The sequence below is a fragment of the Amycolatopsis sp. NPDC104863 genome (genome assembly GCF_055582965.1).
In genome coordinates, this window is sequence record NZ_JBVJOW010000002.1 from 796,084 (window position 1) to 986,310 (window position 190,227).

Genomic DNA, 190,227 nt, shown 5'->3' on the forward strand with positions numbered 1-190,227 from the left:
TAGGGGCTCTCGGTCTTGTCCTCCCCCGCCGCCTTTCCCCCCCCCCCCCCTTGTCTGTCAGGCAGCGCCCCTCCTCCTCCCCCCCCCCCCCCCCCCCCCCTCTCCTCCCCCCCCCCCCCCCCCCCCCCCCCCCCCCCCCCCCCGGGACCCACACCGGGCGAGCTCCGGGAGCCCTTGCTCACCGCGCCGAGCGAGGACTCGCAGTACCGAGAGCACGCCTGAACCGCCGGCTTCCCGGCACGTCGAGGGGCTGTGCCGGGAAGCCAGCGGTTACCCGCGAACGGGGTCACGTCCGTGAGCGGGGGTGTGAACGACGAACCGGTGCGCTGGATGCACATGAACGCCGCCCATCCCTGGGAGCAGGCTCGCATCCAGCGCACCGGTTCGTTTTTTGTCCGCCTTCAGGCGATCGGCGCGGCGAGCGACTCCGGCGTCCCGCTGACCGACGCCGCCGCGGCGCCCAGCCGGCGGACGGCCTCTTCCATCGTCTCCGGCGGCAGGGAGAACGGCAGCCGGAGCCAGCGCTCCAGACCGCCGTGGACCCCGAAGCGCGAGCCCGGCGCCACCTGGACGCCGTGGCTCGCCGCCGCGACCGCGAGGCGTGAGCTCACCGGCTCCGGCATCCGGCACCAGAGCGACAGGCCGCCCTTCGGCACCGTGAACGTCCACTCCGGCAGGTGCCGGTGCACGGCGTCGGCGAGCGCGTCGCGGTAGCCGCGCAGCTCCTCACGACGGCGGGCCAGCGCGCTCTCGTCGTCGAGCAGCTCGGTCAGCACGAGCTGCTCGAACACCGGTGACCCCAGGTCGACCGCGTAGCGCGCCGAGACCAGCCGTCCGAGCAGGTCCTCCGACGCGCGGATCCAGCCCAGCCGCAGGCCACCCCAGTGGGTCTTCGACGCCGAGCCGACGCAGATCACCAGGTCACCGGCGAACGCGGCCAGCGGCGGCGGCCCGTCGAGCGGGTCGCCTTCGAGGTCCAGCTCGACGAGCGTCTCGTCGACGACGACCGGGGTGCGGGCGCGGGCCAGCACGGCGCCGAGCCGTTCGCGGCCCTCGGCGTCCAGGCGCAGGCCGGTCGGGTTCTGGAAGTCGACCACGAGGTAACCGAGCCGCGGGGACGCCTGGCGCAGCGCCGCGTCGATCCCGGTGATGTCCCAGCCGCGCTCGCCGGCCGGGTCGAGCGCGACCGGCACCGGGATGGCGTGCGCGGCGCGGATCGCCTCCAGGGCGTTCGGGTAGGTCGGCTGCTCCACCAGGACCCGGTCACCGGGGCCCGCGAGCATCCGCAGGACCAGGACGAACGCGTGGTGCGCGCCGTTGGTGACCATCACCTGCGCGGGGGTTGTCGGCAGCCCGCGTTCGGTGTACCGCCGGGCGATCCGCTCCCGCAGGGCGAGCAGGCCGCGCTCCTGGTACCCGTGGTCCCCGAGGTGGTCGGCGAGGCGGACGCGGGCCGCGTCGACCGCCGCCGCCGTGCCCGGGATGGCCGGCGAGGACGCGTGGGTGAAGTCGATCGCGCCGCCGCCGGCCGGGGCGAGCGGGCCGCGGCGACGCCGCCCGGGCGCGGCGACCCACGACCCCGCGCCCCGGCGGCTCGCGACGAACCCGTTCTCCCGCAACCGGTCCAGGGCCGCGCCGATCAGCGTCCGGCTGGCGCCGAGCGCGTCGGCGAGCTCCCGCTCGGCGGGCAGCCGGGTGCCGAGCGGGAGCTGGCCGTCGAGCACCTGCAGCTCGATGGCCGCGGCGAGGTCGGCCGCGCCCTGGCGTGAGCCTTGACGCCACGAGCCCAGCATGACGGCCAATCGAGGACCAGAGATGCGTCCACCGAGTGGGACAGTGGCTTCCATAAGGCCAATATCCTAGAATTGGCCATGGTTTACAAGGCCACTTGCGGCGGATAGTGCAGGGGTGGCTCAGATCGATCTCCGGCCCGTCCGGATCTCCCGTGACCCCGTCCGCCGCAGTGCCCAGCTGCTCGGCGGCCTCGCCCTCTACGGCACCAGCGTCGCCCTGGTCACCCGCGCCGGCCTCGGCCTGGAGCCGTGGAGCGTGCTGGCCGAAGGCGTCCTGAAGCACACCGGGCTGACGTTCGGCACGGTGACCGGCCTGATCTCGGTCGTCGTGCTCCTGCTGTGGATCCCGCTGCGCCAGCGGCCCGGCATCGGCACCATCGCGAACGTCGTGGTCATCTCGGTCATGGTCGACGCCGTCCGGGCGCTGGTCCCGGACCAGCACGACCTGGCCTGGCAGATCGTGCTGCTGGCCGGCGGGATCACGCTGAACGGCGTCGCGACGGCCACCTACGTCGGCGCGAGGCTCGGCCCGGGCCCGCGGGACGGCCTGATGACCGGGCTCGCGGGGCGCACCGGCTGGTCGGTCCGGCTGGTGCGCACCGGCATCGAGGTCACCGTCGTCGCGGTGGGTTTCCTGCTCGGCGGGACCGTCGGCGTGGGCACCGTGCTCTACGCCCTCGCCATCGGCCCGCTGACCCAGGCGCTGCTGCCGTTCGTGGTGTGGCGTGAACCGCAGCGCGAGGAGCAGGAGCCCGTTCACTAGCTCGCCTTGCGCTGCTGCACCACCCGGCGCAGCGTGACGTAGTCGGCGCCGTGGCGCGCGAGGACGTCGTCGGTGCCGCGCTGCTGGGCCAGCGCCAGCAGGATGTGCTCCTGGCCCAGGTGCTTGTCGCCGAGCCGGACGGCTTCCTTCAGGCTCAGCTCGAGCGTCTTCTTCGACTGACTGGTGAACGGGATGTGCCCGCGTTTGGCGGGGCCGAGCCGGCCGGCGAGGGCGCCCTCGCCGTGGGCCTGCTCGATCCGTTCGACGATCTGCTCGACGTTGATGCCGAACTCGGTGAGCGCCTCGGCGTCGGCGTCGCTGACCCCGCCGCGGCGCCGGGTGCGTTCCAGTTCCGCGGCGACGTCTTCGGCGGCGATGCCCAGCTCGGCTAGCAGCGGGACCTCGGTCCGCACCAGCCCGGCGAGCAGATGGGTCGGCGCGATCTCCACCGAGCCGGACTCCCGCGCCACGATCTGCGCCTCGACGACCGCCATCCGCGCGTCGGTGGTGAACCTCTCGAACATCAGTGCCTCCCGTACTTCTTGTGCACGGCCTGCCGGCTGACCCCCAGCTCGGCGGCGATCTCCTGCCATGACCAGCCGTTGATCCGCGCGCTGCGGACCTGCACGGCCTCCAGTTGTTCCACCAGCCGCCGGAGCGCGGCAACCGCTCGCAGTCCCACTCGGGGATCGCGGTCGCCGGCCCGCGCGGCCAGGTCCGTCGCTTCCGTCATGCCTGTCAACCTACGTTGACAATCGACGCGTGTCAACCTGAGTTGACAACTTCAGCGCGAAGCCTCGAGGGCGGGCCGTACAGTCGGGTGATGCCCGAGATCGTGATCGCCGAGCGGGCCGGGGTGGGCGCCGACGGCCACCCCCGCCCGACCGAAGACCACGTCGTCGTGCTGGACAACGCGGTCCTGGTCCTCGACGGCGCCACCTCACCGGACCCCTCGCTCCCCCCGGGCGGCTGGTACGCCGAACGCCTGGCGCGGCGCCTCGCCGACGACCTCCTCGCGGCCCCCGAAGCCGACCTCACCGACGTCCTGACCCGCGCGATCGCCGCCGTGACGACCGAGAACGCGTTGCGCCCGCGGCAGTCGCCGTCGAGCACGGTCGCCGCCGTGCGCTGGCTCGACGACCGCGTCGACGCCCTCGTCCTGGCCGACAGCCCGGTGGTGGGCTTCGGCCGTTTCGGCGTCGACGTCGTCTCGGACGACCGGCTCGCCGGCCTGCGGCGCCGCGGGATGCTCCAGACCGGCGCCGACGTCCGCCGCCGCCGCAACGCCCACGACGGCTTCTGGGTCGCCGAAGCCGATCCCGGCGCGGCCGCGCACGCGATCCGCCGCAGCTGGCCGCGCGAAGCCGTCGACGCCGTGCTGCTCGCCAGCGACGGTGTGTCCGTCGGCGTCGACCAGTACCACCTGTTCGACTGGCGCGAAGTCCTGGCGATCACCCGCGCCGACGGGCCGGACGCCGTGCTGGACGCCGTCCGCACCGCCGAAAAGCAGGACCCGGACGGCGAACGCTGGCCCCGGCCGAAGCGCCACGACGACCAGGCCCTGGTGCTGGCCGACTTCGGTTCCGGGTGATTTCAGGGTCTTCCCCGATCACGGCCGTCCCGTTGTCCGAGAACCTGAACGCCATGGGGACGGAACAGGGGAAGCGCACGAGACCTTGGCGGCTCGTGGCGTTCGGGGCGATCGGCTGGGGGCTGTTCACGGCCGTGGTGCTGCACATCATCAGCTCGCACGACCCGGTGTACGACACGCTGTCGAGCTACACCGTCACCGACCGCGGCGAAGGCATGCTCGGGGCGAGCGTGCTGTCGCTGGCGATCGGCTCGCTGGCGGTGCTGGGCGCGCTGCAGGTCGCCGGGGTGCCGCTGTCGCGGACGACGCGGCTGCTGCTCACGCTCTGGTCGCTCGGCATGGCCGCGGCCGCGATCTTCCCGGCGAGCTACCCGGAGGCGCCCGACCCGGTGAGCGGCGAGATCCACCTCTACGCGTGCCTGGTCGCGTTCCTCAGCCTGCCCGGCGCCGCGTTCTCGCTGCTGGAACCGCTGAAGGGACGGCCGGAGCGCGTGCTGCTCGTCCGCGCGATCCGGCTGACCGCGGTGGCGTTCGCCTTCTTCGCCCTGAGCTTCGTGTTCGTGCGGCTCAGCGAAGCCGGCGTCGAGCCGTTCCCCGAGGTGTCGAACCTGCTGCCGATCGGGGTCACGCAACGGCTGCTGCTGCTCGCCGACGTCGGGCTGCTGTTCACCCTGCTGCGGGTCGCGACCCGCGTGGAGTCAGCCCTCGACGGCCGCCGCGAATTCGGGGCCGTAGCCGTACAGGCCGGGCATCCCGCCGGTGTGCAAGAACACCACGTGATCGTCCGGGGCGAAGTGGCCCGCCCACTCGACCAGGGCAGCGGCCACCTTGCCGCTGTAAACCGGGTCGAGCACGACGCCTTCCGTGCGCCCGAACAGCTTTAGCGCGTCCCAGACGGCGTCGGTCGGGATGCCGTAACCGGGGCCGAGCGTCGAGTCGCCCAGCCGGACGTGGTCGAGGGACGGCGGTTCGACGCCGAGCAGCTTGGCCGCGCCGGCGGTGAGTTCGCGCAGGTTCTCCGTGGCCTCGTCGAGCGGGTGGCTGACGCAGGCGACGCCGACCCCGAGGCCGCCGAGCAGCCCGGTGGCCAGCGCCACCCCGGCAGCCGTGCCGCCGCTGGCGTGCGGGACGACGAGGTGGGCTCGGTCGATGCCGCGGTCGGCGAGCTGGGTCGCGAGCTCGTACGTGGCACGGACGTAGCCGAGCACACCCAGCTCGTCGGACCCGCCGACCGGGACCGTGGCGACCTTGCGGCCTTCCGCGGCGGCTTCGGCCACGAGCCGGTCGTACGTCCGGCCGGTCTCCTCGCCGTCGGCGCACACGTGCACCGTCGCGCCGAAGAGCCAGTCGAGCGGGATGTTGCCGGAGTGCTCGTACGCTTCGCCGGCACGCGGGACCTTCGCGGTCAGGACGAGCTCGCAGCGCAGGCCGAGTTTCGCGCAGGCCGCGGCGGTCTGGCGGCCGTGGTTGGTCTGCAGGGCGCCGAAGGTGATCACGGTGTCCGCGCCCGCTTCGAGGGCGGCGCCGAGGTGGTACTCCAGCTTGCGGAGCTTGTTGCCGCCCGCGCCGAGCGGGTGCACGTCGTCGCGCTTGAGCAGGAGGTTCGGCAGGCCGAGCGCCTCGCCGAGGCGGGGCGCCGCGTGCAGCGGAGTCGGCCAGCCGCCCAAGTCGACGCGGGGAACGGCGTCCAGTGCGGCGGTGGGGAACCCGTCGAAGTTCATGCTCCCACGATAGGGGCCGAGCACCGGAAGCGGAGCGCCGTGAACCTTCCGACGTCCCGGGCGTCGATCTTCTCGAGGGTGACGCCTTCGAGCGCGGGGTCGTCGAACAGCCGCAGCCCGGCGCCCAGCAGCACGGGCGCGACGTCGACGTGCAGCTCGTCGGCGAGGCCGGCCCGCAGGACCTGCCGGACCACGCTCGCGCCGATCGCCTTGACGGCCAGGTCGCCCGCGGCCGCCTTGGCCTGGGCGATCGCCGAGGCGATCCCGTCGGTGACGAACGTGAAGGTCAGGTTCTCGTCCTGCTTCGGCGGGACGGGCGGCGGCGTGTGGGTGACCACGAAGATCGGCGTCTGGAACTCGTAGTTGCCGACGTACCAGTCGGGGTCCTCGGCCATGTCGAACGTCCGCCGGCCCAGGACGACCGCGCCGGTTTCGCGGATCAGCGCGGCCATGAACTCGCTGCCGTTCGACGCCGCGGGGTCGGACAGCCGGGCCGTCCCGCCGCGCCGGTCGGCGACAAACCCGTCGAGCGACATCGTCATGCCTGTGTGCACCGTGGCCATGGTTGCTCCTCCTGAAGTGGTTTCCCGGGTAGACGGCAGCAGCGCCGAAAACTCATCGGTGCGTCCGGGAGTAGCCGGAGACCACCGGTATCCGGTAACGTTCGTTCGAACGAACGAGACTTCCGGGGGTGCCCGTGACCGCAACGCCGAAGACCGGCCTCGACTTCACGGGCCTGACCGCCCAGGCCGCGCAGCTCGCCGCCGGTGAGGTCACCGCCGCCGAGCTCACCGCCGCGGCCCTCGGGCGCGCGCACGCGAGCCAGCCCACGCTCAACGCGTTCCGGCACCTCCGTGACGTCGAAGCTCCCCTCGAAGCCGCCGAAGCCGACCGGCGGCTCGCGGCCGGCGAGCGGGCTCCCCTGCTCGGCGTGCCCGTCGCGATCAAGGACGACGTCGACCTCACCGGCCTGCCGACGGCGTTCGGCTGCGCCGGGGACTTCCCGTCCGCGACGGCCGACGCGCCCGCCGTCGCGCTGCTGCGGGAAGCCGGCGCCGTCATCATCGGCAAGACGAACACCCCCGAGCTGGGCCAGTGGCCGTTCACCGAGGGCCCGGCCTTCGGTGTGACGCGCAACCCGTGGCACCCCGGCCACACCCCCGGGGGTTCTTCGGGCGGGAGCGCGGCCGCGGTGGCGTCGGGGGCCATCGCGGCCGCGCTCGGGTCCGACGGCGCCGGCTCGGTGCGCATCCCCGCCGCGTGGACCGGGCTCGTCGGCGTCAAGACCCAGCGCGGCCGGATCCCGACCGACGGCGAGCTGTTCCACGGCCTGACCGTGCTCGGCCCGCTCGCCCGGACCGTCGAAGACGCCGCCCTGCTGCTCGACGTCACCGCCGCCACCGGCAGCACGTTCCGGACCGCCGCCGCGCGCGAGCCGGGCAGGCTCCGGATCGGCCTGTCGACGCGGATCCCGTTCACCGCCACCAAAACGCGGCTCGACCCGGTAGTCGAAGCCGCCGTGCGCCGGCTCGCCGAGTCGCTCGCCGGGCTGGGCCACGAGATCGTCGAGGTCGAACCGGACTACGGGCTCATCGGCCTGACGTTCCTGCCGCGCTCGCTCACCGGCGTCCGCGACTGGACGTTGCGCGTGCCGGACCGCACCGGGCTCGACAAGCGCACGCGCAGCAACGCGAGCCAAGGCCGCCTGCTGGCCGGGCCCGCGCTGCGGCTCGCCCGCGCGCTCGAGCCGGGGCTGCACCGGCGGATCGGCTCGGTGTTCGGCCGCGTCGACGTCCTGCTGACGCCGACCACCGCGACCCCGCCGCCGCCGATCGGCACGTTCGACGGGCTGTCCGGCTGGGAGACCGACCAGGCCATGATCGCCGCCTGCCCGTACGCTTGGCCGTGGAACGTGCTGGGCTGGCCGGGGGTCAACGTCCCGGCCGGGCTCACCGCCGGCGGGCTCCCGCTCGGAGCCCAGCTGCTCGGCCCGTCACACGCCGAGGAGCGGCTGATTTCGCTTGCCGCGCAACTGGAAGAGGTCGAACGGTGGCCGGAGCGGCATCCCGAGACAAGCTGGTAAGCACCCGGGACGCCATCCTGCGCGGCGCGCTGACCGTCGTCGGCGAACACGGGGTCGGCGGGCTGACCAACCGCCGGATCGTGGCCGCCGCCGGTGTCTCGCTCGGCACGCTGACCTACCACTTCCCCAGCCAGACGGCGTTGCTGCGCGAGGCGATGCTGATGTTCGTCGAGGAGGAGACGGCGAAGCTCGGCGCGATCGTCGACGCCTACCGAGCGGCCGGCCTCAGCGTCGAGCAGGCGGCGTCGGTCGTCGAGCACGTGATCGCGCAGCTGCCGTTCGGCACCGACGAGCTCGGCGCGCACGAGCTGTACCTCCAGTCCGCGCGCGATCCGGAGCTGCAGGAAGCTTCTTCGCGCTGCTTCGCGGCGTACGACGAGCTGGCCGTGACGATCCTCGAAGCCCTGGGCGTGCCCGACCCGCGCCGGCTGGCCGGGCCGGTGGTGGCGCTGATCGCCGGGCTGCAGCTCCGCCGCCTGGCCACCGGCGACACCGCGACGCCGGTCGCCGAGCCGCTGATGATGCTGATCCGCGGTGCGTGATGGCCCGGCCCGTCGTCCGCGGCACGGCGGCGTGGAAGTACTTCGGCGACTTCCGCGACGGGCTGCTGGCGGGCCAGGTCCTGGTGCTGCAGGTGGCGCACCCGGTGGTGGCGGCGGGGGTCCGTGACCACTCGGACTACACGTCGGACCCGTGGACCCGGCTGATGCGCACCGGCGCGTCACTCTCGATCTACGTCTACGGCGGTGCTGCCGGGGCTCGGGTGGAGGCGGCGCGGTTGCGTGCCTTGCACCGGTCGTTCACGGGCTCTGCGGACGGACGCCGTTACAGCGCGCTGAACCCCGAGGCCTATGCCTGGGTGCACGCGACGCTGGTGAAGGTTCCCGTTGACGCTCAACGGTTTTTCGGGCGTCCACTGTCCACTTCGGAACTTGACGAGTACTACGCGCAGATGTGCGACATCGGCCGGGTGCTCGGCGTGCGCGACCGTGATCTGCCGCCGGACTGGGCGGCTTTCGAGCGCTACTACGACTCGATGGTGGCCGGGTTCGCCGGGAACCCGACGATCGACCAGCTCTTCGAGACGATCCGGACGGTGGGCAAGCCGGTGCGGTGGCTGCCCGACTCGTGGTGGCGGTGGCACGCCCGGGCCCAGATGTTCCTGCTCCGCGCGACGTTGCCGCCCGGCCTCCGGGACCAGCTCGGTCTACAGTGGACTCTTTGCGACCAGCGGCGGTTCCGGCGTTTCGCCGTGGCGGTGCGGATTTTCGCGACGCCGATCCCGGCCTGGGCGCGGACGGCGCACATGCGCTGGATCGGCAAGCTCAACGTCTGGCTCCGCGCCCACCCGAAGGTTTACCAGCGCCTGGTGGGTGGCAACGGCCCCGGCTCGGTGCAAGGCTCGTGAGTGGTTAGGGCGGTTAGAACCGCCCTAACCACTCACGAGCAGCCGCGGCAGGGTGCTCAGTCGCGATGGCTCGTCCGGGCGTAGTGGGCGCGGGCCTTGGCGCGGTTGCCGCACCGGGCCATCGAGCACCACTGCCGGTTCCGCCGCGGCGAGGCGTCGCAGAACCGCAGCCCGCAGTCGTCCGCCACGCACACCCGCACCGAAGCGTCGCCGGTGGCCAGGTCGATCGCGTCCGCCGCCAGCGCCGCGAACGCCGCCGCCACCGGGTCCTTCGGCGCGGGCACCTCGCGGCGCAGCACACCGTCGGCCAGGGCCAGCCGCGGCGGGGGCGCCGGAGCCGAGGCCGCCGCGTTGTTCACCAGGTCGATGTCCATCTCGTCCGGCTGCCCGTCCGCGAGCAGCACCCGGTCCACGGCTTCCCGCAACGCCTTGGCCGCCAGCAGGTTCCCGGCCGTCACCGGCACGGGCCCGGTCGTGAACCCCGCGAGGGACAGCCAGTCCGCCAGCGCGCCGGGCCCGGTCAGCAGCTCGACACCGCCGTCGTGCCGGCTGCGCATCGTGTTGACGAGGTCGAGGCACGGCCGTCCGCCGTCGAAGACCCACTCCATGCGCTCATTCTAACCCTTGAAGACAGTTAGAAGCACCGCTACCGTCTAACCCTATGAACCGGTTAGAGACCACCGCCACCGTCAACGGGCTCCGGATGCACTACCTCACGGCCGGCGACGGCCCGCCGCTGTTCCTGCTCCACGGCTGGCCGCAGACGTCGCACTGCTGGCACCGGGTCCTCGAACCCCTCGCCGAGACCCACACCGTCATCGCCCCCGACCTGCGCGGTTACGGCCGCACCGACAAACCGAGGACCGGCTTCGACAAGCGCACGATGGCCGCCGACGTCGCCGCGCTCGCCGAACACCTCGGGTTCGGAACGGTCGCGGTCGCCGGCCACGACCGCGGCGGCCGGGTCGCCCACCGCTGGGCGCTCGACCGGCCGGACCAGGTCGAGCGCCTCGCCGTCCTCGACATCGCCCCGACCCGCGCGATGTGGCAGCGGCTCGACACCGGCGTCGCGAAGGCCTACTGGCACTGGCTCTTCCACCTCCAGCCCGACCTGCCGGAGCTGCTCGCCGGCCAGAACATCGCCGGCTACCTCGGGTACTTCTTCGAACGCTGGACCTACCAGCGCCACCGCCTCGACCCGGACGCCGTCACCGAATACGTCCGCGCCTTCTCCCAGCCCGGCGCCCTGCGCGCCGGTTTTGACGACTACCGCGCCTCCTTCCCCGACGACGCCGAGCTCGACGACGCCGACTTCGCCGCCGGAAAGCGCGTCACCCAGCCACTTCTCGCGCTGTGGGGCGCGAACGGCCTGCTCGGCACCCTGCCGACACTGGAGATCTGGCAGGAGTACGCCACCGACGTCACCGGTGCGGCCCTGGCCGAATGCGGTCACTTCCTGCCCGAGGAGCAGCCCGGGGAAGTCGTCTCCCACCTGCGGAAGTTCCTGAACCCCTGAGAACCCCGGGGGTCCCGGTCCCCCGGACTGGGGACCGGAGTTCCCTCCCCGCCGTGACGCCCGCCACCCTCCGCCGTCGCTAGGTTCGGACCCACGATGGGGAAGAAACCGAAATTCGCGTTGTTGCTGCTGCTGACCGTGCTGGGGATCGCGGTCGGCGGCGGCACGGCGCACGCCGACGGCGCGCCGTCGGGCACCGACGTCCAGGTTGCCCAGACGCTCGGCGCGCGCGAGCTGACCGTGATCATCCGCCGGGTCGACACCACACCGTCGCCGCTGCGGGTCGACGTCGTGACGCACCAGGGCACCGCGCCCGGGGTGCTGCACCTGACCGCCGCGGCCGGCGGGTTCGTGACGTCGCGGGCCGACGTCACCCTCGGCGCCGAACCCGGCGTGTACCCGGGAAATCTCCAAGTCGACAAGCCCGGGCCGTGGCTGCTGTCGCTGAGCGACGGCGCCGGTCCGGCCGCGACGATCCCGTTCCTCGTGCCCGCGCGGGTGGTGCCACCGTGGGAGAAGGCGACCTACGGCGGGTTCGTCGCCGCGGGCGCGTTCCTGCTGATCGCGTTCGTGGTGGGCGTGCGGGCGAAGCGGACGGCGTTCGCGCTGATCCCGGCGGGTGCGGTGGTCGCGGCGATCGCCGTCGCGGTCACCGGCGCGCTGCTGTCGGCGAGCACTCCCCCGCCGCCGGCGCCCGGCAGCCAGCTCGACCCGACGTTCGACAACGTCACGGACCCGTACGGGAACCTCCCGTTGTCCACAGTGGACTACTCGCGGCCGCCGGTGAACCTGGCCGTGCACGCCGAGGGCAGTGCGCTGAAGCTGGGCTTCGCCGACGGCGCCACCGGCCTGCCGGTCGACGACCTGCTCGTTCACGACAACGCGCTGGTGCACCTGGTCCTCGTCTCGCCGTCCGGACGGATGAGCCACCTGCACCCCGTGCGGGTCGGCCCCGGCGACTACCGCGTGCACGTCACCGATCCGGAGGCGGGCACCTACGCTGTCGCCGCGGAGCTCGTCCGGCGCGGCGGCGGTGTCCAGCTCGCGCGGTCCACTGTGGACCTGCAGGGCACCGCGGCGCCCGCGCCCGAACCGCCCGGCGCCGGACCGCGGACGGTGGACGGCACCCCGGTCGACCTCACGATCGGCGAGGGGACACCGACCACCGTCACCGCGCACTTCCGGACCCAGGACCTGCAGCCGTGGCTGGGCATGCTCGGTCACCTCATCGTCGCCGGTCCGATCACCGGGCCGGACGTCGGCGCGGCCGCCGCCAAGGCCCCGACGTGGGCGCACGTCCACGCCATGACACCGCCGGTCGCGGGGCAGGTCGACCGCCCCGACGAGACCGTGGCCGCCTACGGCCCCGACGTCAGCTTCACCTACACCTTCACCGCGCCCGGCCGGTACCGGATCTGGCTGCAGGCCGAGCGCGGCTACCGCGTGCTGACGATCCCCGCCATCGTGGAGGTCCCGACGACAGGAGCCGCCCGATGAAACGCCCCAAGATGCTGATCGCCGTCGTCGCGCTGGTGGTCGTGGCCGGTGTCACCTGGCTGCTCTGGCCCAGCGGGAGCGCAAAACCCTCCACGCAGCAAGCGGTTTCCGGGCCGTACACGGTCCAGTTCTCCGCGGACGAGCCGCGTATCGGCGGCAACACGTTCGCCCTCGCGGTGACCGGACCCGCGCCCGACAGCGTGCTGGTCGAACCGGTCATGGCGCAGATGGGCCACGCGTTCGCCCCGGTCCTCGCCGTGGCGGAGAGCGCCGACCGCTTCCGCGCCTCGGGTGTCTCCCTGCCGATGTCCGGGCAGTGGGAGATCACCGTGTCCGTGCGGGGCCCCGGCGGGCCCGCCCAAGTCGTTTTTCCGTTGCTGGTCAAGTAGAAAGGGTCGGGGGAAATGGATCTCACCGCATCCGGCGTGCGCACCACGTCGGTGGCGAAACCGGCGCGAACGGGCTTGCTGCCCGCGAACGTCGTGCTCGGGGGGTCACTGCTGTCACTGGTCGGGCTGACCTGGGACATCCAGTGGCACAGTGACGTCGGGCCGGACACGTTCTTCACGCTGCCGCACCTGTTCCTGTACTCGGGCAGCGCGGTCGTCGGCCTGGCGAGCCTCGCCGTCGTGCTGCTGACGACGGCGGCGCGGCGCGCGGGCCGTCCGGTCGACCCGCGGGTCGGCGGCCGGGTGGTCAACGTCTTCGGCCGGACTTTCGCGGCCCCGCTGGGTTATCTGGTGTCGGGGGTCGGCGCCGCGACGTTCCTGCTGTACGGCCTGTGGGACCAGTGGTGGCACGGGCTCTACGGCTTCGACGCGGTCATCGACTCGCCGCCGCACATCGGGCTGCTGCTGTCGATCACGGTGTCGCTGATCGGCACCACCGCGGTGTTCGCCGCGGCTCGCGAGCACCGCTGGGGCCGGATCGGCACGCTGGCGTCGTTGACCGTGCTGCTGACGTTCGGGCCGGTGCTGGCGCTCGGCCTGCAGCAGGTGCCGGACGACTACGCCGACGCCGTCTCGATCGGCTGCTCGATGATGGCGGTGCTGCTGGTCGCGGTCGGCGCCGGGTTCGTGCGCCGCCCGGGCGGCGCGCTCGGTGTCGCGGCGATGGTCGCGGCCGTCCAGGCGCTCTTCTGGTGGTTTTCGCCGTGGGCGGCGCAGACCTACGCCGACCTCGTCGGGCTGCCGATGCGCGACGCGATCTCCGGGGTGCCGGAGATGCCCGCGCTGACGCCGATGGTGCTGCTGCCGGTGGCCGCGCTGATGGAGCTGGGGTACCTGCTCGGCCGGCGGCGCGGGTGGCGCGCGGGGCGTGTTTCCGTGGCCGTGGGCGGGATCGCCGGGCTGCTGATCGGCCTGAGCCTGCCGGTGCAGCGGTCCCTGCTCTACACCGGCGCGCACGTGCCGCCGGTCTGGTACCTGGCCACGACCGCCGTGCTCAGCGCGGCGCTGGGGCTGCTCGGCGGGTTCGCCGGGTGGCGGTTCGGCGGGATGCTCTGCCTGCTGGCGCCCGCGAAGAAGGGGGAAACCGCTGATGCGTAAGACAGTGTTGTTCGGGGCTCCGCCCCGGCCGGGGGCTACGCCACCCGGAGCCCCCAAAAGAATTGTGCTGGCGCTATCCGCCGTGGCGGGACTGCTGTTCGCCACCGCGGCGCCGGCGAACGCCTACGAGCCGGTCAACATCGTGCACACCGAGCACGTGCAGGCCGGGCCGTACGGGATGACGATCGGGTTCAGCACCTGGCCGCTGAAGGCCCAGCAGTCACTGGACTTCACCTTCATCCCCGACGGCGGGATCGAGGACAAGTCGGGAACGCTCACGATGATCAACCCGGAAGGGGGCAAGAACCGCACGCAGCCGCTGGTCCGCCACCCGCGCAAGCGGGAGGTGTGGGGGCTCGACGTCCGGTCGATGCCCCGGCCGGGGGAATGGACGTTCCGCTTCGCCGTCACCGGCCCGGCGGGGTCCGGCACCGGCGACCTGCGCGGGCTGCCGGTGCTGGAACAGCCCGGGCCGCCGATGGGCTTCAGCTGGGCGATCAGCACCCTGCCGTTGATCGGGCTGGTGGTGCTGGTCGTGCTGGCCTGGCGCCGGACCCGCGGGCGGCTGCGCGGCGGGGAGCTTCCGGCAATCGGGTGAGATTTCACTCACAATCGGCGTGCGGGCGTACTCACGCCGATGCGAAGGCCTCCTTCTCCGCAGAGGGGAAGGGGGCCTTCGCCATTCTTGTACACGAGTGGGTGACCATGATCACCTCCGCGGGGGAGGGATCAGGCCGGCAGGTCGAACTGCCCGGCCTTGACGGCGATCAGGAACGCTTCCCACTCGGCGGTGTCGAACACGAAGACGGGGCTGGTCGCGAGCTTGGTGTCGCGGACGCCGATCAGGCCTTCGCGGCCCAGGTTGACCTCGACGCAGCTGCCGCCGTTGGGCTCGCTGGCGAACGACTTCTCCCAGGACGCCTCTTCGAACAGGGACACGGCCGTGCTCGGATCGTAATCCGCGAACGACGGATAATCCGCCATGGGTCGTACCTCCGTGGATCGATGGGGGGCGCGGCCGCGACTGGGTCGAAGGTACCCGCTCCCGGCTACTCAGTGTCTCAATGGAGTACTGCGCAGGGCCAAGCGGGTGATCAACTAGCTCCGGCCTCGACATGAAGATTATTCCAGGAGTAGGATTAATCGCATCGGCCGGGGCACCGGCGTCGGTGAACGACTGCCTGCATGCGACGGGCGGTTTCGGACCGTCGCCGGACACGTCCCGGAGACCGGTCAACCCACCCACCGCAGGACCTCATGGGGGAGGAACAGCGTGATCGTCGAGGACAGCGCGCCACCGAGCGTGCTGGTCGTGGGCAGGCTCGCCAGGGGAACCGCCGGCGAGGCCCGCCGAGTGGTGCACGTCTTCGGGCTGGACTCCGCACGCGATGACTCAGCGTTGGTCCGAACCAAATGCGGGGAAGCGCTTTCCCGCGCCGACGTGGAATGGCTGGTCCCCGGGGCCGGCATGCCGTGCGAACCCTGTCTCGGACTGACCGGCGGCGAACGCGCCCGGTCACCGCGACGAGAGCTGGGGGTGTAGACGATGGCCGTCCGGCTGAACTCGCTTTTCCGCCGCGAAGAGGAAGAACACCGTGGCCGCAAAGGAATCGCGCACGAGCTGCGCAACCGCTTCGGTTTCAGCCTGATCCAGGCGCCGCTGCGCAAGACGACGACGTGGGCGACCGACCAGGACCTCCCGCACCAGCGGCACTCCGACGGCTTCCGCACGAGCCGGCCGCTGGAGACCGCGATCGACCTGAGCCCGCTCCTGCGCGGCCGCGTCGGCTCGCGCGCCTAGACCCGAACCACCGCGCCACCACAGAAGAGCCCCGGTTCCCTGATGGGACCGGGGCTCTCGCCGTTGTGCGGCTACGGTTTCCGCAGCAGGAGGGCGCCGTGGCCGAAGCGCTCCTTCTCACCGGGCTCGCGGTGGATCCGCCCCACCTCGGCCAGTCCCGCCGCACCCGCCAGCCGCACCAGCTCGTCCAGCGGCCAGCGGTACGCCGTGGTGACCGCGTGGTCGAACGGCGTCACCACGTCGCCCTCGGATTCGAAGCACCCCAACAGAACGTGACCGCCGGGGGCCAACGTCCGGGTGAACTCCGCGAAGTAGCCCGGAACCTCCGCCGGCGGGGTGTGGATCATCGAGTACCACGTCAGGATGCCCGCCAAGGACGCGTCGGGGATGTCCAGCGCGGCCATCGAACCGACGTCGAAACGCAGGTCCGGCGCGTGCTCGCGGGCCAGCTCGACCATCGCCGGGGTGAGGTCGACGCCGAACACGTCCAGGCCGAGGTCGCGCAGGTGCGCCGTGACGTGGCCGGGCCCGCAGCCGAGGTCGGCCACCGGTCCGGCGCCGCGGACGCTGTCCGCGAACGCCGCCCAGGCCGCGCGGTCCAGCGCCGAGGCGTCCCAGAACTCGAGGGAGAACTCGGCGTACCGGACGGCGAGGGCGTCGTAGGCGGCCGCTGTCACGGTTTGCGGCCGAGGCCGCAGATGTGACCGACGAACGACGGGTCGTTCGCGAGCTTCTTCGTCGCCCGCGACTCGATCTCCTCCGGGTGCCACTCCGGCAGGTACACGATGCCCGGCTCGACGAGCTCCAGGCCCTCGAAGAACGACGTGAACTCCGCCTTGCTGCGCAGGTGCAGCGGGGTGCTCGACTTCTTGTACTGCTCCACGATCGACGCGCGGCTGTCGTGGTCGGCCAGCGCGTCGAGACCCTCGGTGGTCAGGTGCGAGGACAGGAAGTACGAGCCGGACGGCAGCAGCGACAGGTACTTCTGGATGGTCTGGGCCACCGGCTCGTCCTCGCCGAGGAAGTAGAGCACGCCCACGATGATCAGCCCGATCGGCCGGTTCGGGTCGAGGACGCCGGTGTCGAGCGCGCGCTTCCAGATGTCGGCCGGGTCGCGCAGGTCGCCCTGCAGCACCGCGTGCCGGTCGGCGACACCCTCCTTCTCCAGCAGCACCTGCGAATGCGCCACCGCGACCGGCTCGTTGTCGACGTAGACGCACCGGGCGTTCGGGTTCACCTCGGCCGCGACCTCGTGCACGTTGCCCACGGTCGGGACGCCGGAGCCGAGGTCGAGGAACTGGTCGATGCCGTTGCGCGCCAGGTAGCGGACGCCGCGGCCGAGGAAGTCCCGGCCGACGCGGGCGACGGTCTTGATCATCGGGAAGGTCTTGACCGCCTGTTCGCCGAACTGGCGGTCGATGGCCCAGTTGGCGTCGCCGCCGAGGAACCAGTCGTAGATGCGGGCGGCGTTCGGCCGTTCGAGGTCGACGCCTTCCGGGGCTTCGGGGTCCTGCGTGGTCATGCCATTCCTCCAGGCTTGCGGCCGACACCGCCGACCACGCTCGCGAGGGGGACCGTGGCGGCGCCGGGCTCGGGGCGCCACTCTCCCACAGGCACGATCCCGGGCTCGACGACGTCGAAGTTACCGAAGAACGCGGCGATCTCGTCGAGCGACCGGCACACCGCGGGCGAGCTCGACCGTTCGGACAGCTTGACCAGCCGCCGGCACTGCGCCAGCTCGTCACCCGAGACGCCGGATTCCGTCGCGTGCGAGAGCACGAACGCCGAACCCGGCGCGAGCAGCGTCCGGTAGTCGCGGATCGCTTCGCGCACGCCGGTGACGTCCGGCAGGAAGTGCAGCACCGCCACGCTGAGCAGGCAGATCGGCCGGTCCGGGTCGAGCACGCCGGTGGCCAGGGCGGCTTCCCAGACCTCGACGGCGTCCCGCAGGTCGGCGTGCAGCACGGCGTGCCGCTCGGGATCGCCTTCCTCGTCGAGCAGGATCCGCCCGTGCGCGACGGCCACCGGCTCGTTGTCGACGTAGACGCAGCGGCTGTCGTCGCTGTGGTCGTCGGCGACTTCGTGGACGTTGCCCGCGGTCGGGATGCCGGAGCCGAGGTCGAGGAACTGCGTGATGCCGAGCGAAACGCAGTAGCGGACGGCCCGGCCGAGGAAGGCGCGGTTGGTCCGCGCGAGGGTCTTGGCGAGCGGGAAGATCTCCAGGGCCTGCTCGCCGTACTGCCGGTCGACGGCCCAGTTCGCGGTGCCGCCGAGCGCCCAGTCGTAGATCCTCGCCACGTTCGGCCGGTCGAGATCCACGGCCTCGGGGAGGAAGTCGGGGTCCACGATGTCCCCTTCGGGCGGCACTTCCGGTGGACAGGGGCGCAACAGACCCACTCTACCGACAGTTGTTCACCACCCGGGACGGTTCGCGCCGCCGTTCGCCCTATTGGAGCTGCTGCATCTGGCCGCGGTAACCCTCCGCGAGCTCCTTGAGGAACTGCCGGGTCTCCTGGCGCTCCAGCGCGGCCCCGCGCAGCCTGTCCCACGAGTCGACGAAGATGTTGAAGTCCTTGACGTCGTCGAGGTACAGCCCGCCCGCGGAGTGCTCGATGTAGACGAAGTCCCGGGTGCGGTCCGGGAACCGCATGATCGTGAAGTCGTTGGGCACCGCGGCCAGGCGCGCGCCGAAGGGCAGCACGTGCACGTAGACCCGCGGGTGCCGTTCGAGCGAGAGCAGGTGCTCGACCTGGTCCAGCATCACCGCGGGCGCGTAGCCGCCCGGGGCCCGGCGCAGCGCGCCCTCGCTGATGATGAACCGGTAGTACGGCGGCTGCTGCTGCTCGAACACCGCCTTGCGGTCGAGCCGGTTGCGCACCAGCGACGTCACGTCGGTGGCGCCGAACTCGGTGAACTGCTTGAGCATGTAGTGCTCGGACTGCAGCGGGCCGGGGATGCGCTCACCGTGCCAGGTGAGGATCTCCGCGGCCGCGGGCTCCAGGTCCGTGAAGGTGCGGAACCAGTGCGGCACCACCGAGCGGTAGCCCGACCAGTGGCCGCGTTGCCCGGCGGCGGCCCGCGCCAGGTTCATCAGCGTGTCGGCTTCTTCGCCGTTGATCCCGAACGCGTTCAGCATCGATCGCACATCCCCGAGCTTCACCCCGACGGCACCGGACTCGATCTTGTTGACCTTGCCCTGGGTGCAGCCGAGAACCTCGGCGACCTGCTGCTGTGTCATCCGCGCCGCGGTGCGGGCATGCCGGAGCTCGTTCCCGAGCTGCTTCCGGCGCGAGGTGACGGTGCTGGCCATCGCCCTGCTCTCCCGGACCACTACCAAGCGACGGCGGCCTCCCGGTCGCCGTCGCGCGCGAACTATCGAACCCACCCAGGCTAGTGCTTGACCTTGCGGATCTCGATGATGACATCGCGCAGCGTTCCAGGAAATGACGCGGAATGCCAGTCACCTGTGTCTTCACTCGCCTGGACCAGCGGATTCGTGACCTTTCGCCCAACCGGCGGGCAGCGGTCTGGGGCATAGTGGTGCGCGTGACCGATCGCTCGCCCTCCGCCGCCGCCGTCACCCGGCTGGCCGACCGGGTCCACGGGTACGTCCAGCCGGACGGCTCCTGGTACATCAACAACTGCGGGGTCGTCGACGCCGGTGACCACACCGTGCTGATCGACACCTGCTCCACCGAGCGCCGCACGCGGGCGCTGCTGGCCGCCGTCGAAGGCGCCACCGGCAGCCCGGTGACCACGCTGGTGAACACCCACCACCACGGTGACCACACCAACGGCAACTACCTGGTCGAGGGCGCCACGGTCATCGGCCACCGCAAGACCCGCGAGCTGATGGTCGCCGAAGGCATCCAGACGTTCGAGGGCATCTTCACCGGCAGCGACTGGGGCGAGCTGCGGTCGCGCCCGCCCGAGGTCGTGTTCGACGACCGGCTGACTGTCCACGCCGGCGACGTCACGATCGAGCTGATCCACCCCGGCCACGCGGCCCACACGACCAACGACGTCCTGGTCTGGCTGCCGGAGGAGCGCGTCCTCTACGCCGGTGACCTGGTGTTCAACGGCGGCAGCCCGTTCGCGCTGATGGGCTCGGTCGCCGGCTGGCGCGCCGGGCTCGACGTGATCCGGGAGCTCGAGCCGGCAGTGATCCTGCCCGGGCACGGGCCCGCGTGCGGGCTCGACGTCGTCGACACCGTGGACTCGTACCTGAAGTTCCTCCAGGAGACGGCGAAGCGCGGGAAGGCCGCCGGGCTGTCGCCGCTGGAGCTGGCGAAGGAGACGGACCCGGGTCCGTTCGAGGCGCTCTCCGAGCAAGAGCGGCTGCCGGGGAACCTGCACCGCGCCTACGCCGAGCTGGACGGCGCCGAGTGGGGCGCGCAGATCGACCTCGCGGCCGCGGTCATGGACATGGTGGCGTTCAACAAGGGCCCGATCCGCTGCTTCTCCTGAACTGAGTGAGCTGCTCCTCCGTGGCCTTCCATGAGGCGTCGATCGGACTAGGGTCTGAATCGAGAGAGTCTTCGAGAGGATGCGGATGAGCAAGAAGGCGAGCATCGGGGTCACCGGCCTGGCGGTCATGGGCCGCAACCTGGCCCGGAACCTCGCGCGGCACGGCCACACGGTGGCCCTGCACAACCGGTCCGAGGAGCGGACCCGCGCGCTGGTGGAGCAGTTCGGCGACGAGGGCGACTTCATCCCGGCGTACTCGGCGCAGGCGTTCGTCGACGCGCTGGAGCGGCCCCGGCAGGTCGTGATCATGGTCAAGGCGGGCGGCCCGACGGACGCCGTCATCGAGGAGTTCGCGCCGCTGCTCGAAGAGGGCGACGTGATCATCGACGCCGGCAACGCGCACTTCGCCGACACGCGCCGCCGTGAGAAGGCGCTGCGCGAGCGTGGGCTGCACTTCGTTGGCAGCGGTGTCTCCGGCGGTGAGGAGGGCGCGCTGCACGGGCCGAGCATCATGCCCGGCGGCTCGAAGGAGTCCTACGAGTCCCTCGGCCCGCTGTTCGAGGACATTTCGGCGAAGGTCGACGGCGAGCCGTGCTGCACGCACATCGGCGCGGACGGCGCCGGGCACTTCGTCAAGATGGTGCACAACGGCATCGAGTACGCCGACATGCAGCTGATCGCGGAGTCGTTCGACCTGCTGCGGCACGCGGGCGGCTACTCCCCCGCCGAGATCGCCGAGGTGTTCCGGACCTGGAACACCGGCCGGCTGGACTCGTACCTGATCGAGATCACCGCCGACGTGCTCGCGCACGTCGACCAGGCGTCCGGCAAGCCGTTCGTCGACGTCGTCGCGGACGCCGCCGAGCAGAAGGGCACCGGCCGCTGGACCGTGCAGATCGGCCTCGACCTCGGGGTCCCGATCTCGGGCATCGCCGAAGCCGTCTTCGCGCGTTCGCTGTCCGGGTCGACTTCGCTGCGCGCGGCCGCCCGCGGCCTCGGCGGCCCTTCGGCGTCGCCGCTGACGGGCTCGTCGCTGGAGCGCTTCGCCGACGACGTCGAGCAGGCGCTGTACGCGTCGAAGGTCGTCGCGTACGCGCAGGGCTTCAACCAGATCCAGGCCGGCGCGACCGAATACGGCTGGGACATCGACCTCGGCAAGGTCGCCTCGATCTGGCGCGGCGGCTGCATCATCCGCGCGAAGTTCCTCAACGACATCACCGCGGCCTACGCCGACGAGCCGCAGCTGCCGACGCTGCTCACCTCGGGTGGCTTCCGCAAGGCGGTCGAGGACGCGCAGGACTCGTGGCGTTCGGTGATCTCGACGGCCGTCCAGCTCGGCATCCCGACGCCGGGCTTCTCGACGGCGCTGGCGTACTACGACGGCCTCCGCGCGGACCGGCTGCCGGCCGCGCTCGTCCAGGGTCAGCGGGACTTCTTCGGCGCCCACACCTACCGGCGCGTCGACCGCGACGGCTCGTTCCACACGGCCTGGGCCGAGGACGGCCGCCCGGAGTCCGAAGCCTGATGTTGCGCGGAACGGCCCTCCTCTCGGGAGGGCCGTTCCGTGGCCGGGTGGACCCCCTGGTCCCACCCGGTCAGAGCAGCGTCACCAGCAGCAACGCGAGCAACGCCGCCAGCCAAAGCGGTCTCATCCCCGCGCGGCCAGGATCTCCGCCAGCACCTCCTGGATCTTCGCCTCGGCGCGGGCCTTGCCGATCCCCAGGCCGTCGAGCACCGCGAAGCCGCTGCCCTCGCCCTGTTCGAGCAGGCCCAGCAGGATGTGCTCGGTGCCGATGTAGTTGTGCCCCAGCCGCAGGCCCTCGCGCAGGGTCAGTTCGAGGGCTTTCTTGCCGTTCGCGCTGAACGGCATCGGGTTCGGCGCGGGATCGACCGGCTCGGGCAGCCGCGCCTCGGCCGTCTCGCGCACGGTTTCGAGCGTGACGCCCTGGTCCAGGATCACCCCGGCGGCGAGCGCCGCGGGCTCGGTGAGCAGGCCGAGGACCAGGTGCACGGTGTCGATCTCGGGACTGGCGTGGTCGATGGCCGCCTTCTGCGCGGCGACGACCACGTGCCGCGCGCGGTCGGTGTAGCGGCCGTAGACGCGCTCGATCGCCCCGGACGGGTCACCGCCGGGATCGACCTTCGGCACGAACCGCTTCTGCGCCGCCTGCTTGGTGACGCCCATGCTCTTGCCGATCTCGGTCCACGAGGCCCCGGACCGGCGCGCCTGGTCGACGAAGTGGCCGATCAGGTGGTCCGCGACTTCGCCGAGGTGCTCACCCACGTAGACGGCGTCGGTCAGCTGGGCGAGGGCGTCCTGGTCGTTGGTGCTCTTGATGGCGTTGATGAGGTCGTCGAGCTTGACGTTGAGAGGAAGGTCCATGCCGTCAACTGTAGGTTGACGATCTCGCATCGTCAACCGCGAGTTGACGCTGCCTTCAGATGTTCCTTCAGGTTGAACTCGCTCGCTTCGAGGTCCGCGTACCGCGGGTGCGGGTCGGCGGTGAACAGGCGCCGGGCCGCGATGTGGTCGGCCGGGCGGTTCACCGACTCGACCGCGATGAGGACGTCGTCGCGGAAGGACAGCACCGAGAACTTGCCCGCCTCGCGGTCACCGGCGACCACCGTGCGGTCCGCGTCGGCCAGGATCCCGGCGATCTGCAGCTTCGCGCCCGCCTGGTCGGTCCAGAACCACGGCAGGCTCGCGTACGGCTCGGGCGTGCCGGTGATCGCCGTGGCGACACAACGGGCCTGGTCGACGGCGTTCTGCACGGACTCCAGCCGGGTCGCGGCGCCCGCCTGGACACACGGGAAGTTCGCGCAGTCGCCGATGGCGAAGATCTTTTCGTCCGCCGTGCGCAGGTGTTCGTCGACCACCACGCCGTTGTCGACCGGCAGCCCGGCCGCGGCGGCGAGCGTCGTCTCCGGGACGACGCCGACGGCGACCACGACCAGGTCGGCGGGCAGCCGGGTGCCGTCGGACAGCTCGACTTCGCGCACGTGCGAGTCGCCGTGCAGCGCCGAGACGCCCTGGCCGAGCAGCACCGTGTGCCCGGCGTTGCGGTGCAGCGCGGCGAAGAAGGCCGAGATCTCCGGCGTCGCGACGCGGTTGAGCAGCCGGTCCTGCGCCTCGACGACCGTCACCGGACGGCCGGCGTGCGACGCGAACTCCAGGCCGATGAACCCGCCGCCCACCACCACGACGTCCTTCGCCTCGGCGAGCGACGCGCGGAGCCGGTCGGCGTCGTCGCGCGTGCGCAGGGTCAGCACGCCGGGCAGGTCCGCGCCGGGCACGGGCAGCGTCCGGTTGCGCGCGCCGGTGGCCAGGACCAGGTGGTCGTACCCCAGCTCGGCGCCGTCCTCGAGCCGCACCCGCGAAGCCTCGCGGTCGATCGAAGCGACCCGGCCCGCGACCAGCTCGATGTCCTTCTCTGCGAAGAAGTCCTCACCACGCAGGTGCAGCTGCTCGAGCCCGGCCGTCCCGGCCAGGTAGGCCTTCGACAGCGGCGGCCGCTGGTAGGGCACGCCGCGCTCGTCCCCGGCCAGCACCACCCGGCCCGCGAAGCCCCGGTCCCGCAGCGAAGCCGCGGCCTGGAACCCACTCTGCCCCGAGCCGACGATCAGAACGGTGGTCTCTTCACCCATGACCTCATCCGACCACAACCCGCTCGGCTCGTCGAGGAGTTGATCAGTGGGGTTCGCCGCTCGTCCGCAGGGCCCGCGGCGCCCCGAGCACGCGCGAGATCCCCCGCGCGGCCGCGCGCACCGCCGGGACCAGCGTCCGCGGGTCCGTTCCTTCGGCCGGGACGACCACCGAGATCGCGGCGGCCACTTCGTCGGTGGCGTCGTAGACCGGGGCCGCCACCGAGAGGGCGATCAGCTCGATCTGGCCGTCGCTGACCGCATAACCGTTGCGGCGGACGTCCGCCAGCACCCGGCGCAGCTGCTCCGGCGAACCGATCGTCTTCGACGTGAACGTCTTCAGCGGGCCCTCGAGAACCGCTTCCTGGACGTCGACCGGCGCGTGCGCGAGCAGCACCTGGCCGACGCCGGTCGCGTGCGCGGGCAGCCGGCCGCCCACCCGCGTCAGGACGTTGACCGCGCCGCGGCCGGAGATGCGCTCGACGTAGACCACCTCCGGCCCGTCGAGGACCGCGAGCTGGACGTTCTGGTGCGTGGCCTCGTAAAGGTCCTCCAGGAACGGCATCGCGCTCTCTCGCAGCTCCGCGCCGTGCGGGGCGAGCGAAGCGACTTCCCACAACCACAGGCCGACGCGGTAGGCGCCGGCGGCGTCGCGGACGAGCGCACCGCGCTTGGTGAGCTCGCCCGCGAGCCGGTGCGTGGTCGACAGCGGCAGCCCGACGCGGCGGCTGAGCTCCGAGAGCGTCAGCCGCGGCCGCTCGGCCGTGAACGCGCCCAGCAGGTCGAGGACCCGGTCCACGACCGACGGCGGCCGCCGCGCGCTGTGCCGCACGTCAGTCTTCGTCGTCCGGCAGCAGCGGCCGCATGAACGACCGCCGGTACCGCACCACGCAGCCGCTCTCGTCGCGGATCTTGTCGGCCTCGATGAAGTCGGGGTCGACGCCGAACAGCGTCCGGTAGCGCTCGTACGCGGCCAGGCTTTCGAAGCTGAACAACGCGCGGGCTTCGTCACTCGCCCCCTCCGCCGGCAGGAAGTAGCCGTGGTGGACACCGCCTTCGCGCTGCACCAGCCGCATCCACGCGGCGGCGAAGCGTTCGAAGTCGGCGATCTTCGCGGGGTCGATGACGTAGTCGACGACGCACGTGATCACCGGCCGCCCCAGACGCGGTCGGCGGTCTCGACGATCAGCTCCAGCTTCCGCAGCTGCTCGTCCGCGGTCAGGTCGTTGCCCTCCTCGGTCGAGGAGAACCCGCACTGCGGCGACAGGCAGAGCTGGTCGACGTCGACGTACCGCGACGCCTCTTCGATCCGCCGCACCAGGACGTCGGGGTCCTCCAGCTCCGGCCGTTTGGTCGTGACCAGGCCGAGGACGACCTTCTTGTCCTTCGGCACGAACCGCAGCGGCTCGAAGCCGCCGGAGCGTTCGTCGTCGAACTCCAGGAAGAACCCGTCGACGGCGAGCTCGCCGAACAGCGCCTCCGCGACGAACTCGTAACTCCCGGAAGCGACCCACGACGACCGGAAGTTGCCGCGGCACAGGTGGGTCGTCACCGTGAGGTCCTCGGGACGCTCGGCGAGCGCCGCGTTCATCGTCGCGATGTTGCGCAGGTGCTGGGTGTCCGGGTCGCCGCCCATCCGCGCGACGAGCTCGCGCTGCGCCGGGTCGTTGAGGTAGGCGAGGCTCGTGTCGTCGAGCTGCAGGTACCGGCAGCCGAGCCCGTGCACCGCGGAAACCTGCGCGGAGTACGCCGTGCTGAGGTCGGCGAAGAACTCCTCGAGGTCCGGGTAAACGCTTTCGCTCACCGCCGCCCGGCCGCCGCGGTAGTAGACCATGCTCGGTGACGGGACGGTCAGCTTCGGCGTCACGCCTTCGTCCACATGGGACTGAAGGAACCGGAAGTGGTCGGCGAAGATCGGCTCGTCGAGCCGCACCTTGCCGTCGACCTGCAGCCCCGGCGGGCTGAACTCGAGGTCGCCGGCGAGGTTGTGGAACTTGACGTGCAGCCGCTCGTCGCTCTTCGACACCCCGCCGAGCGCGTAGATGAAGTCCATGTGCCACGACGCGCGCCGGAACTCGCCGTCGGTCGCCGAGCTCAGCCCGGCCGCGCGCTGCATCTTGATCACGTCGCGGATCGCGTCGTCCTCGACCGCGCGCAGCTGCTCCGCGCCGATCTCGCCGCTTTCGTGCCGCCGTCGCGCGTCACGCAGCACCGGGGGCCGCAGGAGGCTCCCGACGTGATCGGCGCGAAACGGCGGGCCCACCTGGGAAATACCGCCCGAAGTCATGCACCGATGGTCACACATCGCGGGCCGTTCCGCCGCACCCGGAAACAAGATCATGACCGCCGGGACTTGCTACCGTCACGCGCGAGGCGTTGGCTGTGCCGCGAGGAAGGGGCTTGATCATGACGGAACCCGCGGTGCACCCCGTCGACCAGGGCCTGCCCGCCGGGCGGCTCGTGCTGCTCGGCCTGCAGCACATGTCGATCATGTACGCCGGCGCGGTCGCGGTGCCGCTGATCGTCGGCAGCGCGCTGAAGCTGGACGCGGCGACGGTCGGGCTGCTGGTCAACGCCGACCTGTTCGTCGCGGGGATCGCCACGATGATCCAGGCGATCGGCATCGGCAAGATCCTCGGGATCCGGCTGCCGGTGGTCGCGGGCGCGACGTTCACCGTCGTCAACCCGATGATCCTGATCGCCTCGCAGTACGGCCTGTCCGCGGTCTACGGCGCGATGATCGCCTCCGGTGTGTTCGGGCTGCTCATCGCGAAGCCGTTCGCGAAGCTGATCCGGTTCTTCCCGCCGCTGGTCACCGGGACGCTGCTGCTGGTCATCGGCGTCTCGCTGCTCGGCCCGGGCGCGGGCCTGATCGCGGGCAACGACCCCGGTGCGGCGGACTACGCGGCGCCGTCGCACATCCTGCTCGCGTTCGGCGTCCTCGCCCTGCTGGTGCTGTTCACGCGGGTGCTGCGCGGGTTCGCCAACCAGATCGGGCCGCTGCTCGCGCTCGCGATCGGCCTCGTGGCCGCGATCCCGATGGGGCTCGTGCACTGGGACGGCCTCGGCGCGGCGAGCTGGTTCGGGCTCGCGGCGCCGTTCCACTTCGGCGCGCCGACGTTCCCGGTCGCGGCGATCCTGTCGATGTGCGTGGTCATGCTGGTGACGTTCACCGAGTCGACCGCCGACATGATCGCCGTCGGCGAGATCACCGGACGGCCGCCGACCGACTCCGACCTCGCGCGCGGCCTGGCCACCGACGGCTTCTCGGCCGTGCTCGGCGGGGTGATGAACTCCTTCCCCGACACGGCGTTCGCGCAGAACGTCGGGCTGGTGCGGATGACCGGGGTGCGCAGCCGCTGGGTGGTCGCGGTGACCGGCGGGATCCTGGTGCTGATGGGGCTGGTGCCGAAGATCGGCGCGTTCATCGCGGCCATCCCGCAGCCGGTGGTCGGCGGGGTCGCGGTGGTGATGTTCGCGATGGTCGCCGTGGTGGGCGCGCAGAACCTCCGCACGGTGGAGTTTTCGGGCAACCACAACACCTTCATCGTCGCGGTGGCGCTCGGCGTCGGGCTGCTGCCGGCGTTCGCGCCGGACTTCTTCCAGCACTTCCCCGCGTGGCTGCAGACGATCTGCGGCAGCTCGATCACGGTGGCGGCGGTGCTGGCGTTCGTGCTGAACCTGCTGTTCAACCACCTCGGCCGGCGCGCGGAGCCGGATCTACTGGAAGCGCCGTGAGCAGCCGTTCGACGAGCCGGGCGCCGGTGCCCGGCTCGACCGGGAGCCGGAACAGCACCCGCAGGTAGAGCGGGGCCAGCACGAAGTCGAGCACCTCCTCGACCGACGGCACGGGCTCACCCCGCGACGCGGCCGCGTCGAGCATCCGCTGCAGGTCGTCCCCGCGCGCCTGGAGGTATTCGAGCGGTTCCGCGCCGGGCGCCAGGGTCGCGACGAGCGCGCGCAGCAGGATCTGGCCGTGCCGGTCGCGCATCGCGGCTTCGACCCCCTCGGCCCAGCCGAGCAGGTCACCCCGCAGGGCGCCGGTGTCCGGGATCGGCGACGTCATGCGCAACCGGGTGACGGCGGCGTCGAGCAGCAGGCTGTCCCGGCTGCCCCAGCGCCGGTAGATGCTGGTCGGGTTGACCCCGGCCCGCTCGGCGATCTTCGGGATGGCCGCGTCGATCTCCCCCGCCGCGAGCAGCTCGACGACGGCGTCGTGCACCGCGTCGCGGACACGGGCGCTGCGGCCGCCGGGTCGGGTCATGCGGCCAGCTTAAAGCAATCACACTTGCCTTAGCGACCGGAGTCTGCGTAGCCTTAAGTCAAACAGGATTGCTTTAAGGAGACTCGAGATGGCGCGCAAGATGACCCGGGACGAGCGTGAAGCGTTCCTCGCCCAACCGCAGGTGGGCGTCCTCAGCGTGACGGCCGAACCCGGCCGGGCGCCGCTGACCACGCCGATCTGGTACCGCTACGAGCCGGGCGGGGACGTCGTCGTCATGACGTCGCCCGGGCTGCGGAAGACCCGGCTGATCGAGGAGGCCGGCCGGTTCGCGCTGTGCGTCCAGCAGCAGGACGGCGTCTACAAGTACGTCTCGGTCGAGGGTCCGGTGGTGAAGACGTGGCCGATGACCAAGGCGGAGCGGCACGAGATGGCGGCCCGCTACCTGCCCCCGGGTGTCAGCGAGGCCTACACGGACGCGACCGACGACACCCACGGGAGCAACATCGCGATCGTGATGCGGCCCGAGCGCTGGAACACGTCGGACTTCAGCGACCTCGCGGAGAAACTGGCCTGATCACCAGCAGATGACGAGCAGGCAGGTCGACGTCTTGGTGGGCGGCGGCGGGTTGTGGCCGTGACTCGGCGGGGGCGTCGAGGGCGGGGTGCTCGTGGTCGCCGGGCCACCGCTGGTGGGCGTGGTGGTCGGCGTCGTGGTGTCGGCGCTGCTCTCGGTGGCCGGGTCGGTGCCCGGCACCTCGGTGACGGTCTCCCGGGGCACGCCGACGCCGGGGACGACGTCGCCGCCACCGGTGCCGCCCTCCGGCGGGGAGTCGGTGGCCTGGTCCGCGCCGCCGAGGCCGGTGGTGCGCTGCGGGAACGGGATGACCTGGATCTGGTCGACGGGGGACGCGTCCTGGCTTTCCTTGCCACCGCCGAAGGCGACCAGCACCGCGGCGGCGCCGCAGCCCATCACCACGGCGAGCATCACCGCGAGCACGCGCCACCGCGACTGAGCCGGTGCGTCGCGGTCGCCCCAGCCCTCGCGGACGAGCAGCTCGGCGACCGATACCTCGTCGTTCACCCCGAAAGACCTTCCCGAAAGGCCTTTCGGCCGACATCGTGGCCGTATTTTTACCGCACAAAGCACCCGAACGTGTGAGGTAGGGGCAAAAATTCGTCACGTAACGTCGAATCTGACCGTGAGTGACAATCCACAGCGTTTTCACAGCTGGCTTTCGTGATACTCCCAGCATGACCAGCGAGGCTCGGTCCATGCTGCTGAAAGCCGCCCGGCCGGTCCCGCGGACAGCGGTCGTCCGGCGGTGGGCGCGCTTCGTCCCGAACCCGAAGGCGACCCCCTTCACCTTCGGCTACCTCGTCCTCCTCCTCGGCACCACGCTGCTGCTCCGGTTCGCCGACCCGGCGTTGACCGACCGGCTGCTGCGGCTGTCGAGCACCGACGCCCACAACCTCTGGCGGCGGCCGCTCACCTCGCTGCTGACCAGCGCGATCTGGCTCTCGGACGAAGGCTGGCTCGCCTACGTGGTGATCTTCGCGATCGCCGTCGCCCCGCTGGAACGCCGGTTCGGCGCCCGCCGCGCGGCCACCGTGTTCTTCTCCGGGCACGTGCTGGCCACGCTTGTCACCGAGCTGCCGGTGATGGCGCTGATCAGCACGCACGTCCTGCCGAGCTCGGCGGGGCACTGGCTCGACATCGGCGTCAGCTACGGCTTCTTCACCACGGCCGGCGCGCTCGTCTTCCTGCTTCGCGGCCGGGCGCGGCTGGCGGCGCTGGCCGTGCTGGAGGCGTTCATCGCGGTGATCTGGCTCGGCGACGACCCGACCGGCCTCGACTCGGTCGTCACGTTGCTCGGACACGCCTTCGCCGCGCACTTCGGGCTGCTGTTCTGGGGGCCGCGGCTGCGCGGCCCATCCGCAGGCCGGGCCCGGATTCCGGCGGGTATGCACAAGCCGGAGTCGGTGGTGTAATCGACGGGCCACAGCCGAGGAGCATGGGGGATGGACGCTCATGGAGGCCGACTCGCTCGCCGAACTGGTCGAGTTGAGTCCCGACGCGATCTGCGTCCACGAAGACGGCGTCCTCACCTACGCGAACCGCGCGGCCCTCGAGACGTTCGCGGCGCGCTCCGCCGCTGAAGTCGTCGGACGCCGGTTCAGCGACTTCGTCGCCGAAGACGCCCGCGCCGCGCTGGTGGAGAAGCTCGCGCAGCTGACCGTCGCGGGTCAGGCGAGTGAGCCCGTCGAAGCGCTGATGTCCCGGCTCGACGGGAGCAAGTTCGCCGTGGAGACGGTCCTGGTGCGCCTCGGCAAGCCGCACGCCTTCCAGGTCGTCATGCGGGACATCACCGCGAAGAAGGCGGCGGCCGACGCGCTGCGCTACCAGGCCGCGCTGGTGTCACACGTCAGTGACGCCCTGGTGGCGACCACCGGCGAAGGGGTCGTGACCAGCTGGAACCCGGCCGCCGAGGCGGTGTACGGCTGGACCGCGGCCGAAGCCGTCGGACGGCGCGCGAGCGAGCTGGTCGGCGCGCCGCTGGACCTGCCGGCCATCCGGCGCGGCGGCGGGGTCGTGGAGGCGGTGCACCGGCGGCGTGACGGCGCGCCCCTGGCGGTCCGCGTTTCGGCAGCTGAGATGAACGACGGTTACGTGCTCGTCTGCGCCGACGAAACCGCGCGCCGGCGCGCCGAGCAGAACTACCGCACGGTCGTCGCGTCCCTCGACGAAGGCGTGCTGGTGATGGGCCCGGGCGGGCTCATCGAGGCGGCGAACCCGGCCGCGTGCCGGATCCTCGGGGTCACCGAAGCCGAGCTGATCGGCGTCCCGTGCCACACGCTGGTGCTGTTCACCGAGTCCGGGCACTGGATCCCGCCGGACGAGACGCCGTCGGTGCAGACGCGGCGGACCGGCGTCTCGCACAACGGCCTGGTCGTGCGCCTGCGCCGGCCCGACGGCCGCGACGTCTGGGTCTCGCTGACGTCGCGGCTGCTCAACCCGGACGACCCGGCGGCGCTGGCCGTCGTCACGTCGTTCACCGACATCACCGAGACCCGCGCGATCAGCGCGCAGCTGGCCCACGACGCCACCCACGACCCACTGACCCGGCTGGCGAACCGGACCCTGGTGCTCGACCGGCTCGCCGTCCGCGAGCGCGGCGCCGTCACGGTGTTGTTCCTCGACCTGGACAAGTTCAAGGTCATCAACGACTCGCTCGGGCACTCGGTCGGCGACCAGGTGCTGCGGATCGTCGGCGAGCGGCTGCGCCGCTGCTCCGGGCGTGACGACCTGGTCGGCCGGCTCGGCGGCGACGAGTTCGTCGTGGTCACCGGTGAGGTCACCGAGACCGGCGAGGTCCGCGCGCTGGCCGAGCATCTGCGGGCCGCGCTGGCCGAGCCGATCGGCGTGCTCGGGCGGCAGCTGCACCTCGACGCCAGCATCGGCGTGGTGCTCGTCGGCGAGGCGGACCGGCGCAGCGCCGAGGACCTGCTGCGGGACGCGGACGTCGCGATGTACCAGGCGAAGACGCTCGGCCGGGGCCGGCACCACTTCTTCGACGTCGGCCTGCGCGAGCGGATGCAGCGGCGGTTGCGGATGGAGCAGGACCTGCGCGACGCGGTGCAGGACGGCCAGCTCTGGCCCGCCTACCAGCCGGTCGTCGACCTGCGGACCGGCGAGATGGTCGCGGTCGAGGCGCTGCTGCGCTGGACGCACCCCCGGCACGGCGCGATCTCGCCCGCGGAGTTCATCCCGCTCGCCGAGGAGAGCGACCTGATCAACGTGATCGGCAAGGCGATGCTCCGCGCGACCACCCGCGAGCTCGCCGCGCGGCGCACCGGCCAGGGCCTGAACCTGACGTTGAAGGTCAACCTGTCGACGCGGCAGCTCGACGACCCGCACCTGGTGCCCGCGGTCCAGGACGCGCTCGCGAGCACCGGGCTGCCGGCCGGCGCGCTCTGCCTGGAGGTCACCGAAAGCGCGTTGATGCGCGACCAGGAGGCCGCCGCGGAAGTGCTGGCGTCCCTGCGGTCGCTGGGGGTGCTGCTGGCGATCGACGACTTCGGCACCGGCTATTCGTCCCTCGCCCAGCTGCGGCGGCTGACGCTGGACACGCTGAAGATCGACCGTTCGTTCATCACCGGCATCGCCGAGTCACGGGACGCGGAGGCGATCGTCACGAGCATCATCGCGATGGCCCACGCCGTCGACCTGACGGTGATCGCCGAGGGGGTCGAGTCCGCCGAGCAGCTCGAGCTGCTGCGGGCGCTCGGCTGTGACCAGGCGCAGGGTTACCACCTCGGCCACCCGGTTCCGGCGGACGAGCTGTTCGGGAGTCAGTAGAGCGCTTCGAGCCGGGCGAGCTCGTCGGCGGTCAGCTCGATGCCGAAGTCCTTGAGGGTGGTGTCGAGCTCTTCCGGCGCGATTTCCGTGGTTTCGCTGGTGCCGTCGAGCTTTTCGACGGTCAGCTCGCGGCCGAGCAGCTTGCGGCTGGTCCCGGGTTCGAGCGTCATGATCACCAGCCGTCCGGTGAACGGCGACTTCGGGTGGGTCGAGGTGTAGTGGTGGTAGACCTCGTAGTCGATGGGGTGCATCTCGGTGAGCCGGAACTCGAGCAGGTCTTCGTCGCCCTTCTGCAGCGTCCACCAGCCGTCGCGGTGCCGCAGCCGGTGCGGCCAGCCGGCCTGGTCGACCTCGTGGCCGTCGATCAGCGGCATGGGGGCGAGGATCCCGGCGCCGAACCCGACGTCGGCCAGAAACTGTTGCCCGGCAACGTCGACGACCAGCGTCATGTGCGTGTAGGGCCCGGGCCGCCGCGGCTGCACCCGCGCGGCGAGCCGGTGCACGGCGTACCCGAGCCGCTCGAGGACGGCGGCGAAGAGGCCACTCTGTTCGTAGCAGTAGCCGCCCCGCCGCCGCCCGACGAGCTTGGCGTTCACGACGTCGAGCGAAATCCCTTGGTGCTGCCGGAGAACAACGTCGACGTTCTCGAAGGGAATGGCCCGGACGTGCGCCCGCACGAGGTCTTCGAGAGCCGCCACCGACGGCGGGCGTCGCTCCAGCCCGACCCGCTCGAGGTAGGCGTCGAGGTCAACGGCGTCAATCGCCCATTCAGCGCTCATGGATCGAGGATGCAACCTCGACCAAGATCGAGGTCAACCTTCGTGCACGACCTTCCGCACCTCGACGGCGGTGTACTGCGCGTCGGGGATCTTCCCGGCCAGCTCGACGGCGCGTTCCTCGCTCTCGACGTCGACGACGTAGTAGCCGCAGAAGAAGGATTCCGCCTCGACGTAGACGCCGTCCTTGGCCTGCGGCACGCCGTTCTTGACCTGGACGGTCTTCGACTCACCGGGCTCGGCGAGCGCCTTGGTCTCGACCATCTCGCCGGACTCCGTGACCAGCTTGGTGAAGTCGCCGTGGCCCGCGTAGACGCCGTTCTTCTGGTCGTCGGTGAGGGTGGCCCAGAGGGTGGGGTTCATGTGGAGCGTGAGGAGGTAGCGCATGTCGGTCCCCTTGGATGGGTGGCGGCCCTGGTTGGGCTGCCTTTCACCCGGTGGTCGGAGCCCGTCCGGACTTCCGGACACGGGGATTTCGGCTTCACTCCTTCGGCCTAGTGCCCCAGTCCTCGGTCGCCCGGTGCCGCCCCAGCCCGACGGCGTCGAACTCGTCGAAGTGTTCTCCTTGGGCGACACCGAGTGCCCGCAGCGCCTGGGAGATCGGGCTGGTGCCGGCGGGCCGCTCTCCCGCTTCGAGCCGGAGGGGCCCGAGCGTGGTGGACCCGCCACTCCACACCTGCGCGCACTGGGTGCCGACACCGCCGAAGTAGTCGGCCTCGACGTAGGCGACGGGCCCACCCCGGGAGGCGGCCGCGAGCACGGCCCCGAATCCGGCGGGCGCTTTCCAGAAGCCGGCGAGCTCACCTGCGCCGGTCACGGTGACGGCGTCGAAGAACTCGTCGGTCATCAGCAGAAGCGAGAGGTGCGCGCCGAGCGGGACGATGTCGGCTTCGGGCTGCGACCCAGCCACCTCCCGAAGCACGCCTTCGGCGGCGACGACCGCTTCCAGGCAGTACATGCCTGGATCTTCGCGCACCTCAGCGGCGGCTGACCAGGAGGTATCGCTCGTCCTCGATCGGCCCGCCCCACAACGCCGGGTCGTCCAGCAGCGAGACCGTCGCCTCTTCCCGCCGCTCCCGGACGAGCCGCTCGCACTCCGCAGCAGGGATCCCGGCCCCGGTGAACCACCGGCCTTCGACGAGAACCAGCCGGCCGCCCGGCTTGAGCAGCCCCAGCCAGCGCCCCAGGGCCGCGGCGGGATCGGGCAGGGCCCACAGAACGTGCCGCGCGAGGACAACGTCGTAGGAACCCGCCGGATCGGCGGCATCACCCTGCCGGAGGTCAAGACGCACCCCGGCCGCCTCGGCTTTCCGGCGGGCGACGTCGAGCATCGCGGCGGAGAGGTCGATGCCGCAGACGTCATGGCCCGCCCGGGCGAGCAGAACGGCCAGGCTCCCGGTCCCACACCCGAGGTCGACGATCGCCGCCGGTTCCGGGGGCATCAGCGGGAGGAGGAGGTCTGTCCACGCCGCGCGCACCCGCGGGTCGCGGAGGCCGTGGTCGGGTTGGTCATCGAAGGTCTCGGCTTCGGCGTCCCAAGGGTTCACGCGGAGAATCCTGCCCGGTACAAGAAAAAACCACCCCGAGGGATCGGGGTGGTTTTCGTAGCGGTGGCCAGGGCCGGGGTCGAACCGGCGACCTTCCGCTTTTCAGGCGGACGCTCGTACCAACTGAGCTACCTGGCCGGGAACGCCGGCAAGGAGCCGAACGATCTTGCGACCCTGACGGGACTCGAACCCGCGACCTTCGCCGTGACAGGGCGACGCGCTAACCAACTGCGCCACAGGGCCTTGCTTGAACTACTGTACTGCGTACTCCCAACGGGATTCGAACCCGCGTTGCCGCCTTGAAAGGGCGGAGTCCTAGGCCGCTGGACGATGGGAGCCCGGCCGGTTTCGGGTGACCGACCGACCGCGCTCTCAGGTCCCCCCGGGAGCGATTACAAGCATAGGGCACGCCACCACCGCTTTGCACCGGGGGTTCCTTAAGCCTCCGGCACCCCGGGGACCTGCGCAAACGCCGCCAAGTCCGCCACCCGGCGCGCCAGCTCGGCCTGCTCCGACTCCGTCAGCGCCACGGCCAACAGCTCGCCGACGCGCTCGTCGGTGAGCGCCTCGGCTCGCCGCCACCGGTCGAGCAGGTCCGGCTTGCGCGCCGCCGACGCGATCAGCTCGTCGGCCGCCTCCGCCGGCCACGCCGTCCGCAGGAGCCGCGCGCGGCCGCCCTCCGGGTCCGCGACCACCGCCTCCGGCACGGACAGCCCCAGCGCCCGCAACGCCGCGAAGTGCAGGCCGCCGCGCAGCTCGCGGAAGACCATCAGCGCGAACCCGAGCCGTTCGGCGTCACCCTCGGGGCGTTCGGCGTTCTTCCAGCCGGCGAGGAGCGCCAGCCCGCTCGCGTCCGCGGTGTCGACTACCCGGAACAGCAGGTCCGCCAGACGGCCGGACTCCGGTACGGCCGAAAGGTGGACGCGTGACCACCGCGCCGATGACTCCGTGTAGGCGGCGACGGCGGCAGGTGCGTCGAGGGCCGCCGTCGCGGGCGGCAAGACGAACTCGAACAGCCAGTGCGGGAAGATCCCGAACAGCTCCGCGGCCACCTTCGGCGGGACGTCGCCGAGCACCGCCGAGCGCCCCCGCACGTACAGCGAACGCGCCGGCAGCCCGGCCTCCGCCTCGACCGCCGCGAGCTCCGGCGACGTCATGAACCGGCCGCCCAGCACCTGCACCACCGGCCTCACGCGGCTCGCCAGCCCCGCTGCGCCTTCGATCGTCGTCATGACCGCCCCTTTCGACGCCGCTACCGTAACAGTGTTACGAAACTAGCGTCAAGCAAGGCGGACCACGAGGGGAATCATCGACCGGAAACGGCCACAACCTGCACGAACATCACCGGAAGAGCCCGGCGGCAGCCACCCTGCCCGCCGGGCCCACCCCGCCTAACGCTGGACGGGCGCCTGCCCGTCCTCGTCCACGTTCAGCCCCAGCATCTCCAGCAGCTGCGCACAGTCCTCGACCCCCAGCGCGCCGTTCGCCACCGCCAGCCGAGCCCGCCGCACCTGGTCGTCCGACACCCGCTGCGCGTCGGCAGCCCCGCTTCGCTGCGCCGGCAACCCCCCGGCGAACGGAGCACTCCCCCCATCGGCACCTTCGTACCGAAGGAGGAACTGCCGCACTTCAACAGACCCGCTCATAGCCCCTCCATACGGCTCACAACAACTTGGCCGCGAGGCTAACCAGCGCCGGGCGCCACACACAGCCCCCCGGAGAGTGAACCTGAGGCCACGCTCCGCTCAACGCAGCGCAATCGGCAACCACGGAGAAGAACACCACCCGAACGACGGTCACCCCGCCCCGAAGTGACACCCGGAGCGGAAATTTCCCGCTCTCCACTCGCCCAACCAGCCAACTCGTGCAACAATCGAAGTGCTGACACACCCCCGGTCAGCGCCTGTGGAGATCCCCTCCGACCCCCGCGTTCCTCCCCCTGGCGCGGGGGTCCTCCATTTCTCGGACCCCCTCGGGCTGACGCCCTTCGTGGGTCCATTCATTCCGGTGTGCTGACCCGGGGGGCCGAGCCCCCCGGACCCCCCACGGTGCCTCCTGCTCGGCTTCCAGCGTGGTTACGCCTTGGGCGCTGGCGCGCCCTCGCTGGTTTTGGTGGTTGCGCTTCGGGCGCTGCGCGCCCTTGCTCTTGTGTCGTTTTGCTGTGATCGACTCGTTGGGTTGGTGACAGGTTGCTGGGTGTGTTTGGGGGTTGGGCCGTTTGGGGTGGGGTTGGGCTGATTGGGGATGGTTGGCGGCGTGTTGTGGCTCACAGTGGTTTGTGTGGTGAGACCTAACCGTTATCGTGGCCAGCGTGCCTCTTCCCTCCCTTGGCCGCTTGAGCAGCCGGACGAACCTCAAAGCCGCGTCCTCCGGACGCCATCGTGGTGCCGCGAAGCCTGCGGACGATGGTGTTGTCGAGGACAAGGAACTCACCTCGTATCTGGCCGCTTTGGCGCCGGATGCCGACAACGAAAGCACCGGGACCGGCAAGCGCTTCGGTGAAGCGCAGGTCTTCCAGCTGCGGATGAGCCTCATTGCCAGCCAGCAGCTGAAGGACATTGCCGAGGCCCGGGACATCTCGCCCCAGGCGCTCGCCCAGGAGTGGATCCTGGAGCGGCTCAACTGGGAGGGCCAGGCCTCCTCGCTGCAGGACCAGCGGCAGGTTCAGGCCGGCGAGCTCACCGAGCTCACCGATGAGTTCCACTTCCCCGCCGACGCCTTCGACGCGCCGGTCGCCGGGCGACGCTGACCTCCAGCACGCACGAGAAAGGGCCCCCGGCGAACAAGCTCGCCGGGGGCCCTTCGCTCAGGCCTTAGACAACGCAGAGGGCCTGTTTGTCAGATCGCGCGGACCTTCTGGGCCTGGGGGCCCTTCTGACCCTGGCCGACCTCGAACTCCACCCGCTGGTTCTCCTCGAGGGTGCGGAAGCCGCGGCCCTCGATCTCCGAGTAGTGAACGAAAACGTCGCCTTCGCCGCCGTCCTGCGCGATGAAGCCGAAGCCCTTCTCCGCGTTGAACCACTTCACAGTGCCTTGCGCCACCGCTGTTCTCCTCGTTACACAGATCCGCTTCGAATGCCACCGAAGCGGCACCCCGGCCGTCCCGGGCGGTTCCAACGAGACGAGTCAAGAGCGTGTCGGCTCCATGGCTCGCGTCAGAAGTTCCGCGAGTGTGAAGCCACGAACACGCAAAACGACGGCCTGCAAGCAGACTACCGGGATCTGGCCAAAGTTGAACCCCGTGATCGAGCCCAAAAATGCCGGTCCGGGCCAAGGTCACCGGAACGTCGTAGGGCTCCCCACCACGTTCTGTCGGACCCACCGGATAGTCTTGCGCAGCACAGCGACACCGTGATCACCGGATACGGCTCGGAGTCGCCCGTGCCCCCTCGGTAAGAGCTCTCCGGGACCACTGTGACCTTCGTCACGCGACTCTTGCTCAACGTCGCCGGTCCACGGGACGTCTCGATGAGGGGAAGCACCAAAGGGGCAAAGGGGAATAGGTGTGACGGTGAGGACTTCCACGCGGCGCCGGGGCGCGGCTGTGGCACTGGGCTTGGTCGCCGTGCTCACGCTGGGGGCGTGCAGCAGTGAACCGACGGTGTCGGCGAGCGGGACGTCGGGCGGGGGCCCGACGCAGCCGCCCGCGCCCACCGCGCAGCCGGCGAAGCTGACGGTGACGCCGGCCGGCGGCGCGCAGGACGTGGCGCCGGGCGAACCGGTCGGGGTCAAGGTCGACAGCGGCACGATCGTCTCGGTCACGCTGACCAACCCGGACGGCAAGCAGGTCCAGGGCCAGACGTCGGCGGACAAGAAGAGCTGGAGCACCACCGAGCAGCTCGGCTACGGCAAGACCTACACGTGGACCGGGCAGGCGCAGGGCGCCGACGGCAAGAACGTGCCCATCGGCGGCGCGTTCACCACCGTCAAGCCGAAGCGGCAGATGCAGGCGAGCCTGAACGTCGGTGACGGCCAGACGTACGGCATCGCGATGCCGATCGCGCTGACCTTCCCGAGCCGCGTCACCGACAAGGCTTCCGTCGAGAAGGCGCTGTCGGTCGAGACGACGCCGAAGACCGAGGGCTCCTGGGCCTGGCTGAACGGCGACACTTCGGTGCACTGGCGGCCGAAGGAGTACTTCAAGCCCAACACGCAGGTGAAGGTCAACGCCAAGATCTACGGCGTCAAGATCGGCGAAGGCGTGTATGGCAAGCAGGACGTCTCGGCGAGCTTCGCGATCGGGCGCTCGCAGATCGTCAAGGGCAACACCACGCAGCACACGATGCAGGTGATCCGCGACGGCCAGCAGATCGCCGACTACCCGGTGAGCTACGGCCTCGACTCCGACCCGGGCCGCGTCACGCACAGCGGCACGCACGTCGTGATGGGCAAGCAGGCGACGTACGCGATGAGCAACCCGAAGTACCACTACGAGAACGTCGTGGTGCCGTGGGCGGTCCGGATCTCCAACAACGGCGAGTTCATCCACGGCCTCGCGGCGTCGGTCTGGGCGCAGGGCAAGAAGAACATCTCGCACGGCTGCCTGAACCTCTCGCCGGCGCGGGCCAAGGAGTACTACGACGGCGTGCTCACGGGCGACCCGGTGGAGATCACCGGCAGCACGCAGACGCTGACGGCCAAGGACGGCGACTACAGCGACTGGACGTACGACTGGGCGAGCTGGCAGAAGCTGTCGGCCCTCGCCGGCTGAGACCTTCCACGAACACCGGGCGGCCGGGAAGTCCCACGCGGACTTTCCGGCCGTTCGTGTTTCCGGACCACGGGCCCGCGGCCCGCACCGAACCGCGGCACCGCCGCAACTCCGCACCCGCTCCGAACGTCTTCAAGATCGGCCGGAATCCGATGCAACCCCGGTGATCACCCACGGCATGACTAAGGGCAGAGGCGCGACGGTCCCCGCCGCGCCCGCGAGAATGAGGAGCTGTCTTGCGTATCCGCATCGCCCTGTCCCTCGGCGCGCTCGTGCTCGCCGGTGGCGCCCTGACCGGTGGCATCGCGCTGGCTTCGGAGGCGCAGCCGCCGGCCCCGACCGCGACCACCCGGCCCTCCGCGCCGCCGTCCGCGGAGCCGACCACCAGCCGCAAGCCGACCCAGGCGCCGACCGCCGTGCCCGCGCCGCCGCGTGAGGCGACGAAGGCGCCCTCCGCCCGTCCGCAGCGCGTCCCGCGTGCCGTGCCCGCCGGCCCGACCGGTGACCTGCACCTGCCGGCCATCGGGGTGACCCGGTAACCAGGTGATCTCCCGCTCCCGTCCGTCGACCGGGCCGGGCTCGCCGTGGGACGGCGAGTTCGCCCGGTACTTCGGCGAGCGCGCGCACAGCCTGCGGTCCACGGCCTTCCTGCTCTGCGGTGACTGGCACCAGGCCGAGGACCTCACGCAGGCCGCGCTGCTGAAGCTGTACCTCGCCTGGCCGAGGCTGTCGCGCCACGACGCCTTGGACGCCTACGCCCGCAAGGTCGTGCTGCGCACGTTCCTCGCCGAGCACCGGCGCAGCAGGTGGAAGCGGGAGCGGCTCACCGACACGCCGCCGGAGCTCCCGGCGGAGCCGGCCGGGAGCGACCAGGACATGCTGGTCCGGCAGGCGCTGGCCGTGCTGGGCCCCAAGCAGCGCGCCGTGCTGGTGCTGCGGTACTTCGAGGACCTGAGCGTCGAGGAGACGGCGCAGGCCCTCGGCTGCAGCACCGGCACGGTGAAGAGCCAGGCCTCCCGCGGCCTGGCAACGCTGCGCAACCGGCTCGGCCCGCACTACGAAGCGCTGTCCTTCAGCGTGACCACGGAGGGGAGGTGACGAACATGGACCCCGAAGACGACGTCCGCGCGATCCTCACCGGCGCCGCCGGTGACACCCCGCCGATGCGCCTCGAGGCCGCCGACGTGATCGAGCGCGGTGGCCGGATCCGGCGACGACGCAAGCGCGTGGCGGTCGTGGGCACCTCGACCGCGACGGCGGTGATCCTGGCGGTGGCCGGCTTCCTGGCCGGTCACCGCGCCGGGCCGCCGGAGCCGGTCGAGCCCGCCGGCCCGGTCCTGTCCACGGTCGGCACCTCCGTGCCCGCCCCGCAGCCGACCACCGAGGTCCCGGCGACGTCGGTGGCGCCGCCCGCGGCGCAGCCGGGCCGGACACCGCCGCCGCGTTCGCAGAAGACGACGGTGCCGACGCCGACCACGAGCCGCAAGGAGCGGCCGTCGTCACCGCCGTCGGCGAACCCGAGCGAAACAGTCACGCAACTGCCGACCCCGACCCAGACTCGCTAGCCGTTTCCGCAGGTCGGCGGCGTGGCGCAGATCACCGCGCCGATGTCGGTTTCCGACGAAATACCGGGGCTTCCCGTGGCGATGAACCGGGTGGTGTTCCGATCGGACGCCGGACAACTGCTCAGCCGGACGCCGCGTCGCCGGCCCGAGAACCCGAGGAGGAAGCACATGGTGTTCGCCGCACTCATCGTCGAAACCGGAATCGCTGTTGTGGTCGCGAGTGCACTCGCCGCCTGGTCCCGTAAGCGCTTCGCTCCTCGGAACGACGCCAGCTGACCTGCGACGCACGAGTGCCCCGCCCGGTGATCCGGACGGGGCACTCGTGTTCCCGGCGGAAGCTCAGCGCTGAGCGCCCGCGGAAGTCAGCTTGCCGCCGCTGCCCTCGGTCTCGATCTGGTCCATCGGCACCTGGGACGTCTCCGGGATCTTGATGATCGGGATGATCGCGATCAGCGCGGCCGCCATCAGGTAGTACGCCGGCCAGTCCGGGTTGCCGGTGCTCTGGATCAACGCCGTCACGATGACACCGCAGGTGCCGCCGAACAGCGACGTCGAGACGTTGTAGCCGATCGCGAACGAGCCGTACCGGACGCGGGTCGGGAACATCGCCGGGAACGTCGAGCCGATCACGGCGAGCATCAGCACCAGCAGGATCGCCACGATCAGGAACCCGACGAACAGCCAGAAGATGCTGCCGGACTGCATCAGCTTGAGCGACGGCCAGCTCAGCACGAGGAACCCGATGGCCGCGGTGAGCAGCAGCGGCTTCCGGCCGATCTTGTCGGACAGCGCGCCCAGCGGGATGATGATCGCCATCTGGAGCACTTCGACCGCGATGATGATCAGCGTCGAGGTGTTGTCGTTGATCTTCAGCGTCTCGGTGAAGTACGTCGGCATCGTGGTCAGCAGCAGGTAGTCCGCGACGTTCAGCAGCAGGACGATGCCGATCAGGTTGAGGATCATCCGCCAGTTGCGGGTGAAGATCTCCTTGAGCGGCGCCTTGTGCGGCTTGTGGCCGGCGGCTTCCATCCGGCGGAACTCGGGGGTGTCCTCGAGCTTGTTCCGCAGGTAGAGCCCCACGAGGCCGAGCGGCAGCGCGACGAAGAACGGGATCCGCCAGCCCCAGGCGTCGACCTGGTCGGCCGACAGGGAGAGCGTCACGGAGAGCACCACGAGGTTGCCGAGCACGTAGCCGGCCAGGGTGCCGAGCTCGAGGAAGCTGCCGAAGAAGCCACGGCGCTTCGTCGGGGAGTACTCGGCGATGAACGTCGCCGCCCCGCCGTACTCACCACCGGTGGAGAAGCCCTGGATGATCCGCAGCAGCAGGATCGCGATCGGCGCCGCGATGCCCATGCTGTACCCACCGGAGTACGTCGGCAGGACGCCGACCAGGAAGGTGCAGCCCGACATCAGCAGGATGGTGATGGCGAGGACCTTCTTGCGCCCGATCTTGTCGCCGAGCGGTCCGAAGAACGCCCCGCCGAACGGCCGCACGATGAACCCGACCGCGAGCAGCGCCAGCGACTTCAGCACGGCGTTGCCCTCGCCCGGGAAGAACTCCGAGCCGATGCTGACGGCGATCGCGCCCGAGGTGAAGACGCCGTAGTCGTACCATTCGGTGGCGTTGCCCATGGCCGACGCCCACACGGCGCGCTTGACGGTTCTTTCGTCCGCTGGCGGCTTGCTCGTCGTTGCTCCAGGTTCGCTCATGCCGGCGACGACCTCCTCCGTGCAGTGCCCACTGGGCCGTTCGAGCTCATCAACCCAGTCTTGCCCGGGCGCCGGAGCTCGGCAGCCTGAACCGGAAAACTTCTACGGTGGGGAACTTTCCGGCTACTGAGAGGTATACGTTGCCTGCATACGCCGCGGGTCGCGCGCGGGCGGGGTCTACCGGCGAGTTAACGTCAGCGCATGAGTCGTGTTTCTCAACCCTGGCCGCCGGTGGCCGTCGAGCCGGCGGTCCCGCACCCCAAGGCGCCGGCGCCGGGCACCGAGCTCGGGGTGCACTTCGGCGAGTGCTTCGGGTGCGGTGACGAGGCCGACGCCGGGCTGCACCTGCGCTCGACCGTCGGCGAGGGCCAGGTGATCCACTCGCGGTTCACCGTGACCGCGGCGCACCAGGGCGCGCCGGGGCTGGCCCACGGCGGCCTGCTGGCCTGCGCGTTCGACGAGGCGCTCGGCTCGACGGTCGGCAACCTGATGCGCCGTCCGGCGGTGACCGGCAAGCTCGAGACGGACTTCCGCCGTCCGGTGCCGGTCGGCTCGACGCTGTTCATCGAGGCCCGACTCGACGGCATCGCGGGCCGCAAGATCTACGTCAGCGCCGACGGCCGGCTCGACGCCGAAGACGGCCCGATCGCGGTGAGCGCCCGGGCGCTGTTCATCGTCGTCGGCTTCGAGCACTTCAGCACGCACGGCGACCCGCAGGCGCTGGAGAAGCTGGCCGAGCAGCACGAGAAGAACCAGCGGCAGCGCGGCGACTGGGAGATCAACCCCTGACGCGCACGCTCACGTGAGCGTGCGCGGCCGGATCGCGTTCGCGCGGTCGACCAGCTCGACGCGCTGCTCGATCGTCGCCGCCAGCCGCGCCAGGGCGCGGTAGCACCGCTCCAGCCCGAACCGCAGCTCACGCTCCTCGAGTGAGCACCCCAGCACGCGCGCGCCCTGCGTCGGGGCGCTCTGCTTGGGCCCGCGAAGCCACTCGTACGCGGCTTCGAGCACTCCGGCGCTGAGCCGGGTCTGACGCTCGACGTCGAGGCCGAGCCGCTCGAGCCGGGCCGACGCGTCGAGCAGGTCGTGCTCGGTGACCGGGGTCTCCCGGCCGTTCGCCTTGGTCGCCGTCGTCTTGATCTTGATGGCCGCGACCTGGGCGTCGACGTAGTGGGTCGAAGACGGCGGCACGGTCTCGAGCACCTCGACCGCGCTCGCCCGCGCGCCCTGCGCGAGGTAGACGCGGGCGAGGCCGAAGGCGGCGCTGACGTAGTTCCGGTCGGTCCGCCAGACCAGCTCGTAGAACCGCGCGGCGGCGAAGTAGTCGCCGACGCCTTCGGCGCTGATCGCCAGCGCCAGCTTCGGCGCGACTTCGCCCGGCAGGTCGTCGTACACGGCTTCGAACGCGACGTGCGCGACGCGGGAGCGGCCGCCGGCCAGCTCGATCAGGCCGCGGTACCAGTCGATCCGCCAGTCGTGCGGGAAGCCGTTCTTGATGGCCAGGTACTGCGCCGCCTGCAGCTGCCGCTGCGCTTCGGACAGCTCGCCCAGCTCGATCCGGGCGCGCACGATCCGCAGCCGCACCTCGATCGACTCCCGCGGCGCGCCGGCGAGGGCTTCGATGGCGCCGCGCGGGTCGAGCGCGGTGGTGGTGGCGAGCACGCCCGCCGCCGGGTCGTCGGTGTCGACCTGCGGGATCGGCAGGCCGGCGACCACTTCGGCCGCCCCGGGCAGCGGCACGCTGGCGCCGGCCTCCGGCACCACGAGCTGGACGCCGAACGTGCGGCTCTCCGGGCCGAACACCGTGGACGCGCCGGGCCGCGGCTTGCCGGTGCCGAGCGCCATGATCTCGCGCAGCACGCCGGTGAGCTGGTCGGACATCTCCTCCGCGGAGAGGAACCGGCGGTCGGGGTCGGTGTGCGTCGCGCGGCGCAGGAACCGGTAGTACGAGCCGAACAGCGCGAACAGCGGGACCGCGTCCGGGCTGGGCAGGGTCGTCTTGAACTTGGTGGTGTAGCCGGTGAACTCGAAGCTCAGCACGGCGAGCGTGCGCCCGACGGTGAACAGGTCCGACGCGATCGACGCGCCCTGGGTCGCCAGTTCCGGCGCGCTGTACCCGGTGGTGAAGAACAGCGGGCTTTCGTAGTCGTCGAGCCGGCGGACGGCGCCCAGGTCGATCAGCTTCAGCTGCTCGTTGGTCTGGATCACGTTGTCCGGCTTGAGGTCGCAGTAGAGCATCCCCTGGCTGTGCAGGTAGCCCATGGCGGGCAGGATCTCCAGCCCGTACGCGATGACCTGGCCGATCGGCAGCGGCTCGGGGCGGCGGCTTTCGCGGTGGTGCGCGAGGGCCAGCTGCCGCAGCGACTGGCCGCCGACGTACTCCATCACGATGTAGCCGACGGTCGTCTCGCTCTGGCGGTCCGGGTGCTGCACGAAGTTGTGGATCTTGACGATGTTGGGGTGCTCGACCTCGGCCAGGAACCGCTGTTCGTTGGCCGCGGCGGCCAGCGCCGTCGGGTCACCGGAGTCGATCAGTCCTTTGAGGACGACCCAGCGGTCGCTGACGTTGTGGTCCTGCGCCAGGTAGATCCAGCCGAGCCCGCCGTAGGCGAGCGCGCCGAGCACTTCGTACTGGCCGCCGACCAGCTCGTGCGGCTGCAGCTTGGGCAGGAAGGAGAACGACGTGCCGCAGTTGTCGCACTTTCCTTCCGCCGCACCGGGTTTTCCGTCCGCGCTCCGGCCGACCTTGGCGGAACACTTGCTGCAGAAGCGCTTTTCCTCCGACACCATCGGGTTCGCCAGCACCGCCGACGCGGGGTCGCGCGCGGGCACCGGCGGGACGTCGACCAGCCCGGCGCCGAGCCGGCCGCGACGCGAGCGCGTGCTGCGTGACGACGTCCGCCGCGAAGTGCCGGGGAACGCGCCGGGCCCGGAGCCCGAACCGCTCCCGCTGCCCGTGCCCGTCCCGGTGCCGGTGTGGCGGCCTTCGCTGGGGCGCTCGGGCAGCACGCTTTCGGTGCCGGGGTCCGGCAGCGGCAGGCCCGGGCCGGTCTCCGGCCGGGGCGCCGGCGGCATGATGCTCTGGGTCTCCGGCGCGGGCGCGGCGAGCACGCTCGTCGGCTGCGGCGCGTTCGGGTCCGGGCGGACGGCCTGCGTGGGCGGCGCGACGGGCTGGAAGCTGCCCGGCGGCCGGGTCGGGTCGTCCGCGCCCGGGACCGGCCCGCGCGGGGGCGCCTGCTGGCCGCGCGGCGGGGTCGGCGGGCGGCGCACGGGCGCGTGGAAGACGGTCTCCTGGCCCGGCTCGGCGTCGTCGAGGCGGCCGGAGATCGACGGCTCCGGGGTCTCCCACCGCACCGGCGGTGGCGGCTGCCAGCTCGGCGTGGCCACCTGCTGCTCGTCGTCCGGCGCGGCGTGCCGAGGACGGCGCGGCTCCTCCGACACTGCTACCTCCCAGATCCCCGGCGTGCGGAGATCGATCCTAGTCGCGACCGGCTCACTGGTACTGCGCCGACGGCGGGGACGCCGGGCCCAGCGAGGGCTCCACCCACTTGCGGTAGCTGTCCTGCCAGGCGCCCCCGGTGCGGACGTTTTCGAGCACGGCGTTGACGAAGCGGACCATGTCCTCGTTGTCCTTCGGCACGCCGATGCCGTAGTTCTCCTCGGAGAACTGGTCGCCGACGACCTGCAGCGCCGGGTCCTGCGCGGCCATGCCGGCGAGGATCGTGTCGTCGGTCGACACGGCGTCGACCTGGCCCTGCTGGAGCATCACCAGGCAGTCCGACCAGTTGTCCACCGAGACCGGCACCGGCTTCGCGGGGTCCGTCGCGATCTTCGCCGCGGACGTCGACTTCTTCGCCGCGCACACCTTCTTGCCGCTCAGGTCGGCCAGCTTGGTGACGTTGGACTCCTTGGTGACCAGGATCCGCTGCCCCGCCTTGTAGTAGACGGACGAGAACTGGACGTTCTTCTTCCGCGAGCAGGTGATGCTGAAGGTCCGGACCACGATGTCGACCTGGTGCTTCTCCAGGACCTCCTCGCGCTGGCCCGACGTGATCGCGCGGAACTGGACGTGGCCGTCCGGTGAGCCGAAGATCGCGCGCGCGATCTGGTTCACCATGTCGATGTCGAAGCCCTCGAGGTTGCCCGTGGTGGGGTTGCGGAAGCCGAAGAGGTAGGTGGTCTGGTCGACCCCGGCGATCAGCTTCCCGCGGCGCTTGATCTCGCCCATGGTCGAGCTGTCGGGGACGTTCGTGCTGCTCGGCGACAGGCTGGCCAGCGGGTTGCAGCTGGTGTCGGTGCCCCCGCCGGCGCTCGCGTCCGGCCCGCCGACGTGCGCGGGCTGCGGCCAGGCGGCGTTGCTCACCGGCGCCGGGTCGACCGGCTGCCCGGGACTGCCGCAGGACGCCGCCAGCAGTGCGACGACCGCCAGCACACCCGCCCGGACCGTGTTCCCCCGCCTGCTCACCGGTACTCCCTCAGTCGCTCCCGGACCCCCATGGTGACACCCGCCGCGGCGACGATGGCCAGCACGGCGAGGCCGGGCGCGAGGAACGTCAGCGCGCGGTCGCCGTTGTGGGTGTCGTCGAGGAACTGCTGCCGGCCGACGTCGATCGCGGCCTGGAGGCTGTCGTCGAGCCGCCGGAACGCCGGCGCCGAGCCGCCGTCCTTGCTCTCCAGCACGGCGGCGTCGACGGCTTCCTGGTACAGCCCGCCGTTGTCCTGGGCGCGCACCTGCGCGTGGGCCTTCAGCCAGTCGTTCGCGGCCTTCGTCGCGTCGGCGACCTTCGCGGCGCCTTCGCCGTCGGTGATCAGGCCGCGGGCCTCGCCGAGCAGGCCGGCCTGGCCGTCGGGACCCAGCAGCTGGGCCGCGTTGGTGCCGAAGTCCCGCTCGTACGCCGCGCCGTCACCGCGGGCGACCAGGGTGAGCGTTTCGTCGGCGCGGGCCTGCAGCGCGGCGATCCGCGCGCGGACCAGGACGTCGACGCGGTGGGATCCGTCGTCCTGCCCGCTGCCGACGAGCGCGCCCTGGAAGATCAGCGCGACCGCGCCCCACAGCAGCGACACCACGACGGCCGCCGTCGCGACGACGAGCCCGACGTTGAGCAACCGGTTGGTGCGGCGGGTCAGGTAGACCTGCGCGACGACGAGCGCGGCGAGCAGCGCGACCATCAGGATCGTGGCGAGCCACGGGAATCCGGTGGCGCTGTCCTGTTCTTCGACGAGCCGCGCGGTGTCGACGCGGTAGAGGTCCTGCGCGGCGGGAAGGATCTTCGCGCGCATCAGTTCGGACGCCTCGCGCAGATACGACGCGCCGACCGGGTAGCCGAGGCGGTTGTTCGCGCGCGCCGTCTCGACGAGCCCGGTGTAGACGGGCAGCTGCTGGTTCAGCACGTCGACCGGACCGGCCGCGTCGGCGACGTCCGAAGCGTCCGAAGCCGCCTTCGCGAGCGCGGCGCCCGCTTCGGCGATGTCACGCTCGTAGCGCTGGCGGAGCTCGGGCGGTTCGGTGCCGATCGAAAGGAACGCGCTCGCGGCGGTCGCGTCGGCGTCGGAGAGTGAGCGGTAGACCTGCTGCGAAGCGGCGGCGAGGGGCTCGCGGTGGTCGATGACCCCGCTGATCGTGTTGTCGCGGTCCTGCACCGACAGCGTCGCGACCAGCCCGGCGACCAGGGCCAGCAGCACCAGCCCGACGGCGATCACGGTGAGCCGGCCGGGGGTGGTCGCGGCGGACCGGACGATCGCGCGCACCCCCTGCCCCGGCAGGTCCAGCAGGCCCAGCAGGCCGCTGCGGCCCCCGGCGCGGTCGCGGCCTTCCGGTGGCGACGGCGGGGGTCCCGGCGCGGGCGCCGTGGGACCCGGGGCCGTCGCAGTGCTGGTCATCCCCGATTCCTCCCCGAAAGCTGTACTCGCAGAAGGTAGCCGAGTCGCCGTGCGCGCAGCCACCGGCACCGCCCGCCGTCATCAGCACGTGATCTCAGAGGCGGTGCGTCAACGCGTACCTGACGGCCTCCGCGCGGTGCCGGGCGCCGATCTTCGCGAAGGTGTTGTTGATGTGCGTTTTGACCGTGGCTTCGCCGATGTAGAGCTCGGTCGCGATCTCCGGGTTGGTCAGGCCGCGCGCGACCAGCGTGAGGACTTCGGCTTCGCGGGCGGTCAGGCCGTCCGGCGGCTTCTCGCCGGACACGGACCAGGTTCCGAGCGCGGCGACGAGCCGGTCGGAGACCTCGCCGGTGAAGATGGCCTGCCCGGCCGCCGCGGACCGGAGCGCGGCGGCGATCTCGGCGCGTCCGGAGTTCTTCGTCAGGTAACCGCGGGCGCCGGCACGCAGCGCGTCCGCGATCGACGCGTCGTCGGCGTACGTCGTCAGGACGACAACGGCGGTGCCGGGGTGGTCGCGCCGGATCAGCCGGGTCGCGGCGACGCCGTCGAGCTCCGGCATGCGCAGGTCCATCAGCACGACGTCGGCGGGGCAGGCGGTGAGGACGTCGACGGCTTCGCGGCCGTTGCCCGCCGAAGCGACGACGTCGACGTCGTCGAGCAGGCCGAGCAGCGCGACGAGCCCTTCGCGCACCGACTGCTGGTCGTCGGCCACGACCACCCTGATCAACTCCGCACCTCCGCGAGCACGCGCCAGTAGCCGTCTTCCGGCCCCGAACTCAGCGTGCCACCGGCGAGGGCGAGCCGCTCGCGCATCCCGGCCAGGCCGAAACCTTCACCTGTCCGAGTGAATTCGCCCAGCTTGTTGCGGACGTCGAGCCGGACGGCGTCCGGTTCGTAGGTCAGCCGCATCCGGATTTCTTCGCCCGGCGCGTGTTTTCCGGCGTTCGTCAGTGCTTCGCGCGCGATGCCGACCAGCGCGACGACCACCGCGGACGGCAGCGGCCGGGGTTCGCCGTCCGCGTCGAAGGACACGGCGACGCGGTGGTCACGGGCGTGCGTGGTAGCGGTCGCGGCGAGCGCGTCGGCGAGTGGCAGAACGTCCCGGCGCAGCGCGGTGACGGCGTTGCGCGCTTCGACGAGCCCGTCGGCGGCGAGCCGGCGCGACCGCCGGACGGACTTGAGCGCACCGTCCACATCGGACCGTTCTTCGAGCAGCGCTTCGGCGAGCTCGAGTTGGACCCCCAGTGCTCCCAAGGAATGCGCCAGGACGTCGTGCAGCTCGCGGGCGATCCTCGTGCGTTCGTCGAGCGCGGCGGCCCGCGCGTGCTCGGCCTGCGCGACGCGGGTCTGTTCGAGCAGCGCCTCGGCCTGCAGCGCCTGGACCTCGTACTGGCGCCGGTTGAGCCCGACCAGCACGAGCAGCAGCATCACGCCGGCGTCGGAGAACGCGTCGGCGAGGGACTGCCCGGCGACCAGGTGCGAGCCGGCCGCGAGCACGATGTCGAGCAGGCCGATCCCGAGGATCGCGGCGACCCCGACCGAGGTGAGCGTCGCGAGCCGGCCGAGCGCGATGACGGACAGCACGATCGCCGAGGAGTCCCCCGCCCAGCCGACGATCACCGCCGGCAGCGTGCCCGCCACGGCGAGCAGCACGGCCGCGGTCTTCGGCGCCCGCGAGGCGAACACGACGAACCCGAGCCAGCATGCGCTCGAGACGCCGTAACACGTCCAGATCCACGGGTCCGGCTCGCGCGCCGTCAGCAGCGTCGCGGCGAAGAAGAGCGTGCCGAGCAGCTGCACGACGAGCCAGCTCGGCGCGATGGTGTCCGGCAGCGCGGGACGTTTCGGCACACCCCCATCTTCCCCGCGCGGGCGGCTCAGCCGCGGATGGCCGGGGCGAGCGAGTGCGGCAGCACCGCTTCGGGGTCCGGCGGCCGCCGGACCAGCACCTCGACGTCGTCGGCGAACCGGTACGGCTTCGCGCCGAGGATGCCGCCGAAGTGGCGCCGCAGCCGGGACATCTCGGCGCGGACGGTGACCGTGCGGCCGGGGTCGCCGAACAGGTCGAGCGCCAGTTCGGACGCCGAGCGGCCGTCACGCCGGCTGGCCAGCACGTACAGCATCTCGGCGTGGCGCGGGCTGAGCCGGTGCGTCCACGTCCCGGACGCGCCGGCGACGGTCAGCTCGGGCTGACGTGGCGAACGGACGTCGAGGACGACCCGGGTGGCCGGGGCGGCCCCGTGCTCGACGACCCGGATGAGCCAGCCGCCGGGCACCGGCTCGACCGCGCAGTTGCCGTACGCCGGCAGCCAGACCCCGCCCGGGGCGAGATCGGCGGGCAGCGCGATCCGGTCGATTGGCGCGAGCCCGGCGGCGGCCGCGACCCAGCCGTGGTCGTCGGCCACGACGGCCCGCCCGCCGACCTTCGCGAGCACCGGGATGGCGAAGCCCCGCAGCCGTTCCAGCTCACTGAGGTGGGCGGTGCGCAGCTGCGCCTCGGCGAGCCGCGTCACGGCGTCGACCAGCGCCAACGTCGTCGCGTGCACGGTCGAGGCGGGGCCGGAGAGGTCGACGATGCCGAGCAGCGAGCCGTCACGAGGATCGTGCAGCGGCGCGGCGGCGCACGTCCAGGAGTGCTGCGCGCGGACGTAGTGCTCGGCGGAGTAGACCTGCACCGGGCGGCGGGTGACGAGAGCGGTGCCGATCGCGTTGGTTCCGACGGCTTCTTCCTGCCAGTCGGCGCCTTCGACGAACCCGAGCCCGTCGGCGCGGCGGCGGACCGCGGCGCTGCCGTCGCGCCAGAGCACGGTGCCACCGGCGTCGACGATCACCATGATGTGCGAAGCCTGTTCGGCGAGGCTGATCAGGCCGCCGCGCAGGGTCGGCAGCGCCTCGGCCAGCCGGCTGGTCCGGCGGCGCGTCTCCAGCTCTTCGAAGGTCAGGACGGGCGCGGCGGCGCGGCTGTCCGGGTCCAGGCCGAGGCGGCGCATCCGCTCCCAGGACGCGCCGATGACCGCGCGCGGGCGCGTGGGCAGGGTTTTCCCGGCGAGTGCTGCCTCGTGCACCTGCGTGAGGACGCGCGCATACCGCCGAGGGTCCGCCCCGGCCGGCAACGCTGCCTCGAGGTTCTGCTGCCCCAACCGCCGCTCCTTGCGCTCCGCCTCCTCAGTCTGCCTTTTCGCTCCGGTGATCGGAAGGTGGTGGCAAGCACGCCGGAGGTCAGCCCGTGGTCGCGACGCCCACCGCGCGCACCGAGACGTCCACTGTGGACAGCGTTAGAGCTGCGTCGATGCGTGTGACGTGCCGGATCATCGCCGGTACTCCACAACCGACTTCGCCGCGTTGAGCACCTTCTGCGCGTCCGGGATGTAGAGGTCCTCGAGCGCGTCCGAGAACGGGACCGGCGTGTGCGGCGGCGTCACCATCTCGATCGGGGCGCGCAGGGCGCCGAACGCCTCCTTGGCGACGAGCGCGGAGATGTCCGTGGCGAGGTTGCAACGGGGCGACGCCTCGTCGACGACGACCAGCCGTCCGGTGGTCCGGACGCTCGCCAGGATCGTTCCGGTGTCGAGCGGGCTGGTGGTGCGCGGGTCGATGACCTCGGCCTCGATCCCGGCGCAGGCCAGCTCGTCAGCCGCTGTTTTGGCGACCGCGACCATGCGCCCGAAGGCGACGATCGTGACGTCACCGCCCTCGCGGACGACGTTCGCCTCGCCGAACGGGATCGTGTAGCTGTCCTCGGGCACCTCGCCGCTGGTGTCGTAGAGCGCCTTGTGCTCGCAGAAGATCACCGGGTCGTCGTCCCGGATCGACTGGACCAGCAGGCCTTTCGCCTCGTACGGGCTCGACGGCACCACGACCTTCAGCCCGGGGACGTGCGTGAAGATCGGGTACAGGCACTGCGAATGCTGCGCCGCGGCCCGCAGCCCGGCACCGTACATCGTGCGGATCACGACCGGCGTGCGCGCGTTGCCGCCGAACATGTACCGGAACTTGGCGGCCTGGTTGAAGATCTGGTCGAAGCAGACACCCATGAAGTCGATGAACATCAGTCCCGCGACGGGCCGCTGCCCCCGCGTCGCGGCGCCGATCGCCGCGCCGACGAACGCCGACTCCGAGACAGGCGTCTCGAGCACCCGGCCGGGGAACCGGTCGAACAGGCCTTGGGTGACGCCGAGGACACCGCCCCGGCCGTCGTCCCCGGGTCTGCCGGCGTTGTCCTCGCCCAGCACGATGACCGACTCGTCCCGGGCCATCTCCTGCGCGAGCGCCTCGTTGATGGCCTCGCGATAGCTGATCGTCCTGGCCATGACGCGCCCTTCTCAGTAAGTCAGGTAGACGTCGGTCTCGAGGTCTTCCTTCGTGGGTTTCGGCGCGGCCTTCGCCTCGGTGACGGCGTCTTCGATCAGCTTCGCGATTTCGGCGTCGAGGTCGTCGAGGACCGGTCCGGGCAGCTCACCGCTGTCGGTGACCTGGTCCCGGAACCGCTTGAGGCAGTCGAGGTCCCCTTCGAAGCGCCCGGAGCAGCGGGTGAACTTGACCTCGATCAGCGTCGGACCGCCGCCGTCGCGCGCGCGTTGGACGGCTTCGCCCGCAGCCTCGTGCACGGCGAAGAAGTCGAGCCCGTCGACGATCACCCCGGGCACACCGAAGCCGGCGGCCCGGTCGGCGATGTTGTCCGACGCAACGGACCAGGAGCTCGACGTCGCTTCGGCGTAACCGTTGTTCTCCGCGACGAAGATCGCGGGCAGGTTCCAGACGGACGCGAGGTTCAGCGCCTCCAGCGTCGTCCCCTGGTTGCCGGCGCCGTCGCCGAAGAAGGCGACTCCGACACCTCCGGTGTTCTGCTGTTTCGCGGCGAGCGCGGTGCCGCAGATGAGCGGCGGGCCCCCGCCGACGATGCCGTTCGCGCCGAGCAGGCCCTTCGCGAGGTCGGCGATGTGCATCGAGCCGCCCTTGCCGTGGCACGACCCGGTCCGGCGGCCGTAGATCTCGGCCATCATGCCCTTGACGTCGACACCCTTGGCGATGCCGTGGCCGCGGTGGCTTGCGGCGATCGTGTCCCGGTCGTCGAGGTGGAGGCAGACGCCGGTGGCCGAGGCTTCCTCACCGGCGTACAGGTGCACGAACCCCGGGATTTCGCCGGTCGCGAACTCCTCGTGCACGCGCTCTTCGAAGGCACGGATGGTGCGCATCACGCGATACGCCTCCCGCAGGGTGTCCGTCATCTTCGACGCTCCTTCCCTTGATCGGTTTCCGTGCGCAACAGCCCTTTCCTCGCCGCTTCCGCCATCGCCGCCCGGACGTCGACGCACCACGGCCCGTCCGGCTTGAGCTCCACGAACGCGCTCTCCCCGGTCTTCAGCTCGAGTTCGCGTTCCCCGTCGAGCGCGATGACGCCGCCGGCCGCGGCCAGCTCGACCCGCACCCCGGGTTTGAGGACACCCCACCCGCGCACCCCGACGGGCCGCACCAGCCCGGGCGCGATCGGCGCCTGCACGACGTACGGCGTCTCCCCGACCGGCCCGAGCTGCAGCGCGACGCCGTCCGGGCTCGACCGCGGGCTCGGGCAGAGCTGGCCGGGCACGCTGGAGAGGCCGATGCCGTCCGGCTCGGCGAAGGTGCAGTACAGCTCGGTGAGCGACGCCGGGTCCCACAGCGCCCGAGCCCCGATGTGCCTGCTCAGCGACACGCAGACGTCGACGAGCGCGATCTCACGGCGGGCTTTGGTGACGACCTCGAGCACGCTGACGCGGTGGGTGACGAGGTCGGGGTCGACCTGGCCGGTGGCGATCAGCCCGGCGGCCAGCCCGGCGACGGTCGCCTCCCGCATCTGCGGGAAGGCGTTGTTGGTCCCGGTCGAGAGGGCGAGGATCGGCACGTCTTCGCAGGCCGCGGCGGCGACCCGGGCGGTCCCGTCCCCACCGAGGACCACGATGACGCCGGCGCCCGCTTCGACCATCCGGCGCACCGCATTCGTCGTGTCGGCGGCGGTGCCGGTGATCGGGTCGTCTTCGCAGAAGTCGACCTTCGGCCAGGCGCCACCCCGGCCCAGGGCGCGCAGGACCGCGGCGGAGATCCCACCGAGATCGGTCGAGACGAGGGCGCGGTCGAGCCCGGTCACGGCGAACGCCGCCAGCAGCCGCTGGACCATGTTCGCCTTCTCCGCGGTGGGGAACACCGACGCCTGCGCGACCAGCCGGCGGATGTCCCGCCCCGAAGCCGGATTCGCGACGATCCCCGCCACCGTTTCTCCCACCTGACCTCCCGATACTTCACCGGAGGACAGGAGACTCCGCGGACGGCCGCGAAGGGAAGGGTTGCAGGGCGTTGCACTCACCGGCACACAGCGCCGTACGAGGTCATAGCGGTGGGCGCGCGCCGAGAGCGTCGAAGATCACAGGGGCGCGGTTGATCTCCAGTGGACTGTCCATCCTGGAGACGAACGCCGCACGGCCGGAGAAGAACCAACCGGGGCCGAGCCCCGGCAGCCGGCTACGAGACGAGGTCGACGGCGCCTTCGAAGGTGTAGCCCGCCTCTTCGACCGCGGCGCGGACATCGTCTTCCGCCAACGCGGTTTCGGCGCGCACGACGACCCTGCCGGCCGCGACGTCGATGTCCACTTCGGTCACTCCGGGCACCGCGGTGATTTCCTCGGTGACGGACTGGGCGCAGTGTCCGCAGCTCATCCCGGAGACGGTGTAGCCGTGCTCGATCATGGAGCGGAGTTTACGAAAAGGGCCGCCACCCCGTACGGGTGACGGCCCTTTTTCAAGATCAAAGTCAGATCACGGTGACCGACGTGGCCTGCGGGCCCTTCTGGCCCTGGCCGATCTCGAACTCGACGCGAGCGTTCTCCTCGAGGCTCTTGAAGCCGCTACCCTGGATCTCGCTGTAGTGAACGAAGACGTCGCCGCCACCGTTGTCGGGGGTGATGAAGCCGAACCCCTTCTCGGAGTTGAACCACTTCACAGTGCCCTGAGTCATCAAAAATCTCCATGTGTAACAACAAAACAGGAAGCCACTTCGGCGTCCCGGGTCACCACCAGGACGGTTTGCTTCCTCGGCGAGGAGACACTACGCCCGCTGAATTCTGCGAGCGTGACTCAACACGAACACAAAAATCGAGACCGACAGCAGTAAAGCACACCTTGACCTGGGCGGACAAGCGGTCTTCACCCAAGCGGGGTGAGCTATTCGCCACTCGCCGGGCGCAGCCCCTCCGTGATGAACGGCGAACGCCAGGTCGTGTCGCGTTCGGCCGCGACCACGGCGTCGTCGTGCGCCTCCGCGCTGGCGCTGAACAGCACCGGTACGACGCCCGAGGACTTCCGCGCTGGTTCGGATGCGTGCTGGTGATCGGTCACGTCGAAACTCCCCTCGTTCCCTGCCCGCTTCGGCGCGGGTCATGACCGTGATGGTGCCATGCGGCACCGACAGAAACCGGTTGTCTCCCGCCGGGACCCGGCCGGGAAAGGTTCAGCGGCGAACCACCACCGGAACACCGTCAGGCTACCTGAGCCAAGGCCGTGCTACCACACGACATTCCCGGCGTTTTCCGCGCGTGTCGGCCGCCAAACCCTTTACTGGGCGGGAGGTTGCGGGCGCGCTTGACCGAGCAGGGCCGAAAGCCGCACGTCCGGGGTCACGACATCGGGGTCGGTGCGCACGTCGATGACGCACGGCCGCTGCCGCACCAGCGCACTGGCGATGATCGGCTCGAGCTCTTCACGATCGTCCACCGTGTACCCGGCCGCGCCGAGCCCACGCGCCCACGAAGCGAAGTCGGTCAACGGGATGGAAACCCCGGACAGCCGGCCCTGCGCGCGCGCCTGGTGCATCGCGAGCGCCCCGTGAACGCCGTTCTGGAACACCACCACCATCACCGGCGCCCGGTACCGGACGGCCGTTTCGATCTCCTGGCCGGTCATCAGCGTCCCGGCGTCTCCCACCATGGCTACCACGGTCCGCCGCGGTTCGGCCAGTTTCGCCGCGACGGCCGCCGGAACGGCGTACCCCATGGCGGCGTTGCTCGGCCCGAGCTGGCTGCGCGGCGCCGTGAAGCACCAGTAGCGGTGCATGAACTGGGCGAAGTTGCCGGCATCGCTGGTGACGATGGTGTCCTCGGGCGCCAGCTTCCGCAGCGCCCGCACGACGTCCACTGGGTGGACACGCGTGTTCCCGCTCGTGTCGGGCGGCGTCATGAAGGTGTGGACGGCCGCGTTCGCCGCCGAAGCCCGCCGCGTCCGCGGCGACGCCACCTCCCGCAGCTCCCGCAGGAACGGCTCCACTTCGGAGTCGACACGGAAGGTCAGCCCCCGCCGCCGCGGGCTGACTTCGATGCCCGTCCCCACCATGACCAGCGTCTGCTGGGCGGTCGGATAGCGGTAGGCCTGCGTCGTCACCTCGTCGAGCTGGGTGCCGAGCGCGAGCACGAGGTCCGCCCGTTCCAGGGCGTCCAGCTGCCGGGCGGGGATGCCGAGCCCGAGGTGCCCGGCGTAGCGGGCGTGGTTCTCCGGGAAGGAGTCCTGCCGCCGGAAGGCGTTGTAGACGGGCAGCGCGAGCTCGTCGGCGACCGCGATCAGCTCGTCCCGCGCGGACCGCGCCCGCCCGCCGACGATGACCACGGGGTACTTCGCCTCGTCCACCAGCTGCGCCACGGCATCAGCCGAACGGCCCAGTGTCCCGGACGCCGGCGGCCGCACCCGCGCCATCGGCTTCGCCGCGTCGTAGGGCATGCCCCAGATGTCGCAGGGCACGCCGAGCACGACCGGCCCCGGCCGTCCCTCCTGCGACGTCGTCAACGCGTGCGCCAGCAGCCCCGGCAGGCCGTCCGGGTCGGTCACCCGCAGGGTCGACTTGGCGATCGACTCGAACATCGCCGTCAGGTCCGCGGTCGGCAGCTCACCGGAGGACGACGCCATCGGCTCGGTCGCCGGCGTCTCCAGCAGCACGACCATCGGCGTCTCGTCCTGGTAGGCCGTCTGGACGCCGATCGCCAGGCTCGCCGCGCTCGGCCCCCGGCTGGCGAGCAGCACGGCGGGCCGCTCGGTGAGCTTGCCCTCCGCCTCCGCCATGAACGCCGCGCCCGCGTCATGGCGCGCCGAGACCAGGGTGATCTCCCGCTCGCGCTGCAAGGCGTCGAGAACTTCCAGGAAGGACTCACCGACCACCGCGTACACGCGGCGGACACGCGCCTCGGTCAGGATCCGCACGGCCGTCTGGGCGACGGTCGCTCCCAGTTGGTATCTAATGAGGAGAGCTTAGGCGGGCACCGTTCAGTGCAGTCAAGTGATCTTCGCCGAAACCCGGCAAGGATGGACCGAATGTCCGCTTTGACCGACTGCCAGCCGATCAAGGGAGCGAGGACGCAGGCTTGACCGCGACCGAACGTGAAACAGTTTTTACTTATGGCGCACCGGGGTTGAAGTACGGCACGGGAGCCAGCGACGAGATCGGCTACGACCTCACGCAGTTCGGCGCCCGCCGCGTGCTGGTCGTGACCGACCCGCGCGTGGCCGCGACCGGCTGGCCCCGCCGCATTGCCGACGGCATCACGGGTTACGGCATCGAGACCGAGATCTTCGACGGCGTACACGTCGAACCCACCGATGTCAGCATGCAGAAGGCGGTTGACTTCGCCCGCGGCACCGGCCCGTACGACGCGTTCGTCGCCGTCGGTGGCGGGTCGGCCATCGACACCGCCAAGGCGGCGAACCTGCTCACCAGCAACGACGGCGAGCTGATGGACTACGTCAACGCCCCGGTCGGCGGCGGCCGCGCGCCGAGCCGCCCGCTGAAGCCGCTGGTCGCGGTCCCCACCACCACCGGCACCGGCTCGGAGAGCACCACGGTCTGCGTCCTGGACGTGCTGTCCCTGCGCGTCAAGAGCGGGATCAGCCACCTGCGGCTGCGCCCGACCCTCGCGGTCGTCGACCCGCGGCTCACCGTGAGCCAGCCCGCCGGCGTGACCGCCGCGAGTGGCATGGACATCCTCTGCCACGCCGCGGAGAGCTACACCGCCAAGCCGTACACCGAGTTCGAGCGCAAGCGCCCGGAGCAACGCGTGCCGTACTGCGGCGCGAACCCGTTGGCCGACATGTTCGCCGAGCAGTCGCTGCGCCTGCTGTCGTGGGCCCTCCCCGCCGCGGTGCGCGACGGCTCCGACCTCAAGGCCCGCGAAGCCATGGCCCTCGCCGCGACGTTCGCCGGACTCGGGTTCGGCAACGCCGGCGTGCACATCCCGCACGCCAACGCGTACCCGATCGCCGGGCAGGTCAGGGATTTCCACCCGGACGGCTACCCGGGCGAAGAGCCCATGGTGCCGCACGGCATGGCCGTCTCGCTGACCGCGCCCGCCGCGTTCCGCTTCACCTTCGACGCGGCGCCGGACCGCCACCTGCGCGTCGCGCGCCTGCTGGCGCCCGACTTCGAGTGGCCTGGCGACTTCGCCGACCACCTGCCCGCGGTGCTGATCGACCTGATGCGCCAGATCGGCATTCCGGACGGCATCGGCGCCGTCGGCTACCAGGAGTCCGATGTGGACTCCCTGGTCGAAGGAACCCTGAAGCAGCAGCGGTTGCTGGCCACGGCGCCCCGAGAGGCGTCCACGGAGGACCTTTCCGCAATCCTCCGCGACTCGGTGTCGCTGTGGTGAACGGGTACCCGCACTGGCAGACGGTTCCGTTGCGCTGGAAGGACAACGACGTCTACGGGCACGTCAACAACGTGGTGCACTACTCGCTGATGGACACCGTGATCAACACGTGGCTCATCGAGCAGGGCGGCCTCGACATCGAGACCGGGGAGGTGATCGGGCTGTGCGTCGAGTCGCACTGCGGGTATCACTCATCGGTGTCCTTTCCTGGTTCGCTGCGGGTGGGACTGCGCGTGGCGCACCTCGGGAAGTCCAGCGTGCGCTACGAGATCGGCATGTACGCCGCCGACGAGTCCCTGGTCGCCGAAGGGCACTTCGTGCACGTCTTCGTCGACCGCGAGTCCCGCCGGCCGACACCGCTCTCCGGCAAGCTGCGCGAGGCACTGGAAGCACTGCAGCCCGGTTGACGTGCACCGCCGGCGGGTCACCTCCTTATTGACGGTGCCGGTTCCGGGCCGTGTTCTTCCCGCGATTCCGATCATGCACGACGCCACCGACAGAACGCGGCGATCAGCCTGAGTTGTCCACAGGGGCCGTGCACATCGGCGTGTTGTCCACAGATTTGGATCACCCCCTTTCGCGGGCCGTCCACGGCGATACAGTGCAAAGGTCCACAGTGGATGGGCAACCGGCTCACCCGGATCCGCACGCAGCGCGGAGGGCGGCCTAGGCGTCGATCGGCGTCTGCGGCGGACCGAGTGAGCAGGAAGCCCGGCAGTGGTAACGGTTCCGCCATGCGTCGGCGGCCGCGAACCCACTGCTTCATGCGGTCGACAGTGGTGACCGACCTTGTTGCCGGCAGGCGCCCCGCCCGCGGGGAAGGAACACCCACTGGCGCAGAGAGCTGAACGATGGTCGCCCGGCCGTTTGCGGAAGGCGCCCCGCCCACGGCCGGGAGGACCATCGTCCACAGGACGAAGCGACGGTGCTCGCGGTCAGTCGCCGGAAGGCGCCCCGGCGACGATCGCGACCGCACCGCCCGTAGGCGGTCCGGCGGTACCAGCCGGCCCGCCGCTCGCTGGCCCGGTGGCACCGGTGGCTCCTTTCCGAGCCGCCGGTGTCGCCCAGGCCTGCATGAGCTCCGCGTAGCGCGCTGAGCCCGCCATCAGATCGGCGTGGCTGCCCACTGCGGTCTCCCGGCCGTCCATGACGAGGACACGGTTCGCGCGCAGGGCGGACGAAAGCCGGTGCGCGATCACCACCAGAACACCACCCCGAGCGGCGAAGGCCCGCTCCGCGCGGGCTTCCGACACCGGGTCGAGATGGGAGGTCGCCTCGTCGAGGATCACGAACTTCGCCGAACTGGCGTACACCCTCGCTAGCGCGAGCAGCTGCGCTTCGCCCGCGGAGATGCCTTCGCCGCCATGACCGATCTCGGCGTCGAGGCCGCCCAGGTGCCTCAGCAGCGCTCCCGCGCCCACTGCGTCCGCGGCGGCCACGAGTGCGCCGTCCGGGGCTGACGGGGCAAAGAGACCGACGTTGTCCCGCACGGTTCCCGCGAAGACGTACGCCTCCTGCGGGATCAGCGCCACGAGCTCGTGCCGGAGCGCGGCGGGCACGTCCCGGACCGGGACGCCGCCCAGTAGCACCCGGCCCTCCTGCGGCGTGAGCATCCCGGTCAGCAAGCCGGCCAGTGTCGACTTGCCGATCCCGCTCGGCCCGACGACGGCGAGGTGCTCCCCCGGCCGCAGCCCCAGGTCCAGACCACGGACCACGGGCTCGGCCGTCGCGCCCCAGCCGAACGTCAGGCCGCGGACCTGGATGTCGGTGCCGCGCGGCGTCGCCGCGCCCTCGGAAGTAATGGGCAGCTCGGCCGTCTCCGCCAGCCGGCGGAGGGCGACCAGCAGCCGCAGGACGACCGTGCCGGCCGTGGCCGCGAGCCCGCGCAGGGCCGGCTGCATCGTCGTGGCCAGGTAGACCAGCGCGCCGAGGGCGGCTCCCGCGGTCAGCTCCCCGCGGGCCACCATCCCCGGCGCCAGGGCCAGCGCGAGCAGCAACGGGACGAACCCGCCGAGGGAGATCACCAGCGACCGGAGGGCGCTCGAGCGCGCCACGCGGATCGCGGCCACCGCCTGGGCGTCGACCGCGTCGTACATCGCCAGCGAGGCGATCGGCTCGGCGCCGCAGGCCACGATGTCGCGCATCCCGGCCAGGGACCCGCCGGCCGTCGCGGCCGTGTGCTCGTCGGCCAGCGCCAGCGCGCGCTGACGTCGAGCTAGCGAGGGAAGGAGGAAGGCGAACACGATCAACGAAGCGACCACCGGCACGGCGACCGGCACCACCAGCGCGCCGGCGACGGTCACGAGCCCGGCGAGCGCCGAGGCCGTCGTCACCAGCATGCCGCGCGCCTGCACCAGCAGGCCGGCGGTCGCGTCGCGGACCACCTCGACGTGCTGGGTGATCCGGGCGACCCCGCTGGAATCCGGTTGGTTGCGCGGCGGGGAGTCGTCGTGCAGGACACCTCGGACGACGGCGGTCACGAGCGCGTCGCGCAGGGGTTCGACCACCTTGCCGAGCTGGTGCCACACCATCCGCGAGCCGAACGCGCCGAGCACGGCCGCCAGCCCGAACAGCGCCAGCCAGCCGAGGCCGACCGCCGGGTTGCCGACCGAAAAGCCACGGTCCACGGACAGCTCGACCAGCCGTCCCGAGAAGAAAGCAGGGAGTCCTTCGAGCACCGAACACACGAGCAGCACAACACCGCCACGCCATTGACCGGCGAGTGCGGACCAGTACAACCGGCGCAGGCTCACTCGTCGTCCTCCGTGAAGACGCCCCGGTAGCCCGGTTCCTGCCAAAGCGCGGCGTGCGGGGCCACTGCGCGGATCCGGCCTTCCTCGAGCCAGACCACCAGGTCCGCACGAGCCGCCGTGCCCGCGCGGTGAGTCACGACGACACGCGTCCGGCCCGGGAGCACGCCGTCCAACGCGCGCTCGACGGCTGCCTCGGTGACCGTGTCGAGGCTCGCCGTGGCGTCGTCAAAGATCAGGACGCGCGGGTTGTGCACGATCGCGCGGGCCAGCCCGAGGCGCTGGGCCTCACCGCCGGAAAGGGGCGACTCGGTCAGCGGCGTGCGGTAACCCTCGGGCAGCCGGACGACGACCTCGTCGACCTGGGCGGTCCGGCAAGCGCTGCGGACCGCGGACTCGCCGGCCCAGGAGCCGTAGCCGACGGCGTCGGCGACGGTGGTGCCGAGCAGCGCGGGCCGCTCGAAGGCGTAGCCGACGACCGCGCGCAGCTCCTCGGGGCGGATCCGGTGCAGCGGGCGGCCGTCGAGCAGGACCTGGCCCTCGTCGGGCAGAACCAGCCCGCCGAGCACGCCGGCCAGCACGGACTTGCCCGCGCCCGAGCGGCCGACGACGGCGAGGAAGGTGCCGCCGTCGACGCGCAGGTCGACCTCAGCGAGCGCGCCGGTAACTCCGACGTGACGGACGTCGAGGGTGCCGTTGCCGGGCAGGAGCGGGAGCTTGCCGGGCACGGGGGCGGGCTCGTCGAGGACCTCGACGAGCCGTTCGGCGCAGCCGCGCGCCCGCGACAGCGTCGTGAGCAGCGGAATCTGCGTGACCAGCCCGAGGCCGAGCGCGACGTAACCGAGCACAGCGATGACGTCGCCGACGCTGAGCCGGCCGGCGAGCACGCCGAACCCGGCCGCGGCCAGCACGGCGAGCTCGACCGCCGGCGTCAGCAGGCCGGCGCGCCAGACCATGCGGGCCTGGGTGCGCCAGATGCCCATCCCGGCCAGGGCCAGCTTCGGGAGCGGGCGCAGCACGCGTTCGGCTTCGCGGTCCGCGGTACCGGACGCGGCGATCGTCCGGAGGCCGGCGACGGCGTCGACCATGCCGGCCGCGAGTTCGCCGGAGACCCGTTGGTAGGCAAGGACGTCGTCGGCGGTGTTCCGGAGGTGGCTTCGCGCGAGCAGCAACGCGAACGGGATGCTGCCGAGGAACACGAGCGCGAGCCGCCAGTCCAGCAGGGCGAGCAGGACGACGGCGCCGGAGGCGATGACCAGCATCGAGCCGCACTGGACGACGATCGTGACGATGCCGCCGGCACCGACGCAGTCACCGGTGAGGCGGCTGATCGCGTCACCCTCGGCGAAGCGGGATCGGGCGCCCAGGCCGAAGAGTTTGTCGGTCAGCGTACGGCGCAGCCAAGCCGACGCGGTCGCGGTCACGCGGGTGGTGAGGATTCCCCCGACGACGTCGGCGACGATTTCCGCGCCGCCGACGATCAGGAGCCAGGAGACTTCGGGCCAGCTGGGGCGGCCGGCGACGACGGCGTCGACAGCGGCCGCGAGCGCGCTGGGGAGGAGCAGCCCGGCCGCGGTGGCGACCAGGGCCGTGACGATGATCGCGGCGAGCCTCGGTCGATCGAGGCCGGCCACCCGGGCCAGCAGCCGATCGGCGGAGCCGCGCATCTCACTCCTTCGGACGAGGTACCGCCGAGGCGGTTCCGGGGCCAGAATGAACGTGCGGGAGCGGCGCACTTGGCCTGTGCCGCTCCCGCACTGTTCACCTAGGCACTACTTGCCGGCGGACTTGCCAGGTCAGTGGCAGGTCAGCAGCGAGAGGGTGCTGTTGGTGCAGGAGGCCAGCAGGCTCAGGTTCGACGGCGCGCCGCCCCCGCCGCCGTGACCGCCGTTGAGCACCTCGGGGGTCTCCAGGGCCTGCAGCTCCAGAACGAGTTCCATGGTGTTCCTTTCCTCGGTTTCTCGTGTCCGCCGGTCGTCAGCGACCGGAGGTGTGTGGGGACGGCGTGCTGCCCAGGAAGGGCAGCACCTCCTTGCCGTCCAGGAGGGCGGCGAGTGCGAGGAGGATCCCCGCGCCGCCGGTGGCGACGTCCATCGACAGCCGCAGCAGCTGGTTGCCGGGGAAGGCGAGCCCGCCGCGGAACGGCACCGCGTACCAGGCCAACCGGGCCAGGTGCAGGTCGATCGCCTCGCGGACGCGCTGCTCGGGTTCGGCGCCCATGCCGAGGGCGACCGCGAGCCCGAGCCGGCCGTAGAGCAGGCCGGGGTGGATCACGAACTCGCCGCGGCACGACTGGCGCAGCTCGGGCAGGCTTTCGCAGGCGACGGCGTCCGGGCGGTGGCGAGCCAGCTGCTCGGCGACCAGCAGGATCCCCGCGCTGCCGATCGCGGCGTACGGGAGAGTGCGCGTCGCGCCGTCGCGGACCTGCAGGGACGCGTCGTCGGCGAGCACGCATTCCTCGAGGTCGCGACGCAGCGCCTGGTCGGCGAAGGCCAGCCATGCGGGCTCGCCGGTGCCTTCGAAGAGCCGGATGAACAGCAGCGCCGGACCGGACCAGCCGGACAGCAGGCCGGCCCGGGCGAACTTCCCCGGCGGCGCGGCCGTCTCGAGTGCCTCGGCCAGCCGGACGGCGGTGGAGAGCGCCTGCCGGCCGAACTCGTTGTCCTGCCGGGCCGCGGCGAAGTGCAGCTGGGTCAGTCCGATGCCGGCCAGCCCGCCCTCGAGCCCGTGGTCGGTGGTCTGTTCGACGAGCCGCGCCGACGACGTCAGCAGCCGGCTCGCCTCGTCGTGGTGACCGAGGTTCTCCAGCACGTACGCGATGCCGTAGCTGCCGTCGTAGAACCCGGGCCGGGTCGGCGGTTCACGGCGGACCGAGTCGATCAGCCAGCGCTCGTGCTCGGGGAACCGGCCGGCGCCGGTGACGTCGAGGGCGTGCAGCACGCCCGCGGCGCCGACTCCGAAGCAGGCGCCGCCGACCCGGAACTGCTCGATGTCGCCGGGGAACAGCCGGTCCTGGCGCTCGGGGGTCGCGCTGGCCAGGATCGCCTCGGCGATCTGCTTGCGGACCAGCGGCCAGTCCGGTTTCTCCTGGTCGAGCTCCGTGTGAACCGGTGCCGGCTCCGCGGTCACCTCACGCGAAGCCAGCACCGCGACTGCGGCGTCGGCGTACCCCTCCGGCAGGCCGAACCGGCGCTCGACGAAGTCGGCGATGCCGCGCAGTTTCGCCGGTGCCAGCTCAAGCAGCGCGGACAGCGGCAGGAACATCCACAGCCGAAGCGCCGCGAGAGCGTGCTCGTCGATCTCGAAGCCGGTCCGGTCGGCCGGTGCCCGGAAGCCCGGCGCGCCGAGCGCGGGCCGTTCGCCGGACTCGAGGGTCGCGGCCATCTCGAAGTCGATCAGCGAGACGCGGCTCTCGTCGTCCTCGTCGATCAGGATGTTCAGCGCGTGCAGGTCACCGAAGACGAAGCCGCGAGCGTGGATCTCCTCGATCGTCTCCTCGACCTTCGCGAGCACGGCCAGCGCGCGGGCGGCGTAGGCGGTCAGGTCGGCTTCGGTCGTGTCGCGCCTGGTCAGCGGGTAGTTGCGGGCCAGCCAGTTCCCGAGCGACGTGCCGGGCATGTACTCCATGGCGAGGTAGTGGTGTTCCCAGACGGTGAAGTGCTCGAGGGCGCTGGGCACGCCGGGGACGCCGGCCAGCGCGTCGAGCACCTCGTGCTCGCGGCGCAGCCGGGCGACGGCGTCGATCTGGGCGCGGTCCAGGCCGGCGTGGGGCCGGGCCTCCTTGAGCACGACCTGGTCGCCGCCCGCCTTCGGGTCGGCGAGGTAGACGCCGCCGCCGTTCGAGAAGTGCAGGGAGCTCGTCACCCGGTAGGGGAACTGGCTCGGGTCACCGGCCTTGCGCGCAGCGATGCTACTGCGCAAACAGGCCGGAATTTTCACCCATTCGGGGACGGAGAACGTCGGTTCCCGCTTGTCTGGTACCAGCCGCCCGTCCGGCTTGCGGATTGCCAGGACGCGGTTGCCGTCGTGTTCGACCCACTGCTCGGCGAATCCGCCGTAGCGCACGTACAGGGGGCCGTCACCGTAGCGCAAGTCGCTCAGGATATAGGCGCCGTGCTCGCCTTCAAGGCGAACCGACAGGTCGTCCAGCACACACTTGAGCTCGTCTTCATTCGCCGGATAAATCGTGATCAGTTTCCCGCTGCCGTCGCGGGGTGCGTATTTCGAGTTCCGGGCGAGCAGGATGAGCGGCGAGCGCAGGTGCTTGTAGGCGACCCGATACTCGAGACAATACTCGTGCACCTGCACGAGCACGCGGCGAGCGTTGTCCAGACCAGCGGAAACGTGGATTTTCCAGCCCTGGCCGGGAAGTTCGCGGCCTTCGGGGTGCAGCACCCGCCAGACGCCGCGGTCGGCGGTGACCCATCCGGTCTCCGGCGCCGGCAGCGCGGTGGCGTAATCGTCGACCAGCGCGCCGGTTTCCTGTTGTTCGTCGTAGAACAACGGGTCGGCGAAGCAAAATGCTTCGTAGCGCAGGTCCATCCGAGATACCCCTCCGGTGCGATCCCCCGGCGCGCCTCGGCTCCGGGACGAGGAATATTCCCCCATGCCGAACGGCCCTGGGCCAATCCGCCAACCCGGGGGTTCAACTGGGCTATCCGAGGTAGGCAAAAAGGTCACTTACCAGTCGGTAGCCGAACCCAGCGTGATTCCGACGTGACCGGCAACCACTCTGTCGGGGTGTAACACGAAGCTTTTTACGACATTCCCGCAGGTCCACACAAGGGTGGTCCGGAATAAACCACCGAATTGGCAGAATGCCATCAAGACCACCCTGGTGATCAATTTTCTCGATATCGCCACGTCCGGTGACCCCTCAGGCGTCCACAATGGACGTCGTCGTGGCGCACACCACGCCCGCGGCACGCGGCGAACGGCCCCACCGGTACTACGGAGTAAGTTGGCGGCCGGCGGACCGGAAGGAGGAACGGGTGGTCTTCGGATTCGCCGTGACGGTCGCCGTGGCGGCCACGCTCGTCGCGCTGTGGAGCTTCGTCCAGTCGGCTCGCAACCGGCTGCCCGACAACCCGCTCCTGGTCGCGCTCGCGGTCCTCGAACTGCTGCTGGTCGCCCAGCTCGTGGTCGGGATCGTGCTGCTCGCCGGCGGTGACCGCCCCGGCAGCCTGGCGACCTACCTGGCCTACCTGATCGGCAGCCTGGTCGTGCTGCCGGTCGGCGCGGCCTGGGCGCTGGCCGAGCGGAGCCGGTCGAGCACGGCGGTGCTCGGCATCGCCTGCCTGGCCATCCCGGTGATGGTGCTGCGACTGAACGAGGTGTGGAGTGGAGCAACAGCGTAGGACGGCCAGCGGGCCCGGACGGGTGCTCGTCGCCGTGTACGCGATCTTCGCGCTGGCGGCGACGTCGCGGGCGGGCGTCCAGATCGGCACGAAGTTCCACGAAGCCCCGCTGGCCTACCTGCTCTCGGCGTTCGCCGCGGTCGTCTACATCGTCGCGACGATCGCGCTGGCCCGCCGTGGTGACGGCTGGTGGCGCGTCGCTTTGACCGCCTGCTCGATCGAGCTGCTGGGCGTGCTGACCATCGGCACGCTGAGCCTCGTCGACGCGGCCGCGTTCCGGCACCCGACCGTCTGGTCGGTCTACGGCGAGGGTTACCTGTTCATCCCGCTGGTGCTGCCGGTCGTCGGCCTGTACTGGCTGCGCCGGACGGCCCCGGCCAAGGTCACGGCCTGACCCCGGCGCAGTCGAACAGCACCCCGGCCGTGGCGGCGTCCGGGCCGATCCGCGCCGGGGGCACCGGACGGCAGTGCTTCGCCTCCCAGGCGATCCGCCGGACGAGCTCACCGGCGTCGACCACGGTCTGCGAAGCCGAGCCGCTGCCACGGATCTCGAGGAACACCCGCGGCAACAGCACGAAGCGCAGCTTCCCGGCCGAAACCCATTGCGGCAGGTCAGCGGCGGACGGCGCCGGGTCGAAACCGAGGTAACCGCCGAGCGGCGCGACGCGGGCGTCGGTGTTCAGCAGGAACGGGTCCGCGCCGTACGTGCCGCCCTCGACACCAAGGACAACACCCGCGGACGGCGCCTGCGCTTCGGCGTAGTCGAGGACCTCCCGCTGGCCCGCGCTCAGCCGGTACGCACTCTCGATGAACCGGATGTATCCGGCTTCGGCGCCCTCGCCGGTGTTGACGCCGACAACAGTGCGCAACGCGGCCGTCGACGGCGGCCCGGCGCCCGGGTCGGCCGTCTCCAGCACGCTGACCGGCCGCACCGCGGTGTCGACGACGAAGGCCGCGGGACCGGCGACGATGGCGGCCAGGCCGGCCGCGACCGTCGCGGCCCGGGCTCGCACCAGCGCCGCGACGACGGCGAGCAGGGCCAGCGCGAGCACGGCGTAGCGCAGCCACGGCGCCCAATCCGGCGTCCGGTCGAGGAGGACATACGCGAACACCGCCGTCCCGGCGACCGCGGCCGGCAGCACGAACCTGGCCGGTCCCTCCGAGCGGAACCACCGCCACGCCGTGACCAGCCCCGCGGCGGCGAGCGCGGCGATGGCCGGGGCGAGCTCGGCGGTGTAGTACGCGTGGAAGACACCACCGGTGAACGAGAAGACCACGGCGCCGACGACCAGCCAGCCGCCCCACAGCACCCAGCCCGCCTTCGTCCCCGGCGCGGCGCCGCGAGCCCGGCACGCGGCGACGACCAAGGAGACCAACGCGAGCGGCAGCAGCCACGCGATCTGCCCGCCGACCTCGGCGTCGAACAGCCGCAGCGGGCCCGGTCCGCCGCCGAGCGCCGCGCCGACCGTCGCGGCGTAACCGCCGCCGACCCCGGTCGAGCCGCCGACCAGGCGCGTCAGGCCGTTGTAACCGAAGGCGAGCTGCCAGACCGAGCCGTCCGTGGTGCTGCCGACGAACGGTTTCGCCCCCGGCCAGAGGCTCACGACGACCGGCCAGGCCAGCGACGCAGCGAGCGTCACACCACCGGCCAGCCCGATCCGGTCGAGCCGCCGGCCGCGCGAGCCGGGCGCCGCGACGAAGTACGCCAGCGCCAGGCCCGGCAGCACGATCCACGCGGCGAGCATCTTCGTGAGAAACCCGAGCCCGACGAACACGCCGGCCCACACCAGCCACCGCACTCCGGTGTCGTCGACCGCCCGGGTGACGCAGTAAGCGGCGAGCAGCAGCAGGAGCACCAGCAGCGCGTCCGGCAGGTTGTCGCGGTTGACCGCCGCGGTGATCGGCGTCAGCGCGAACAGCGCGGCGGCGAGCAGTGCGGTCCGCGGGCCCGCCCAGCGGCGCACGACCCGGTGCAGCACGAACACCGCGGCGACACCCTCGACGACCTGGACCAGCGCGATCGCCCACGGGTGGAAGCCGAACACGGCGACGCCGAGCGTCTGCGTCCAGAACGCGAGCGGCGGTTTGTCGACCGTGACGACGCCCGCCGGGTCGAAGCCCGCGAAGAAGAACGCCGAGACGTCACGGGACATCGAGTGGACGGCGGAGACGTAGTACGGCTGCAGTGGCCGGCTGCCCAGCGCCCATCCCCACAGCACCGCGGCCACAGCCAGGACCACCCCCACCGCGATCCGCTCGCCCCGCCCGGTCCGCACCTCGGCCGTCACCGTCATGGCTCCCCCTCCGGTTCCCGCCGAAAACGCTAGGGCGGCGCGACGCCGGAGTCCTCAAGCCCCGGATCGATCCCGGCGCGAGGGCCTCCACCCGTGGGTTGAGCGCGGAACAGTACGGGGTACTGCACGTAGCCCGTTCGGGGAAATAAATACGGACGCGACCGGACTTTCGTCGGTTCCGGACATTCCCTGCGAACTCGGACACTTTCGGAGTTCGGTCCCCACCGGCTTTCCCCCGTGCGGGTTCCCCGCGCGAAAAGGAGTCAGCGTGAAATTCGGCAAGTTCGTCCTGCTGGCCGCGAGCACCGCACTGGCCGTCGTCGGCCTCGGCGGCCCCGCGGCGGCCGAGAGCGTCCCGCAGGCCCAGCCGTCGATCATCGGCGGCAGCACCGCGTCGAGCGGGCCCTGGGCGGCGCGGCTGTTCGTGAACGGCCAGCAGAACTGCACCGCGACGATCATCGCGCCGCAGTACATCCTGACCGCGAAGCACTGCGTGAGCAGCTCCGGCACCTACACGTTCCGGATCGGCAGCCTGGACCAGTCCAGCGGCGGCACGATGGCCACCGGATCGACGATCACCCGCTACAACGGCTCCGCCGACCTGGCGATCGTCAAGCTCACGACTTCGGTGAACGCGACCTACTCCCCGCTCGGCAGCGTCGGCGACGTCTCGGTCGGCCAGAACGTCTCGGTCTACGGCTGGGGCGCGACCAGCCAGTGCGGCTCGGAGATCAACTGCCAGTCGCGGTACCTGAAGGTCGCGACGGTCCGGGTCAACTCGATCGGCTGCAGCGACTACACGGGCGGCACGGCGGTGTGCGCGAACCGCGTCAACGGCATCACGGCCGGCGGCGACTCGGGCGGCCCGATGTTCGCCTCCGGCCGCCAGGTCGGCGTGGCGTCGACCAGCGACCGTTCGAACAACACGGCGTACACGAACATCACGCGTTATCGCAGCTGGATTTCCCAGGTGGCCGGGGTCTGATTCCCGGAAAAGGGGGCTCGGCCGGTTCCGGTCGGGCCCCTTTGCCATTAGCCGTCCGCCAGGTCGCGAGGCCGGAAGAAAGCGACGAGCTTCGCGCTGGAGAGCGCGACCCAACTGTCGGTGGTGGCGAGCACGGCCGCCGCGCCGGTCGGGAACTTGGCCTGGACCAGCCGGGTGTCCTCGCCGTGGCCGGCCAGGTGCAGGGTCAGATCGCTGACCCCGGGCTCATGCCCGACAAGCGCAAGCGCCGTGACTTCCGGCGGCGTCCGGCGGGCGGCGTTCAGGAACTCGTCGACGTCGCCGCCGTAGAGGTCTTCGTCGAACTCGACGGGTGGCTGCGCGGGAAGTGCTTCGCTGACGAGCTGCCAGGTCTCCCGCGTGCGACGAGCGGTGGAGCAGACGGCAAACCCGGGGACACGCCCGTTTTCGACAAGCCACCGGCCGAGCTTGGGAGCATCCCGAACGCCCCGCGGCGCGAGGGGGCGTTCGTGGTCGGGGAGGTCGTCCGACCAGTCCGACTTGGCGTGGCGGAGAACGATGAGCCACCTGGTCGCGTCCATGCCCGCCACCCTAACGACGCCCGGCACCGGCCGGGCTTTGAGTGGGCCGCCTGGGGCTCGAACCCAGAACCTACGGTTCTGCCGTCAGGCAATTGCGTCCTCAGTGAACACCGGCCGTCGCCTGCCTTTATCTGCAAGTTTAACAATTGCAAATTTGCGTAGTTTGCTGACACCTGCCGTCGATGATCATTGAATTCCGGGAGTAAACCGGCCGGATGATCTTCTCTCCGAGCACGGCCGGCCTTCTTCGCCCCCTACCATCCCGTCAGCCAACAGGACCGACGGAGCACAACACCACTGCCGCGGCGAGCACTGAGCTGATCTTGTCAACTCACGGGTACGAGGTAGCCAGGTGTGGACCACACGGGCTCCAGAAGTGAAAGGACTCAGGCCCGAACACTCCCCGGCGATGCGTTCTCTACGGGAAGGTCGTCGGCAAATTCGACATCCTTCATATGCAAGAGGCCTAGCACGTGCGGCTCAACTCCCACGCGCCTAGTGGCGTCCGCAATTGCTTCTCTCGCAAAGGGAAACAGCGTAGATAGAGCGACTTCCTTAACGAACCGATTCACCAACTGGTGCGAGTATCGAACACCTTCTGGTTTTTTAAAAAACACTGCTATATCGGCTCGTACCTCAACTTCACTTGAGGTCAGTTCAGTTGTTGTTCGCACACCCAGGGTTTCACTTTTCACCTGTACGCGAATTCGCATATCGACAGGGCGATCCTCAGATTCATCGACCTCCTTGAGCTTGAAGCCGTCGCGAGCACGCGCACTTATCTCATAACAACGAACACTCGTCAGGTCGACCTCTTCCAGCATTCTAGGAAAATCGTCAACCAAATCTTCAGGCACTGCGCGTCTCGCCCCCCTCGTCCCACTTGATTACTCGTAAACGGCGATTATCAGATCGAGCCTGATGCACTGTCACGGGCGAGGTGGTACTACGCGCGCGAACATGCGCAGCCTCTTCCCAGCCCTGGCTGACCGGCGCGGCCACGGCCATCAGGCGGAGCGAGGCACCGACCGCACGCGCGTAACGCTGGAGCGTAGTCACATGTGGATCTGTCGAAGTGCGCTCAAGATCAGAAACAGCCGACTGCGTGGTCCCCATCCTCTTGGCCACCTCAGCCTGACTGATGTTGTTGTCCTTACGGAGCTGATACATACAGCGCATGAAGTTAGCGAGGTTGACATCGTCTTCACGTGCCGCACCGACCTCAGGGGCGTCCGGATCGATGCCGAGGAGTCTGAGCAAGTCGCCGGCCATGTCATCCTCTTCCACTTGTCGATGCCCACATTGTGTATCGGCGCAGACCGATATCGCAACAGGCGTGCGTATCGTTACATCCTGACATCCCAGTCAGCGAGACGCTTGCGCGCCTTCTTGATCGCTCGGGGTATCTTCCGATCCTTCTTCTGGGCGAAGTGCAAGGCCAGTAGGACGAGGCCTCCGTCACGCTTGGTGAAGAAGAGGCGCCACTCGTTGTGCTGAACACTGAGCCTGGCTTCGTACAGGCCGTCCCCGAGGTACTTGACGTCGCGCGGCAGGGTGTTCCCGGTTCGTATGCGCTCCTGAAGGGCGTCCAACTTCGTCACAAGGGTCACGTCATGCCCCAGCTCCGACGCAATCTCCTCCAGAACAATGTCTCCGCCACCCGGCGTGGTGTAGTACGCCCACTCGGGCTCTTGCACGCTGCCTCCATGCCGCAGTTCAGTGGCCGAGGCCGTAACCCTACGTTACGAGGTATGCCAGGGGAACACGCCAAAACGGTGAAGCCGGGCGTGCACGCAAGTTGACCGCAACCTGTCCTTTTTTTGTCAAGAAGTGGGGGGCCTTGCGGCATCTCGTCGACCTGGCGCAGCCCAATCACGTCACGTCAAGGGGGCCTACACCCACCCAACCGCAGCATTCCGCGGGTCCGCCCCCTTGACGTGACGTGATAGCCCTCGGGGAGGTCGATGAGATGCCGTTTGGCCGCACACGGACCGCAAGCTCCGCACCCGGCCGGCCATCTCGGAGACCTGCCTGTCCGGCGAGGACATCTCTTGTTCCGGTCAATGTGGCGGTCCCCGCCGGCGGGTGGTCGCTGGGCTGCTTTTCCGCGGGCGACCGCCGGGGACCGGGCGCCAGCCCGCACGCCCCGGCGGGGCTTGCCCGCGGGTCAAACACAGTGCTCAGCGGCCCCGGAGGGGCCGCCTTGAACAAGTAAGGAAACTCTGAACACGTGATCGCTGCCCGTGGTCCTCAGCCGTCGAACCGGACCACAGCGATCGTCTTGTCATCGTGGCGCTTGGCGCGCGGAAACCGCCGCCCGTCGGGGTCGACTTCATCCTCCCAGCGGTGCAGGCGATCGAGCAGTCCGGCGAGGTCTGCCGACGTCCAGGTGGCGAACCGGTCCCACTCCCCCGGTTCGGCCACCTCGATCGCTTCGTAGGCACCGTCCGTTGCCAGGATCACCCACGGCAGCGAGGCGATCGGCACCGTTCGCACAACCGCTTCGCGTGCGGCACTCGGATCGGCTTCGGCGATCCAGTATCCACCCTCCTGGTTCCGACGATCAGCTTGTTGATCTTGCAGTAACCGCAGTATCGCCTTGTGCTCATCGTCGTAACCGCCGCCTGCGGCCAGGCGACTTCGGTACCGAGTTCGTGGCTCAAGTTCGAGGCTGTCCAAGCGAGTGTCAGTGATTTCACCTGCGGGGCTGACTACGAGGTTGTCGCCCAGGACGAGCATGTCGGCGACCTCGCCACGGCGGCGCAAGATGGCAACGGTGCTGGACGGCGAGTTGCCGGGCCGAAGATCAAGCTCCTTCGCAGTCTGCGCAATGGCGCACCCGAGCGCTGACACGAGATCGGCGGTTGGCTGCTCAGCAAGAAGATCTCGCAGGGTGACACCAAGCGTCTCCGAGTAGACCGCGGCCGGGACAGGCACCGGCTTGAAGGCCGACGCGCCGTCAAGCACGATCACCGCTTCGTCAGTGTCGAAGATGCGATCGTCGCTCTGCTCGGCTCCTGGGCGTTGAGCCCTCGCTAGCTTCACGTGATCACCACTTGAACGGGCCGGCAGCAAGTTCGGCGCCGGTGATCGTCAGTCCTTCGTAGGCCGCTCGCACGACGAACGAGCAACCGTCCGTGCCTGCGTCGGCGAAGATCTCGCCGAGGTGGCCGGTCAGGAAGTGAGTCGCCCCGAGCGAGCCGATCCCGTGAATACCGGCAATGTGGACGATGACGCGTTCACCAGTCACGTGCCGGCCGACGTAGGCGATGTCACCGCGTTGGCCGTTGGGCTCGTCCGAAGGTGAGCCATACCGGTCCCCCGTCGCTTCATGCTCGATCCACCAGCGGCCATCAGCTTCGATCATGCTCAAGGCGGGGTCCGCAGCAAGAAGTGCAGCGCCGACAGGTGCAGACTTTGGCCCGCACACGACGACCGCGTCGCCGGCGGGAGCCGCTTCGAGGTCGGGCTCGATCTGGAACCGGCTTACGGCCAACGAGAGGTTCCCGAGCAGGAGTTCGAGCTGCTCGCCCGTCTGCGCGTCCTCAGCAGCGATCAGCGGCCGCTCCCGGTCAGTCGTCTGGTATCGGTACGGCACGCCGATGCTGACCGGCCCGACTCCGAAGAACGCGCGCTCAGGTCGTGGCGCAGTGTTCCGGATCTGCGTAACCCTGCCTTTGGTGATTCCGAACGCGGCAGCGATCTCGGTGTAGCTCATGCCGAGCCGCTGGTGGGCCTCCTCGATCGACGCCTTACGTAGGCGGGCAAGTTCTGTTGCACGCTGCTGATAGGCCGTGAGCAGGGAAGATGCGCGCTTGCCGCGTCGGATCGGGTCGGGATCCCGCCGGACACTTTCGAACTCGTCTTCGCTCGCCACGAGCAAGAGTTTAGACCCCCTTGACAGCCTTGGCGAGGGAGGCGTACGTTGATGTTTACCCCCACTAAACGACAACCAACGCCAGAGTTCGCCCCAGGTGTTTAGGGGGGATATACACCCAGGGCGGGCGGATCGGATCGCCATGAAGAACATCCCGGTGAACCTGTCGGGCTACCGCCTCACCGTCTCGGAGGACCCCGAGATGAAGATGCGCAAGGAGAACGGCGTCGAGACCGTGGTCACCGACCGCGACGGCGTCGCCAAGTACACCGTCGCGCTGATGGTGAAGGCCAAGGGCCAGAAGGGCGAGGAGATCCGCGTGACGCTGGACTCCGACCCTGGCGAGGGCTTCTCCGAGGACGAGATGACCCGGGTCGAGCTGATCGACCCGCGGGTGACGCCGTACTCGTTCAAGAACGAGCGGGGCGAGACCGTCTCGGGTGTCGCCTGGGGCGCCGCCGGCATGAAGCCGCTCGCCGCCTGATCACCACCCGCTAGTACCACCTCCGCCCGTTCGGGCACGGAATTCCCTGTTCATTGACAAATACATAGTGAGCCCAACCATGCCCAAATCACGCCTGTCACGGCTACGCGACGGTGATTTCCGGCCCCATTTCGCCGGAATTCGCCGGGCATATCCGTCCCAGACGAATCGAGGCAACCCCATGGACGAGGACGAGTTCTACGCGGCCCAGCTCAGCGCCTGGCCGTGGCTCCACCTGGCCGATTGACCAGCACGAACACCCTCTCCGGCGGGCGCGACCCGCCCCTGAACGATGGAGCACACAGCATGAACGTTTCCCGGATCGACGGCCTGTCCTCCTACGACCCGCACGGCCCGAAGAGGAGGAAGTAATGGGCAATCACGTCTGCTCCGCCAACTTCTGGCTCTCCCCCACCCGAATCGCGACCTGCAACGTCTGCGGTCGCCAGTGGCAAATGTGAGGTGAATCGAATGTCGAATGTCGCCACCCTGACCTTTTACCCGCTGTGGCTGACCCTTGTCGGCTGCCTCGCCCTCGCGGCCCCCGCCGCCGCGGCCGCGGCACTGCTGCTCGGACTGCTCGCCGTCCTGCTCACCCGGACCGCCCGGTGACCGCCGCACCGCTGGACCTGTTCGGCAACGAGCTGACCGCCACCGTCCCGGTCGAGACCGGCCGGCCGCCGGTGAACGACATGAACCTGATCGAAAAGGTGCTCCAGGTTGCCGAGAACACCGGCTACGCCCTCGTCGGCTCCGCGGAACGGGTCTACCGCATCGTCGCCGACGCCACGATCGAGGCCGCCCCCGCCGACGAGACCGACGCCGTCCACCAGCTCCTCGACTCGAGGTGGCTGACGAAAGGAGGAACCCACACCTACACCTGCCACGGGCACGCCGGCCCCGGCAACTCGGTCCTCGTGCCCCGCGCCACGAAGAACAAGGCCCGCACCTGGCGCGCCCTCGCCGGCCGCCCGACCACCACCCACCAGCGAAAGGTGAGCTGATGCCCTCCCAGACGATCAACAACCACAACAAGGCCAAGTACACCGAGTACGAATTCGCCCTCGACCAGGTCCGCGTGGCCTTCGACGAGATCGGCAAGCTCGCCCGCGGCCTCAACGACGGCGGCAAGACCGGCGACCGGTTCAAAGGCTGGCAGGTCCCGAGCAAGACCGAGGTCAAGGCCATCGTCACCGCCGCCTCCGGCGCGCTGGACGAGTTGCGCGCCGCGGCCACCAAGCGCAAGTCCGAGCTGATCTCCCGCGGTTGGCGCGTCTGACCACCACGCCCGACCCCACTTGACCGGCACCCAACGAAGGAGACCCGCGTGAGCACCAACCAGATCGACGCCAAGATCACCGAACTGGACAAGGCGATGAAGAAACTGCGCGAGGCCATGAAGGCACTGCCCAACCGGCTCGGCGGCTTCAACAAGCAACACACCGCCGCCGCCCGCAAGGTCGCCACCATGATCACCACAGTGGAGGCCGCCCGCCCGCTGTTCGACCCGGACCGCCGCCGGCCGAAGGCCCGCCGCCGCTAACCCGGGAAGAACGAGCACCACCTGAACACCGAGTGACACCGCACCTGGACGTTGTTGGGCCGTGGCCCCCACCGTCCAGACGTGCTGAGGGCCACGGCCTGGGACGTCCCCGAACCTGGAGACCAACCCCATGGCACGCAAGAACAAGACCACCACCCCGACCCGCCCGGGCGCGCACAAGACCCGCCCCGAAGCCAAGATCGCGTTGTGGCTGGCCCGCCACCCGGTCACCGTCACCACCACCGCCGCGGTCAGCGCAAGCCTGATCGAGCTGGGACCGGTGGTCACCGGCGGCATCGGTGGCGGACTGCTCGCCCTGGGCGCCGGCTGGTACCGCGCGCACCCGAACTCGTTCTGCCGGGTCGCCTCGCCGCGGATCCGGGCGGTGCGCCGCCGCTGGACCCGCTACGTCGGCCGCTCCTGGCGTGACGCGCTCGACCACTGCAACCTGACCGTCCAGGACCGCCGCACCGGCGAACTGCTCGTTCCGCGGCTGGCCAAGGTCGAGTCCCCCACGCCCTCGATCGACGTCCTGCGCGTGGTGATCCGCAAGGGCCAGTCCTTGACCACCTTCCGCAACGCCCAGGAAGAACTCGCGTCCGCGCTCGGGGCCGACGTGATCGCGATCGAGAAGGCCAAGCCCCGGGTCTTGACCGTCACGCTCGTGCACGGCAACCCGTTCGCCGACGTCGTCGCGCCGGCGGAGATCCCCTCCGATGTCGACGAGGTCGACCTGACCGCGATCGAACTGGGGGACGACGAGTACGGCCGGGTCTGGACCGAACCCCTGCTCGGACAGCACTGGCTCATCGCCGGCGCGACCGGCTCGGGCAAGGGGTCTCTGTTGTGGAACCCGCTGCGGGCGATGGGACCGGCCATCCGCGAACGCCTGGTGCGGATCTGGGTGATCGACCCCAAGGGCGGCATGGAGACCGAACGCGGGAAGCCGCTGTTCTACCGCTACGCCACTTCCGCCGACGAGGACACCGAGTACGACACCGACGGCGACGGCCCCGAGGACGTCGACGCGATGCTCGCGCTGCTGTACGAGTTCCGCGACGAGATGAAGGCACGACAGGAACTGCTGCGCGAGCAGGGCAAGCGCAAGTTCACCGTCTCGACCGCAACCCCGTTCGACGTCCTAGTGATCGACGAACTCGCGATGCTCACCGCCCTCGGTGGCCGCCGCGCCACGCTCATGGCGGTCAACAAGGTCCTGGCCGAGATCCTCACCCAGGGCCGCGCCCCCGGGTCCGCGGTGATGGCGTTCGTCCAGGAACCCACCAAGGACATCGTGCCGGTGCGGGACCTGTTCACCCGCCGGTTCTGCCTGCGCGTCGGCTCGTCCTACTACGTCGACGCGGTGCTCGGGGACGGCGCCCGCGACCGCGGCGGCCTGGCGGACGAGATCCCCGAGACCGGGTGCGAAGGCGTCGGCTACCGCACTTCGGAGAAGTCCCGCCAGCCGATCCGGGTCCGCGCCGGCTACAGCGACGACGAGGACATCGACGAGCTCGTCGCCCTGTGCACCCCGCGCCCGCTCGACGACCACGACGGCCCCGTCCTCTACGCCGTCTCCGCCTGAACCATCCGGAAAGGACTTGATCATGACTGCTGAACTCGTCTCGCTGACCGGGGTCGCCAAGCTCGCCGCGGTCGCCGTCGCGTTCGTCCGCGACACCCCCGCCCCCGAGCCTTGTCACCTCGCCCTCAGGCCCGGCACACACACGGTCGACATCCAGCCCAGCGTCACCCATGCCGACCCGGTCGCCGTCCTCGGGGCGCTGCTGGTGTGGACGCACCGCCTCACCGGCGTCACCGGCGACTGGTGGCGCACCTCCGGCGAGGACCTGCACATCACCCTTACCGGCCGCGGTCCGTCCGGCGTCCACTTCGTCGTCTACAGCTCGATCCCCTACCAGGTCGCGCGCCGCCACGTCGCCCTCGCCGCCGGCGTCCGCGAATCCGTCACCCCGGACGAGCTGTACCGGCTCGCCCTCGAACTCCGCAAAGGACAGGCCGCATGATCACGCTCAAGTTCCTCGGGACCTGGCTCAAGATCACCGGCCTGGCGGTCCTCACGTTCATCCTGGCCGTCGTCTTGGTGCACTCGCCGGGATGGCGGACCGTCGCGACGATCGTCATCGTGCTGGTCTACCTCGGACTCACCGGCGCCCTGTGGCGGGAATGGACCGCGTTCCGCCGCGGGGACGGGGGTTACTCCTACCAGTACATCCGCTACGGGCGCGACGAGTGACCACGATGGACACTCCCACACCGATCCCGGCCCCGGATGCCGACGTCTGGCACACCGCGGTGTCCACCTTGGAAGACGGGCTCGGGATCTACCCGCTCGGCTCGCTGGACGGGGTCCGGTTCTGCCGGGCCACCGTGGACAACACCGCGGTGTCCGGCACCGCCACCGACGTCCTTGTGCGCATCACCCGCACCATCCCCGGCCGGGGCCTCCAGTCCTGGGAGATCTCTATGCCGCCGGCCTTCGCCCGCTACCTCGCCGCGGCACTCGACGCTCACGCCCGCTACATCCAGACCGCACCGGAAGGAACACCGCAATGACCCGCTCCGAGTCTCCCATCGACACGCTCAAGCGACTTCAGGACGAGTTCGACGACGCGAACCGGTCGGTGATCAGCGAGACCGGTGGCCGCAACCGCAAGGCCCTGATCCAGCTCGGTGACGTCGCCGCGCAGATGGTCCGCATTCACGAGTCCGAGGGCGTCCGGCTGCGGCAGGTCTCGAACCGTGCCTACGAGCTGGGCTACGGCAAGTAGCCCGTACCGGTGCGTCCGGAGTCCTCGTGACGCTCCGCCGGCCGAGATCTCCGCCGTGCCACACGCGCCCGCGTGTTCATCCACCACTCCAGAAAGGACGCCCCGCCCATGACCATCGACAAGCTCACCGCGGCCCTGCGCGTGCTGATCACCGTGGCACTCGGTGGCATCGGCGGGGCCGCCGGTTTCACCCACACCCACGACTGGGCCATCCACCACGGACAAGTGGGCTGGCTCGCCTGGGCCGACGCCGTGGTGATCGAATGCCTCGCCATCGTCGCCGGCTTCGAAGTCGCCCGCGACCACCACCGCGGCACCACCCGCCGGATCACCTTCCCCCTCGTCGTGCTCGTCGCGGCGCTCGGAGTCCAGATGGCCGCCCAGGTCGCCCTCGCCGAACTGAGCCCCGCCGGCTGGCTCGTGGCCGCGATGCCCGCCCTCGGGTTCCTCGTGGTCGTCAAGCTCCTCATGCGCCGCACCCTCGAACCCGCCACGGCGCCGGCACCGTCCCCGAAACCGGCTACGGCCACCCCGGAACCGACCGCCACGGCTCGCCCGGCCCTCCCGCGAGGGAAGGTGCTCGGGAAGCTCCCTACCGGCATCCGCGAGACCGTCACCGCCACCACCGCCGACGCCCACGCGGCCGGCCGCCAGGTCACCGCCGACGACCTGTCCACCCGCGTCGCCCTCCCCGACGCCATGCTCACCGCCCTCGTCGACGAGCTGAACGCCACCGTCAACCACCACCCGGTCACCACCTGATCGGATCCGCACGACACCGCACCTTGGCCGGGCACGCTGCCCGACCACCGGTGGCATGCCCGGCCTCCCAGTGCCCGCACGAAAGAGGCCAGCATGATCACCGAGTACGACGGGTCCTCACTGGCTACCCGCATCACCACCCACCTCGCCCGACCCGACATCCGCGCCGTCCGCGCCCGCGCCGAAGCCACCGGCGGATGCCTCCAGCCCGTCCACCTCACCGGACACCGCACCATCACCGACCGCGCCACCGGCCGGATCCTCGATCGCACCGCCGGTGTGGTCTACGCCCCGTGCGGCAACCGCCGCGAGACCGTCTGTCCCGCCTGCTCCGACCGCTACGCCGCCGACGCCTTTCACCTCATCCGCGCCGGCATGACCGGCGGCAAGACCATCCCCGAGGACGTTGCCGACAAGCCGCGGCTGTTCGTCACCCTCACCGCTCCGAGCTTCGGCCCCGTCCACTCCCGCCGGACCACTCGCGGCGGGCGCCGCATCCCGTGCGCGTGCGGGGAGCACCACCACGAGGCAGACACCCGCGTCGGGACCGCACTGAACCCCGAGACCTACGACTACCGCGGCGCGGTGCTCTGGCAAGGTCACGCCGGGGACCTGTGGCACGCTTTCACCGTCCGCCTGCGCCGCGAGATCGCCACCGCCGCCGGCTACCGCGGCCAGGACTTCCCCGCCCTCGCTCGGCTGTCCTACGCCAAGGTCGCCGAATACCAGCGCCGCGGCCTCATCCACTTCCACGCGGTCATCCGCCTGGACGGCCCCGACGGCGCCGACGACCCCGCACCCGGGTGGGCCGACAACCGGCTCCTCGAGCACGCCGTCCGGGCCGCCGCCACGCACACCCGCGTCACCCGCACCCTGACCATCGACGGCGCCACCACCGAGCACGCCTTCACCTGGGGCGAACAGGTCGACGTCCGCCCCATCCGCCCCGCCCACGCCGCGGCGGTCGAAGAGGACGGCGAGATCTCCGACCGGGCACTCGCCGGCTACATCGCCAAGTACGCCACTAAGGGCACGTCCACCAGCGAAGTCCCCGACCGGCCGGTCCGCTCCGAACTCGCCATCGCGGCCCTGGACGTCCACCCGCACCATCGGCGGATGATCACGACCGCGTGGGACCTCGGAGCCAACGAGGGCCTTGGCTACCTGCGGAAATGGGCGCACATGCTCGGGTTCCGCGGCCACTTCCTGACCAAGTCCCAGCGCTACTCGATCACCTTCACGACGCTGCGCGGGGACCGCCGCACCCATCAGCACCTCGCGACGCTCGAAGCCGCCGGCACCCACCCGGACGCGGTGCTCGTAGTCAACCACTGGTCCTACACCGGCAACGGCTACCGACACCACGAAGAACGCGAGATCGCCGAAGCCATATACGAAGGAAAACGACTGCAACGCAAGGAAAAACTCACCACGGAGGTACAGCAATGAGCGCACGCCTGATGTCCATTGAGGACCTGTCCGACCACATCGGAGTTCCGATCAACACCCTGTACAAGTGGCGCACCAAGGGCTACGGCCCCGCCGGGCGCCGGATCGGCAAGTACGTCCGCTACCGCCCCGAGGACGTCGATGCCTGGATCGAAGCGCAAGGGACAGCCTGATGGGCCGCCCGCCCCTGCCGATCGGCACCCACGGCAAGATCCGGACGACCGAGGAGTCCGCGGGGAGCTTCCGCGCCCGGTGCCTCTACCGCGACTTCGACGGCAAGACCTACGAGGTTGCCCGGTTCAGCTCGACCGCCACGAAAGCGGAGATCCGGTTGAAGGAAGCCATTCGCGACTGGGTGGCTCCTGTGGACGCGAGGCAGGAAATCACCTCGGAGACGCGGGTGACCGAGGTCGGGCGGAAGTGGCTTCTCGAACTCGAAAAAGATGCCGAGAAGGACTACAAGAGCTGGGGCACCATCGACACCTACCGGAACCGGTTCGAGACGATCGTCGTTCCGGCCGTCGGTGAACTGCGGATGCGAGAGGTCGACAACCCGAAGGTGGGCGTTCCGGCGTTCGACCGCCTGTGCCGGCGCGTCCGCGACGAGTCCAGCATCAGCTCAGCGAAGACCGTGCGCGCCATCCTGTCCGGGCTCTCCACGTTCGCCGTCCGCCACGGCGCCCTGGACGCGAACCCCGTACGGGAGATCGGTCGTCTGGAGAGCAAGAAGGCCAAGCACCAGAGGATGAAGCCACGCGCACTGACCGCCGACCAGGCCATCGACCTCCTGGGCAAGCTGGATACCGACGAGGTGGCGATTGCGGACGACCTGCCGGACTTGGCACGCTTGTTCCTCGCCACGGGCGAACGGACCGGCGAAGGGCTCGCGGCGCACTGGCCGGACTTCGACGAGGAGCGCCAGTTGCTGGCCATGGCCGGGAACGTCATCCGTGCGAAGGGCCGCGGCAAGGTCCTCAACCGCGGTAAGACCCTGAACGCGGACCGCGATATCCCGTTACCGGACTGGTGCGTTGCGATGCTGGTTCAGCGTCGGGCGACCGCGAAGAATCTCGACGGACCGATCTTCCCCAGCAGTACGGGCACGGTCCGCGAAGCGTCCAACGTGCGCAACCGCGCGTGGCGCCCCTTTGTGGCTCGTGCCGGCTACGAATGGGTGACCTTCCGGACCTTCCGCAAGACGGTCGCCACCCTGCTCGACGAGGCCGGCCTGACCGCTCGCCAGATCGCAGACATCCTCGGGCACGCACACCCGTCGATGACTCAGGACGTGTACATGGGCCGCGGCACGGGTCAGCCGTCGCGGTGCGGACGCCCTGGGATCAGCCTTGAAGCCGGGTGAGTAAACCGGGCGTATTCCGGCCGGATGATCTTGGTTCAACTGGACGCATGCCGTTGACCTGGGCGTTTGGTGGGCCGCCTGGGGCTCGAACCCAGAACCTACGGAGAATAAGCCCAGGTCAGCGGCTAGTTCTCGTCATCTGTCAATACCAGTCTGCATGAACATCCGCGCCAAACGATCATGGTCGGTCGCTGGTTCTCGTCGTTCTGCATCGTTTCCCGGGGGAAAACCGGGGAGATGATCATGCTCTCTTCGCGGCTCTTGCTACCAGCTCGCGCGTACCTACTGTACCGCCCACAGCTCCCCCGCCATCCCGATACGAAGCCAGCACGCGGCCGGTGGCGTCGGGTCAAGGCACGCTTCCCAGCCTTGACGCGGCGCTACCGGCCGTTGTCACGATCAAGCTTCGGGATGGTGCTTACCTCCGAACGGGCGTAACACGGTGGCAACTGACGGCGACCCGGGTTGTACGACTCATCGGCGAGGGAGGGCTCGACGTTGACTGGATGGCTCAGATGCGCCGTCGGCGGGCGGCGCTGCGCAACCGCACCGAAGGCGGCCGCGCCGCCCGGCCGGTCGGCAGAGCGGAGCGGAGCCGGCCGTGCCGGGCACGGGCGTGGCCGCCAACGGGAGCAGCTACACCAGGTGACCGGCGCGCCGCCCGGCGGCGCGCCCTTGATCCCATAGAGCCAAGTTCGGCAGCACTTCGCCGTAAGTACGAAGCGTCAGCATGCGTCACTCAGTCGAGAGCACTGGAGAAGCAGGCTACTGTGCGAGACACTCGATATGCAGACTAGCCGAGTTGGCGGAGAACGGATGGCACCGATGGATGGCATGCGGCGCGTGTACGACAAGCCTCCAATCCAAGAGGCGTTATGCCATTTCACGTTCTCCGAACCTTTGAACTGGAACATGGCGACACCCGGCTTGATATACCAGCAGATCCGCGATCAATACCCTGAACCACCCGAGCAGCAAGAACAGCTTCAAGCCACCGTTGGCGTCGTCTCAAAAGAGGACGAGACCGCCGGATTTACCTTAAACCGAGGACCGGTTCGCGCAGTATTCAAAGATTCGACCGGCAATCGCCTCTTGCTTCTGGATTCAAAATCTTTTAGCGTTAATTCTTTGAATTATTATGAAGGCTGGGAATCACTATCTGCCAGGGCGACAGATATCTGTGATGCTTTGAGCAACTCGGATCTAGTGCAACCAGTTAGGCGAGTCGCGATACGCTACGTTAATCGTATTGTCATACCGCTACGCGATCAAGAGATTGACCTACAGGACTACTTCAACATTCCTCTCAACTCATTTCAGTCGGAGAAGTCGGCAATATCGGCATTTATTATCCGAACGGAGTCAGCGCTGCTCAGCAGGGACGCAACTGCAATCACAACATTCGGCTCCGTCAAGGATGATGACGAGAAAGAGTCCGGGGCCAGCTTCCTTTTGGATCTTGAAGTCTATCGCGAGAATCGCCCTGGCTGGACACTTTCAGACGCGCTCCTGGTAGCAAACGAACTCAAGATGGTTGAGAACACCGAGTTCGAGACTCTGATCACGCCATTGACTCGGAGGCTATTCAAATGACAAAGCTTTCGCGACTTGGTGTCGTAAAAATCGCACCCTACGCTTTGTCAATTGCAGGAGCCGTTCCCGCAATTGTCGGCGCGTCACCGGCAATAGCAGTGGTCCCAGTTCGCCCAGTCGAACCGCAGCGCGTATCGCACGCCCTATCGATCGCTGACGCACTATATAAGCCCTCAACGAGCAGCTCGATCTTATTCAATGAGACCGAGGCCGGCGAGCGCTTCTCCGGAACCGTCCTTGTGTACGTGCATAACGATTCATACGAAGACGAATACGAAGAAGTTGCAGACCTCGTCTTTCGCAACGCATCAGATTGGAAAGAAGCCCACGCAGAAGTATCGTACGGCAACGAGAGATCCACCATCTCAATCGAGCCGTCAGACCAGGACTGGGAGGTCTGATGGAAGCCGCGAAGCTCTGGTACAGCGTCGTTAATGGTCGCAATCTTGATCCAGTTGACCAGCTTGAGCAAGGGGATATCCTTCGCGACTACCAACTTGCACGAGTGGAAGAAGTGCTCAGACCTGAAGCCAACGAGACTACAGTCAAGGTAAAAGTACTCAAAACTGACATTATCGTTCTCACCCAGTCGTGCGATATTCCGAAGATTTCACAACAGTCCATCCTCGTCGCAGAACTGAACACATATGACCACCTGGCGGAGATGAATTCCGACGTCCGGGGCGACAAGTGGCGAAAGAAGCTCATTGAAGGACTAATAACTGGCTTGTTTCTGCTGCATGAACACCCCGAAAGGCCGGAGTTTCCGTGGTCTATCGCAAGCTTCAGGGATCTTCACGTTTTACAGAAGTCGGACGTTCTCAATTTTGCCGCGTCCGATCACGACCGACTCCGTCTTAATTCTCCCTACAAAGAATACCTAAGCCAAGGCTATGCGCGATTCATGATGAGAGTCGGCTTGCCTGCGGGCGCGACACTTTTCGAGCGCTATAAGCCTAACCCGGCGCAACTGCAAGGACCAAACTCAGCGGCTGCGGCGAGCGCTTAGCGAATTTCCATTACATACCGGAGTTCGTAGCGATCCGCTGGAAAAAGGATGTCAGCAGTCTCGACAGCAAGATCATCCTCCGCACCGAATCGATCGGCCACACGGAACGTCTGCGTAATCTGCACGACCGGCCGATTCGCCGGAATATCAAGAAGCTTGGCCTCTTCGGCGGTCGGCGTGCGAATGTCGAGGCGTTCTTCGACTTGGTTGACTTCGTGCCCGATGGCTGAGAACCGGTCGACGATGCCCCTGTCTGCATGCGGCCCCTTATGCGGCAGCTCGATGTCCGTCCCACCGGTGATGGCCAAGGGCTCCCAAGCCAGGCTGCTTGTGACCGGCTGCGGCGGGTTCCCCATCCGGATGAAGTAGCGAGTGCAGGTCACTGGGTCACCCTCGTTGATGCCCAGCCGCTCGGCGATGTTGGCCGGCGCCGTCGTCTTGGTCGTCTTGTGCTCGACCTGCATCTCGACGTTCGCAGCCTCGGCCTCGCGCACGTACGTGCGGGCCTCCTGACCTCGGAAGTAGCGCAGCGGCGCGATCCGGGTCAGCTTGTCCAGGCGGCGGACGAACACGCCCTTGCCCCGGATGCCGTTCGCGAAGCCCCACTCCCGCAGCAGGCGCATCGCGGCGCGCGCGGTGATCGGTGAGACGTCATGGATCTCGCAGAGCTGAGCCTCGCTCGGCAGCTTCTCGCCGTCCTGCAGCTCGCCGCTGATGATGCGGGCCCTGTACTCCTTGGCGATCTGCTTGTAGCGGGGCTCGTCGTTGTCCGGAAACTCCGGGTGGTCGCCGAACAGCAGCTCTGACATGTCTCCTCCTGGTCGTCGGCGGTCATCGTCTCATGAACCTCGTATGTTGACAGCTTCACATACGAGGTTTATCTTCGTATACGAGGTTGGTTCGAACGGACCAACGCAGGCCCGGACGGCGGGCACCACGAAGAGCAAAGGGACACACGATGGCGATCACCAGGGGACACCGGTTCGAGATCGGCTTCGACGACGCCTTCCCGCAGGGGTTGGTGCTGGTCGGTGACGTCTCGCCGGACAACGAGTACCAGTCCAGGGAGGACAAGGCGGCTGGCCGGCCGACCCGGCAGCGCGTCGACGAAGTCACCGGGAAGCGGCAGTGGAAGGCCACCGTCACGGACCCGGACGAGACGAAGGCGAAGCGCGCCTCGTTCGAGATCACGCTCTTGGCCGACGTTCAGCCGGTGCCGACCACGGCGGAAGCGCTGCCAGGGATGCGTCCGGTCGAGTTGGACGGCCTGACCGCCGAACCGAAAGTCGCTGGTCAGGGCGAGTTCAAGTACCAGTCGTACGTGTACCGGGCGACCGGCTTCAAGTCCGCGGCTTCCGGTGGCGGCACGAAGTCGGCGCGGACGAACACCGAGTCGACGCCCAAGGCCGCGTGATGGGAGCCCTGGTGCCCAGGAATGGCAGCATCGCGCTGGCACCCGGGCACCTAGTCGAGGCGTGGGAGGTGGCCTACCGGCGCTATGGCGACCTGTCGACACGGGCAGGCGACCAAGCCGACGGCCGCACCGCTCAGGTTTTGGCTGCCGCTTCGATCGACGTCGCGGCTGCTTGGCGAGACCTCGCGAGTCAGGGCCAGCTCTCCTGGTGGGTGCTCGCGGCCGTCACCGCCGCGATCGAGGGGTTCGAGGAACAGGCGCTCCTGTGGCAGGCGCGCTCGAACAACAAGGAAGGACAAGGCCATGGCGTTCAACGCGACGTGGGCCCCTGGGCCGGAAGCGGTCGCGGGAATGCAGGTCGTCGGAATCCACCACAATCAACCGGCACTCGTGATGTACCTGGACAAGGACAGCATCGCGATCACGACACCGGGTGGCCCGGCGACGTGGCCGGAGTTCGTCAGGTTCCTCCGCGAACTCCGCGACGCGGCTGACGAAATGGTCAAGGTTCTGCAGACCGAGCCGGGCGACCCCGGCACCTAAGTCCGGCACGGGGACGGTTGGAAGTTTGGCCCTGCCACCGTCCCCGTGCCTCCCGTCCACGTTCCACAAGGGAGGTGAAGCGGTGAGTGCCAGGCTACGGCTCACCCGCTGGCGACGCGATCACCCGTACCGGACCAAGCGCCTGCGCCGCGTTCGGCTCAAGTGGCTCGTCTGCCGCATGTGCGGGTACGGGTCGTTCCTCCAGCTGGACGGCTACTACGTCTGCCGCAACTGCGTCGCCCATATCGATCGGGCGATAGCCGACCGCGAGCGACGGTACCGAGAACAGCACAAGTCCAACTAGAACAGTCCACATTAGACAGAACGTGCGCTGGGGTCGCGCGGCGATGCCGCACGCCCAAATGCGGCGACCAAAAGGCAAGGCGCAGAAGCGGAAACTCGGCTACCAACCATGCCGCTCCTGCGCTGTCCACAACCGCGAGGTGTGAACAATGCAGACGCTAGACGATGACAAGCAACCATCGCCAGTGGGGGTCACCCGCTCGCGGTGCTCGGAATGCAAGCGGTTCGCTCGGCTGCTGCCCGGCGAAACGAAGTGCGCCCCCTGCTTGGGTGCGTTGCCGCTGGATCTCTCGGCGGTGCTGGGTGGTGGTCGGCGATGACCTCTCCCGGAATGCTCGTGATCGCCCTGGCCGGCCTCGGCCTCTTCGTGTGGGTCCTGGCCAAGATCGGACGCGCGCTGGCGTCCATGGCTGAGCTGCTGACCGCCATGGTTGTCGTGTTCGTGGCCCTGTGGTGGGCGTGCAAGGTCGTGTTTTGGCTGTTCTCGCAGGTCGTGATCCACTGGCGCACCAGCCTGACCGTGATCGCGGTCTACCTGTGGTGCGTCTGGGTCGGCTGGGCCTGGCTGGTGGTCAACCTCGTCGGCCTGGCGCTGATCCTCGGGGTGTGGCGGCTGCTGGACGTGACCTCGTTCGATCAGTGGTGCGGTCGGCCTTTGCGGTCGTGGTGGCTGCGCTGGGCGGTCTATCACCTCAAGCTGCCGGGATGGCTGCACGCCTGCGGCCTGAGCGTCCGGGACGCGGCGCTGCCGGTTGAGGTGACCGTGAATCTGGTGGGTCGTCGGAAGGCGTCTCGGGCGACGGCTCGACAGTCCGGCGTGCAGGTCCCCAAGGTTCTCGGCGTTCGCTCCGGCCCGTCGTGGGATGAGGTTCGGGTGCAGCTCGTCCCGGGCCAAAAGCCGGAGGACTTCGACGACACGGCCCGTGCTCTGGCCTCGGCACGGAAGGTCGCCCGCTGTCAGGTGCGGGAACTGGCGCCGAACGTGGTGTCGGTCGACTTCCAGCGCCGGGACCAGCTGGCCGCGCTCGTGCACTCCCCCGCGCTGCCGGAGGGGCAATCCGCGGTGGATCTCCGCAAGGTGTGGGCCGGTCGGACCGAGTACGGGCACGACTGGCGGGTGCCGCTGCTCGGCTCCGGCGCGCACTGCCTGACCGCTGGTGCCTCTGGCGCGGGCAAGAACAGCGTGATGTGGTGCCCGCTCGTCGCGGCAGCACCGGCGATCCGGTCGGGTCTGGTGCGCATGTCGGGGATCGACCCCAAGGGGATGGAGCTCGCCTACGGTCGCGGGATCTTCGCCCGGTACGCGGTGTCGGGGAAAGACGCGCTCGAGGTGCTCGACGGCCTGGTCGAGGAGATGGAAACCCGTAAGCGTCAGTTCGCCGGCCGCGTCCGCACCATCCTGCTCTCGACCGAGTACCCGCTTGAGCTGCTGGAGTTCGACGAGATCGGCGCTCTGACCAAGTACACCGACCGCAAGACCCGCGAACAGATCGTCGAACGCGTGGCACTGCTCAACACACAAGGGCGCGCGCTCAACATCTCCGTGCGCGGGTACGTGCAGGAGCCGACCAAGGACACCGTCCCGGTCCGGGAGCTATTCACCCGCCGCGTCTGCCTGCGCGTCACGTCGAAGACGCACGTCGGCATGGTCCTCGGCGACGGCGCATACGAACGAGGTGCGTGGGCCAACCGCATCGGAGACAGCGAGGCCGGGGTCGGGTTCGTGTGGGGCGAGGGCATCCGTGAACCGCTGCGTATCCGGGCCGGGTGGGTGTCGGACCAGACGGTGAAGGCGCTGGAGCAGTACGTCACCAACGGTGGGGCCACTCGTCCGGTGCTGGGTGGCGAGGGGGTGGCGGCGTGAACCGGCTGATGATCTTCCTCGACACGATCCGGGACCACCTCGACCTGCACCAGCTCCCGCCGGTGGCGACGGTGACCGTGCGGACCTGGTCGGACCCGTTGACGGTCCAGCTCGACGCCCACCGGCTGCCTGACGTCGCGGGGGCTTTGCTGACCTGGGCTAACACCCTCGATTACGTGTCGGCTTCGCTCTGGCGCACCTCGGACGGCGACTCGGTGCACCTGTCGGTCAACGGCCGAACGCCGTGCGGCATCCCGGTGCACGTCTACAGCGGCGTTGCCTACGACCCGGCGGTGTTCCCGGACCTGCCTGCCGGGCAACGGCAAGACCTACCCGTGTTCCAGCTTCGGCAATGGTCCCGCCCCGGGGAGGTGGCTGCCTGATGACACCCGAACAGATCTCACCGGCCGGGACGCGGGCCGAACGGATGCGCACGCCTCTTGCTGCTGACGTGATCCGGGCGACGGCAGAGAAGCACGGCGTCTGCGTCCGGCCCTTCACCATGGAGGTCGGCGATACCGAGACCGGAGAACTCCGCTACGTCCCCGTGCCCTGCGGCTCCACAGTGGAATCGGTCTGCCTGCCCTGTGCGCGGAAGGCAAAGGCGCTTCGACAGGCTCAATGCCGCGAGGGCTGGCACATGACCGAAGAACCCGTCCTCGCCACCGAGCCACCCTCGGAGGACCACAAGGAACTGCTGACCTACCGCGCCGATCTCGTCGCGGCCTACCGGGAGGTGGTCGAGCACGACCAAACAGAGGCCGAGGAACTGCGGGAGGAGGTCGCCGGGGTCGACGCGGAACTTCGGCAACTCGGCATGCGGGGCCGGCTGCCCGCCCTCGACGTCCCGACCATGCGGGCGGTGAAACGGTCGACGCGTCGTCGGCAGGACGCGCCGAACCTGCCCCGGCAGAAGGTCGCCAAGACCACCGTGGGACGGGAGTACGCGGGGAAGTTCCGGCCGTCGATGTTCGTGACGCTGACCTGTGACTCGTACGGCCCGGTTCGTGATGGCGCGCCGGTTGACCCAAGTCGATATGACTACCGTCGGGCCGCCCGGGACGCGGTGCATTTCTCGGCGCTGGTGGACCGGTGGTGGCAGAACCTGCGCCGCGTGGTCGGCTGGGACGCCCAGTACTTCGCCACCGTCGAGCCGCAGAAGCGGACCGCTCCGCACCTGCACGCCGCGATCCGCGGGGCGATCCCGCACGACGTCATCCGCCAGGTCACCGAAGCGACATATCACCAGGTCTGGTGGCCCAACCACGACCAGCTCGTCTACACGGATCGGCTGCCGGTCTGGGACGGCGACACCCGGATGTTCCTCGACCCCGACACCCGGGAACCACTGACCAGCTGGGATGACGCCGTGAAAGAGGTCGAGGACCCGGCGCACGTCGTCGTGTTCGGGCGGCAGGTGCACTCGAAGGGCATCCTCGGCGGCACCGAAGAGGCCGGCCGTCACATCGGCTACCTGACCAAGTACCTCACCAAGTCCACCGGTGAGGTGGTCGAGGCGGACACGGCTCGGCTGCGGGATCACCACGACCGGCTCCACGCCGAACTGGCGGTCACCCCGTGCTCGCCGCGCTGCGCAGTCTGGCTGCTCTACGGGGTGCAACCGAAGGGCGCGGGCAGCAAGACCACCCCGGGGCACTGCAAGGGGCGGGCGCACCGGCGGACGACGCTCGGGCTGCCGGGGCGGCGGGTGCTCGTGTCGCGGAAGTGGTCGGGCAAGACCCTCGACGACCATGAGGCCGACCGTAAGGCGTTCGTCACGCAGGCGTTGGCGGCGATCGGGATCGAGAAGCCGCAACCGGACCCGGCCCGGCTGGTCTGGCGCAAGGTCGAGCCCGGAGACCCGCAGGTCCCGCCCCGGCCGCACCTGGTCATGCGGGCGATCGCGGAGCGGATCACGTGGAAGGCCGAGTACGACCGCGCGCTACTCGCTGCTTCCGGACCACCGGGGGACGGTCCGGAAACTTCGGCAACTCAGCTCGCGGCTTGATCTGGAAGGGGGAGGCATGAACAACTACGCGGGGTTCAGTCGGCTGTGGACGGTCGAGGACGTCTCGAACTACCTCGGCGTCCCGGTGTCGACGCTGTATCAGTGGCGGACCAAGGGCTACGGTCCGGCCGGCCGTCGGATCGGCAAATACGTCCGGTACCGGCAGGAGGACGTCCGTTCGTGGGTGGACCAGCTGTCGGATGAGGTGGCGTGATGCCTCGCCCTCAGCTGGAGATCGGGACGTACGGAGAGGTCCGCTACTCGGCAACTGCGAAGGGCTGGCGGGCTCGCGCGCTGTTCCGCGACTTCGACGGTCAGACGCGGGAGGTCGAGCGCTCGGGGAAGACGAAAGGCAAAGCGGCGCAACGACTTCGGGACGCGTTCCTCGATTGGTCGGGCTCGACGACTGGCGAGATCACCCGGGAGACCCGGCTCAAGGATCTGGCCGCTGTATGGATCGAACAGGTGCAGCAGGACGTCCGGGAGGGCATCAAGTCGCCGACGACCATCAACACCTATGAGTCGATCCTCAAGCGGCACATCGTCCCGGGGATGGGTGAGCTGCGGGTGCGCGAGGCGACCGTGATGCGGCTCGACCGGTTCCTCGGCGCGCTTCAACGGACCGTCGGGGCGTCGACGGCCAAGACCGCGAGGACGGCGCTCTCGGGGATGCTCGGCCTGGCCGCGCGGTACGACGCGATCGACAGCAACCCGACGCGGGACACCCGCCGTATCCCGAAGAGCAAGAAGAAGCCCCGGGCCCTCGACGCGGAAGAGCGTACGAAGTGGCTGGCGAGGGTCGAGGCCAACGAGAAGGCGCGCCGCTGGGACCTGCCGGACCTCTCGCGCTTCATGATGGCGGCGGGCGTTCGCGTCGGCGAGGCGCTGGCGACGTTCTGGGAAGACGTCGACTTCGTGGCGGGCACGGTGGACATCACGCACACGGTCGTCCGGGTCAAGGGTGAGGGCCTGCTCCGCAAGCCTCGACCGAAGACGGAGTCGAGCATGCGCGCTCTCCCCCTGCCCTCCTGGGCGCTGGCGCTGCTGGAGCGGCGGTGGGCCGAGGCGAAGGCGGATGGCCGGCCACTCGCGAGCCCGATCTTCGCCAGCACGACCGGCACCCTGCGGGACCCGAACAACGTTCTGCGGGTGCTCCGCGAAATCCGGGGATCCGACGACTTCCTGTGGCTCACGTCCCACAACTTCCGCAAGACCACGGCGACCGCCTTGGACGACGCGGGCGTCCCGACGCGGCTGATCGCTGATCACCTCGGCCACTCGCGGGTGTCGATGACGCAGGACACCTACCTGGGGCGGAAGACGGTCGACCCGATCACGGCGAAGGCCCTCGAAGGGCTCTTGGATAAACCGCCGGACTCCGACTACGGCAATAAACCAACAGGATGATCTTGCCATCCAAGTCACGCTAAACCAGGTCACCGCCCTGAGTCACGTCGACAAGCAGAGCCTCCCGAGCCCGTCCTTCTGATCTCAGCGTCCAAAGTCGGACTGCTCGTGTAGCATTTCGACAGACTTCAAGCTCTGGATCGTCAGATGAGGAGGCGGAGCGACCAAGCGATGCTGCCATCTACGGACCAGGGTCATTTCTTCAAATACCTGACAACCCTTGGCGTGGCTGTAACTGTAGCCTCCCTGGGCATCGGCGGCCTGTTTTTGCAGACACAAAATGACCTTCTTATCGATCAAACTAAGATTAATCAGATCACTGGTACAGCACGAGAAGCTATCAATAAAAAGCAGCAAATAATTCTTCTGCTTACACAGCTCGCACCATGGCTAATGATATTTCTGATTGCGGTTGGAATCACTCTGGTGATCATCGGCCTTGCCGGCTGGAAGAAGCGCCAAGATACTCTTGACGAGAAGGACCGCGCCGAGCTCAGCAAAACACAGGCCGAAGTTCGACAGATGACCGAGCAAGAGAAAGAACAAAAAGCGCTTGGCGAGGCAGTCGAAATCCTGAACACGACACAAGACGTCGATAATCAGCCTCAAACCTCAGTCGACGAGCGACCGAGTGATGATTTAGAACCTTCGAATGCGTCTCCTTCGCACGCAGAGCCAAATGAATCGCCATCCGAATCAATATCCAAAGCCCCTTCCCCACGGATATCCGAGCTCGCCACCCAGGTCTTAGGCCTTGAAAGAGACCTTGTCTCGAAGCTTGAAAGTTCTTACGGCATCTTCCATTCCGTACGATCCAGCTTCACTGCAACGCATCCTGAATTCGGCCTTCGCCTGGAGGCAGATGCGCTTGTGGCTGACGCGGTAAAGAAGAGAGTGTACGTATTCGACCTGAAACTCTACCGCTCAAGGGTGCCCACAGAGTCACTAACCCGAACTGCGCTTCAACTTGCGGCCGTTTCGGAAGCAATGCTGAATTGGTATCCCGACTTCGAGATCACCCCGGTCATCGTTGCGATCATCGACGGCATTGATATGCAGTCTTTGGAACCGGCAATTCGCAGATTCAGGGGAACGGTAGTAGGATTAAAACACAAGCCGGTCATCATACCATACACCCTAGAAGGGTTTCTCAAGGCGAGCCCTCAGGAGTTTCGAAAGAGAGTCAGCGTTGCTCGAAACAGCGCGGCACACAAGGGTAATTGAAGGCACTTCTCTTGCTACTTCGCACAAAATTCTAGTCTCTTCGTCCGTCTCGTCGATTCTGCGCAGTCTAATCGAGCTTGCCGAGGACCTCGGCTCTGCTCTAGGGGGCGCACCGGTTGGACCCACTGATGAGCTCGGCAGTGCCCGTCTAGACCACCCCAACGGCTGCCTGCCCGGTGATGGCGCCTCTCCTTCGAGGTGACAACCTTGCCCGTGAGCGGTCGCTCGACCCCACCTTCCGGCGTGCGCCTGCCGGGTCTGAGTGCCAGTCGTATGCTCCGTCAGTTACCCACGGGGTCAACGGCGTGCTCAGCGGCTCCCGGCGGCTGGCTTGGTCGCTCTCGGATAATCCGTCCGACCCAAACCCGGGGATAACCCGGGGAGCCGATCTTGACCGGTGGCGACCGGTAGGCCGCTGACCAGGGAGTTTGAGTGGGCCGCCTGGGGCTCGAACCCAGAACCTACGGATTAAAAGTCCGCAGCTCTACCAATTGAGCTAACGGCCCGCGGCTTCAGTTTAGCCAGGGCCGGGTCACCCACCCGCACACCGGGTCCGGCTGAGGCGTCGGCGAAGGTCAAGACTGGATCTTGCCGGGGTGGCCGCCCATGATGCCTGCATGTCTGGTTCGCTGCTGATCCTCACCGGGCCGCCCGGGGCCGGGAAGTCCACCGTTGCGCGGCTGATCACCGAAGATGCGCCGCGGGCGGCCGTGCACCTGCACACCGACAGCTTCTACCGCTGGATCCGGACCGGGTTCGTGCCGCCTTACCTGCCCGAGGCCGCGCGGCAGAACGAGGTTGTGCTCGGGGTGATCGCCGAAGCCGCGTGCGGCTATGGCCGCGGGGGTTACGACGTCGTGCTCGATGGCATCGTTGGGCCGTGGGCCCTGCAGCCCTTCCGCGACGCCGCGAAGCGGGACGGTCTGGACCTCTTCTACGTAGTGCTGCGGCCCAGTCTCGAGGTCACCCTCGCCCGCGGGACAGCCCGTGAAGGCCGGGAGCTCACCGAGGTCGAGCCCATCAAAGGGATGCACGGCGCCTTCGCCGCCCTCGGCGAGCTCGAACGGGACGTCATCGACACTTCAGGCCAGACGATCGAGGAGACGGTCGACGCGGTCCGGCGCCGGGTCGCTCTCCTCCGCGAACAACTATCCTGACCTGCGGTGATCCAAAACTGTCGGACCCCTGTGGCACGCTCCGCTCATGACCGAACACACCCCGCCGGTACTCGCCCCGGCCCGCTTGACCGGCGACCGGATCGACCCGACACCCGTAGCGGGCGAGCGGCAGGCCCTGACCGAGAGCCTCGACTACTACCGGCGCACTTTCGAGCTGAAATGCGCCGGCCTGGACCCGGGCAGGCTGTCCGAACGCTCGGTACCACCCTCGACGCTGACCCTGCACGGGCTGCTGCGGCACCTCACCGGCGTCGAACGCTGGTGGTTCCGCATCCAGTTCGCCGGTGAGGACCTCCCGAACCTCTACTACTCCGACGACGACCCGGAACAGGACTTCACGGCGCTGGACGGCGACGTCGGCGAAGCCTTTTCCTTGTGGCACAGCGAATGTGAGCGATCCCGGGAGATCGTCGCAGCGAGCGAGTTCGACCAGACCGGCACGCGCATCAGCACCGGCGAACCGTTCACCCTGCGCTGGCTGATGCTGCGCATGATCGGCGAGTACGCGCGGCACATCGGCCAAGCCGACCTGGTCCGGGAACGGATCGACGGCGCGACCGGCGAATAGGACTCAGGCTGCTGCCGCCCGGCGGCGGCGAAGCCGGAAGAGGAGGCTGCCCAGGAGGGGAACGACGATCCAGCAGGCGTACGCCCAGCGCGTGAAGAAGGCGACCGGGATCGAGATGACGAAGGCGGCGGCCATCGTGCCGACCCCGCGGTAGATCTCGCCGAAGCGGTTCGGCGGGGTGTCCGCGCGGTAGAGGTGGTGCCGCTGGATCTGCCGGGCCATCACGAGGAACAGCGTCAGCGCGACGACCTGCACGAGTGCGTAGAAGACGAAGCGGAACTCGAACGCGCCGTCTTCGGCGATCACCTTCGTGGCGAAGGGCATGAGCACCTGCATCAGCAGCCAGCCGAAGCTGAGGTGCACCAGCCCGCCGCCCAGCGTGGTGACGTAGTGGAAGAGGCGGTGGTGCGCGCGCCAATGGCCACCGATCACGGCGAAACTGATCAGGAAGGAGATGTAATCGGACTGATGATCCCCGAGTGACCGCAGCAGCTCGGCGCTGGTGGCGCCTTCCGGCAGCGGCAGCTCGAGCGAGAGCAGGGTGATCGCGATGGCCACGACGGCGTCCGAAAAGAAGGTGAGCCGCTCTGCGGCGATCCCCCGGCTTTCGGAGTCGACGGCGTCTTTGTCGGACGTGACGCTGCTCATGGCCGGGGAGCGTGCCAGACGCGGTTGCGTGGGCGGTCGCCGAGGTGGGTGCGTGCGATGCTGGCGCCATGAGCGTCGACCCCGATTGCGGACTCCTGTCGCCGGTGCGGGCCGGTACGCCGGCCGAAGCGTCGACCGGTGACGAGGCCTGGCTGCGCGCCATGCTCGACGCCGAAGCTGCGCTGGCCAGAGCGCAGGCGCGGCTCGGCACGGTGCCGTCCGGGGCCGCGGCCGCCATCACCGAGGCGGCGGGCAGCGCGCGGATCGACGTCGTCGAGCTGGCGCGCGGGTCGCGGGCGACCGCGAACCCGGTCGTCGGGCTGGTCAAGGCGCTGATGTCGGCCGTCGGGGAGATCGCGCCCGATGCGGCGGAGTACGTGCACCGCGGCTCGACCAGCCAGGACATCTTCGACACCGCGATGATGCTGGTCGCCGACCGGACGCTGCGGCCGCTGGTCGCGGACCTCGACGCCACGGCCGAGGCCCTGGCCGGGCTGGCGCGCGCGCACCGGGACACGACGATGGCCGGCCGGACGCTGACGGCGCACGCGGTGCCGACGACGTTCGGGCTCAAGGCGGCGGGCTGGCGGCAGCTGGTGCTGGACGCGGCCGTCCGGATCCGGCGCGTGCTCGACGGCGGGCTGCCGGTCTCCCTGGGCGGCGCGGCCGGGACGCTGGCGGCGTACGTCGAGTACGCGCGCCTGGCCGGCGACGCGCAGGCCGGCCAGACCAGCGCCGGGGGCGGGGGCGGGGGCGGGGGCGGGGGCGGGGGCGGGGGCGGGGGCGATGATCGCCGCACCGGCACCGGCGGCGGCAACGGCAACGGCAACGGCAACGGCAACGGCAACCGCGACGATCGCGATACCGGCAGCCGTGACGGCGATGGCATTGATCGCCGCACCGCCACCGGCGGCGGCGACGGCGGCGACGACGACGACCGTGACTATGCGGAACGGCTGACCGCCGCGTTCGCCGAGGAGACCGGGCTGGCCGCTCCCGTGCTGCCGTGGCACTCGCTGCGGACGCCGGTCGTCGACCTCGCCAACGCGCTCGCCTTCACGGCCGGGGCGCTGGGGAAGCTGGCCGTCGACGTCGAGACGCTCACTCGGACCGAGCTGGGTGAGGTCACCGAACCTGCCGCGGATGGGCGGGGCGGCTCGTCGGCGATGCCGCACAAGCGGAACCCCGTGCTCGCGACGCTGATCCGCTCGGCCGCGCTGCAGGTTCCGGTGCTGGCCGTCGGGGTCACGCAGTCGATGCTGACCGAAGACGAGCGGTCGGCCGGGGTCTGGCACGCCGAGTGGCAGCTCATCCGTGAGTGTCTCCGGCTGGCCGGGGGTGCCGCGCACACCGCTGCCGAGCTGGCGCGCGGGCTCGGCGTCGAGCCTGGGCGGATGCGGGCGAACCTCACGTCTACGCACGGGCTGATCGTCTCCGAACGGCTTTCCGCCGTGCTCACCCCGCTGCTGGGGAAGGCGAGGGCCAAAGAGCTGCTGGGTGAGGCGTCCAAACGAGCAGTGCGGGAGGACCGGCCGCTGCGGGACGTGCTCGACGAGCTGCCCGCCGTCACGGCGGTGCTCACACCCGCCGCGCTGGACGGGCTGCTCGACCCGTCCGGTTACACCGGCGCGGCGGGCGCGCTGGTCGACCGTGCCCTCCGTGATGACCGCGGGTCGGCTGGCGCTTCGACGTAGGGCCGGCAGCGTCCCGGTGGGGACGTCGCAGCTCAGCGGGCCGGGCCGGCCCCGTCGGGAACCGCGGGAAATTTCTTTGAACCGCCTCTGGCGGGGGTCCGTGTAGTGGGTATCAGGCAGCCGCACCGAGCGGCGGGAAACCCCAACGGACACAAGGAGAACTTCCATGCTTCGCACGCGCATCGCCGTCTCCGTCGCCGCTGCGGCAGCCGGGCTGGCAGTGCTCACCGCTTGCTCGGGTGCCGAAACTGCTCAGCCGGTCATCGCCCCTGCGGCGGCGGGTGGCACCGGTGGCGGCCAGATCGCCAACGGGCAGGTCGGCAACGCCGCTCCGGCGTCGAACGAAAGCAAACTCGTCGTCGCGGATGTCGCGGACGTCGGGCAGGTGCTCACCGACCAGAACGGCATGACCCTCTACCGCTTCGACAAGGACACCGCCAAGCCGCCGAAGTCCAATTGCGACGGTGACTGCGCCAAGGCCTGGCCGCCGATGCTGGCCACCGGGGACGTTCAGGTGCAGGGGGTCGACAAGAGTCTCGTCGGGAAGGTGACGCGGGCCGACGGCACCGAGCAGATCACCGTCGGCGGGTGGGCGCTCTACCGCTACGCCAAGGACACCAAGGCGGGCGAGGCGACCGGCCAGGGTGTCGGTGGCGCCTGGTACGCCGCGAACGCCAAGGGCGGGAAGGCCGGGCAGGCCGCTGCCGAAGCCGGCGTCGTCAAGCTGAGCGCCAGCAAGATCGACGGCCTCGGCGACGCGATCGTCGACCAGAACGGCATGACGCTCTACCTGTTCACCAAGGACACCAAGAAGGCCAAGACCTCCGCCTGCAACGGTGACTGCGCCAAGACCTGGCCCGCCGTGCTCTCCAACGGCAAGGTCGAACTGCAGGGCATCGACTCGAAGCTGCTCGGCAGCATCAAGCGCGCGGACGGCACCGAGCAGGTCACCATCGGCGGCTGGCCCGTCTACACCTTCGCGAAGGACCTGAAGCCGGGCGACGCGAACGGCATGGGCGTCAACGGCACCTGGTTCGTCATCGAGCCCAACGGGTGCAAGGTCGGCACCACCCCCAGCTCCACCGCCAACCAGGCTCCGGCTGACAGTGGCGCTGGGAGCAGCAGCAACTCCGGCTCGGGTGGCACCACCTACTGAGCCACCCAGAACTTCCTCTAGTGCGCGAGGCCCGGCGGACGCTCTTCACGAGCGACTTCCGGGCCTCGCTCGTTGTTGCGACGCAGGAACGAACGGCGGCGCGGCGCCTCGGGCTCGGCAACACGGTCGGTGTCGGTGACGCGGTCGGTGCGCTGCTCGACGACCGTGGGCTCGTCGACCGTCTCGTCTTCGGGGACGAGGATCGTGCGGCGGGCCGGGAGGACGGCGATCAGCAGGCCGAGCGCGGCGACGCCGAGGTGCAGCCAGGTGTCGGCGGGGCCCATGTCCATCGGGTTGCCGGCGGTGGCGAGCGGGTTGTTCGAGATGAGGCCGTCGATCATCAGGCCCCACACGAACAGGGCGCCGTAGCCGATGAAGAGCAGCCAGCCGAACGTGCGGGCGCGGCCGGAGCCGAACGCCAGCAGCAGGCCGACGACGCCGGTCACGACGCGGACCAGGCTCATGAGTGGATTGCCGGAGAACCGCCAGATCCCGGCGTCGTGGTGGCCGGCGAAGTTGCCGACCCCGGTCCTGGTGAACCCGATGATGCCGACGACGAGGAACGCGATCCCGGCCAGTCCGGCCAGCACCTGCGCCGGCTGCAGGCCGCGAACCCGGATGCGTGCGCCTTTCGCGTGAGTCATGACTCCAGTCCTTCCCAGCATGTGGTGACGACCGTCACCGCACACAGGTACCCCGCGAACACGGGCAGCGAAACGACGCGCTCGCCCGCGGGCCCGCGCGGGCGTTGCCGGATCCGCCGACAACGATGTCAGGCAGCCCGCAGGCGACCGAGGGACCGCGCTACTGGTCCGTGTCCGCCAGCGACCCGTGGGCTCCCGAGCGGGGCAGCGGCCACGGCTGCACCCCACCGGTGGTCTCGACCTGCCGGCCGGACGGCGCCGGGGCGATCGTGTGGGCGCCGATCCACGTCAAGATGTCCGGGATCTGGGACTTGAAGGTGTTCATGTTGTGCCCCGCGTCGTGCACCCGCCACGACGAAAACTGCAGCGGCGGGCGGGCCGCGGCGCGGATCTGGTCGATCGCGAAGCTCTCGTAGCTCTCCTTGTCGCCCGAAATCGCCAGGATCTCCACCGGGGACGGGTGCAGGCGGACGTTCACGCGGACGTTGTTGGCGTCGTTGATGTCCTGACGGCCCTTGAACAGGTCCTCGGTCTCGGCGTCGATCTGGGCCTTGTCGTACCCGCTGACGCTGACCGCCTGGCCGTACCACTGCGGGTGGCGGGTCACCAGGTTCATCGCGCAGTAGCCGCCGGACGACCAGCCCGCGATCGTCCACGCCCGGCGGTTCGGGGAGACGCCGAGCTTCTGCAGGGCCCAGTCGCGCAGGTCGGCCGTCAGGTACGTGTCGTTCGCCGTGCCGTTGACCTCGTCGACGCACTCCGTGTCGTGGCCGACCTTCGGGACGCCCGTCGGGTCGGGGACGATCACCACCGTCGGCGGGAGCGCTTTCTTCGCGATCGCCGTGTCTAGCTGCTGCGGCATGCCGTAGACGGCGAAGACCTCGGGGCCGGACGGGTAGTTCGGGATCCACTCGACCGCCGGGAAGCGCAGCTCCTTGTACGCCGCGTCGAAGTACTGGGGCGGCAGGTAGACCGTGACGTCGCGGGTGAGCTTGGTGCGCCGGCCGGTCACCTTCATGTGGACGACCGTGCCCTTGCCCTCGCGGGCGTGCGCCACCCCGGTGTCGCGCAGCTTCTCGAGGTCCTCGCCGTTCTGCGCCGCCTCCGCGTCGGTGCCCTGGCCGGCGTAGACGCCGGTGCCGATCAGCGAGCCGACCGTCGGGAAGAAGCCGCCGATCATGTTGCCGGCCAGGCCGGTGCTGAGCACGACGAGCACCACGCCGAGCAGGATCGTGGCGCTGCGCCACAGCCGCTTGCGCTTCCACCGGTCCCAGAACCACGGGACGGCGATGATCGCGAGCAGCGTCAGCACGAGCACCACGATCATGGTGACCGGCGAGTCGAGCCGGATGCTGCTCAGGTGCATGGGTTCGGTCCTTCCGGGCGGGCAAGAATGCGCGCCCGGGTCGATCGGGAGTCGCGTATATATCACGTTTGAGCGGGCATGCACGTTGCGGCCCTGTGACTTGCGCCATAGGGCCGCAACGCCGTGCGGACTCAGCGATTTCTCAGTTATCGGGCCAAAGCGCGGGACAACACGGTGATCGCCTGGGTGATCGCGGCCTCCGCGGCGTGGGTCTCACGCAGGGCGTTCACCATCACGAAGTCGTGGATGATCCCCTGGTACCGGACGGCGGTGACGGGCACTCCGGCCTGACGCAGCTTCGCGGCGTACGCCTCGCCTTCGTCGCGCAGGACGTCGGCCTCGCCGGTGATCACCAGGGCCGGGGGCAACCCGGCCAGCTCGTCGAGGGACGCGCGCAGCGGGGACGCCGTGATCTCGGCGCGCTGGGCGGGGTCCGTCGTGTACTGGTCCCAGAACCACTTCATGCCTTCACGGCCGAGGAAGTACCCCTCGGCGAACTTCGTGTACGACTCGGTGTCGAAGTTCGCGTCGGTGACCGGGTAGAAGAGCACCTGCTGCCGGAAGGTGACGTCGCCGCGCTGCTTGGCCAGCAGGGTCAGCGCCGCGGTCATGTTCCCGCCGACGGAGTCGCCGGCGATCGCGATGCGCGAGGTGTCCAGACCATGCGACGCGCCGTGCGAAGCAACCCACTTCGCGACCGCGTAGCTCTGCTCGATGGCGACCGGGTAGCGCGCCTCCGGCGAGCGGTCGTACTCGGGGAACACGACGGCCGCGCCGACGCCGGCGGCGAGCTCGCGCACCAGGCGCTGGTGGGTGTGGAAGTCGCCGAACACCCAGCCGGCGCCGTGGATGTAGAGGATCACCGGCAGCGGGCCCTCGACGCCCTCGGGGCGGACGATCCGGGTCTCGACCTCGCCGGTCGGGCCCCCGGGCACCTTGAGGACCTCGATCGAAGCGGGGGCCATGGCGACCTCGCCGTCCTGGACGCCGTCGACGGCCTTGCGCCCTTCCTCCGGCGGCAGCTGGAACAGGTACGGCGGCTGGTCGGTGGCCTCGGCGAACGCCTGCGCGGCCGGTTCGAGGGCGAGGTTCTGCGGGTTGGCGGTCATGACGTCCTCCTCGGGGCGGTACGAGCTGATGTCATGAAGGTAGCTCCCAACTGAGTTGTGCACAACTCAATGGCGTCCAATGAGATTAAGGGCACTTAGGTTGCCGCGCCGGTCGGCAGCCGGGATCATGGAGAGTTACGAGAGAGGAGGACGCCATGGCGTCACTGCGGCTGGACGACCAGCTCTGCTTCGGGCTGTACTCGGCGTCGCGCGCGGTGACGGCGCTGTACCGGGTCGTCCTGGAGGACCTCGACCTGACCTACCCCCAGTACCTGGTGATGCTGGCGCTCTGGGAGCGGGACCACCGGCTCGTGAAGGAGCTCGGCGCGGAGCTGAACCTCGACTCGGGCACGCTGTCGCCGCTGCTCAAGCGCCTGCACGCCGCCGGTCTGGTCGAACGCAACCGGCAGGCCGACGACGAGCGCGCGGTCCGGGTCAGCCTCAGCGAAACCGGCAAGGCGCTGCGCGAGAAGGCCGAAGGCATCCCCGGCGTGATCGGCACGGCGATGGGCCTCGACGACGCCGGCGTGGCCCGGATGCGCGCCGAGCTCGACCGGCTGACAGAGTCGATGAACGCCTACCGGGAGGCCCGGTCATGATCAACCACGACGACGCGCTCAAGGCGGTCGAAAGCAGCCTCGACCGCCCGTCGGCCGCGCGGATCTACGACTACTTCATCGGCGGGAACACGCACTACGCGATCGACCGCGACTTCGCCGAGAAGGTCCGCGCGCGGCTGCCGCTGATGGGCGAGTACTGCCTGACCAGCCGCCAGTTCCTCGGCCGCGCGGTCCGCGAGTGCGTGCGCGCCGGCATCCGGCAGTTCGTCGACATCGGCTCCGGGCTGCCGACCGCGGGCAACGTCCACGAGGTCGCCGACGAACAGCGCGAAGAGCTCGACACGCGGGTGCTCTACATCGACAACGAGCCCATCGCCCTCGCGCACTCGACGCTGCTGCTCGCCGACACCGCCGACCCGGAGCGCCACCACGCGATCGCCGCGGACTTCCTGCAGCCGGAAGACCTCTGGGACCGCGTCGCGAGCTCCGACATCATCAACGTCCGCGAGCCGGTCGCCCTGGTGATCAACGCCGTCATGCACTTCATCAAGGACGACGCGAACCCGGACGAGCTGCTGGAGTTCTACCGCGACCGGCTGGCGCCCGGCTCGCTGCTGGTGCTGTCGCAGATGACCAACGAGAACCCGGTCAACGACGACGAGCGGCAGGCGCTGATCGACCTGCTCGAGTACTACGAGACCACGACGAACCCCGGGTTCCTGCGCCCGATGGCCGAGTTCGAACGCTTCTTCGGCGGCTGGCCGATGCTCGAGCCGGGGCTGGTCTACGCGCCCGCGTGGCACCCGGACGAGCACACCGTCTTCGCCGCTTCGCCGTCCGAGTCGCGGGTCATCGGCGGCATCGCGCGCAAGCCCTGATCCACCTGGCTTCAACCCCCGGGTTGACGTCTTCACGCCGGCACGCGGGCACCGTGGTGATCGAGAGATCGACACGGAAAGGGAACGCTCGTGAACAGCTCGGTCAACATCCTCATCGGACTCGTGGTGCTGGCCTGGCTGCTGTGGCGCCAGACGCAGAAGCGCCTGGTGCGCGAGGACCGCAAGCCCACCGTGCTGCTGGTGCTGGTGGTGCTCGGGATCATCCAGCTGAGCAACTACCTCAAGTCCGCCTCGGCGTCGGCCCTGGTGATCGTGCTGCTCGTGGCCAGCCTGGTGCTCGCGGCGGGCTTCGGCGTCGTCCGCGCGCACAGCGTCAAGCTCTGGCGGGAGGACGGGCAGCTGTGGCGCCAGGGCACCTGGCTCACGATCGTGCTGTGGGTGGTCGCGATCGGTGTCCACATCGGACTCGACGTGCTCTTCGACAGCAGCGCCAAGGGCCTGTCCGGCGCGTCGATCCTGCTCTACCTGGCGGTTTCCCTCGGGGTGCAGCGGCTGGTCGTGCAGTCCCGCGCCACCCGGCTAGGAAGCTTCGCGTAGGCCTTCCAGGAGGTCGAGGACGGCCGCCTTGCCGAGGTCGACGGCCCGGTGCAGCACGGCGGGATCCCGTTCCAGCACCACGACGTCGGGTGACCCGGCGGGCGGGCGGATGCTGAGGATGCGCGGATCGGCGGCCAGCACGTCTTCGTCCTCGACGTCACGCCGGTAGGTGTCACGCCACGCGGGGATCGCGCCGGGGGCCTGGCGGCGCAGGAACCGCGGCACCACGACGTCGTACGCCCTGGGTGGCGGGACCGGCAGCTCGTCGGCTCGGCGGGTGCGCAGCACGAGGACGTCGGTCGCGTCCTGGGCCAGCGCCGTGCGGTACGGGATCGGCTCGGCGACACCGGCGTCGACGAACCGGCGGCCGGCCATCGGGATCGGCGGGCCGGCCAGCACCGGCATGCAGGACGACGCCGCGAGCGCGACCTTGATCGCGTCGACGTCGTCGAGGAAGGGGTGCAGGTCGGTCGACTCCCCCGTGTCGGCGTCGGTGGCGAGCGGGTGGAACGTCACCGGGTTGGCCAGGATCGCCGGGAAGTCCATCGGCTCCAGCACCGAATAGACCTGGTGGACGAGGTATTCGAGGTCGATCACCGCGCGGCCGCGCAGGGTGTGCAGCGGGTTGATGATCCGGCGCATGACGACCGGGTTCCACCAGGTCCGCACGCCGGTGGACGAGCGGCCGCAGAGCAGCCAGGCGCCGTTCAGCGCGCCGGCCGAGGAGCCGTAGACGGCGTCGAACGCGGGCGTGACGCCGAGCTCGTCCAGCGCCAGGACCATGCCGCTCGAGTACGTGCCGCGGCTGCTGCCGCCTTCGATGGCCAGCGCGAGACGACGGCCGTCGGTGCGTTCGCCCGGGACACTGCCCGTCGCCATCCGTTCGGAGATCAGTTCGAGTACCGGGTGCACTCCTCCCATCCTGGTCTTTTCGCTCGATTAGTCGACCCGATTTGCCCACCCAGGGGGGTGAAGTGATGCGCGCCTCGTTGCACTGCACCTAGTTGCATATGCATCCTGATGCGCATGGCACTGGAGCACGCGATCCTCGTCTCGCTGTCCGAGCGCGCCGGCTCGGGCTACGAGCTCACGCGCCGGTTCGAGAAGTCGATCGGGCTGTTCTGGAGTGCCACCCACCAGCAGATCTACCGCGTGCTGAAGCGGATGGAAGAGGCCGGCTGGGTCGCCGTCGACGTCGTCGCGCAGTCGGGGCGGCCGGACAAGAAGGTCTACACGGTCGGCGACGGCGGCCGCGCCGAGCTCGTCCGCTGGCTGGCCGAGCCGGACCCGTCAGCCGGGCCGGTCGAACTCGCCGTGAAGATCCGCGGCGCCACCTTCGGCGATCCCGCGGCGGTCGCAGCGGAGATCGTGCGGCACCGCGCGAGCCACGCCGAACGCCTCGACGTCTACCGCCAGATCGAGAAGCGCGACTTCCCCGCGCCCGCCGGCCTCACCGGTCAGCACCTGCACCAGTACCTGGTCCTGCGCGGCGGCATCCGCGTCGAAGAGGGCCAGGTCGAGTGGTTCGACGAAGTCCTCGCCGCCTTCCACCACCCGAAGGACGCTTGATGAGCCAGTACCCGAACCTGCTGTCGCCGCTGGACCTCGGCTTCACGACACTGCGCAACCGCGTGCTGATGGGGTCGATGCACACCGGCCTGGAGGACAAGGCCGCGCACTTCCCCGAGCTCGCCGAGTACTACGCCGAGCGCGCCCGCGGTGGCGTCGGGCTGATCGTCACCGGCGGGTTCGCGCCGAACAAGACCGGCTGGCTGCTGCCGCTCGCCTCGAAGCTGACGACGTCCGCCGAGGCCCGGCAGCACCGGCAGCTCACCGCGCCGGTGCACGAGGCCGGCGGCAAGATCGCGCTGCAGGTCCTGCACGCCGGGCGGTACGCCTACCACCCGCTGAGCGTGTCCGCGTCGAGCATCAAGGCGCCGATCAACCCGTTCCGGCCGCGCGCGCTGACCGGCCACGGCGTCCGAAAGCAGATCAACGCCTTCGCCGACTGCGCCGCTCTCGCGCGCGAAGCGGGCTACGACGGCGTGGAGATCATGGGCTCCGAGGGTTACCTGATCAACCAGTTCCTGGCCGAGCGCACCAACAAGCGCACCGACGCCTGGGGTGGCACACCGGAGAAACGCCGCCGGTTCGCCGTCGAAATCGTCAAGCGCACCAGGGAAAAGGTCGGCGACGACTTCATCATCGTCTACCGGCTTTCCATGCTCGACCTGGTGGCAGGCGGCCAGCGCTGGGAAGACGTCGTCGCGCTCGCGAAGGACGTCGAAGCCGCCGGTGCGACGATCATCAACACCGGCATCGGCTGGCACGAGGCCCGGGTGCCGACGATCGTCACGTCGGTGCCGCGTGCCGCGTTCACCTGGGTGACCGGGAAGCTCAAGCCGCACGTGGGCATCCCGGTCGTCACGTCGAACCGGATCAACATGCCGCAGGTCGCCGAGGAGGCCTTGGCGGGCGGCGACGCCGATCTCGTGTCGATGGCGCGGCCGTTCCTCGCCGACCCCGAGTGGATCCGCAAGGCCGAGACCGGCCGCGAGGACGAGATCAACACCTGCATCGCCTGCAACCAGGCCTGCCTGGACCACGCGTTCAAGCGCAAGCTCGTGTCCTGCATGGTCAACCCGCGCGCCGGCCACGAGACCACGCTGACGCTCGCGCCGACCCGGCGCTCGAAGCACGTCGCCGTCGTCGGCGCCGGGCCCGCCGGGCTGTCGGCGGCGACCGCGCTCGCCGAACGCGGCCACCGCGTCGAGCTCTTCGAGGCCGACGACGAGATCGGCGGCCAGTTCGGCATCGCGCGGCGGATCCCCGGCAAGGAGGAGTTCGCCGAGACGATCCGCTACTACCAGCGGCGCCTCGAGGTGACCGGCGTGAAGCTGCACCTCGGGACGCGCGTCACGGCGAAGGACCTGACCGGCTTCGACGAGGTCGTGCTGGCCACCGGTGTCGCGCCGCGGGTGCCGTCGCTGCCCGGCATCGACCACCCGAAGGTGCTGTCCTACGTCGACGTCGTCCGGCACGGGAAGCCGGTCGGCGAGCGAGTCGCCGTGATCGGCGCCGGCGGCATCGGCGTCGACGTCTCCGAGTTCCTGACCCACACGGACTCCCCCGCGCTCGACCGGGACGCGTGGATGGCCGAATGGGGTGTCACCGACCCGGAACAGGCGGCGGGCGGGCTCACCGAACCGAAGCCCGAGCCGTCGCCGCGGCAGGTCTACCTGCTGCAGCGCAAGAAGTCCGGGATCGGCGCCGGGCTCGGCAAGACCTCCGGCTGGGTGCACCGCGCCGCGCTCAAGGCGAAGGGCGTCGAGCGCATTCCCGGGGTCACCTACGACCGCATCGACGACGCGGGCCTGCACATCACCGTCGACGGCCGGCCGCGGCTGCTCGAAGTCGACACGGTGGTCGTCTGCGCCGGTCAGGAACCCGTGCGGGACCTCGACGACGCGCTGCGCGCCGCCGGGCTCACCGCGCACCTGATCGGCGGCGCCGACGTCGCGGCCGAACTGGACGCAAAACGCGCCATCGACCAGGGGACGCGGCTCGCGGCGGCGCTGTAGCCCGGAAGCGGCCCGGCACTGGCAGGATGGGCCCCGTGCGAGACGTATGCGTGATCGGGCTCGGGCTGATCGGCGGTTCGCTGCTGCGCGCGGCCGCCGCGAGCGGCCGCACGGCGTGGGGCGCCGCGGTTTCCGAAGTGGACGCCGACGCGGCGAGCAGAGCGGGTTTCGACGTCACGACCGACGTCGAAGCGGCCCTGCACCGGGCCGCGGCCGAGGACGCCATGGTCGTGCTGGCCGTGCCGCTCCCGGCGGTCGAGGACCTGCTGCGGCTGGTCGGCCAGCACGCGTCGCACTGCCTGCTCACCGACGTGACCAGCGTGAAAGCGCCGGTCCTGGACGCCGTCCGCCGCCGGGTGCCGTACACGCGCTACGTCGGCGGGCACCCGATGGCCGGGACGTCGAACTCCGGCTGGCTCGCCGGGGACGCCGGGCTGTTCCAGGGCGCGGCGTGGGTGGTCGGGGTCGAGGAGGACACCGACCTCGAAGCCTGGGCCGAGGTCGCGCAGTTCGTGCTGGACGTCGGGGCGCACGTCGTCCCGCTGCCCGCGGAGTCGCACGACGAAGCCGTCGCCCGGATCTCCCACCTGCCGCACCTGTTCGCGGCGATCCTCGCCACGATCGGCGCCGAGGGCGGGCCGCTCGCGATGTCGCTGGCCGCCGGGTCCTACCGCGACGGCACGCGCGTCGCCGGGTCGAGCCCGCAGCTCGTGCGCGCGATGACCGAAGGCAACCGGGACGCGCTGCTGCCGATCGTCGACGAGGCGCTCGGCCGGCTCGGCGCGGCGCGCGGCTCACTGGCGTCGACCGGCGGCCTGGCGGCCACGATCAACGCCGGACACGAAGGCGCGCAAGCACTCGTGGCCAGCCTCGACGTCGAGCGCGCCGGGGTCCGGATCAGCCTGGCGGCCCCCGACGCGCGCGACGGCCTGATCGCGCTCGGCGAACGCGGCGGCCGGGTCACCGGCCTCGCGGACGGGATCGCGACCGGCGAGGTGCAGTAGCTACTGGGCGGGCGGCGGGGTCGGCTCGTCCGGCTTGCTGTCGAACTTGTTGAGGAAGTCCTTCGCCTTCTCGACACCGCCGTCGATCTGCGAGTCGTGGCCGGAGAACTTCGACTTCGCGAAGTCCGCCGCCTTGTCGAGCCCCTGCTCGATCTTGTCGTTGTGCTCACGCAGGGCCTCTTCGGCCTTGCCCTTCAACGCGTCGAAGTCGATTCCCATGCCCCCAATTGAACAGCACTCGCCTCACGTGCGCCTGTGGTAAGGCAGGAACCGCCGCACGAGCCGCAGCGGAGTGCGTTCCACCAGGTCGGGACCGCGGACGGCGTCGAACGCCGACTCCAGCTGGTCGACCACCCCGGCCAGCTGCGGCGCGTCCGGCAGCGGCATCGACCGCGGCTCCCGCTGCTCGCGGATCGACGCGGCCAGCTCGTCGATCGCCGCGGTGAGCAGCTCGACGTCGCCGGGCTCCGGCGGCCGCACCCCGCGCCCGATCGTCACGCCGACCTCGGTGACGGCGTCCGCGACCCGTTCCTGCGCGGCGATCACCGGCCACCACGCGACCGCCTGGCGGCCGTTCGCGGACGGCTCGACGACCACCTGCTGGAACGCCGTCCGCAGGTCGGCCAGCGCGCGGTAGGCGCCGCGCCGGGCCCGCGACCGCGCGAGCCGCGCGTCTCCCGAGGAGGCTTCGACCAGCGCGCACGAGACGTACTTCGCGACCGCGTCCAGCCCGTCGGCCAGCCGCCCGCCGACCTGGGGACGCCGGCTGCCCGGCCACAGCAGGTACCCGAAGACGAGCACGATCACGCAGCCCAGCACGGTGTCGAGCAGCCGCGCCACCACGACGTTCCAGCTCCCGGTGTTGGCCAGGTCCATCTGCAGGATGATCAACGGCGTCACGAACGCGCTGAGGATGCCGTAGTTGCGCACCTTCCCGACCGCGACACCGCCGGCGAAGATCGCGATCAGCGCGACCAGCACCCAGCCGTGCCCGCCGACGCCGAGCACCACGGCGCCGACCCCGACGCCGACCACCGTGCCGATCCCGCGCAGCACCGCCCGGCCGAAGACCGAGCCGAAGTCGGGCTTGAGCACGATGCCCACGGTCAGCGTGATCCAGTACGACCGCTCCAGCGGCACGAGCAGGCCGACCACCTCGGCGATCGCGACGCACAACGTCAGCCGCAGCGCCGCGATCCAGGTCAGCGGGCCGGACGCCAGCGAGCCCGCCCACTCGCGCAGGCGCCGGTACCAGGGGGTCGGCTCGCGGCGCTTGCGGTCGTCACCCTTGCCGATCCGGACCAGGCCCGCGTGCAGCGCGGCGCGCAGCGGGTCGGTGTCGTCGCCGGGTTCGGGCGGGGGTTCGGGCAGCGGCTGGCTGGCCAGGACCGCGGCCGACAGCGCGACGAAGTGGTCGATGACCTCCGGCGTCGTGCGGCGGCCGGCGTTGACCATCGCCACCGACGCCTCGACCGCGGGCGTGGTCGCGGAGAGCAGGTTGAGCAGCTGGCGGTAGGCGGCGTCGCGGCCGGACAGCCACGAGCGTGCGGTGAGCAGCTGGTCGTAGGCGGTGTTCATCGCCGTGGTCAGCCGGTGGCGGGCCACCCGCGAGACGGCTTCGTCGGTCGCCGAGAGCATCGCGGCCAGCTCGACGTAGACGTGCGCGACGGCGGTGCGCTCGGGGCTGGTCGCCCGGAACGTCCAGCTGGCGAGCGCGACCACGAAGCTCCACGCGGCGCCGAGGCAGAAGAAGCCGAGCAGGACCTCGACGCGGACGCCGGTCGCGTGCTGGCCGGTGCCGAGCACGCAGAACACGAACATCTGCAGGCCGGCGACGGACGCGTTGCTGCCACCGGCGCTGATCAGCGCGGACACGCCGGCGACCACGATCACCGCGGGCACCGACAGCGCGGGCGTGCCGCCGGTGAGCAGCCCGACGAGGTAGCCGGCGGTCGCCGCCAGCGTCGCGCCGCCGAGCCGCCGGGCGCGGTAGCGGTAGGGCCCGGCCGACTCCGACAGCACGGCCGGCAACGCGCCGGTCGAGATGAGCGCGCCGACGGCGATGTCGCCGGCCGCGTACGCGACCGCGAGCGGGACGGCCAGCGCGATGACCGCCCGGGCAACCATGTTCCACGGCACCGGGACGGGCTTGCTGCGCAGGAGCTGGACCAGCCAGTGGGGCGCGGCGAGGTCGGGGCGCGGCGTGCTCACGCCCCCATCTTGACCTACGCTGCCGGGAACGCTTAATTATCAGTCTGTCAACAACGTGGGAGGTTCCGGTGGGCCGCAAGTTCTCCTTCGAGGTCAACCGCACGAGCAGCGCGCCACCGGAGGCGCTGTTCGAGCGGGAGACCGACGGCCCGCGCTGGGCGGAGTGGGGAAAACCACTCATCGTGCAGGCCCGGTGGAAGCGCCCGGGCGCCGACGACCCCAGCGGCGTCGGCGCGGTTCGTGAGGTCGGTCTCTGGCCGGTGCTGATCCGCGAGGAGACGCTCGAGTACGAGCCCGGCCGCAAGCACGTCTACACGTTCTTCGGGGCCAACCCGATCAAGGACTACCGCGCCGAGGTGCTCTTCACCCCGACCGCCGACGGCGGCACGCACCTGCGGTGGACCGGGTCGTTCACCGAACCGGTCCGCGGCAGCGGCCCGGTGCTGGCCGCCGGCCTGCGCGCCACGATCCGCCTGTTCTCGGCCAAGCTGGTCAAGGCGGCCGAAACCGGGCGCTGACCTGGGTGGCTCCGGCCACACAAGATCACCGGACGCAACGTAGTCCCCCTCTGGAACGTCACCCGATCGTGTAGTTCTGCACTACACGAAAGGGGGATGTGGGATGAAGCGCGTGGCAGCGGTGGTAATGGCGGCAGCACTGGCACTGACGGCCTGTTCGGCGGCCGAGCCGGACCACCGGGAGTTCGGCGCCAGCCAGCCGAACCCGGCGCCCGGGGCCGGCCCCGGCGTCAAGACGTCCGGGCCGTACCCGTTCGGCACGGTCCAGCAGAAGGCCCCGGCGATCACGAACGGCCAGGTCCCGGTGGTCAAACGGATCCCGACCGACAAGCCGTACGTGTTCCTGACCATGGACGACGGCGCGGTGAAGGACCCGGACGCGCTGAAGCTGATGCAGCAGAACGGCACCCACCCGGTGCTGTTCCTGAACCAGAAGTACGTGAAGGGCCACGAGGCCTACTTCAAGCAGATCCTCGACGCCACCGGCGCGACGCTCGGCGACCACACGGTCGACCACCCGAACCTCAAGGGCAAGCCGTACGAGTTCCAGCGCAAGGAGATCTGCGAGGACGCGGACGACTTCCAGGCGTCGCTCGGTGTCCGGCCGTCGCTGTTCCGGCCGCCCTTCGGCAACTACGACCAGAACACGCTGCGCGCGGCGGCGGCGTGCGGAATGCGCGCGGCGGTGCTGTGGACGGCCGCGGTCAACGACGGGCACGTCCAGTTCCAGGCCGGCGACAAGCTCAAGGCCGGTGACGTCGTGCTGATGCACTTCCGGAAGACGTTCAAAGAGGACTACACGGCGTTCGTCGAGCAGGCGAAGAAGGACGGGCTGACCCCCGTCCCCCTGGCCGACTTCCTGGGTTAAAGCACCACCGTCGGGGTCACGACGGTCCGCCGGCACGCCACGTCCCCGAGGTGCACGAGGATCTGCGTCGTCCCGCACGGCACGTTGTCCAGCACGAACCGGCCGCCTTCGTCGGCGGTTGTGGACGACGTGCCGTGCTCGGCCACGCGCACCTCGACGCCGAACTGCCCGGCCGGCACCAGCCAGCCGTCGATGCGGTGCAGCTTGCCGTTCTTCGTCAGGTTGATCATCACGGTCAGGTCGCTGACGGTGAAGGTGATCGTCCCGGTGCCGCCGCCGCGGACGCCGGCGAGGTTGTCCAGCCGCTCCCACCGCGCGACCTCGACGTCGAGGTCCTCGAGGGCGAGCGCGAACTGGACCCGCTGCACCAGGTCGTCCGGCGGGGGATCGAGCTCGTCGAGCAGGCGGCCGATGTCGGCCAGCAGGATCTCGTCGTCTCGGAAGGCTTGGCCTTCCGGCGCCCCGACGTCGTTCATCGGCTTCCCCCTTCGCTGGCGAGGAGATCTCGCATCTGGTCGAGGCAGCGCCCCCTGGTCGGCCCGACGCTGCCGCGCGGCATGCGCAGCGCCTCGGCGACGAGCTGGTACTCCGCGCGGCCCGCGAGGACGGTCAGCCGGAGCAGCTCCTGACAGCGGTCGGGCAGCCGGACGAAGGCGCGCCAGACCCGGCGGTCGCGGTCGGCGCGGACGGCTTCGTCTTCGGGTGCCGGTTGGGTGCTCGGCATGGCTTCGGCGACTTCGTCGCTCAGCGGCACGGCCTGCATGCGGCGGCCGAAGGGGTGGGTGGCCTCGCGCCGGGTGGTGGTGATCAGCCAGGCGGCGAGGGCTTTGGGGTCGCGGAGCTTGCCGAGCTGGCTGAACAGCGCCAGCCACACGGTCTGGACGACGTCTTCGGCGACGGCGCGGTCGAGGCCGTTGGCCCGGGCGACGTGCCACACGAGCGGCGTCAGCTCGGCGACGAGGCGGTCCATGGCCCGGCGGTCGCCGTCACGGGCGGCCTGCATGCACGCGGCGTGCAGCTCGGCGCCGGACAAGCCCTCCCAAGGCGGGTCTACCTCTGTGGTTTGCACGTCGGTCACCGTATCTGCCCCTCTTCGGAAACGTCTTCGAGTCGGCTTCGGCAGTATCGCGGGTCCTTCGGGGGGAAGGAGCGTGCAGGTGGATCTCGGATGCATCAAGTCACTTACTTCGTCGGTCGCTACCGGTCACTGACGGGAGGTACCGGCCGACGCGAGCGGGTGGACCCGCGCCGGCCGATACTCCCCTCCCTCACGGAACCCGCTCCCCAACGGGTTCCCGCCGGATGACCCCTCCCCCGAAAGGCACCCGGCCGACGGTGTCCGGGAGCCCCCTCGGCTCCCGGCCACCGCGTTCCTCCGGACCCGGCACCCCCTGCCGCGGTCCCTCTCCGTGCTTGGCTGCTCCACAGGACGCAGTGAGGGGGCGGCCAGATACACGAGCCGCGAACTTTTTCCGAAGATCGACGCTGTGCCGCTAAGCGATCACTGGGAGTGCGTCGGCAAGCGTTTGCGCCCAGCGCGCGTAACCGGCCGGGCCGGGGTGGAAGCGGTCGGCTGCGAAGGCCGTGGGGTCGAGCAGGCCGGGATCCATCGGCAGGTGCGTGACGCCGGGGACGCGCGCGAGGGCAGCGGCGGCCGCGTCGAGGGCGGTCGAACGCGCGGAAAGGACGTCACGGAGGGGCCGTGGCAGCGCCGGGAAGCGGGACATCGGCGGCACGCCGGCGAGGAGGACGTCGACCGGGCCGAGCCGCCGCCGGAGGTCGATCACCAGTTTCAGCAGGTCACGACGGTAGGCAGGGGCCGAACGCAGCTCGAGGGTGTCGTTGACGCCGAGGGCGATCACGACCAGGTCGGCCGGGCGCAGGAGCGGGACCAGCTCGGCGCGGACGACCCGGGCGTTCGCGCCGGTGCGGCCGACCGCCTGCCAGCGCACGGCCCGGCCGTCACGCGCGAGCTGCCGGGCCAGGCAGCCGGTGAGCGCTTCCTCGTGGTCCTTCGCGCCGACGCCGTCCACTGTGGACTCACCGAGCACGGCCAGCCGGAACGGCTCGCCGGCACCGGGCACGAGTCCTTCGGCCGGGCCGGCGGCGCCGGGGAGGCGGGGTGTGGTGCGCTTGACGTAGAGGGCCTGGGCGAGGATCACCATGGCTCGAAGCTAGCCGTTCTTCTCCTCGCGGAGCTTGTGCCAGCGCTCGTACATGCCGTTGAGCTCTTCCAGCATGAACGACAGGAAGTCGCGCATCTCGGCGAGCCGCTTGCCCGACGGCGAATCCTCGCCCAACGCCTCGATGCCGTTCTCGGCCGCGTCGCGCCACATGATGATCATGCGGTCGCGCTTGAGGAACGTGGCGTACCAGAGGTCGTCGAAGAGGCGGTAGTGGTCACGGCGTTCGCCGGGCTCGCGCTCCTTGGCGACCAGGCCGATCTGCTCCAGGAAGCGCACCGCGCCGGAGATCGCCGCCGGGCTGACCGACAGCTGCGAGGCCAGGTCGGCCGCGGTCAGGCGGCCCTCGTCGGTGGTCATCAGCGCGGCGAACACCCGCGCGGACATGCGCTGCATCCCGATCTGCGAGAGCACGAGCGCGAGGCTCTCCACGTACCGGCGGACGGCGTCTTCGTCTCTCTTGGTGTCAGGCGTCGTCATCGGGCCATCCTCTCGTACCACCCCAGCAAGATCACTCCATCTAGACATTTTCTTAACTTCACAAGTTTGTGAAACCAGTGTAGCTTCCGAAGCATGGAAAACGCCATCGCGATCTCCGGCCTCCACAAGTCGTTCGGCCGGACCCGGGCCTTGGACGGCCTCGATCTGCAGGTACCTACTGGGGAAGTACACGGTTTCCTGGGCCCGAACGGCGCCGGGAAGTCGACCACCGTCCGGGTCCTGCTCGGCCTGCTCCACGCGGACTCGGGGGACGTCCGGCTGCTCGGCGGCGACCCCTGGAAGGACGCCGCGAGCCTGCACCGCCGCCTCGCCTACGTGCCCGGCGACGTCAATCTCTGGCCCAACCTCTCCGGCGGCGAGGTGATCGACCTGCTCGGCCGGCTGCGCGGCGGGCTCGACCGGAAGCGCCGCGCCGACCTGATCGAGCGGTTCGACCTCGACCCGAAGAAGAAGGGGCGGACGTACTCGAAGGGCAACCGGCAGAAGGTCGCCATCGTCGCCGCGCTCGCCTCCCGGGTCGACCTGCTGATCCTCGACGAGCCGACGTCCGGGCTCGACCCGCTGATGGAGGCGACGTTCCAGTACGCCATCCAGGAGGAGCGCGAGCAGGGCCGGACCGTGCTGCTCTCCAGCCACATCCTCGCCGAGGTCGAGGCGCTGTGCGACAAGGTCAGCATCATCCGCAACGGCAAGACCGTCGAGTCCGGCACGCTGGCCGAGCTGCGTCACCTCACGCGGACGTCGATCACCGCCGAGCTCGCCGGGCCGCCGAACGGGCTGGCGAAGCTGGAGAACATCCACGACCTCAAGGTCGAAGGCAACCGCGTCCGGTTCGACGTCGAGACGCGCTCGCTCGACGAGGCGCTGCGGCAGCTGACCCAGGTCGGCGTGCGGAGCCTGGTCAGCCAGCCGCCGACGCTGGAAGAGCTGTTCCTCCGGCACTACACGACCGAGGCGAGCGCAAAATGACCGCGACCCTCTCCCGCGCCGAAGCCGAGGTGGCGCCGGCGCACGAACTGGCCGGCACCTGGCACCTCACCCGGCTCGCGCTGCGCCGCGACCGCGTGGTCCTGCCGATCTGGATCGTGCTGCTCAGCATCATCCCGGCCAGCACCGTCAAGACGTTCGCGCAGTTCTACCCGACCGAAGCCGACCGGCTGGCGCTGCAGGCCGGCGCGAACACCAACCCGTCGTACGCGCTGCTCTACGGGCCGCCGTTCGACCTGACCACCGCCGGCGGGTTCATCTCCTGGCGCATGTGCGGGTTCCTGGCGCTGCTGACCGGCCTGATGGTCGTCTTCACGGTCACCCGGCACACCCGCGCCGAGGAGGACACCGGCCGCGCGGAGCTGCTCGCGTCCGCGGTGGTCGGCCGGTACGCGGCGCTGACGTCGGCCGTGCTGGTGGCCGGCGGGGCGAGTGTGCTGATCGGCCTGGTCCAGTACGGCAGCATGGTCGGCGCCGGGCTGCCCGCGGCCGGCTCACTCGCCTTCGGCGCGTCGGAAGCGTTGGTGGGCTTGGTGTTCACGGCCGTAGCGGCGGTCGCCGTCCAGCTCGCCGAGTACTCGCGCACGGCCAACGGGATCGGCACCGCCGTGGTCGGCGCCGCGTTCCTGCTGCGCGGCGCCGGTGACTCCACTGTGGACGCTCGCTGGCTGTCGTGGCTGTCGCCGATCGGCTGGGTGCAGCAGAGCCGCCCGTTCGCCGCCGAACGCTGGTGGGTGCTCCTGCTGCCGGTGGCCCTGACGCTCGTGGTCGGCGCAGTCGCGTACTGGCTGCTGCCCCGCCGTGACGTCGGCGTCGGCATCCTGCCGCCGCGGCCGGGTCCCGCGACGGCGGCGCCGAGCCTGCGCACGCCGTTCGCGCTGGCCTGGCGGCTGCACCGCGGCCCGCTGATCGGCTGGACCATCGGCACGGCGGTCGTCGGCGCGGTGTTCGGCTCGATCGCCAGCGGCATCGGCGGTCTGGTCGGGTCCAGCCCGCAGGCGCAGGAGATCATGGCGCGCCTCGGCGGCAGCGAGGCGCTCACGCAGGCGTTCCTCGCCGTCATGGCCGGCCTGTTCGCGATGGTCGCGTCGCTGTACGGGATCCAGGCGGTGCTGCGCATGCGCGCCGAGGAGACGGCGATCCGGCTCGAGCCGGTGCTGGCCACCAGCGTCGGCAGGCTGCGCTGGGCCGCGGGCCACCTGGTGTTCGCGTTCTTCGGCACGGCGGTGCTGCTGCTGGCCGGCGGCCTGTTCATGGGGCTGGCCAACGGGTTGCGCGCCGGCGACGTCGGCGGCTCGGTCGGCGACTCGCTCGCCGGGATGCTCGTCCAGCTGCCCGCGGCCTGGGTGGTGATCGCCCTCGCGGTGACGATCTTCGGGCTGCTGCCGGGCTTTTCGCCCGCGGCCTGGGGCGTCGGCGCGCTGGCGTTGCTGCTGAGCCTGTTCGGCCCGGTGGTCGACCTGCCGCAGGCGGTGCTGGACGTCTCGCCGTTCCAGCACCCGCCGAAGATCCCCGGCCAGGCGTTCGTCGCGACGCCGCTGGTCTGGCTGCTGGCGGTCGCGATCGTCGCGCTGGTCGCCGGGCTGGTCGGCTGGCGCCGCCGCGACGTCGGCTAGCGCGGCTTCAGCTGCCGGTCGGCCCCGGCCACGAGGTGGGCCTGCGGCCCCGCCTTCCCACAGGCGGGGCCGCCCGGTTCGGAAAAGGCCGGCGTGACGACCGCGGTGTGCGGCACGCCGTCGTCGAACCGGACGGTGACCCGGACCGGCTCGGCCGGCAGCCCCGGGATGTCGGCGAACCCCTGCAGCCCACCGGTTCGGACGGCCGAGGCCGCGCAGGCGCTGTCCGGTCCGGTGCCGTCGCAGGTCGTCGCCCCGGCGGTGGTCTCGGGCATCAGGTCGACCGGGCGCGTGACGCACTGGTCGCCCCAGCACGCGTCGAGCGTCGCGCGGGTGACACCGGCGGGCTCGGGGATCGTCAACCCGATGCCGATCCGGGTGCCGATCGCCGGGCAGGCGACCTCCGAGCCGGCCTGACCACAGCCGGCGGTGAGGGCGAGGACCACCGCGACCCACGGAACACAGCGCATACCGGACAGACGGGCCTCAACGGCTTGCCGGTTGCATCGTCAGTCCCGCCAGCCGCTGGTGAGCGGCAGCACGGGCGACGTCGAGGTCGGGGTGACGCTCGTCGAGGTGGTCGGTTCGACCGTCACCTCGACGAGGCTCGTGGTGGTGGAGGCAGGAGCCGTCTCGACGGTGGTGACGGTCGCCGCCGGTGGCCCCGGCGCGGTCACGGTGACCGGGACGACTTGCGTCGCGCTGGTCGTCGGCGGGGTGGTGACTTCGGCGGGCCGCGGAGTCGGCCGGCCGGCCACGAGCAACGCGGCCACCAGCAGCCCACTGGCAAAACCCGCCAGCCCGGTGACCGCGGCGGAGCCCCAAGTAGGTCGGCCACTCATCCGGGCACCCCCTCGCCACGCGTAGCGCAGGTTCGAGGACTAACTCGCGTTGATCTTAGCTCTTGTTACACACGGTGCACATTGAGTCTGCTTGACTCAAGTTTGTTGAGTGTGCGACGTTGAAGCCATGGGGGCACTGGGGAACCGCGACTTCCGGCGGCTGTGGCTCGCCGACCTCGCCAGCCAGCTCGGCACCCGCATCGACGTGCTCGCCGTGCCCCTGCTGGCGACCACCGCGCTCGGCGCGTCGGTCTTCGAGGTCTCGCTGCTGCGGACCGCGGAAACCCTGCCGTACCTGGTGCTCGGCCTGCAGGTCGGCGTGTGGTGCGACCGGGTGCGGCACCGCCCGGTGCTGATCGCCGCCGACCTCGGGCGCGCCGCGCTGATCGCGTCGATCCCGGTGGCGGCGCTGTTCGGCGTGCTCGGCCTCCCCCAGCTGCTGGGCGTGGTGCTCGGTGTCGGCGTGCTGGCGGTGTTCTTCGACATCGCCCACCAGACGTACCTGCCGCGGCTCGTCGCGCCCGAGGACCTGCCGGACGCCAACGCCCGGCTCCACACCAACCTCTCGATGGCGGCGGTCGCCGGGCCGGGCCTGGCCGGGCTGATCATCTCGGTGCTCGGCACCACCGTGGCGCTGGCGGTCGACGCCGTCAGCTACCTGTGGTCGGCGCTGTGGCTGCGGCGGATCAGGACACCGGACGTGCGTCCCGAACCTCGGGACCGGCGGCTGCTGCGGGAGATCGGCGAAGGTCTGCGGGTCGTCCGCGGCAACCCCGTGCTGCTGGCGATCAGCTCGCACGGCGCGTTGTCGAGTTTCTTCCAGTCCGCCCACCTGGCGATCGTGATCGTGTTCCTGGCCCGGGACATCGGGCTCACGCCGTGGGCGATCGGCCTGCTCAGCACGTCGACGCTGACCGGCGCGCTCGTCGGCGGGCTCACCGCACGCCGGATCGGCGCGCGGTTCGGCGGCGCGCGGGCGCTGTGGGGCGCGGCGGTGCTGTTCGGCCTGGCCTACCAGCTCTACCCGCTGACGCGGCCCGGCTGGGCGCTCGCCTGTTACGTCGTCGCCGGGTTCTTCGCCAGCTTCGCCGTGATCGTGCTGAACGTCTTCAGCGCGAGCTTCCGGCAGACCGTCACACCGCCGGAGCTGCTGGGCCGGGTCACGTCGATCACGCACACGGTGATCCTCGGCGTCGTCCCGCTCGGCAGCCTCCTCGGCGGCGCGCTGGCCGCCGCGCTCGGCACGCGGACGACGTTGCAGATCGCGGCGGCCGGCGTCCTGGCCTCGGCGGTGGTCATGGCACGGGTGCGGAAGCTTCCGTTTTGAGGCCGTCGACGACCACGCGGACCAGGTGCGCACTGCCGGGCGCGTACCGCTCGACGGCCAGGCAGCCGACCATCAGGGCACGCAGGTCGTCGGCGTCGATGTCCTGGCGGACGGCCCCCGCGGCCTGGGCGCGCGCGAGCAGCTCGCCGTACGCGGCGCGGAAGGCGTCCCCCGCGCCGGCCTTGAACGCGTGCCCGCCCGACTCCGCGAGGGCGTCGCAGATGGCGCGGTTGAGCGACGCCTGCTTGATCACGCGGACGAAGTAGTCGAAGAACGCTTCGCCGGGGTTCTCGGCCGTGGCGAGCTTGCGCGCTTCATCGGCGAACTGCTCGATGCGTTCGAGGACCACGGCCTGGAAGAGCGCTTCCTTGCTGGGAAAGTGCCGGTAGACGGTCCCGGCGCCCACCCCGGCCAGGCGCGCGATGTCGTCGAGGGGCACGGCCAGCCCATCGGCGGCGAACGCCTCTTCGGCGGCAGCCAGGACCTTCGCCCGGTTGCGCCGCGCGTCCGCGCGCATCTTTTCCATGTTCGTCTCCTCGTTGACAACCGGAACGCAGGCTCCGTATCGTCGAAAGCGGGTGCACCGTTCCGATTCAACGTCCAGCTTCCCAGGAGAATTCCGATGCCCGTGTCCCCGGCCCGCGCCGTCTTCGACCGCTTCCTGACCGCCTCCGTCGAAAACCGCTGGGACGACCTCGCCGATTGCTACGCGGAGGACGTCGTCCTCGAAATGCCGTTCACGCTGCCCGGGACACCCCGCGTGACGAAGGGCCGCGAGGCGATGCGCGCCCGCTTCCGCCGTGCGGGCGCGACCCGCCGGATCACGAAGGCCGACCAGGTCGTGGTCCACGAGACGACCGACCCCGAAGTACTGGTCGCGGAGTTCGACCTGCACCAGGAGATGGCGGGCGAGAGTTTTGTGGCCACGTACGTGATGGTGCTGACGGTGAAGGACGGGTTCATCACGCACACCCGCGACTACACCGACACCGCCGCCGTGGCCGAGCGGCTCAAGGCGTGGTCGCCCACGGTCGGCAGCTGACTCCGCGGGAGTGGGCGTTCGCGAGGCGGGGTCAATCCGGGTAGCGGCCGCCGAGCGTCGCCAGTGCTCGACCAATTCCGGTCGCACGGGCGCCGCCAGGACTTCGACGAGTTCCTCTTCGGCCTCGCGCGCCCCTCCCTCGGTGGACTCCCTCACCTTCTCGTCGAGCTGCACGCCTGCGCCTCATCGAGAGCGATCTGGCCGCTCCGCAGCTCGTCCGCTTGTCCCAGGGCCTACGGTGTCTGAGTGCGCGCGCTTCTGCGGGTGCCCACGACAATCTTTCCCTGTCCGCGCCTGGGTTTTCGGCGACGAGCCGCATGACCGACTCCTGTCGACGGGAACTCGGGGTCAGGTTTCCCCGGAGTCGCCGATCACGACATGACGTTACGAACCGAGCGGCTCAAGGCGTGGTCGCCTGCTGGCTCGTCGGGGGAATGAACAGCCGCTCGAACGTCGCCGTCGTCCAGTCCCACACCCCCGGGACCAGCAGCACGCCGAGCACCACGAACACCGGGAAGATCAGCCGCTTCTCGACTTTCTTGCCCGTCTTGAACCGCAGCGCCTTCGGGGGTCCCAGCTCGTACCACGTCTCGCCCGCGATCGGGATCGGGAAGAGGAACGGGCAGCCGGACTCGGTCAGCGCGTCGCCCAGGCAGTGGGTCAGGCAACCCGCCGCCACCGCGATGCCGAGCCAGCCCGTGATCGACGCCAGCTCGCCCGTGCGGTCCGGTGGGGACGTGAAGAACCACCACGCCACCGCCGCGCCGCTCACCGGGAGGAGCCAGTCGCCCAGGGCGCCTTCCGCCAGCATCAAGCCGAAGATCACCACCCCGACGACCGCCCACGGGCCGCCGGCCGTGGTGCCCCACGACGTCAGCAGGCCGAGGCCCGCGGCGAACAACACCGTGTGCGAGAGGTGGCGGTGCTGGCCCGTCACCTTCTCGTCGCGCGGGCCCTTGGTCAGCGCGTAGAACGCCGCCGAAACGCGGCGCAGCAGCCACGACAACGCGCCCGTCAGCCAACCGAGGAGGCGGGACGCGCTCGCGCCGGGGTGGTCCAGGTCGGGCAGGAGGGCGAACCCGGCCGTCGTGGCCGCGAAGACCACCGCCTGGTGCACCGAACCGGCCCCGGCCGCGGGCGCCAGGGCCAAGCCCGCGCACCAGCCGGTCAGGGCATGCGTCCGCCCCATCATCGTGCCGCCCCCAAGGTCCACGCACCGAAATCAGTCCGCGGAACCGTAGCGGGCGGTCAGGCTTGGGGGTCCTCCGACACGCTCAGGTGTTCGGCCACGCCGGTGAGCTCGATCACTCGGCTCACCGCGGGGCTCGGGACGACCTCGAGCTCGACTTCCTGCTCGCCGGCCTGGCGTTGTGCGCGAAGCACCACGTTCAGCGCGGAGGAATCGAAGAAGGTCACCCCGGTCAGATCGGCCACGACCCGCTGCGAACGCTTGTCCGCGATCAGCCCCGCCAGGGCCTCCTGCAGCTGCGGACTGGTGAGCAGGTCGAGCTCGCCGGTGACCACCACCCGGGTCGCGTCGGTGTCCAGCGTGATGCCGAACCCGGGCGGGGTGGCGTTCTGGTCGGCTGCGGGCATGCAGTTTCTCCTCGTCAGGCGCTGCTCCTGCGCCGGGTACGCGCCTGGTGTCTCAAGCGGCATCCGTGTCACCGTGCCTTCCCGAGCTCGCTCCGGGGCACGGTCAAGGCAACTCCGGGGCCAACCCTAGCCCAGGAAGCGGCCGGGCCCGCCACGGCCGCCGCCCTTTGGTCCTGACTCTTCACTTGTGATCTGATCCTGCCTGGTCAGGGCGCTGTTCAGTGCGCACTCATCGCCTTCCGGGCCGCCCTGCGCTGACGCAGGAACAGCTGCCGCCGCTCGATCTCGCCGAGGCCGCCCCAGATGCCGTACGGCTCCTGCACGGTCATCGCGTGCGTGCGGCACTGGGCCAGCACCGGGCAGGCCTGGCAGATGGCCTTCGCCCGCGTCTCGCGCCGCTCCCGCGCCGAACCCCGCTCGTTGTCGGTGTGGAAGAAGAGGCTGCTGTCCGCACCCCGGCACGAGCCGCGCAGCTGCCATTCCCACTCTTCAGCAACCACGTTGGGCAGCCGGCTCACGTCAGCCATGTCGTCCCTGCCTTTCCCAGGATCAGCATGTCGATCGCTACATGCCCGCCGGTGGAGCGGATCAAACGCGGGTTTGGTTTGCTCACCCCACGGGCATCTCGCTGACCGGGCGTCGGAGGACACCGCCTCCTCCCCCAGCGCGAGTGCGGAGAAAGGAACAAACGTGGAGGAAAACGCCCCGCTCGTGCCGGAAGGCGCGCAGGTCATCGAGGTGCGGACGGCCGCGATCCCGCATGTCGTGCCGACCCTGCGGACCATCGTGGCCGACATCGCGATGCGCCAGGACTTCGACCTGGACGCCGTCGAAGACCTCCGGATGGCGGTGGACGAAGCCTGCTCGCTGCTGCTGCCCGCCAGCTCGGACGGCAAGCTCACCTGTGTCTTCTCCTGGAACGGGCCGCGGATCGAGGTCTCCGTCTCAGTGCTTTCCGACACTCCGGACCACGAGGACGACTCCGGCCTTTCGTGGCAGCTGCTCACCGCGCTCGCGACGTCGGCCGAGCGCACCGTGACCCCCGAGGACGGCCGTTACCTGTCCCGGGTCGACCTCGTCCGGGAGAGCCAGGCGGCGGACTCGTGACCGATCCCGCCGGGCGCAGCGGGGACGACCCCGACGTCGGCGCGCTGTTCGCTCGCCTCGCCGCGCTGCCCGCGGACGCCCCGGAGCGCGAACGCATCCGCGACACGCTGGTGCGCACCCACCTGGAGCTGGCGCGCAACCTGGCCCGGAAGTTCCGCAACCGGGACGAGGCGATGGAGGACCTGGTCCAGATCGCCACGGTCGGGCTGATCCACGCCGTCGACCGGTTCGACCCCGAGCAGGGCACCGACTTCCTGGCGTTCGCCGTGCCGACCATCTCCGGCGAGCTGCGGCACCACTTCCGGGACAACAGCTGGTCGGTGCGGGTGCCGCGGCGGCTCAAGGAGCTGAACGCGAACATCTCCGCCGCGCGCGAAGAGCTGACGGTGCAGCTGTCGCGCGCGCCGAAGCCGAGTGAGATCGCCTCGCGCCTCGGGGTGCCGATCGAGGACGTCTACGAAGGTCTTCGCGCTGGTCAGGGCCGCTACGGCGCGTCGCTCGACCACCTGCTGGAGAACGCCGCGCACACGCGGTTCGGGGCGCCGGACGCCGAGCTGGGCCAGGCGGAGCTGCGCGAGGCGCTGCGGCCGATGCTCGACAGCCTGCCGGACCGGGAGCGCAAGATCGTCGCGCTGCGCTTCGGCTCGGGGATGAGCCAGTCGGACATCGCGCGCCGCGTCGGGGTCTCCCAGATGCAGGTGTCGCGGTTGCTGGCTGCGACCCTGAAGAAGCTGCGTTCGGGCCTGGACGAATCCGAGCTCGCCGACGGCACCTGATTAGCCGCTGGGACGCTTGGGTACTTCGCGGACGGTACCGAACCCACGGGAGGGGGACCATGACGATGTCGAAGACGCCGCAGCGCACGGCCGGGCCGGCCGCGCCGCTGACGGTGTTCCTCCCGGCCGACGTGACGGCCCCGGCGCTGGCGCGCCACGAAGTCCGCCGGGCGCTGCTCGGCTTCGGCCTGACCGAGCGGCAGCTCGCGGACGTCCTGCTGGCGACGTCGGAGCTGGTCACCAACGCTTTCGAGCACGGCGAGAAGCCGGAGCGGATGGAGCTGGCCTACACCGGTGAGCACCTGACGCTGCGGGTCTACGACACCGGCCGGATGCTGCCCGAGCTGCGGGCGCCGTCGCCGGCCGAAGCACGTAGCCGCGGCTTGGTGCTCGTCCAGGCGCTGTCGGAGGACTGGGGCTTCGAACGCTGCTCCGGCGGCAAGTTCGTCTGGGCGGTCTTCCGCATCCCGGCCGCCTGATCAGCCGTCCAGGAGCTCCCGCGCCGCCTCGGTCTCGCCGATCCGCTGCCGGAACGGCTTCCGCTCGAGCGCGTCGACGATCGCTTCCAGCACCCCGCGCAGCGGGTACGGCAGCTCGGCTTCGAGGGCTTCCGACGCCTGGGTCGTCGCCGTCCACTCCGCTTCGATCAGCGGGAGCAGCTCGCGCGTCTTCGCGGTGAGCGACACGATCCGCTGGCGGGCGTCCGCGCCCGGTTCGAGCCCGACGAGCCCGGCGCGGTTCATCTGCGCGACGGTCTGGCTGGCCGCCGAGTGCGTCACGCCCATCTCCGCGGCGAGGTCGCGGATGGCCAGCGGGCCGCGCGCGAGCAGCGCCCGCACCACCCCCGAGTACCGCGGGCGGTAGTCGTCGAGGCCGATGTCGGCGAGGAACTTCGCGACGTCGCCCTCGAGGATCTCGAGGACGTGCCGCATCCGGGTCCCGAGCCCGTCCGGACCCGATGTCATCGCCATGACCGCCGATCATAGGTGTGCTTGGATCGCGGCATGGAGAACCGGAAGATCACCCGGCTGGGCCGTGAGGTGTCCGTCGTCGGGCTCGGCTGCTGGCAGCTCGGCGCCGACTGGGGCGAGGTCGACGAGAGCGACGCGCTGGCGGTGCTGCACGCGGCGGCCGACGCCGGCGTCACCTTCTTCGACACCGCGGACGTCTACGGCGACGGCCGCAGCGAGCGGCTGGTCGGCCGGTTCCTCGCCGAGCGCGGCGACGTCTTCGTGGCGACGAAGATGGGGCGGCGCGTCGAGCAGGTGCCGGAGAACTACGTCCGCGCGAACTTCCGCGAGTGGAACGACCGGTCGCGCCGCAACCTCGGGGTCGACACGCTCGACCTCGTCCAGCTGCACTGCCCGCCGACGCCGGTGTACTCCTCCGACGCGGTGTACGACGCCCTGGACGAGATGGTGGCCGAGGGCCGGATCAAGGCGTACGGCGTGAGTGTCGAGACTTGTGACGAGGCGCTGACGGCGTTGGCGCGGCCGCACGTCGCATCCGTCCAGATCATCCTCAACTGCCTGCGGCTCAAGCCCCTCGAGCGGGTGCTGCCCGCGGCCGAGTCGGCGGGCGCCGGGATCATCGCGCGGGTGCCGCTGGCCTCGGGCCTGCTGTCCGGGCGCTACACGGCGTCGACGACGTTCGCCGAGAACGACCACCGCAACTTCAACCGCCACGGCGAGGCGTTCGACGTCGGCGAGACGTTCGCGGGCGTGCCGTTCGACGTCGGGCTCGCGGCCGTCGAGCGGCTGCGCGGGCTGGTGCCGGCGGACCAGACGCTCGCGCAGTTCGCGCTGCGCTGGATCATCGACCAGCCGGGCGTGAGCACGGTGATCCCGGGCGCGCGCAACGCGGCACAGGCGTCGGCGAACACCGCCGCGGCCGCGCTGCCGCCGTTGCCGGCCGAGGCGCTGGCGGGTGTCCGCGAGACTTACGACGAGCTGGTCCGGCCGCTGGTGCACGATCGCTGGTAGGCCCGGCATGATGGGCCGATGATGACGCCCGAAGAGCTCCTGACGACCACCAGGACCGTGCGCAAACGGCTCGACTTCGACCGGCCCGTGCCGCTCGACCTGGTCAAACACTGCGTCCAGGTCGCGCTGCAGGCGCCGAGCGGCTCCAACACCCAGCGGTGGCAGTGGCTGGTCGTCACCGACCCGGGCCAGCGAGCGGCGCTCGGCCGGATCTACAGCCGGGCGTGCCACGAGTACCTGGAGTCGCCGAGCGCGGCCGGCAAGCAGTTCGCGGACGACCCGACGCGCGCGCCGGTGCAGCAGCGGGTCGGTGACAGCGTCGCGTACCTGGCCGACCGGATGGGCGACGTCCCGGTGCTGGTGGTGCCGTGCCTCGAAACGCCGTCGGCCGAGCTGCCGGCGGGCAACCAGGCGGGCCTGTGGGCGTCGCTGCTGCCGGCGGTGTGGAGCTTCATGCTGGCGGCGCGGTCGGTGACGCTGGGCACGGCGTGGACAACGCTGCACCTGAAGTACGAGCAGGAGGCGGCGGAGGTGCTGGGCCTGCCGAAGAACGTCCACCAGGCAGCACTGATCCCGACGGCGTTCTACACGGGCGACACGTTCAAACCCGCGGCGCGGCAGCCGCTCGAGGATGTGCTGCACCTCGACCGCTGGTGAACTGGGAGTCCGGCGGCGGGCATCGCGGAGTCCGAGGTGCGGCACGGAGTCACGCTGCCTGAGGATTACTGCGACTTCCTGCTCACCGCCGGGCAAACGGCGCCGGGGCGTACTACGGCCGGTACCGGCTCGGCGCACCGGAACGCTCCGACGAAGTGGACCGGCGACCGGGCTTTCTCTCGACGGCGTTCTATGTTCCGGAACGGACGACACGCGTACCCGGCCGGACGACACGCGTACCGGGATGGACGACATGGCGGGCGGGCTCGGCCGGCGCGTGTCGTCCGCGTGGGTACGCGTGTCGTCCGGAACGTGAACGCGTGAAAGCCTCCTTGCCGGGGCATTGGGGACGTCGGCAAGGAGGCGATCACGGCCCGTCGGCCGTCTGGGTGGCTCAGCCCTTGTATGCCTTGAAGATGTTCGTGAACTCGTACAGCGACTGGGAAATCCCCGAGCACGTCGCCACCGCGCCGCCGCCCGGGCAGCCGCCGTTGTCGCGGCCCGCCGACCAGAAGCCGATGCTTGCCACGTGGTTGGCCTGGGCGAACGACAGCAGCTGACGCGCCGCTGCCTGGTCCGTCACCGAACCCGTGTCGTTGCGGCCGATCATCGGGGTCAGGCCGAGCAGGCCCTTCACGTCAGCGTCGGACTTCGACGGCCAGATCGTCTTCATCTGCCCCAAAGTCGCGTTCGCCGCGGACACCAGCGCGTCGCCCCAGGAACCGCTGTAGCCGAAGTCCATCAGCATCGGGTTGACGACCACGTTCAGCCCGCGTGACGCCGCGTCCTGCAGGATCGACACCGAGAACGGGTCCATTCCGTAGTCCTGGCCCTGGATCCGCATCGTGTAGCTGATGTGCGTCCCGCGTTGCTGCTGCAGCCGCAGCAACGCCTGGTTCACCATGGCCGTCGGGATCGACGCCTCCACGTCGACGTCCAGGCTGTTGCTGCCCACCGCGTCCAGCGTCTTCACGTACGCGTTGTACAGCGCGTCCACCGAGCCGCAGACGTTCTCCAGGTACGGCCCCAAAGCGCCGCCCGAGGCCACCGTGACGCCGCCGCCCAGGCCGCGCAACGCGTTGACGTCGTTGATGATCCGCGAGTCCAGCAACGGCACCGTGCCGCCCCACTGCGGGTCGCAGCCGAGGCTGCTGCCGAGCGCGAAGGCGAGCGTGAAGTTCTTCTGGCCGGTCGCGTTCGCCACCGAGACCAGCGACGGGGTCGCCATCGTGATGTCGATGTACGGCGAAACCCGCGCGCTGCCCCCGGTCGGCGGCGGCGTGGTGGTGGTCGTGGGTGGCGTGGTGGGGGTGGTCGGGGTGGTGGTCGGCACCGACGTCCCGGCGCACGGCTGGCCGTTCAGCTTGCAGTTCGCGGGCAGGCCGCCGCCGCTGACCAGGAACCCGAAGCTCGTCGACGCGCCCGCGGCGACGCTGCCGTTGTACTCCCGGTTGGCGAACGAGTGGTGCGAGCCGGACGGCGTGTCGAGCGCGTCCCAGTAGGACCCGAGCGTCGAGCCCGACGGGAGGTCGAACTCCAGCTTCCAGCTCGTCAGCGCGGACGTGCCCGCGCTGATCGTGTACTTCGCCTGGTAGCCGGAGCCCCAGTCGGAGTCCTTGGTGAACGCCGCCGACGGCGCGGTCGCGGCCGTCGCCGGGGAGACGACGAGGACCGTTGCCACCGCGAGCATCGTCGCGGCGAGTGCGAGCTTGGCTTTCACAGCGCCTCCTCAGCGCACGGTCAGGGTGAGCCGCTGGATGCCCCAGGCGTCGGCCTGCGAGCCGGGCAGCCAGACGTCGACGATGTCGCCGGAGATCCAGCTGCCGATGTCCGCCGCGTAACACTCGCCGTAGCCCGGCACCGAGAACCTGGTGCCCCACGGGATGATCCGCGCGTCGACCGCGCAGAACCCCGGCCCGGCGCTGTACCCCAGCGCGGTCTGCGCGACGTCGTTGTAGGACGTGACGCGGTAGTTCAGCGTGGTGCCGGCCGGGATCCGGTACGCGGCGAGGTGGTTCGCGCCGTCGAGGCGGTACGCCGTGGAGATCTGGCCGAGCGAGCCGGGCGAGTTGTCCTCGGCCGTCATCGCGTAGAGCTGGTAGTTCGCGTTCTGGCACGGGCTCGCGTCGGTGACGGTGAGCGTCGGCTGGCCCCAGTCGCTGATCCACTGCAGGGCCTGGCCGTTGCGGAACGCGCGGTAGGCCTTCGCGCCGGAGACGCGCGCGAAGGTGAAGGTGACCTTGCCGTCGGCGCCCAGGCCGCCGGCGACCGAGCCGGGCGCGGGCAGGCGGTTGCCGACGTTCACGGCGCCGACGAGCGTGCCGGGTCCGTGGCCGCCGGTGACCGGCCGGTCCGGGATGGTGCCCGGGTAGAAGTGCTGGCAGGCGGGCAAAGCGGCCGCCGACGCGGGCGCGGCGGGAGCGACGAGGAGGCTGCCGGCGGTGAGGGCCGCCAGCCCGAGGACCCTGGCGAAGCGCATGACGGAGAGACCTCCGTGGTGGGGACCGGGGTGGAGGTGACGCAGGTGGGGAGGTGCGGGTTCGCCGCGCACCTGACGTTAAGTGGCCTGGACCACACAGTCAATAGGTCTAGACCTTTAAGTTTTCCGGTCCGCCGAACGGCCTACCGGAAGCTCACCAGCAGGTCGGCGATCTGCGCGGGGTGGCTCAGCGGCGCGCAGTGCGGGCCGTCGACCTCGTCGGGCTCGATGCCCAGCCGCTCCCGGGCGATCCGGCGCTGGAAGTCCGGGGTGAAGAACCGGTCGTCACGGCACAGCACGACCCGGGTCGGGACGTCCGGGTGGGCCGCCAGCGGCCACGGCTCCTCCCCTTCCTTGCTCACCTGGTCACGCCCGTGCGCCATGCCCTCCTCCGCCAGCGGGAGCGGGACGCCGTTGAAGTACGTCTCGATGTCGCTCAGGCCCGTCGGCGCTTTGAAGCCGGTGTTGCCCCACCACTGGCCCGGCGGCTCCCCCGGCGCCGGGATCATCCCGGCCAGGTACACCAGCAGCCGCGCGCGCAGCTTCTCGGCGACCAGCGGCGCGGTGAACCCGCCGTAGGAGTGCCCGACCACGGCGACGTCCGAGGTGTCCTCCACCGCGGCCAGCACCGTGTCGGTGAAGTCGGCGAGCCCGGCCGACGGGTCGGTGATCGGGAGGTCCGGCGCGACGAAGGTGTGGCCGCGCGCGAGGAGCTCCGGGCCGAGCAGGTGGAAGTCCCAGCCGCTGCCGCCGCCACCGTGGACCAGCACGAAGGTCGTCATGCCGGCCAGCTCAGCAGCGGCGGAGCATGTCCGTCAAGGCGGTCTTCTCGCCCTGGGTGACAGTCAGGCCGTAGTAGTGCTTCACGACGATCCAGTCGGTCGCGTAGGTGCACCAGAACGACACGAGCGGCGGTTTCCACTGGTCCGGCGCCTTGTCGCTCTTCTGCTGGTTGAGGTTGTCGGTGACGGCGAACAGCTGCGGCCGCGTCAGGTCGTTCGCGAACTGCTCGCGCTTCTCGGTCGTCCACGTCTTCGCGCCGCTCGCCCAGGCCTGCCCGAGCGGGACCATGTGGTCGATGTCGAGGTCGGTCGCCTTGGTCCAGGTCTCGTCGTCGTAGACGCTCTTCCACGTCCCGGACGTCGCCTTGCAGTCCTTGTCCGTCTTGACGTCCGTGCCGGCGCGCTTGAGCACGACTTCACGCGTGTCACAGCCTGACCCCTGGCTGGCCCAGTGCGGAAACTTCTCACGCGAATACCCGTCCATGGACGTCCGCGCGGCGATGGTCAGCTCGCCGAGCTGCTTCTCCGCGTCGGCGGCGGAGACCGGAACCGGTGCCGAGGACGACGACGGAGGCGGGGTCGCGCCGGCTCCGCGGCTCGTCACCCAGTACCCGAAGAGCGCGACCGCGAGGATCGCGACTACCAGCAGGATCCGATGCGTCACGCTGAGCCGAAAGGCGCGTGCGGCCACGAATTTCTCCTCTCACCTGCGGGTGCGCGCGGCGTAGTGTCGCCTCTGCCGGCCCGGGACAACCGCGTCGACACGACGACCTGGCGCGAATGTGACCTCGCCCACCCAAGGCATGAGGTGTCACACCGAGCCGATCAACTGCGACTACCGGAACAGGACCCATCCGGAGGGAGCAGCCGATGCCCGGCCGGCTCAAGAAGTTCGACGAGTTTTTCCAGCGCAAGGCCGCCGAGAGCGGCAATGTCGTCGCCATGGCCAGGATGGGCTCGGCCCTGCGCGAAAGCGGGCAGCTCACCGAGGCCGAGACGTGGTTCCGCAAGGCCGCCATGGGCGGTGACCGCGTCTCGATGACGGCGCTGGCCCACCTGCTCGCCGAGCGCGGCGAGCGGGACGAGGCCGAGCGCTGGTACCACGAGGCGGCGCTGGCCGGCGACCCGCACGGGATGCTGAACCTGGCCCGGTCGTACGAGCGGCGCGGGAAGCGCGAGGACGCCCAGCACTGGTACGGCGAGGCCGCCCGCACCGGCGACCTGCCGTCGATCGCCTCGCTCGGGCACATGCTGCGTGAGCAGGGGAAGATCGAAGAGGCCGAGTCGTGGCTGCGGCAGGCCGCCGACGCCGGGATCACCGCCGCGATGATCGACCTGGGCGTCGTCCTGCGGGACCGCGGCCAGGCCGCCGAGGCGGCCCGCTGGTGGCGCTCGGCCGTGCTGGCCGGCGACCTCGCGGCCACCTGCCAGCTGGGCCGGCAAGCCGAGCGGCTCGGCCGGCCGGCGGACGCCGAGTCCTGGTACCGCCAGGGCGCGGGCGGCGGGCACGTCGAGGCGGTCGTGCGGCTCGGGCTGCTGCTGCACCGCCGCGGTGACCTCGAAGAAGCCGAGAGCTGGTACCTCGACGCCGCCGAGCGCGGCGACCCCGCGGCCATGACGAACCTCGGCGTGCTCGCCCGCAACCGGGGTGACGAGGGGGAGGCCGCCGCCTGGTACCGCAAGGCCGCCGAGCACGGCAGCGTCCCCGCGCTGACCAACCTCGGGCACCTCGCCGAGCACCGCGAGGACCTCGCCGGGGCCGAGCAGTGGTTCCGCCGGGCCGCCGAAACCGGCGACGTCCAGGGCATGCTCAGCCTGGCCCGGATGCTGCGGTCGCGGGGTGCCGCCCAGGAGGCCGAACAGTGGCTCGCCCGTGCGGAGCACGTCCAGGAGGACCGAGAGCACCATTTCTGACCGTTCGATCTATTGTGTGATCCAACTCACAGCTCTAACCTGGGGTGCGCTCCCACCACCGAGCAGCTGCCCCGAGGAAGTGCCGCGATGTCGTGGTCACCGAATCACCCGGACTCCGTAGACGCCCTTTTCGCGCGCCGCGAGGCGCCGGTGCTCGCCCTGGCCGGCGACGCCCGCACGGTCGCCGAGGCGTGCCACGGCATGGCCCGCCGCTTCCACCGCGGCGGCAAGCTCGTGGTGTTCGGCAACGGCGGCCCCAGCACCGACGCCCAGCACGTGGCGGTCGAGTTCGTCCACCCGGTGATCGTCGGCAAGCGGGCGCTCCCGGCGCTGTCGCTGACGGCCGACGTCGCCACGGTCACCGGGGTCGCCAACCGCGTCGGCCTCGAAGACGTCTTCGCCCACCAGCTGCGGATCATCGGCGAACCCGCCGACATCGCGCTGGGCATCTCCACCGACGGCGAGTGCGCCAACGTCCGCCGCGCCCTCGAAACGGCCCGCGACCTGGGGATGTTCACCGTTGCGCTGACCGGTCGTAACGGCGGCGCGATTGCCACGACTACTGGGCTGGACCACGTCTTCACCGCCCGCTCCGACGACCCGCGCGTGGTCAAGGAGGTCCACGTGACCACCTACCACGTGCTGTGGGAGCTGGTGCACGTTTTCCTGGAGCAACCCGGCCTGCTGGAGGTGGCGTCGTGAGCGCCCGTGACGCCGACAGAGACGTCGGCCCCGTCTGCCATGACGGGGTGTGCATCACCTGCTCCGACACCGCGGTCGAAGTGACCGTAGTCGAACTCCTGGACCTCGGGTTCGCAGTCGTGGACACCGGCTCGGGCCGGGAAGAGGTGAGCGTGGCGCTGGTTTCGGCCGGCGTCGGCGACCGAATCCTGGTGCACGCCGGAGAAGCCATCGCTCGTCTGGAGAATCCCTAGCCTAGGGAGTTGACGCGCCATGACGCGGGAGCACACCCCCGTGGGCGCGGACGGTCTCGAAGCGCTGTACCCGTTCCTCTACGCGGGTTCCGGCGACCTCGACGCCGTCCTCCGCCAGGTCGAACAGTCCACTGTGGACAAGGTACGCGAGATCGTCGCGCTGCGGGCCCAGGTGCTCGCGGCCGACCGAGACCGCCTGTTCGCGTGCGCGCAGGACCTCGCGCGCGCGTTCGCCGGCGGCGGGCGCCTGCTCGCCTTCGGCAACGGCGGGAGCTCGACCGACGCCCAGGACCTCGCGAGCCTGTTCCTCAGCCCGGCGGGCGACGCGAAGCCGTTGCCCGCCTTCGGGTTGACGAACGACATCGCGGTGGTCACCGCCCTGTCCAACGACATCGGGTTCGACGTCGTGTTCGCCCGCCAGATCGGCGCGTTCGGGCGGCCCGGCGACATCGCGGTGGGCCTGTCCACCAGCGGGAACTCCGCGAACCTGGTGCGCGCGTTCGACGAAGCCGCCCGGCGCGGCCTGGTGACGGTCGGTGTCGCCGGGTACGACGGCGGGAAGATGGCCGAGCTCGACAGCATCGACCACCTCTTCGTCGTGCCATCACCGTCCGTGCACCGCATCCAGGAAGCCCAGACGACCCTCTACCACGCGCTGTGGGAGCTGACCCTCGGCGCGCTCGACGACCTCGCCAAGGGTGATCAGCCGTGACGCATGCCGCAGAACAGACCGAAGAGCAGCCCATCCACGTCCTCTGGATCAACGCCGGCCTCTCGTGCGACGGCGACTCCGTCGCGCTGACCGCCGCCACCCAGCCGAGCATCGAGGAGATCGTCCTCGGTGTCCTGCCCGGCCTGCCCAAGATCGCGGTCCACTGGCCGCTGATCGACTTCGAATGCGGCCCCGACAAGGGGGCCGACACGTTCATCGAGTGGTTCTACAAGGCCGACCGCGGTGAGCTGGAGCCGTTCGTGCTGGTCGTCGAGGGGTCGATCCCGAACGAGGCGATCAAGGAGGAGGGCTACTGGTGCGGGTTCGGGAACAACCCCGAGACCGGCCAGCCGATGACGACCAGCGAGTGGCTCGACCGCCTGGCGCCCAAGGCCCTGGCCGTGATGGCCGTCGGGACCTGCGCCACCTACGGCGGCATCCACGCGATGGAGGGCAACCCGACCGGCGCCATGGGCGTGCCCGACTACCTGGGCTGGGACTGGAAGTCCGGGGCCGGCATCCCGATCGTCTGCGTGCCCGGCTGCCCGACCCACCCGGACAACCTGTCCGAGACCATCACCTACCTGCTCTACCAGGCCGCCGGGCAGGCGCCGATGATCCCGCTCGACGACCACCTGCGGCCGCAGTGGCTCTTCGGCGCGACCGTGCACGAGGGCTGCGACCGCGGCGGCTACTACGAGCAGGGTGAGTTCGCCACCGAGTACGGCTCCCCGAAGTGCCTGGTGAAGCTGGGCTGCTGGGGCCCGGTCGTGAAGTGCAACGTGCCGAAACGCGGCTGGATCAACGGCGTCGGCGGCTGCCCGAACGTCGGCGGCATCTGCATCGGCTGCACCATGCCGGGCTTCCCGGACAAGTTCATGCCGTTCATGGACGAGCCGCCGGGCGCGCAGGTGTCGTCGCTGGCCAGCGGCGCGTACGGGTCGGTGATCCGGCGCCTGCGGAAGATCACCGAACGCAAGCTCGACAAGGAGCCGAAGTGGCGGCACACGGGCAAGAAGCTCCACACCGGCTACCAGTCCACGTGGCGCTGAAAGGGGTTTGGTCATGACCGAAATGAAGGACAGGACCGACCTCGTCGAGATGGCGTGGGACCCGATCACCCGGATCGTCGGCAGCCTCGGGATCTACACGAAGATCGACTGGGCCGCGAAACGCGTCGTCGAGTGCCACAGCACGTCGTCGGTCTTCCGCGGCTACAGCATCTTCATGAAGGGCAAGGACCCGCGCGACGCGCACTTCATCACCAGCCGGATCTGCGGGATCTGCGGCGACAACCACGCGACGTGCTCGGTGTACGCCCAGAACATGGCCTACGGCGTGCGCCCGCCGCACCTCGGCGAGTGGATCATCAACCTCGGCGAGGCCGCCGAGTACATGTTCGACCACAACATCTTCCAGGAGAACCTGGTCGGGGTCGACTACTGCGAGAAGATGGTCGCCGAGACCAACCCCGGGGTGCTGGAGCTGGCCAACCGCACCGAGGCGCCGCACGCCGGCGACCACGGTTACCGCACCATCGGCGACATCATGCGCTCGCTGAACCCGCTGGAAGGCGAGTTCTACCGCGAGGCCCTCCAGGTGTCCCGCAGCACGCGCGAGATGTTCTGCCTGATGGAGGGCCGGCACGTCCATCCGTCCACTTTGTACCCCGGCGGCGTCGGCACGGTCGCCACCGTGCAGCTGTTCACCGACTACCTGACCCGGCTCATGCGCTACGTCGAGTTCATGAAGCGCTGCCTGCCGATGCACGACGACCTCTTCGACTTCTTCTACGAAGCCCTGCCCGGCTACGAAGAGGTCGGCCGGCGGCGGATCCTGCTCGGCTGCTGGGGCAGCCTGAACAACCCCGAGTACTGCGACTTCACCTACGAGAACATGGAGTCCTGGGGCCGGAAGATGTACGTCACGCCCGGCGTGGTCGTCGACGGCAAGCTCGTCACGACCAGCCTGGTCGACATCAACCTCGGCATCCGGATCCTGCTCGGCAGCTCGTTCTACGAGGACTGGGCCGACCAGCCGATGTTCGTCACGCAGGACCCGCTCGGCAACCCGGTCGACCAGCGCCACCCGTGGAACCAGCACACGATCCCACGCCCGGCGAAGCGCGACTTCGAGGGCAAGTACTCGTGGACGATGTCGCCGCGCTGGTTCGACGGCAAGGACCACCTCGCCCTCGACACCGGCGGCGGCCCGATCGCGCGCCTCTGGGTCACCGCGCTGGCCGGGCTCGTCGACACGCCGTACCTGAAGTCGACCGGCCACAGCGTCGTGATCAACCTGCCGCGCACGGCCACCAAACCCGAGGTCACCTTCGAGTGGAAGATCCCGAAGTGGAGCAACGCGCTCGAGCGCAACCGCGCGCGGACGTACTTCCAGGCGTACGCGGCGGCGCTGGCCCTGCACTTCGCCGACCAGGCCCTCGGTGAAGTCCGCCAGGGCAAGACCAAGACGTGGGAGCCGTTCAAGGTCCCGGACGAGGGCGTGAGCTGCGGCTTCACCGAAGCCGTGCGCGGCGTGCTCTCGCACCACATGGTGATCAAGGGCGGCAAGATCGCGAACTACCACCCGTACCCGCCGACGCCGTGGAACGGCAGTGTCCGCGACAGCTTCGGCACGCCGGGGCCGTACGAGGACGCCGTGCAGAACACGCCGATCTTCGAGGAGAACACGCAGGAGAACTTCAAGGGCATCGACATCATGCGCGCGGTCCGCAGCTTCGACCCGTGCCTGCCCTGCGGCGTGCACATGTACACCGGCAAGGGCAAGGTCGTCGAGCGGCTGCACACCCCGCACGCGTTCGGCGGGGAGATCGGCTGATGACGGCGGTCGACCGGGTCGGCGAGCGCATCGAGCAGCTGCTGGGCGAGCTTTCGGGCAAGGACGCCGAGCTCGCCGAGGAGCTCGTCCACACGCTGCTCGAGTTCTACGGCGCCGGCCTGGCCCGGATCGTCGAAGTCGTCGACCGGCCGCTGCTGGACCGCCTCGCCGAGGACGACCACGTCCGCGGCCTGCTCGTGCTGCACGACCTGCACCCGAAGTCGACACACGAGCGGGTCGCCGAAGCCCTCGACAAGGTCCGGCCGTACCTGGGTTCGCACGCCGGCGACGTCGAGTTTGTCGGGATCGACGACGGTGTCCTGCGGCTGCGGCTGCAGGGCACCTGCGACGGCTGCCCGTCCTCGACGGTCACCGCGAAGTACGCCATCGAACGGACCATCCGGGAGGTGGCGCCGGAGATCGCCGAGGTCGTCGTCGACGGTGCCGTACCGGAGGAAACCGGTCCGGGCGGCCGCACGCTGCTGCCCCTGTGCCCCGTGGAGGTCCCGTGACGGACGGCCTCCGCCGGTTCCGCACGCTCGCACCGCGCGTCGCCCCCGGCGAGCGGTGCGAGATGTGCGCGGAGCCGATCGGCGCGGAGCACGGGCACGTCATCGACCTCGAGTCGCGCACGATCCTGTGCACCTGCCGGGGCTGCTACCTGCTCTTCACCCACCGCGGGTCGGGCGGGAAGCGGCACCGCGCGGTGCCGCAGCGGTTCCGGCACGTGCCGCGCTTCGGGCCCGGCCCGGCGCTGTGGGAGTCGGCGGGGATCCCGGTGAAAACGGCGTTCCTCTTCCGCAACTCGGTGCAGGACCGGCCGGTCGCGTTCTACCCGAGCCCGGCCGGGGCGACCGAGTCGCTGCTGCCGCTCGGCACGTGGGACGAGCTGCTGGCCGCCGCGCCGGCGTTCGCCGACCTCGCCGACGACGTCGAAGCGCTGCTGCTGAACCAGCTCGACCTCGGGTTCGAGGCCTTCCTGGTGCCGATCGACGTCTGTTACGAGCTGGTCGGGATCGTCCGCTCGACGTGGCGCGGGTTCGACGGAGGCACCGAAGCGCACGAAGCCATCGACGGGTTCTTCGCGCGTCTGCGGGAGCGCAGCGAGGTCGTGACGGATGGCTGAGCTCACCTTCGACTGCGTCGACGTCCGGCCGCTGAAGTACGCGGCTTCGCCGACGCTGGCGTTCAAGCTGCGGATCACCGAGCTGTCCGGGCAGCCGGTGCACGCGATGGTGCTGCGCGTCCAGATCCGCATCGAGCCGCAGCGCCGCCGCTACTCCGACGACGAGTCCGAGCTGCTCACTCACCTCTTCGGCGAGCGCTCCCGGTGGGGCGAGACGCTGAAGCCGTTCCAGTTCACGACCGTCTCGGTCACCGTGCCGGGGTTCAGCGGCGCCACCGAGGTCGACGCCGAGGTGCCGTGCACCTACGACCTCGAAGTCGCGGCGGGCAAGTACTTCCACGCGCTGTCCGAAGGCGTGGTCCCGATGGTGCTGCTGTTCAGCGGCACCGTGTTCGGCAAGGGCGGCCCGGGGTTCTGGGTCGAGCAGATCCCGTGGCACACCCAGGCCGAGGTCCGGATGCCGGCGGGCGTCTGGGACGAGCTGATGGCGCGGTACTTCCCGAACGTCGCGTGGGTCAAGCTGCCGCGCGAGACGGTGGACGCGCTGCTCAAGTACAAGGCGCGGCACGCGATCCCGACCTGGGAAGCGGCGATCGAGCAGCTGCTGGAGGGTGCGCCGTGAACCCCGCGGACCAGGCCCGCGCGATCGGCGACGCCGTGCTCTACGAGGGTTACCTCCTCTACCCGTACCGGGCGTCGGCGCCGAAGAACCGCGTGCGCTGGCAGTGGGGCGTGCTGGTGCCGCCGTCCTACGCGTCGGCGGAGATCGGCGAGCACGCGTCGGCGCGGGTCGAATGTGTCCTCGAACCGCTCGAGCACACGATCCTGCACGTCAAGCTGCGGTTCCTGCAGACGCGGACACAGGGCACCTGGGACGAAGCCGACGAGCGGGAAGTCGACTTCGAGCTGCCGCTTTCGGAACTCCCCGCCGAACGGCCGTTCCAGGTGCAGCGGGGGCTGTCCGGCGTCCTCACCGCCTGCATCAACCCGCTCGACGGGCCGTTCGGCGGCGCCCGGCTGCGGGTCGAGGTGCACAACACGACGTCGTGGCACTCCGACGGCGTCCGCGAGCACGCCCTCCGCCATTCGCTGCTGGCCGCGCACCTCGTGCTCGGCGTGGACACCGGTCACTTCCTGTCGATGCTCGACCCGCCGGAGTGGGCGAAACCGGCGGTCGAAGCCTGCCGGCAGGAGCGGCTGTGGCCGGTGCTGATCGGCGACACCTCGCGCAGCACGGTGATGCTCGCGTCGCCGATCATCCTCTACGACAACCCGTCGATCGCGCCGGAAAGCCCGGGTGACCTCTTCGACGGCACCGAGATCGACGAGATCCTGACCCTGCGCACGATGACGCTCACCGACGAGGAAAAGCGCGAGGCCCGGGCCACCGACCCGCGTGCGGCGGCGATCCTCGACCGCGTCGACACGATGCCGCCGGAGCTGCTCGACCGGCTGCACGGCGCGATCCGGTCCGTGCGGCCGGTCGCGCCTTCGGTGTCCGTCGCCGGGGTGCGCGTCGCCGAGGGGTCCCGGGTGCGGCTGCGGCCGAACCTGCGTGGCGCCGACGCCCAGGACATGTTCCTCACCGGCAAGACCGCCACCGTCCGGGTCGTCCTGTCCGATGTGGACGGCGCCACGCACGTCGCCGTCACCCTCGACGACGACCCCGGCGCCGACCTCCAGCACGCCCACGGCCGGTACCGGTACTTCTCCCCCGACGAAATCGAACCCCTGGAGGTCGCGGAATGAGGCCACGAGTCCTGGTCGCCGGCATCGGCAACATCTTCCTGAGCGACGACGGTTTCGGCGTGGAGGTCATCAAGGAGCTGGAAGGGGCCGACCTGCCGCCCTGGGTGCAGATCGCCGACTACGGCATCGCCGGCATGCACCTCGCCTACGACCTGATGGGTGGTTACGACACGACGATCCTGCTCGACGCCACCCCGCACGGCCGGCCGCCGGGGACGCTCTCGCTCATCGAAGCCGACACCGCCGACACCGACGCCCTCACGAAGTCGTCGATCGACGCGCACGGCATGCAGCCGGACGCGGTGTTCCGGCTGCTCCGGCTGCTCGGCGGGGATGCCGGGCGGGTGCTGCTCGTCGGCTGTGAGCCGGCTTGTGTCGACGAAGGGATCGGCCTGTCGCCCGAGGTGACCGCGGCCGTTCCGGCGGCCGTGCGCGCCGTCACCGAACTGGCCTGGGGCACCAGCCCCCGGCTGCAGCCGACGGAGGTCTGAGCTCATGTGCCTCGGCATCCCGGGCGAGATCATCGAAATCAGCGAGGACCGCCCGGACCTCGCGAAAGTGTCCGTGAGCGGCGTCAAGCGCACCATCAACATCGGCCTGCTCGACGACGACCCGCCGAAGCCCGGCGAGTGGATCCTCATCCACGTCGGCTTCGCACTGTCCAAAATAGACGAGCAGGAGGCCGCGGCCGCGCTCGAGTTCCTCGAAAGCATCGGCAAGGCGTACGAGGACGAAATGGCCGCCCTCTTGGAATCCCGGATCGAATAAGGAGTCGTCATGCGTTTTGTCGACGAGTTCCGCGACGCGGAGAAGGCGCGGGCGCTGTCCGCGAAGATCACGTCGCTGTGCGAGCCGGGCCGGCACTACAAGTTCATGGAGGTCTGCGGCGGGCACACGCACACCATCTACAAACACGGCCTCGAGGACTACCTGCCCGAGAGCATCACGCTGGTGCACGGGCCGGGCTGCCCGGTGTGCGTGATCCCGATGGGCCGCATCGACGACGCCATCCACATCGCCCGGCAGCCCGGCGTGCTCATGACGTCGTTCGGCGACATGATGCGTGTGCCCGGGTCCGGCGGGAACTTCTTCGACTCGAACGCCGAGGGCACCAACATCCGCATGGTGTATTCGCCGCTCGACTCGCTGAAGATCGCGCGGCAGAACCCGGACCTGCGGGTCGTGTTCATGGCGATCGGGTTCGAGACGACGACGCCGTCCACCGCGATGACGCTGCTGCGCGCGGCTTCCGAGGGCATCGAGAACTTCTCGGTGTTCGGCAACCACGTCACGATCATCCCGGCGATCAAGGCCATCCTCGACTCCCCCGACCTGCGGCTCGACGGCTTCATCGGCCCGGGCCACGTCTCGACGGTGATCGGCTGCCGGCCGTACGAGTTCATCGCGCGCGACTACGGCAAGCCCGTGGTCGTCGCCGGGTTCGAGCCGCTCGACATCCTGCAGTCGATCTACATGCTGATGCTGCAGCTGTCCTCGGGGCGCTCGGAGGTCGAGAACCAGTACTCCCGGGTGGTGCCCTGGGACGGGAACATGGTGGCGTTGAAGGCGATCAACGAGGTCATGGAGCTGCGGCCGTACTTCGAGTGGCGCGGCCTCGGGTTCATCACGCACTCGGCGATGGCGGTCCGCGAGAAGTACGCCGCGTTCGACGCCGAACGGATCTTCGAGATCCCCGGCCTGCGCGTCGCCGACCCGAAGGCGTGCCAGTGCGGTGAGGTGCTCAAGGGCGTGCTGAAGCCGTGGGAGTGCAAGGTGTTCGGCACCGCGTGCACGCCGGAAACGCCGATCGGGACGTGCATGGTCTCACCCGAAGGCGCCTGCGCGGCGTACTACAACTTCGGCCGGTTCAGCCGTCAGCGCGTCCGGGAGGCGAGCCGCGCATGACGACGACCGAACGCGAGCAGCAGGTCCTGGACCGCATCGAACGGGCCCGGCGCCGGCGCGCGAAAGTGCGTGAAGAGCGCATCACGCTGTCGCACGGCGCGGGCGGCAAGTCGACGCACACGCTGATCGAAGCCGTGTTCCTCGACGCGTTCCGCAACCCCCTGCTGGAGCCGCTCGAAGACTCGGCGTCGCTGACCGTCGGCGACGCCCGGCTGGCCCTGACCACGGACTCCTACGTCGTCTCGCCGCTGTTCTTCCCCGGCGGGAACATCGGCGACCTGGCGATCAACGGCACGGTGAACGACCTCGCCGTGTCCGGCGCACGGCCGTTGTACCTGACCGCGGGGTTCATCCTCGAAGAGGGATTCCCGGTCGAGGACCTGCTGAAGATCGTCGACTCGATGAAGTCGGCGGCGCTCGCGGCCGGCGTCCAGATCGTCACCGGCGACACCAAGGTCGTCCAGCGCGGCAAGGCCGACGGTGTGTACATCAACACGGCCGGGGTCGGGGTGCTCACCCGCACCGGCCTCGGCGTGGCCACCGTGAAGCCCGGAGACGCCGTCCTCGTCTCCGGGCCGATCGGTGACCACGGCGTCACGATCATGCTGGCCCGCGGCGAGCTCGACATCGACGCCGACCTCGAGTCCGACACCGCGCCGGTGCACGACCTGGTCGCCGGGCTGCTCGCCGCGGTGCCCGGCGTGCGCGCGATGCGGGACGCGACCCGCGGCGGTGTCGCGACGATCCTCAACGAGATCGCGAAGGCGGCGGAGGTCGCCGTGGTCGTCGACGAGAAGGCCGTCCCGGTCCGGACCGAGGTCCGCGGCGCGTCAGAGCTGCTCGGGATCGACCCGCTGTACGTCGCGTGCGAGGGCCGGATCGTGGTCGTCGTCGACGGCGCCCAGGCCGCGGACGCCCTGGCCGCGTTGCGCGCGCACCCGCTGGGCGCGGACGCCGCGGTGATCGGCCGGATCGCCGACGACCCGCCGGGGATCGTGTTGCTGAACACGACGTTCGGCGGCACCCGGATCGTGGACCTGCTGGTCGGGGACCCGTTGCCGAGGATCTGCTGAATGCACGAAATGTCCGTCACGCAGTCGGTGGTCGACACGATCGTCACCCGGCTCGGCGACGCGCGCGTGTCGTGCGTGCGGCTGGAGATCGGGCGGCTGTCCGGGGTGGTGCCGGACAGCGTCCGCTTCTGCTTCGACGTCCTGTGCACGGGGACTTCTCTGGAAGGCGCCCGGCTGAACATCGCCGAGCCGTCCGGGCGCGCCCGCTGCCGCGACTGCGGCGCCGAGTTCACGCTCGACGACTTCATCCTGCTGTGCCCCTGCGGCAGCGCCGACGTCTCGGTGCTCGCCGGGCGCGAACTGCGCATCACCTCGGTGGAGGTCAGCCATGTGTGACACCTGCGGCTGCTCCGATTCGGACGTCCGGATCACCGACCACACCCACACCGTGGTCCTGGAGCAGGACATCCTGGCGAAGAACGACGAACTCGCGTCGCACAACCGGACGCACCTGCGCTCGTCGGACGTCTTCGCCCTGAACCTGATGAGCTCCCCCGGCGCGGGGAAGACGACGCTGCTGGAGCGGACCATCTGCGCTGTCGATGTTCCGTGCGCGGTGATCGAGGGTGACCAGGAGACACTGCTCGACGCCGAGCGCATCAAGGCCACGGGCGCGCCGGTGGTGCAGATCAACACCGGCGCCGGCTGCCACCTGGACGCGTCGATGCTGCACCGCGCTCTGCACTCGCTCGCGCTCGCGCCCGGCTCGACGCTGTTCATCGAGAACGTCGGCAACCTGGTCTGCCCGGCGCTGTTCGACCTCGGCGAGGCCGCGCGCGTCGTGATCCTGTCGGTGACCGAGGGGCCCGGGAAGCCGCTGAAGTACCCGCACATGTTCGCCGCGACGGACCTGGTGCTGCTGAACAAGGTCGACCTGCTGCCGTACGTCGACTTCGACGTCGCGGAGTTCGAGCGGGACGTCCGCCGCGTGAACCCGACGGCGCAGGTCCTTCAGATCAGCGCCACGCGCGGCGACGGCCTCACCGAGTGGCACGACTGGCTACGGCAACCTGTCCGAAGCTGATCCCGCCGTCGTTCGTGGGCACGTCCCGGTGGGTCAGGACCGTGAAGCCGGTGTTCTCCAGCGCTTCGACGGTCCGGTCGAGCAGGAGGACGTTCTGGAAGACACCGCCGGACAGCGCGACGGTGGTGCTGTGCTCCCGCAGCCGGTCGCAGGTGCCCGCGATCGCCGCGGCGACCCCGTTGTGGAACCGCGCGGCCCTGACCGGCCGGGTGGCGGTGTCGTCCAGGAGCGCGGCGATGAGGTCTTCACCGTGGACGACGTCGTCGACGCGCGCCGGGTAGGCGGCCGTCTCGGCGGGGTCGGCGAGCTGCTCCAGCTCGATGGCGGCCTGACCCTCGTAGTTGATGGTGTCGCGGACCCCGAGCAACGCGGCGGCGGCGTCGAAGAGCCGGCCGGCGCTGGAGGTCAGGGGTGAGTTGAGGCCACTGCGTTTCAGCTTCACGATGGTCTCGTCCGCGGGCCGCCCGAGTTCGTCCACATAGGACGCAGCCATCCGCCACGGCTGCCGGATGGCCTGCGCGCCACCGGGCATGGCGACGGTGCGGAGGTGGCTGAGCCGCTGGTAGGTGGTCAGGTCGGCGAGGAGGAACTCACCGCCCCAGATGGTGCCGTCGGGACCGAAGCCGGTGCCGTCGAAGGCGACACCGAGGACCGGGCCGTCGTGGTGGTTGTCGGCCAGGCAGGCGGCGATGTGGGCGTGGTGGTGCTGCACGCCCAGGAGGTCGGTTTCCTGCTCCAGCGCGTATTTCGTGGAGAGGTACTCGGGGTGGAGGTCGTGGGCGATGAGCGCGGGCTCGACGTCGAAGAGGCGCTTGAGGTGGGTGATGCCTTCGGTGAAGGCCAGGTAGGTCTCGTAGTTCTCGAGGTCGCCGATGTGGTGCGAGACGAAGGCGTGCCGGCCTTTGGCGAGGCAGAAGGTGTTCTTGAGCTCGGCGCCGCAGCCGAGAAGGTGCTTTGTCGTTTTCTCGATGCGGACGGGCTCCGGCGCGTACCCGCGCGACCGCCGTTGGAGCTGCGGCTTTCCTCGGACGATCCGCACCACGGAGTCGTCGGTCCTGGTCTGGATCGGCCGGTCGTGGCGGAGAAAGGCGTCAGCGATGTGCTTGAGGCGGCCGAGGTCGTCGTCGCGGTAGACGATGGGCTCGTCGGAGACGTTGGCGCTGGTCAGGACGATGGGACCGGTGCGTTCGAGCAGCAGGTGGTGCAGCGGGGTGTAGGGCAGCATGAGCCCGACCCGCCGGTTCCCGGGCGCGACGGCTTCGGCGAGGCCGGTTTTCTTGGGCAGCAGCACGATGGGCCGCCGCCGGCTGCTCAGCGCTTCTTCGGCTGCCCTGTCGACTTCCGCCAGCTCCCGGGCCTCGGCCAGGTCGGCGACCATGACGGCGAAGGGCTTGTCCTCACGGTGTTTCCTCGCGCGCAGCTTCCGCGCGGCTTCTTCGTGCCGCGCCCCGACGGCGAGGTGATATCCACCCAGCCCCTTGATCGCGACGACCGCGCCTTGGTCGATCGCGGCCGCGGCTTGGCTGATGGGGTCACCGCCGCCGGGCTCGAACCGGAGAGTGGGCCCGCAGGCGGGACAGCAGACGGGCTGGGCGTGGAACCGCCGGTCGTCGGGGTCTTCGTACTCCTGCTTGCAGTCGGCGCACAGCGCAAACCCGGCCATGGTGGTGAGCGGCCGGTCGTAGGGAACGCCGGTGACGATCGTGAACCGCGGGCCGCAGTTGGTGCAGTTGACGAAGGGGTACCGGTAGCGCCGGTCCGCGGGGTCTCGGAGCTCGCGCAGGCAGTCGTCACAGGTGGCGGAATCGGCGGAGATGAGCGTGTCGGCGGCACCCCCGTCGGGACTCCCGACGATCCGGAAGCCGGTTGTCCCTTCCGCGGGAATCTCACGCACGTCGACCCGATCAACCACGGCGAGCGGCGGCGCCTGCTCTCTCAGCGCCTCTTGGAACGCGGCGATCGAAGCTGGTGGGCCTTCGACCTCGATGAACACCCCACGGACGTCGTTCCCGACGAAGCCCCCGAGCCCGAGCTGCCTCGCGAGCCGATGGACGAAAGGCCGAAACCCCACGCCCTGCACCACCCCGGCGACCCGCACCGCCACCCGCACCGGCTCAGTCTGCGCCCCCGCCGGCCCGGCGTCGAGAACCCCAACCGGCTATTTCTGCAAGTCGACAAAGGCGCGGCCGAGTTCTGCTTTGAGGTGCTCTGGTGCGCAGAACGTGACTGGACCCGAATGTGTGCGTCCGGTACCAGGAGCTATCACCATCTCGCTGGGTGCGACAACAAACGCCGCCCCAGCATCGATCAAGCTTGTGCGGGCCTCAGTGAGGTAAGTGAGGACCTGCTCGTAGCCTTCCCTGATGTAGTCGCCCTTTGTGCTGTACTTGCACTCGACGATCACGGCACGCCGCGTCGTGTGGTTGATCAGGAGGATGTCCGGACTTTTCACACGACCGGGGAACTTAAGTCCCTGGGCCGCGGGCACGTACGGCTCAACCTGGTTTTGCTCGGCCCAGACATCGGCTGCCTCGAACCACAGGGCCCAGGTTTGCCCCATTTTGTCGACGACCTCGTACGCTGCGCCGCGAGCACCACCAAGGAGTGGTCGGAGGCTGACGGTCTCGCATTGCTCCGAACGCAAGAAGCTCAAGACCGTCCCAAAAACGCCCAAGTGGAACAGCGGTGCGCACATCTCTTCGTCGGGGAAGATCTGCGCCTGAGCCAGGCTGACCAAGTCGTCACTGTCCTCCTTGCGCAGCAGGCTCGCCAGATCAGCCACGCTTCGCCACCGCGCTCCCGACCGCTGCAGGTCCTTGATCATCCCCAGATCCGGCAGCACCGGAACAACTTGTTGCAACTCAGGACGGTCCGCCAACGCCCGAAGAGCGGCAAGTTGCGGTTGGACGGGCTCGCCGATGTCATCACGTACCTTCCGCGCGTCCTGGTACACCTGGAGCACGCGGTCCACAGTCCAGCGGAGCGCACTGAGCAACGATTCATCAGAACTTCGACTGCGGGTGCGCGAGACGAAGTCACGGGGAGGCCAGCCGCTTCGACGCGTGGTTACCCAGTCGATCCGTCCCTGCGGCGCCAAGCTGGCTGTCCTCGCCACTTGCGAGTGCACCGGCACGATGGCCAACCAGTCCCTTGTGCTCGTCGGGAACCGGCTCAAGGTGTGCAGGCACTTCATGAAGAGGACCCGGTGTGCTCGGCGTTCAACATCGCGAGCCGACCACCGGGCAAACTCTCCGTCGTGGAGGACAGCAGCCAATCCGGCGAAAAGCTCTCCTTTGCCCGACCAACTGTGGAAGAGCTCCCGAACACCCTCCCAGGGAATGGAGAGGGATTTTTGCCGCGTGGCCATCACTGCAACTCACGAAGCCGTTCTTCGATCCAGTTCCACTCGCGACCGAGCACGTCCTCGCGTCGCAACTCTTGGCTGAGCCGGGTGAGCTTCTCCCCCAGCCCAGCAAGCCAGGCACCCATGCTCGCGAGGTAGGCCTCCGCGATCAGCTCGACCAGCGGCACGTCTTCCGCGGCCCACCGGCCGGCGGCGACATAACGCGGGATGGCCAAGAGAGCGGCCGGCCCCATGGCCTCTCCAGTGGTTGCGTGCGCGGAGTGCACCCGAACGAGGATCGCCGTCAGCGTAGTTCGGTCGTCCACCGGCAGGGCCGGTGTGAGGTCGTCAAGCCGCGTTTCGAGCGCTCGGGTGAACGCGTCCACGCCGGGCACCGGCATCGGGATGTGGTCGAAGCGCCGCCCCAACGCCTGACCGAAGCGAAACACGCGTTGCGCATCGATGGCGTTGTAGGTGCCGAGGAGCCGCCAGTCCCGCCCGGCGAGGTAGTGGATCGGCCCGGTGGAGAGACCGTCACCGCGCAGCCGGTCGATGCCGACCACTTTGCTCTCCGCAGTGTCCGACCACCCCAAAATGATCTTACTGGCTCGCGGGTCTGCGCTAACCCGCCCGACCTCAACCGACTGGCCCGACAGCCAGGTGAACAAGCCGGCGAAGATCCGGTCGAGATCGGCCCGATTTGCTTCGTCCAAGATCAGCCATTGGTCGCGGTGGATAGCTTCCAGCACATGTCCGGGACTGAATCGGAGACGGCCGTCATCGTCGACGGTGTCACCACCCACGAGTTCTCGAGCTGTCCAAGACTCGTCGGGAGTCACCACCATCGGCACGTTGAGTCCGGACAACCCGAATGATGCCGGATTCGCCCAGATTTCTGCCGCCAGTTCCGTGAGCAAGTGAGTCTTACCGGTACCCGGCGGCCCCACGAGCATCACGGCGGGACGTGACTGGACGGAGAGGCGAAGCATCCGCCGAATACGGCCGTCCAGTTCGAGGCGGTACTTCGGCGGTTTGATAGTGGCCACATCCTGCGCCAAGAGGCCAAAATGCTGGCTCAACGCATTCGCCACCCGGTCGCCCTCGATGGAGAACCCCAGCCAGCTCGCTTCCCAGCCGTCCGCGTTCCTCCCGATCACGAGGCCGACCGGGAAGGTTCCCTCGTCTGAGCCTCCCAAGAGCGGACGGAGCTCGTTCCGGATTCGGGCGATCGTGTCAGCACCCGACCGCAAATCCGCCACGACAACCGCAAGGGCCTGATCGCCCGAGTGCCCGCCGTTGGCGAACTGCGCGGTCACGTCATCGCCGGCGGCGACCTGGACCGCCGCAACCTCGGTGGTCTTGAGGTCAGCAACGTCGGCTAGCAGCATCCTCAGCCGGTGAAATTCGTTGTCCGCCGACTCAATGTCCACCTTGGCGAGCCCCTGCTCCAGCAACGTGGCTGGCGGCAACGACGTCGGTTCGCTCATGTCGATCGACCGTACTGGCTGGAGGACGCGCCTCTCCGTTGACACGCTAAGTGACGCTAGAGACTTCGTTTAGGGAACGCCGACCGCGACCCGGAACACCGCGAAACGTGCGTACGGACGCTTCGCATCGCTACACTCGGTGGCCGCGAGCCACGGAGGAGTGACTTGGACGAGAGGCAACTGCTCGCGGAGCTCAGGGGACTCCGCGGGCCAGCGGCAGCCGGCCGATCCGCGGGTGATCACGCCCTGCTGGTGCTGTGGATGCTGGCGAAGTTCGTCGACAGTGGTGCGCGAGACCGGCAGTACAGCACCGCTGAAGACCCGGTCACCGCCTTGATCAAGGCGTACACACCCACCACCGCGTCGGCTACCGATCTGGCAGCCGGCCCCTTCGTTGCGCTGAGTAGGTCGCTGTGGCACGTCGCTGAGGCAGACGGAACGACCATTCCAGCGACGCCGCGGCGCACCGGCGCCTGGCTCAAGGCGCGCGGTGCTCGCGGCCAACTCACCAGCGAATTCGTTGAGCTGATCAACACTCCACGAACGCTCTTCGAAGCCGTGGACACCCTGTTGGATGAGCATTTTGACGCCGAATCGGGCAGGCAGTTGCGGGACGAACTTGACCTCAATCTCCGCGTTTCGGCCTCCAGTTCGCCGCTGCGCAAGAAGTCGCCCCCTGCTTCGCGGCAAATCAGTTTCTCGCTGGGCGATGACGACCCTTCGGTGCGGCCCCTCCGACTGCCCAACGACTTCGACTCATTCGACCGCGACACCCGCCTCCGCTGGCAAGCCTTCCTGTGGCTGACTGACGCTATCCGCGAGAAGGGACGTCGCCTGCCTGCTCGACAGCTTGAGGGGTTCTCGTTCGAGGGCGAAGACATGCGGCTCATCGTCCAACCGGGCATTTGGAAGCCGGCCGAACTCACGGCGCCACTTTCCATCCGCACGACTTATACGCCGCCAAACCAGCCTCGTCCCTACGACGACGAGGAAGGCCCAGATGGCTTGATCCGGTACAAGTACCGGGGCACCGATCCGAAGCACTCCGCGAACGTCGCGTTGCGTCGGGCGATGACGGACAAGCGACCGTTGATCTGGTTCAAGGCCGCGGCCAAGTCGGTGTACGAGCCGTACTTCCCGTTCTGGGTGCACCGAGATGAGCCGGAAAAGTTGCAGATCGCCGGCAACTTCACCCCACCTCCGGGCATTGACCCGGCGTGGAACGAACTGATTCGCCAGACCTAACGCTCACCGGCCCATTCGGCCAGGGCCGGCAGGTCCGGCCGCTGCCGCAACGCGTCCAGCACCACGTGCACCGCCGCGCGGGTCGGGGAGCCGCGCCGCACGACCGCCGCGATCGTGCGCGTCACCGGAGTCGCCAGCTCCCGCGTCGACACGCGGTAACGGCGGTCCACCGCCAACCCCGGCAGCAGTGCGATCGACAACCCGGCCTCCACGTGCTGCAGCGTCATCAAGTAGTTGCTGAAGCGGCACACCACCCGCGGCTCGAACCCCGACTCGCGACACAGGCGCAGCGTCAGGTTCGCCATGTACGACTGCGGTGCGTCCAGCGCCCACGGCTCGTCCGCGTAGGCCGAAAGCACCGCCGGACCTCGCGGAGCGTCACCCGACGAAACGAGCACGATCGGGTCCGTGGCCAGCGGGACGATGTCGAGGTCCGGGCCCAGTGGCTGCTCGACGAAGTCGGTCGTCGTGAGGATCACGTCCGCGTCGCCGCCGCGCAGGGCCGGGATGCTCGCGTGGGGCTCGAGCTCCAGCAGCTCGACCTCCAGGTGCGGGTGCGCGGCCGCGAGGCGGGTCACCGCCGGGACCGCCATCGTGTGGATCGCGCTCTGGAACGCGCCGAGGCGCACCAGCCCGACCGGCTCCTCGCCGAGGGTGCGCAGCTCCGCCTCGACCGTGTCCATGTGGTCGAGGATCGCCCGCGCGCGCCGGGCCAGCATCAGGCCCGCCGGCGTCAGGCGGACCCGGCGGCCCGTGCGTTCCAGCAGCTGGGTGCGGGTTTCCGCCTCGAGCACCGCGAGCTGCTGGGAGACGCTCGACGCGCTCAGGTTGGCGTCCTGCGCGACCGCGCGGACCGTGCCCAGGGTGTCGAGGCGGCTCAGCAGCCGCAGGCGCCACGGGTTCAGCATGACGCCCATTCTTGTACGGCAGAACCGAACACCAAAGCCGGAATCGTGAGCTGGACGTGACGCTCGGCGTCGACCTACCGTCGAGCCCATGAACCCCACCGCCACGTTCTGGGCCGACGTCGACCGGCACCTCGTGCGCTACGGCGGCGCCTTCACGCGCGAAATCATCGACCACGCCGAAGGCAGCTTCGTCTTCACCGAGGACGGCCGCCGGATCCTCGACTTCACCTCCGGCCAGATGAGCGCGATCCTCGGGCACTCGCACCCGGAGATCGTCGAGACCGTCCGGCGGCAGGTCGGGCGGCTGGACCACCTGTTCAGCGGCATGCTGAGCCGCCCGGTCGTCGACCTCGCCCGGCGCCTGGCCGACACGCTCCCGGCGCCGCTGGAGAAGGCACTGCTGCTGACCACGGGCGCCGAGTCGAACGAGGCGGCCGTCCGGCTGGCCAAGCTCGTCACCGGCAAGCACGAGATCGTCTCGTTCGCCCGCTCGTGGCACGGCATGACGCAGGCCGCGGCGAGCGCCACCTACAGCGCCGGCCGCCGCGGGTACGGGCCCGCCGCGCCGGGCAACTTCGCGATCCCGGCGCCCCACTCCTACCGGCCGGACTTCACCGACGCCGAGGGCGACCTCGACTGGCGGCGTCAGCTCGACTTCGGCTTCGACCTGATCGACGCGCAGTCGGTCGGCAGCCTGGCCGCGTGCCTGGTCGAGCCGATCCTGAGCTCCGGCGGCATCATCGAGCCGCCGCCCGGCTACTTCGCGGCGTTGCAGCAGAAGTGCCGCGAGCGCGGCATGCTGCTGATCCTCGACGAAGCCCAGACCGGGCTCTGCCGCACCGGCACGTGGTACGCGTTCGAGCGTGACGGCGTGGTCCCCGACATCCTGACGCTGTCCAAGACCCTCGGCGCCGGGCTGCCGCTGGCGGCGGTGCTGACCAGCGCGGAGATCGAGCAGGAGGCGCACAACCGCGGGTTTCTCTTCTTCACCACGCACGTCGCGGACCCGCTCCCGGCAGCGGTCGGCAACACGGTCCTCGACGTGCTGATCCGCGACCGTCTCGACGAGCGCGCGCTCGAGCTGGGCGGCGTGCTGCGCCGGGGCCTGGAGCAGCTCGCGGAGTACCACGACGTGGTCGGTGACATCCGCGGCCGCGGCCTGCTCGCGGGTCTGGAGCTGGTGGTGGACCGCGACACCAAGCAGGGCTCGGACGAGCTGGGCGCCCACGTCACGCGGCGCTGCCTCGAGCTGGGCCTGCACATGAACATCGTCCAGCTGCCGGGAATGGGCGGAGTGTTCCGCATCGCCCCGCCGTTGACGGCGACCGAAGAAGAGATTTCCCTGGGGTTGTCGATCCTCAACGACGCCATCGGGGACGCCGTCAAAGCGCTCTGAACGACGAAGGCCTCCTTGCCGGCCCGGGGAGCCGGCAAGGAGGCCGTCATTCACAACGACGTCAGAAGCCCGCCGTCACCTTCGTGAAGTCCCAGTCGTTCTGCGCGATGCCGCTGCACGCCGACTGCACACCGCCGCCGGGGCAGCCGCGGTCGCGGTTGACCGACCAGAACGCCAGGCGGCCGATCTTGTTCGACTTGGCCCAGTTCGTGATCTGGGTCCACGTCGACAGATCCGTCAGCTCCTGCTGGTCGGACAGCCCGTTCATGCCCGAGATGCCCAGGTGGCTGTACGCCGTGGCGTCGTTCCACCCGAACGTCGACTTCAGCTTGTCGCGCAAGCCGTTCGCCGCGCTCGTCGTGCTGGCGTACATGTTCGAGCCGCCGCCGAAGTCGAACGGCATGATCGTGAACACGTCCACGTTCGCACCGAGGGCCTTCGACTGGTCGATGAGCCGGTTGCCGTAGTAGTTCGGGCCGGTCGTCGACGTGCCGAACGTCAGGATGGTCTGCACGCCCGGGTTGTTCTGCTTGACGATCTTCAACGCGCCCAGGATCCGGTCCTGGACGGCCTCGTTCTCGAACTCGTCGGAGTTCTCGATGTCGATGTCGATCGCCTTGAGCCCGTACGCGTTGATCACCTGCTGGTAGGCGCCGGCCAGCGCGGCCGACGTCGAGCAGTTCGGGCCCAGCTTGTTGCCGCTCCAGCCGCCGAACGACGGGACGACCTGGCCGCCCGCCGCCTTGATCTGCGCGATCGCGTTGGCGTCCGCGCTGCCCGAAAGCGGACGGCTGCTGTCCCACGCCGGGTTGCAGCCACCGGAGGCGTTGATGAACGCCATGGTGAACCACTTGACGCCGGTCGCGTTCATCACCGTCTGCGGGTTCGGCGGGCTGCCCCAGCCCATGTACAGGTACGGCGCGCCCTTGCCGCCGGTGCCCGGCGGCGGGGTGGTCGTGGGCGGGGGTGTCGTCGTAGGCGGCGGTGTGGTCGTGGTGGGAGGTGTCCCCCCGGCCGCACACGACCCACCGTTGAGCTTGCAGTTCGACGGCGCGACGTACGAACCCGAGTACGTCACGTTGAAGCCGAAGCTCGCGCTACCGCCGTTGCCGACGTTGCCGTTCCAGGTGTTCTTGACGGTGACGTGCTGGCCGGCCGCGGTGTAGCTGCCGTCCCACAGCGAAGCGATCTTCGCGCCGCCCGGCAGGTCGAACTCGACGGTCCACGAGGTGAGCGTCGAGCCCGAGCCGTTGGCGATCGTGTACTTGCCCTCGTACCCGGTGCCCCAGTCGGAGCCCTTGGTGAAGGTCGCGGACACGCCGCCCGCCGCGTTCGCCGGGGCGATCACGACCATCGCGCCGATCGTGGCGGCCGCGGCCGCCAGCCCGAGTGCGGGCAACCACCGGCGCTTCACGACAGGCCGTTCTTCATCGCGGTGATGAGCTCGCCGTTGCTCGTGTCACCGGTCAGCTCCCAGAAGAACGCGCCGCCGAGACCCTGCTGCTTGGCGTAGGACATCTTGCCGCCGATGGTGCCCGGGGTGTCGTAGCTCCACCAGTTGCTGCCGCACTTCGCGTAGGCGGTGCCGGCGAACGTGCCGGTCGACGGGCAGGAGTTCTTCAGGACCTTGTAGTCCTCGATGCCCTGCTCGTACGTGCCCGGCGCGGGGCCGGTCGCGGTGCCACCCGGCGTGCTCTGCGTGACGCCGGTCCAGCCACGGCCGTAGAAGCCGATGCCCAGCAACAGCTTGCTCGACGGGACGCCCTTGCTCTTCAGCTTCTGGATCGCCGCGTCGGAGTAGAAGCCCGGCGTCGGGATGCCGGTGAAGTTGGTCAGCGGCGAGTGCGGGGCCGTCGGACCCTGCGGCGCCCAGGCGCCGAAGTAGTCGTAGGTCATGACGTTGAACCAGTCGAGGTACGGCGCGGCACCGGCGTAGTCGGCGACGTCCAGCTTGCCGCCGTTGCTGCCGTCCGCCGAGATGGCCGAGGTGACCAGGAACGACGAGCCGAACTTCGAGCGCAGCGCGGACATCAGGTTCTTGTACGAGTTGGCGCCGCTGGAGTCACAGCTCAGGCCGCACGCGTTCGGGTACTCCCAGTCGATGTCGATGCCGTCCCAGATGTCGGCCCAGCGCGGGTCCTTCAGCAGGTTGTAGCAGGACTGCGCGAACGCGGCCGGGTTCTGCGCGGCCTGGCCGAAGCCACCGGAGTACGTCCAGCCGCCGAACGACCAGATCACCTTGAGGCCCGGGTGCATCTTCTTCAGCTTGCGCAGCTGGTTGAAGTTGCCCGCGACCGGCTGGTCCCAGGTGTCGGCGACACCGTCGACGCTGCCCGCGGCGTCGTAGGTCTTCTGGTAGTCGGCGTACGGGTCGTCGTTGGCCGTGCACGAGCCGTTCGTGACGTTGCCGAACGAGTAGTTGATGTGCGTCAGCTTGTTCGCCGAACCCGACGTCTCGATGTTCTTGACGTGGTAGTTGCGGCCGTAGACGCCCCACTGCACGAAGTAGCCGACGTTCTTCAGCCCACCCGGCGGGGGCGGCGTGGTGGTGGTCGTCGTCGGCGGCGTGGTGGGCGTGGTCGGGGTGGTGGTCGGCTGCGTCGGGGTGGTCGGCGTGGTGGTCGGGGTGCCACCGCCGGCGTCGCAGGAGCCGCCGTTCAGCCGGCAGTTGGAGGGGGCGGCGAAGGCGCCCGAGTAGGAGACGTTGAAGCCGAAGCTGGCGCTGCCGCCGTTGCCGACGTTGCCGTTCCAGGTGTTCTTGACGGTCACGTGCTGGCCGGCGGCGGTGTAGCTGCCGTCCCACAGCGAAGCGATCTTCGCGCCGGACGGGAGGTCGAACTCGACCGTCCAGCTGGGCAGCGCCGAACCGGAGCCGTTGGCGATCGTGTACTTGCCCTCGTAGCCGGTGCCCCAGTCGGAGCCCTTGGTGAAGCTCGCGCTGACACCACCGGCGGCACTCGCCGGCACGGTGACGAGCCCGATCGCGATCGCGCCGACCGCGGTGAAGAGACCGAGGAGGTGCCATCTCTTTCTGGACATAACTCTCCCTTGAGCCAGATGCAGGGCGGCGGACACCAGTGCCGGCGGGGACCAGGGCGGTGTTTTGCGCCGTTTGCGAAGACAGTACGTGGTCCAGACCAATGATGAAAGGTCAACCACGGAGAGTGCCGGACAGCGGATGACCACTGCGGCATCGGCGGGTTGGCTGGTCTAGTCCAGTTACGCAAAGCAGCCGGATCAAGGGAGAAGGACGGCGGGACGGCTCAGCGCGGAGGCTGCGGTCCCCAGCCGGGGTGGGGCTGCTGGGGCTGCGGCTGTTGCGGGTGTCCCGGCGACGGCTGGTTCCAGCCGGGAGCTTGCGATCCGGGCGGCGGCTGGTGCGGACCCGGGTTTTGCGGTCCAGACGGCGACTGGGGCGCGACCGGCCCCTGCGGCCCGAACGACTGGTGCGACACCGGCCCTTGCGGCCCGAACGACTGATGCGAAACCGGCGGTCCGGACTGGTACCCGGCCGGTGCCTGGTTCGGCACCCCCGCGACCGGCGGCTGCTGCCAGTCGTGCGCGGGCGGCTGGTTCCCCATCGCCCGCGGCGGCCCGGCGGCCTGCTCACCCGGCTTCTTCCGCCGGTTCCGGATCCCGATCCACAGGCTCCTGGCCCCGAAGACGACGATGAGCCCACCGAGCCCCATCGCGGCCCACGTCGCGGCCTGGTCGGACTTCCGCTGCTGGTCGACGCTGCTGCGACCGGTCTCGTCCCCGGTGGTCGTGGAGGTGCTCACGCACTCGTCACCGGACTGCATGATCCGCCCACCGCAGCGAACGGTCGAGTCCCCCAGCTTGCCGACCCCGCCCGCGATCGCGGCGATCCCGAACAACACGACCAGACTCGACACGATGATGCGTTTCATCAACCCCGACATCCCTAACGCGAAAACGGCATTCCGGGGGTGAACGCGCGAGCCGCCGAACCGGTTTAGCCGGCCGCGCCCATGAGAAAAGGCCCCTCCGGCGAACCGGAGGGGCCTTTTGCTGTCTCAACCAGACGTGCGCCCGAAGGGATTCGAACCCCTGACCTTCTGATCCGTAGTCAGATGCTCTATCCAGCTGAGCTACGGGCGCGTGTTCAGTTGTAACCTAGCACCCGGCGAACCGGGTACCAGCGGAGGCTCCGGGATTTGAACCCGGGAGGGGGGGTTACCCCCAACCGCATTAGCAGTGCGGCGCCATAGACCAGACTAGGCGAAGCCTCCTGGGCCCAACGACCACTGCTCAGATAGGTTACACACCCCCCGGACCACCTCCGAAGGCACCCCCCTCACGCTCGGCGCAGCAGTCTGAGCAGGCGCGGAGATCGTCCGCCGAGACCTTCGGCCTCGAACGTCGCGATGCCGACGCGCGGGAGTTCGCGGACGCCCGGGTACACCAGGTAGCGCGGCACCCAGCGCGGCTGGAACTTGGCGTTGAAGCGGTACAGCGTCTCGATCTGGATCCAGCGCGAGAAGAAGTGGAGCACCTTCGCGGACATGCGCGCGACCGGGCCGGCGCCGATGCGCTGGCCCTGCTCCATCAGGGCGCGGAACGCCGCGAAGTTCAGGGACACCTGCTCGACGTCGTGCCTGCGGGCGGCCAGCAGGAGCTCGGAGATCATCAGCTCGTTGACACCGTTGTCGGCCGTGCGGTCGCGGCGCATGACGTCCAGCGAGAGACCCTTCGAGCCCCACGGCACGAACTGGAGCACCCCGCGGACCCGGCCACCCTGCTCGGCCGTCACCAGCACCGATCCCGTGTCCCCCATGCGCCCCAGCGCCATCGAGAAACCACGCTCGGTGTCCGTGCCGCGCCAGTTCGCGGCCAGGGCCTCCAGCTCGGCCAGCTCGCCCGGGCGCAGGTCCTCCGTGCGGCGCACCAGCACCTTGTAGCCCGCGCGCTTGGTGCGCGCCGCGGCCTGGCGGACGCCGCGCATGGTGCGGCCGTCCAGGGTGAAGTCCTCGACGTCGACGACGGCTTCGTCGCCGATCTCCAGCACCTCCAGGCCGAACCGGGCCCAGACCGTCGCGCCGAGCTCGGAGACGCCCATCGCCGCCGGGACCCAGCCGTTGCGGCGGCAGACCTCCAGGTACTCCTCGATCGCGCCCGGCCACGCCTCGTGGTCACCGAGCGGGTCGGCCGAGCAGAGCGCCACCCCGGCGATCACGCGGTAGGTGACCGCGGCCTTGCCGGTCCGGGAGAACACCGCGAACTTGTCCCGGCGCAGCGCGAAGTACCCGAGGGAGTCACGCTCGCCGTGCTCGTCCAGGAGCTTGCGCAGGCGCGTGACCTCGTCGTCGGTCAGCCGCGGCGCCGGCTCGGCCGAGCGCAGCAGGAAGTACGCCGACACCAGGACGGCAGCAAGACCGAACAGCAGCCCGACGGCGGCCGTCATGTCCTCCAGCCACATCTGGTGGAAGACCGCGGGCCCGCTGGCCCCGACGAGCGCGAGCGCGGACTCCGCCAGCCGGTCCGGGAAGCTCAGCGGCTCCAGCACCGCGTGGGACGCCACGGACAGCAGGATGACGTTGATCACGAACCCGGCCAGCACCAGCTGCAGGAACACGCGCACCGCGCGCCAGCGTCCGACGACCGGGTCCGGTTTCGCGACGAAGTAGCGGCGGTTCGCGATCAGGCCCACCAGCAGCACGACCGACACCAGCCCGGCGCCGAAGACGTGCCGCAGGCCGAGGTGCGACACCGTGAGCAGCACCGTCGCGCCGACCGCAAGCTGCCACGCCCGGCGCTTGCGACGCCGCAGGCCGGCGGCCAGCAGCACCAGCAGCACGCCCGTGACCAGCGCGATCGTCGCCGCGGCGACGGTGGCGTCCTGCGGCAGCTCCAGCCACTCCGACAGACGCCCGCGCAGGTTCCGGCGCCCGGCCGGCACCAGGACCGACACGAGTGTCATTAGTCCGGCCAGCCGGGTCACCCAGGTGATCACCCCCACGGTGGTGGCCCCCGCCACCCGCCAGGTGGTCTGCGCGCGTGTCCCCGTCACCACCTGTGCAACCCGTTGCAGGCGATCATGCTTCCCCCATCTACCCCCCGGCGAGCTCCACGAACGGCGTCAGCGCCGCCGGGTTGGCCAGCGCGTCGCGGCTGACGGCCCGGTCGGGAGCCACACCGGCGAGGATCTTCTTCACCGGTACCTCACACTTCTTACCGTTCAAGGTACGAGGAATCTCGGAAACCACGACGAACCGATCGGGTACATGGCGCGGTGACAGGGCGCTACGGAGCTCCTTCCGCAACGTCGGCTCGATGTCTTCGATCTTGACGCCGTCCGCGAGCACCAAGAAACAGATCAGCTGACCGTCCTCGTTCCCGGCCGCCGAGGTGTCCACGACCAGGGAGTCCGCGATCTCGTCGTACCCCTCGACCACCCGGTAGAACTCCGCCGTGCCCATCCGGACGCCGCCGCGGTTGAGCGTCGAGTCGCTGCGGCCGTAGATCACCGCCGAGCCGCGGCTGGTGATCCGGATCCAGTCGCCGTGGCGCCACAGCCCCGGGTACATCTCGAAGTACGCCTCACGCAGGCGCGAGCCGTCGGGGTCGTTCCAGAAGAACACCGGCATCGACGGCATCGGCTTCGTGATCACCAGCTCGCCGACCTGCTCGACGACGGCGTTGCCGGCCTCGTCGAACGCGGTGAGCGCGGCGCCCAGCGCCGGGCAGGAGAGCTCACCCAGCCAGACCGGCACGTCGGGCGCGGACGCGACGAACGCCGCGCACAGGTCGGTGCCGCCGGAGACCGAGCAGATCTGCACCTTCGGGCCGATCTCGTTCACGATCCACCGGAACCCCTCGACGCTCAGCGGCGCGCCGGTCGAGCCGAGCGCGCGCAACGCCGTCAGGTCGTAGCGCTCGGCGGGCCTGATGCCCTTCTTGAGGCAGCTCTGGATGTACGGCGCCGACGTACCGAAGTAGGTGACGCGGTGCTGCTCGGCCAGGTGCCAGAGCGCGTTCAGGTCCGGGAAGCCCGGGTTGCCGTCGTAGAGCACGATCGTCGTGCCGACCAGCAGGCCGGAGATGAGGAAGTTCCACATCATCCAGCCGGTGGTGCTGAACCAGAAGAACCGGTCGCCGGGCCCGAGGTCGGTCTGCAGCGCGAGGGCCTTGAGGTGCTCCAGCGTGATGCCGCCGTGGCCGTGGACGATGCCCTTCGGCAGGCCCGTGGTGCCGGACGAGTAGAGCACCCACAGCGGGTGCGCGAACTCGACGGGCTCGAACAGCAGCGGCGCGCCCTCGTGCTTCGCGAGCAGCTCGGCCCAGTCGTGCGCGCCCTCGAGCCGGCCCTCGCCGACGTACTCGACGACCACGGTCGCGGCCAGCGACGGCAGCTTCTCCCGCAGGTCGGCGACCGTCGTCCGGATGTCGAACTGGCGGCCGTTGTACGCGTAGGCGTTGACGGCGAAGAACAGCTTCGGCTCGATCTGGACGAACCGGTCGGCGACCGCGCGGACGCCGAAGTCGGGTGAGCACGACGACCAGACCGCGCCGATGCTCGCCGCCGCGAGGAACGCGACCAGCGTCTGCGGGCAGTTCGGGGCCAGCGCGACCACCCGGTCGCCCTTGCCGACGCCCAGCTCGAGGAACGCCGCCCGGGCCGCCGCGACCTGCGCGCGAAGCTCGCCGTACGTCAGCTGGTCCGCGAAGCCGTCTTCGCGGTGGAAGATCACCGCGGTCTCGTCGTCACCCTTCGCGGCGCCCGCGACGCCGGGGGTGAGCGCGTGCTCGGCGTAGTTCAGGGTGCCGCCCTGGAACCAGACGGCGTTCGGCATCTCGCCCGCGAGCACCTCGCCCGGCTGGTCGTGCCAGCGGACGCCGAGGAAGTCCGCGACCGCCTGCCAGAAGTCCGGGCCGCGGTCGACCGAGAACTCCCAGAGCGAGCGGTAGTCGTCCACCTCGACCCCGCGCTCGGCCCGCAGCCACTGGCGGAAGGCTTCGATCTTCGTGTCGGCAACGTGGCTCGGCTCGGGGCGCCAGAGCACTTCGGGGGCGTCGGCGGTGTGCGTCACGCCCCGAGCCTAATCCCTCGGATCACGAAGTCACTGTGGTCGAAACCGACACTCGGCCCGCCCCGGGTGTGGCGGGCGCCGACATCACCGCAGGTGCGCGTCGAACCAGTTGAGGGTGCGCTGCCAGGCCTCGGCGGCCGCGCCGGGGTCGGCGTCGAAGCGGTGGTTCGCACCCGGGTAGTGGACGACGTTCGTGGCGACCTTCGCCGACGCCGCGGCGTCACGCAGCCGCTCCACCTCGGCGCCGCCGGCCTCGTCACCGGCGTCGCCGTACATGCCGAGCCACGGGCTGGTGAGCCGACCGGCAATCTCGACCAGCGCCGGCAGCTCCGCGACCTGCTGGCCGCCGACGCTGACGGCGGCCCCGAGCCTGCGGTGCGAGGCGACCACGAGCGCCGCGGTGCCGCCGAGGTCGAAGCCCATGACGCCGAGCAGGTCGGCCTGGACTCCGCGTTCGACGAGCCACGCGAGTGTGATGTCCGTCGCGTCGAGGAGGTCCTGCTGCGTCAGCTGGTCGTTCTCGAGGTGCGGGGTGACGGTCAGCCAGCCTTCGAGGGCCAGGCTCGCGAGCAGCAGTTTCACACCGTCGGTGACGCCGTCCGCTTCGTGCAGCACCACCAGGCCACCGCGTAGCGCGCCCTCGGGTTCCGAAAAGGTCAGGCGGAGGGCACGGCCGTCGGTGCGCTGGTAGTCCACGGTGCTGGTCGACGTCATTGCGTCACTCAATCACTTCGAGGTGAACGGAAGGAACCCAGTGTCGCAGGTAACTGCACCGGCAACCGTTTGAAGGGACTCGCGTGGTGGCGGCCGGAAAAGATACGGTGACGGGGTTGTCCCGTTCAACCGGAGGAGCGCCGAAGATGTCGTCCGTGTCCCCGCGTGCCGATCTCGAATCGTTGCCGAAATACATCCCCGGCCGGACGATCGAAGGCGCCATCAAGCTGGCGAGCAATGAGGTGCCCGGCGGTGCGCTGCCGAGCGTCGCCCGCGCCATCGCCGAAGCCGCCGCGGGAGTCAACCGGTACCCGGACACCGGCTCGCAGCTGCTGCGCGAGCGGCTGGCGCGCGAGCTGGACGTGCCGGTCGAGCGCGTCGCGATCGGCTGCGGCTCGGTTTCGCTGTGCCAGCAGACGATCCAGGCCGCGTGCGCGCCCGGCGACGAGGTCATCTTCGGCTGGCGGTCGTTCGAGGCCTACCCGATCGTGACGCAGGTGGCGCACGCCGTCTCCGTCAAGGTGCCGATCACCGAAGGCCAGGAGCTCGACCTCGACGCGATGCTCGCGGCGATCACCGACCGGACGCGCATCGTCTTCGTCTGCAACCCCAACAACCCCACCGGGACGGCGGTCCGCCGCGCCGAGCTCGAGCGCTTCTTGGACGCGGTCCCGCAGCGCGTGCTGGTCGTGCTGGACGAGGCGTACAAGGAGTTCGTCACCGATCCGGAAGTTCCCGACGGCATCGAGTACACCCGCACACGCCCGAACGTCATGGTGCTTCGCACGTTCTCGAAGGCGTACGGGCTCGCGGGCCTTCGAGTCGGTTACGCCGTCGCGCCGGAAGCGGTCGCCGACGCGCTTCGCCAGGTGTACGTGGCCTTCTCGGTGAACATGCTCGCGCAGGTCGCCGCGTTGGCGTCGCTCGACGCGGCGGACGAGCTCTTGGCGCGCTGCCAGGAGATCATCGCCGAACGCGGCCGGGTGCGCGACGAGCTGATCGCCGCCGGGTACCGGGTGCCGGAGACGCAGGCGAACTTCGTCTGGCTGCCGCTCGGGGACCAGGCCGTGCCGTTCGCCGAGCACGCGCTGGACCGCAAGCTGGTGGTGCGCCCGTTCGCCGGTGACGGCGTGCGCGTGACCATCGGGACCCGCGACGAGAACGACCTCTTCCTGGCCGCCGCGCGGGAGTTCAGTCGCTGAACTGCTTGACCACCAGCTGGATCACGGCGGCGACGCCGATCACCACGATCACGCCGCGCAGCACCGCCGGCGGCAGCTTCCGGCCGATCTTCGCGCCGAGGAAGCCGCCGGCGGTCGAGCCGACGGCCAGCCACAGCACGACGGGCCAGCTGATCGGCGCGACGAACGCGTAGATCACCCCGGCGACGACGTTGACGACGGCGGCGAGGACGTTCTTGACGCCGTTGAGCTTCTGCAGCGGTTCCGACAGCAGCATCCCCATGACGGCCATCAGCATCACGCCCTGCGCGGCGGTGAAGTACCCGCCGTAGATGCCGATGAGGAAGATGAAGAACATCAGCAGCGGCCCGGCTTTGTGCTCTTCGCCGTTGTCCTCGCGGCGCTTCGCGACCCACTTCGAGACGCGCGGCTGCACGATCACGAGGATCACGGCGAGCCCCACGAGCACCGGGACCACGGCCTCGAAGGCGTCCTTCGGCAGCGACAGCAGCAGGATGGTGCCGCCGATGGCGCCGAGGAACGACGCGACGGCGAACTTGGCGGTCTGCCGCCAGTAGCCGGTGAGCTCGTGCCGGTAGCCCCAGGCGCCGCTGAGGGTGCCGGGCGCGAGCCCGATCGCGTTGGACGTCGTTGCCGTCACCGGCGGGTACCCCAGCGCGACCAGGACGGGAAAGGTCACGAGGGTCCCCGACCCGACCACGGCGTTGATGGTGCCGGCCCAGATCCCGGCGACCACGATGATCACCGCGTGCCACCACGTCATGAAGCGCTCACGTGCGGAGCCTAAGCATGGTGGGCCACTCCCGCGACGCGGATGTGTCTGGTCAGACACTTCCGTCGGCTAGATCAGGGCGCGGAACTCGCCGAAGAGCGCGACCACGTCGTTAAAGGCGGCGGAGCAGCCCTTCCCGCCGGCGCCGCCGTTGCTGGTGAACCACTCTTCGCACCCCTGAAGGACATCCGCCTGCTTGCCGGTTTCGTCGAGCTTCCCGAGCGCCGCGGTGAAGCGGGAGGCGTCGGGATCGGCCTTGATCTTGGCCTGCGCCTCGGCGACGCCCGACCGCACGGCGGCCACGGAGTGGTAGCAGTGGGACAGGTCCGGCACGCAGGAGAGCAGGACACTGCCGATCGCGTCCAGCTTCGTGACCTCCGCTTCCCCGAGGACGGTCGCCAAGGATCGTGCGGTCGTGGGCGCCGCCGAGGTCGGGGGTGCGGGTGGTGGCGGTGCGGGTGTCGGTTCCTGGGCACCGCCGCACGCGACAAGCAGGAGTCCGAGTGCCCCGATCCCGGCAAGGCGCAGGTTGGTCACGTCGCTCCCCTCGGCCGTCGAGCCGCAACGGTACGGCCGGGACTCGGGGACCGGTCCCCCGCTCACAGCGGCGTGAAGACGCAGAACTCGTTGCCTTCCGGATCGGCCATCACCTCCCACTCGAGGTCTCCGCCGCGCGGCCGGATCAGCGTCGCGCCGAGTTCCGCCAGCTCCGCCGGGTCGCCGAAGACATCCAGGTGCATGCGGTTCTTGACCGTCTTCGCCTCGGGCACCGGGTTGACCCAGATGAGCGGCCCCTTCCCCGCCGGGTCGACGATCGGGACGGGCCAGTCGTCCGGGCGCTCGTCGCCGGTGAGGGAGTCACGGCGGACGTAGCCCATCGCCCGGCACCACCAGTCGGCCAGGGCCTGGTGGTCGGTCGCGTCCAGTGCGAGGTCCTTGAAGCGTGCGGTCACGGCGCTCCTTCCGGCACGTGCGCGGGGACGACCTCGGACTCCACCCGCCAACCAAGCGCGCCGTACAGCCCGCGCCCGGCGGCCGAAGCCAGCAGGACGCTCGACCGCGCCCCCGCGGCGACGCCCAGCCGGTGCATCACCACGCGGCCGAGGCCGCGGCGCCGGTGTTCGGGCTCCGTGACGATCCGGTCGAACACCGCCACCCCCGAATACACCGCGACCCAGCCGCGGGCCGCCGGCGCGCCCGAAGCGGTCACCGCCACCTCCCACACCGGGCCTTCGCCGCTGACCGTCACCGCGTAGGGCGCTGGGACCTCGGCGGGCGGACAGACGCCCTCGAACGTCATCAGGTACTCCGTCTCCCCCACCTCCCATTCCGCTGTCAGCCCCTCGACCACCGCGGGACGCGAGCCGCACGTCTTCAGCCACGTGCCCGGCGCCGCCACCGTCCGCGCCCGCGCGGGCACCGCCGACGGCGACCGCAGCAGGTAGCGGACGCGGTGCCACGGCAAGCCGACGTCGACGCGGTAGCCGTCCGGCTCCTCGACCGGTGGTGGTGTCGCCCGCGACACCGCCCAGCCCCGCACCCACGCCCCCAAGATGTCCATGCCGGTGATCATGGCAGCCACCCCCGACAGTTTCCGGAGCTGAGAAGATGGACGCTGTGGACACCGAGCAGGTCTGGAGCGCGACCGTCGACCGGCTGCGGTCGCTGATCGACTCCGGGAAGCTGCCGCCGGGCTCGCGGCTGCCCGCCGAACGTGTCCTGTGCGAGGACCTCGGCATCAGCCGCGGGTCGCTGCGGCAGGCGCTGCGCGTGCTCGACTCGATCGGCTACGTCCGGATCCGCGCCGGCTCCGGCACCTACGTCCGTGAGCAGCAGGAACAGCCGTTGCGCACCTGGTTCACCGAGCACGACCAGCTCGTCGAGAAGCTCTTCGACCTGCGCGCGACCGTCGAGCCGACCCTCGCCGAACGGCTCGCCCGGCACGCCACCGCGAAGACCGTGAGCCGCCTCGAGGACAACGTCGACGAGATGGCGAAGGCGGCCGAGGACGGCGACATGCTGCACGTCATCGCCGCCGACGCCGAGTTCCACCGGGTGATCGCGCAGAACGCCGGCAACGACGACGTCGCCGGGCTGCTGCGGTCGGTGCTCGCCCTGGTCGGCGAGGAGCGGCGGCTGGCGCTGCGGCTGCCCGGCCAGATCCGCAAGGCCGTCGACGAGCACCGCGCGATCCTCGACGCCATCCGCCGGTCCGACCCGGCCGCGGCCCGCGAGCTGACCCTCAAGCACCTGGTCGACGCCAAGACCTACGCCCACGACTTCGCCGCGGAGGAGCGCTGATGGAGAAGGTGCACTTCACCGAAGAGAAGGCCACGATGCTGGCCACGCTCTACGGCCGCGCGCTCGACAGCCGCGAGGCCGACCCCGTGCTCGGCGACCACGCCGCCGATGAGGCCGTCCGGCGGATCGACTACGACTTCGCCCAGCTCGGCATCACCCGCGACAGCGCGGTGAGCATCGTCCTGCGGGCGAAGCCGATCGACGCCTGGGCCGCCGACTACCTCGCGAAGCACCCGGACGCGATCGTGCTGCACCTGGGCTGCGGCATGGACACCCGGTTCCAGCGCCTCGCCCCGCCGGAGACCGTGCACTGGTACGACGTCGACTACCCCGAGGTCGTCGAGCTGCGCGAGAAGCTCTTCGCGCCGGCGCCGCACCACACGAACATCGGCACCTCGGTGACGGACTTCGCGTGGCTCGACCAGGTGCCGTCGGACCGGCCGGCGCTGATCGTCGCCGAGGGCCTGACCATGTACCTGGACCCGGAGAAGGGCCACGAGCTGATCCGGCGCCTGGTCGCGAAGTTCCCGTCCGGCGAGCTGGTCTGCGACGTCTTCAACCGGCTCGGCATCAAGGCGCAGAAGCTGAACACCCCGGTGCGCCGCGTGGGCGCGACCCTGCACTGGGGCGTGAACGACCCGCACGAGCTGGAGCGCGACGGCCTCACGATGGTGTCCTCTTTGGACGCCGCGCACTGGTCGACGCCGGAGGTCATGGCCCGGCTGCGGCCGTTCACCCGGTTCCAGCTCCGGCTGGTGAAGTACGTGCCGCCGCTGGCGAAGATGGCGCACATCGTGCGGTACCGCTTCTAACGGGACTCAAGCACCCGCGCGACGAACTTGTGCACCCGCTCCTCCAGGCGCGCGAGACGCTGTTCGAGCGTCAACGTCTCGTGCGGCTGGGGCACGTCGGACTTCAGCTCCCCGCGGACGTACTGGTTGCACCCCAGGTTCCCGCAGGCGTAGATGCCCAGCGTGTTGCCTTCGCGGCCGAGCTTCCCGGCGCGCCTGCCCGAGAACAGCGTGATGTCGGCGAGCCCGTGGGTCGTGGTGCAGAAGCCGCAGATGTTGCTGCGCAGCCGGGACTTCGGCGCGGGAGCGGCCCGCAGGGCGAGCCCCACCACTTCGCCGCCGTAGGGCAGCACGAGGTAGGCGCGCCCGGGCGCCTTCGGGTCACGCCAGCCGAGGAACTGCCGCCGCTCCCACGGGATCTCTTCGGGCCGGGCGGGCAGCGTCACACCCTTGGCTTCGCCGCGGGTGCAGTTGACGAACGACGCCCGGATCTCCTCCTGGCCGAGTGACTCCATGATCCGCACCGTAACCAGCGGCCACCGGCGGTGGCCACGGATTTTCGGCCGTACGATCAACGCCGTGCGCAAGATCGCCGTGAAGAACTTCCGGGTGGTGTTGCGCACCAGCCTGGGCTTCGCCGGGCTCGGCGTCGGCTCCAGTGTGGCCGGCTCCGGGGTGGTCGCGCTGCTGCTGGTGCTGCAGGGCCTGCCGAAGGACGTCGGCGAGCGGGGGTGGGTGCTCGGCCTGACCGCGGGCGGCATCGTTGTCGTGTCGCTGCTGGCCGGGACGCTGTGGACCGCGTGGCTGCAGCGCCGCACCGCGGTCTGGTTCGTGCTCGGGCGGCCGCCGTCCGAAAGCGAGGCGAAACGCGCGCTGCGGCTGCCGGTCGACATGGCCGTGGTCAGCGGCACCCTCTGGCTGATCGGCACGCTCGTGCTCGCCGTCCTGGCCGGCGTGCTCGGCTCCGGCGAGGACGCCGCCGGCATGGCGACCGTCATCGGGCTCGGCGGGCTCACCACCGTCGGCCTCACCTACCTCGCGGCCGAGTGGGTGGCGCGGCCGGTGATGACGATCGCGCTCGGGATCCTGCCGCCGCGGGGCTCGCTGCCGGTCACCGTGCTGACCCGGCTGGTCGTCACCTGGGCGCTGGCCAGCGGGGTCCCGTTCGTCGGCGTGCTGCTCGTCGCCACCCCGCCGGACCTCGGCGCCGGCAACCCCACCGCGAGCCTGGTCATGCTGTCGGTGATCGGCCTGGTGGTCGGCGCGATCGGCACGGCGCTGCTGGCCAGGGCGGTCGCGGCGCCGCTGCACCGGCTGCGGGTGGCGCTCGACCGGATCGCGCGCGGCGACACCACCGTCGCGGTCGACGTCGACGACTCCAGCGAGATCGGCCTGCTCCAGACGTCGGTGAACCAGCTCGCGTCCGGGCTGCGCGAGCAGGCGCGGATGCGGGACCTCTTCGGACGGCACGTCGGCGCCGACGTCGCCCGGCACGCCCTGGAGTACGGCGCCTCCCTATCGGGCGACGTCCGCGAGGTGACGGCGTTGTTCGTCGACGTCGTCGACTCGACCGCGCTGGCCTACCGCACCCCGCCGGAGGAGCTGGTCGGGAAGCTGAACCGGCTGTTCGCCGCCGTCGTCTCCGCGGTCGACGCGCGCGGCGGGCTGGTCAACAAGTTCCAGGGGGACGCCGCGCTGTGCATCTTCGGCGCCCCGACACGGCTCGCGGACGCGCCCACCGTCGCGCTCGCCGCCGCCCGCGCGATCCGGGACGCCGTGCGCGACGCGGGTGAGCTCGACCTCGGCATCGGCGTCTCGACCGGCCCGGTGTTCGCCGGGCAGCTGGGCACCAGCAGCCGGCTCGAGTACACCGTGATCGGCGACGCGGTGAACGAGGCCGCGCGGCTCACCGAGCTGGCCAAGGCGACGCCGTCACGGATCCTCGCCAGTGACGCCGTCGTCTCCTCGGCCCTGCCCAGCGAAGCCGCGCACTGGGTGAAGCACGGCGAGCTGGAGCTGCGCGGCCGCCAGGCGGCGACGCCGACCTGGACCGCGGAACCTCAGGCCGGCTGACCCAGGTCCGGCCAGGTCAGCACCGTCGAGCCCCAGGTCAGGCCCGCGCCGAACGCGCTGAGCAGGACCCGGTTGCCGGGGGTGAGGGTGCCGTCGCGCCGGGCGTCGTCCAGCGCGAGCGGGATCGACGCGGCGCTGGTGTTGCCGACGCGGTCGATGTTGGCGACCACGGCGTCGGCCGGCATGCCGAGCTGCTTCGCCGTCGCCTGCAGGATCCGGATGTTCGCCTGGTGCCCGACGAACCGGTCGACGTCGCCGACCATCCAGCCCGCCCGCTCCAGCACGGTGCGGGACGACTCGGCCATGCGCGCGCAGGCGTGCCGGAACACCGCGGTGCCCTGCATCGCGAGGAAGCGGTCACCCGGGTCGTCGGAGAGCCGCTTGCGCGCGCCGCCGGCCTCGACCCACAGCAGCTCGGCGTGCTCACCCTCGCTGTGCAGGTCGAACGGCCCGAACGCGCCGGGCTCGCCGGCGTCGCCGGCCCGCAGCAGGACCGCGCCGGCGCCGTCGCCGAAGATCGGCACGGTGGTGCGGTCGGCGGGGTCGATGAGCGTGGTGAAGGTGTCGGCGCCGATCACGAGGACCCGCTCGGCGAGGCCGCCCGCGATGAACCCCGCGGCCGTCGCCAGCGCGTAGACGAAGCCGCTGCAGACGGCGTTGACGTCGAACGCCGCGGCCGTGCCGAGCCCGAGCCGGGCGGCGACCTGCGGTGCGCTGGCCGGGCAGGGCTGGTCGGGCGTGGAGGTGGCGAGGACGACCATGTCGGCGCCGGTGCCGGCGGACGCCAGCGCCCGGCGGCCGGCCCCGACCGCGAGGTCCACTGTGGACTCGCCGGGCCCGGCGACACGGCGTTCGCGGATGCCCGTGCGGGTCCGGATCCACTCGTCCGAGGTGTCGAGCCGGGCGGCGATCTCGTGGTTGTCCAGGACTTTTGTCGGCAACCACGAGCCGAGACCGGTCAGCACGGCGGCAGGTGCGGGCACGGGAGAGCCTCCCCACGCCGGCGGGTTGGCGGAGCGACCGGCTGGTCTTCCACTTGTATGGGCTACCCCCTGGTAGACCGGTCAGTTGTGTTCCAGCTCACTCAGAAAGTTGTTTCATCTTCCCCTCGTACGGAGTAGTGAGCGGCGTCACGGCCGAGTGAGCCGACGGCGAACTCGCGGCAAATCGTCGGGGGTCCCCGTTAGCCTGCTGGGGTGCAGACTCCCGACCTCGACCAGCTCGACATCGCCATCCTCGCCTGCCTCCAGGCGGACGCCCGCACGATCGCCGAGACGATCGGCGCGAAGGTCGGGTTGTCGGCCGCGGCGGTGCAACGGCGGATCAAGCGGCTGCGGGAGGCAGGGGTGATCGAGCGCGAGGTCGCGGTGCTGTCCCCGCAGGCGCTCGGGCTGAGCATGACCTTCGTCGTCATGGTCGAGATGGAGCGCGAGAACCTCGCGGTGCTGGACGCGTTCCGCCGCCAGATCCTCGCCGACGACTGCGTGCAGCAGTGTTACTACGTCACCGGCAACGCGGACTTCGTGCTGATCGTGACGTGCCCGGACATGAGCGGCTTCGAGGCCTTCACGCGGCGGATGTTCTTCGACAACCCGAACGTCCGGCACTTCACCACGAGCGTGGCGATGGACCGGGTGAAAGTGGGGCTCAACCTGCCGCTGGGCCCGTAGGCGACGGCGCGGCCGGGTCGCAGCGATAGTCTGGAGTGCTGCCTTTCCGGGGGGAAGCATGCTTCGACATCGCCGGGTCTTCCTGGCCGCCACCCTGATCGACGCGCTCGGCAGCGGGCTGTGGGTGCCCTTCGCGCTGCTGTTCCTGGTGCACGGCCAGGGCATGGGCCTGCTCGACGCGGGGACGTCGCTGAGCACCGGCGCGCTGCTCGCGCTCGTCAGCGGGCCGGCGACCGGCGCCGCCATGGACCGGTTCGGGCCGCGGGCGCTGCTCGTCGCCGGGAACCTCGTGCGGATCGCGGCCTTCTGCGCCTACCCACTGGTCCACACCAGCTGGCAGGTGATCGTGGTTTCGGTGGTCGCCGGCTTCGGCGACCGCCTGTTCTGGACGTGCAACGCGCCGATGGTCGCGCGGCTCACGTCCGGGAGCGAAACGGACCGGATGCTGGCGGCGCAGACGGTGGGACGCTTCGCCGGCGCGGGGGTCGGGGCGGCGGCGACCGCGGTGCTGCCGACCATCACGAGCCCGTGGGCGTTCCACCTGCTCGCGTACGTGAACGCGGCGAGCTTCGCGCTCGCGGCCGTCCTGATCGGCTCTCTGCCCGAGCTTTCACGTGAAAGCTCCCACCTGGGGCCCGAGCTTTCACGTGAAAGCCCGGGTTGGCGGGCGGTGCTCGGGGACCGGCCGTTCACCGGGTTCTGCGTCACCCACATGGCTTTCACGCTCGCCAGCGCGAGCAAGTTCGCGGTGCTGCCGATCGTCGTGCGCGACCTGCTGCACGGTCCACAGTGGATCGCCGGGACCGCGATCACCCTGGGCACCGTGGTCGTCGTCACCACGCAGCGCCCGATCGTCACGCTGCTGGCCGGCCGCAGCCGGACGACGGTGCTCATCGGCTCCGCCGTCCTCTTCGCGGTTTCCTTCACTCTGCTCGTCCCGTTGGAAATCGTCCCCCTGCCCGTGGCCACCGGGCTGATCCTCCTGACCAGCCTCGGCTTCTCGGTCGCGGAGACGATGTTCGGGCCGACGGGCACCGCCACGGCGGCCGCGGCCGCCCCCCGCGGCGCCGAGGGGCGCGCCAGCTCGGTCTTCCAGCTGTCCTGGGGCCTGCCGGTCGCCCTCGCGCCGGGCCTGCTGGCCGCCCTGCTCAGCGTCGGCAACGCGCTCACGTGGTCCGTACTGGCCCTGACCTGCGCGGGAGCCGTCCCGGCCCTGCTCGTGCTGCGGAAAAAGCTGCCGGACGCGCTGCGCGAGCCGTCACCACCTGTCGCCGGCTGAGCGCAAGGGGTATGTGCCCGGCGTTACACCACAATGGACGGATGCAACCGATCAAGTGAACGTGAGAGTTTCTCCGTCATGACGATCGGCCCTGGTCATCTCCTTGCCGAACAGTTCGCGCCGCGCGAACCGCCACCGGACTCCAGGAGGGGCCATGCACACCGACGCCGTTCACCAGAGCCAGTTCGTGGTGCTGAACGAGAGCACCACGCCCGTCCTCTCGCGCCTCTCCTACCACGCGCACGAGCCGTTCGCGGTCACCGTCGCGTTCCGGACCGAGCGCGGCCGGTGGATCGAATGGACCTTCGCGCGTGACCTCCTCGTGGCCGGGCTCGACGAGCCGGCCGGCCTCGGTGACGTCCGGGTCCGCCCGGACCTGTCCGAGGACGAAGACTTCCTCACCCTCGAAATCGAGTCACCGGACGGTTATGCGTCGTTCGAGCTCGAGGTCGAGGACGTCCGTACGTTCCTCGACGCGTCCTGCGAACTGGTGCCGCTCGGCGAAGAGAGCGCGCACTTCGACGTCGACGGGCTGATCGAGGAGATCAGCAACGTCTGACCCCTGACCTCCCATTCCCGCGGCGAGGACAAGGGCGGGTTTCGAGTGCGCTGGAGGCACTCGAAACCCGCCCTTCGCTGTTTCGCGGGTCAGCTGGTCTTCAGGGTGGTGCCGGTGCCGGAGAGCGCGCCGGCGATCGGGTAGAAGTAGGTCACGGACGTGTTGCCACCGGACAGGATGCCCTGCGCCGAGTTGCCGCTGATGAAGCCGCCGCCCGAGTCACCGGCCGCCGAGCGGACGTTGGTCGCGGTCATGCCGTTGACCGTGCCTTCGGCGTAGCGGACGCTCTGGTTCTTGGCGCCGATCGTGCCGCAGGTCCAGCCGGTGGTCGAGCCGGCCTTGCAGACCGAGGTGCCGGTCGCCGCGTTCGACTGCCCGCGCACGGCGGTCCCGTTGTTCATCTGCGCGACGGGGGTCCAGCTGCTGTTGGTCCGGACCGCCGCGTAGTCCACACCCGGGAACCGGTAGGTGATCCAGCTGCCGAGCGCCGCGCCGTTGGACCCGGTCAACGAGCCGCCGCCGGTGAGCGCGCCACAGTGCCCGGCGGTGACGAAGCCGGTCGTGGTCGAGAACCCGACCGAGCACCGCGACGAGCCGCCGATGTAGTAGGCGTCACCACCGCGGATGTTGGCATGCAGGGCCGGTTTCGCGGCCGCGTCGAGAATCGTCACCGACGACTTGTCCACACCGGACCGCGTGAGGAACGCGTCGGCGGCGGCGCGCTGCCCCGACAGGACGGAGAGCGTGACGCGGTTGGTGGCGGAGTCCACCCCCCAGCCGGTGATCGCGTACGGCGCCGAGCTGTCGAGGGCCGTGAACTTGTCCACAGTGGAGTCGAGCTGGCGGGCGCTGAACTTCACGACCTCCGCCTCGGCCCCGGACGCCTGGATCTTCGCGACCTCGGCGGCGTTCGTCGTCTGGATGTGCGCCTTGCCCGTGGCGGCGTTGTAGGTGGCGCCACCGAACGCGTCGCCGAGCGTCGCGCTGACGGCTTCGGTGACCTTGTTCGCGACGTCCTCGCTCTTCAGCCGCGTCAGCACCTGGTCGTGGGTCAGGCCCAGGTCCCGCTGCATGGCGGGGACGATGTCCGGGTTCAGCAGGTCCTGGCCGGACGCGGGCACGGCGAGCGCGGTGAGCGCGCCGGTCGCCATGACCGCGGTGGCAGCGGCACCGAGAAGTCTCGCGATCTTCATGCTTCTCCCTAGCTGGTTACGCGCGGCTCCGCACCGGCCACGCAGTGGTACTCCCCCGGGTGAGGGTCCCCGCAGTGGGCGTTACGGTGCAATCCGGGCGCCCGGCGAATGGGTATACGCATTCACTCCGGACGAATCCCCTGCTCCAAGCGGTCCCCACCGTGGGTTGTCACCCGGTCGGACAGGTCCTTAAGTAGGGTTTCCGGACACTACTTTCGGTAGCCGACGCTCACCCCTGAACGCGTTAAGCACGACCGGAACGGGCAAAACGCCGAAGTTTCCCCCGCGTCGTGGCCCAGGACCGGTGAATCCCGCGGCAAACCGGTGACAGCCGGTAGGCGGACGTGTGAGAGCGGTGTCGGCCACCTATTCGGTTAATGGTTTACGGACCGATCAACGCTGCTTAGGCTCCCGCGCACAGCCCCCGGTGTGCGTCGAGGAGGTCGTATGTGGTTGACCGCTCCTCGCGCGACGACGGTCTCCGTCCGGTCAGGACCCGCCCGGCTGACCGGCCGGGACACCGAGCTCGACGCCATCGTGGACGTGCTCCGGCGGCGCCCGGCCGCGGTGCTGATCGAGGGTGAGCCCGGCATGGGCCGCACCCGGTTGCTGGCCGAGATCGGGCGCCGCAAGGAGTTCGAAGGCAGCCGGGTGCTCACCGGCGCCTGTCAGCCGCTGCGGGAACCGTTTCCCTACGGACCCGTCCTGGAAGCGCTTCGCGCGGTGGGCGACGAACCGCTCGGGCCGCTCAGCCCGGTCGCCGGGGTGCTGCGGCCGTTGCTGCCGGAGCTGGCGGAAGCGCTTCCCCCGCGACCCGAGCCGCTGGCCGACCCGGTCGCCGAGCGCCACCGCGTCTTCCGCGCGGTGCGGGAGCTGCTGCGGGCGTGCGGGCCCGCGCTCGTGCTGATCGACGACCTGCAGTGGGCCGACGAGGACACCCGCGACCTCATGCGGTTCCTCGCCGGCTCGATGCCGCCGGAGCTGGCGGTCGTCGCCACCTACCGGTCCGCCACCGACGTCCGCCCCGGCCCGCTCGGCGCCCCCTTCCGGACCGACCCGGCGGTCCACTCCGCGCGCGTCGCGCTGGGCGCGCTCGACGTCACGGCCGTGCGCCGGCTTGCCGTCGACCTCCTCGACGTGCCGCGCGTCACCGACGAGTTCGCGGCGAAGCTGCACGAGTGCACCGCCGGGATCCCGTTTGTGGTCGAGGAAACCCTCCGGGCGCTGCGGGAAGCGGCCGAACGGTTGCCGGTCGGGGAAGTGCTCTCCGACCGCCTGCTGGAGAACCTCGAAGTCCCGGTGCTGCTGCGGGAAGCCGTCACCGAACGCCTCGCGACGCTGCCCGAGCCCGCGGTGCGGCTGGCCGGAGCGGCCGCAGTGCTCGGCGTCGGCGCCGAAGCCGCCGTGCTCGGCGAGCTGGCCGGGCTGCCGGACGACGTCCTCCGCACCGCGCTGCTCGCCGCGTTGTCCGGCGGGGTGCTCGGCGAAGTCGGCGACGGCCGGTACGGCTTCCGGCATCCGTTGGCCCGCAAGGCCGTCTACGACACGGTGACCGGACCCGAGCGCGCGTTGCTGCACGCGCAGGCGATCCGCGTGCTCGCCGCGCTGCCGTCCCCGCCGCTCACGCTGCTGGCCCGGCACTCGCGCGCCGCGGGCCGCGTCGACCAGTGGCGGCACTACGCCGAAGCGGCCGCCGACGAGGCGATCACCCGCGGCGAGACGTCCCGCGCGATCGACCTCCTGCAGTCGGTGCTGGCCGAACCCGGCCCGGCGCAGGCCGACATCGGGCGGGTCGCCGGCAAGCTGAGCCAGGTCGCGCTGCGCGGCTTCCGCCCGGACGTGCTCGGCACGCTGGAACGTGTCCTCGAAGAGGTGACGCTGCCGGCGTCGGTCCGCGGCTCGATCCGGCTGAGCCTCGGCATGCTGCTGGTCCGGACCATCGGCGGGCTCGGCCGCGGCCGGCTCGAGGTCGAGCGCGCGATCGGCGAGCTGACCGACCGGCCCGACCTCGCCGCGCGCGGGATCACACTGCTCGCCCAGCCGATCGACGGGCTGACGCCGTTGTCCTGGCACGAAGGCTGGCGCGCCCGCGCGGGCGAGGTGTACGAACGGCTCGACGACCCCGAGCTGCGGCTCGCGCTGACCGCCGACCGCATCGCGGCCGCGTCACACGTCGGCGACGGCTCGGCGTGGACGGAGTTCGAAGCGCTGTCCGACACCGTCGGCACGGTCGCCGAGCGCGTCCAGCTCGCCCGGTTGTGGTGCAACCTCGCTGACGGGCAGGCCTGGGCCGGCTACCTGGACCGCGCGGAGCGGCTGGTGACCGAAGGCGTCCGGCGCGCGACCGACGCGGGCGCGTTGTACGCGATCGGCCTGATCCAGGGCACCCGCGTCCGGCTGGACTGGGTGCGCGGGCGCTGGTCCGGGCTCGCCGAAGCCGCCGAACAGCTGCGGGACAGCTATCCGGAGCTCGGCCCGATCGTCATGGAGTCGTCGCTGGTGCTCGGCGGGCTCGCGGCCGTGCGCGGCGAGTTCGCCGCGGCCCAACGGCACCTGACGGCGGCGAGCGTGCACGCGCCGGACCGCGGCCCGATCCCGGTGGTGCTGTCGGCGGCCGGGGTGCTGATCACGGTGCTGCTGGCGACCGACGACGTCGACGGCGCGTGTGCGGTGGCCGACACCGCGGTGGCCGCGGCCGGCCGCAAGGGCGTCTGGATCTGGGGCGCGGCGCTGGTTCCGGCGGCGGCCCAGGCGTACGCGCGGGCCGGGCGCTGGCCGGAGGCGGACAACGTCGTCGAGGCGTTCGCCCGCGGCATCGAAGGCCGCGACGCGCCGGTGGCCACGGCGGCCCTGGTGGCGGGCCGGGCGGTGCTGCTGGAGGCACGCGGCAAGCACCTCGCGGCGGCCGCGCTGTTCGACGAAGCCGCGTCCGGTTACGTGACCCTGCCGATGCCGTACCCGGCGACGGCGATGCGGGAGCGGGCCGCGATGTGCCGTCTCGCCGCGGGCAACCGCGACGCGGTCGAGGAGCTGACAGCGGCTGCCGAGGCGTACGAGCAGTTAGGCGCGACGCGGGATGCCGGAAGGTGCCGTCACCAGCTGCGTGAACACGGCGCCTGGGCGCCTTCGCAGCGCGGGCGGCGCGGATACGGGAGTGAGCTGTCGCCGCGGGAACGCGAAGTGGCGCGGATGCTCGCGGAGGGCCGGACGAACCGGGAGATCGCGGACGGGCTGTTCCTCTCGCCGCGGACGGTGGAGCAGCACGTGGCGAAGGTGCTGCGGAAGCTCGGCGCGCGCTCGCGGACGGACGTGGCGCGCAAGCTGCCCGGCGAAGTCACCACCGCACCGGCTGGCTAGCCGGGCGAGGGCGTCCTACGTTGGGCCGGTGACTGAAGAGGCACTTCCCGCCTGGCGCCGGCGGACCTCCGGGGAGACGCGCTGGCCCGCCATGGGCGTGGTCGTCGCCACGCTCGTGCTGCAGGTCGTCCTGCCCGACGACATGGCGCTGCACCCGCAGTGGCTGCTGCCCGCGGTGTCCGCGCTGCTCGTGGTCGCCCTGCTGCTGGTCAACCCGGGTCCGATGACGGAGTTCAGCGCGGTCGAACGGGTCATCTCTCTGCTGCTCGTCGCGGCGGTGACCGCGGTGAACGCCGGGTCCGCCGTCACGCTCGTCTACAGCATCGCGACCGGCTCCATCGGCGACCGCGCCGGGGCCGTGCTGGTCACCGGCGGGATCGTCTACTGGACGAACATCGTCGCGTTCTCCCTCTGGTACTGGGAGTTCGACCGCGGCGGCCCGGGCAAGCGGGCTGCAGGCCGGGCGCAGTACCCCGACCTGCAGTTCCCGCAGATGGCCGACCCGGACCTGGCGCACCAGGACTGGGAACCGTCCTACCTGGACTACCTCTACTTCTCGTTCACGAACGCGGCCGCCTTCAGCCCCACCGACGTCATGCCCCTGCGGATCTGGGCGAAGATGACGATGATGCTGCAGGCGGCCATTTCGCTCATCCTCGCGGTGATGGTCGTCGCCTGGGCGATCAACAACCTGAAGTGACTCAGTGCCGCGCGATCGTGAAGCTCTGGCCGTCCGAGCCGATCGCGCCCGGGATCCACGTGCCGGTGCCGCGGTCGTCGGCGTTCAGGGCGGACGGGCTGGTCGAGGCCAGGTTCGTCCCGTTGAACTTGACGCCGGTGAACGTGATGCCGCCCGAAATGGTCGGGTAGGAGTCGGTCGGGGACTCGATGATCGCCTCCGCCGACGCGTGCTTGGACGTCAGCGACTTCGTGGTCGTCTTCGTCCAGCCCTTGGTCGTGTCGGAGAGGTCGAGGCGGTAGGTGTTGGTGGCGGTGCGCGTCACCGTCGCGGTGATGTGGTCACCCGCGCCGACCGAGACGTTGTAGTACACCGGTGCGGCCGGGTACATCTCGTACCAGGCCGAATACACCGGACGCCCGCTGGAGCAGTCCGTCTCGACGCCGGTCTGCTCCACTGTGGACGATCCGTCGCCGTCGATGCCGACCCAGGGCGCGAAGAGGTCGTTGCTCGACCGGCACGTCACGGTCGGTTCGGTCCAGCTCGCCGTCGCCGTCGTGAAGCTGCCGAAGCTGACGTAGCCACCCCAGTTGCCGCCGGAGAACTGGTGGCCGTGGAAGTGGGACCCGTACTCGACCGCGGCGTGCGCCGTACCCGAGACAGCGAGGCCGGCGGCAGCAGCGGCGACCGCCGTGAGGACACGGGCAGCACGCGACGCGAGGATTCTGGACATGCGGGGACTCCGTTCACCGAGGGGGACCGGGAAAACCGTGTCCCAAGTGTTGGAGCAACCCGCCACCAAAGGTAGCTACTTTCGAAGGGTCTTCACATTACGGGAAATCCTCACCATTTGCCGGAATTGCGCGGGAATGAACGAAAAGACCCGTGAAGGCCTCCGCGGGGGAAGAGGCCTTCACGGGTCATGCAGCTCACCCACCGCCCGGTCAGGTGAGCGGAGGTCTAACCCTGTTTCGCGGCCGCGTCGACGAATTCCGTCGTGTAGGTCTTCGACAGGTCGATCGAGTCCTTCCTCGGCTGCACGTTCTTCGAGAAGCTCGAAAGCACCTCGAGCGCGTTCTTGGCGCCGCCGGCGTCCATCTTCCCGTCGGCGTTGAACATGCCGATGCTGTCCTTGACGGACTTGATGTACAGCGCCTTGTCACCGCCGCTGTAGGACGCCGGCATCTTCGCCGCGATCTCCTCCGGGCTGTGCTGGCTGATCCACTTCAGCGTGGCCACGAACGCGTTGGCCAGCTTCTGCACGGCGTCCTTGTTCCGGTCCACGAAGTCGCAGCCCATGTAGAGCGACGACGCCGGGTACAGCCCGCCCAGCGCGGCCTTCGTGCCCTCGACGGTCCGCAGGTCGAACAGCACCTTCGCCTTGCCGGTGTTGGTCAGCTGCGCGATGGTCGGGTCGGTCGTCATGCCGCCGTCGATGCCGCCGTTGTCGAGGCTCGCGATGAACGTCTGGCCGGCGCCGACCTTGACCGGCGTGTACTGGTCGGCGCCCACGCCCGCCTTGGCCGCCAGCGCCTTCGTCAGGAAGTCGGTGGACGACCCGAGCGACGTCACGCCCAGCTTCTTGCCCTTGAAGTCGGCCGCGCCCTTGATCTGGCCGGCCTGCGCGGTGCTGACGACCTCGGCTTCACCCGGGATGTTGGCCATCTGCACCACGCTCTTGATGCACTGGTCCTTGGCCTGCAGGTCGATCGTGTGGTCGTAGAACCCGACCACGCCCTGCACCTGGCCGGCCACGAGCGCGGTCTCGGCGTTGGCGCCCGACTGCTCGCTCTGCAGCTCGACGTCGATGCCCTGGGCGGCGAAGTTCCCCAGCTGCTGGGTGAGCATCGCGGGCAGGTAGATGACCTTTTCCAGGCCCCCCACCATGATCGTGACCTTCGGCTTGCCGCCCTCGCCCGTCTGGGCGACCCGCGAGTCCTGGCAGGCGGTGGTCATCGCCGCCACCACGGTCAGCGCGGCGAGCGCGGCGACACTGCGTCGAATCCTCATCGGTTCGTTCCCTTTCAGATGACGGTCTGGTCGCTGGAGCCGGACATCGACGGCCGCCACCGCAGCAGCCGGTTTTCGAGGTTCCCGATGCCCCACTCGGCGAACAGGGCGACCACGGTGATGATGATCATCGCGGCGTAGATGCCGGCGGAGTCGAAGGTGCCCTGCGCGTTGGAGATGAGGAAGCCGATGCCGGCCTTCGAACCGGCGTACTCACCGACGACCGCGCCGATCAGCGCGAAGCCGAACGCGGTGTGCAGCGACGACAGGATCCACGACGTCGCGCTCGGCAGCACGATCGCCTTGATCACCTGCATCTTGCCCGCGCCGAGGATGCGCGCGTTGTCGATCAGGTTGCGGTCCACCTCGCGGGCGCCGGTGAAGGCGTTGAAGAACACCACGAAGAACACCAGCACGACGACCGTGGCGACCTTCGACGCCAGCCCCAGCCCGAACCAGATCACGAAGAGCGAGGCGAGCACGATGCGCGGCACGGCGTTGGCGGCCTTGATGAACGGCGCCAGCACGTCGGCCAGGTACCGGCTGCGGCCCAGGATCACGCCGAAGATGACACCGGCCACGGCGCCGATGGCGAACCCGACCAGGGCTTCCTCGACGGTGACCCACAGCTGGTACCAGAGGGAGCCGAAGTCGGTCCCGGCGGTGACCCACTCGACCAGCCGTTCCCAGATGCGCGACGGCTTCGAATAGAAGAACGGGTCGATCCAGTAGGTCGCCGTCAGCTCCCAGCTGCCGAGCCAGGCGATCACCAGCGCCAGCCGCAGCAGCCAGGTGTTGCGCTTGCGCCGGGACGTCGCCCGCTTGGCCTTCGTGAGGATGTCCTGCTCGGTCTCCAGCACCGGCAGGGCGGTGGCCGGCGCCGCCGCGGGGGTCTCAAGCGACACGGGACGCTCCCTTCTCGCGGGCCTTGTCGACCTCACTGCGCAGTGATTCCCAGATGTCGGCGTAGAGCTTGCGGAACTCCTCGGTGAGCCGCAGGTCCTCGACCTTCCGCGGCCGCTCCAGCGGGATCTCGAAGACGTCCTTCACGGTGGCCGGCGACGTCGTCAGCACGACGACCTTGTCCGCCAGCGCGATCGCCTCGTCGAGGTCGTGCGTCACGAAGATCACCGCGGCCCCCGAACCGGACCACAGCCGCAGCAGCTCGTCCTGCATCAGCGCGCGGGTCTGCACGTCCAAGGCCGAGAACGGCTCGTCCATCAGCATGATCTTCGGCTTGGTGACGAGCGTCTGGGCCAGCGCGACGCGCTTGCGCATCCCGCCGGAAAGCTGGTGCGGGTAGTACTTCTCGAACCCGGCGAGCCCGACGCGGGCGATCCAGTCGACGGCCTGCGCGCGGGCCTCGGCCTTCGACGCGCCGCGGAAGCGCGGGCCGGACGCGACGTTGTCCAGCACCGAACGCCACGGCATCACGGCGTCGGTCTGGAACATGTACCCGACACCGTCCGGAATGGACTTCACGTCCTCGCCGTTCACCTGCACCCGCCCGGCGGACGGCGGCTGGAGCCCGGACACGAGGGAGAGCGTCGTCGACTTGCCGCAGCCGGTGGGGCCGACAACGGCGACGAACTCGCCGGGCTGGACGGTCATGGTCAGGTCGCGGACGGCCGTGTGCACGGAACCGGACCCGCTCGGGAACCGTTTGGTGGCTCCGGTGAGTTCGATCAGTGGGGGAACCATGGGGAGGTGACTCCTTCGTCACGTGGTGGGGGTCACGCGTTGGGAGAGGACGTTAAGTACGTGTGGCGCGGACGTGAAGCTTGTCGACGTTCTCCGCGCGACCTGCGCGTTCTGAATGTTTTGCTCATTTAGCGCACAGCGTTGACCAGGGGGTATGGTTCCGAGCCATGCCAAAGTGGGCGTTCTTCCCGCGGATGCGGTTCAGCAGGCAGGTGCTGCTGCTCCAGATCGGCGTGGTCGTGCTCGTCGTCGGGATCGGCGTCGCGCTGGTCAGCGTGCTGCTGTCGAGCACCCTCACCGACCAGTACGGGCACCGGGCCCTGGCCATCGCGAAGTCGGTGGCGGCGGACCCGGTCGTCGTCGCGAACGCCGCCGCGAAGATCCCGGGTGGCGCGCTCGAAGAGCGGGCGCTGGCGGTCAACACGGCCAACGACGCGCTGTTCGTCGTGATCACCGATGACAAGGGCATCCGGCTGGCCCACCCGACGGCGAGCGAGATCGGCAAGATGGTCAGCACCCCACCCGATCGCGCGCTCGCCGGGTTCGACGAGATCAGCGCGGTGCAGAGCGGCACGCTCGGGTTGTCCGTGCGCAGCAAGACCCCCATCTGGCAAGGAAAGCGCGTGGTCGGCGAAGTCAGCGTCGGCTTCGAAGTCGGCGACCCGACCGGCGACTTCAACCGCCTGCTGGTGATCACGCTCGTGTTCGCCGGCGGCGCGCTGCTGCTCGGCGCGGGCGCGTCGGCGCTGCTCAACCGCCGGCTGCGGCGCGTCACGCACGGCCTGGAACCGCACGAACTCACCGAACTCCTCTACGAACGCGAAGCCGTGCTGCACGGGATCGGTGAGGGGGTGCTCGCCGTCGACGAGGCGAACCGCGTCTCGGTGCGCAACGACGAAGCCGAACGTCTGCTCGGCACCGAGCTCCCGATCGGCGCGGCGATGGCCGAGCTCGAACTCTCACCGCGGGTGCACAAGGCCGTCGCCGAGGGGCGCCCGGTCGACAACCTCCTGGCGGTGGCCGGAAACCGCGTGCTCGTCATCAACTCGCGCGCGGTGCGGCTCGACGACCGGCCGATCGGCACCGTGCTGACCTTCCGCGACCGCACCGACCTCGACACGCTCACCCGTGAGCTCGACGGCATCCGCGCGCTGTCCGACGGCCTGCGCGCGCAACGGCACGAGTTCGCGAACCGGCTGCACACGCTCTACGGGCTGCTCCAGCTGGGTCACCACACCGAAGCCGTCGAATACCTGCAGACGCTGACGGACTCGTCGTCCGCGCGGCCGAGCGAGCTCGGTGACGCCGTCGCCGACCCGTACCTGCAGGCGCTGCTCGTCGCGAAAACCGAGCAGGCGCAGGAAAAGGGCCTCACGCTCAAGCTCGCCGACGACACCTGGGTGCCCTCGGCGGTCACCGACCCGATCGCCGCGAACACAGTCATCGGCAACCTCGTCGACAACGCGCTGCACGCCGCGCGGATGGGCCCGCGGCGGCCGGCGACGGTCGAGATCTCCCTGCTCGCCGAAGGAACGACCCTCCACCTGTCCGTTGTGGACAGTGGACCCGGTGTGCCGGAGGACCTGCGGCGGAAGTTGTTCGACGAAGGCGTCTCGACGAAGATCGCGCCCGGCCACGGGATCGGGCTGGCCCTGGCCCGGCAGGCCGCGCGCGCCCGCGGCGGCGACGTCTGGCTGGCCGGTCCCGGCGACGGTGAGACCGGCGCCCTGTTCGTCGCGAAACTGCCCGGAATGCTGACGGAGGACGGATGATCCGCACGCTCATCGTGGACGACGACTTCCGGGTCGCCGGAGTGCACGCCGGGTTCGTCGAGGAGGTGGACGGCTTCGCGGTGGTCGGCACCGCGCACACCGCCGCCGAGGCCCGCGCGCGTGTCCGCGAGCTCTCGCCGGACCTGGTGCTGCTCGACGTCTACCTGCCCGACGAGTCCGGCCTCGCGGTGCTGCCGGAGCTGCAGACCGACACGATCGTGCTGTCCGCGGCGACCGACAGCGCGTCGGTGGCCGCGGCGATCCGGGCCGGCGCGCTGAACTACCTGATCAAGCCGTTCACCACCCGCCAGCTCGCGGAGCGGCTGACGTCGTACGCGCGCTTCCGCGGCCTGCTCACGGCCGAGCGCCCGATGGCCCAGGACGACGTCGACCGCGCGTACCGGGTGCTGCACGACCAGGACCGCACGTCCGCGCCGAAGGGCCAGTCGACGGCGACGTCCCGGCTCGTCTCGGAGCAGCTGCGGCGGGCCGGCCGCCCGCTGTCGGCGGCCGAGGTCGCCGGCGAGCTCGGCATGGCGCGCGCGACGGCCCAGCGGTACCTGACGGCGCTGGCGGAGTCCGGGACCGTCCAGATGCGGCTGCGCTACGGCGCCACCGGGCGCCCCGAGCACGAGTACCGCTGGAGCGGCGCCTGAGGGCCGCGGTCAGCGGCGGGTCGTGGTCGTCTCGGAGCGGTACTGGTACTGCTCCATCATGCTTTCGGCGACGTTCACCCAGGCCTGCACCGGGTTGGTCGTCGACGGCGACGGCGGGGGTGACGGCAGGTCCGCGCGCGCCTCGGCGTCCGCCGAGGACTTCTTCTTCGGCTGCGGTTTCGCCTGCGCCTGAACGTTCTTCGGAGCCGGCTTGGCGGGCACCGCCACGTACACGGTGGTCGGCGGCGGGGTGACCGCCGGCGCCTGGGGAGCCTGCGGCGCGGGCGCCTCGGCGACGGCCGGGCGTGGGTCCAGCTGGGCGACGTCGTCGGCCGGCGGCGCGCCGAACAGCCCGCCGGAGAGCATTCCGCCGCCGAGCCAGCCGACGGCGACGAGCAGCACGGCGGCGCCGCTGCCGAGCCAGGTGCGGGCGCGGCGCCGGATCACCACCGACTTGGGCCGCAGGTCCTGGTCGCACACCGGCGGCCGCGTGTAGATCGGCTCGTCGTCGGTGCGGCGGCGCCGGGGCAGGCTCGCCGCGATGATGCCGGTGCGATCCAGCAGCTCCACCGCGGTGTCGCCGGACGGACGGGTCGCACTGCGCTGTGCGGTGCGAAGCATCGGGGACCTCCGGTACGGGGCTCGTGGACCCCACGCATTCTGGACCATTTCGGACGGGCCTGTCCGAAACGCAACTCCATCGGGTGAAGCTTATTCCGGTGCGGACACCCTGAAAGTCGTAGTCCGAATGCGATTCAGCTTTCCGTCTTCCGGATCCCCATGCGCGCGAGCATCGCCAGCGGCCGCTGGTAGGCCGAGCCGAGCACGCGCGGGATGGCGTCGACGACGTAGGCGTCCGGCCCGATGAGGATCCGCGCCGACTTCCGCTCGATCCCGCGCAGGATCGTTTGCGCCGCCTTGTCCGGCGTCGTCTTCGCGATCCGGTCGAAGCCCTGTGCGGCCTTCTCCTGGTCGCCGGAACCACCTCGCGAGTTGCGCACGATGTTGGTTTTGATCCCACCGGGATGCACGCAGCTGACGCCCACCGGGCGCCGCGCGATCAGCATTTCTTCGCGCAGGGCCTCGGTGAATCCCCGCACCGCGAACTTCGCCGCGTTGTAGGCGCTCTGCGTCGGTACGCCGACGAAGCCGAAGATGCTGGAAATGTTCACGACATGCCCGTCGCCGGACGCGATCAAGTGCGGCAAGAACGCCTTCGTGCCGTTCACGACACCGCCGAGGTTGATGCCCATCAGCCAGTCGTAGTCCTCGAAGGTCATCTCCTCGACGGTGGCGCCGAGCGCGACACCCGCGTTGTTCACGACGACGTTGACCCCGCCGAACTCGCCCGCGACCTCCTCGGCGTGCGCGAGCACGGCGGCGCGGTCGGCGACGTCCAGGGTGTACGCCCGGGCCTTGTCCCCGGCCAGCTTCGCCGTCTCCTCCGCGTTCGCGGCGTTGACATCGGAGAGCGCTACCCGTGCCCCGCGGCGCGCGAACTCCAGAGCCAGCGCCCGGCCGATCCCCGAGCCCGCTCCGGTGATCACCACGACCTTGTCCGCGAACTGCTTCATCGGCCCTCCCTGAGGTGTTACGGATGGTAGCGCCTGTGAACTTGCTGTGGGTGTGCTGATCGTCTCGCCCCGGCACCTTAGAGTGATGGCGGTCGAGTGACGAGGAGGCGATGCACGTGCGGCGGCCCGCCGTTCTGCTCACCGTCGCCGCGGTCCTGCTGCTCGGGGCGGCGTTCGTCGTGGCCTTCGCCGGCCGGCCGCCGGAACCCGCGGACGCCCCGGCCGTCGAGGCCGCCCCGGTGGCGGCGCCGGACCTGCCCACGGCGTCCAGTCCCGCGGTCGGCGCGCTCTTCATCGAGGGCTCGCACTACTGCACCGCCAGCGTGGTGCACAGCCAGCAGGGTGACGTCCTGCTGACCGCCGCCCACTGCATCCACGACGGCGAGGGCGGCGGCTACCTCACCGGCGTCACGTTCGCGCCGGGCTACCACGACGGTGTCGCACCCTTCGGCTACTGGGCGGTGGCCGACGAGCTGGTCGCGCCCGGCTGGGCCGCGTCGTCGGACCAGGACCTCGACGTCGGCTTCGCCACCGCGCACCAGGCGGGCGCCACGAAGACCCTGGAGAGCCTGGTCGGCGCGAACACGCTCGCCACCGGCGGCGAGTTCGAGCAGGCCATCACCCTCACCGGCTACCCGGACGACTCCGAGACGCCGGCCGTCTGCCAGAACACGACCAGCCGCCAGGACACCTACCAGCTGAAAGTGGACTGCGTCGGCTTCCCGACCGGCACCAGCGGCGGCCCCTGGGTCACCGCGCCCGACCCGCAGACCCGCCTCGGCAAGGTCATCGGCGTCATCGGCGGGTTCGAGTACGGCGGGGACGACCCCGACACGTCCTACTCGAGCTACTTCGACACGGACGTCCAGGCCCTCTACCGGCAGACGACCGCCCGGGCATGATGCGCGTATGAGTGATCCCGTCGACGTACCCATCACCGGCGAGCCGATCCGGCTCGGCCAGTTCCTCAAGCTGGCCGGCCTCGCCGAAGACGGCTCCCACGCGAAGGACCTGATCGACGCCGAAGAGGTCCTGGTCAACGGCGAGGTCGAGACCCGCCGCGGCCGCCAGCTGTCCGACGGCGACGTGGTGGCGGTGGGTCCCGACCGCGGCAAGGTCGTCCTGGTCCGCTAGCCGACGCTGGTCAGCGGCGGCAGGCCGATCGACGCGGCCAGCGCGTCGAGCTCGCGGCGCACCGGCCCCGCCAGCGGCACGCCCAGCGCCCGGCACTGTTCGAGGTGCTGGGCCTCCCGCCAGCCGGGGTAGCGGATCGGCGCCCCGCCCTCCCAGCCGAGCATGCTGCCGAACAGGGCGCTGGCCGCGCGGTAGAAGCCGTCCGCGCTGCGCAACGTCGTCGGCGCGATCGCCAGCACGAGCAGGCCGGTGTCGTGCTCGTGGTCGGCGACGCCCGAGAGCACCCCGGCGAGGACCTCGACGAGCAGCGTCAACCCGGCGCCTTCGGAGCCGGACCGGTCCATGTCGAAGACGAACTCGGGGTACGCGCCGCCCGGGGCCGCCATGCCCAGTGGGTTCATCGGCTGGCCGGGCTCCCCGCCCGCGGCGAGCACCAGCCCGATCATCGCGTGCGGCAGGGCGCGCGCGGCGTGGTGGCCGGCCCGGCCGAACGGCCCGACCCCGCGCAGCGAAACGAGCCCGACGCCGAAGCGCCCGGCCCGCGTCACGGCCCGGTCCATCGCGTCGCCGACGGCCCAGAGCCCGGGCGCGCGGCGGTAGTCGATCAGCGCGGCGGCCCCGCGGTCGGCGATCATCAACGGCTCGGCGTGCGGCACGACGAGCCCGTTTTCCAGCAGCGGCAGGTGGACGCGGGTCAGGTCGGCGACCCCGGTCTCCGGCGACCCGGTGAGATCGCCGTGGCAGAGCGCTTCGGCCGCGATGCGGGCCCGCGCCTCGGGGAAGCCGTGGGCGGCGAAGACGTGTGCCACGAGGGTGACCAGCTCGTCGGCCCGCACGCGGGGCCACGCCTGTTCCGGGATCGGGGTTTCGGGCGGTGCTTCTTCGAGGATGCCGGGTTCGGGACGGGCGGAGCGGAAGGGACGCGGTCTGAGAGGCACTTCCCCGACACTGCCCAACCGCGGGATCCGGCGTCAACGAGGTGGGGCCCGGCCTACCCGACCGTGTGATCGAAGCGTCCGGAGAGTCGTACCCTGGGCGGCATGTGCCGAAACATCACCACCCTCCGGGGGCTCCAGCCGGCCGCGACGGGCGAGGAGATCGAGGCCGCGGCCCGCCAGTACGTCCGCAAGGTGACCGGCGTCCAGTCGCTCTCGGACGCCACGCGCGAGCCGTTCGAAGCCGCGGTCGCCGAGATCACGGAGATCACCGCGCGGCTGCTGGAGCAGCTGCCCGAACGCCGTCAGCCGCCGGCCACCGTGCCGCCGCTGCGCCGGCCCGAGGTGCAGGCGCGGATCGCCGCGAAAGCCCTGCGCCAGGCCTGATCGGCCGAAACTGTCGGTCCCGGTCGATACGCTGGCCCCATGAGCGGACAGGCTTTGGTGCTGGGCGGCGGCGGGGTCGCCGGGATCGCGTGGACGACGGGGCTGCTGGCCGGGCTGGCCGGCCACGGCCAGGACCTCACGGGGGCGGACCTGCTCGTCGGGACGTCGGCCGGGGCGGCGGTCGCGGCGCAGGTGACCAGCGGCGTCTCCCTCGACGAGCTCCTCGCCCGCCAGACCGACCCGGCGCGCCAGGCGCCGGAGATCCCGGCCGACATCGACTTCGAGAAGTTCGCCGCGGACTTCGGGAGCGCGTTCGCCGGAGCCGGCTCGCCGGCCGACGTGCGCCGAGCGGTGGGAAAGCTCGCGCTGACGGCCGAAACGGTGTCGGAAGCGGACCGCCGCGCGGTGATCGAGGCGCGCCTGCCGGCGCACGACTGGCCGGAGCAGCGCCTGGTGATCGTGGCGGTGGACGCGGAAACCGGCGAGCCGCGGCAGTTCGACCGCGCATCGGGGGCGACCCTGGTCGACGCGGTGGCGGCGAGCTGCGCGGTCCCGGGTGTCTGGCCGGCGGTGACGATCGAGGGCCGCCGCTACGTCGACGGCGGCGTCCGCTCGGCGGAGAACGCGGACTACGCGACGGGCTTCACGCGCGTCACGGTCGTCTCGCCGCTCGGGCTGGAATCCGCCTTGCCGAGGGAGAAACCGCTCACGGAGGTCCTCGACGACCTGCGCGCGAAGGGCGCCGAGGTCGCGCTGGTCACCCCGGACGAGGCGTCGGTGGCGGCGTTCGGCCCGAACCCGCTGGACCCGTCGACACGCACCCCGGCCGCGGAGGCCGGCCACGCCCAGGGCGCGGCGCTCACGCTCAGTTGGAGCTAGCCCGCATCCGGCGCAGCGTCACGGCGAACCCGACGCCCCCGACGGGCAGCAGCACCCCGCCGAGCACCAGCCAGGTGAGCGGCGGGATCCCGTCGTCGAGGTCGATCCGGCCGGTGGCGGGCCAGTACCGGACGCCGACCGCCGAGCCGGCGGGCGTCGGGTTCCGCTGGTTCACCGAGAACACCCTGGTCACCACCCGCCCGTCGGGGCCGGTGTAGGCCACGGTCAGCCGGTGGTTGCCGGGCCCGTCGACGGTCACCTCGCCCGGCAGCACCCGCGACTGCGTCTCGTTGTAGGCCTTGACGCCGAACACCCCGATCAGCACCAGCGACAGCAGCAGCAGGATCCCGAAGACGCCGGCCAGGTTGCCGAGCCGCAGTCCGCGGTCCGGTTCGTCCTCTGCTGTCCCCATGCGAGAAGCACGTCCCAGGCCGGGCCCAGGTTGCCCCGCGACCCGTCGGCTACGCTCGGGGGGCGAGGTAGCGTGTCCGAGCGGCCGAAGGAACATGTCTTGAAAACATGCGAGGGGGCAACCTCTCCGTGGGTTCGAATCCCACCGCTACCGCTTCGAACCCCGGGCGCGCGCTAGCCGCGCCCGGGTTCAGCTCTCCACCTCCGACAGGTGGTCCAGCACCCGCTCGAACGCCGCGGCGATCGTCGCCTGCTCGGCGGGGCTCAGCAGGTCGATCAGGTGCTCGCGCACCCCTTCCAGGTGGGTCGGCGCGGCCGTCTGCAGGAGGGCCTTGCCTTCCTCCGCCAGCTCCGTGATGACGCCGCGCTTGTCCTCCGGGTCGCGGACGCGCCGGACGAGCCCCGCGTCCTCGAGGCGGCCGACCTGGTGGGACAGCCGGCTCTTCGTCGAGCCCATCAGCACCGCCAGCTCCGACATCCGCATCCGCTGCCCGGGCTGGAACTCCAGGCAGACGAGCACCTCGTAGTCGGTCAGCGACACCGCGTGCCGGTCGGCCAGCTCGCGGTGCAGCCGCTGGCGCAGCCGGAGGGTCGCGACGATGTAGGAGCGCCAAGCCGCCATCTCGGCTTCGTTCAACCAACGCACAGGCCGCTCCTCGGTCATAAGGCAGCCTAGAACGGTGATCAAGGGACCGCGCGGTCCGAGTCCGAACTGCGTGCCGGTAAAAATGCCGTCGCAACATCGCCCGAAGGTGGGGTTACGAAAAGGTTGAGACTCGGCCGGAAAAGGCGCATTCTGCTTGTGGCGGAAGGTCGGCCAGGGTATGCGGCTCGGCAACGGTGACGTGCCGGCCCGGCCCCCCGCCGGGAGAGGTCAGGTGGTTGCGTGGCGGGTGATCCTCGCGGTTGACCGCCGGCTGTGACCCCGCGACCGGAACGGCATCTGAACGGGCCGGGCGCGACTGTGAACAGCCTCTACGCGCGGGCTTCCATGCGATCACGCATCTCGGCGTCGATCGGGCCTGGATCCGGTCGCGGCCTCGGCAGCCGTGACCACAGCGCCTGAACGCCGGCCCGATCGCGGCCAACCGCTCGACCAGAAGACATAACCTCGGTACCGGGCCCGGGTTTGCGGCCGTCAGCGCGACGGCGGCGGCCCGGGGACACGCCTCTTGTTTGGTGTTGTCCTGGGCCTACAACCACCCCCCCCCCCCGCGGTTT

Annotated in this window: 208 protein-coding genes, 7 tRNA genes and 1 pseudogene; 111 read left to right on the forward strand and 105 right to left on the reverse strand. The window is 70.2% G+C overall.

What is annotated here, in order from left to right; genetic code table 11:
- Nucleotides 1–401 precede the first annotated feature (401 nt).
- A complete protein-coding gene (yczR, locus tag ACZ63J_RS13355) occupies nucleotides 402–1,847 on the reverse strand; it encodes a MocR-like transcription factor YczR (protein WP_465400712.1) in 1,446 nt (481 codons plus the stop codon).
- Nucleotides 1,848–1,908: 61 nt separating this feature from the next.
- Here yczR and yczE point away from each other — a divergent pair, with 61 nt between their 5' ends.
- Nucleotides 1,909–2,556, forward strand: coding sequence for a membrane protein YczE (yczE, locus tag ACZ63J_RS13360; protein WP_465400713.1), 648 nt, complete (start codon nucleotides 1,909–1,911; stop codon nucleotides 2,554–2,556).
- Here yczE and ACZ63J_RS13365 read toward each other — a convergent pair.
- Nucleotides 2,553–3,080, reverse strand: a complete 528-nt coding sequence (locus ACZ63J_RS13365) for a Clp protease N-terminal domain-containing protein (RefSeq protein ID WP_465400714.1) — start codon at nucleotides 3,078–3,080, stop codon at nucleotides 2,553–2,555. The two genes, yczE and ACZ63J_RS13365, sit on opposite strands and share 4 nt — an antisense overlap.
- Nucleotides 3,080–3,289: a helix-turn-helix domain-containing protein gene (locus ACZ63J_RS13370; protein WP_284750436.1), complete on the reverse strand. Its 210-nt coding sequence runs from the start codon at nucleotides 3,287–3,289 to the stop codon at nucleotides 3,080–3,082. Before ACZ63J_RS13370 ends, ACZ63J_RS13365 begins: the two co-directional genes overlap by 1 nt.
- Before the next feature lie 90 nt (nucleotides 3,290–3,379).
- Between ACZ63J_RS13370 and ACZ63J_RS13375 the strand changes: the two genes are divergently transcribed.
- Nucleotides 3,380–4,147, forward strand: coding sequence for a protein phosphatase 2C domain-containing protein (locus ACZ63J_RS13375; RefSeq protein ID WP_465400715.1), 768 nt, complete (start codon nucleotides 3,380–3,382; stop codon nucleotides 4,145–4,147).
- Nucleotides 4,148–4,200: 53 nt separating this feature from the next.
- A pseudogene (locus ACZ63J_RS13380) lies at nucleotides 4,201–4,764 on the forward strand (DUF998 domain-containing protein); the annotation flags it as partial.
- Nucleotides 4,765–4,845: 81 nt separating this feature from the next.
- On the opposite strand, the gene ACZ63J_RS13385 reads toward ACZ63J_RS13380, so the two are convergent.
- Together ACZ63J_RS13385 and ACZ63J_RS13390 are read right to left on the reverse strand one after the other, a co-directional pair.
- Nucleotides 4,846–5,868, reverse strand: a complete 1,023-nt coding sequence (locus ACZ63J_RS13385) for a D-cysteine desulfhydrase family protein (RefSeq protein WP_465400716.1) — start codon at nucleotides 5,866–5,868, stop codon at nucleotides 4,846–4,848.
- Nucleotides 5,865–6,431, reverse strand: coding sequence for a dihydrofolate reductase family protein (locus ACZ63J_RS13390; protein WP_465400717.1), 567 nt, complete (start codon nucleotides 6,429–6,431; stop codon nucleotides 5,865–5,867). The genes ACZ63J_RS13385 and ACZ63J_RS13390 overlap by 4 nt, the downstream gene beginning before the upstream one ends.
- Nucleotides 6,432–6,559: 128 nt before the next feature.
- On the opposite strand from ACZ63J_RS13390, the gene ACZ63J_RS13395 reads away from it, so the two are divergent.
- The 3 genes from ACZ63J_RS13395 to ACZ63J_RS13405 are packed head-to-tail and all read left to right on the forward strand — an operon-like array spanning nucleotide 6,560 to nucleotide 9,359.
- Nucleotides 6,560–7,951 carry an amidase gene (locus ACZ63J_RS13395; protein WP_465400718.1) on the forward strand — a complete coding sequence of 464 codons (1,392 nt, stop codon included), beginning with the start codon at nucleotides 6,560–6,562 and terminating at the stop codon, nucleotides 7,949–7,951.
- Entirely contained in the window at nucleotides 7,918–8,493 is a 576-nt protein-coding gene (locus ACZ63J_RS13400; protein ID WP_465400719.1) for a TetR/AcrR family transcriptional regulator, read from the forward strand. The genes ACZ63J_RS13395 and ACZ63J_RS13400 overlap by 34 nt, the downstream gene beginning before the upstream one ends.
- Entirely contained in the window at nucleotides 8,493–9,359 is an 867-nt protein-coding gene (locus ACZ63J_RS13405; protein ID WP_465400720.1) for an oxygenase MpaB family protein, read from the forward strand. The genes ACZ63J_RS13400 and ACZ63J_RS13405 overlap by 1 nt, the downstream gene beginning before the upstream one ends.
- Nucleotides 9,360–9,415: 56 nt before the next feature.
- On the opposite strand, the gene ACZ63J_RS13410 is transcribed toward ACZ63J_RS13405, so the two are convergent.
- Nucleotides 9,416–9,967: a CGNR zinc finger domain-containing protein gene (locus ACZ63J_RS13410; protein WP_465400721.1), complete on the reverse strand. Its 552-nt coding sequence runs from the start codon at nucleotides 9,965–9,967 to the stop codon at nucleotides 9,416–9,418.
- A 53-nt stretch (nucleotides 9,968–10,020) separates the two neighbouring features.
- Between ACZ63J_RS13410 and ACZ63J_RS13415 the strand changes: the two genes are divergently transcribed.
- From ACZ63J_RS13415 to ACZ63J_RS13435, 5 genes are all read left to right on the forward strand, one after another.
- The gene (locus tag ACZ63J_RS13415; protein ID WP_465400722.1) at nucleotides 10,021–10,875 is read left to right on the forward strand and encodes an alpha/beta fold hydrolase; all 855 of its coding nucleotides are present in this window, start codon (nucleotides 10,021–10,023) and stop codon (nucleotides 10,873–10,875) included.
- Nucleotides 10,876–10,971: 96 nt separating this feature from the next.
- On the forward strand, nucleotides 10,972–12,372 hold the full coding sequence (locus ACZ63J_RS13420; protein ID WP_465400723.1) for a hypothetical protein: 1,401 nt from the start codon (nucleotides 10,972–10,974) through the stop codon (nucleotides 12,370–12,372).
- Nucleotides 12,369–12,761: a FixH family protein gene (locus ACZ63J_RS13425; protein WP_465400724.1), complete on the forward strand. Its 393-nt coding sequence runs from the start codon at nucleotides 12,369–12,371 to the stop codon at nucleotides 12,759–12,761. Before ACZ63J_RS13420 ends, ACZ63J_RS13425 begins: the two co-directional genes overlap by 4 nt.
- A gap of 15 nt (nucleotides 12,762–12,776) precedes the next feature.
- On the forward strand, nucleotides 12,777–13,919 hold the full coding sequence (locus ACZ63J_RS13430; protein WP_465341845.1) for a hypothetical protein: 1,143 nt from the start codon (nucleotides 12,777–12,779) through the stop codon (nucleotides 13,917–13,919).
- A gap of 64 nt (nucleotides 13,920–13,983) precedes the next feature.
- Nucleotides 13,984–14,517, forward strand: coding sequence for a hypothetical protein (locus ACZ63J_RS13435; RefSeq protein ID WP_465313778.1), 534 nt, complete (start codon nucleotides 13,984–13,986; stop codon nucleotides 14,515–14,517).
- Nucleotides 14,518–14,648: 131 nt separating this feature from the next.
- Here the strand turns inward: ACZ63J_RS13435 and ACZ63J_RS13440 are convergent, their stop codons facing one another.
- Nucleotides 14,649–14,903 (reverse strand): DUF397 domain-containing protein, encoded by a 255-nt coding sequence (locus ACZ63J_RS13440; protein WP_465341843.1) that lies wholly within the window; start codon nucleotides 14,901–14,903, stop codon nucleotides 14,649–14,651.
- 562 nt (nucleotides 14,904–15,465) lie between these two features.
- On the opposite strand from ACZ63J_RS13440, the gene ACZ63J_RS13445 reads away from it, so the two are divergent.
- On the forward strand, nucleotides 15,466–15,720 hold the full coding sequence (locus ACZ63J_RS13445) for a hypothetical protein (protein WP_465400725.1): 255 nt from the start codon (nucleotides 15,466–15,468) through the stop codon (nucleotides 15,718–15,720).
- 71 nt (nucleotides 15,721–15,791) lie between these two features.
- Here ACZ63J_RS13445 and ACZ63J_RS13450 read toward each other — a convergent pair whose 3' ends face one another.
- From ACZ63J_RS13450 to ACZ63J_RS13465, 4 genes are all read right to left on the reverse strand, one after another.
- The gene (locus ACZ63J_RS13450; RefSeq protein ID WP_465400726.1) at nucleotides 15,792–16,397 is read right to left on the reverse strand and encodes a class I SAM-dependent DNA methyltransferase; all 606 of its coding nucleotides are present in this window, start codon (nucleotides 16,395–16,397) and stop codon (nucleotides 15,792–15,794) included.
- The gene (locus ACZ63J_RS13455) at nucleotides 16,394–17,242 is read right to left on the reverse strand and encodes an SAM-dependent methyltransferase (protein WP_465341841.1); all 849 of its coding nucleotides are present in this window, start codon (nucleotides 17,240–17,242) and stop codon (nucleotides 16,394–16,396) included. The genes ACZ63J_RS13450 and ACZ63J_RS13455 overlap by 4 nt, the downstream gene beginning before the upstream one ends.
- Nucleotides 17,239–18,066: an SAM-dependent methyltransferase gene (locus ACZ63J_RS13460; RefSeq protein WP_465400727.1), complete on the reverse strand. Its 828-nt coding sequence runs from the start codon at nucleotides 18,064–18,066 to the stop codon at nucleotides 17,239–17,241. Before ACZ63J_RS13460 ends, ACZ63J_RS13455 begins: the two co-directional genes overlap by 4 nt.
- A gap of 100 nt (nucleotides 18,067–18,166) precedes the next feature.
- Nucleotides 18,167–19,030: a helix-turn-helix domain-containing protein gene (locus ACZ63J_RS13465; RefSeq protein ID WP_285482102.1), complete on the reverse strand. Its 864-nt coding sequence runs from the start codon at nucleotides 19,028–19,030 to the stop codon at nucleotides 18,167–18,169.
- A 236-nt stretch (nucleotides 19,031–19,266) separates the two neighbouring features.
- On the opposite strand from ACZ63J_RS13465, the gene ACZ63J_RS13470 reads away from it, so the two are divergent.
- A complete protein-coding gene (locus ACZ63J_RS13470; protein WP_465400728.1) occupies nucleotides 19,267–20,187 on the forward strand; it encodes an MBL fold metallo-hydrolase in 921 nt (306 codons plus the stop codon).
- Nucleotides 20,188–20,272: 85 nt separating this feature from the next.
- Nucleotides 20,273–21,712: an NADP-dependent phosphogluconate dehydrogenase gene (gene gndA / locus ACZ63J_RS13475; protein WP_465400729.1), complete on the forward strand. Its 1,440-nt coding sequence runs from the start codon at nucleotides 20,273–20,275 to the stop codon at nucleotides 21,710–21,712.
- A gap of 123 nt (nucleotides 21,713–21,835) precedes the next feature.
- On the opposite strand, the gene ACZ63J_RS13480 is transcribed toward gndA, so the two are convergent.
- Genes ACZ63J_RS13480 through ACZ63J_RS13500 form a run of 5 tightly spaced genes read right to left on the reverse strand, consistent with a single transcriptional unit; the run spans nucleotide 21,836 to nucleotide 26,116 of the window.
- Nucleotides 21,836–22,570 (reverse strand): Clp protease N-terminal domain-containing protein, encoded by a 735-nt coding sequence (locus tag ACZ63J_RS13480; protein WP_465400730.1) that lies wholly within the window; start codon nucleotides 22,568–22,570, stop codon nucleotides 21,836–21,838.
- A gap of 32 nt (nucleotides 22,571–22,602) precedes the next feature.
- The gene (locus tag ACZ63J_RS13485) at nucleotides 22,603–23,832 is read right to left on the reverse strand and encodes an NAD(P)/FAD-dependent oxidoreductase (protein WP_465400731.1); all 1,230 of its coding nucleotides are present in this window, start codon (nucleotides 23,830–23,832) and stop codon (nucleotides 22,603–22,605) included.
- A 43-nt stretch (nucleotides 23,833–23,875) separates the two neighbouring features.
- Nucleotides 23,876–24,661, reverse strand: a complete 786-nt coding sequence (locus tag ACZ63J_RS13490; RefSeq protein ID WP_465439467.1) for an IclR family transcriptional regulator — start codon at nucleotides 24,659–24,661, stop codon at nucleotides 23,876–23,878.
- A 1-nt stretch (nucleotide 24,662) separates the two neighbouring features.
- The gene (locus ACZ63J_RS13495; RefSeq protein ID WP_465313767.1) at nucleotides 24,663–24,980 is read right to left on the reverse strand and encodes an NIPSNAP family protein; all 318 of its coding nucleotides are present in this window, start codon (nucleotides 24,978–24,980) and stop codon (nucleotides 24,663–24,665) included.
- Nucleotides 24,977–26,116, reverse strand: coding sequence for a 5-methyltetrahydropteroyltriglutamate--homocysteine S-methyltransferase (locus ACZ63J_RS13500; protein ID WP_465400733.1), 1,140 nt, complete (start codon nucleotides 26,114–26,116; stop codon nucleotides 24,977–24,979). The genes ACZ63J_RS13495 and ACZ63J_RS13500 overlap by 4 nt, the downstream gene beginning before the upstream one ends.
- A 119-nt stretch (nucleotides 26,117–26,235) precedes the next feature.
- Here ACZ63J_RS13500 and ACZ63J_RS13505 point away from each other — a divergent pair, with 119 nt between their 5' ends.
- A complete protein-coding gene (locus tag ACZ63J_RS13505; RefSeq protein WP_465400734.1) occupies nucleotides 26,236–27,567 on the forward strand; it encodes a nucleobase:cation symporter-2 family protein in 1,332 nt (443 codons plus the stop codon).
- Here the strand turns inward: ACZ63J_RS13505 and ACZ63J_RS13510 are convergent.
- Entirely contained in the window at nucleotides 27,518–28,093 is a 576-nt protein-coding gene (locus ACZ63J_RS13510; protein WP_465400735.1) for a TetR/AcrR family transcriptional regulator, read from the reverse strand. The genes ACZ63J_RS13505 and ACZ63J_RS13510 overlap by 50 nt on opposite strands.
- An 88-nt stretch (nucleotides 28,094–28,181) precedes the next feature.
- Between ACZ63J_RS13510 and ACZ63J_RS13515 the strand changes: the two genes are divergently transcribed.
- Nucleotides 28,182–28,628: a pyridoxamine 5'-phosphate oxidase family protein gene (locus ACZ63J_RS13515; protein ID WP_465400736.1), complete on the forward strand. Its 447-nt coding sequence runs from the start codon at nucleotides 28,182–28,184 to the stop codon at nucleotides 28,626–28,628.
- Here ACZ63J_RS13515 and ACZ63J_RS13520 read toward each other — a convergent pair whose 3' ends face one another.
- Entirely contained in the window at nucleotides 28,629–29,135 is a 507-nt protein-coding gene (locus tag ACZ63J_RS13520; protein WP_465400737.1) for a hypothetical protein, read from the reverse strand.
- Nucleotides 29,136–29,305: 170 nt separating this feature from the next.
- Here ACZ63J_RS13520 and ACZ63J_RS13525 point away from each other — a divergent pair, with 170 nt between their 5' ends.
- Together ACZ63J_RS13525 and ACZ63J_RS13530 are read left to right on the forward strand one after the other, a co-directional pair.
- A complete protein-coding gene (locus tag ACZ63J_RS13525; RefSeq protein ID WP_465400738.1) occupies nucleotides 29,306–30,043 on the forward strand; it encodes a rhomboid-like protein in 738 nt (245 codons plus the stop codon).
- 40 nt (nucleotides 30,044–30,083) lie between these two features.
- On the forward strand, nucleotides 30,084–32,411 hold the full coding sequence (locus tag ACZ63J_RS13530; RefSeq protein WP_465400739.1) for a sensor domain-containing protein: 2,328 nt from the start codon (nucleotides 30,084–30,086) through the stop codon (nucleotides 32,409–32,411).
- Here the strand turns inward: ACZ63J_RS13530 and ACZ63J_RS13535 are convergent.
- The 9 genes from ACZ63J_RS13535 to ACZ63J_RS13575 all read right to left on the reverse strand — a co-directional run bounded on the left by ACZ63J_RS13535 (nucleotide 32,405) and on the right by ACZ63J_RS13575 (nucleotide 36,380).
- Complete coding sequence (locus tag ACZ63J_RS13535; protein WP_465400740.1) at nucleotides 32,405–33,190, reverse strand: arylamine N-acetyltransferase family protein; 786 nt, start codon at nucleotides 33,188–33,190, stop codon at nucleotides 32,405–32,407. The two genes, ACZ63J_RS13530 and ACZ63J_RS13535, sit on opposite strands and share 7 nt — an antisense overlap.
- A gap of 33 nt (nucleotides 33,191–33,223) precedes the next feature.
- Complete coding sequence (locus ACZ63J_RS13540) at nucleotides 33,224–33,574, reverse strand: YciI family protein (RefSeq protein ID WP_465400741.1); 351 nt, start codon at nucleotides 33,572–33,574, stop codon at nucleotides 33,224–33,226.
- A 94-nt stretch (nucleotides 33,575–33,668) separates the two neighbouring features.
- On the reverse strand, nucleotides 33,669–34,145 hold the full coding sequence (locus ACZ63J_RS13545) for a hypothetical protein (RefSeq protein WP_465400742.1): 477 nt from the start codon (nucleotides 34,143–34,145) through the stop codon (nucleotides 33,669–33,671).
- Between the two features lie 19 nt (nucleotides 34,146–34,164).
- A complete protein-coding gene (locus tag ACZ63J_RS13550; RefSeq protein WP_465400743.1) occupies nucleotides 34,165–34,734 on the reverse strand; it encodes a class I SAM-dependent methyltransferase in 570 nt (189 codons plus the stop codon).
- Between the two features lie 64 nt (nucleotides 34,735–34,798).
- Nucleotides 34,799–34,872: transfer RNA gene (locus ACZ63J_RS13555), tRNA-Phe, on the reverse strand.
- 31 nt (nucleotides 34,873–34,903) lie between these two features.
- Nucleotides 34,904–34,977: transfer RNA gene (locus tag ACZ63J_RS13560), tRNA-Asp, on the reverse strand.
- 22 nt (nucleotides 34,978–34,999) lie between these two features.
- Nucleotides 35,000–35,072: transfer RNA gene (locus ACZ63J_RS13565), tRNA-Glu, on the reverse strand.
- Nucleotides 35,073–35,171: 99 nt separating this feature from the next.
- The gene (locus ACZ63J_RS13570) at nucleotides 35,172–35,966 is read right to left on the reverse strand and encodes an SCO6745 family protein (RefSeq protein WP_465439469.1); all 795 of its coding nucleotides are present in this window, start codon (nucleotides 35,964–35,966) and stop codon (nucleotides 35,172–35,174) included.
- 159 nt (nucleotides 35,967–36,125) lie between these two features.
- Complete coding sequence (locus ACZ63J_RS13575) at nucleotides 36,126–36,380, reverse strand: hypothetical protein (RefSeq protein WP_465313755.1); 255 nt, start codon at nucleotides 36,378–36,380, stop codon at nucleotides 36,126–36,128.
- A gap of 665 nt (nucleotides 36,381–37,045) precedes the next feature.
- Here ACZ63J_RS13575 and ACZ63J_RS13580 point away from each other — a divergent pair.
- Entirely contained in the window at nucleotides 37,046–37,483 is a 438-nt protein-coding gene (locus ACZ63J_RS13580; protein WP_465313754.1) for a hypothetical protein, read from the forward strand.
- Between the two features lie 89 nt (nucleotides 37,484–37,572).
- Here the strand turns inward: ACZ63J_RS13580 and ACZ63J_RS13585 are convergent, their stop codons facing one another.
- A complete protein-coding gene (locus ACZ63J_RS13585; RefSeq protein WP_003097368.1) occupies nucleotides 37,573–37,776 on the reverse strand; it encodes a cold-shock protein in 204 nt (67 codons plus the stop codon).
- A 463-nt stretch (nucleotides 37,777–38,239) separates the two neighbouring features.
- Here ACZ63J_RS13585 and ACZ63J_RS13590 point away from each other — a divergent pair, with 463 nt between their 5' ends.
- The 5 genes from ACZ63J_RS13590 (at nucleotide 38,240) to ACZ63J_RS13610 (ending at nucleotide 41,286) form a co-directional block, all read left to right on the forward strand.
- Nucleotides 38,240–39,445, forward strand: a complete 1,206-nt coding sequence (locus tag ACZ63J_RS13590) for a L,D-transpeptidase (RefSeq protein WP_465400745.1) — start codon at nucleotides 38,240–38,242, stop codon at nucleotides 39,443–39,445.
- A 236-nt stretch (nucleotides 39,446–39,681) separates the two neighbouring features.
- On the forward strand, nucleotides 39,682–39,984 hold the full coding sequence (locus tag ACZ63J_RS13595) for a hypothetical protein (protein WP_465341817.1): 303 nt from the start codon (nucleotides 39,682–39,684) through the stop codon (nucleotides 39,982–39,984).
- A 4-nt stretch (nucleotides 39,985–39,988) separates the two neighbouring features.
- Nucleotides 39,989–40,543: a SigE family RNA polymerase sigma factor gene (locus ACZ63J_RS13600; RefSeq protein ID WP_465313751.1), complete on the forward strand. Its 555-nt coding sequence runs from the start codon at nucleotides 39,989–39,991 to the stop codon at nucleotides 40,541–40,543.
- 5 nt (nucleotides 40,544–40,548) lie between these two features.
- Nucleotides 40,549–41,010, forward strand: coding sequence for a hypothetical protein (locus ACZ63J_RS13605; protein ID WP_465400746.1), 462 nt, complete (start codon nucleotides 40,549–40,551; stop codon nucleotides 41,008–41,010).
- 21 nt (nucleotides 41,011–41,031) lie between these two features.
- Nucleotides 41,032–41,286, forward strand: a complete 255-nt coding sequence (locus ACZ63J_RS13610; RefSeq protein ID WP_465341813.1) for a hypothetical protein — start codon at nucleotides 41,032–41,034, stop codon at nucleotides 41,284–41,286.
- Nucleotides 41,287–41,349: 63 nt separating this feature from the next.
- Here the strand turns inward: ACZ63J_RS13610 and ACZ63J_RS13615 are convergent, their stop codons facing one another.
- Nucleotides 41,350–42,720 (reverse strand): MFS transporter, encoded by a 1,371-nt coding sequence (locus ACZ63J_RS13615; RefSeq protein WP_465313748.1) that lies wholly within the window; start codon nucleotides 42,718–42,720, stop codon nucleotides 41,350–41,352.
- Nucleotides 42,721–42,921: 201 nt separating this feature from the next.
- On the opposite strand from ACZ63J_RS13615, the gene ACZ63J_RS13620 reads away from it, so the two are divergent.
- Complete coding sequence (locus ACZ63J_RS13620; protein WP_465341809.1) at nucleotides 42,922–43,509, forward strand: PaaI family thioesterase; 588 nt, start codon at nucleotides 42,922–42,924, stop codon at nucleotides 43,507–43,509.
- A gap of 9 nt (nucleotides 43,510–43,518) precedes the next feature.
- Here the strand turns inward: ACZ63J_RS13620 and ACZ63J_RS13625 are convergent, their stop codons facing one another.
- From ACZ63J_RS13625 to ACZ63J_RS13685, 13 genes are all read right to left on the reverse strand, one after another.
- Entirely contained in the window at nucleotides 43,519–46,161 is a 2,643-nt protein-coding gene (locus tag ACZ63J_RS13625; RefSeq protein ID WP_465400747.1) for a serine/threonine-protein kinase, read from the reverse strand.
- A 52-nt stretch (nucleotides 46,162–46,213) separates the two neighbouring features.
- Nucleotides 46,214–47,185: a glutamate ABC transporter substrate-binding protein gene (locus ACZ63J_RS13630; protein ID WP_465400748.1), complete on the reverse strand. Its 972-nt coding sequence runs from the start codon at nucleotides 47,183–47,185 to the stop codon at nucleotides 46,214–46,216.
- Nucleotides 47,182–48,600, reverse strand: a complete 1,419-nt coding sequence (locus tag ACZ63J_RS13635; RefSeq protein WP_465313744.1) for a hypothetical protein — start codon at nucleotides 48,598–48,600, stop codon at nucleotides 47,182–47,184. The genes ACZ63J_RS13630 and ACZ63J_RS13635 overlap by 4 nt, the downstream gene beginning before the upstream one ends.
- A gap of 94 nt (nucleotides 48,601–48,694) precedes the next feature.
- Nucleotides 48,695–49,327 (reverse strand): response regulator transcription factor, encoded by a 633-nt coding sequence (locus ACZ63J_RS13640; RefSeq protein ID WP_465400749.1) that lies wholly within the window; start codon nucleotides 49,325–49,327, stop codon nucleotides 48,695–48,697.
- Nucleotides 49,324–50,451 (reverse strand): sensor histidine kinase, encoded by a 1,128-nt coding sequence (locus ACZ63J_RS13645; protein WP_465400750.1) that lies wholly within the window; start codon nucleotides 50,449–50,451, stop codon nucleotides 49,324–49,326. Before ACZ63J_RS13645 ends, ACZ63J_RS13640 begins: the two co-directional genes overlap by 4 nt.
- 26 nt (nucleotides 50,452–50,477) lie before the next feature.
- Complete coding sequence (locus ACZ63J_RS13650; RefSeq protein ID WP_465400751.1) at nucleotides 50,478–51,740, reverse strand: GAF domain-containing protein; 1,263 nt, start codon at nucleotides 51,738–51,740, stop codon at nucleotides 50,478–50,480.
- Nucleotides 51,741–51,908: 168 nt separating this feature from the next.
- Complete coding sequence (locus ACZ63J_RS13655; protein ID WP_465400752.1) at nucleotides 51,909–52,910, reverse strand: alpha-ketoacid dehydrogenase subunit beta; 1,002 nt, start codon at nucleotides 52,908–52,910, stop codon at nucleotides 51,909–51,911.
- A 12-nt stretch (nucleotides 52,911–52,922) separates the two neighbouring features.
- Nucleotides 52,923–53,828 (reverse strand): thiamine pyrophosphate-dependent dehydrogenase E1 component subunit alpha, encoded by a 906-nt coding sequence (locus tag ACZ63J_RS13660; RefSeq protein ID WP_465400753.1) that lies wholly within the window; start codon nucleotides 53,826–53,828, stop codon nucleotides 52,923–52,925.
- Nucleotides 53,825–54,859 carry an ATP-NAD kinase family protein gene (locus tag ACZ63J_RS13665; RefSeq protein ID WP_465400754.1) on the reverse strand — a complete coding sequence of 345 codons (1,035 nt, stop codon included), beginning with the start codon at nucleotides 54,857–54,859 and terminating at the stop codon, nucleotides 53,825–53,827. Before ACZ63J_RS13665 ends, ACZ63J_RS13660 begins: the two co-directional genes overlap by 4 nt.
- A 236-nt stretch (nucleotides 54,860–55,095) precedes the next feature.
- A complete protein-coding gene (locus ACZ63J_RS13670) occupies nucleotides 55,096–55,320 on the reverse strand; it encodes a heavy-metal-associated domain-containing protein (RefSeq protein ID WP_465341794.1) in 225 nt (74 codons plus the stop codon).
- Between the two features lie 64 nt (nucleotides 55,321–55,384).
- Nucleotides 55,385–55,588: a cold-shock protein gene (locus ACZ63J_RS13675; protein WP_086855961.1), complete on the reverse strand. Its 204-nt coding sequence runs from the start codon at nucleotides 55,586–55,588 to the stop codon at nucleotides 55,385–55,387.
- 206 nt (nucleotides 55,589–55,794) lie between these two features.
- Nucleotides 55,795–55,968: a hypothetical protein gene (locus tag ACZ63J_RS13680; protein WP_465400755.1), complete on the reverse strand. Its 174-nt coding sequence runs from the start codon at nucleotides 55,966–55,968 to the stop codon at nucleotides 55,795–55,797.
- Nucleotides 55,969–56,184: 216 nt separating this feature from the next.
- Nucleotides 56,185–57,843, reverse strand: coding sequence for a thiamine pyrophosphate-binding protein (locus ACZ63J_RS13685; protein ID WP_465401004.1), 1,659 nt, complete (start codon nucleotides 57,841–57,843; stop codon nucleotides 56,185–56,187).
- Between the two features lie 134 nt (nucleotides 57,844–57,977).
- On the opposite strand from ACZ63J_RS13685, the gene ACZ63J_RS13690 reads away from it, so the two are divergent.
- On the forward strand, nucleotides 57,978–59,258 hold the full coding sequence (locus ACZ63J_RS13690) for a hydroxyacid-oxoacid transhydrogenase (protein ID WP_465400756.1): 1,281 nt from the start codon (nucleotides 57,978–57,980) through the stop codon (nucleotides 59,256–59,258).
- Entirely contained in the window at nucleotides 59,252–59,665 is a 414-nt protein-coding gene (locus ACZ63J_RS13695; RefSeq protein ID WP_465341790.1) for an acyl-CoA thioesterase, read from the forward strand. Before ACZ63J_RS13690 ends, ACZ63J_RS13695 begins: the two co-directional genes overlap by 7 nt.
- 528 nt (nucleotides 59,666–60,193) lie before the next feature.
- Here ACZ63J_RS13695 and ACZ63J_RS13700 read toward each other — a convergent pair.
- The 4 genes from ACZ63J_RS13700 to lanKC form a co-directional block, all read right to left on the reverse strand.
- Nucleotides 60,194–62,011: an ATP-binding cassette domain-containing protein gene (locus tag ACZ63J_RS13700; RefSeq protein ID WP_465400757.1), complete on the reverse strand. Its 1,818-nt coding sequence runs from the start codon at nucleotides 62,009–62,011 to the stop codon at nucleotides 60,194–60,196.
- Nucleotides 62,008–63,675 (reverse strand): ABC transporter ATP-binding protein, encoded by a 1,668-nt coding sequence (locus ACZ63J_RS13705; protein WP_465400758.1) that lies wholly within the window; start codon nucleotides 63,673–63,675, stop codon nucleotides 62,008–62,010. Before ACZ63J_RS13705 ends, ACZ63J_RS13700 begins: the two co-directional genes overlap by 4 nt.
- A 129-nt stretch (nucleotides 63,676–63,804) precedes the next feature.
- Nucleotides 63,805–63,948 (reverse strand): SapB/AmfS family lanthipeptide, encoded by a 144-nt coding sequence (locus ACZ63J_RS13710; RefSeq protein ID WP_155548626.1) that lies wholly within the window; start codon nucleotides 63,946–63,948, stop codon nucleotides 63,805–63,807.
- A 37-nt stretch (nucleotides 63,949–63,985) separates the two neighbouring features.
- The gene (lanKC, locus tag ACZ63J_RS13715; RefSeq protein WP_465400759.1) at nucleotides 63,986–66,550 is read right to left on the reverse strand and encodes a class III lanthionine synthetase LanKC; all 2,565 of its coding nucleotides are present in this window, start codon (nucleotides 66,548–66,550) and stop codon (nucleotides 63,986–63,988) included.
- Between the two features lie 449 nt (nucleotides 66,551–66,999).
- Here lanKC and ACZ63J_RS13720 point away from each other — a divergent pair, with 449 nt between their 5' ends.
- Complete coding sequence (locus tag ACZ63J_RS13720) at nucleotides 67,000–67,365, forward strand: hypothetical protein (protein WP_465313820.1); 366 nt, start codon at nucleotides 67,000–67,002, stop codon at nucleotides 67,363–67,365.
- A gap of 22 nt (nucleotides 67,366–67,387) precedes the next feature.
- Nucleotides 67,388–67,759: a hypothetical protein gene (locus ACZ63J_RS13725; protein ID WP_395921846.1), complete on the forward strand. Its 372-nt coding sequence runs from the start codon at nucleotides 67,388–67,390 to the stop codon at nucleotides 67,757–67,759.
- Here ACZ63J_RS13725 and ACZ63J_RS13730 read toward each other — a convergent pair.
- Entirely contained in the window at nucleotides 67,749–69,659 is a 1,911-nt protein-coding gene (locus ACZ63J_RS13730) for an ArnT family glycosyltransferase (protein WP_465400760.1), read from the reverse strand. The genes ACZ63J_RS13725 and ACZ63J_RS13730 overlap by 11 nt on opposite strands.
- A 268-nt stretch (nucleotides 69,660–69,927) precedes the next feature.
- Here ACZ63J_RS13730 and ACZ63J_RS13735 point away from each other — a divergent pair, with 268 nt between their 5' ends.
- Entirely contained in the window at nucleotides 69,928–70,644 is a 717-nt protein-coding gene (locus tag ACZ63J_RS13735) for a S1 family peptidase (RefSeq protein WP_465400761.1), read from the forward strand.
- A 47-nt stretch (nucleotides 70,645–70,691) separates the two neighbouring features.
- On the opposite strand, the gene ACZ63J_RS13740 is transcribed toward ACZ63J_RS13735, so the two are convergent.
- From ACZ63J_RS13740 to ACZ63J_RS13765, 6 genes are all read right to left on the reverse strand, one after another.
- Nucleotides 70,692–71,204: a SixA phosphatase family protein gene (locus ACZ63J_RS13740; RefSeq protein ID WP_465400762.1), complete on the reverse strand. Its 513-nt coding sequence runs from the start codon at nucleotides 71,202–71,204 to the stop codon at nucleotides 70,692–70,694.
- A gap of 386 nt (nucleotides 71,205–71,590) precedes the next feature.
- Nucleotides 71,591–72,028, reverse strand: coding sequence for a hypothetical protein (locus ACZ63J_RS13745; RefSeq protein WP_465400763.1), 438 nt, complete (start codon nucleotides 72,026–72,028; stop codon nucleotides 71,591–71,593).
- Between the two features lie 25 nt (nucleotides 72,029–72,053).
- On the reverse strand, nucleotides 72,054–72,476 hold the full coding sequence (locus ACZ63J_RS13750) for a helix-turn-helix domain-containing protein (protein WP_465400764.1): 423 nt from the start codon (nucleotides 72,474–72,476) through the stop codon (nucleotides 72,054–72,056).
- 74 nt (nucleotides 72,477–72,550) lie between these two features.
- The gene (locus ACZ63J_RS13755) at nucleotides 72,551–72,901 is read right to left on the reverse strand and encodes a type II toxin-antitoxin system RelE/ParE family toxin (RefSeq protein ID WP_465400765.1); all 351 of its coding nucleotides are present in this window, start codon (nucleotides 72,899–72,901) and stop codon (nucleotides 72,551–72,553) included.
- A gap of 553 nt (nucleotides 72,902–73,454) precedes the next feature.
- On the reverse strand, nucleotides 73,455–74,249 hold the full coding sequence (locus ACZ63J_RS13760) for a hypothetical protein (RefSeq protein WP_465400766.1): 795 nt from the start codon (nucleotides 74,247–74,249) through the stop codon (nucleotides 73,455–73,457).
- A 4-nt stretch (nucleotides 74,250–74,253) separates the two neighbouring features.
- Complete coding sequence (locus ACZ63J_RS13765) at nucleotides 74,254–75,081, reverse strand: hypothetical protein (RefSeq protein ID WP_465400767.1); 828 nt, start codon at nucleotides 75,079–75,081, stop codon at nucleotides 74,254–74,256.
- A gap of 142 nt (nucleotides 75,082–75,223) precedes the next feature.
- On the opposite strand from ACZ63J_RS13765, the gene ACZ63J_RS13770 reads away from it, so the two are divergent.
- The 17 genes from ACZ63J_RS13770 to ACZ63J_RS13850 all read left to right on the forward strand — a co-directional run bounded on the left by ACZ63J_RS13770 (nucleotide 75,224) and on the right by ACZ63J_RS13850 (nucleotide 86,073).
- Nucleotides 75,224–75,565, forward strand: coding sequence for a hypothetical protein (locus tag ACZ63J_RS13770; RefSeq protein ID WP_465400768.1), 342 nt, complete (start codon nucleotides 75,224–75,226; stop codon nucleotides 75,563–75,565).
- 471 nt (nucleotides 75,566–76,036) lie between these two features.
- Nucleotides 76,037–76,177, forward strand: coding sequence for a hypothetical protein (locus ACZ63J_RS13775; protein WP_465400769.1), 141 nt, complete (start codon nucleotides 76,037–76,039; stop codon nucleotides 76,175–76,177).
- Entirely contained in the window at nucleotides 76,174–76,569 is a 396-nt protein-coding gene (locus tag ACZ63J_RS13780; protein WP_465400770.1) for a hypothetical protein, read from the forward strand. The genes ACZ63J_RS13775 and ACZ63J_RS13780 overlap by 4 nt, the downstream gene beginning before the upstream one ends.
- A complete protein-coding gene (locus ACZ63J_RS13785) occupies nucleotides 76,569–76,844 on the forward strand; it encodes a hypothetical protein (RefSeq protein ID WP_465400771.1) in 276 nt (91 codons plus the stop codon). Before ACZ63J_RS13780 ends, ACZ63J_RS13785 begins: the two co-directional genes overlap by 1 nt.
- A 48-nt stretch (nucleotides 76,845–76,892) precedes the next feature.
- Nucleotides 76,893–77,108, forward strand: coding sequence for a hypothetical protein (locus ACZ63J_RS13790; protein ID WP_465400772.1), 216 nt, complete (start codon nucleotides 76,893–76,895; stop codon nucleotides 77,106–77,108).
- A gap of 130 nt (nucleotides 77,109–77,238) precedes the next feature.
- Nucleotides 77,239–78,693 (forward strand): type IV secretory system conjugative DNA transfer family protein, encoded by a 1,455-nt coding sequence (locus ACZ63J_RS13795; RefSeq protein ID WP_465400773.1) that lies wholly within the window; start codon nucleotides 77,239–77,241, stop codon nucleotides 78,691–78,693.
- Nucleotides 78,694–78,715: 22 nt separating this feature from the next.
- Nucleotides 78,716–79,135, forward strand: a complete 420-nt coding sequence (locus ACZ63J_RS13800; protein ID WP_465400774.1) for a hypothetical protein — start codon at nucleotides 78,716–78,718, stop codon at nucleotides 79,133–79,135.
- Nucleotides 79,132–79,365 (forward strand): hypothetical protein, encoded by a 234-nt coding sequence (locus ACZ63J_RS13805; RefSeq protein ID WP_465400775.1) that lies wholly within the window; start codon nucleotides 79,132–79,134, stop codon nucleotides 79,363–79,365. The genes ACZ63J_RS13800 and ACZ63J_RS13805 overlap by 4 nt, the downstream gene beginning before the upstream one ends.
- 5 nt (nucleotides 79,366–79,370) lie before the next feature.
- Nucleotides 79,371–79,685, forward strand: coding sequence for a hypothetical protein (locus tag ACZ63J_RS13810; RefSeq protein ID WP_465400776.1), 315 nt, complete (start codon nucleotides 79,371–79,373; stop codon nucleotides 79,683–79,685).
- Nucleotides 79,682–79,900 (forward strand): hypothetical protein, encoded by a 219-nt coding sequence (locus ACZ63J_RS13815; RefSeq protein WP_465400777.1) that lies wholly within the window; start codon nucleotides 79,682–79,684, stop codon nucleotides 79,898–79,900. The genes ACZ63J_RS13810 and ACZ63J_RS13815 overlap by 4 nt, the downstream gene beginning before the upstream one ends.
- Before the next feature lie 108 nt (nucleotides 79,901–80,008).
- Nucleotides 80,009–80,662, forward strand: a complete 654-nt coding sequence (locus ACZ63J_RS13820; RefSeq protein WP_465400778.1) for a DUF2637 domain-containing protein — start codon at nucleotides 80,009–80,011, stop codon at nucleotides 80,660–80,662.
- A 93-nt stretch (nucleotides 80,663–80,755) separates the two neighbouring features.
- The gene (locus tag ACZ63J_RS13825; RefSeq protein WP_465400779.1) at nucleotides 80,756–82,111 is read left to right on the forward strand and encodes a replication initiator; all 1,356 of its coding nucleotides are present in this window, start codon (nucleotides 80,756–80,758) and stop codon (nucleotides 82,109–82,111) included.
- A complete protein-coding gene (locus ACZ63J_RS13830; protein ID WP_465400780.1) occupies nucleotides 82,108–82,284 on the forward strand; it encodes a helix-turn-helix transcriptional regulator in 177 nt (58 codons plus the stop codon). The genes ACZ63J_RS13825 and ACZ63J_RS13830 overlap by 4 nt, the downstream gene beginning before the upstream one ends.
- Nucleotides 82,284–83,471: a tyrosine-type recombinase/integrase gene (locus ACZ63J_RS13835; RefSeq protein WP_465400781.1), complete on the forward strand. Its 1,188-nt coding sequence runs from the start codon at nucleotides 82,284–82,286 to the stop codon at nucleotides 83,469–83,471. Before ACZ63J_RS13830 ends, ACZ63J_RS13835 begins: the two co-directional genes overlap by 1 nt.
- An 816-nt stretch (nucleotides 83,472–84,287) precedes the next feature.
- A complete protein-coding gene (locus ACZ63J_RS13840; protein WP_465400782.1) occupies nucleotides 84,288–85,064 on the forward strand; it encodes a TIGR04255 family protein in 777 nt (258 codons plus the stop codon).
- Entirely contained in the window at nucleotides 85,061–85,465 is a 405-nt protein-coding gene (locus ACZ63J_RS13845) for a hypothetical protein (protein WP_465400783.1), read from the forward strand. Before ACZ63J_RS13840 ends, ACZ63J_RS13845 begins: the two co-directional genes overlap by 4 nt.
- Complete coding sequence (locus ACZ63J_RS13850; protein ID WP_465400784.1) at nucleotides 85,465–86,073, forward strand: hypothetical protein; 609 nt, start codon at nucleotides 85,465–85,467, stop codon at nucleotides 86,071–86,073. Before ACZ63J_RS13845 ends, ACZ63J_RS13850 begins: the two co-directional genes overlap by 1 nt.
- Here ACZ63J_RS13850 and ACZ63J_RS13855 read toward each other — a convergent pair.
- On the reverse strand, nucleotides 86,070–86,882 hold the full coding sequence (locus ACZ63J_RS13855; RefSeq protein WP_465400785.1) for a GntR family transcriptional regulator: 813 nt from the start codon (nucleotides 86,880–86,882) through the stop codon (nucleotides 86,070–86,072). The genes ACZ63J_RS13850 and ACZ63J_RS13855 overlap by 4 nt on opposite strands.
- 149 nt (nucleotides 86,883–87,031) lie before the next feature.
- Between ACZ63J_RS13855 and ACZ63J_RS13860 the strand changes: the two genes are divergently transcribed.
- From ACZ63J_RS13860 to ACZ63J_RS13900, 9 genes are all read left to right on the forward strand, one after another.
- Entirely contained in the window at nucleotides 87,032–87,487 is a 456-nt protein-coding gene (locus ACZ63J_RS13860) for a hypothetical protein (RefSeq protein ID WP_465400786.1), read from the forward strand.
- 303 nt (nucleotides 87,488–87,790) lie between these two features.
- Complete coding sequence (locus ACZ63J_RS13865) at nucleotides 87,791–88,030, forward strand: hypothetical protein (protein ID WP_465400787.1); 240 nt, start codon at nucleotides 87,791–87,793, stop codon at nucleotides 88,028–88,030.
- A gap of 82 nt (nucleotides 88,031–88,112) precedes the next feature.
- A complete protein-coding gene (locus tag ACZ63J_RS13870) occupies nucleotides 88,113–88,334 on the forward strand; it encodes a hypothetical protein (RefSeq protein WP_465400788.1) in 222 nt (73 codons plus the stop codon).
- Nucleotides 88,335–88,649: 315 nt separating this feature from the next.
- Entirely contained in the window at nucleotides 88,650–90,197 is a 1,548-nt protein-coding gene (locus ACZ63J_RS13875) for an FtsK/SpoIIIE domain-containing protein (protein ID WP_465439472.1), read from the forward strand.
- Nucleotides 90,194–90,580 (forward strand): hypothetical protein, encoded by a 387-nt coding sequence (locus ACZ63J_RS13880; protein WP_465400790.1) that lies wholly within the window; start codon nucleotides 90,194–90,196, stop codon nucleotides 90,578–90,580. The genes ACZ63J_RS13875 and ACZ63J_RS13880 overlap by 4 nt, the downstream gene beginning before the upstream one ends.
- Nucleotides 90,580–92,205 (forward strand): replication initiator, encoded by a 1,626-nt coding sequence (locus tag ACZ63J_RS13885; protein WP_465400791.1) that lies wholly within the window; start codon nucleotides 90,580–90,582, stop codon nucleotides 92,203–92,205. Before ACZ63J_RS13880 ends, ACZ63J_RS13885 begins: the two co-directional genes overlap by 1 nt.
- A gap of 16 nt (nucleotides 92,206–92,221) precedes the next feature.
- Nucleotides 92,222–92,419, forward strand: coding sequence for a helix-turn-helix transcriptional regulator (locus tag ACZ63J_RS13890; RefSeq protein WP_191312486.1), 198 nt, complete (start codon nucleotides 92,222–92,224; stop codon nucleotides 92,417–92,419).
- Nucleotides 92,419–93,612, forward strand: a complete 1,194-nt coding sequence (locus tag ACZ63J_RS13895; protein WP_465400792.1) for a site-specific integrase — start codon at nucleotides 92,419–92,421, stop codon at nucleotides 93,610–93,612. The genes ACZ63J_RS13890 and ACZ63J_RS13895 overlap by 1 nt, the downstream gene beginning before the upstream one ends.
- Before the next feature lie 147 nt (nucleotides 93,613–93,759).
- Complete coding sequence (locus ACZ63J_RS13900; RefSeq protein WP_465400793.1) at nucleotides 93,760–94,836, forward strand: hypothetical protein; 1,077 nt, start codon at nucleotides 93,760–93,762, stop codon at nucleotides 94,834–94,836.
- Nucleotides 94,837–95,269: 433 nt separating this feature from the next.
- Here the strand turns inward: ACZ63J_RS13900 and ACZ63J_RS13905 are convergent.
- A tRNA-Lys gene (locus ACZ63J_RS13905) sits at nucleotides 95,270–95,342 on the reverse strand.
- A gap of 111 nt (nucleotides 95,343–95,453) precedes the next feature.
- Between ACZ63J_RS13905 and ACZ63J_RS13910 the strand changes: the two genes are divergently transcribed.
- Both ACZ63J_RS13910 and ACZ63J_RS13915 read left to right on the forward strand, forming a co-directional pair.
- A complete protein-coding gene (locus ACZ63J_RS13910) occupies nucleotides 95,454–95,993 on the forward strand; it encodes an AAA family ATPase (RefSeq protein WP_465400794.1) in 540 nt (179 codons plus the stop codon).
- Between the two features lie 46 nt (nucleotides 95,994–96,039).
- A complete protein-coding gene (locus tag ACZ63J_RS13915; protein ID WP_465400795.1) occupies nucleotides 96,040–96,582 on the forward strand; it encodes a DinB family protein in 543 nt (180 codons plus the stop codon).
- A 3-nt stretch (nucleotides 96,583–96,585) separates the two neighbouring features.
- On the opposite strand, the gene ACZ63J_RS13920 is transcribed toward ACZ63J_RS13915, so the two are convergent.
- A complete protein-coding gene (locus ACZ63J_RS13920; RefSeq protein ID WP_465400796.1) occupies nucleotides 96,586–97,230 on the reverse strand; it encodes a TMEM175 family protein in 645 nt (214 codons plus the stop codon).
- A gap of 68 nt (nucleotides 97,231–97,298) precedes the next feature.
- Here ACZ63J_RS13920 and ACZ63J_RS13925 point away from each other — a divergent pair, with 68 nt between their 5' ends.
- Both ACZ63J_RS13925 and ACZ63J_RS13930 read left to right on the forward strand, forming a co-directional pair.
- The gene (locus ACZ63J_RS13925) at nucleotides 97,299–98,924 is read left to right on the forward strand and encodes a lyase family protein (protein WP_465439474.1); all 1,626 of its coding nucleotides are present in this window, start codon (nucleotides 97,299–97,301) and stop codon (nucleotides 98,922–98,924) included.
- Nucleotides 98,925–99,090: 166 nt separating this feature from the next.
- Complete coding sequence (locus ACZ63J_RS13930; protein WP_465313717.1) at nucleotides 99,091–100,080, forward strand: SCO0930 family lipoprotein; 990 nt, start codon at nucleotides 99,091–99,093, stop codon at nucleotides 100,078–100,080.
- A gap of 17 nt (nucleotides 100,081–100,097) precedes the next feature.
- On the opposite strand, the gene ACZ63J_RS13935 is transcribed toward ACZ63J_RS13930, so the two are convergent.
- The 3 genes from ACZ63J_RS13935 to ACZ63J_RS13945 all read right to left on the reverse strand — a co-directional run bounded on the left by ACZ63J_RS13935 (nucleotide 100,098) and on the right by ACZ63J_RS13945 (nucleotide 103,199).
- Nucleotides 100,098–100,724 carry a DUF4383 domain-containing protein gene (locus tag ACZ63J_RS13935; RefSeq protein WP_465400798.1) on the reverse strand — a complete coding sequence of 209 codons (627 nt, stop codon included), beginning with the start codon at nucleotides 100,722–100,724 and terminating at the stop codon, nucleotides 100,098–100,100.
- A gap of 160 nt (nucleotides 100,725–100,884) precedes the next feature.
- Nucleotides 100,885–102,090 carry an alpha/beta hydrolase gene (locus tag ACZ63J_RS13940; protein ID WP_465400799.1) on the reverse strand — a complete coding sequence of 402 codons (1,206 nt, stop codon included), beginning with the start codon at nucleotides 102,088–102,090 and terminating at the stop codon, nucleotides 100,885–100,887.
- Between the two features lie 146 nt (nucleotides 102,091–102,236).
- Nucleotides 102,237–103,199 carry an alpha/beta hydrolase gene (locus ACZ63J_RS13945; RefSeq protein ID WP_465400800.1) on the reverse strand — a complete coding sequence of 321 codons (963 nt, stop codon included), beginning with the start codon at nucleotides 103,197–103,199 and terminating at the stop codon, nucleotides 102,237–102,239.
- A gap of 155 nt (nucleotides 103,200–103,354) precedes the next feature.
- On the opposite strand from ACZ63J_RS13945, the gene ACZ63J_RS13950 reads away from it, so the two are divergent.
- The 3 genes from ACZ63J_RS13950 (at nucleotide 103,355) to ACZ63J_RS13960 (ending at nucleotide 105,195) form a co-directional block, all read left to right on the forward strand.
- The gene (locus tag ACZ63J_RS13950) at nucleotides 103,355–103,798 is read left to right on the forward strand and encodes a MarR family winged helix-turn-helix transcriptional regulator (RefSeq protein ID WP_465400801.1); all 444 of its coding nucleotides are present in this window, start codon (nucleotides 103,355–103,357) and stop codon (nucleotides 103,796–103,798) included.
- Nucleotides 103,795–104,637, forward strand: a complete 843-nt coding sequence (locus ACZ63J_RS13955; RefSeq protein WP_465400802.1) for an SAM-dependent methyltransferase — start codon at nucleotides 103,795–103,797, stop codon at nucleotides 104,635–104,637. The genes ACZ63J_RS13950 and ACZ63J_RS13955 overlap by 4 nt, the downstream gene beginning before the upstream one ends.
- 90 nt (nucleotides 104,638–104,727) lie before the next feature.
- Nucleotides 104,728–105,195, forward strand: a complete 468-nt coding sequence (locus tag ACZ63J_RS13960) for a hypothetical protein (protein ID WP_465400803.1) — start codon at nucleotides 104,728–104,730, stop codon at nucleotides 105,193–105,195.
- Here ACZ63J_RS13960 and ACZ63J_RS13965 read toward each other — a convergent pair.
- Complete coding sequence (locus ACZ63J_RS13965; RefSeq protein WP_465400804.1) at nucleotides 105,178–106,116, reverse strand: patatin-like phospholipase family protein; 939 nt, start codon at nucleotides 106,114–106,116, stop codon at nucleotides 105,178–105,180. The two genes, ACZ63J_RS13960 and ACZ63J_RS13965, sit on opposite strands and share 18 nt — an antisense overlap.
- A gap of 105 nt (nucleotides 106,117–106,221) precedes the next feature.
- On the opposite strand from ACZ63J_RS13965, the gene ACZ63J_RS13970 reads away from it, so the two are divergent.
- From ACZ63J_RS13970 to ACZ63J_RS13980, 3 genes are read left to right on the forward strand one after another with little or no spacing between them, the layout of a single operon-like run.
- Nucleotides 106,222–106,764, forward strand: coding sequence for a PadR family transcriptional regulator (locus ACZ63J_RS13970; RefSeq protein ID WP_465400805.1), 543 nt, complete (start codon nucleotides 106,222–106,224; stop codon nucleotides 106,762–106,764).
- The gene (locus ACZ63J_RS13975; protein ID WP_465400806.1) at nucleotides 106,764–108,776 is read left to right on the forward strand and encodes an FAD-dependent oxidoreductase; all 2,013 of its coding nucleotides are present in this window, start codon (nucleotides 106,764–106,766) and stop codon (nucleotides 108,774–108,776) included. Before ACZ63J_RS13970 ends, ACZ63J_RS13975 begins: the two co-directional genes overlap by 1 nt.
- 50 nt (nucleotides 108,777–108,826) lie before the next feature.
- Complete coding sequence (locus ACZ63J_RS13980) at nucleotides 108,827–109,780, forward strand: prephenate dehydrogenase (protein ID WP_465401005.1); 954 nt, start codon at nucleotides 108,827–108,829, stop codon at nucleotides 109,778–109,780.
- Here the strand turns inward: ACZ63J_RS13980 and ACZ63J_RS13985 are convergent, their stop codons facing one another.
- Both ACZ63J_RS13985 and ACZ63J_RS13990 read right to left on the reverse strand, forming a co-directional pair.
- Nucleotides 109,781–109,999: an antitoxin gene (locus ACZ63J_RS13985; protein WP_465313707.1), complete on the reverse strand. Its 219-nt coding sequence runs from the start codon at nucleotides 109,997–109,999 to the stop codon at nucleotides 109,781–109,783.
- A gap of 24 nt (nucleotides 110,000–110,023) precedes the next feature.
- Nucleotides 110,024–111,991 (reverse strand): FUSC family protein, encoded by a 1,968-nt coding sequence (locus ACZ63J_RS13990; protein WP_465400807.1) that lies wholly within the window; start codon nucleotides 111,989–111,991, stop codon nucleotides 110,024–110,026.
- A 68-nt stretch (nucleotides 111,992–112,059) separates the two neighbouring features.
- Here ACZ63J_RS13990 and ACZ63J_RS13995 point away from each other — a divergent pair, with 68 nt between their 5' ends.
- Together ACZ63J_RS13995 and ACZ63J_RS14000 are read left to right on the forward strand one after the other, a co-directional pair.
- Nucleotides 112,060–112,509 carry an SRPBCC family protein gene (locus ACZ63J_RS13995; protein ID WP_465313705.1) on the forward strand — a complete coding sequence of 150 codons (450 nt, stop codon included), beginning with the start codon at nucleotides 112,060–112,062 and terminating at the stop codon, nucleotides 112,507–112,509.
- 121 nt (nucleotides 112,510–112,630) lie between these two features.
- Nucleotides 112,631–113,377, forward strand: coding sequence for a polysaccharide deacetylase family protein (locus tag ACZ63J_RS14000; protein ID WP_465341919.1), 747 nt, complete (start codon nucleotides 112,631–112,633; stop codon nucleotides 113,375–113,377).
- Here the strand turns inward: ACZ63J_RS14000 and ACZ63J_RS14005 are convergent.
- From ACZ63J_RS14005 to ACZ63J_RS14020, 4 genes are all read right to left on the reverse strand, one after another.
- Complete coding sequence (locus ACZ63J_RS14005; RefSeq protein ID WP_465400808.1) at nucleotides 113,374–113,853, reverse strand: carboxypeptidase regulatory-like domain-containing protein; 480 nt, start codon at nucleotides 113,851–113,853, stop codon at nucleotides 113,374–113,376. The genes ACZ63J_RS14000 and ACZ63J_RS14005 overlap by 4 nt on opposite strands.
- Nucleotides 113,850–114,455, reverse strand: a complete 606-nt coding sequence (locus ACZ63J_RS14010; protein WP_465313703.1) for an RNA polymerase sigma factor — start codon at nucleotides 114,453–114,455, stop codon at nucleotides 113,850–113,852. Before ACZ63J_RS14010 ends, ACZ63J_RS14005 begins: the two co-directional genes overlap by 4 nt.
- Before the next feature lie 415 nt (nucleotides 114,456–114,870).
- Nucleotides 114,871–115,542 carry an SGNH/GDSL hydrolase family protein gene (locus tag ACZ63J_RS14015; RefSeq protein WP_465400809.1) on the reverse strand — a complete coding sequence of 224 codons (672 nt, stop codon included), beginning with the start codon at nucleotides 115,540–115,542 and terminating at the stop codon, nucleotides 114,871–114,873.
- Between the two features lie 9 nt (nucleotides 115,543–115,551).
- Nucleotides 115,552–116,040, reverse strand: a complete 489-nt coding sequence (locus tag ACZ63J_RS14020) for a GbsR/MarR family transcriptional regulator (RefSeq protein ID WP_465341763.1) — start codon at nucleotides 116,038–116,040, stop codon at nucleotides 115,552–115,554.
- A 93-nt stretch (nucleotides 116,041–116,133) separates the two neighbouring features.
- On the opposite strand from ACZ63J_RS14020, the gene ACZ63J_RS14025 reads away from it, so the two are divergent.
- The gene (locus ACZ63J_RS14025) at nucleotides 116,134–117,030 is read left to right on the forward strand and encodes an ABC transporter ATP-binding protein (RefSeq protein WP_465400810.1); all 897 of its coding nucleotides are present in this window, start codon (nucleotides 116,134–116,136) and stop codon (nucleotides 117,028–117,030) included.
- On the forward strand, nucleotides 117,027–118,664 hold the full coding sequence (locus ACZ63J_RS14030) for an ABC transporter permease (RefSeq protein ID WP_465400811.1): 1,638 nt from the start codon (nucleotides 117,027–117,029) through the stop codon (nucleotides 118,662–118,664). The genes ACZ63J_RS14025 and ACZ63J_RS14030 overlap by 4 nt, the downstream gene beginning before the upstream one ends.
- Here ACZ63J_RS14030 and ACZ63J_RS14035 read toward each other — a convergent pair.
- Both ACZ63J_RS14035 and ACZ63J_RS14040 read right to left on the reverse strand, forming a co-directional pair.
- Nucleotides 118,661–119,134: a hypothetical protein gene (locus ACZ63J_RS14035; RefSeq protein WP_465400812.1), complete on the reverse strand. Its 474-nt coding sequence runs from the start codon at nucleotides 119,132–119,134 to the stop codon at nucleotides 118,661–118,663. The genes ACZ63J_RS14030 and ACZ63J_RS14035 overlap by 4 nt on opposite strands.
- Nucleotides 119,135–119,173: 39 nt before the next feature.
- Entirely contained in the window at nucleotides 119,174–119,506 is a 333-nt protein-coding gene (locus ACZ63J_RS14040) for a hypothetical protein (protein WP_465400813.1), read from the reverse strand.
- 127 nt (nucleotides 119,507–119,633) lie between these two features.
- On the opposite strand from ACZ63J_RS14040, the gene ACZ63J_RS14045 reads away from it, so the two are divergent.
- Nucleotides 119,634–120,833, forward strand: coding sequence for an MFS transporter (locus ACZ63J_RS14045; RefSeq protein ID WP_465400814.1), 1,200 nt, complete (start codon nucleotides 119,634–119,636; stop codon nucleotides 120,831–120,833).
- Here the strand turns inward: ACZ63J_RS14045 and ACZ63J_RS14050 are convergent.
- Nucleotides 120,802–121,359, reverse strand: a complete 558-nt coding sequence (locus ACZ63J_RS14050; RefSeq protein ID WP_465400815.1) for a TetR/AcrR family transcriptional regulator — start codon at nucleotides 121,357–121,359, stop codon at nucleotides 120,802–120,804. The genes ACZ63J_RS14045 and ACZ63J_RS14050 overlap by 32 nt on opposite strands.
- 96 nt (nucleotides 121,360–121,455) lie before the next feature.
- Here ACZ63J_RS14050 and ACZ63J_RS14055 point away from each other — a divergent pair, with 96 nt between their 5' ends.
- Nucleotides 121,456–121,875 (forward strand): nuclear transport factor 2 family protein, encoded by a 420-nt coding sequence (locus tag ACZ63J_RS14055; RefSeq protein WP_465400816.1) that lies wholly within the window; start codon nucleotides 121,456–121,458, stop codon nucleotides 121,873–121,875.
- Between the two features lie 400 nt (nucleotides 121,876–122,275).
- Here the strand turns inward: ACZ63J_RS14055 and ACZ63J_RS14060 are convergent, their stop codons facing one another.
- The 3 genes from ACZ63J_RS14060 to ACZ63J_RS14070 form a co-directional block, all read right to left on the reverse strand.
- On the reverse strand, nucleotides 122,276–123,064 hold the full coding sequence (locus tag ACZ63J_RS14060) for a metal-dependent hydrolase (RefSeq protein WP_465313817.1): 789 nt from the start codon (nucleotides 123,062–123,064) through the stop codon (nucleotides 122,276–122,278).
- Between the two features lie 59 nt (nucleotides 123,065–123,123).
- Nucleotides 123,124–123,471 carry an STAS domain-containing protein gene (locus ACZ63J_RS14065; protein WP_465313693.1) on the reverse strand — a complete coding sequence of 116 codons (348 nt, stop codon included), beginning with the start codon at nucleotides 123,469–123,471 and terminating at the stop codon, nucleotides 123,124–123,126.
- A gap of 218 nt (nucleotides 123,472–123,689) precedes the next feature.
- Nucleotides 123,690–123,998 carry a WhiB family transcriptional regulator gene (locus tag ACZ63J_RS14070; protein ID WP_465400817.1) on the reverse strand — a complete coding sequence of 103 codons (309 nt, stop codon included), beginning with the start codon at nucleotides 123,996–123,998 and terminating at the stop codon, nucleotides 123,690–123,692.
- Nucleotides 123,999–124,161: 163 nt separating this feature from the next.
- Between ACZ63J_RS14070 and ACZ63J_RS14075 the strand changes: the two genes are divergently transcribed.
- From ACZ63J_RS14075 to ACZ63J_RS14085, 3 genes are read left to right on the forward strand one after another with little or no spacing between them, the layout of a single operon-like run.
- Nucleotides 124,162–124,578: an anti-sigma factor gene (locus tag ACZ63J_RS14075; RefSeq protein ID WP_465400818.1), complete on the forward strand. Its 417-nt coding sequence runs from the start codon at nucleotides 124,162–124,164 to the stop codon at nucleotides 124,576–124,578.
- Entirely contained in the window at nucleotides 124,575–125,354 is a 780-nt protein-coding gene (locus ACZ63J_RS14080) for a SigB/SigF/SigG family RNA polymerase sigma factor (protein ID WP_465400819.1), read from the forward strand. The genes ACZ63J_RS14075 and ACZ63J_RS14080 overlap by 4 nt, the downstream gene beginning before the upstream one ends.
- 59 nt (nucleotides 125,355–125,413) lie before the next feature.
- Nucleotides 125,414–125,833 (forward strand): ATP-binding protein, encoded by a 420-nt coding sequence (locus tag ACZ63J_RS14085; protein WP_465400820.1) that lies wholly within the window; start codon nucleotides 125,414–125,416, stop codon nucleotides 125,831–125,833.
- Here ACZ63J_RS14085 and ACZ63J_RS14090 read toward each other — a convergent pair whose 3' ends face one another.
- Entirely contained in the window at nucleotides 125,834–126,325 is a 492-nt protein-coding gene (locus ACZ63J_RS14090; RefSeq protein ID WP_465313688.1) for a MarR family winged helix-turn-helix transcriptional regulator, read from the reverse strand. It lies immediately after the preceding gene.
- A 33-nt stretch (nucleotides 126,326–126,358) separates the two neighbouring features.
- Here ACZ63J_RS14090 and ACZ63J_RS14095 point away from each other — a divergent pair, with 33 nt between their 5' ends.
- Nucleotides 126,359–127,336, forward strand: coding sequence for an aldo/keto reductase (locus tag ACZ63J_RS14095; protein ID WP_465400821.1), 978 nt, complete (start codon nucleotides 126,359–126,361; stop codon nucleotides 127,334–127,336).
- A gap of 18 nt (nucleotides 127,337–127,354) precedes the next feature.
- The gene (locus ACZ63J_RS14100) at nucleotides 127,355–127,993 is read left to right on the forward strand and encodes a nitroreductase family protein (RefSeq protein ID WP_465341747.1); all 639 of its coding nucleotides are present in this window, start codon (nucleotides 127,355–127,357) and stop codon (nucleotides 127,991–127,993) included.
- Between the two features lie 394 nt (nucleotides 127,994–128,387).
- On the opposite strand, the gene ACZ63J_RS14105 is transcribed toward ACZ63J_RS14100, so the two are convergent.
- The 4 genes from ACZ63J_RS14105 to ACZ63J_RS14120 all read right to left on the reverse strand — a co-directional run bounded on the left by ACZ63J_RS14105 (nucleotide 128,388) and on the right by ACZ63J_RS14120 (nucleotide 131,945).
- A complete protein-coding gene (locus ACZ63J_RS14105; RefSeq protein ID WP_465400822.1) occupies nucleotides 128,388–129,713 on the reverse strand; it encodes a cellulose binding domain-containing protein in 1,326 nt (441 codons plus the stop codon).
- Between the two features lie 9 nt (nucleotides 129,714–129,722).
- Complete coding sequence (locus ACZ63J_RS14110; protein WP_465400823.1) at nucleotides 129,723–130,472, reverse strand: 3D domain-containing protein; 750 nt, start codon at nucleotides 130,470–130,472, stop codon at nucleotides 129,723–129,725.
- Between the two features lie 143 nt (nucleotides 130,473–130,615).
- Entirely contained in the window at nucleotides 130,616–131,254 is a 639-nt protein-coding gene (locus ACZ63J_RS14115) for an alpha/beta fold hydrolase (protein WP_465400824.1), read from the reverse strand.
- A gap of 10 nt (nucleotides 131,255–131,264) precedes the next feature.
- On the reverse strand, nucleotides 131,265–131,945 hold the full coding sequence (locus ACZ63J_RS14120; RefSeq protein ID WP_465400825.1) for an HNH endonuclease family protein: 681 nt from the start codon (nucleotides 131,943–131,945) through the stop codon (nucleotides 131,265–131,267).
- A gap of 179 nt (nucleotides 131,946–132,124) precedes the next feature.
- On the opposite strand from ACZ63J_RS14120, the gene ACZ63J_RS14125 reads away from it, so the two are divergent.
- The 16 genes from ACZ63J_RS14125 (at nucleotide 132,125) to hypB (ending at nucleotide 144,530) form a co-directional block, all read left to right on the forward strand.
- Nucleotides 132,125–133,168 (forward strand): tetratricopeptide repeat protein, encoded by a 1,044-nt coding sequence (locus tag ACZ63J_RS14125; protein ID WP_465400826.1) that lies wholly within the window; start codon nucleotides 132,125–132,127, stop codon nucleotides 133,166–133,168.
- A gap of 87 nt (nucleotides 133,169–133,255) precedes the next feature.
- Nucleotides 133,256–133,870, forward strand: coding sequence for a D-sedoheptulose-7-phosphate isomerase (locus ACZ63J_RS14130; protein WP_465400827.1), 615 nt, complete (start codon nucleotides 133,256–133,258; stop codon nucleotides 133,868–133,870).
- Nucleotides 133,867–134,103: a HypC/HybG/HupF family hydrogenase formation chaperone gene (locus tag ACZ63J_RS14135; RefSeq protein ID WP_285482022.1), complete on the forward strand. Its 237-nt coding sequence runs from the start codon at nucleotides 133,867–133,869 to the stop codon at nucleotides 134,101–134,103. The genes ACZ63J_RS14130 and ACZ63J_RS14135 overlap by 4 nt, the downstream gene beginning before the upstream one ends.
- A gap of 19 nt (nucleotides 134,104–134,122) precedes the next feature.
- Entirely contained in the window at nucleotides 134,123–134,815 is a 693-nt protein-coding gene (locus ACZ63J_RS14140; RefSeq protein ID WP_465400828.1) for a D-sedoheptulose-7-phosphate isomerase, read from the forward strand.
- Nucleotides 134,812–135,867, forward strand: coding sequence for an NADH-quinone oxidoreductase subunit B family protein (locus tag ACZ63J_RS14145; RefSeq protein WP_465400829.1), 1,056 nt, complete (start codon nucleotides 134,812–134,814; stop codon nucleotides 135,865–135,867). Before ACZ63J_RS14140 ends, ACZ63J_RS14145 begins: the two co-directional genes overlap by 4 nt.
- 13 nt (nucleotides 135,868–135,880) lie before the next feature.
- Nucleotides 135,881–137,653, forward strand: a complete 1,773-nt coding sequence (locus tag ACZ63J_RS14150) for a nickel-dependent hydrogenase large subunit (RefSeq protein WP_465400830.1) — start codon at nucleotides 135,881–135,883, stop codon at nucleotides 137,651–137,653.
- Nucleotides 137,653–138,165 (forward strand): NifU family protein, encoded by a 513-nt coding sequence (locus ACZ63J_RS14155; RefSeq protein WP_465400831.1) that lies wholly within the window; start codon nucleotides 137,653–137,655, stop codon nucleotides 138,163–138,165. Before ACZ63J_RS14150 ends, ACZ63J_RS14155 begins: the two co-directional genes overlap by 1 nt.
- A complete protein-coding gene (locus tag ACZ63J_RS14160; RefSeq protein WP_465400832.1) occupies nucleotides 138,162–138,779 on the forward strand; it encodes a DUF5947 family protein in 618 nt (205 codons plus the stop codon). Before ACZ63J_RS14155 ends, ACZ63J_RS14160 begins: the two co-directional genes overlap by 4 nt.
- Entirely contained in the window at nucleotides 138,772–139,401 is a 630-nt protein-coding gene (locus ACZ63J_RS14165; protein ID WP_465400833.1) for a DUF6084 family protein, read from the forward strand. Before ACZ63J_RS14160 ends, ACZ63J_RS14165 begins: the two co-directional genes overlap by 8 nt.
- The gene (locus ACZ63J_RS14170; RefSeq protein ID WP_465400834.1) at nucleotides 139,398–140,528 is read left to right on the forward strand and encodes a hypothetical protein; all 1,131 of its coding nucleotides are present in this window, start codon (nucleotides 139,398–139,400) and stop codon (nucleotides 140,526–140,528) included. Before ACZ63J_RS14165 ends, ACZ63J_RS14170 begins: the two co-directional genes overlap by 4 nt.
- Complete coding sequence (locus tag ACZ63J_RS14175; RefSeq protein ID WP_465400835.1) at nucleotides 140,525–141,019, forward strand: hydrogenase maturation protease; 495 nt, start codon at nucleotides 140,525–140,527, stop codon at nucleotides 141,017–141,019. Before ACZ63J_RS14170 ends, ACZ63J_RS14175 begins: the two co-directional genes overlap by 4 nt.
- A 4-nt stretch (nucleotides 141,020–141,023) precedes the next feature.
- Complete coding sequence (locus ACZ63J_RS14180) at nucleotides 141,024–141,296, forward strand: HypC/HybG/HupF family hydrogenase formation chaperone (RefSeq protein WP_465341580.1); 273 nt, start codon at nucleotides 141,024–141,026, stop codon at nucleotides 141,294–141,296.
- Between the two features lie 9 nt (nucleotides 141,297–141,305).
- Nucleotides 141,306–142,433 (forward strand): hydrogenase formation protein HypD, encoded by a 1,128-nt coding sequence (hypD, locus tag ACZ63J_RS14185; RefSeq protein ID WP_465400836.1) that lies wholly within the window; start codon nucleotides 141,306–141,308, stop codon nucleotides 142,431–142,433.
- Nucleotides 142,430–143,506: a hydrogenase expression/formation protein HypE gene (gene hypE, locus ACZ63J_RS14190; protein WP_465400837.1), complete on the forward strand. Its 1,077-nt coding sequence runs from the start codon at nucleotides 142,430–142,432 to the stop codon at nucleotides 143,504–143,506. Before hypD ends, hypE begins: the two co-directional genes overlap by 4 nt.
- Nucleotides 143,507–143,842, forward strand: coding sequence for a hydrogenase maturation nickel metallochaperone HypA/HybF (locus ACZ63J_RS14195; protein WP_465400838.1), 336 nt, complete (start codon nucleotides 143,507–143,509; stop codon nucleotides 143,840–143,842).
- On the forward strand, nucleotides 143,835–144,530 hold the full coding sequence (hypB, locus tag ACZ63J_RS14200) for a hydrogenase nickel incorporation protein HypB (RefSeq protein WP_465400839.1): 696 nt from the start codon (nucleotides 143,835–143,837) through the stop codon (nucleotides 144,528–144,530). Before ACZ63J_RS14195 ends, hypB begins: the two co-directional genes overlap by 8 nt.
- On the opposite strand, the gene hypF is transcribed toward hypB, so the two are convergent.
- The 3 genes from hypF to ACZ63J_RS14215 form a co-directional block, all read right to left on the reverse strand.
- Nucleotides 144,487–146,640, reverse strand: coding sequence for a carbamoyltransferase HypF (gene hypF / locus ACZ63J_RS14205; RefSeq protein WP_465400840.1), 2,154 nt, complete (start codon nucleotides 146,638–146,640; stop codon nucleotides 144,487–144,489). The two genes, hypB and hypF, sit on opposite strands and share 44 nt — an antisense overlap.
- A 48-nt stretch (nucleotides 146,641–146,688) precedes the next feature.
- On the reverse strand, nucleotides 146,689–147,492 hold the full coding sequence (locus ACZ63J_RS14210; RefSeq protein WP_465400841.1) for a hypothetical protein: 804 nt from the start codon (nucleotides 147,490–147,492) through the stop codon (nucleotides 146,689–146,691).
- Between the two features lie 404 nt (nucleotides 147,493–147,896).
- Nucleotides 147,897–149,360 carry an AAA family ATPase gene (locus ACZ63J_RS14215; protein ID WP_465400842.1) on the reverse strand — a complete coding sequence of 488 codons (1,464 nt, stop codon included), beginning with the start codon at nucleotides 149,358–149,360 and terminating at the stop codon, nucleotides 147,897–147,899.
- Between the two features lie 165 nt (nucleotides 149,361–149,525).
- On the opposite strand from ACZ63J_RS14215, the gene ACZ63J_RS14220 reads away from it, so the two are divergent.
- The gene (locus ACZ63J_RS14220; RefSeq protein WP_465400843.1) at nucleotides 149,526–150,605 is read left to right on the forward strand and encodes a phosphorothioated DNA-binding restriction endonuclease family protein; all 1,080 of its coding nucleotides are present in this window, start codon (nucleotides 149,526–149,528) and stop codon (nucleotides 150,603–150,605) included.
- On the opposite strand, the gene ACZ63J_RS14225 is transcribed toward ACZ63J_RS14220, so the two are convergent.
- Nucleotides 150,602–151,513, reverse strand: coding sequence for a LysR family transcriptional regulator (locus ACZ63J_RS14225; RefSeq protein WP_465401006.1), 912 nt, complete (start codon nucleotides 151,511–151,513; stop codon nucleotides 150,602–150,604). The genes ACZ63J_RS14220 and ACZ63J_RS14225 overlap by 4 nt on opposite strands.
- Nucleotides 151,514–151,601: 88 nt before the next feature.
- Between ACZ63J_RS14225 and ACZ63J_RS14230 the strand changes: the two genes are divergently transcribed.
- Nucleotides 151,602–152,909, forward strand: a complete 1,308-nt coding sequence (locus ACZ63J_RS14230) for an aspartate aminotransferase family protein (protein WP_465400844.1) — start codon at nucleotides 151,602–151,604, stop codon at nucleotides 152,907–152,909.
- A gap of 61 nt (nucleotides 152,910–152,970) precedes the next feature.
- Here ACZ63J_RS14230 and ACZ63J_RS14235 read toward each other — a convergent pair whose 3' ends face one another.
- The 8 genes from ACZ63J_RS14235 to ACZ63J_RS14270 form a co-directional block, all read right to left on the reverse strand.
- Nucleotides 152,971–154,323 carry a cellulose binding domain-containing protein gene (locus ACZ63J_RS14235; RefSeq protein WP_465400845.1) on the reverse strand — a complete coding sequence of 451 codons (1,353 nt, stop codon included), beginning with the start codon at nucleotides 154,321–154,323 and terminating at the stop codon, nucleotides 152,971–152,973.
- Nucleotides 154,320–155,948, reverse strand: coding sequence for a glycosyl hydrolase family 18 protein (locus ACZ63J_RS14240; protein WP_465400846.1), 1,629 nt, complete (start codon nucleotides 155,946–155,948; stop codon nucleotides 154,320–154,322). The genes ACZ63J_RS14235 and ACZ63J_RS14240 overlap by 4 nt, the downstream gene beginning before the upstream one ends.
- Nucleotides 155,949–156,172: 224 nt before the next feature.
- Nucleotides 156,173–156,817, reverse strand: coding sequence for a hypothetical protein (locus tag ACZ63J_RS14245; RefSeq protein ID WP_465400847.1), 645 nt, complete (start codon nucleotides 156,815–156,817; stop codon nucleotides 156,173–156,175).
- Nucleotides 156,818–156,954: 137 nt separating this feature from the next.
- Nucleotides 156,955–157,028, reverse strand: a tRNA-Arg gene (locus tag ACZ63J_RS14250).
- A 41-nt stretch (nucleotides 157,029–157,069) separates the two neighbouring features.
- Nucleotides 157,070–157,159: transfer RNA gene (locus ACZ63J_RS14255), tRNA-Ser, on the reverse strand.
- 65 nt (nucleotides 157,160–157,224) lie between these two features.
- The gene (locus ACZ63J_RS14260) at nucleotides 157,225–158,940 is read right to left on the reverse strand and encodes a phosphatidylglycerol lysyltransferase domain-containing protein (protein WP_465400848.1); all 1,716 of its coding nucleotides are present in this window, start codon (nucleotides 158,938–158,940) and stop codon (nucleotides 157,225–157,227) included.
- Nucleotides 158,941–158,977: 37 nt separating this feature from the next.
- Nucleotides 158,978–160,957, reverse strand: a complete 1,980-nt coding sequence (locus ACZ63J_RS14265; RefSeq protein ID WP_465400849.1) for an acetoacetate--CoA ligase — start codon at nucleotides 160,955–160,957, stop codon at nucleotides 158,978–158,980.
- 84 nt (nucleotides 160,958–161,041) lie between these two features.
- Nucleotides 161,042–161,671 (reverse strand): dienelactone hydrolase family protein, encoded by a 630-nt coding sequence (locus ACZ63J_RS14270; protein ID WP_465341591.1) that lies wholly within the window; start codon nucleotides 161,669–161,671, stop codon nucleotides 161,042–161,044.
- 146 nt (nucleotides 161,672–161,817) lie between these two features.
- Here ACZ63J_RS14270 and hisC point away from each other — a divergent pair, with 146 nt between their 5' ends.
- Complete coding sequence (gene hisC, locus ACZ63J_RS14275; RefSeq protein ID WP_465341592.1) at nucleotides 161,818–162,873, forward strand: histidinol-phosphate transaminase; 1,056 nt, start codon at nucleotides 161,818–161,820, stop codon at nucleotides 162,871–162,873.
- On the opposite strand, the gene ACZ63J_RS14280 is transcribed toward hisC, so the two are convergent.
- From ACZ63J_RS14280 to ACZ63J_RS14295, 4 genes are all read right to left on the reverse strand, one after another.
- Nucleotides 162,863–163,636: a sulfite exporter TauE/SafE family protein gene (locus ACZ63J_RS14280; protein WP_465314082.1), complete on the reverse strand. Its 774-nt coding sequence runs from the start codon at nucleotides 163,634–163,636 to the stop codon at nucleotides 162,863–162,865. The two genes, hisC and ACZ63J_RS14280, sit on opposite strands and share 11 nt — an antisense overlap.
- Nucleotides 163,637–163,714: 78 nt before the next feature.
- On the reverse strand, nucleotides 163,715–164,047 hold the full coding sequence (locus ACZ63J_RS14285; RefSeq protein WP_465400850.1) for a hypothetical protein: 333 nt from the start codon (nucleotides 164,045–164,047) through the stop codon (nucleotides 163,715–163,717).
- A 197-nt stretch (nucleotides 164,048–164,244) separates the two neighbouring features.
- Complete coding sequence (locus ACZ63J_RS14290; RefSeq protein ID WP_465400851.1) at nucleotides 164,245–164,598, reverse strand: VOC family protein; 354 nt, start codon at nucleotides 164,596–164,598, stop codon at nucleotides 164,245–164,247.
- Nucleotides 164,595–165,206: a GNAT family N-acetyltransferase gene (locus ACZ63J_RS14295; protein WP_465439477.1), complete on the reverse strand. Its 612-nt coding sequence runs from the start codon at nucleotides 165,204–165,206 to the stop codon at nucleotides 164,595–164,597. The genes ACZ63J_RS14290 and ACZ63J_RS14295 overlap by 4 nt, the downstream gene beginning before the upstream one ends.
- A 56-nt stretch (nucleotides 165,207–165,262) precedes the next feature.
- Here ACZ63J_RS14295 and ACZ63J_RS14300 point away from each other — a divergent pair, with 56 nt between their 5' ends.
- Both ACZ63J_RS14300 and ACZ63J_RS14305 read left to right on the forward strand, forming a co-directional pair.
- Nucleotides 165,263–165,946, forward strand: a complete 684-nt coding sequence (locus tag ACZ63J_RS14300; protein WP_465401008.1) for a FadR/GntR family transcriptional regulator — start codon at nucleotides 165,263–165,265, stop codon at nucleotides 165,944–165,946.
- Nucleotides 165,946–166,758 carry a class I SAM-dependent methyltransferase gene (locus ACZ63J_RS14305; RefSeq protein ID WP_465400852.1) on the forward strand — a complete coding sequence of 271 codons (813 nt, stop codon included), beginning with the start codon at nucleotides 165,946–165,948 and terminating at the stop codon, nucleotides 166,756–166,758. The genes ACZ63J_RS14300 and ACZ63J_RS14305 overlap by 1 nt, the downstream gene beginning before the upstream one ends.
- On the opposite strand, the gene ACZ63J_RS14310 is transcribed toward ACZ63J_RS14305, so the two are convergent.
- Entirely contained in the window at nucleotides 166,755–167,252 is a 498-nt protein-coding gene (locus ACZ63J_RS14310) for an FBP domain-containing protein (RefSeq protein WP_465341597.1), read from the reverse strand. The two genes, ACZ63J_RS14305 and ACZ63J_RS14310, sit on opposite strands and share 4 nt — an antisense overlap.
- A 64-nt stretch (nucleotides 167,253–167,316) precedes the next feature.
- Between ACZ63J_RS14310 and ACZ63J_RS14315 the strand changes: the two genes are divergently transcribed.
- Nucleotides 167,317–168,810 carry an adenylate/guanylate cyclase domain-containing protein gene (locus tag ACZ63J_RS14315; RefSeq protein WP_465400853.1) on the forward strand — a complete coding sequence of 498 codons (1,494 nt, stop codon included), beginning with the start codon at nucleotides 167,317–167,319 and terminating at the stop codon, nucleotides 168,808–168,810.
- Here ACZ63J_RS14315 and ACZ63J_RS14320 read toward each other — a convergent pair.
- Nucleotides 168,798–169,793 carry a beta-ketoacyl-ACP synthase III gene (locus tag ACZ63J_RS14320; RefSeq protein WP_465400854.1) on the reverse strand — a complete coding sequence of 332 codons (996 nt, stop codon included), beginning with the start codon at nucleotides 169,791–169,793 and terminating at the stop codon, nucleotides 168,798–168,800. The two genes, ACZ63J_RS14315 and ACZ63J_RS14320, sit on opposite strands and share 13 nt — an antisense overlap.
- A 213-nt stretch (nucleotides 169,794–170,006) precedes the next feature.
- Between ACZ63J_RS14320 and ACZ63J_RS14325 the strand changes: the two genes are divergently transcribed.
- From ACZ63J_RS14325 to ACZ63J_RS14335, 3 genes are all read left to right on the forward strand, one after another.
- On the forward strand, nucleotides 170,007–170,480 hold the full coding sequence (locus ACZ63J_RS14325) for an Lrp/AsnC family transcriptional regulator (protein ID WP_465314074.1): 474 nt from the start codon (nucleotides 170,007–170,009) through the stop codon (nucleotides 170,478–170,480).
- Between the two features lie 58 nt (nucleotides 170,481–170,538).
- Nucleotides 170,539–171,759, forward strand: a complete 1,221-nt coding sequence (locus tag ACZ63J_RS14330; RefSeq protein ID WP_465400855.1) for an MFS transporter — start codon at nucleotides 170,539–170,541, stop codon at nucleotides 171,757–171,759.
- 154 nt (nucleotides 171,760–171,913) lie between these two features.
- Complete coding sequence (locus tag ACZ63J_RS14335) at nucleotides 171,914–172,318, forward strand: SsgA family sporulation/cell division regulator (protein ID WP_465400856.1); 405 nt, start codon at nucleotides 171,914–171,916, stop codon at nucleotides 172,316–172,318.
- A gap of 89 nt (nucleotides 172,319–172,407) precedes the next feature.
- On the opposite strand, the gene ACZ63J_RS14340 is transcribed toward ACZ63J_RS14335, so the two are convergent.
- Nucleotides 172,408–173,511, reverse strand: a complete 1,104-nt coding sequence (locus ACZ63J_RS14340; protein WP_465400857.1) for a S1 family peptidase — start codon at nucleotides 173,509–173,511, stop codon at nucleotides 172,408–172,410.
- Nucleotides 173,512–173,958: 447 nt separating this feature from the next.
- On the opposite strand from ACZ63J_RS14340, the gene ACZ63J_RS14345 reads away from it, so the two are divergent.
- A complete protein-coding gene (locus ACZ63J_RS14345) occupies nucleotides 173,959–176,868 on the forward strand; it encodes an ATP-binding protein (protein WP_465400858.1) in 2,910 nt (969 codons plus the stop codon).
- A 91-nt stretch (nucleotides 176,869–176,959) separates the two neighbouring features.
- On the forward strand, nucleotides 176,960–177,568 hold the full coding sequence (locus ACZ63J_RS14350; RefSeq protein ID WP_465314091.1) for a hypothetical protein: 609 nt from the start codon (nucleotides 176,960–176,962) through the stop codon (nucleotides 177,566–177,568).
- 1 nt (nucleotide 177,569) lies between these two features.
- On the opposite strand, the gene ACZ63J_RS14355 is transcribed toward ACZ63J_RS14350, so the two are convergent.
- The 4 genes from ACZ63J_RS14355 to ACZ63J_RS14370 all read right to left on the reverse strand — a co-directional run bounded on the left by ACZ63J_RS14355 (nucleotide 177,570) and on the right by ACZ63J_RS14370 (nucleotide 181,258).
- The gene (locus ACZ63J_RS14355; RefSeq protein ID WP_465400859.1) at nucleotides 177,570–178,280 is read right to left on the reverse strand and encodes a G1 family glutamic endopeptidase; all 711 of its coding nucleotides are present in this window, start codon (nucleotides 178,278–178,280) and stop codon (nucleotides 177,570–177,572) included.
- Nucleotides 178,281–178,507: 227 nt separating this feature from the next.
- Nucleotides 178,508–179,557, reverse strand: coding sequence for an ABC transporter substrate-binding protein (locus ACZ63J_RS14360; RefSeq protein ID WP_465400860.1), 1,050 nt, complete (start codon nucleotides 179,555–179,557; stop codon nucleotides 178,508–178,510).
- 14 nt (nucleotides 179,558–179,571) lie between these two features.
- Nucleotides 179,572–180,462, reverse strand: a complete 891-nt coding sequence (locus ACZ63J_RS14365) for an ABC transporter permease (protein ID WP_465341604.1) — start codon at nucleotides 180,460–180,462, stop codon at nucleotides 179,572–179,574.
- The gene (locus tag ACZ63J_RS14370) at nucleotides 180,452–181,258 is read right to left on the reverse strand and encodes an ABC transporter ATP-binding protein (RefSeq protein WP_465341605.1); all 807 of its coding nucleotides are present in this window, start codon (nucleotides 181,256–181,258) and stop codon (nucleotides 180,452–180,454) included. The genes ACZ63J_RS14365 and ACZ63J_RS14370 overlap by 11 nt, the downstream gene beginning before the upstream one ends.
- A 194-nt stretch (nucleotides 181,259–181,452) precedes the next feature.
- Here ACZ63J_RS14370 and ACZ63J_RS14375 point away from each other — a divergent pair, with 194 nt between their 5' ends.
- Both ACZ63J_RS14375 and ACZ63J_RS14380 read left to right on the forward strand, forming a co-directional pair.
- Nucleotides 181,453–183,030 (forward strand): sensor histidine kinase, encoded by a 1,578-nt coding sequence (locus ACZ63J_RS14375; RefSeq protein WP_465401009.1) that lies wholly within the window; start codon nucleotides 181,453–181,455, stop codon nucleotides 183,028–183,030.
- Nucleotides 183,027–183,686 carry a response regulator gene (locus ACZ63J_RS14380; RefSeq protein WP_465400861.1) on the forward strand — a complete coding sequence of 220 codons (660 nt, stop codon included), beginning with the start codon at nucleotides 183,027–183,029 and terminating at the stop codon, nucleotides 183,684–183,686. Before ACZ63J_RS14375 ends, ACZ63J_RS14380 begins: the two co-directional genes overlap by 4 nt.
- A 9-nt stretch (nucleotides 183,687–183,695) precedes the next feature.
- On the opposite strand, the gene ACZ63J_RS14385 is transcribed toward ACZ63J_RS14380, so the two are convergent.
- Together ACZ63J_RS14385 and ACZ63J_RS14390 are read right to left on the reverse strand one after the other, a co-directional pair.
- Nucleotides 183,696–184,307: a hypothetical protein gene (locus ACZ63J_RS14385; protein ID WP_465400862.1), complete on the reverse strand. Its 612-nt coding sequence runs from the start codon at nucleotides 184,305–184,307 to the stop codon at nucleotides 183,696–183,698.
- Between the two features lie 134 nt (nucleotides 184,308–184,441).
- Nucleotides 184,442–185,260 carry an SDR family NAD(P)-dependent oxidoreductase gene (locus tag ACZ63J_RS14390; protein ID WP_465400863.1) on the reverse strand — a complete coding sequence of 273 codons (819 nt, stop codon included), beginning with the start codon at nucleotides 185,258–185,260 and terminating at the stop codon, nucleotides 184,442–184,444.
- 110 nt (nucleotides 185,261–185,370) lie between these two features.
- Here ACZ63J_RS14390 and ACZ63J_RS14395 point away from each other — a divergent pair, with 110 nt between their 5' ends.
- Nucleotides 185,371–186,162 (forward strand): trypsin-like serine peptidase, encoded by a 792-nt coding sequence (locus ACZ63J_RS14395; protein ID WP_465400864.1) that lies wholly within the window; start codon nucleotides 185,371–185,373, stop codon nucleotides 186,160–186,162.
- A 7-nt stretch (nucleotides 186,163–186,169) separates the two neighbouring features.
- Nucleotides 186,170–186,394 carry an RNA-binding S4 domain-containing protein gene (locus tag ACZ63J_RS14400; protein WP_465341611.1) on the forward strand — a complete coding sequence of 75 codons (225 nt, stop codon included), beginning with the start codon at nucleotides 186,170–186,172 and terminating at the stop codon, nucleotides 186,392–186,394.
- On the opposite strand, the gene ACZ63J_RS14405 is transcribed toward ACZ63J_RS14400, so the two are convergent.
- The gene (locus tag ACZ63J_RS14405) at nucleotides 186,391–187,332 is read right to left on the reverse strand and encodes an Ldh family oxidoreductase (protein WP_465400865.1); all 942 of its coding nucleotides are present in this window, start codon (nucleotides 187,330–187,332) and stop codon (nucleotides 186,391–186,393) included. The genes ACZ63J_RS14400 and ACZ63J_RS14405 overlap by 4 nt on opposite strands.
- Nucleotides 187,333–187,434: 102 nt before the next feature.
- Between ACZ63J_RS14405 and ACZ63J_RS14410 the strand changes: the two genes are divergently transcribed.
- The gene (locus ACZ63J_RS14410; protein WP_465314057.1) at nucleotides 187,435–187,716 is read left to right on the forward strand and encodes a DUF2277 domain-containing protein; all 282 of its coding nucleotides are present in this window, start codon (nucleotides 187,435–187,437) and stop codon (nucleotides 187,714–187,716) included.
- 39 nt (nucleotides 187,717–187,755) lie between these two features.
- A complete protein-coding gene (locus tag ACZ63J_RS14415) occupies nucleotides 187,756–188,595 on the forward strand; it encodes a patatin-like phospholipase family protein (RefSeq protein WP_465400866.1) in 840 nt (279 codons plus the stop codon).
- Here the strand turns inward: ACZ63J_RS14415 and ACZ63J_RS14420 are convergent.
- Entirely contained in the window at nucleotides 188,582–189,007 is a 426-nt protein-coding gene (locus tag ACZ63J_RS14420) for a hypothetical protein (protein ID WP_465400867.1), read from the reverse strand. The two genes, ACZ63J_RS14415 and ACZ63J_RS14420, sit on opposite strands and share 14 nt — an antisense overlap.
- A gap of 66 nt (nucleotides 189,008–189,073) precedes the next feature.
- On the opposite strand from ACZ63J_RS14420, the gene ACZ63J_RS14425 reads away from it, so the two are divergent.
- Nucleotides 189,074–189,160, forward strand: a tRNA-Ser gene (locus tag ACZ63J_RS14425).
- A gap of 36 nt (nucleotides 189,161–189,196) precedes the next feature.
- Here the strand turns inward: ACZ63J_RS14425 and ACZ63J_RS14430 are convergent.
- Nucleotides 189,197–189,670, reverse strand: a complete 474-nt coding sequence (locus tag ACZ63J_RS14430) for a MarR family winged helix-turn-helix transcriptional regulator (protein ID WP_465400868.1) — start codon at nucleotides 189,668–189,670, stop codon at nucleotides 189,197–189,199.
- Nucleotides 189,671–190,227: the final 557 nt, after the last annotated feature.

Excerpts from the sequence above, each read along its gene's own strand:
- ACZ63J_RS13440 (WP_465341843.1), bottom strand. The coding sequence starts at position 14,903 with ATGGCGGATTATCCGTCGTTCGCGGATTACGATCCGAGCACGGCCGTG.
- ACZ63J_RS14050 (WP_465400815.1), bottom strand. The coding sequence starts at position 121,359 with ATGGAAAAGATGCGCGCGGACGCGCGGCGCAACCGGGCGAAGGTCCTG.
- ACZ63J_RS13945 (WP_465400800.1), bottom strand. The coding sequence starts at position 103,199 with ATGACCGCCAACCCGCAGAACCTCGCCCTCGAACCGGCCGCGCAGGCG.
- ACZ63J_RS13675 (WP_086855961.1), bottom strand. The coding sequence starts at position 55,588 with ATGACTCAGGGCACTGTGAAGTGGTTCAACTCCGAGAAGGGGTTCGGC.
- ACZ63J_RS14110 (WP_465400823.1), bottom strand. The coding sequence starts at position 130,472 with ATGCGCTTCGCCAGGGTCCTCGGGCTGGCGGCCCTCACCGCCGGCAGC.
- ACZ63J_RS13740 (WP_465400762.1), bottom strand. The coding sequence starts at position 71,204 with ATGGACGCGACCAGGTGGCTCATCGTTCTCCGCCACGCCAAGTCGGAC.
- ACZ63J_RS14340 (WP_465400857.1), bottom strand. The coding sequence starts at position 173,511 with ATGAAGATCGCGAGACTTCTCGGTGCCGCTGCCACCGCGGTCATGGCG.
- ACZ63J_RS14240 (WP_465400846.1), bottom strand. The coding sequence starts at position 155,948 with ATGTCCAGAAAGAGATGGCACCTCCTCGGTCTCTTCACCGCGGTCGGC.
- ACZ63J_RS14280 (WP_465314082.1), bottom strand. The coding sequence starts at position 163,636 with ATGACGTGGTGGCACGCGGTGATCATCGTGGTCGCCGGGATCTGGGCC.
- ACZ63J_RS13750 (WP_465400764.1), bottom strand. The coding sequence starts at position 72,476 with ATGGCCGGCGACTTGCTCAGACTCCTCGGCATCGATCCGGACGCCCCT.
- ACZ63J_RS14360 (WP_465400860.1), bottom strand. The coding sequence starts at position 179,557 with ATGAGGATTCGACGCAGTGTCGCCGCGCTCGCCGCGCTGACCGTGGTG.
- ACZ63J_RS13530 (WP_465400739.1), top strand. The coding sequence starts at position 30,084 with ATGGAGGCCGACTCGCTCGCCGAACTGGTCGAGTTGAGTCCCGACGCG.
- ACZ63J_RS14070 (WP_465400817.1), bottom strand. The coding sequence starts at position 123,998 with ATGGCTGACGTGAGCCGGCTGCCCAACGTGGTTGCTGAAGAGTGGGAA.
- ACZ63J_RS14390 (WP_465400863.1), bottom strand. The coding sequence starts at position 185,260 with ATGAAGCAGTTCGCGGACAAGGTCGTGGTGATCACCGGAGCGGGCTCG.
- ACZ63J_RS13745 (WP_465400763.1), bottom strand. The coding sequence starts at position 72,028 with ATGCTGGAAGAGGTCGACCTGACGAGTGTTCGTTGTTATGAGATAAGT.
- ACZ63J_RS14330 (WP_465400855.1), top strand. The coding sequence starts at position 170,539 with ATGCTTCGACATCGCCGGGTCTTCCTGGCCGCCACCCTGATCGACGCG.
- ACZ63J_RS14005 (WP_465400808.1), bottom strand. The coding sequence starts at position 113,853 with ATGAACGACGTCGGGGCGCCGGAAGGCCAAGCCTTCCGAGACGACGAG.
- gndA (WP_465400729.1), top strand. The coding sequence starts at position 20,273 with ATGAGCAAGAAGGCGAGCATCGGGGTCACCGGCCTGGCGGTCATGGGC.
- ACZ63J_RS13850 (WP_465400784.1), top strand. The coding sequence starts at position 85,465 with ATGGAAGCCGCGAAGCTCTGGTACAGCGTCGTTAATGGTCGCAATCTT.
- ACZ63J_RS13635 (WP_465313744.1), bottom strand. The coding sequence starts at position 48,600 with ATGACCAGCACTGCGACGGCCCCGGGTCCCACGGCGCCCGCGCCGGGA.
- ACZ63J_RS14115 (WP_465400824.1), bottom strand. The coding sequence starts at position 131,254 with ATGACGACCTTCGTGCTGGTCCACGGTGGCGGCGGCAGCGGCTGGGAC.
- ACZ63J_RS14030 (WP_465400811.1), top strand. The coding sequence starts at position 117,027 with ATGACCGCGACCCTCTCCCGCGCCGAAGCCGAGGTGGCGCCGGCGCAC.
- ACZ63J_RS13465 (WP_285482102.1), bottom strand. The coding sequence starts at position 19,030 with ATGGCCAGCACCGTCACCTCGCGCCGGAAGCAGCTCGGGAACGAGCTC.
- ACZ63J_RS13855 (WP_465400785.1), bottom strand. The coding sequence starts at position 86,882 with ATGTCAGAGCTGCTGTTCGGCGACCACCCGGAGTTTCCGGACAACGAC.
- ACZ63J_RS14375 (WP_465401009.1), top strand. The coding sequence starts at position 181,453 with ATGCGGTTCAGCAGGCAGGTGCTGCTGCTCCAGATCGGCGTGGTCGTG.
- ACZ63J_RS13985 (WP_465313707.1), bottom strand. The coding sequence starts at position 109,999 with ATGGGAATCGACTTCGACGCGTTGAAGGGCAAGGCCGAAGAGGCCCTG.
- ACZ63J_RS13875 (WP_465439472.1), top strand. The coding sequence starts at position 88,650 with ATGACCTCTCCCGGAATGCTCGTGATCGCCCTGGCCGGCCTCGGCCTC.
- ACZ63J_RS13365 (WP_465400714.1), bottom strand. The coding sequence starts at position 3,080 with ATGTTCGAGAGGTTCACCACCGACGCGCGGATGGCGGTCGTCGAGGCG.
- ACZ63J_RS13910 (WP_465400794.1), top strand. The coding sequence starts at position 95,454 with ATGTCTGGTTCGCTGCTGATCCTCACCGGGCCGCCCGGGGCCGGGAAG.
- ACZ63J_RS13830 (WP_465400780.1), top strand. The coding sequence starts at position 82,108 with ATGAGCGCACGCCTGATGTCCATTGAGGACCTGTCCGACCACATCGGA.
- ACZ63J_RS14150 (WP_465400830.1), top strand. The coding sequence starts at position 135,881 with ATGACCGAAATGAAGGACAGGACCGACCTCGTCGAGATGGCGTGGGAC.
- ACZ63J_RS13570 (WP_465439469.1), bottom strand. The coding sequence starts at position 35,966 with ATGACGACGATCGAAGGCGCAGCGGGGCTGGCGAGCCGCGTGAGGCCG.
- ACZ63J_RS14175 (WP_465400835.1), top strand. The coding sequence starts at position 140,525 with ATGAGGCCACGAGTCCTGGTCGCCGGCATCGGCAACATCTTCCTGAGC.
- ACZ63J_RS14195 (WP_465400838.1), top strand. The coding sequence starts at position 143,507 with ATGCACGAAATGTCCGTCACGCAGTCGGTGGTCGACACGATCGTCACC.
- ACZ63J_RS14140 (WP_465400828.1), top strand. The coding sequence starts at position 134,123 with ATGACGCGGGAGCACACCCCCGTGGGCGCGGACGGTCTCGAAGCGCTG.
- ACZ63J_RS13445 (WP_465400725.1), top strand. The coding sequence starts at position 15,466 with ATGGCCGTCCGGCTGAACTCGCTTTTCCGCCGCGAAGAGGAAGAACAC.
- ACZ63J_RS13655 (WP_465400752.1), bottom strand. The coding sequence starts at position 52,910 with ATGGCCAGGACGATCAGCTATCGCGAGGCCATCAACGAGGCGCTCGCG.
- yczR (WP_465400712.1), bottom strand. The coding sequence starts at position 1,847 with ATGGAAGCCACTGTCCCACTCGGTGGACGCATCTCTGGTCCTCGATTG.
- ACZ63J_RS14420 (WP_465400867.1), bottom strand. The coding sequence starts at position 189,007 with ATGGGGACAGCAGAGGACGAACCGGACCGCGGACTGCGGCTCGGCAAC.
- ACZ63J_RS13795 (WP_465400773.1), top strand. The coding sequence starts at position 77,239 with ATGGCACGCAAGAACAAGACCACCACCCCGACCCGCCCGGGCGCGCAC.
- ACZ63J_RS14410 (WP_465314057.1), top strand. The coding sequence starts at position 187,435 with ATGTGCCGAAACATCACCACCCTCCGGGGGCTCCAGCCGGCCGCGACG.
- ACZ63J_RS14355 (WP_465400859.1), bottom strand. The coding sequence starts at position 178,280 with ATGTCCAGAATCCTCGCGTCGCGTGCTGCCCGTGTCCTCACGGCGGTC.
- ACZ63J_RS14310 (WP_465341597.1), bottom strand. The coding sequence starts at position 167,252 with ATGGAGTCACTCGGCCAGGAGGAGATCCGGGCGTCGTTCGTCAACTGC.
- ACZ63J_RS13835 (WP_465400781.1), top strand. The coding sequence starts at position 82,284 with ATGGGCCGCCCGCCCCTGCCGATCGGCACCCACGGCAAGATCCGGACG.
- ACZ63J_RS14055 (WP_465400816.1), top strand. The coding sequence starts at position 121,456 with ATGCCCGTGTCCCCGGCCCGCGCCGTCTTCGACCGCTTCCTGACCGCC.
- ACZ63J_RS13890 (WP_191312486.1), top strand. The coding sequence starts at position 92,222 with ATGAACAACTACGCGGGGTTCAGTCGGCTGTGGACGGTCGAGGACGTC.
- ACZ63J_RS13965 (WP_465400804.1), bottom strand. The coding sequence starts at position 106,116 with ATGGGAGGAGTGCACCCGGTACTCGAACTGATCTCCGAACGGATGGCG.
- ACZ63J_RS13940 (WP_465400799.1), bottom strand. The coding sequence starts at position 102,090 with ATGCACCTGAGCAGCATCCGGCTCGACTCGCCGGTCACCATGATCGTG.
- hypE (WP_465400837.1), top strand. The coding sequence starts at position 142,430 with ATGACGACGACCGAACGCGAGCAGCAGGTCCTGGACCGCATCGAACGG.
- ACZ63J_RS14270 (WP_465341591.1), bottom strand. The coding sequence starts at position 161,671 with ATGACGTCGACCAGCACCGTGGACTACCAGCGCACCGACGGCCGTGCC.
- ACZ63J_RS13615 (WP_465313748.1), bottom strand. The coding sequence starts at position 42,720 with ATGAGCGAACCTGGAGCAACGACGAGCAAGCCGCCAGCGGACGAAAGA.
- ACZ63J_RS13820 (WP_465400778.1), top strand. The coding sequence starts at position 80,009 with ATGACCATCGACAAGCTCACCGCGGCCCTGCGCGTGCTGATCACCGTG.
- ACZ63J_RS13730 (WP_465400760.1), bottom strand. The coding sequence starts at position 69,659 with ATGACGGTGACGGCCGAGGTGCGGACCGGGCGGGGCGAGCGGATCGCG.
- ACZ63J_RS13500 (WP_465400733.1), bottom strand. The coding sequence starts at position 26,116 with ATGACTTCGGGCGGTATTTCCCAGGTGGGCCCGCCGTTTCGCGCCGAT.
- ACZ63J_RS13515 (WP_465400736.1), top strand. The coding sequence starts at position 28,182 with ATGGCGCGCAAGATGACCCGGGACGAGCGTGAAGCGTTCCTCGCCCAA.
- ACZ63J_RS13370 (WP_284750436.1), bottom strand. The coding sequence starts at position 3,289 with ATGACGGAAGCGACGGACCTGGCCGCGCGGGCCGGCGACCGCGATCCC.
- ACZ63J_RS13895 (WP_465400792.1), top strand. The coding sequence starts at position 92,419 with ATGCCTCGCCCTCAGCTGGAGATCGGGACGTACGGAGAGGTCCGCTAC.
- ACZ63J_RS13390 (WP_465400717.1), bottom strand. The coding sequence starts at position 6,431 with ATGGCCACGGTGCACACAGGCATGACGATGTCGCTCGACGGGTTTGTC.
- ACZ63J_RS14155 (WP_465400831.1), top strand. The coding sequence starts at position 137,653 with ATGACGGCGGTCGACCGGGTCGGCGAGCGCATCGAGCAGCTGCTGGGC.
- ACZ63J_RS13540 (WP_465400741.1), bottom strand. The coding sequence starts at position 33,574 with ATGCGCTACCTCCTCACGCTCCACATGAACCCCACCCTCTGGGCCACC.
- ACZ63J_RS13970 (WP_465400805.1), top strand. The coding sequence starts at position 106,222 with ATGGCACTGGAGCACGCGATCCTCGTCTCGCTGTCCGAGCGCGCCGGC.
- ACZ63J_RS14015 (WP_465400809.1), bottom strand. The coding sequence starts at position 115,542 with ATGGTGATCCTCGCCCAGGCCCTCTACGTCAAGCGCACCACACCCCGC.
- ACZ63J_RS14385 (WP_465400862.1), bottom strand. The coding sequence starts at position 184,307 with ATGCTTCGCACCGCACAGCGCAGTGCGACCCGTCCGTCCGGCGACACC.
- ACZ63J_RS14415 (WP_465400866.1), top strand. The coding sequence starts at position 187,756 with ATGAGCGGACAGGCTTTGGTGCTGGGCGGCGGCGGGGTCGCCGGGATC.
- ACZ63J_RS14090 (WP_465313688.1), bottom strand. The coding sequence starts at position 126,325 with ATGGCGATGACATCGGGTCCGGACGGGCTCGGGACCCGGATGCGGCAC.
- ACZ63J_RS13860 (WP_465400786.1), top strand. The coding sequence starts at position 87,032 with ATGGCGATCACCAGGGGACACCGGTTCGAGATCGGCTTCGACGACGCC.
- ACZ63J_RS13535 (WP_465400740.1), bottom strand. The coding sequence starts at position 33,190 with ATGAGCGCTGAATGGGCGATTGACGCCGTTGACCTCGACGCCTACCTC.
- ACZ63J_RS14125 (WP_465400826.1), top strand. The coding sequence starts at position 132,125 with ATGCCCGGCCGGCTCAAGAAGTTCGACGAGTTTTTCCAGCGCAAGGCC.
- ACZ63J_RS13845 (WP_465400783.1), top strand. The coding sequence starts at position 85,061 with ATGACAAAGCTTTCGCGACTTGGTGTCGTAAAAATCGCACCCTACGCT.
- ACZ63J_RS13710 (WP_155548626.1), bottom strand. The coding sequence starts at position 63,948 with ATGGAACTCGTTCTGGAGCTGCAGGCCCTGGAGACCCCCGAGGTGCTC.
- ACZ63J_RS13955 (WP_465400802.1), top strand. The coding sequence starts at position 103,795 with ATGATCAACCACGACGACGCGCTCAAGGCGGTCGAAAGCAGCCTCGAC.
- ACZ63J_RS14040 (WP_465400813.1), bottom strand. The coding sequence starts at position 119,506 with ATGAGTGGCCGACCTACTTGGGGCTCCGCCGCGGTCACCGGGCTGGCG.
- ACZ63J_RS13825 (WP_465400779.1), top strand. The coding sequence starts at position 80,756 with ATGATCACCGAGTACGACGGGTCCTCACTGGCTACCCGCATCACCACC.
- hypD (WP_465400836.1), top strand. The coding sequence starts at position 141,306 with ATGCGTTTTGTCGACGAGTTCCGCGACGCGGAGAAGGCGCGGGCGCTG.
- ACZ63J_RS13935 (WP_465400798.1), bottom strand. The coding sequence starts at position 100,724 with ATGACTCACGCGAAAGGCGCACGCATCCGGGTTCGCGGCCTGCAGCCG.
- ACZ63J_RS13430 (WP_465341845.1), top strand. The coding sequence starts at position 12,777 with ATGGATCTCACCGCATCCGGCGTGCGCACCACGTCGGTGGCGAAACCG.
- ACZ63J_RS14100 (WP_465341747.1), top strand. The coding sequence starts at position 127,355 with ATGATGACGCCCGAAGAGCTCCTGACGACCACCAGGACCGTGCGCAAA.
- ACZ63J_RS13620 (WP_465341809.1), top strand. The coding sequence starts at position 42,922 with ATGAGTCGTGTTTCTCAACCCTGGCCGCCGGTGGCCGTCGAGCCGGCG.
- ACZ63J_RS13785 (WP_465400771.1), top strand. The coding sequence starts at position 76,569 with ATGCCCTCCCAGACGATCAACAACCACAACAAGGCCAAGTACACCGAG.
- lanKC (WP_465400759.1), bottom strand. The coding sequence starts at position 66,550 with ATGGACCTGCGCTACGAAGCATTTTGCTTCGCCGACCCGTTGTTCTAC.
- ACZ63J_RS14060 (WP_465313817.1), bottom strand. The coding sequence starts at position 123,064 with ATGGGGCGGACGCATGCCCTGACCGGCTGGTGCGCGGGCTTGGCCCTG.
- ACZ63J_RS14165 (WP_465400833.1), top strand. The coding sequence starts at position 138,772 with ATGGCTGAGCTCACCTTCGACTGCGTCGACGTCCGGCCGCTGAAGTAC.
- ACZ63J_RS13455 (WP_465341841.1), bottom strand. The coding sequence starts at position 17,242 with ATGACCACGCAGGACCCCGAAGCCCCGGAAGGCGTCGACCTCGAACGG.
- ACZ63J_RS14020 (WP_465341763.1), bottom strand. The coding sequence starts at position 116,040 with ATGACGACGCCTGACACCAAGAGAGACGAAGACGCCGTCCGCCGGTAC.
- ACZ63J_RS13900 (WP_465400793.1), top strand. The coding sequence starts at position 93,760 with ATGAGGAGGCGGAGCGACCAAGCGATGCTGCCATCTACGGACCAGGGT.
- ACZ63J_RS14045 (WP_465400814.1), top strand. The coding sequence starts at position 119,634 with ATGGGGGCACTGGGGAACCGCGACTTCCGGCGGCTGTGGCTCGCCGAC.
- ACZ63J_RS14215 (WP_465400842.1), bottom strand. The coding sequence starts at position 149,360 with ATGAGCGAACCGACGTCGTTGCCGCCAGCCACGTTGCTGGAGCAGGGG.
- ACZ63J_RS13660 (WP_465400753.1), bottom strand. The coding sequence starts at position 53,828 with ATGACGGACACCCTGCGGGAGGCGTATCGCGTGATGCGCACCATCCGT.
- ACZ63J_RS13920 (WP_465400796.1), bottom strand. The coding sequence starts at position 97,230 with ATGAGCAGCGTCACGTCCGACAAAGACGCCGTCGACTCCGAAAGCCGG.
- ACZ63J_RS14345 (WP_465400858.1), top strand. The coding sequence starts at position 173,959 with ATGTGGTTGACCGCTCCTCGCGCGACGACGGTCTCCGTCCGGTCAGGA.
- ACZ63J_RS13510 (WP_465400735.1), bottom strand. The coding sequence starts at position 28,093 with ATGACCCGACCCGGCGGCCGCAGCGCCCGTGTCCGCGACGCGGTGCAC.
- ACZ63J_RS13670 (WP_465341794.1), bottom strand. The coding sequence starts at position 55,320 with ATGATCGAGCACGGCTACACCGTCTCCGGGATGAGCTGCGGACACTGC.
- ACZ63J_RS13410 (WP_465400721.1), bottom strand. The coding sequence starts at position 9,967 with ATGGAGTGGGTCTTCGACGGCGGACGGCCGTGCCTCGACCTCGTCAAC.
- ACZ63J_RS13800 (WP_465400774.1), top strand. The coding sequence starts at position 78,716 with ATGACTGCTGAACTCGTCTCGCTGACCGGGGTCGCCAAGCTCGCCGCG.
- ACZ63J_RS13425 (WP_465400724.1), top strand. The coding sequence starts at position 12,369 with ATGAAACGCCCCAAGATGCTGATCGCCGTCGTCGCGCTGGTGGTCGTG.
- ACZ63J_RS14295 (WP_465439477.1), bottom strand. The coding sequence starts at position 165,206 with ATGGACATCTTGGGGGCGTGGGTGCGGGGCTGGGCGGTGTCGCGGGCG.
- ACZ63J_RS13840 (WP_465400782.1), top strand. The coding sequence starts at position 84,288 with ATGGCACCGATGGATGGCATGCGGCGCGTGTACGACAAGCCTCCAATC.
- ACZ63J_RS13865 (WP_465400787.1), top strand. The coding sequence starts at position 87,791 with ATGGCGTTCAACGCGACGTGGGCCCCTGGGCCGGAAGCGGTCGCGGGA.
- ACZ63J_RS14025 (WP_465400810.1), top strand. The coding sequence starts at position 116,134 with ATGGAAAACGCCATCGCGATCTCCGGCCTCCACAAGTCGTTCGGCCGG.
- ACZ63J_RS14350 (WP_465314091.1), top strand. The coding sequence starts at position 176,960 with ATGGGCGTGGTCGTCGCCACGCTCGTGCTGCAGGTCGTCCTGCCCGAC.
- ACZ63J_RS13885 (WP_465400791.1), top strand. The coding sequence starts at position 90,580 with ATGACACCCGAACAGATCTCACCGGCCGGGACGCGGGCCGAACGGATG.
- ACZ63J_RS13925 (WP_465439474.1), top strand. The coding sequence starts at position 97,299 with ATGAGCGTCGACCCCGATTGCGGACTCCTGTCGCCGGTGCGGGCCGGT.
- ACZ63J_RS14370 (WP_465341605.1), bottom strand. The coding sequence starts at position 181,258 with ATGGTTCCCCCACTGATCGAACTCACCGGAGCCACCAAACGGTTCCCG.
- ACZ63J_RS13805 (WP_465400775.1), top strand. The coding sequence starts at position 79,132 with ATGATCACGCTCAAGTTCCTCGGGACCTGGCTCAAGATCACCGGCCTG.
- ACZ63J_RS14400 (WP_465341611.1), top strand. The coding sequence starts at position 186,170 with ATGAGTGATCCCGTCGACGTACCCATCACCGGCGAGCCGATCCGGCTC.
- ACZ63J_RS13485 (WP_465400731.1), bottom strand. The coding sequence starts at position 23,832 with ATGGGTGAAGAGACCACCGTTCTGATCGTCGGCTCGGGGCAGAGTGGG.
- ACZ63J_RS13775 (WP_465400769.1), top strand. The coding sequence starts at position 76,037 with ATGTCGAATGTCGCCACCCTGACCTTTTACCCGCTGTGGCTGACCCTT.
- ACZ63J_RS13930 (WP_465313717.1), top strand. The coding sequence starts at position 99,091 with ATGCTTCGCACGCGCATCGCCGTCTCCGTCGCCGCTGCGGCAGCCGGG.
- ACZ63J_RS14380 (WP_465400861.1), top strand. The coding sequence starts at position 183,027 with ATGATCCGCACGCTCATCGTGGACGACGACTTCCGGGTCGCCGGAGTG.
- hypB (WP_465400839.1), top strand. The coding sequence starts at position 143,835 with ATGTGTGACACCTGCGGCTGCTCCGATTCGGACGTCCGGATCACCGAC.
- ACZ63J_RS13545 (WP_465400742.1), bottom strand. The coding sequence starts at position 34,145 with ATGTACTGCCTGGAAGCGGTCGTCGCCGCCGAAGGCGTGCTTCGGGAG.
- ACZ63J_RS13575 (WP_465313755.1), bottom strand. The coding sequence starts at position 36,380 with ATGAGCGGGTCTGTTGAAGTGCGGCAGTTCCTCCTTCGGTACGAAGGT.
- ACZ63J_RS13405 (WP_465400720.1), top strand. The coding sequence starts at position 8,493 with ATGGCCCGGCCCGTCGTCCGCGGCACGGCGGCGTGGAAGTACTTCGGC.
- ACZ63J_RS14180 (WP_465341580.1), top strand. The coding sequence starts at position 141,024 with ATGTGCCTCGGCATCCCGGGCGAGATCATCGAAATCAGCGAGGACCGC.
- ACZ63J_RS14245 (WP_465400847.1), bottom strand. The coding sequence starts at position 156,817 with ATGAAACGCATCATCGTGTCGAGTCTGGTCGTGTTGTTCGGGATCGCC.
- ACZ63J_RS14085 (WP_465400820.1), top strand. The coding sequence starts at position 125,414 with ATGACGATGTCGAAGACGCCGCAGCGCACGGCCGGGCCGGCCGCGCCG.
- ACZ63J_RS14230 (WP_465400844.1), top strand. The coding sequence starts at position 151,602 with ATGAACCCCACCGCCACGTTCTGGGCCGACGTCGACCGGCACCTCGTG.
- ACZ63J_RS14305 (WP_465400852.1), top strand. The coding sequence starts at position 165,946 with ATGGAGAAGGTGCACTTCACCGAAGAGAAGGCCACGATGCTGGCCACG.
- ACZ63J_RS14035 (WP_465400812.1), bottom strand. The coding sequence starts at position 119,134 with ATGCGCTGTGTTCCGTGGGTCGCGGTGGTCCTCGCCCTCACCGCCGGC.
- hisC (WP_465341592.1), top strand. The coding sequence starts at position 161,818 with ATGTCGTCCGTGTCCCCGCGTGCCGATCTCGAATCGTTGCCGAAATAC.
- ACZ63J_RS14335 (WP_465400856.1), top strand. The coding sequence starts at position 171,914 with ATGCACACCGACGCCGTTCACCAGAGCCAGTTCGTGGTGCTGAACGAG.
- ACZ63J_RS13815 (WP_465400777.1), top strand. The coding sequence starts at position 79,682 with ATGACCCGCTCCGAGTCTCCCATCGACACGCTCAAGCGACTTCAGGAC.
- ACZ63J_RS14130 (WP_465400827.1), top strand. The coding sequence starts at position 133,256 with ATGTCGTGGTCACCGAATCACCCGGACTCCGTAGACGCCCTTTTCGCG.
- ACZ63J_RS13415 (WP_465400722.1), top strand. The coding sequence starts at position 10,021 with ATGAACCGGTTAGAGACCACCGCCACCGTCAACGGGCTCCGGATGCAC.
- ACZ63J_RS13605 (WP_465400746.1), top strand. The coding sequence starts at position 40,549 with ATGGACCCCGAAGACGACGTCCGCGCGATCCTCACCGGCGCCGCCGGT.
- ACZ63J_RS13975 (WP_465400806.1), top strand. The coding sequence starts at position 106,764 with ATGAGCCAGTACCCGAACCTGCTGTCGCCGCTGGACCTCGGCTTCACG.
- ACZ63J_RS13525 (WP_465400738.1), top strand. The coding sequence starts at position 29,306 with ATGACCAGCGAGGCTCGGTCCATGCTGCTGAAAGCCGCCCGGCCGGTC.
- ACZ63J_RS13420 (WP_465400723.1), top strand. The coding sequence starts at position 10,972 with ATGGGGAAGAAACCGAAATTCGCGTTGTTGCTGCTGCTGACCGTGCTG.
- ACZ63J_RS13770 (WP_465400768.1), top strand. The coding sequence starts at position 75,224 with ATGAAGAACATCCCGGTGAACCTGTCGGGCTACCGCCTCACCGTCTCG.
- ACZ63J_RS13480 (WP_465400730.1), bottom strand. The coding sequence starts at position 22,570 with ATGGACCTTCCTCTCAACGTCAAGCTCGACGACCTCATCAACGCCATC.
- ACZ63J_RS13915 (WP_465400795.1), top strand. The coding sequence starts at position 96,040 with ATGACCGAACACACCCCGCCGGTACTCGCCCCGGCCCGCTTGACCGGC.
- ACZ63J_RS14095 (WP_465400821.1), top strand. The coding sequence starts at position 126,359 with ATGGAGAACCGGAAGATCACCCGGCTGGGCCGTGAGGTGTCCGTCGTC.
- ACZ63J_RS13950 (WP_465400801.1), top strand. The coding sequence starts at position 103,355 with ATGGCGTCACTGCGGCTGGACGACCAGCTCTGCTTCGGGCTGTACTCG.
- ACZ63J_RS13385 (WP_465400716.1), bottom strand. The coding sequence starts at position 5,868 with ATGAACTTCGACGGGTTCCCCACCGCCGCACTGGACGCCGTTCCCCGC.
- ACZ63J_RS14065 (WP_465313693.1), bottom strand. The coding sequence starts at position 123,471 with ATGCCCGCAGCCGACCAGAACGCCACCCCGCCCGGGTTCGGCATCACG.
- ACZ63J_RS13505 (WP_465400734.1), top strand. The coding sequence starts at position 26,236 with ATGACGGAACCCGCGGTGCACCCCGTCGACCAGGGCCTGCCCGCCGGG.
- ACZ63J_RS14395 (WP_465400864.1), top strand. The coding sequence starts at position 185,371 with ATGCACGTGCGGCGGCCCGCCGTTCTGCTCACCGTCGCCGCGGTCCTG.
- ACZ63J_RS13705 (WP_465400758.1), bottom strand. The coding sequence starts at position 63,675 with ATGCGCGGCTCCGCCGATCGGCTGCTGGCCCGGGTGGCCGGCCTCGAT.
- ACZ63J_RS14430 (WP_465400868.1), bottom strand. The coding sequence starts at position 189,670 with ATGACCGAGGAGCGGCCTGTGCGTTGGTTGAACGAAGCCGAGATGGCG.
- ACZ63J_RS13375 (WP_465400715.1), top strand. The coding sequence starts at position 3,380 with ATGCCCGAGATCGTGATCGCCGAGCGGGCCGGGGTGGGCGCCGACGGC.
- ACZ63J_RS13810 (WP_465400776.1), top strand. The coding sequence starts at position 79,371 with ATGGACACTCCCACACCGATCCCGGCCCCGGATGCCGACGTCTGGCAC.
- ACZ63J_RS14225 (WP_465401006.1), bottom strand. The coding sequence starts at position 151,513 with ATGCTGAACCCGTGGCGCCTGCGGCTGCTGAGCCGCCTCGACACCCTG.